The organism is Neorhizobium sp. USDA 3394 (assembly GCF_056280385.1).
Genome location: NZ_JBWCDU010000001.1, coordinates 2,412,592 through 2,635,409, shown reverse-complemented (window position 1 = coordinate 2,635,409; position 222,818 = coordinate 2,412,592). Strand labels below are relative to the sequence as shown.

Below are 222,818 nucleotides of genomic sequence, written 5' to 3'. Positions count from 1 at the left end.
AAAGAGATCGAGTACGGCGGCAAAGCCAGCCGCTTGTACGGGATCATGGTGCTCGGCGAGTTTCCAGATAACGACGCTGATGGCCTAATTCCGCGGTGGCTAGTTGAGCAGGCCGTCGAGAATGACGAAGCAGTGCCAAGCCGTGATTTGCCAGTGATCTGGGGAGTCGATCCCGCAGGTGCCGGAGACAACTCCGACAACAGCGTGTTGATCAAGCGGCATGACAGCGTCGTTTTCGAGCAGCCGAAAACATGGCGCGGTCTCGATCCTACCCAACTGGCTATGGCGATCCGCGACGAGTACGAGCGCGAGCACCCGACGAAGCGACCACAGTTTATCTGCGTAGACGCTAATGGACTGGGTTCGGGCGTGGAATCGAACCTGAGAGCCATGGGCCTGCCGGTCAGGCGCGTGATGGTCTCCAACTCGCCCACACGTAGACCCGAGTTTTACAGCCGCCTCCGTGATCAACTTTGGTGGGAAATGGGGGAGTGGTTCAGGAATGACCGCCCATCAATTCCCAAACATGCCGACCTGATCAAGGAGTTGGTCACGCCGACCTACACCAGCGACACCGGCAAGATCAAAATCGAGAAGAAGGACGAGATCAAGAAGCGCTTGAAGGGCGCTTCGCCCGACTATGCGGATGCTCTCAGCCTCACATTCGCGATCAGCCCGACGCGCTACGCCGCGTTCAGCCGTCGACACGACAACGGAAACGAGCCGGATTTGCGCTGGCTCCAATAAATACCATCGGATCCCAAAAAGAAAACAACGGCAGAACCAACTGCCGCGAAAGGCCAAATGGCAAAAAAGAACAAGAAGGCTGACGAGGCCGCTGTAGTCAATCGTATAGCGGTCATGGTGCGTGACGCAGTTGGCGTCTCGGTTACGAAGACCGCAGAGAAACAGGCCGTTGGCATTTCGAGTTATCGCCGCGAACCCCTTGATGGCGATCTCGACAAGAATGGCAAACCGCTACGACCGGGCAAGTCCAGATATGTCAGCGCTGACGTTCAGGAGCGCACGGACTGGCTTAAATCCAATCTCTACAAGTTGCTGGTCAGCCAAAAGCAGATCGTCAGTTTCGAGCCAAATGGGTCGGAAGACGAGGCACTGGCAGAGCAGCAGAACGATGTAGTCAACCACATTGCCACGGTCAAAAACTCGTTTGGCATGATCATGGAAGACTGGATCGCGAACGGCATTATCACCGGTATCGGTATTGCGACGGTCGAGTTCAAAACCGAGCAAGAGGAAATGCTTCCCGAACTGATCAAGGGCCTCACCGATGAGCAACTGGTTCAGTTCGTAAACGACGAGGAAGCCGGCAAACTCGAGATCATCGAGCGCAGCGAACCGTATTCGGCTCCCGCTCCACCACCACAGCCAGGTATGCCGCCCGAAATGGCAATGCTTGCGCGACCGATTGCTCCGATGGTTCGCGATATCTCGATCCGTCGTAAGCGACAGAACATCGCCATGCCGATCCGAGCGCTCCCACCGGAAGATTTCATCGTCTCCAAGGACGCGCATATCGATCCGCAAACCGGCGGCATTTGTGCAGCGGTTCAAGGTCACAAGCGGTTCGTATCGAAGCAAGACCTGTTGGACATGAAGTTCGACAAGGCGAAGGTCGATCTAATCCCGTTCGCCAGTGATGACGATGCGCCGATGGCCGTCGAGCGCTCCAAGAACACAGACTTTGACCAAGGCGTAGACGAGACCGGCGACAAGGTGACGGTCTACGAAATCTACACGAAGATCGCCATCGATGACGACAAGCCTCGCCATTACCGCATTACAATTGGTGGTGATCTGGAAAACGCGCCTGTCATGCTTGCGCATCAAGAGGTCAGCAAGTTCTACCCCTATGCGCCGTTTGTTCCATTCCCTGAGCCAAACACGTTGTTCGGTCAGAGTATGACTGACCGTGTAGGGCAGGATCAGAACATCAAGTCGAAGATGATCCGCAACACGCACGATAGTTTCAACAGGTTCGTTGACCCCCTCGTGTTCGTCAATCAGGACGAAGTCAATTTGGATGACCTTCGCAATCCGTATCCGGGTAAGACGATCCGCACCAACGGCAATCCCGCAAACGCGATCTCGTATAACCAGCCTCAGTTCGCTGGCGCCGCTGCTATGGGCTTGATCGCACAAATCGACCAGACCATGGACAACGTGACAGGTGCTGGCGGCAACATGATGAGTGTGAACCCGGCGGATTTGCAGAACACGACTGCGACGGCAAGCACCCAGCGGATGAGCGGCCAGCAGATGCGCGTCGAGCACATTGCCCAGACTTTCGCAGCCAGCGGCATTCGCTACCTATTCCGCGTGATCATCGACTTGCTCCGTAACAACGCGGATGACGCCGCGAAACTGATCACCCGCTTGACTGGCAAGTACGAGAATATGCGCGTTGACGAGTGGGACCCGGATTTGGACATCACCACTAACGTCGCGTTCGGAGTGACCGATAAACTCGGCTCGATCCAAAACATGCAGATGATTCAAGCCTTGCAAGGTGAAATGGCGCAGTTTGGTCTATCCAATCCGCAGACCGCCTATAACCGCGCCGTTCGCACTCTCGACGTTCTCGGACAGAAGAACCCATCGCTGTATTTCATCGATCCTGAGACCGCGCGGAAGCAGGCCGAGGCGCAGCCAAAACAGCCACCACCACCAAATCCGCTTGTCGAAGTCGAACAGGTGAAGGCTCAGGCAGCAGCGGCCGAGAAGGAAAAAGATCGTCAGTTGGAGATTGCAATCGAGACCATGCGCAATGACCGCGAGAAGGACAAGGCTGCAATGGAATTCGAACTCAAGCGCGCCGAGATCACGGCCAAATACGCGGCCCAGGTCGATATTGCCCGCGTTGAGGCTGAGACGGCCAAGCAGCGCAACGATCTAGAAATGACCATGCTTGCAAACGAGCAGGCGCAAAAGGCAGCGCAGGCCGCTCAGCAAGCGCAGGCGCAGCAGGCACAAGCCATGCAAGCACAACAGGCCGCAGCACAACAGCAGATGCCTCAGCAGCCAATGTTGCCGGGAATGTAAGGAGTAGAAAATGAAAAAGGAAGAAATCATCAATCGCGGCACAAACGCAAAGCAGTTCTTGGAGAGTGCCGTGTTCATCGAGACTATTAGGGCGCTCAAGGCGATGGCTTGTGAACAGATGTGGAAGACCGCGCTGGACGACACACAATCCCGCGAGGAACTTCATGCCCAGATGCTGAACTGGAACCTCTGCGAAAGTCAGTTGAAAAAATGGGTAGTCATGTCCGATCACGCGCTTAAAGATGACGGCTACGTTCCAGAGGCATAAGACAAGAGATTTCAATGCCCTGACTAAATAGTTGCACGATCAACTATTACCCAAGGCATACAAGTGGAAACGAGCAACAATCCCGACATGGGAACTGCATCGGCTACTGACAACAATTCAGCAGCAGATACATTCAAACAACTATTGGACAGCGAAAACGCTACAACCGATATTGAACGTACTGAAACTACCGAAGCACACAATGCTTCAACATCGGAAGATGAAATCGAAGACGACGCGGAACAACCTGATGAGGACTCCGAAGGCGTTGAAGGCGATGAAACTGAAGATGCAGCGGACGACGAACAGGCAGATACTTCAAATGCCATTCCAGACGACACACTCGTAGACGTTAACGGCGAGAAGTTCACGGTAAAGGAATTGAAGGAAGGCTACAGACGTCAGTCCGATTACACGAAGAAGATGCAAGAGATTGCCTCACTCCGCAAACAGTGGATGGTGCAGGAAGTCGATAAGCATCAAATTCGTAGCGCGTTTGAAAACCAGATCAACGGCCTGATGACGGTCGTTTCTCAAGAGTTTGATCTCACGGAACCGAATTGGGAAGCGGAATGGGAAAACGACCCATACGAAGCCCAGAAGAAGAAGTTCCAGTGGGAGAAGCAGCAGGAAAAGCGCATCAAGCGCCTCCAAGAGATTGCTGGTTATAAAGCGCAGATCGACGAACAGAAGAAGCAGTTCGAGGTCGAACAAACACGTCAACGTAAAATCGAAGCACGTGAAGTTCTAGCCAACGAAATGCCCGAAGTGTTCGGAGATAAGCACGCCAACACAAATCTTGGTGCTGTTGAAACGTTCCTCAATGAACAGGGCGTTCCAGCGGACATGATCGCAGGCATCGATAATCCGGTGCTGATCAAACTCGCATATTTCGCGATGCAGCATTTGAACATCGCAAAGCAAGTTCCGAAGGCAGTGAAGGCGGTTGAAGCAAAGCCAGTTATGGCCGCGCCTACAACATCTGCATCCTCAAAGAAGCCAGCCGGCGACCACGTGACCAACTCGATCCGCAGATATCAGAAGACGGGTTCGGAAGACGATGCAACGGCGATCTTCAAAGACCTTTTGAATAATTAATTAAGGAGAAGCCAAAAATGGCCATCACAAAAACTTCCGATCTAAAGACAATCAAGCAGTCGTGGCACGAAGCCGTTTCCACACTCGACCGTGAGGAAACACCTTTCCTGAGTTCGATTGGCACAACTTCGACCACAAACATCCTTCGCGAATTCTTCTCCAAGAAGTTGAACGATGCGGCTGCAAACGCACAGGCTGAAGGTGCTGATGCTCCGACAGCAACTAGCACGCTCGCAACACGCGCGGCTAACGTTTGCCAGATCTTCGCTAAGACACGCTCGGTCAGCACAACTGTTGAAGACAGTTCCACTGTTTCCAACGTTGACCACATGGCAGAGCAGATCAAGGACGCTTCCAAGGAAATCAAGCGCGACATCGAGAAGGCTATCACTGGTCCTCAGGGTTCGGTTCTTTCCGGTACTCGCGAACTTGCTGGTGCAGAAGCGTGGATCAAGACCAACGCATCGCATGGCACTGACGGTGTAACCGGCGGCTATAATCCAACAACCAACGTTGTTGCTGACGTTGTAGACGGTACTCTTCGCGAGTTCACTGAAACAATGCTCAACGACGCTTTCCAAGATATCTGGGAGCAGGGTGGTCGTGCGAAGACAATCATGCTCGGTGGTACACTGAAGCGCAAGTTGTCCACATTCAATGGCGGCACAACCGTTAATACGGCTGCTGACAAGAAGACAATCGTTAACGCGGTTGACTACTACGAAGGCGACTTCGGCAAGTACATTGTAAAGCCGAACTTCATCATGCGTACCCGCACAGTTCTGCTCTTGGACGAAACCACATGGGCTGCTTCTTACCTCACCAAGTTCACTAAGAAGGACTTGCCTGCTGGTGGTCTCTATGAGGCCAAGATGATCCATGCGGAACTTACGCTGGAAGCACGCGACGAAACCGGCAACGGTAAGATCGCCGACGTTCAGGCCGCAGCGGTCTAATCGAACTAACGAAGGGGCCTAATTGGCCCCTTCATTTTATCGCCCGATAAAAACAATAACAAAGAGGCGAACGTGAACAATGACAATATTCTCGACCTCACCATCGACTTCTTCCTGAAAGACGGAGAAACGAAAGTCGTACATGAGGACGCAAACAAAACCGTAGTCTGGACACGCCAAGGCAACCACGTTGTCGAAGACGTTTACCACCGCAATTTCCAAAGCCTGCTTGAACAGAATGCCGAAGAGGCAAAGGCGTTCAGCGCAACCGGCAAACTCGGCACGAACGTAAAAGTCGCGAGCATCCCGGCCAGCATCTACTACGCATGGGAACAGGAAGGCATCACAGAAGACGACGTTGAAATGGCACGTCGCCTGAATGATCCTGACTACAAGAAGTTCCGCGTGAACGGTTTGAGGCTCTAACATGGCCCTGAACGATTACGCCGCTCTTCAATCCAAGATCATCGAATACGCCGAAGAAATCAGCGTTGACGAGCCAATCGGCGATTTCATCGCCTTGGCCGAAGTCGAATTGAATGTGATCCTCAAGCACTACCGCATGGAAACTGAGGCCGTCCTGACGACCACAGCCAATGCGGTGGAACTGCCAGACGACTTCCTCGAAGCCCGCCTTATCGAAGTCGATGGCAAGATGGCCGTGCGTGTCAGCATCTACGGCGACGTTCTGAACTTTGATGAGATCGGCTATTACCAAGTCGGCAACACCTACAAGATCGTACCCGAGCAGGACGAGCCGCGCACGGTGCGTCTAGTCTACTACCGCAGCCTGACACCGCTGTCTGATGCAAATCCGACCAACTGGCTGCTGACGAAATTCCCGAACGTATATCTGCGCGCGTCACTCGTGCAGGGCTACAAGTATTTCGACAATCCACGCATGGAAGCATCTGAGCAAGCAGCGCTGGATAAGGCGCTTGCGCTTGTCGATGCGGATCACCGTCGCGCGTTCAACAGCGGCAATACCATCATCTTCGATGGAGGTATGGCCTAATGCTCGTTGATAGCGTGTTCGGTCCATGGACCCCTGATCTTCCCGACCTGAACAATCCGGGTGTGACTGTCGCACATAACGTCACTCCGGGTGTCGGCTCGATACCTGGCAGTGTCACCTATGGCCCGATGAAACGCGCCAGCGTCTATTCGGCTACCTCGATGGCTTCACGTCCCTTGGGCACGGCTGTTGGGCAGGATAGTTTGGGCACCGCCAAAGTCTACGGCGGTTGCGCAACGAAACTCTACAAGGTCAATCCAGCGGATCAGCAATGGCTCGACGTGAGCCGTGCTGCTGGATACGCGACCGCTGACACCGAGCAATGGCGCAGCGCGCAATATGGCTCTGCCGTGATCATGTCCAACTACACGGACGCACCGCAGTTCATCGACATGAACGTGGACACGCAATTCGCTGACCTGACGACCCTCGTGCAGGGCAGGTATGTCAGCGTGTTCAAGAATTTCGCGATCCTCGCGAATACCTACGACCCATTCGACGGCGCAAAGACAAACCGCATTCGCTGGTCCGCAGATGGAAATCCGTTCGATTTCAACTTCTCTGTCGCCACGCAAAGCGACTTCCAAGATATCAACGACTTCGGCTCGATCACTGGTGTTGTCACGGACGATTATGTCTGGGTGCTGATGCAGCGCGGCATTGTCCGCATGACCTATATCGGCGCTCCGTACGTTTTCCAGTTGGACACCGCTTGGAATGGCAAAGGCTGTTCGGTTCCGCAAAGCGTGGTCACAGTCGCCGGTAAGACCTTCTTCCTCAGCGATGATGGTTTCTACCAGATGGAAAAGGGTGGCTTCTCCAACATCGGTATTGGCAAGATCAACAAGACATTCCTCGCGGATGCCGACTTGAGCAAAGCCCACCGCATGAGCGTTGCTGCTGATCCAGACACCTCGCTCGTGTACTGGCAATATTGCAGCAAGGCCGCAACAGACGGCTCTCCTGACCGGATCATCATCTACAATTACGACACCGGCTGTTGGTCCGACGCAGATGCGACAAGCGAAATCATCTTCAACGCGATGAGCCTGCCTTGGACAATCGACCAACTCGACGTTTACGGCACGATCGATGATATCCCGGTAAGTTTGGATAGCGCAGTTTGGGCCGGTGGTAAGCCAATGCTCTGGGGCGCAAGCCTTACCGGCGACATTCTCGTTCTTGGTGGAGCAACGCTCCAAGCGACAATCGAGACGCAAGAGCAACACCTGATCAACACGCTTCGGATGATCAACCCGCAGACGCAGGGTGATCGAACAACCGTCATCGGCGTTCGACCATTCTACGAGGGCAATGGTGCAACTGCCTCGCTCAGCGTGGGTACTCGCGCGCTGACCAACGACACAGTTGAATGGACGCCGATCAAAACGGCAGGCGGTCGCAAGGGCTTCGCATATTTCCGAAAGCAGAGCCGGTTCCATCGTTTCCGATTGCTGCTGAACGGCGAGTGGACACAAGCATCGCTCCTGCAAATTGAAGCAAATCCAGCCGGGTATAGATAAATATTCGCATGAGAATCCCGTCGATTAGTGATGCGCGAAACGCGACCCAACTCCAAACAACCGTCAATCAGGTTGTGCGGCAGGTTAGCGACAACACAGGACAGTTTACGCTCACCAACGGCGTAGCGAGTACCATCGTGCAGAACCCGAAGGTCAACACGTTGAGCGTCATTTCGATTGCAGCGCCTCGCACAGCGGCAGCAGCAGGCGCAGTGACAACGACGTGGATCAGCAACATTGGCACAGGCCAATTCACCGTAAATCATGCCAACGCGGCAACAGTTAGAACATTCGATTACGTAATTCACGGAGTGTAATGGCAGTCACAAAGCACGATAATTTTGAGACATTCACACGCGAATATCATCGTTATCGTAGCCTACTGATTGAAGCCCTCAAGCATTCCCACGGCCACACGATTGAACAAATCGACGCTGGCTTGATCAATCGAGATTACCAGTTCTGGACCACTGACAACGCTTGCGCTGTGACATCGCTCACGGAGTGGCAAGGCAAGTCCGTGTGCTGCTTCTTCCTCGTAGCGGGCAACAAGTCCCGCGCATTGCTCGAAATCTTCGAAGTCGGTTTGCCCTCGGTCGAGGAATACGCGCGGTCGCATGGCTGCGAAGGCGTGCTCGGAATTGGCCGAGCCGGTTGGTCACGCATCACAACAGCATTCGGTTTCACCACCCACAAAGGGGACGACGAAACGATATATTTTAAAGGACTTGCATAATGGGTAGCACGCCAAAAGAGACCACCACAAAAACAGAACCATGGGACGGCGCGAAAGGCTATCTGCAAGAGTATTACGCGAAGGCTGATGCTCTCTTCGATAAAGGCGCTCCGCAGTATTATCAGGGGTCCACTGTTGCGGATCAATCCAAAGCGACCAAAGACGCGATGGCGCAGCAGGAAGCGATTGCTCGTGGCGGTCAAGGCACGGCTGCGCTGACCAACGCGCAGAACGCAGTTGCCAATATTGCTGGCGGCTCGGCTAATCCCACACAGGCCCAGGACACGCTTTCCCGTTTGCAGAGCAGCACGGCCGCTGGAGGCAATCCCGCGCTAGGTCAGGTTGCCAATGCGAACGCCTACACAAACACCGGCTTAGGCTTGCAACAGCAGCAGGCGAACAATCTGGCTTCATCGAAGAACCCGGTGTTGTCGAACCTCATGGCTACGGCATCCGGCGCGAACGTCGGTAAGAATCCATACTTGGACCAGATGGTCGCGACACAGCAGGGCAAGATTGCCGACCAGTTGAAGAACGTCACGATGCCGGGGATTTCCGGTCAGGCGAACATGCTGGGTCGTTCAGGTTCGAATGCGTTCGCTACTCAGTTGAACAACGCGACATCGACAGCAGCGGAAGCGATGGGTCGAGCAGCAACCGACATGTACGGTGCTCAGTACAACACCGATATTCAGACACAGTTGAACGCGAACCAGCAGGTCGGAAACTTCTATAACAGCGACCAGCAAAACCAGATTTCCGCAAATGCGAACGTGGCGAACACGAGCAATTCACAGCAAGGTCAGCGCTTGGCCGGTTCGTCGCTCTACGGCGATCTCTACAACAGCGACGTCAACAACGGCTTGAACAACTCGAAACTCCAATTGGATGCAGCGAATAGTCAGGCTGGAAATGCAAACGCCGCTGCAAACACTCAGTTGGGCGCGGCTGGCATGGCTGGCGATACCTACGGCTACGGTTACCTGCCTTCGCAGCAATTGGGCCAGATCGGCGCAATTCAAGATACGCGCGCACAGGACGTGTTGAACGCCGATATTCAGAAGCACGACTTCGAGCAGACACAGCCGATTAGAAACATCGCGGACATGATCAACATGGTCAACGGCGGTGGCTATAACAACGTGACTACCCCTGTGTATTCGAACACGGCGGGTCAGGTTGCTGGTGGTTTGGGTTCGCTTCTCGGACTGCTCACACTTTGCGACGAGCGCACCAAGCGCATCATCCGTCAGATCGGCTTTATGCCGGTTGCCGATGGTTCGACAATCCCGATGTACGAGTTCACCTACAAGGACGATCCAGAGCAAACCACATGGGTCGGTCCGATGGCTCAAGAGGTCGAAGAGATCATCCCAGACGCGGTTATCGAAATCGGCGGTCGCAAACACATCATCACCGATACATTCGTGGAGGCCGCGTAAATGGCAAACTTCGATTTCCTAAGCATGTGGCAATCACTGACCGACGAGGACAAAAAGAAACTCCAGGAGCAGGCTCAAGGTGGTCTGCTCAACGTCGATCAGTCCGCACAGGCTCCAGCGCCCGCTCTGCTCGACACTTCGGCTCCTGCTGAACCTGAGAAGAACCGAACGATGTTCGGCCTGCTCGACGGCATCGTTCCGCAAGATGACGAGAAACGACAAGCCCTCGCAATGGCTCTCATCCAAGGTGGTGCTGGTGCTATGATGGCTGGTGGACCTAGCCGCGATCCAATGAACTTCGGTTCTGTCCTCGGTGCCGGTATCGGTGCAGCGGCAAAGGGCTATGGCGATGCTCGCAAGGATGGTCTTGAGGAACGTCTGACCAACGCGAAACTCGGCGCGAACCAGATCAAGTTGCAGCGCGATCAGGCGAACAAGGATGCTGTTGCCGCAATCGGTGTTGATCCCACAGGCAACGGCCCGATGAGCGTTTCCCAGATGAAGGCGCTCTACAAGTTGTATCTGGACAACGGCGAGTTCTCGGCTGCGAACGCACTGCTTGAACGTATCCAGCAACTCGATGACAGCCAGCGGAAGAACGGCGCACTGCTCGGTCCCAATGGCTACGAACTTGCTCCCGGCGTTGCGGAGTCGGCTGAAGACCTATCCCGCGCAAAGGATGCTGGTCAGTATACGAGCGACCGTAAGGACTACGAGTTCGGCCTTGAAGATCCGAAATTCCGTCAAGAACAGATTGACCTCAAGCGTGCCGGTGCAACGAACATCACCAATGGCGGTGGATCGGATAAGCAGATCTTCGACACGATGCTTGCTGAGAACGAGAAAGCCCGTCAGGCGCAAAACGGCTTGAAGGGTATCTATGAGGCACGCAACGCGGTTGAAAGCGGCGGCGTGTTCGGCGCTGGTGCTGACCAATTCCTGGGTCTGCGCAAGATTGGCCAGTTGATTGGTGTTGGTGACGTGGACAAGATCACGAACACTGAAACCTTCCGCTCGGCTATCGCTCCGCAGGTTTCGGCAATGCTCAAGATGACGGTCGGTTCGGCCAACATTTCGAACAGTGACCGTGAGTTCGCTGAAAAGGCTGCTGGTGGTTCTATCCAACTGGACGAGACCAGCATCACACGCCTGCTCGATATCATGGAGCGCGGCAACAAGGACTTGATCACCTCGTATAACAGCAAACTCGACACCGTTTATCCCGGCGACAACGACACCTTCAAACGAGAGCGTTCGGTTCTCGGTGGTGTTTCAGTTCCCGAATATACGCGGCCTGAAAAGAAGTCGAACCTGCTGGACATCGGTGAAGATGGAAAGGTCAGTCGCCCGGTCGAAACCCCACCGGCTGCGATCACGACAGTCGAAGATTACAACAAACTGCCATCGGGCGCGTCGTACATCGATCCCCGCACGAAGCAGATCAAGAAGAAGAAATAACTACCACAAGAAGCCCGATCAACGGGACGAGGTGAGACATTGGCAAGACCCGCATTGAATAACGATGCGCTTTACGCGTTCAAATATTATCAGGACAAATACAAACTCAAGCCGCATCAGGCCGCTGGTATTGTCGGCAATCTCTTCCAAGAGAGCACGATGAACCCGATGGCTCGCAATCCCGGCGATGGCCGTGATGGCTCCGATAGTATCGGACAAGGCCAGTGGAATGGCGACCGTGCAAGGGCACTGAAATCATTCGCAGCGGAGCGAGGCACGGATTTTACCGACCGCGATACGCAACTGGATTTCGTCATGCACGAAATGCAGGGACCAGAGAAATACTCTTACGACCGCTTGATGAGCGCGCAGAACGAGCACGATGCTGCCGCTGCGATGATCGGCTACGAGCGTCCACAAGGCTACAGCAGGGCAAACCCAACGGCTGGTCACGGCTGGGATAATCGTCTTGGTGTTGCGCAGGAACTGCTTGGTCGCACGCCGGAAGAAATCGCAGCGGCTGCACCTTCTCAGGTTCAGGCACGAGCACAAGGCCCGTCGCTTCTCGCTATCGATAAGCCGGAAGCACCCGTGATCGAAACGGCAAAAGCCGACAAGCCACTCATCGATATCCCGAAAATCCTGCCGGATGAAATCTTCGGCATGGACACGGCTAAGACCGGAAAACTGCTCGGCGGTCTCGGTGAGATGATGGGCAAGAACGCCGAGAGCATGAACAAGCAGGTCGCCAAAGGCGGTCGCACACAGGACGCGCCAGTGCAACTGACCGGAGCGGTTAGCGGCGTGACGCCAATGCGCGGTGACGGGACTGACGGAATGGAGCCGTGGGAACTGCTTCAAATGATGATGAAGCGCGGTAATCGCGGCGGGAGGCTCATCTAATGGCTGGTAGTGGAAGCATTTTAAAGAAGAAGCCGGAAGACGAGTTGTTCTCCCTCATGGACCAGGACGAGGTTGTCAGCGATGTTGACCCCGGCTTGGCTGCTTTGATGGATGCCGACGATGACGTTCGTGTCGGTCCAAATGAAAGCAATCTCGATCCCGAAGGCGAAGCACCGTGGAACGTCCGTATGGAAGTCGGTGCGCTTGAGAAGCCAGAGGACAAACTGGTCGCGCTCCGCAAGACCTATCCAGATGCGCAGCCAACGAAAGACGGCAGCAACTTCATGATGACAAACCCGGAAACGGGTAAGACCATCATGTACAATCGCGAAAGTTGGAATCCGCTCAATCTCACGGCCGGTGACTTTGCCAGCATCGCACCTGAGATCGGTGAAATCGGTGGCGGTATCGGTGGTGCTGTCGGCGGTGGTATCGGTGGTGCTGCTGTCGGTTCGGCAGTTCCAGTATTGGGCACGGCTGCTGGTGGTGTTGCCGGTGGTATCGCTGGTGCAGGCACAGGTGCAGTTGCAGGCCGTGAAGGCGTCCAGCGTGGTCTAAACTACCTGTTCGGCAACGAGGACACACGAACCGGCTCGGAACAATTGACAGACGCGGCTAAGACCTTCGCATTGAATGCGGCTGGTGAAGGCGCAGGCATGGCCGTTGCAAAGGGCGCAGGTGCATTATACGGCGCTGGAAAGCGATTTGTCGTAGGCGAGGCTGATGATGCGGCAAAGGCTGCTCAACGCGCAACGGATCTCCGCGCTATCGGTGCCGAGCCGACCGCTGGCATGGTCAATGGCAATGCCCGTATCGCGACAAAAGAACACGCACTTGCCGCAACAAATTCCGGCAAACGAATTCAGGAACGCATCTCGCAGGCTTTCGATGCCCAAGGTGATGAACACTTGCGGGTTGTTGATGGTCTCACAGGAGGCCGTGGAGCAGCGAGCAAGCAGGAACTAGGCGAGGCACTGCAAGGATACGCCCAGCGTGCCAAAGAAGCGGCTACAGCCCGCAGCGATGAACTTTACGGCCAGACCGCACAACTAACGCAGGGTGTGAAGGCCAGCGGCGACAATATCGGCGCAGAACTGAAGCGCCTGCAAGGCCAGCGCAAATTGCTCGGCAAGTCCGCTGAACTCAATCAGGGCAAAGCCTACGATGACGCTATTCGTCAGGCGTCGGCGATTGTCGAAGATGTCGGCAAGGGCGCTGATTTCAACACCCTCAAGCAGGCTCGTACCTCAATCCGAGAACTGGCAAACGATCCCGGTGCCGATGACGTTCTCAAGACCCGCCTGAACAGCGTTGCGGATGCTCTGACCAAGGACATGGAGGCCACTGCTAGTGCGGCTGGTCCTGATGCTTTGCAGGCATGGCGTAAGGCGAACAACCAGTTCCGTCGTCGTGTCGCGGATGACAGCATCTTCAACGAGAAGCAGTCAATTGATCCGATCCTCAAGATGACGCCGGACAAGGTGCACGACTATGTTCTTGCGCAGTCCACAAAGGGTGGCACTCGTTTGCAGGCCATTCGCCGTCAGATCGAGAAGGCCGGTGGACAAGAAGCGTGGGATGATCTCGCTGGTAACACAGTCCTTCGCATGGGCCGTCAGGTCACAGAGGCAGGCGAGAGCGTCTATAATCCGACCCGCATGTTCAACGAATGGAGCAGGCTTTCGCCGGAAGCGAAAGACGCGCTGTTCAAGGGCACGAGCCGTGCGCAGTATCGTCAGGACATGGATCGTCTTGCGCGTGTGGCTGAGAATTGGAAGCCGTATCAGGGCAAAGCCAATCACTCCAACACGGCTTCGCATCAGTCGGCATTGGCGGAAATGAACCCATTGGATCGCACGACGATCTTGGGTGCGTTGTTCGCTGGTCCAACTGGTGCAGCCACAGCGATTGCAGGCAAAACCCTTGCTTGGGGCGGTCGTCGTTATCAGGCCGCGTTGCTCGCTGACCCTGAAGTGGTCAATCGTTTTGCAGGTTTCTCGCGAGCATCGGTGGAAAAGGGCGGCACTCGCAAGTTCATCGAAGGCATCGCTTCGCTCGCCAAAACCGCAGCAAACCCGGCCACTCGCACTGCGCTCGACGAGTACCTACGCGAGATCAATTACCAAGAAAAAGCATGGGAACGGTAAATACGTAAGCGCGAGAGCGTGAGCACCGACAAAAACAATAAAAACAAGGTGGTAAACGCCAATGGCAGACATTTCAGATACAAAGTGGTCAGAACTTGACCCGTCGAATAACAGCGCAAGCCCGGATGGTATTCAGGGCAGTTATGCGCCGAATACGGTTGCTCCGATCCTTCGTGCAACTCGCGGTGCCATCAAGCGCGACTATGTGCAATCCAATCCCATCTACACGAGCACCGGCACTTCGACCGCTTACGTTCTGACCTACGCGCAAGCACCCGCTCCGATCACCAAAGGCAAGAAATTCGTATTCTGGGCGCATGTAACAAGCGGTACTGCACCAACGTTGAACGTCAACGCTCAAGGGGCGAAGTCGCTGCTTCGTCCAGATGGCTCGGCTCTGCTTCTCGGTGATATTCAGGCGAACACGGTCGTTATCGCCCACTACGATGGCACGGCTTTCCGTGTTGCGAACCCCGATGGTCTTGATGCAGGCCAACTCATCGCTGGCACGGTTACTGATGATCGATTGCCTACGACACAGACTGGTAAAACGTTCACATCGGCAACTACTGTCAGCGGCGATATCCTGTCAGTCGATCACGACACATCGCCGCAAATCTTCCTTCGCAAGAAGACAGGCACGATCAATCGTGGTCAGATTTCCGCTAACATCGCTGGTTCAGCCGTTACGATCCAGACCTATAACGCTGCTGGCGTCGCAACTCAGAAACTAGATATTCCCGAGACCGGCAATATGCAGTTTGCCGGTGCAACTGTTTGGACCGCTGGTAACGACGGTGCTGGCTCTACGCTTGATGCAGATTTGCTCGATGGTTATCACGCAACTGCGCTTCCCGTATCGACGCTTCAGCAAACGGCTCTCGATCTCAAAGCGAACCTTGCGTCTCCTGCGCTAACAGGCACCCCAACCGCTCCAACAGCAACCGCCGGAACCAATACCACGCAATTGGCGACAACTGCCTATGTGTCGGCTGCTGTCGATGCAATTATAGGAGTTGCCGCTGGCGCAATCGCACCATTCGCTATGGTCACACCGCCCGCCGGTTGGATGAAGTGTAACGGCGCGGCAGTTAGCCGATCAACGTATGCGGCTCTATTCACGGCCATCGGTACGTCATGGGGTGTTGGTAATGGTACCACGACATTCAACGTTCCCGATCTACGCGGCTACTTCCTTAGAGGACTGGATGACGGACGAGGTGTCGATACAGGTCGCGCTTTCGGTACTGCGCAAGAAGACGCCATGCAGGGCCACCGGCACGACATGCTTGGAAGTGAAACGCCAACCTCGGCTGGTGGTTCTGGGAATGCTGCACCACAGTACCGCACCGGCTCGTCTGCAACAACAAGGGACCCCGTAACCGATGGGGTCAATGGAACCCCGCGTACCGCTGCTGAGACCCGTCCAAAGAACATCGCGTTGCCGTTCTTCATCAAGTTCTAAGAACCAATCGATATTGGCCGGAGCCTTCGTCGGAAAGCAGCAAAAACCCTTGCGCTGCAACGCTTTAAAAAAAGTAGTGTAAACCGCATTTAGCACTTATGTGCTCTTCTACACCACCAAGCGCGTCGGCGGCGGGGTGCAGAATTTCGAGGCGATCAAGGTGGTGAAGTTTGCTGCGAGCTGACGCTCAGTGAGTAGCGGGTAGTGATAGGTGAGTAGGGGCGGCCGGTTGGCTGCCCCTTTCACATCACTGCTCACTACCGACTAACCAGTACTCACTCAATCATCCCCAGGATCCCCATGACCTACGCCCAAACCACTCCGCCTTCGGCGGAGCCGCTGACGCTTGCCGAGGTGAAGGCGCATCTGCGCATCGATGGAAGCGACGAGGATGCGCTGCTGGCCTCGCTGATCCGGACCGCCCGCGAACATCTGGAGCGGGAGACGGGGCTTTGCCTGATGTCTCAGGCGTGGCGGCTTTATCTCGACCGCTGGCCGGCCGATGGCATCATCCGGATATCGAGATCGCCGGTGCAAGAGATTCAGAACGTTACGGTTTACGACGCGGACGGGACGGCGCTTGAAGTTCCACTGGAAGATCATCTGCTCGACGGCGAAGGCCGGCCGGCGCGGCTTTGGCTGCGGCATCCACCGGAGCCGGGCAGATCCGTCAACGGTATCGAGATCGACTTTTCGGCCGGCTTCGGCGAGGCGGGAACCGATGTGCCGGATACGCTGAAGCGGGCGATGTCGATCCATATCGGCCATATGTTCGCTTTCCGCGGCGTCGTTTCGCCGGAGAACCAGCCGGCCGGCATTCCCGACGGCTACGAGCGGCTGGTCGCGCCGTTCCGGATGCGGAGGCTCTGATGGTGCTGTTCTTCGATCCGGGGTCGATGACTGCCAGGCTCGACCTCGAGGCACCGGAGAAGGTGCCGGACGGGCAAGGCGGCGCGGCGGTGACCTGGGAGGTGACGGCGACGCTCTGGGCGCGGATCGAGCCGGTCTCGTTTGTGGTTGACGAACAGGCGGCGGCCGAGGGCGGCACGATCAGCCACCGCATCTGGGTGCGGTTCCGCGACGACATTTCAGCCGGCCAGCGGTTTCGTAAAGGTGCACGGGTCTTCCTGGTGAAGCTGGTGCACGACCCGGACGAGACGCGGCGTTATCTCGTCTGCCAATGCGAGGAGGAGGCCCGATGACGGCGGGAAACGCGCTTCTGCAAGCGATCCACCAAGTCCTCTCCGGCGATGCGGCGCTGGCTGCGATCGTCGGCGCCGACGGCATCCGCGACCGGTTGCTGCCGCGGGCAAAGCTGCCCTGCGTGGTATTCGGCGAGATGGAGACACGGGATTTCTCGACCGCCAGCGAGGCCGGCGAGGAACATCTTCTGGTGCTGGAAATCTGGTCCGACGGCGAGGGGCGGCGACGGGCGCAGGAGATCGCCGGATTGGTGTACGCCCTGTTGCATGATGCGGCGCTGGCGCTGGAGGGGGCGGTGCTGGTGAACCTGCAGCAGGTGAGCATGCGGACGCGGCGGGAGCCGAAGTCGAAGTTCTATCTGGCGGAGATGCGGTTTCGGGCGGTGACGGAGTGATGGGGTCACTCGGATTGTTCGTTGAATAACGCGAGGAGAATGTATATACAATGAATGTACATTGTGGATCCTGGGGTTATGGTAGCACTTCGAAAAAACGAAACGATCAATCTGCGGATAGATGCATCGACACGCGAGGTCATCGCCCGGGCGGCTGAGATCTCCGGCAAGTCGCTGACGGCGTTCATGACCGAAGCGGCCTTGGCCTCAGCCCAGAAAGAGCTTTTGGACCAACGGTTCATCGGCGTCGATGCCAGCGTCTTCGATGCTGTCGAGGATCTGCTCGCGGAACCCGCCCGCGCGAACGAGAAGCTTTCGGCCTTACTCAAGTCGAACCGGCAATGGCTCGACTGAGCCATGTATCGCAAACCGGCTCCGCTGAGCGAGCGCCACAATCTGGAAGACTTCGACAGCGGCAAGTCCGTGCTTGATACGTTCCTGAAGGAAATGGCGCTTCACAATCAAGCGCAGGGTTACACACGGACCTTCGTGATTGCCGATGCCGATTTTCGCGTCGTCGGTTACCATTCGCTTTGCGCCGGCATGATTTCTCGCGAACACGTGCCTCGACAGGTCAAGGGCCACCAGGCACCCGGCGAGATTCCGGTGGCATTGCTGGCTCGGCTTGCGGTGGACCGGAGGCACCATGGACAGGGGCTTGGCGGCGAACTTCTGAAGAATGCCCTATTGGCCGTGGTTGCAACCTCGGAAGTGGTCGCCTTTCGGGCCGTCATGGTTCATGCACTCGACGACGAGGCAACAGGGTTTTACCTCAGATACGGTTTCCGACAGGCCAAGGGACTGGACCGAACCTTGCTGCTGCCGGTCAAGGATATCGCCGCGTCAGTTGGCAATTAAGCGGCCGTCCGCGCATTCGCCTTCCTCACCAGCCCCACCAGCAGCAGCACCAAGACCAGCGAGATGGCTGACAGCACGGCTCCCGTGACCAGGGCGGCGGTGGCGCCGGCGCGGTCGAGGAGGGCGGTGAAGATGACCGGGGCAGCGGCATTGGCGAGGTTCTGCGGCAGCGACAGGCGGGCGGATTGCAGGCCGAATTCACGCGGCGAGAAGAGCGACAGCGGCAGCAGCGCGCGGGCGACCGCGAGCACGCCGGTACCGAAGCCATAGAGCACCATGAACACCACCAGGACCGGGGCAGAGGACGTGACGGTCGCAGCGAGCAGGAAGCTGAAGAGAACCAGGGCGGTGCCGACGAGCGACGTGAGAAGCGCATTGCCGCGTCTGCCGAGAGCCATGTCGACGAAGCGGGCGGAGACGCCGATCGCGCCGCGCGCCGAGCCCAGCTGCAGCGCAAGCGCCGGCGAGGCGCCGGCCTGTTGCAGGAGAGCCAGCAACGAAGGCGACAGGCCGAAGCTGATGAACGAGCTGATCGCGGTGGCGGCAGCCACCAGGAAGAAGGCGCGGCGGCGTTCCGGCGGCGTGAAATCGACAGGGACCGTATCCGTGGCCTGAGCTTGCTCGCTCCGGTCGATCGGTTTCGGCAGGCCGAACAGATAGAGCGGCAGGCAGACGAAGATCTGCAGCGCGGCGGAGAGCACAAACGTCATCCGCCAGCCGACGAGATCGTTCATCAAGGCCAGAACCGGCCAGAAAATGGTCGCCGAAAGCCCGGTGAACAGCATGAGGATGGCGATGATGCGCTTGCCATCCAGGCCCTCCCGTTCGACGACCGCGGTATAGGCCGGTGCCGACAGGCCGAGCGCGCCGCCGATGCCGATGACGATCCAGGCAAGCCCATAGACGAGGACCTCGTGGGCGCTCGCGAGCAGCAGCAGGCCGATCGCGAAGAGGACGGAGGCGCTTGCCATGACTTTTGCGGCACCATGGCGGCCGAGCAGCCGGCCGGTCGCGGGACCGGCCAGCGCGCTGACCAGCATCATGATCGACAGGCCGAAGAACACGACTTCGTTCGGAAGGTTCAGTTCCGGCGCGACGATGCGGCCCATCACCCCGAGCATGTCGAAGGTCGTGCCCCAGGAGATGATCTGGGTAACGGCGAGCACGGCGATCGTCTGCACCGAGCGCAGCGGGAGAATTTTGGGCATTGCGGCGGGAAGCATTCGCGAAACGGATGTGAGCGCCCGACGCTCTAGCACCGCTTCCGGAGGTACGGAAGCGACAATCCGACAACACAGGAAAGGACTTCCAGATGGTGGCGCAGAAGGGCAAGGACCTGCTCTTGAAGATCGACAATGACGGCGCGTTCCTGACGGTGGCGGGGCTGCGCTCGAAGCGGCTCGCCTTCAATGCCGAGACCGTCGATATCACCGATGCCGAGAGCGCCGGGCGCTGGCGCGAGCTTTTGGGCGGCGCTGGCGTGCAGCGCGCTTCTCTGACCGGCGGCGGCATTTTCAAGGACCAGGAAAGCGATGCGCTGGTGCGGGCGGCGTTCTTTGCCGGCAGCATTCTTGTCTGGCAGATCCTGATCCCCGCCTTCGGCTCGGTGACCGGACCGTTCCAGGTGACGGCGCTCGAATATTCCGGAGAGCACAATGGCGAGATCCGCTTCGAGCTAGCGCTGGAATCGGCGGGCAGCCTGACCTTCGGAGCGCTCTGATGCAGGGCGCACGGGCAAACCGCAGGCGCGGCGAGGTGGAGGCGGTGATCGACGGCGAGCGCCGCCTTCTCTGCCTGACGCTGGGCGCATTGGCGGAGCTGGAAACTGCGTTCTCCGTCGGCGACCTCAATGGGCTGGCGGACCGGTTTTCCTCCGGACGGCTGAAGGCGGCGGACATGATCCGGCTGATCGGTGCCGGCCTGAGGGGTGGCGGCAATCTCTATTCCGACGACGAGGTGGCGGCGATGAGCGTCGAGGGCGGAATTTTAGGCTACGCGCGGATTGTCGGCGATCTGCTGGCGGCGACGTTTGGAGCGCCGGGCGGAGAGGCCGCGGCAAACCCTTGAGTGCCGCAGCGGGCATCGGAGCAGTCGCAGGGGGAACTTCGAACGGGTTCTCTGCCGCAACCGCGATCGAAGAGCCGAGGCGACCGTTTCCTTGGGATGCGGTGATGCATGCCGGTCTTTGCCTGCTGCGGCTTCCGCCGAAGGATTTCTGGGCGCTGACGCCGGTCGAGTTTTCCGCGATGGCCGGTGGGCTGAAGGGACGTGGCGCGGGCATGGAGAGGGCGGAGCTGGACGCGCTGATGCGGGCGTTTCCGGATAGGTGAGTTAGGGCCGCGGCGACGAAACGGGAGTGCACCATGGAAGACGATAATAGTTTGGCAGGCACCCTGTCCGGCGCGGAGGCGCTGACCGGCGTGATGGCGGATCTCGAAGTGCGTTCGCAGCGCTTCGGCGCGGCGCTGACCGGGGCGCTCAGGTCCGCGACGACAGGCGGACGCGGGCTTGAGGACGTACTCAAGGGGCTCGGCAACCGGCTTTCGGACATCGCGCTTTCCGCTGGCCTCAGGCCGCTCGAAAACATGCTGGGCAAGGCGATCGGCGGGCTTGTCGGGTCGGTGACGCCGTTTGCCGACGGTGGTGTCGTGCGCTCCCCGAGCTTCTTCCCGATGGGCGGCGACATGGGCCTGATGGGCGAGGCGGGGGCGGAAGCGATCCTGCCGCTGAGACGCGGGCCGGACGGGGTGCTCGGCGTAGCGGCGGCCGGCAGCGGCGGCCCGCAGATCGTCTTCAACGTGACGGCGGGCGACGCGGCGAGCTTCCGGAAAAGCGAAGGGCAGATTTCCGCCATGCTGGCGCGCAGTGTTTCGCGCGGCCGGCGTGGCTTGTGACGATAATTTTGTGAGGAAAAGATGAGCGGTTTTCACGAGGTTCGGTTCCCGTTGCGCCTGGCGCTCGGAGCAACCGGCGGTCCGGTGCGGCGCACCGATATCGTCAACCTTTCCAACGGGCGCGAAAAGCGCAACCAGCGCTGGCGGGATTCAAGGCGCAGCTATGATGCCGGTTCGGGGGTGAAATCGCTCGCCGATCTTTATGCGGTGCTGGAATTTTTCGAGGCGCGGGGCGGGCAGCTTTACGGATTCCGGTTCCGCGATCCGGTCGACTGGAAATCCTGCGCACCGGGCGAGGTTGCGTCGGCAACCGATCAGGTGATCGGCACGGGCGACGGGGAGACCGTGGCATTCCAGCTCGTCAAAACCTATGCGGATGGCGGCGGGAGCTGGAAGAGGCGGATCGCCAAACCGGTTGCCGGAACAGTCGTGGTGTCGGTGAACGGCGTCGCAGAACCGGCGGAGGCCTGGTCCGTCGATGTGACGACGGGGATCGTCACCTTTGCCGCCGGCCATGTTCCGTCGGTCGGGGCGGCGGTGCGGGCGGGTTACGAATTCGACGTGCCGGTGCGGTTCGACACCGACCGGATCGATGTCAACCTCGCGCATTTCGATGCGGGGCATATTCCGACCATTCCGCTGACGGAGGTTTTGGCATGAGAACTGTACCGGCCGATCTGGCCGAACATCTGGCGCGGGAGACGACGACCACCTGCCATGCATGGAGGGTGACGCGGCGTGACGGCACTGTGCTGGGTTTTACCGAGCACGATCATGACCTGACATTCGGCGACACGACCTTCCTGGCGGCGAGCGGGTTTTCGGCAAGCGAGGCAGAAGCGGCAACGGGGCTTTCGGCGGGTGCCGACGAGGTGGCCGGTGGGTTTTCGAATGCGGCGATCCGCGAGCAGGATTTGGCGACCGGCAGGTATGACGGTGCGCGGGTGGAGCTGTTTCTCGTCAACTGGGCGGCGGCGGATCAGCATGTTATCCTGAACGTGCGGGAGATCGGCGAGGTTTCCCGTGCCGGCGGGCAGTTTCGGGCGGAGTTGCGCAGTCTGGCGCATCGGCTGAGCCAGCCGCAGGGGCGCGTCTACAACCGACGCTGTGACGCGAGCCTCGGGGATGCACGCTGTGGCGTAGACCTCGATCTGTGGCGGGGTGAGGGGGCGGTGATCGCGGTGCGAGATACGAGCCGGATCGTCGTTTCGGGGCTCGGCGGTTTCGAGGGCGGTTTCTTCCGGCAGGGTGTGCTGACGTTTTCCGGCGGCGTGACGGTGGATGTCGAGGCCCACGAAAAGCAGGCGGATGGTTCGGTCGAGCTGACTTTCTGGCTGCCACTGGAAGTGTCGGTCGTGGCGGGCCACACATTCACGGTGACCGCGGGCTGCGACAAGTCGTTTGCGACCTGCAGGGCGCGCTTTGCCAACCATCTGAATTTCCGCGGCTTTCCGCATGTGCCGGGCGCGGATTTCGCCTATTCCTATGCCGACGGGGAGCGGGTCCATGACGGAGGCCCGATCTTCCAATGAGCGGGCAGGGCGAGCGGGTCGTGGCGCTGGCCGAGGGATGGATCGGCACGCCCTACCGGCACCAGGGCGCGCTGAAGGGCGTCGGTTGTGATTGCATCGGGCTCATCCGCGGGATCTGGCGCGAGCTTTATGGCGAGGAGCCGGAGGCGGCGCCGGCCTATGCGCCCGACTGGGCGGAGCGGAGCGGTGAGGACCGGCTGATGGACGCGGCCTTGCGGCTCTTCGGGCCGGCGATGCAGATGAGTGAGGCGGAGCCGGGCGACATCCTGCTATTTCGATGGCGGCCGGAGTGTGCGGCGAAACATGCCGGGGTGTTGGCCGGGCCGCAGCATTTCATCCATGCCTATGAGCAATCGGCCGTGACGCGTTCGGCGCTGGTGCCATCGTGGCGGCGGCGGGTTGCGGGCGTGTATCGGTTTCCAACCCGAACTTGAAAAAATCCTGGCTTGGGATATCTTCTGGAGTGGTGAGCGGAGTTGCTGCTCCGCCCACCGTTTGCTTATCTGTTGAAATTGATCCGGACGGAGAAAGACCAGCCCGTCCGGGTCACCTTAAAGATAAGCGTAATGCCAATCGGCCTGAGCCTCATCACATTACCTCCACTTTCGAGAGCAAGGCCTTTGCCTGGGTCGGCGCGGCCTATCCTCGCCGATACGCCGGCTGGCGCGGCGCGTGCTGCTTCTGCTCCCGAATTTTCTGGACGCTATCACAATCTGAGCGAGCATCCAGTGGCGACGCTGGGCGGCGGCGAGGTATTTCCATGGCCACTATCCTTTTCCAGGCGGCGGGGGCGGCGCTCGGCAGTGTGTTCGGTCCGGTCGGCGCCATCATCGGGCGGGCGGCGGGTGCGTTGGCCGGCAGCATGGTCGACCGGGCGCTGATCGGCGGCAGCGGCACGACGATCTCCGGGCCTCGGCTTGCGACTGCACGCATCCCGGGTGCGGACGAGGGTACGGCGATCAACCGCATCTATGGGACGGCGCGGATCGGCGGCACGCTGATCTGGGCGACGCGTTTCGAGGAAGAGGTGACGCGCGAGCGCTCCGGCGGCAAGGCAACGAGCGGGCCGCGGGTGGAGACGTTCCGCTATTTCGCCAACCTGGCGGTCGGGCTCTGCGAGGGGCCGATCGCGGGCGTGCGGCGGGTCTGGGCCGATGGACGAGAACTCGATGTGACGGCGATCGAGATGCGGGTCTATCGTGGCGACGGGGAGCAATTGCCCGATCCGCTGATCGAGGCGAAGCAGGGCGAGGGCAACGCGCCGGCCTATCGCGGGCTGGCCTATGTCGTGTTCGAACGGCTGCCGCTCGACAGTTTCGGCAACCGCATCCCGCTCCTGCAGTTCGAGGTGCTCCGGCCGGTCGGCAGGCTCGAAGAGCAGATCCGTGCCGTGACGATCATTCCGGGCGCGACCGAACATGGTTACGCGACCGTGCCGGTGACGGAGAAGACCGGCGAGGGCAGCGCGCGTATTCTCAATCGCCACACGCTGGCATCCGGAATCGACTGGCAGGCGTCGCTCGACGAGTTGCAGGCGCTCTGCCCGAACCTCGAACGGGTGGCGCTGGTGGTCTCCTGGTTCGGGACTGACCTCAGGGCAGGGCATTGCCGGGTCGTGCCGGGCGTCGAGGTGCCCGAGCGGTGGGAGGAGAGCTCGGAGTGGTCAGTGGCGGGGATGTCGCGCGGCGGCGCGCATCTGGTGAGCCAGGCCGGCGGACCGGCCTTCGGCGGCACGCCGAGCGATGCGAGCGTGGCGCAGGCGATTGCGGATCTCAAGGCGCGTGGGCTGAAGGTCTATCTCTATCCGTTCGTGATGATGGATATTCCGCCCGGCAACGGCCGGCCGGATCCCTATGGCGGAATGGAGCAGGCGGCCTTTCCCTGGCGTGGGCGGATCACCTGTTTTCCGCTGTCGGCGGATAGGACTGCGGATGTGCGGGCGCAGGTGGAGGCTTTCAGCGCTGGTTCCGAGGGGTATCGGCGCATGGTTCTGCATTATGCCGGCCTTGCGGCAGCCACGGGCGGTGTCGATGGCTTCATTCTCGGCTCGGAGCTGCGCGGGCTGACGCAATTGCGCGACGAGGCGGGGACCTTCCCTTTCGTGCAGGAACTGGTTCGGCTGGCGGCGAATGTCCGGGCGATCGTCGGGCCGCAGACGAAGCTGACCTATGGCGCCGACTGGAGCGAGTATTTCGGCTACCATCCGCAGGATGGGTCGGGCGAGGTGCATTTCCATCTCGATCCGCTCTGGGCCTCGGCGAACATCGACGCGGTCGGCATCGACAACTACATGCCGCTCGGGGATTGGCGCGACGAGGATCTTTCGGCGGACAATCCGGATGGTTTTCGTCTCGCAGATGACCGCCAGGCGATGGCGGCGCAGATCGCCGCCGGCGAGGGTTTCGACTGGTATTATGCGAGCAACGCGGACCGGCGGAACCGGCTGCGATCGCCGATCAGCGATGGGCTGGCGGGGAAACCTTGGGTCTATCGTTACAAGGACCTGCTGGGCTGGTGGTCGAACCCGCATCACGACCGTGTGGACGGTGCCGAGAATACAATGCCCACGGCCTGGATCCCCGGCATGAAGCCGATCTGGTTCACCGAACTCGGGTGCCCGGCGGTCGACAAGGGCGCCAATCAGCCGAACGTCTTTACCGACCCGAAATCGGCGGAAAGCGCGCTGCCCTATTTCTCGAGCGGCGGTCGGTCGGACAGCATGCAGCGACGGTTCCTGGAAGCGCATCATGGCTGGTGGCAGGGCGACGCGCCGCCGGCGGGGAATGGTCGATCCGGACCACGTCTTCGTCTGGACCTGGGATGCACGGCCTGTTCCGGCTTTTCCCGGCGATCTTTCCGCCTGGAGCGATGGCGGCAACTGGCGCACGGGCCATTGGCTCAATGGCCGGCTGGGAGGAACGACGCTTGCCGATGCCATCGCCGCGATCCTGACCGAGCATGGTTTTGAAGATTTCGACGTTTCGGAAGTGAGCGGCGACCTGACCGGCTACGTGCAGGGAGAGGTGACCTCCGCGCGAGCGCTTCTGGAGCCGTTGCTCGAGGTCTTTCTGGTAGATGTCGCCGAAGACGGCGGCAGGCTGCGCTTTCGCTCGCGGTTGACGGCGAGCCTGGCGGCGAAGGAGATCGCCGTCATTGCCGATATCGAGGATGAGCCGCTGTGGTCGGAAAACCGGGGGCATGACAGCGATTTTGCGGCGGAGGCGGTGCTGACCTCCTACAATCCGAGCCTGGACTACGAACAGGCGGGCGTGCAGCCGCGGCGGGCGCGGGCGGAAAGCCAGCGCATCCTGAGCTACGACCTGCCTGCCGTGCTGCCGGAGGAGACGTCGCTCGGTGCAGTCGAGACGCTGCTGCGCACCCACAGGGTTGCGAGGCGGTCGTTGAGTTTCGCGCTTTCGCCGGCGGATATTACCGTCGAGCCCGGCGATGCGGTGCGGCTGGCCCTGCCGGATGCCGTTGGCCCGGAGGGGACGTTCATTGTCGAGCGGATCGAAGAGGGCGCGGCGCGGCGGATCGAGGCGCGTCACCACGCGCCGCTCGCGCCGTTGAACTATGCTGCCGGCGAGGGCCGCAGGAATGGCGGCAGCGCCGTGTCCGACGCATTTGCGCCTGTACTGCACTTTCTCGATCTGCCGCGGTTTAAGCCGGGCGAGGCAGCGGGTTTCGCCCGCGTTGCGGGCTTATGCCGGCCGTGGCGGCGGATCACGTTATCCTCTTCCGTGACGACGGAAGGGTATCGCACGCGTTCACTGCTCGACCGGCCGGCAAGGCTCGGCATCCTGGCGGCGCCCCTTTCGGGCGGTGTGATCGGGCGCTTCGATCGCGGTCCGGCCACGGAGATCGAGCTGTTTTTCGGCGGCTTGTCGTCGGTTGACGAGCAGGCGGTACTGAATGGCGAAAACCGTATTGCGGTGAAGGCACGGAACGGCGCCTGGGAAGTGGTCGGCTTTGCTTCAGCGGAAGAGGTCAGCCCGAATCGCTGGGCGCTGTCGAACCTGTTGCGCGGCCTGGCGGGGACCGAGGATGCCATGCTGGCGGGCGCCGCGGCCGGGGCAGCCGTCGTCGTGCTCGACGAGGCCGTTGTGCCGCTGGGACTGTCGGCGGAGGAGCGCGGCCTGGCCATGAACTGGCTGGCGGAGAGCCTGGGGCAGGCGGGAGGACGTTCCGGCCCGCATGGATTTGCGGGAGGCCTGCGCGCCGAGACGCCGCTCTCGCCGGTGCATTTCCGGGGCGAGCGGCAGGTCGGCGGCGATGCCCGGCTCACCTGGGTGAGGCGCGGCAGGGTCGAGGCGGACAATTGGGACGGGATCGAGATCCCGCTGGACGAGCCTGAGGAACGCTACCGGCTCGAGTTGCTGGACTGAACCATTGTCAGGCGCTCGGTCGAGGTAACAGAGCCCGCTTTCACCTATCCGGCGGCCGACGAGATTGCCGATTTCGGCGGTATCCGATCGAGCCTTTCTTTGCGGGTCCGGCAGATGGGACGGGCGGTTCCGCTCGGGGTCCCGGCCGAGGCGGTCGTTGTATTCTAGCTTGAACAAGGAGATGACAAATGGATGGCATGAAGGCGTGGTATCAGTCGAAGACGGTCTGGGGCGGGTTGATTGCGGTCGTCGCCTCGCTTCTGCAAGTCACTGGAATTCAGCTCGGAGCAGATGTCCAGGCGGACCTCGCAGAGCTTGCGGTGACGCTGGCGGGGGCTGCCGGTGGGTTTTTCGCGATCTACGGTCGTATCGCGGCCCAGACCGGAATCAGGGGAAAATAGCCGCATGAAGGAAAGCATTACGGACCATTCATTTGCCATTCAGCCGCCTTTGGCTACATAATCCATCACATGCTTTGGACATGAATCCTGTTTGTCTTGTGAGTGGAAATTGTAACCATGGCGCGACTGCCAATCATCGCGATACTGACCGCCGGCCTTGCCGGTTTCGCCGGCTTTTTGCCGGAAAAGGTCGGTGCGCGTGATTATCTCGTCCTCGTCGCAGGCGATTGCGGCTCGGCGGCGTCTCGCGTGGTTCGGGAAACCGGCGGCCAGCTTCTTTCCGCTCAGCCCTCCTCCGATGGCCAGACCTGTGTCGTGACGGTGCTCGTCCAAGGCGATGGCAATCAAAGACCGCGCAAGGTAACCGTCAGGGTTCCGATGTAAGGCGGCTCCGGCGGGGATCAGCCGCCGGGCATCATTCGAGGGGCGGTGAATGCGCATTCTGGTGGTCGAAGACGATGTCAATCTCAACCGGCAGCTTTCCGAGGCCCTGAAGGAGTCGGGTTATGTGGTCGACCAGGCCTTCGATGGCGAGGAAGGCCATTATCTGGGCGAAACCGAGCCTTATGACGCGGTGATCCTCGATATCGGCCTGCCGGTGATGGATGGCATCACCGTCGTCGAGAAATGGCGTGCCGGAGGCAAGGGCATGCCGGTTCTGATGCTGACCGCCCGCGACCGCTGGAGCGACAAGGTGGCGGGCATCGACGCCGGTGCCGACGACTATGTCGCAAAACCCTTCCATGTGGAGGAAGTGCTGGCCCGCGTTCGGGCGCTGATCCGCCGGGCGGCGGGGCATTCATCCTCCGAAATCGTCTGCGGGCCCGTGCGGCTCGATACCAAGGCTTCCAAGGCAAGCGTCGAAGGCGTCGCCCTGAAGCTCACCTCGCACGAATTCAGGCTGCTGTCCTACCTGATGCATCACATGGGGCAGGTCGTTTCCCGCACCGAACTTGTGGAGCACATGTATGACCAGGATTTCGACCGCGATTCCAATACGATCGAAGTTTTCGTGGGCCGGCTTCGCAAGAAGCTCGGTGTCGACCTCATCGAGACGGTCCGCGGACTCGGCTACAGGATGCAAGCGCCAAACGATGCGCCCTAAATTCCGGATGATCGGACCAAGATCGCTGACTGCCCGCGTGCTGCTTCTGGCCACGTTGTGGTCAGCACTGGCTCTGGTCGTCATTTCGATAGTCATCTCGCAGCTCTACCGGCAATCGGCCGAACGTGCCTTCACCGATCTCCTCCGCGCCCAGCTTTACAACGTCATCAACTCGATCACGATCGGTGACGACAACAAGCTCGCCGGCAGCCCTCAGCTCGGCGACCTGCGCTTCTCGCAGCCCGAGACCGGCTGGTACTGGATCATCGAGCCGCTCGGCACCTTTGCGGCGACGCCGCTGTCATCTTCCTCGCTCGGTACCTCGAACATCAGCGTTCCGTCGATCCTGGCGGTACCTTTCAACAATCGCTACGAGCGCTTCTACCCCGCGATCGACGCCTACAAGAACCATGTCCTGGTCGCCGAGACCGAGGTCGTGCTCGACGGCGAAGGTCGCGCCGCGCGTTTCCGCGTGTCGGGCAATCTCGCGGTTGTCGAGGAGGATATCCAGGCCTTTACCCGCAGTCTCTATATAGCCCTTGCCGTCTTCGGTTTCGGCAGCCTGGTCGTCAACGGCCTGGCGATCCTTTACGGGCTGCAGCCGCTTGATGGCGCACGGCGCTCGCTCGAAAGGGTGCGGCGCGGCGAGGCGGAGCGGCTGGAAGGCGAGTTTCCGCGCGAAATCATGCCGCTTGCCAGCGATATCAACGCGCTGATCGAAAGCAACCGCCGCATCGTCGAACGCGCACGCATGCAGGTCGGCAATCTAGCCCATTCGCTGAAGACGCCGATCGCGGTCCTGCTCAACGAATCGCGTGCCGTCGAAAAGGTGCAGTCGGACATGGTGCGGTCGCAGGCGGAGGGAATGCAGGCGCAAGTGCAATCCTACCTGAACCGCGCGCGCATCGCCGCCCAGCGCGAATCGCTGCTTGCCCGGACCGAGCTCGAGCCGGTGCTGGAACGCCTGGTCAGGGTGATGCGGCGGCTCAATCCGGAAAAGGAATTCCACCTGTCGGTCTTTCCGCCGGGCGTGGCGCTTGCCATGGAACAGCAGGACGTCGAGGAAACCATCGGCAACCTGCTCGAGAATGCCGCGCGCTTCTGCGAGACCGGCGTATGGATCACCGCTACGCCGACATCAGGCCCTCAATCCGGCGAAGGCGAAACCGTGCGGCGCTCCTGGGTCGAGGTCGCCGTCGAGGACGACGGTCCGGGGCTGGAGCCGGATCAGATCCGCGAGGCGATGAAACGCGGCAGGCGCCTCGACGAGAGCAAGCCGGGCGCCGGCCTCGGACTGTCGATCGTGCGCGAGATCACCGGCGAGTATCAAGGTTCGGTCGAGTTGACGCGCGGGGCGCGGGGCGGCCTGAGGGCGCAACTTCTGCTTCCGGGCATCGCCAAGGAAGCCCCGTGATCGTCCGATATTGACAACACGGTCCTGCTTAACTGTGGCGTAAGGGCAACATCAGCCTATTCCCTGCTCTTGCTTATGGACGGATGGATCGCCTGCTATATCTTTGTCGGAAGAGACATTTCTATATGTCTGCTAATATGCTGGGAGACTGAAAGATCGCCGGATTTGTGTGTTTTCCCAGTGACGCCATAATGATGCCATGTCGGGGCCGGAGCAGTCTCGGCAAGATTTCCGAAGAAAACGAGCCGCGACCGGTTTCCGACACGATGCGATTATTGAGCCTTCGAAATACCGTTTCATCGCTTGTGGTTGCCGGCCTGCTGGCGGGCTGCGGCACGTCTTCGGGAGCGGGGACCGGCGGCACGCGCGGCCTGCTGACACCGCGGCCCTCGCCATCCACATCCTATATTTCCGCGCTTCAGGGCGGCATCGTCGGCCGCACCGGCGCCACGCTCTCGTCAAGCGACCGATCCCGCGCCCTCGAGGCGGAATATCGCGCCTTGGAAGGGGCGGCCGGCGGCGAGGCCATCACCTGGAAGGGTGACGACGCGAACGGGCAGGTGATCGCCAACGCCCCCTATCAGGTGGGCACTCAGAACTGCCGCCAGTATCGCCATACGGTCACCATGAATGGCCGCGACGTGACGGCGCGGGGCGCCGCCTGCCGCAATTCCAACGGCACCTGGACGCCGCTCACCTGATTTCCTCTGCGGCTGTTTGACATGGGTCATGGTCGCCAAATCGGATCGGCCCCATATGCAGGCTTGAACTTGCGGCCAAAGGCCTCAAATTCGCGTCAACGCCGGCTGCGCTGTTGGAAAGCGCGGGCCGTTGCAGTATTGGGCCACTATGGTTTTATGGATCATCCTCGCAGCTCTGACGGCGGCCGTTGCGGCCATCCTCATCCTGCCTTTCGCCCGAGCCACCAAGACAGCATCTGCTGACCGTGCCGGAGAGGTCGCCGTCTATCGCGACCAGCTGGCCGAACTGGACCGCGACCGGGCTCAGGGCCTGATCAATGCAGAGGACGCAGAATACGCCCGCGCCGAAATCGGCCGCCGGCTGCTGGCCGCGGCCGGCGCCGGGGAGGGCAAGGAGATCGCCGCTCCCAAGGCGCGAAAATATGCGCTCGCGACCACTGTGGTCACGCTGGTTCCGCCCGTCGTCGGGCTCTGTCTTTACCTGGCGCTCGGCAATCCCGGGCTGCCGGACCAGCCGCTTGAAGCGCGGCTTGCCAATCCCGGCAACAACGTCGCGCTGCTGGTCGCGAAGGCGGAGCGGCATCTGGCGCAAAATCCCAATGACGGTGCCGGATGGGATCTGCTCGGCCCCATCTATTTCCGGTCCATGCGGCTTGGCGACGCCGAGATGGCCTATCGAAATGCGATCCGCATTCTTGGGCCAAGTCCCGTCCGGCTGGCCGGGCTCGGTGAAACGCTGGTCGCATCGAATGACGGCATCGTCACCGAGGACGCGCGTTCCGCCTTCGAGCAGGCGGTGAAGCTCGATCCTGACAATCCGCGTTCACGTTTCTATCTCGGCCTCGGTTTCGAACAGGCCGGCAGGGCGGCGGAGGCAAGGGCGCAGTTCGAGACGATTGCCAAGGGTTCGCCGGCTGATGCGCCGTGGATGCAGCTCGTCAATCAGCATATCGTCAAGAACGGCGGCACCATCGCGACGGGACAGCATACGGCGCAGGCGCCAGGCAATCCGAGCCAGGCGGATGTGGCCGCCGCAGCAAACATGTCGCAGGTCGATCGGCAGGCGATGATCCGCGGCATGGTCGACAGCCTTGCGGAACGGCTGAAACAGGACCCGAACAATCTCGAAGGCTGGGTGAGGCTGGTGCGCTCCTATTCCGTGCTCGGCGACAAGTCCGGGGCCGAGGAGGCCCTGAAGAGCGGCCTCAAGCAATTCCCGTCATCCGGCGAACTCGTGGCGCTCGCCAACGAGATGGGGATCACCGTCGAAGGAGTGGCGCAATGACGCGCAAACAGAAACGGCTGGCGGTGATCGCGGGCGGCATGAGCTTCATCCTCGTCGCGGTGCTGCTCGTCATGTTCGCCTTCAGCCAGTCGGTCGCCTATTTTTTCATGCCGGCCGATCTCGCCAAGGCCGATGTCAAGCCCGGCACCCGCATCAGGCTCGGTGGGCTGGTTGCCGAAGGCTCGGTGAAGCGTGGCCAGGGTTCGACCGTGAGTTTTACCGTGACCGATGGAACCGGCAGCGTGCCGGTCACCTATACGGGCATCCTGCCGGACCTGTTTCGCGAAGGCCAGGGCGTGGTGACCGAAGGCGCGTTCGATGCGGCATCGCACGGTTTCGTGGCCGACAGCGTGCTCGCCAAACATGACGAGAACTACATGCCCAGGGAAGTCGCAGACCGGCTGAAGGCGCAGGGCGTCTGGAACGAGGGACAAGGCAACCAGAGCCAGCCCAATGGCGCCAAGGGGACGGCAACCAGATGATCATCGAGATCGGCCACTATGCACTCGTTCTGGCGCTCGCAACCGCGCTGGTCGTCTCGGTCCTGCCGGTCGTCGGCGCACGGCGCGGCGACGGGGCGATGATGGCGCTGGCGCCGACCGGGTCGCTGGTGCTCTTTGCGCTCGTCGCCTTTTCTTTCGGCGTGCTGACCTGGGCCTATGTGGTCTCGGATTTCTCGGTTGCGAACGTCTGGGAAAATTCCCATTCGCTGATGCCGGTGATCTACAAATATTCCGGCGTCTGGGGCAATCACGAGGGTTCGATGCTGCTCTGGCTGTTGATCCTGGTCTTCTTCAGTGCCCTGGTGGCCGTCTTTGGCCGAAACCTGCCGGATACGCTGCGGGCCAATGTTCTGGCCGTTCAGGCCTGGATCTCGACCGCCTTCCTGTTCTTCATCCTGCTCACCTCCAATCCGTTCCTGCGCCTCGATCCGGCGCCGGCCGAAGGGCAGGATCTCAATCCCGTGCTGCAGGATCTCGGCCTGGCGGTTCATCCGCCGCTTCTCTACCTCGGTTATGTCGGCTTCTCCGTCTGTTTCTCGTTTGCGGTCGCGGCGCTGATGGAAGGCCGCATCGATGCCGCCTGGGCCCGCTGGGTGCGGCCGTGGACACTCGCCGCCTGGACCTTCCTGACCGCCGGCATCGCCATGGGTTCCTACTGGGCCTATTACGAACTCGGCTGGGGCGGCTGGTGGTTCTGGGACCCGGTCGAGAACGCCTCCTTCATGCCCTGGCTCGCCGGCACAGCGCTCCTGCATTCGGCTCTGGTCATGGAAAAGCGCGAGGCGCTGAAGATCTGGACCGTGCTTCTTGCGATCATGACCTTCTCGCTGTCGCTGCTCGGCACCTTCCTGGTGCGCTCCGGCGTGCTGACCTCGGTGCATTCGTTTGCGACCGACCCGACCCGCGGCATCTTCATTCTCTGCATCCTTGGTATCTTCATCGGCGGCGCCTTCGTGTTGTTTGCCTGGCGGGCGCCGATGTTGAAGGCGGGCGGCATTTTTGCGCCGATCTCGCGCGAGGGCGCGTTGGTGCTCAACAACCTGATCCTGACGGTGGCCACCGCCACGGTGCTGACCGGCACGCTCTATCCGCTCGTCCTCGAAACGCTGACCGGCGAAAAGATTTCCGTCGGCGCGCCGTTCTTCAATATGACCTTCGGCCTGCTGATGCTGCCGCTCCTGGTCGCCGTGCCGTTCGGGCCGGTGCTTGCCTGGAAGCGCGGCGATTTCCTGGGTGCCCTGCAGCGGCTCTATGTCTTCGCCGGCCTGGCATTGGCTGCGGGCCTTATCTTCTTCTATATCCAGAACGGCGGGCCGGTTCTGGCGATCTTCGGCCTGGTGCTCGGCTTCTGGGGCATGATCGGCGCATTCGCCGATCTCTGGTACCGCGGCAATTTTGCCAAGGTCGGGCTGTCGGTCGGCCTGAGACGGCTGGCCGGCCTGCCGCGTTCGGTGTTCGGCACGGCGATCGCCCATTTCGGCCTCGGCGTCACGGTGCTCGGCATTTTTGCAGCGACGACCTTCGGCACCGAGACTGTCGTCGAGATGAAGCAGGGCGCTTCCGTCGATGTCGGCGGTTATTCGCTGACCTATGACGGCCTGCGTGACGCGGTCGGCCCGAACTATACCGAACAGCGTGGGCATTTCGCCGTTAGCCGCGGCGGGGTCCAGGTGGCGGACGTCTGGTCGTCGAAGCGGCTCTATACGGCGCGGCGCATGCCGACGACGGAGGCCGGCATCCTTACCTTCGGACTCAGCCAGCTCTACGTGTCGCTCGGCGACGCGATGGAAAGCGGCGGCATGGTCGTGCGTATCTGGTGGAAGCCGTTCATCCTCTGCATCTGGGGCGGCGCTCTGGTTATGATGGTCGGCGGGTTTGTGTCGCTGTCGGATCGGAGGCTCAGGGTGGGCGCGCCGAGCCGGAAGGCGAAGCCGGTCAAGGCGACGCTGGAGGCGGCGGAGTGATGGCGAACTCACGCACGTTCTGGGTCGCTCTTGCAATGATCCTTGCTCTCCTCGCCCCCCTTCCGGCCTTTGCCGTCAATCCCGACGAAGTGCTCTCCAACCCCGTGCTCGAACAGCGCGCCCGAAATCTTTCGGCGCAGTTGCGCTGCATGGTGTGCCAGAACCAGTCGATCGACGACTCCAACGCGGAGCTTGCCCGCGACCTGCGCGTGCTTGTGCGCGAGCGGCTGACGAACGGCGATACGGACGAGCAGGTGATCGACTACGTCGTGTCGCGCTACGGCGAATTCGTGCTGCTGAAACCGCGCCTCAGTGCTAAGACGGTGATCCTCTGGGCAACGCCCGTTCTGCTACTGCTGGTCGGTGCAATCGCCATCCTGGTCTTCGTCCGCACCCGTCCAAGCCAACGCGCGGTTGCGGCGCTGACCACCGAGGAACAGGCTCGCATCGAAGAACTTCTGAAAAAATAGCCGTTCGTCAAACATTACCAATATTTCATTCGTCCGCCACCTGCAGTTAACCTGCGAGCGCCTATATCTCTCCTCATCCACCGCTTGGCTGACCTCCAGCCAAAATGACTGAAGAGAAGAAGGTAGCTTAAAACATGCGCAATATCGGACGTCCCTCTCTGAAGACCGTCTTGAAGACCACCACGGTTGCTGGTCTTGCCGCGGTCATGCTCTCGAGCGGCATCCCGGGCCAGGTCGTGCAGTCATACGCGGCTCCGGTCAGCGTTACCGCACCGCAGGCCCCGAGCTTTGCCGATGTCGTCTCCGCCGTCTCCCCCGCCGTCGTTTCCGTCCGCGTCCAGTCCGACGCCCAGCCCGTTTCCGATGACACCAGTTCGTTCAGTTTCGGCGGCCGCGGCTTCGACCAGCTTCCCGACGACCACCCGCTGAAGCGTTTCTTCCGTGAATTCGGCGGCCAGGTGCCGGGCGCTCCGGGCGACCGCAACAACCGCAACCAGGATCGCGCCGAACGCAACGGCCCGCGGGGCCAGGACGGCAATCGTCCTCATCGCCTGCGCCCGGCTGCACAGGGTTCCGGGTTCTTCATCTCCGAAGACGGCTATGTCGTCACCAACAACCACGTCGTTTCCGATGGCTCGGCCTACACGGTCGTTTTGAATGACGGCACGGAACTCGAAGCCAAGCTGGTCGGCAAGGACAGCCGCACCGATCTCGCCGTGCTCAAGGTCGACGCCACCAGCCGCAAGTTCACCTATGTCAACTTCGCGGACGACTCGAAAGTCCGCGTCGGCGACTGGGTGGTTGCCGTCGGCAATCCGTTCGGCCTTGGCGGTACGGTCACCGCAGGCATCGTTTCGGCCCGCGGCCGCGACATCGGCTCCGGTCCCTATGACGACTACATCCAGGTGGATGCGGCCGTGAACCGCGGCAATTCCGGCGGCCCGACCTTTAACCTCTCCGGCGAAGTGGTCGGCATCAACACCGCGATCTTCTCGCCGTCGGGCGGCAATGTCGGCATCGCCTTTGCGATCCCGTCTTCCACCGCCAAGGACGTTGTTGCCGACCTGATGAAGGACGGCAAGGTCGATCGCGGCTGGCTCGGCGTGCAGATCCAGCCGGTGACCCAGGACATCGCCGACTCGCTCGGCCTCAAGGAAGCGACCGGCGCTCTCGTCGTCGCTCCGCAGGAAGGCTCTCCGGGCCAGAAGGCCGGCATCAAGGAAGGCGACGTCATCACTGCCGTCAACGGCCAGCCGATCAAGGATGCCCGTGATCTCGCCAAGCGCGTCGCCGCCTTCGGCCCCAACACCAAGGTCGAGGTCGACCTGTGGCGCGATGGCAAGGCCCAGAAGATCCCGGTCACGCTCGGCAATCTCCAGAGCGATGAAGCCGCCGCGGCCACGCCGAAGCAGTCCGACGCTCCGGCGCCGTCCAGCGACAAGGCGCTTGCCAGCCTCGGCATCACCGTCGCTCCGGCCGAAGACGGTTCCGGTCTCTCGGTGACCGACGTAGACCCGGACTCGGAAGCCGCTGCTCGCGGCCTGAAGACTGGTGAAAAGATCGTCTCGGTCAACAATCGCAAGGTCACCAGCGCCGCCGATGTCGGCAAGGTTCTCGACCAGGCCCGCAAGGATGGCCGCACCCGCGCGCTGTTCCAGGTGGCTGGTGAAAACAATACCAGCCGCTTCGTCGCCCTGCCGATCAACGAAGGCTGATTTCTTAAAAATAGGTCGCAAGGTCAGGGGCGCCGCCGGCAACGGCCGGCGCCCTTGTTCTTTCCATGGAGCGAGTGATGGAGACGGATACCCGATATTCTGCCGGCACCGCAGATTCCCGTAGTGCAAAGACCGGCGCGGACGCTATTGTCCCGCACATGAAGATTCTGGTGATAGAAGACGACTTGGAGGCGGCAGCCTACATGACCAAGGCCTTTCGCGAGGCCGGGATAGTGGTCGATCATGCAAGCGACGGCGAGAGCGGCTTGTTCATGGGAACCGAAAATTCCTACGACGTGATGGTCATCGACCGCATGCTGCCGCGCCGCGACGGGCTGTCCGTCATCAGCGAACTGAGAAAGCGCGGCGTCAATGCGCCTGTCCTGATCCTTTCGGCGCTCGGCCAGGTGGACGACCGCGTGACCGGCCTGCGCGCCGGCGGCGACGACTACCTGCCGAAGCCCTACGCCTTTTCCGAGCTTCTCGCTCGCGTCGAAGTCCTCGGCCGCCGCAAGGGCACGCCGGAACAGGACATGGTCTACCGGGTCGGGGACCTGGAGCTTGATCGGCTGTCGCACGAAGTGAAGCGCGCCGGCAAGGAAGTGCTGTTGCAGCCGCGCGAGTTTCGCCTGCTCGAATATCTGATGAAGAATGCCGGCCAGGTGGTGACCCGCACCATGCTGCTCGAAAACGTCTGGGACTACCATTTCGACCCCCAGACCAATGTTATCGACGTGCATGTCTCGCGGCTGAGATCGAAGATCGAGAAGGATTTCGAGAAGCCGCTTTTGAAGACGATCCGCGGCGCCGGCTACATGATCAAGGATGAGGGGTAAGCCGAGTTGCTGGCACGTGCCCGCCTGATGTTCCGCTCGACGGCCGTGCGGCTGTCGGCGCTCTATATCCTGCTCTTCGCCCTATGTGCGGCATTTCTGGTCATTTACGTGACGGCAATGTCCGAACGGCTGCTGGCGCAGCAGACGCGCCAGTCGCTGCAGGAGGAAGTGCAGGAGATACAGCGCGCCTATGAGCGGGGCGGTGTCAGCCTGCTTCTGCGGATGATGGAGCGGCGGGCCCGCCAGCCGGGCGCCAATCTCTACGTCATCGCCGGCCTGAACGGCGAGATGCTCGCCGGCAACGTCGCCTCCGTCCAGCCAGGCGTGCTCGACGACCAAGGTTGGACGGAACTCCCCTTCACCTACGAACCCTATACGGAAGCGGATCGTCCTCGCCGTCATCTCGCCATCGCAAACGTGCTCCGCCTCGACAACGGGCTCAGGGTGATGGTCGGCCGCGATCTTGGCGACCCGAGCCGGTTCCGCGGCATCGTGCGCCGGGCGCTGATGGTGGCATTGGCCATCATGGGCGTCGGGGCGCTGGTGATCTGGTTCGGCATCGGCCGCAATGCGTTGAAACGCATCGACCGGATGTCGGCGGCGAGCCAGAAGATCATGGCGGGCGACCTTTCGCAGCGCCTGCCGGTCGGCAAATCCGGCGACGAATTCGATCGGCTGTCGGATTCGCTGAACGCCATGCTCGGACGCATCGAGAAGCTCAACGAAGGCCTGCGGCAGGTTTCCGACAACATTGCCCACGACCTGAAGACGCCGCTGACGAGACTGCGCAACAAGGCGGCCGATGCGCTGGGCGAGGATCGCGCGGACGTGCGCCGGACAGCCCTCGAAGGCATCATTGCCGAATCCGACCAGCTTATCCGCACCTTCAACGCGCTTTTGATGATCTCCCGTGTCGAGGCAGGCTCTATCGCCGCGGAAATGTCCGATGTCGATCTGTCGGCAATCTCCGCCGACAGTGCCGAACTCTACGAGCCGGCGGCGGAGGAGGCGGGTCTTTCGCTCACCACCGAGCTCGAACCGGGTCTCGTCGTCAAGGGCAACCGGGAACTCATCGGCCAGGCGATCTTCAATCTCCTCGACAACGCGATCAAATATGCCTCCGAGGGAAGCCAGACGCCCAAGATCGGCGTGAAGCTCGCCAGGAGCGACGGCACGCTCAGGCTCTCCGTCTGCGACAACGGCCCCGGCATTCCGGCCGACAAGCGGGGCGAGGTAACCAAGCGGTTCTTCCGCCTGGACGAAAGCCGCTCCAAGCCCGGCACCGGCCTCGGCCTGTCGCTGGTCGAAGCGGTGATGGAGCTGCATGGCGGCTCGCTGGAACTCTCCGCCACCGACGAGACTAACATCGCCGCGCCCGGCCTGACGGTCACCATGGTCTTTCCCGTGCCGAAGCCCTAAGTTTCGCCAGGGAAGAATCACGGGAGGTGCCAGTGTCGGAGACCGGAAATCGGCTCGATACGGTGAAGGCGGGGGTGATCCGCCCGCTGAACCAGACTGAGACCAAGGCGGCGATGGCTGTGCTGAAGGATATCGGCAAGTCCGAACCTTCGGTCGCGGCACTGCTTGGCAAGGACAGCGCGCTCCGAGACTTCATCGTCGCGGCCTTTACCCTCTCACCTTATCTGCGCGACACGGCGGTCATCTCGCCAAAGCTGCTGGCGACCGCGATCACGGAACCGCTGGAGCCGGCCCTTGATCGGCTGGTCGAAACGGCGCGTCGGACCTGGCTGCCGAGGGACGGCAAGGCTCCGTCTGAAAACGAGGTGATGGCGGCACTGCGGACTGCCAAGCGGGCTTTGAGCTTCCTCGTCGCGCTTGCCGATCTCGCCCGCATCTTTTCCGCGAAGGACACGACACGCTGGTTGAGCCTGTTTGCCGAAGCCTCCGTCGCCGCGGCAATCGACTACCTTCTGGTCGCCGGCCATGAAAGCGGCAAGCTGAAGCTCGCCGACCTCAATGAGCCGAGCAAGGGCTCGGGCCTGATCGTGCTTGGCATGGGCAAGCTCGGCGGCCGCGAGCTCAACTATTCCTCCGATATCGATATCGTCGTGTTCTTCGATCCCGAAACGGGCATCCTCACCGATCCGCTCGACGGGTCGGAAGTCTATGGCCGGATGATGCGCCGCCTCATCCGCATCCTGCAGGAACGTACCGCCGACGGCTACGTGTTCCGCACCGACCTGCGCCTGCGGCCCGATCCCGGTTCCACGCCGCTCGCCGTGTCGCTCGATGCGGCGCTGATCTATTACGAGGGCAGGGGGCAGAACTGGGAGCGGGCGGCCTTCATCAAGGCGCGGCCGATCGCCGGCGACATTGCGGCGGGCGAAAATTTCATGCGGCTGCTGACGCCCTTCGTGTTCCGCAAATATCTCGACTATGCGGCGATCGCCGACATCCACTCGATCAAGCGGCAGATCCATGTCCACAAGGGTCACGGCGCGATTGCCGTGAAGGGCCATGACGTCAAGCTCGGCCGTGGCGGCATCCGCGAGATCGAGTTTTTTGCCCAGACCCAGCAATTGATCGCCGGCGGCCGCATGCCGCCGCTGCGGGCCCGAGATACGGAAGTGGCGCTTGCCGCGCTCGCCGAGGCAAGATGGATCACGCCCGAGATCGCCGCCGAACTGACCGAGGCCTACTGGTTCCTGCGCGATGTAGAACACCGCATCCAGATGGTGCGCGACGAGCAGACCCATAACCTGCCGGAAACCGATGCCGAGCTGAAGCGCATCGCCTTCATGCTCGGTTTTGCCGATACCGCCGGTTTTTCCGCCAGGCTTGAAGAGGTGCTGCGCACAGTCGAGAAACGTTATGCGCGGCTCTTCGAGCAGGAGGCAAAGCTGACCAGCAGTGACGGCAACCTTGTCTTCACCGGCCAGCAGGACGATCCGGGCACGCTGAAGACGCTCGCCTCGCTCGGCTTCGAGCGGCCGGCCGACATTTCCCGCGTCATCCGCACGTGGCATTACGGCCGCTATCGCGCCACCCAGTCGGCCGAGGCGCGCGAGCGGCTGACCGAGCTGATGCCGGCGCTTTTAATGGCGTTCGGCGAGAGCAAACGTGCCGACGAGGCGCTGCTGCGGTTCGACAGTTTCCTGAGGGGCCTGCCGGCCGGCATCCAGCTCTTTTCGCTGATCGGCAACAATCCGCCGCTGCTGGCGCTGATCGTCACAATCATGTCCTCGGCGCCTCGGCTTGCAGATATCATCGCCTCCAAGCCGCATGTCTTCGACGGCATGCTCGATCCCGGCCTGATGGCCGAACTGCCGACCCGAGACTATCTCTCCTGGCGCTTGGCCGCATTCCTGACCGCCGGCCGGCACTACGAGGAAAAGCTTGATCGCCTGCGCATCTTTGCCGCCGAGCAGCGGTTCCTGATCGGCATCCGGCTGCTGACGGGGGCGATCTCGGGTGCCCAGGCGGCACGCGCCTTCACCCACCTTGCCGACCTCCTGATCGACGCCGCTCTGAAGGCGGTGACCGGGGAGATCCGCAGCGCCCACGGCCTTTATCCAGGTGGCCGCGTCGCCGTCATGGGCATGGGCAAGCTCGGCAGTTTCGAGCTGACCGCGGGTTCCGACGTCGATCTCATCCTGCTCTACGACTACGACGGTGAGGCGATGGAAAGCGATGGCGACAAGCCGCTCGATTCCACCCGTTATTTCACCCGTCTGACGCAGCGGCTGGTCGCAGCGCTTTCGGCGCCGATGGCGGAGGGGATCATCTTCGAGGTCGATCTGCGCTTGAGGCCGTCGGGCAACAAGGGTCCGGTTGCCACCCGCATCAACGCATTCGGCAAATACCAGCGCCAGGAGGCCTGGACCTGGGAACACATGGCGCTCACCCGCGCCCGGCTGATCTGCGGCGAGGAAAGCCTTGTCGACGAGGCGAAGGGCCTGATCCGCGAAGTGCTGTCGACCAAGCGCGATATCGCGAAGATCGCCAGGGACGTTGCCGAGATGCGCGAACTGATCGAAAAGGAAAAGCCGCCGCGCGATATCTGGGATTTCAAGCTTGTCCCCGGCGGCCTGATCGATATCGAGTTCATCGCCCAGTATCTGCGGCTGATAGCGCCGGCCAGGGGCGTCACGCTCGATACCTATGGTTTTAGCACGGAAGAAGCTTTGAAGGCGCTCGGCGAAAAGCTGATGAAACCCGCCGATCTCGATACCTGTGTCGAGGCGCTACGGCTTTTCACCGAGCTTTCACAGATCGTCCGGCTCTGCGTCGACGGACCGTTCGATCCGGGCGATGCGCCCGCGGGGCTCGTCGAGCGCGTCTGCCGGGCAGGGGATTGCCCGGATATCCGCACGCTGGAGGGCGAGGTAAAGCGGCTCTCGAAGGCGGTGCGGGGAATATTCCAATTGGTTGTCGGGAAATGACGGGCGTCTCCGCCCCACAACGGTTTCGCCGTTGACCTCACGCCACCCGCTTGCGACCAACCAGCATCGGCTGGTCTGGGATGAGCAGCGAGACGACCGTTCCTTCGCCGACCCGTGAACGGATCCGCATCTTGCCGCCGTGAAGGCCGATCAGCGAGCGGGAAATCGCAAGTCCCAGTCCCGAGCCGCCTTTGCTCTTGGCATACTGGCTCTGCACCTGCTCGAACGGCTGGCCGATCTTGTTGAGCGCTTCCATCGGAATGCCGATGCCGGTATCGGCGATCGTCAACAGCACCCCTTTTTCCATCTTGCGGGCACGCAGTTCGATCCGGCCGCCATGGTTGGTGAACTTGACGGCGTTGGAGAGGATGTTGAGCATCACCTGCTTCAATGCGCGGCGATCGGCCACCATGTGGAGGCTGTCGCACAGGCGCTGATGGATGGCGATCTGCTTGTCCTGGGCCGAGATCGAGGTGAGGCGCAGGCTTTCCTCGATCAGCGGTTTCAGGTCGACGGCCTCGCATTGGATGCGCATGTGGCCCGCCTCGATCTTCGACATGTCGAGAATGTCGTTGATGACGTTGAGGAGATGTTTGCCGCTGTCGTGGATGTCCTTGGAATATTCCGAATATTTCGGCGAGCCGAGCGGTCCGAACATGCCGTTCGTCAAGATTTCCGAGAAGCCAAGAATTGCGTTGAGCGGGGTCCTGAGTTCATGCGACATGTTGGCGAGGAATTCCGACTTGGCCTTGTTGGCGGCCTCCGCGCGTTCCTTTTCCGCCTGATAATTGGCGTTGGCGATCGAAAGCTCGGACTTCTGGCGCTCCAGTTTCTTCTGCGAGGAGGAAAGGTCGCCGATCGTCGCCATCAGCCGGCGCTCGCTGTCGCGCAGCCGTTCCTGGTGGCGCTTCAGCAGCGTGATGTCGGTGCCGACCGAGACCAGGCCGCCGTCGCGGGTGCGGCGCTCGTTGATCTGCAGCCAGCGCTCGTCGGCGAGCTGCACTTCCGTGGTGCGCGAGAGGCCGCTGCCGTCCGGATCGGCGACGCGGCGCTCGATGACCGGCCGCGCGGCGGCGGCGTTGACGGCGTGACGCTCGGTGCCGGGCACCAGCACGCTGTCGGGCAGTCCGTAAGCCTGCTGGAAATGGGTGTTGCACATCACCAGCCGGTCGTTCTTGTCCCAGAGCACGAAGGCTTCCGACGTGCATTCGATCGCGTCCGCAAGACGCTGGTCGGCTTCCGCATAGCGCTGGGCAAGGCGATGCTGCTCCGTGACGTCCATGGCGATGCCGATGACATGGGTACGACCCTGGCTGGTCTTCACCAGCTGGGCGCGGGCACGCATCCATACATAATGACCGGCCGCATGGCGCATGCGGAAAACCTGGTCGACCTGCTTGGCATTGCCGCGGCTGATGGCGCGGGCGAGCGCATAGATATTGCCGTCGGTCGGATGCATCATCCGTGCGGCATCGGTAAACGAGATCACGTTGCCGGCAGGCGGCAGGCCGAGCATCTCGTACATCGATCCCGACCAGAACAGGCGCCGGTTGCTGACGTCGAAATCCCACAGCCCGCAACGGCCGCGCGACAGTGCCGTCTCAATGCGCAGATTGGATTCGATGAAGGTCTCGTCGGCCTCGCGGGCGCGTTTCACCTGCATGTAGTAGGCATAGAGGATGACCAGCAGGATTGCCGAAATGCCGGTGAAGAGCGTGACGTTGAGGGACACGTCGTGACGCCATGCAAGATTGATGCTCTCCAGCGAATAGGCCGCCACGATCAGCACGCCTTCGCTGCCGACCATCTCGATGGCCGCGTAATGCGGAACGTCGCCGAAATAGGTTTCGATCACGCCGCTCTCGTCACCGAAGCGCCGCAACGCGGCGGTTTCCGGCAGGACTGAGGTGAGGCGCCTGCCGATATAGCTGGCGGCCTGCTTGGTTCCGCCGAAGATCCGGCCGGTTTCGTCGACGAAGAGGAAGAAGGCCTCGGCCTCCAGGCGTTCCTGCGGCAGGAAAGTCCCAAGGCGTTTTTCCGCGGCGGCGCGGTCTCGACCGATGAGTGCCGTCGCGTCGCCGGAGAAGGCAGCACTCGCCGTGGCGGCCATCAGCGCGGTCGCCTGGCGTGCGGCGTCTTCCATCCGCGTGTATTCGGAGACGATGCCGAGGATGCGCGACGCGGCGACGACCGTCAGGAATGCGATGATAAGAAGGGGGATCGAACGTTTGAGAACAAGTTCCACCCGCGGCATCTGCCGCGCGATGGGCTTGACGGAGAGTCGGGCCTCATCCGGGATGACCCGCCGCAAACTTCCAAGGCTTGGAAATTTAAGACGCAGCCGCCCCTCGGCCGCGGTTGCCCGCTGCACGTCCGACATGGTTTTCATGGTGTCCCTCATGGTGATTCGGCGCGCCGCTCGCCCGAATCTGCCTTAATGAATCATTAGTGATTCTTCGTGTCCAGAGGCTTGCTAAGATTTTTTTAACGATTTGATTCAATTGCGAATCGGAAGAGTCCCGCGAGGGCGGCAAACCGGCCGTCTCAGGAGACGGCCGGGCTTTCGGAAAGGGTGCTGCGTGTGGCCGCGATCGAAATCACCGCGAGCGTGATGATTGCACCGCCATAGACATACGCGGTATTGGAGAGACCAAGCGTCGGAGCGATCAGTCCGGCGGCAATGGCCGGGATCGAGAAGGCGAGGTAGCTCTCGACCAGGAAGGCTGCGAACAGACCGGCTCTTTCATGGCTCTCGGCAAGCGGCAGGACGATCTTCAGGATGTTCGAAAAGATCGATCCGAACCCGAGACCGGCCACCGCCGTGCCGAGGTAGAGAAGCCAGACCGCCTGCAGGTGTACGCCCGAGAGAGTGATCAGGACGCCCATCATTAGCGCGGTCGTGCCGGTCGAGAGAACCCGTTGCGGCGTCCATGCGCGGAACACGAAGACCGAGGCGGTGGCGCTCAGCATCAGCGTCGCGACGACGGTACCGCCCACGAAGGGCGAGGTGATTCCGGTCGCAACCGCAACCAGCGTCGGCATCAGCGACAGATAAAAGCCCCCGAGCGCCCAGCCGGCGACATTGACCGGCGTGACCTTGAGAAGCGTCGTGCGGGCCCGCTGCGGCACGCTGATATGCGGACGCATGGCGGCGAGCGCGCCCGGCCGTCCGGTGATGGTCTCCGGCATGAAGGCAAGCGCGATGATGCCGGCCACTGTCACGATGAAAAGAAGCGCGTAGATGAGGTGCGTTGGCGCGGGTGCGAAGGCGACGAGCGTGCCGCCGGCAAGCGTGCCGACCATCAGGCCGAGAAAGGCGGTGATGCTGTTGAGCGTCGGCCCCCGGCGCTTGTCGGTATCGAGGATCGTCGCCCCAAAGGTCGGGAAAGCGATGCCGGTCGCGAAACCTTGGACGATACGGCCGACGAGCAGCATCGTGCCCGATTCAGCCAGCATGAAGACGATCAGCGCCGCAGCGTTGAAGATCAGTGCCAGCAGGATCAGCGGGCGCCGCCCGAGATAGTCCGAAAGCCCGCCGACCGTCAGAAGCGCTGCGAGCAACGCGAAGGAATAGGAACCGAAGATCAGTGTGATCATCGCCGGGGAGAGATGAAAGAGCTCCTGGTAAAGATGGTAGAGCGGCGTCGGCGCGCTGCTGGTCGCGGAGATCAGCACCGCGAATATGAAACTGTAGACCGTCATCCGGAAAGCGGACGGGGAATTGGGCGGGGGGAGGATGCTGCTCATGGCGGTTCACCTTAACGCAAATTCTTAGCGTTAGCGGCATGTAGTTGCATTGCCGGATTAATGCAATATCTTTGCATTAAGGAATTTCATATCTCCGGCGCGTGCCGGCAAGGAGAACAGATTGGCCAGGGAAATGGTGCGCCAGGGTGGGCGCAGTGCCCGCATACAGTCGGAGGTGCACCGCACCGTCCAGGATCTGCTGAAGACCATGGATCGCGGCGAGATCACCGTGCCGATGATCGCGGAAAAGTCCGGCGTGACGCCATCGACCATCTATCGCCGCTGGGGGGATCTGTCGGAACTCCTGGCGGATGTCGCGGTCGCGCGCATGCGCCCGGTCGCCGACCCGGAAGACACCGGCGCGATGGGGTCCGATCTCGAAACCTTCATTCTTCAATATGCGGAGGAGATGTCGTCGAAGGTCGGGCGCTCGATGCTGGCGGATGTGCTTGGCAGTATGGAAGGCGACGCGGCGGGCCGTTGCTGCCAGTTCACCTACGATCACCTGGAGACGTTGCGCGAGCGTGCCCTGACCCGCGGCGAGAACGCCTTCGACGTGGGCGAGGCGATCGACTTCGTCGTCGCACCGATCATCTACCACATCCTGTTCGGCGACCGCGAAATGACGCCCGACTATTGCCGGTCGCTCGTTTCCCGTTTTCTGGAAAAATGCGCCGGCGCTTGAAGCCGGCGCCTTCAACTCAACCCTTGAGCATCCGCTCGACGATGTCGCGCACGTCGGTCGAAAGCGTCGCAGTCTGTTCAATCGTTGTCAGCGCTGCCCGGGCATGCTCGGCGCGCTGCGGCTCCAGCGATCGCCACGAGCGCATCGAGGTCAGGATCCGGGCGGCGAGCTGCGGATTGCGCGGGTCGATCGCCAGGATCTGCTCGGCCAGGAACCGGTAACCTTCGCCGTCGGCGCGGTTGAAGCCGGTCGGGTTGCCGAAGGCAAACGTGCCGATCAGCGAGCGCACCCGGTTCGGATTGGTGGCGATGAAGCGCGGGTTCTCCATCAGCGCCTTGATACGGGCAAGTGCGCCGGCACCCGGAATGGTCGCCTGGGTCGAGAACCACTTGTCGATGACAAGCGGGTTGCCGTCGAAGCGGGCCAGGAACGTGGCGAGCGCGTCGGCCGCTTCCGGTGCGTCCGGGAAACGGTGGGCGAGAACGGCCAGCGCCTGGGCGAGATCGGTCATGTTGTCGGCGGATGCGAAGGCTGCGGCGGCGCGGGCCGGCGTTCCTTCCGCATAGGTGAGATAGGACAGCGCGGTGTTGCGCAGCGACCGCTTGCCGGCGCCTGCGGCATCCGGCGTGAAGGCGCCTTCGACCTTCATGTCCTCGAACAGGCGTTGGAAGGTCTTGGTTCCGGCCTTGGCGATCTCCGACAGAATGGCGTTGCGGCCCGCATGGATCGCATCGGGGTCGTTGTTGCCGCCGAGTTCGCGGGCGATGTCGGCCTCGCTCGGCAACGCCAGCGCCTGGGCGCGGAAGGCGGGTTCCAAAGTCTCGTCGCCGGCTGCTTCGAGAAGCGCTGCGACGAAGGCCGGATCGCAGGTGATCGGCTTGCCCTCGCGGGCGTCACGCGCCGCCTGCATCAGGTTCGGCAGGGCAAGATCGGTCAGCGCCTGCCAGCGGGCGAAGAGATCGGTGTCGTGGCGGGCGATATGGGCGAGATCGGCCGGCGTCTGGTCCAGATGCAGGTTGATCGGTGCCGAGAACGACCGGTTGAGCGACAGGACGGGGCGGGAGGAAATGCCCGAAAAGGTAAAGGTCTGCCGGCGCTCGGTCAGATGCAGCACGTCGCCGGTGACCTCGCCGCCCGCGACCTTGGTCGGCACTGCCGCCGAGCCGTTGTCGAGGATGAGCGCGAAGGAGAGCGGGATATGCATCGGCTCCTTGGCCGTCTGGCCGGGGGTGGCCGGGATCATCTGCTCGAGCGACAGCTTGAACGTGCCGCTTGCCTGGTCGTATTCGCTCGACACGGTGACCAGGGGCGTACCGGCCTGATGATACCAGAGCGAGAATTGCGTGAGATCACGGCCGCTCGCATCCTCGAACGACTTGACGAAATCCTCGACCGTCGCGGCCTGGCCGTCATGGCGCTCGAAATAAAGGTCCATGCCCGCCTTGAAGTCGTCACGGCCAAGCAGCGTGGCGATCATGCGGGTGACTTCCGAACCTTTTTCGTAGACGGTCGTCGTGTAGAAATTGTTGATCTCGCGGTATTTGGTCGGGCGGACCGGATGCGCAAGGGGGCCTGCATCTTCCGGGAACTGTTCCGACTTCAGGTGCCGCACCTCGGCGATGCGCTTTACCGCGCGCGAGCGCTGGTCGGCGGAGAACTCGTGGTCGCGATAGACCGTCAGGCCTTCCTTCAGGCAGAGCTGGAACCAGTCCCGGCAGGTGATGCGATTGCCGGTCCAGTTGTGGAAATATTCGTGGGCGATGATCGCTTCGATATTCGCGTAATCCTGGTCGGTCGCGGTTTCAGGGTCGGCGAGCACGTATTTGTCGTTGAAGATGTTGAGGCCCTTGTTCTCCATGGCCCCCATGTTGAAGTCGGACACGGCGACGATCATGAAGATGTCGAGGTCGTATTCGCGGCCGAACCGCTCCTCGTCCCACTTCATCGAGCGCTTCAGCGCGTCCATGGCATAGGCCGCGCGGGCCTCCTTGCCATGCTCCACATAGATCTTCAGCGTGACTTCACGCTCCGACATGGTGACGAATTTGTCTTCGACCACGCCCAGATCGCCGGCGACCAGCGCGAACAGATAGCTCGGCTTCGGATGCGGGTCGAACCAGGCGGCAAACGCGCGGCCTTCGTCGTAACCGGCGCCGCCGAGAAAGTTGCCGTTCGACAGCATGACCGGATTGGCGGCCTTGTCGCCGATGATGGTGATCGTATAGGGCGCCAGCACGTCCGGCCGGTCGGGGAAATAGCTGATGCGGCGGAAGCCTTCCGCCTCGCACTGGGTGCAGTAGACGCCGTTGGTCCGGTAGAGGCCCATCAACTGGGTATTGGCTTCCGGATTGATGAAGGTGGTGATGGTGATTTCGAAGGGCTGCTCGGCCGGCAGGTCGCGGATCGTCAGGCTTTCCGGCGTCGCATCGTACTGCGCCGCGGGCACTTCGTTCTGGTCGAGCAGCAGCCCGGACAGCGTCAGTTCGTCGCCATCCAGCACCAGCGGCGCAGACGGATCGACACCTTCGCGCCGGTGGAAGATCAGCCGCGCATCAACCTTTGTGTTGGTGGGGTCGAGCTCGAAGGTCAGATCGACGCGTTCCAGGACGAAGTCTGTGGGGCGGTAATCTGCCAGATGAACGATCTGGCCCGTATCTGTTCGCATGTTGCTTCCTGAACCGGGTCTTCAAATTGGTATCGGGAGCCCCCCGCAGGCACTCCCTTCGAATTGGCACACACCCGTCGCCGCGCGGATAATTGCACGCAATGCTAAACGATTGTTGAAACTTTGGCTAAAATAAAGCTCGATTTCATTCTGCTATATTTCGCGCAATCTTTCACGAGGTCACGGATATTGATCGACCTATCATCAGTTTTGATCCCGCTCATGCCACTTTTCCGTTACTTTGTCGTCAAACTGAATCTTCCCACGTCGTCTCTGCAAGCGCCCTGTCGGTGCGGACTGGATTTCCGCCTAAAATCCCCCCTAAAATCCCCATGAGTTGTTGATGTCCGCCGATGCCCTGAATCCCCTGCGCGGGATCATGTTCAAAGTCACCTCCGTGGTGATCTTCGTGATGATGCAGACCTGTATCAAATCGGCAGGTCCCGATATCCCGGCCGGACAGATCACCTTCTACCGCTCCGCCTTCGCGCTCGTCCCAATCATGGCCTATCTCGCCTTTCAGGGGGAACTGCGCGGCGCCTTCCACACGAACAGCCTGACAGGCCATGTGAAACGCGGGTTTCTCGGTATCCTGTCGATGGTTTTCGGCTTTTACGGCCTGGTGCATCTGCCGATGCCGGATGCGATCGCGATCGGTTATTCCTCGCCGCTCCTGGCGGTGGTCCTCGCCGCGATCTTCCTCAAGGAGACGGTGCGCATCTACCGCTGGAGCGCCGTCATGGTCGGCATGGTCGGGGTGGTGATCATCTCATGGCCGAAGCTCACCATGTTCGAACAGGGCGGCATGGGGTCGGAGCAGGCGGTTGGCGCCGCCTCCGTCATCCTCTCGGCGGTGCTGGCGGGTTTTGCGATGATCCAGACGCGCCAGCTCGTGCGCACAGAGAAGACGGCGACGATCGTCCTCTATTTCTCGCTGTCGGGCGCGCTGTTTTCGCTGTTGAGCCTGCCCTTCGGCTGGGCGGTGCTGACGATGCCCGAAAAGCTGTTCCTGATCGGCTCCGGCTTCTGCGGTGGCTTGGGGCAGATCCTGCTGACCGAGAGCTATCGAAATGCGGATGTCTCGACGGTCGCGCCGTTCGAATACACCTCGATCCTTCTCGGGATCTGCATTGCCTATGTTCTGTTCGGGGATGTGCCGACGGCGACCATGCTGGTCGGGACGGCGATCACGGTATCGGCGGGGATTTTCATCATCTACCGCGAGCATCAACTGGGGCTCGAGCGGAAGGCGGCACGCAAGGCTTCGCCGCCCGGGGCTTGACCCCCGGGGACTTGAAAAAGCCGGATGCCTAAAGCGGGATGGCCGCGGCGACCGGGTTGGCGGCTTCGGCACAGGCGCGAACAGCACCGGCGCGGCTGTATTCGCGCGATGCGTTCACGGCAGCGCCGATGTGAGAAAAGTTCTCACGCAGGGTACGGATCGGGTGGAGGATGGCCGTCATGGCTGATGCTTCCTTGGGTCGCGCGATCAACGTTCGCGGAAATCGGCGAAGATCGAAGCCGGACGAGTGACGCCGACCGGACGCGCCATGGCGCAGGAGGTGAGCTGCTCGTTCGTCGCGGAGCCGAAATGGTGATAGCCCTTCGTCGACCGCGGCGACAGGCCGGCGATGCGAAGAGTTTCGAAACCCGAATGGATCGGGCGGAAGCGGGTCGTCATTGGCCTTGGTTCCTTAAACCTAGAATTCCTCCCAAGACACAAGCCTAATATTGCAATGCAGCATCGATTCTGCAACGCAGCAAAACGCTGCGCTGCCATGCGTGGTTTGCATGGCATGTTTCATATTTCCGTAACCTTACGCAAATTTTGGGCAATTCTGCCCGAATGTGGGCAGTCAGTGCCCAGAAAACCGCATTTTGAACATCAAAAGGTCCTGCCAGGCCAGCGCCTTGTTGGCGGGTGCGGCGAGCAGTTCCTGCGGATGCAGTGTGGCGATCGCCGACACAGCGATGCCGCCGAAGGAGAGCTCCCGCCATTCGCCGCGCATCGAATGGATCGTGCCATTGCCACCAAAGAAGAATCGGGCCGGGAAATTGCCGAGCAGTAGCAGCAGTTTCGGCTCGGCGAGCGCCACTTGGCGCTCCAGGAACGGCCGGCAGATATCCATCTCCGCCTGCGACGGCATGCGATTGCCCGGCGGCCGCCAGGGGATGACGTTGGAGAGCAGGACGCCGTCGCGGGCAAGGCCGATCGCGCCGAGCATGCGGTCGAGCAGCTGCCCCTGCCGGCCGGAGAAAGGAATACCGTCGCGATCGTCATCCGCATTCGGCATCGGTCCGATCACCATGATGCCGGAGGCGGGGTTACCGCTCGCAAACACCGTGTTGCGCGCGCCGTTCTTCAGGTTGCAGCCGTTGAAGGCTTCGAGCGCGGTTCTGAGCTCGTCGAGCGACCGGGCGCTTTCCGCCGCAAACCGCGCCGAGGCGACCGCCTGCTCGTCGGGAACCGATACGGGCGCGGAGGCGGGTGGTGGTGCTGCGGCGCGCGCTGCCGGAGCTGTGCGTTTCGGCGTTGCCGCCGCTGCCTGGGAGTTCGGCGCCTGCTCATAGTTCGTCGGTTGCTGCTGCCGGGCAGATGCCGGGGCTCTCGCCTCAGCCTGCGCCGCCTTCTGGGCCGCAAACTGGGCGAAGCGGTCGACAGGTTCGTCCTCGACAAGCCACTCCACGCCCGCATCCGCATAGAAATGCAGAAGGGCGGCAAGTTCGGGGGCGTCCATGTCTTTGGCGATGTTCATCACGTTCACACTACAGCATGTGGCAGCGAAGAGGGAACCGGTTTCGGGGCAATGAGGAGGGGGGAATTGTGGCAATGCGGCGCGGCAGTCTTAACCCTCCCCCTTGTGGGGAGGGTGGCCGGCAGGCGGGAGGGGTCTTTCTTACTGTGAACAAAAGCTCCCCTCCCCAACCCCTCCCCACAAGGGGGAGGGGCTCCACGCGACGTCGTGCATTCCCAAAGGGAGCTTTGTTTCTTGCGCCGTTTCCCCTCAAGCCGCCCATTGCGCGATATTGTCACTCTCGCCGATCAGCGCCAGGCCGTGGGCGATCGACAGGAGTTCGCCGCCGGTCTCGATCTTGCCTGCATCGAATCGCTGCGTGAAAATCCGTCGCACGGCCGGCACGAAGGACGTGCCGCCGGTCAGGAACACCTTGTCGATCTCTCCGGGTGCGGTGCCGGTCTTTTCGAGCACCTCGTCGAGCGCGCCCTCGATGCGGCCGAGGTCTTCGGCGATCCAGCCTTCGAAATCGGTGCGCTTCACCATTTTCCGGCCGGCCTTGCCGAGAGGGGCAAAGTTGAATTCCGCTTCCTCTGCTCCCGACAGCGCCATCTTGGTCGCGGAAATCGCCTGGTAGAGCGGGTATCCCTCGTCATGGTCGACGAGATCGACGAACAGTTCGAGCTTTTCCGGTTCCAGCGCCGAGCGTACCAACGATTTCAGGTCGGTGAATTCGCGCGTGGTCTTGAAGATCGACAGCTGGTTCCAGCGGCCGAAATTGACGTAATAGCCGGCCGGCACGTCCAGCACCTTGTCGAAACTCTTGAACTTGCTGCCCTTGCCGATTTCCGGGGACACCAGGTTATCGATCATCCGGTAGTCGAAATGGTCGCCCGCGACGCCGACGCCCGAATGGCCGATCGGGGTGGCGGTCAGCTTGCCGGCCTTGGTTTCGAAACGGATCAGCGAATAGTCGGTCGTGCCGCCGCCGAAGTCGGCAACGAGGACGGTCGCGTCGCTCTTCAGCGGCTGGGCGAAGTAATAGGCGGCCGCGACCGGTTCGTAGACATAGTGGATTTCCGGAAAGCCGAGCCGGGTCAACGCCTCGTTGTAGCGCTCGGTCGCAAGCTTCGGATCCGGGTTGGCGCCGGCGAAATGCACCGGCCGTCCGGCGATTACCCGCGACACGTCGGTCGGCCAACTGTCCTCCGCATAGGTTTTCAGGCGCTTCAGGAAGATCTCCATCAGGTCCTCGAAGACGTGCCGGCGGGCAAAGACCAGCGTGCCCTGGAACAGCGCGCTCGCCGCAAACGTCTTGATCGACTGCAGGAAACGACAGTCGCCGGGATTGTCGATGAACTGGCGGATCGCCGCCTGTCCGGCCTCGACCTTCAGCGCCTGCGCGCCCATCACCGGATCCTTCATGAAGGAGAGCGCGGTGCGCATGGAATCGCTCTCGCCGGCACTGCTGGAGAAGCGCATCGAATGCGTCGTGCTGCCGCCATCCGCCAATGCCAGAACCGTATTCGTCGTGCCGAAATCAAGCCCGAGCGCCCGTGCCATCGCCGTGCTCCTTTTATTCATCGAAAGTCATTGAACCGGAGCCAACAAGGCTCCGAACGCCAAAAGGGCGCTTCTGGCGCCCCGGAATTTTTGAGAGGGCGCGTGATCGCACAAGGCGACCTGGATGGCAACCCCGCAAACCCTAGATTTCGAGCTGTCGCCGCGTCTCCGCCGCCTGCTGCGCAAGCCAGTTCCTGAACATTTCCATCGCCGGCGTCACGGTGCGGGATTTGAGCCTGGTCAGCCAGTAACTGCCCTTGGAAATGGTGATCGGGAAGGGCTGTTCGATCATGCCGGCGGCAAGCTGGCGGGAGAACATCAGGGGAGGGGCGAGCGCCACGCCGGCCCCTTGCATCGCCGCTTCGACCATCAGAACGGATGAGTCGAAGACCATGCCGCGAATCTGCGGCGGGGCGACATGCGCGGCCTCGAACCAGCTCGGCCATTCGTCGGCGCGGTAGGAACGCAGCAGCACCTGGTGCGCGACATCCTCCGGGGTTCTGATCTGCCTTGCGATCGGTGGAATGCAGAGGACGGAAAGCGGCGTCTCGAACAACGCCTCCGCCTCGATATCGTGCCAGGCGCCGTTGCCGAACTTGATCGTGTAGTCCAGCCCTTCGGCGGCGATATCGACGCGGTTGTTGTTGGTCGAGAGCCTCAGATCGATGAACGGGTATCTTTCCCGGAAGTCGGAAAGCCGCGGCAGCAGCCAGCCGACCGCGAGCGTGCCGACTGCGCCGAGTTTCAGCACCTCTCGCACATGCCCGTCTTCGAAGCGCTCCAGCATGGCGGCCATGCGGTCGAAACTGTCCTGCAGCGCCGGCAGCAGCGCCAATCCTTCCTCGGTGATCATCAGCCCGCGCGGCAGGCGGCGGAACAGCGTCACGCCGAGCCGCTGTTCGAGCAGCTTTACCTGATGGCTGACGGCGGCCTGGGTGACGCAGAGCTCGATGGCCGCCCGGGTGAACGAGAGGTGCCGGGCGGCCGCCTCGAAGGCCCGCAGCGCGTTCAGCGGTAAATATGGTCGAACCATGGCCATGCCCTAGTTTGATTCATGCCTGACCGCAGATATCATCGTTTGATTGGGGCTTACAAGCCGACCTAGAAAAGCCGTGTCACCCCATTTGGAGCACCGCCATGGCTTTCAGAAATTCTTTCCTTCTGGCATTTTCTCTCGGAATTACTGCGACTTTTCTCGATTGCACCTCTGCCGGCGCCGCCGATCCGATCCGCTGCACCGTCATCATCGACGAGGACAGCGGCAAGGCGCTTTATCGTCAGGGAACCTGTGACCAGGGTTTTTATCCCCAGTCGACCTTCAAACTGCCTTTGGCCATGATGGGCTATGATGCCGGCATTCTGACGGATACCCAGAACCCGCGCTGGAAATATCAGGCGAAGTTCGGTGGCCCGGAGCGGGTGAAGAAGGATGTCGATCCGCTGATCTGGGAGAAGGAATCGATCGTCTGGTATTCGCAGGAAATTGCCCGAAAGCTCGGCAAGTCCAAGTTCGCGGACTACATCCAGCGCTTCGGTTACGGCAACCGGGATATCTCCGGCGGCCCGGGCAATACCGACGGCCTGACCGAATCCTGGCTGATGTCGTCGCTGAAGATTTCGGCCGACCAGCAGGTCCAGTTCCTGCGCCGGTTCCTCAACGGCGGCCTGCCGATCTCCGAACATGCGGTCGACATGACGCTGGCGATCGTGCCGCATTTCGAGGCGGGCGACGGCTGGGACATCCAGGGCAAGACCGGCTCCGGCTGGCTGCGCGACAAGGCCGGCAAGGTGGATTACGACCGCCCGCTCGGCTGGTTCGTCGGCTGGGCGATGAAGGACGAGCGGCGGGTCATCTTCGCAAGGCTGCTGGTCGATACCAAGCGTTACCCGAACGAGCCGATCAGCTTTGTGGTGCGGGATGGGCTGATCCGCGATTTCCCGAAGCTGGCCGAAAGTTTCTGATTTTTCGGCGCGTGGCCTGAAACTGAGAGCGGCCGGGCGACCCCCAAGCCCGACCGCCACAGCGTGTACGCAGTACGACGCTGCACCACCATAAGAAGCTTTAGCAGCGACTAATGCAAACGGAGTCGTTTATTCAGGTTATTGGTTAAGGTTACCTTGCAGTGCGCTGCGTCATTCTCGGACGGCTGCTTCAGTTTCCACTGTGTTTTCCGGTAGATGATGATCAGGATGCACCATTCCGAGACGATCAATCCGATCTTTCCGGCAGGCGGGATTTCTCCCGCCGCCGCAGAGCGAGCACCAAGGCGAGGGGCTCATTCGGCCGCAATCGCGGTCGGGATGTCGTCATCGTCGTTTGCCTCGTGCAAGTCTTCCGTCTTGCGGCGGCCGAGCCGGCTGAGGAAGCGGCCGAACCGGTCCATTTCCACGAAGATGACGGGCGTGATGAACAGCGTCAGCGCCTGGGAAACGATCAGCCCGCCGACCACCGCGATGCCGAGCGGCTGGCGCAACTCGGAAGAGGCGCCGGTGCCGAGCGCGATCGGCAGCGCGCCGAGCAGCGCGCAGAAGGTCGTCATCATGATCGGCCGGAAGCGCCGCACGCAGGCTTCGTGGATCGCGACGGCTGCCGTCTCGCCCTTCGAGCGCATCGTCTCCACCGCCACGTCGATCATCATGATCGCGTTCTTCTTGACGATGCCGATCAGCATCAGCAGCCCGATCAGCGCGATGATCGACAGGTCGAAGCCGAACAGTTTCAGCGCCAGCAACGCCCCGAAGGCCGCTGCCGGCAGGCCCGACAGGATGGTCAGCGGGTGGATGAAGCTCTCGTAGAGCACACCGAGCACCACATAGATGGTGAGCACTGCGGCAAGGATCAGCAGCGGCGTATTGCCCTGGCTCTGCTGGAAGATCTGCGCCGTGCCTCCATAGGAGGTGAACACGTCGTTCGGCATCTGCAGGTTCGCCTTGATCTGATCGATCGCCGCCGTCGCATCGGAGAGCGACACACCGGCCGGCAGGTTGAACGACACCGTCGTCGAGACCAGCTGGCCGGTCTGGTTGATGGTGACGGGCGCCGTCTGTCGCACGATGGTGGCGAAGTTCGAGAGCGGCACCAGCGAGCCGTTCGAGGACATCACCCTGACACCCTGCAGCATCTGGTCGTTCCACTGCTGCGTATTGTCGAACTCGGTGATCACGTCGTAGCTGTCGCCGGTCGACTGGATCTCGGCCGCGGTATACCCGCCGAACGCCATCTGCAGCGTCTTGCGCAGCTCGTCGTCGGTAATCCCGAACGAGGCGGCCTTTTCCGGGTCGACCTTGATATTGGCTTCGATCGCATCGTTCTGGGCGTCGGAGGTGACGTCGGTGAAATGCGCCCGGTCAGCGCGCATCGCGGTCTGGATCTTGTCCGACCATTCGCTGGTCTGCGAGGCGTTCAGCGCCTGCACCACGAGCTGATACTGGCTGGCCGTCGCGCGGCCACCGAAACGCAGGCTCTGCTGCGGGGTGATGAAGGTCTTCATGCCGGCGAATTTGGATGTCGCCTGCCTCAGTTCGCGCAGCGTCTGGTCGAGCGGGGGACGCTGGTCGCGGTCCTTCAACTCCACCCAGATCGTGCCGTTGTTGAGCGAGCTGCGGCCATTGCTGCCGACGATCGAGGTGACGTGGTTGACCGCCTGGTTTTTCTGCACCGCTGCCGCCACCTGCGCCTGCAGGTCGCGCATCGCCGGATAGGAAATATCCTCGCGGGCGCGGGTCGAGATCGTCAGACGGCCGATATCCTCCTGTGGGAAGAAGCTCGTCGGCAGGATCCGGAACAGATAGACCGACCCGCCGACGGACGCGAGGAAGACCAGAAGGATGACCGCCCGGTTTCTGAGGCACCAGCCGACCGCCCGGTCGTAACCCTTGAGCGTCCTGCTGAAGCCCGCGTCGAAGATGCGGACCATCAGGCCCGGGTGATGTTCGGCGCCGGACAGGCGCGAGCCGAGCATCGGCGTCACCGTCAGCGAGACGACCGCCGAGGCGACGATGGCGAGCGCCACCACCATGCCGAATTCGTTGAACAGCCGCCCGACCACCCCGCCCATCAGCAGGATGGGGATGAATACGGCAATCAGCGACACCGACATGGAAATGATCGTCGAACTGACTTCCGAAGCGCCCTGCAGCGCCGCCTGCATCGGCGCCATGCCGCCCTCGACATGCCGCATGATGTTTTCCAGCATGACGATCGCATCGTCCACGACGAGGCCGACCGAGAGCGTCAGCCCGAGCAGCGAGATGTTGTCGATACTGTAGCCGAGCACATACATGGCGCCGAACGTGGCGATCAGCGACAACGGCACGGCGAGCCCCGGAACGAGGGTGGCGGTGATCCGGCCGAGGAAGAGATAGATGACCAGCACGACAAGGCCGATCGTCAGCATCAGCGTGAACTGCACGTCCGATATCGATGCGCGGATCGCCGTCGACGAATCGTTCATGACGTCGATCGACACCGAGGCTGGCAGCTCGGCGGACAGTCCGGGCAGTTTTGCGCGCACCGCATCGACGACATCGACCGTATTGGCATCCGGCTGGCGCTGGATGGCGAGGATGATCGACTGGTTGCCGTCATACCAGCTTCCCGCATCGAGGTTCGCAACGCTGTCCTGAACGTTGGCGACATCGCCGAGATGGACAGGCGCCCCGTTCGGGCTGGCGATCACCAGCGAGCGGAACTGGTCGGCATTGGTGCGCTGGGTATCCGCATTGATGGTCAGCCGCTGGCTGTTGTTTTCGAGCGAGCCGACCGGCGCCTGGCTGTTGGCGCTGGCGATCGCATTGGTGACGTTGTCGACGCCGAGATTGCGGGCCTGCAGCTTGTTGGGATCGACCTCGACGCGCACGGCATAGGTCTGGGCGCCGAAGATCGAGACTTCCGCAACGCCCGGAAGCGTCGAGAGAGACGGGGAGAGCACGTCCTCGGCGATCTCGTCGATCTTGCTGCGCGGCATCGTATCGCTGCGGATCGACAGGAGCAGGACCGGGGCGTCGGCCGGGTTGGTCTTGCGGTAGCTCGGCGGCGTCGTCATGTTGTCCGGCAGTTGCCGGGTCGCATGCGAGATCGCCGCCTGCACGTCGGCCGCCGCCGCATCGATATTGCGGTTGAGGTCGAACTGCAGCACGATCGAGGTATTGCCGAGCGAGTTCGTGGCGCTGATCTCGCTGATGCCGGGGATGGTCTCGAACTGCTTGACAAGAGGCGTCGAGACAGCCGTCGCCATGGTCTGCGGCGAGGCTCCGGTCAGTTGGGCCGAGACGTTGATGGTCGGAAAATCGACCTGCGGCAGGGCGGCGACGGGCAGGAGCTGGTAGCCGGCAAGGCCGGCGAGTACGGCGCCGATGGCAAGCAGCGTGGTGGCGACCGGGCGGCGGATGCAGAATTCGGGGATCATTGCGCTGCCCCCACTTCGATCGGCTGGTCATTGCGCTTGGCACCGGCCGTCTTCTGGCCATTGCCGAACTGCTCGACGACGGTCGCGCCATCGACGAGCTGCACCTGGCCCTCGACCACCACATGCGCCCCTTCGGTGAGCCCGCTGGCAATCGCCGTGTCCGGGCCGTTGGAGCGGGCAATTTTGACCGGCGTCACATGCACCTTTTTGTCGTCGCCGACCGCGTAGACGAACGGGCTGTCGACGCCCGGATTGACGGCTACCGTCGGCACCACGATGTCCTTGTCGTCGCTCCGGAAATGCACGGTGACATTCAGCGATTGCCCTGGCCACAGCGCGCCCGACGGATTGTCGAACTTCGCCTTGGCAAGGATCGTGCCCGAAGCCGGATCGACGCTATTGTCGAAGAAGCTCAGGGTTCCGGTGGCCGAAGGGCCGCCGCCCTGCGGCACGGCATCGACCGCAACCGCATTCGCCGGCGTCCCCTGCTTGAGCTGGCCGAGATAGGCCTCGGGAAGATGGAATTTCACATAGATCGGGTCGTATTTGGCGATCGTCACCACCGCCGATCCGGCGCTGAGATAGGCGCCGGTGCTGATGTCGATATCGCCGAGCCTTCCGTCGAAGGGCGCACGGATATCGGTATGGTCGAGGTCGATCTGATCGGCTGCGATCGCCGCATTGTCGCTCTGCACGGTGGCGGCAGCGGTATCCTGCGCCGCCTTCGCCTGGTCAACGGCCTGCTGCGTGCCGGCATTGCCGTGCAGCAGGTCGTTGGCGCGGGCAAGCGCCGTCTGGGCTTGGGTGAGCGTCGCCTGGTCGCGGACAAGAAGCGCCTTGTCCTTGTCGAGAGCGGCTTTGGCGGTGCGGTCGTCGAGCTTGGCGATCAGGTCGCCCGTCTTCACATAAGCGCCTTCGGTTGCCGCGATGCGGACGACGATGCCCGGTTGCTGGGCAGCGATCGTCGTATTCTCGTCCGCATTGGCCGCACCGGAGGCGGCGACGTCCATCGGCAGCGAGGCGCGGGTGGCGGCGACCGTCTTCACCGCTGGCGGCGGACCGCCTGCGCCGCGCCGTCGTTGCGCGCCCTGCGGCTGGCTATCGCCGGTATCGGCGGATGCCTGCTGGATGAAGGATGACAGAAACGGAAGCCGATCGCGGAACTCCCAGCCCGCTACGCCGGCAACGACAAGAACGCCGGCAAAAATCCAGATCTTCTTCATGGGTGACCGCTCGCCTGTGGTTGTGCTCGATGGTATCGGCTCATCGAACCGCCCCTATTGCGGCGCAAAAAAGACAGGTTTTGCCCGGCCGGCTCACGAACCGGTGAAAGCGGATTAAAGGTTTGTAATGAAGGGCTTAGATGAACTGGAGTTAATTTTCTTCGCCTTTTGGCTGCGCAGGATGAGCGCGCCCAACCGGACTAGCGGACGAACCGCCGGGTGCCCCAGATCACCGCAAAGCCGATGATCGCGACGCCTGCGCCTCGGACGATCCAAGGCGTCTGGTTGATCATGAAACTGCTGGCGGGATAGGGGAAGGCGCCGGTGCCCTGGCCGATCCAGATGAGGCCGATGACCACCATCAGGCCGCCGATGACCGAAAGCGCAAGTCGAGTGAGTTTCATGGAAGAATCTCCGAAGGCAGGGTCTGGAGATCATAGGCGTGGGCGGGTGCTCCCGCGAGACGCGTTTGCGTGATGTCGCATCGTCCGGAGACGTCTCCGGTCAGACGTCTTCGTAATAGGTGGCGATCAGCGATCGTGGTGCCGGTTCCTCGCCGTCGGCCAGGAAGAAACTGCCGGCGATCCGGCTCGAAGGCGACAGGCTGTCGAGAAGATTGCGGACGACCACATCGTCCACGGCCTCGAGGCTTCGCGCATGCATGTTTCCCGATCGGCCGGAAATCGCCGAAGTCTCGGCCGCGTGCCGGGTTGCTGCTTCCCAGGAGCCTGCATAGGTCGCCACCTGTCCGGCCGCAAGTGTCGCCGAGATCGAGGCTGCCGGGGAGGCAGCGGAAGGCGCCGCGGCGTGAGGCACGGCGGAGGGTACACTGGGCGGGGTAGCCTCGGTCGCCCCCGAAACACTTTCGATCATGCCGGCGATCCTTTAATTTTGGGGGGCCGGCTTGCCTCTTACGACAGGCGAATTGAGATACCGCCAACAGCGGCATCCCAATTCGATTTAATGTTTAACGACCTGGATTTAACCCTCTTTCCGAAACCTCAGATCGAGCGCGATGCGCCACCGTCGACCCGAAGCATCGTGCCGGTGACATAGCTTGCGGGGACCGAGCAGAGAAACGCACCGGCGGCCGCGAATTCCTCGACCTTGCCGAGCCGGCCGGCGGGAATGGTCTTCAGCGAGGCGGAGCGGATTTCCTCTACCGACTTGCCGGTGCGCTTGGCATTGGCACCGTCGAGTTCGTCGATACGGTCGGTATGGATGCGGCCGGGAAGCAGCATGTTGCAGGTAATGCCGAAACCCGCGACTTCCGTGGCCATCGTCTTGCTCCAGCCGACCAGCGCCGAGCGTAACGTGTTGGAAAGCGCCAGATTGGCGATCGGCTCGAAGACGCCGGAGGAGGCGACGGTCAGGATGCGGCCGAAACCCTGTTCCTTCATCTGCGGCAGGAAGGCGTTGGTGAGCGTGATGACGCGCAGCACCATGGACTGGAAGAAGATGTCGAGCTTGTCGGCGGTCATGTCTTCCGCTGTGCCGGGCGTCGGGCCGCCGGTATTGTTGACCAGGATGTCGATTCCGCCGAGCTTTTCCTTGACGGAGGCCTTCATCGCCTCGACGAAATTCTCTTCGGAAAGATCGCCCCAGACCCAGTCTGCCTTACCCTTGCCTTCGGCATTGATCGCCTTGCAATTGTCCGCCAGCCGCTCGCCGGAGCGCCCGACGAGGAGGACGTGCGCGCCTTCGCTTGCAAGCGCCTTGGCGATGCCGAGGCCAAGTCCGCGCGACGAGGCGAGCACGAGAGCGCGTTTGCCGTTAAGACCGAGATCCATGATGCTGTTCCTTCCCAATTCCTGTCATCGGTTGTCGGGCCTTTATAGCAGCGGCAGAAGGCGGCGAAAGGCCGATCTTGCTTTCTGCGGTTCGGTGCCTATAACTGACGTGTACGTAAACGTAATATGAGAAAACCGAAACGTCGTTTGCGCGAATGACAAGGCGGAGGACGTTTTCCCGCCTCGACAAGCCGGGGCGGTTTTGTCAAACAGGTTGCCTGAATAAAGCCGGAAGGGGCCGGCGAGCGGAGTTGGATATGAGCGAGCAAGAACTTCCTGCCCACGAAATGCCAGAGCGCGAGAGCATGGAATTCGACGTGGTGATCGTCGGCGCGGGTCCTGCGGGGCTCTCGGCCGCGATCCGCCTGAAACAGGCCAATCCGGACCTGACAGTCGTGGTGCTCGAAAAGGGTTCGGAAGTCGGGGCGCATATCCTCTCGGGCGCGGTGGTCGATCCGGTCGGCATCGACGCCCTGCTGCCCGGCTGGCGCGAAGAGGCCAGCCACCCGTTCAAGCAGCCGGTCACCGCCGACCATTTCCTGTTTTTGGGCCCTGCCGGCTCGATCCGGCTTCCGAACTTCATGATGCCGCCGCTGATGAACAATCACGGCAACTACATCGTCTCGCTCGGAAACGTCTGTCGCTGGCTCGCCGAAAAGGCGGAGGCGCTCGGCGTCGAGATTTATCCAGGCTTTGCCGCCACCGAAGTGCTCTATGACGAGAACGGCGCGGTCAAGGGCGTGGCGACCGGCGACATGGGCGTCGAGAAGAATGGCGAGCCCGGCCCGGCTTTCACGCGCGGCATGGAACTGCACGGCAAATACGTGTTGATCGGCGAGGGCGTGCGCGGTTCGCTCGCCAAGCAGTTGATCAACCGGTTCGATCTTCAGAAGGATCGCGAACCCCAGAAATACGGCATCGGCCTGAAAGAACTGTGGCAGGTGAAGCCGGAGCACCACCGGCCGGGCCTGGTGCAGCACTCGTTCGGCTGGCCGCTCGGCATGAAGACCGGCGGCGGTTCGTTCCTCTATCATCTCGAAGACAATATGGTGGCCGTCGGCTTCGTCGTGCACCTGAACTACAAGAACCCGTATCTCTACCCGTTCGAGGAATTCCAGCGCTTCAAGACGCATGATGCGATCCGCGGTACGTTCGAGGGCGCCAAGCGCCTCTCCTACGGCGCCCGCGCCATCACCGAGGGCGGATACCAGTCGGTGCCGAAACTGACCTTCCCGGGCGGCGCGCTGATCGGCTGTTCCGCCGGCCTCGTCAACGTGCCGCGCATCAAGGGCAGCCACAACGCGGTCCTGTCCGGCATCCTCGCCGCCGACAACATCGCGAAAGCCATCGCGGACGGCCGTGCCAATGACGAGGTGATCGAGATCGAGAACGAGTGGCGCTCGACGGCCATCGGCAAGGACCTGAAACGGGTGCGCAACGTCAAGCCGCTCTGGTCGAAACTCGGCACCGGCCTCGGCATCGCGCTCGGCGGTCTCGACATGTGGACCAACCAGCTCTTCGGCCTGTCGATCTTCGGCACGCTGAAGCACGGCAAGACCGACGCGCAGAGCCTCGAACCGGCCGCGCAGCATAAAAAGATCGACTACCCGAAGCCGGACGGCGTGCTCACCTTCGACCGCCTGTCCTCGGTCTTCCTGTCGAACACCAACCACGAGGAAGACCAGCCGGTCCATCTCCAGGTGAAGGACATGGACCTGCAGAAGCGCTCGGAACTGGACGTCTATGGCGGCCCTTCGACGCGCTACTGTCCGGCCGGCGTCTACGAATGGGTGGAGAAGGACGGCAGCCAAGTCTACGTCATCAACGCCCAGAACTGCGTCCACTGCAAGACCTGCGACATCAAGGATCCCAACCAGAACATCAATTGGGTTCCGCCGCAGGGCGGCGAGGGGCCGGTCTATCCGAATATGTAGTTGCTCGAAGACAGGAGGAGGATATCCTTCCATTCGAGGATTGCTGTCGACCGGTGGTTGCGCTAGTTTTTGCTTAACGGGTTCCGAGCCTCGTTGGGGGGAAGATGAGCAAGATAGCTGCCATCGATGCCGCAATTCGCCTGCAGCTTGCCGAAGACGGAAAGACGATCGGGCGAAACGACGCTCTCGTCGGAGCTACCGGCTACGGCAATGCCGCGGAAGTCGAGGAATTCCTCCTGAAGGTCGCCAGGCGGCTGCGGCTCGATACGCCGGTGCTCCGTTTCGCGTGGACTGATATCAAGGCGGCGGATATCACCGCCAGCAGGTTCCATATCGTCCACGAGAGAATCTTCGAGAAGACCACGGTGGAGAAGTCGGATGACTGAGCTTCCCGTTCTGGAATTCCCCCTCATTCCGAAAGGCCTGTCCGCCGAGGACACTTTGTCCGTCCTGCGAAAGGAGAAAACGAATTTCGTCGTCTCGGCGGGTGCCGATGGGTTGCGGGTGATATCGCAGCAAGGGGTGGGCACCCCTGTCCCTCCACCCTTGCTGGAGGATCGCTCCGGAATTCTGGCGCAGATCCAAAGCCTCCCGTCCGATGTTCCCCTTTCTGACTATTTGAGGTCCAACAGCGCTCTTTGGAACTTTTCGCGTCCGGGAATGGTCAGCATCCGGGAAAACCTGGTGCAGCCGTTTGGTGCCGAACGACCGGTCGCCATCTTTGGTTACGACAGCGGGCTGGGGCCAAGTTCGTCATCGCTGCTTGGTCTGTTCGACAAGCATGATGTCTACAAGATCGTGGCCGGCATATGGGAATGTCCGTACGATGGCGAACTTTTCCGCGCCGACGGCACGTGTCCCGTTCATGGCCGGAGGCTCAAGCGAAAGGCATAGGGTCGGGGCGCGATGTTCGCGGAGATACTGGGAAAGATCGATGGCTGGTTCGGGCGCTCTTTCCTTCTGGCGCGCTATTTTCCATGGCTGCTTTTCTGCCTCGCCAACGCCCTGATCGCGGCGATCGAATTCGAGCCGGTGCGGACTTTTCTGCTGGAGGAATACCGCAATCTCGGTTCGGGCGAAAAACTCGTCAATTTCGCAATTGCCCTGAGTGCGGTGGCCGTCATCGCCTTCACGCTGTCGCCCGCGGTCCAGCCGATCACGCGGCTACTGGAAGGAAAGGGCATCCCCTGGTGGATGGCCAGTCTGCTGGCCTTCGGCCATGTGCTGAAGCGCGACCGGCGGATCGCCCGCGGCAACGCCCTGTTTCAGCGCCGAGCGAAATTGCCCGCAAGCATCGATGTGATCCGTGAGCTGGCGCGCGACCGTGAAGAGGGCGCGTTCACCCGGGACGTTGCCGACCCTGGCGCTATCGACAAAGCCGAAACCGCCATCCGGCCGTTGCGCAACGCCCGGTATCTCAACCGACCGATCGAGGTCGAGCCGCTGAACACCGCAATTTCCGCCCTTTCGGCAGCATTGAGGGCAAATTGCGCCGAAGTGCTGCAACTGCGGCCGGCCGTCGATGTGCGGGCGACGGCGCATGCCGAGGCGCTGGCCGCGCTGCACCGGGAGATGACCGACCAGTATACGGGGCTCGTGACCTATGCCGCAGACATTGCCCAGTCCCACGAGGCGCATGAATTCGATTCCTATCAGACGCTGTTTGCCAGGCTCGAGGTAGCGCCCACCCGCTTCGGCAACGATCTTGCGGCGCTGCGCAGCTATTGTGATACGCGCTACGGCTTCGATTTCGATCTTCTGTGGCCGCGTCTGCAAATGGTGATCAAGAACGAGACATTGCTGGCCAAGCTGGAGAATGCCCGTATCCAGCTGGATTTCTCGATCCTCAGCCTTTCGCTCAGCGGCCTGTTCACGGTGACCTGGCTGGCGGTGCTCGGCATTTGGGGCAGTTCGCTCGCGGCGCTGCTCATCGTCGTCGTCTTCGGCCCCTTGATGGTCGTTCTCTGGCTGTGGATCGTCCACGAAAGCTTCACCGCCTTTTCCGAGACCGTGCGGGGCACGATCGATATCGGCCGCTTCGATCTCCTCAAGGCCCTGCACCGGCCCCTGCCGAAAACCCTGGGCGACGAACGCGCGATCTGGGCGGTGGTGGCAGCGATGCTGTCGCTGGACGAGCCCGAGGGCGACATTGCCTACGAGTACGGCCCATGAAGATCGATCGCATCGACATGCTGCTCGGGGTCGTTGCCATCGCGAGAGTAATCCCGCTGCTCGTTTATGCCGGTCTGGTCGTCTGGATCATAACGCTGGTCGCTGGCCGCTCTGAAACGCCCGAACCGGTCGCGCGGCTCGCCTTGCAGCGCAATCACCAGATCGACAACGGCGATCTGCAGACCCCGGCCTTTGTCGGGCTGGTCGGTAAATATCTCAAGCAGGATGTCGCGGCCGGCGACAAGGTGACGGCTGCTATGCTCGAGGACACGCCCCTTCCGGCGCCGTTGAACAATACCATGGCGGCGATCATCTCTATCCCTCTGCAAGCCAGCAAGGCGGCCGGGATCAAGGCCGGCAGCGACGTCCAGATCTGTGATCGCAACAACCAGGGCTTTGGCGGGTTGACGAAGGTGATCTCCGTCGATTGCGACGAGCGCCTTTGTCAGGTCACGGTCACGCTTCCGAAAATGCCCGGCCAGACGGTCGATCCCGACGTCTTGGCAGGTGCCTCGCTTCTCGGCGGACAATATCAGACCTGTTCTGCCCGCCCCTAGGTCGACAATGGCCTGTTCGCCATCCGTTTAGCACTTCATTAACCATAATATTCTTAAATTCAGCGTCATTCTCTCGACGCACCAAGGACACATTCATGTCGATTTCCCGTCGCGGCTTTCTTGCGGGCCTGCCGCTTCTGCTTGCCGGCTGCGCTTCTACTGTTGAACAGACGAACTATGCCGCACTGCCGAACGAGCCGTTTCCGCTGAAGACCGTGCCGGTCGAGAACATAAAGCCCGAGCTGCGCCGTCAGGAGGTGGCTTACGTCACCCCGCATGCCGCCGGCACCGTGGTCGTCGATACGCCGGCCCGCCGCGCCTACTACATCCTCGGCAACGGCCGTGCGATCCGCTACGGCGTCGGCGTCGGCCGTGCGGGCCTGGCGCTTGCCGGCAATGCCTATGTCGGCCGCAAGGCCGAATGGCCGACCTGGACCCCGACCGCAAACATGCAGCGCCGCGAAGAGCGTTACCGGAAACTGGCGGGCGGCATGCCCGGCGGCCCGAACAACCCGCTCGGCGCCCGCGCCATGTATCTCTACCGCGGCGGCAACGATACGCATTTCCGCATCCATGGCACCAACCAGCCCGAATCGATCGGGCTTGCCATGTCGAGCGGCTGCATCCGCATGATGAACCACGACGTCATCGACCTCTACAGCCGCGTCAATGTCGGCGCCAAGGTCGTCGTTATCCAGGCCTGATCCACCGCCAGGCCGTGAAGAAAGCCCGCCGTTTCAGCCATGGCGGGCTTTCTTTGTTTCAGCTCGCAGCCACGGCGGTCAGAAGCCCGAGAGCACCAGCTTGCCCTTGGTGCGGTTGGTCTCGATCATCGCGTGCGCCGTCTTCAGGTTGGCGGCATTGATCGGCCCAAGCGTTTCGGCAAGCGTCGTGCGGATCTTGCCCGCATCGACCAGTTCGGCGACGTGGTTCAGCAACTTGTGCTGCTCGATCATGTCGGCGGTCTGGAAGATGGCGCGGGCGAACATCATTTCCCAATGCACTGACAACGCCTTGCCCTTGAAGACGCGCAGGTCCATCGGCTCCTTCGGATCGTCGATCAGCGACAGGCGGCCCTGCGGCGCGATCAGTTCCAGGATGTCCGTGAGGTGGTTTTCCGTATGGGTGGTCGAGAAGACGAAGGCGGGCGCGCCGATCGCCATCTGCGCGAGCTGCGGCGCCATCGGTTTCGAATGGTCGAGCACGTGATGGGCGCCGAGTTCCTTGATCCACGCTTGCGTCTCCGGCCGCGAGCCGGTGCCGATGACCGTCACGTCCGACAGTTCGCGCAGGAGCTGGATGGCGATCGAGCCGACCCCGCCGGCGCCGCCGATGACCAGCACCGCATTCCAGGCGCCCGCCACCTTGTCCTGCACCTTCATGCGATGGAACAGCGCCTCATAGGCGGTGATCGCCGTCAGCGGCAGGGCGGCGGCTTCCTCGAAGCTCAGGGTTTTCGGCTTGAAGCCGACGATGCGCTCGTCGACCAGATGGAATTCCGCATTGGTGCCCGGCCGGTTGATCACGCCGGCATAATAGACCTCGTCACCGGGCTTGAAGAGTTTGACGCCAGGGCCGACCGCCTTGACCACGCCCGAGGCATCGTAACCGAGGATCCGGTGCTGGCCGGGTTCGACGGCAGCCAAGCGGCGCACCTTGGTGTCGACCGGATTGACCGAGACCGCCTTGATCTCGACGAGCAGGTCGCGGCCCGCCGCCTCCGGCATGGGCAGCTCGATATCGATCAGCGAGGTTTCGGCGGTGATGGGCTGGGGCGTATTGAAGCCGATGGCACGCATGGAACGTCTCCTTGGTTTGTGTCCTGTTGTCCGCAAACTAGATGGCGCCTATGTTCAGCGAGCGCAAGAATGCACATTTTTGGCCTATAGTACCGAAAAGTATACCGTGAAAGGACGCTGACCATGTCGAAACCCCGTGCCAAGCTGACCGACAATTTCCCCGGATGCCCGGTCGAAACGACGCTGAGTTTCCTCGATGGAAAATGGAAAGGCGTCATCCTCTATCATCTGCTGGAAGATGGCACGCTGCGCTTCAACGAGCTTCGCCGCCGCATTCCCGCGGTCACCCAGCGTATGCTGACCAAGCAGCTCAGGGAGCTTGAAGAGGCGGGACTGTTGACACGCACCATATTCCCGGTCGTGCCGCCGCGCGTCGATTATGCGCTCACCCCGATCGGTCTGAGCCTCGAACCGGTCATCACGGCCCTCCGCATCTGGGGCAAGACCCATTTCGTCTGCGAGAATGGCAGAAGGTACATGATGATGCCGGAGGAAAAGGCGGCGTCGAAGGCAGCCTAGCCATTGAGGTGTTATGTGTCTCCGCGGACATGAACGGTAATGGCAGCGCAAACCTCATCCAGCCCTTCAGGCCACCTTCTCCCCGCTAGGGAGAAGAGGGAACGTGCCGCGACCTATCGTTTATCCTCTCCCCCTGGGGAGAGGTCCGCCGAGCAAAGCTGAGGCGGGGTGAGGGGCTGCTGGCTCTCAGGTCGCCGCAGTCTTCCGGTCGAGCGCCGCAGATACCGCGAACACCCCAAAGCCCAGCAGCGACAAAACTGCCCCGACATAGCCCGTCGCGGCAAAACCCCAGCCCCAGGCGATGACGAGGCCGCCGAGCCAGGCGCCGAGCGCGTTGGCGATGTTGAAGGCCGAGTGGTTGGAGGCGGCGGCCAGCGTCTGCGCGTCGGCAGCGACGTCCATCAGCCGCGTCTGCAGCGCGGGACCGGCGGCGAAGCCGCAGCCGATGAGGAAGACGCAGAGGCAGAGTACGACGGGATATTCGGCCCACAGTCCGAAGGCGCCCATGACGACGATGTTGAACAGCATCACCCCGCCGATCGTTCCTTTGAGCGACAGGTCGGCCAGCCGCGAGCCGACGATATTGCCGACATTCATGCCGATCCCGAACAGCGTCAGCACGACTGCCACCATGCTGACCGACATTCCGGCCGTCACCGTCGTGGTCGAGGCGATATAGCTGAACACCGAGAACATGCCGCCGAAGCCGACCGCGGCGATGCCGAGCGTCAGCCATACCTGCGCGCGGCCGAAGGCGCTGAGCTCGCGCCAGATGCTGGCGCCCTCATGCACCTCGTCGCGCGGCTGGAAATACCAGAGCAGCGCCACCGTCACGACCCCGATGCCGCCGACCAGGAAGAAGGCGGCGCGCCAGTTGAGCATCTGTCCCATGAAGGTGGCGATCGGCGTCCCGACCAGGGTCGCGACCGTGAGGCCGAGCATCACCCGGCCAACGGCGCGGGCGCGCTTGTTGGGCGGCACCATCGAGGCAGCCACGAGAGCCGCGACGCCGAAATAGGCGCCATGCGGCAGGCCGGTGACGAAGCGCAGCGCGGTAAAGCTCCAGAAGTCCGGTGCCATGGCGCTCAAGATGTTGCCGAGCGCAAATACGGTCATCAGGATCAGGAGCAGCGAGCGCCGCGTCATCCGGGCGGCGGCGACCGCGATGATCGGCGCACCGATGACGACGCCGAGAGCATAGGCGCTGATCACGTAGCCCGCCATTGGAATGCTGACCTGATAGGTGGAGGCGACATCCGGCAACAGGCCCATGATCGCGAATTCGCCCGTGCCGATGCCGAAGCCTCCGACCGCCAATGCGATCTCGATCAGGATGACGGCGAGCCGCGAAAGAGCGGGTGCACTCTCAAAGTCTTGGGTTTCCGAACGGTCACGTGCGGATTGAAAATCGGCGGCAGTATCGGTCATAACATTGAATCTGCTGGAAAAAGACGCGGGTAGGATGTGGGAGACATCCACCCGCTCTGGAGGAGTGCGGGTCATCGAAATGACCGAACTTTAGGCTAACATGGCATTGTGCATCGCGGTAGTATCCGCCGTTTATTCAGACGTGCCCTCACGGGATTGTGAGTTTTTTCCTGAAGCGACGGCGCGCTTGTTGATAAAGCTGCGGGTCGCAACCATTTCTCTGATGGGCCGTTGTCCCGCGCCAAATCCGCTCCTCTGCAAGCGAGATCAAATGAACCTTTTTGCCGTCTTCAACCGCGATGGCGGTACCTTCCGAACCACCGACATGGACGCCTATTGCGCTCGAGCAGCCGAGACGTTCAAGGCGGCCGGTCACGAGATCGAATGCCATGTGGTGTCCGGCAAGGACGTGGTTTCGACCATGGAAAAGGCGGCCGCGACGACCGGCGTCGAAGGGCTTATCGCCGGTGGCGGGGACGGAACGATCTCCGCGGCCGCGGGTATAGCCTGGAAAAGCGGCCTGACGCTCGGCGTCGTGCCGGCCGGCACCATGAACCTTTTCGCCCGCTCGCTGAGACTGCCGCTCGATATCTGGCAGGTGCTGGATGCGCTGGCAGATGCGACACCTGAAAAGATCGATATCGCCAGCGCCAACGGCAAGAGTTTCGTGCACCAGTTTTCCGCCGGATTGCATGCGCGCATGGTGCGCTACCGCAATTCCATGACCTTCGCCTCGCGGCTCGGCAAGATACGCGCGAGCACGCGGGCGGCGATCGGCGTCATGTTCAATCCGCCGGAATTCGAGGTGGAGTTCAGCGCCGGAGGCAAGATCGGGCACCGCAAGGTCTCGGCGATTTCCGTATCCAACAACGAGTTCGGCCGCGATCCGCTGATGTTCGCCGACAGCCTGACCGGCGGCCATCTCGGCTTCTATGTCGCCGATCCGCTGACGCCCGCGGGCGTGGCGCGGCTGACCTTCGATATCATGCGCGGCCGGCTGAAGGAGAACGCCGCCGTCACGGCGATGACGGCGACCGAACTGGAACTGCATTTCCCCCGCGAGCGCCACGATATCCGCTGCGTTATCGACGGGGAACTGCTGCCGATGGATCGCGACGTGCTCCTGAAGATCCATGCGGGCGAGCTGACCGTGCTGGTCAACCAGCCGCAGGAGCGCGTGGCACAGGAACGGGACGGCAGCGGGATCTGAGCAAGTTCGCGGTGGTATCCGAACCGTTACGCCGCCTCTTCAGATGGATGAAACGACCCGATTTCGCCCGAGCGATTTCGCTTCGTAGAGATTGACGTCGGCGGCTCTGAGGCATTCATGAGGATCGAAGCCCGCAGCGCAGTGGATAACTCCTATGCTGGCCGATACCGGCACACTCGATCGTGAGCCGGGGCGCACATCCAGGCCTTCGATCAGTTCTCGGATATCCTCGCACCACTTCAACATCTTGTCGACGCTCAGGCCACCTTGAAAGAGAGCGAATTCTTCACCACCAAGGCGGCCCGCAATGTTGAATTCCCCGCGATACGTGGCGAGGATCTGCCCGGTGCGGCGAAGGACCTCGTCGCCGGTCGCATGACCGTAACGATCGTTGATCGATTTGAAATGGTCCAGATCCAGGAAGATAAGGGCTCCCGTTATGCCTTCCCGGCTGAAAGTCTGCAGTTCCTCCATGAAGGTGCTGCGGTTCAACAGTCCGGTCAAGCCGTCCAGGCGGGACTGCCGGTGAAGCTCCTCGTAGGCGGCTGCCAGTTTCGTGAGTGCGTCGGAGGCCATGGATTCCGCCCGCCGGATCCGTTCCGACTGGCTGTAAAGCACGGCCGAGGCGGGAATGGAGATCGCCAGCGGGCAAACGATGGTCATCACCAGGCCGGCACCGGCAACCTCCCCGCCCAGCATAGGAACGAAGGCAAACGACAGGGCCAGAGAAGCGAGTAGGGACAAAAGTCCGGTAATGAGTGACTTGGCGATAACAATACGCATCGAATGTGCCGCAAGACTTCAAATATCCACCTTCCTTAGGCCTCATGAATTTAAGATAGATTGAAACATTCGCTTAAACATCGATCGTGTGCGGCCGCTGCCTGTTCCCGCTGCCGCAGATCGCGGCATCCGGGCGAGTTCGGGGCCAGCAATGCAACCTCTTGCATCTGCCTGTTCATATCTCGTTAAGTGGGGATCACTAGGTTTTCAACCATTGATAGAATCATTGGTTGGTCTGGCCATGAAGCGCCCGACAAATCGCGGCAATGCCCATCAAGGGAGGTGCGCCGCGAACGAGGGCCGGCATGACTTCCATCTCCGCTGTTCAACCTGGGGCTCTGCTGATCCTTCAGCAGGCGAACGCCCAGCCTGCAGAAACTGCCGAAGACAAGACCGAGGAACAGAAGGCCGATCTCGTCAAGCTGGCAAACGGCATTACCGGCGAGCCGGCCAAGGAGACACTGAAGGCCGCCTTCGCGGTGAGCGCCGCCTTCATGGAACTGGACGCCAAGGGCGAGCTGGCCGTCGAGGCGATGGAGTTCATCGACTCGGATCAGTTCAAGGTCACCGATCTGACCGTCAAGCAGACGCTGAAGCAGCTGATCTCCGAAAACGGGTGGCAATTCATGCAGCTGGTGAAGCAGCAGCAGGAGGCCTACGACGGCGCCATCACACGCGAGAATCTGTTCGCCATCGTGCTTCCCAGATGATCGTCAAGAACCGTGAGCGTTTCACCGAGGACGAGATCGAGCTTTCGGTAAGGTTCGAGGACAAGAGCGGCATCATCGTCTTCATTCCCGACAGCGAGGGGAATAGCACCTATAGCGACCTGATGGAAGCTTTGGAGCAGGAGGAGATCAACGCCGCCAAGACCGGGGACGGGACGGCCCTAGGTGAGCTCAACGCGGAACTCGGTTCCTATACTGCCGCCTGGAGTCAGGCATTCGGTTTCAAACCGGGCGATGTCTACATGTTTATTGATGTCAAAGACATTCTCTACGCCCCATGGATGAAAAAGGCATAGGCCTACATCCTAAATCCGCGGCAGATAGGTCTGGTAGTCGAAATCCGAGACCGTGCGCAGGTAGGTGATCGCCTCCTTGCGCTTCGTATCGCCATAGAGCTTCTGATAGCGCGCCCCAAAAACGTCGGCGATGAAGGGCGAGGCGGAAAACTCCTCGACCGCCGTCAGGAAATCGTGCGTCAGCTTTTTCGTGCCGGCCGCAGGTTCCTTGCCGGGTTCGGTTGCAGGGCCCGGATCGAGCGTCTCGTCCAATCCTAAAAGCATGCCGCCGAGGATGGCGGTCAGCAGCAGATACGGATTGACGTCGGCGCCGGCGACGCGGTGCTCGATGCGGGCGGCAGGCCCCTGGGCATCCGGAATGCGCACCGCAGTCCCCCGATGACCGTAGCCCCAGTCGATATCGACCGGCGCGAAGGAACCCGGCTGGAATCGGCGGTAGGAATTGGCAAATGGCGCGAAGATCAGCTGCGCATCGCGCATCGTGTCTAGCATGCCGGCGCAGACGGATTTCAGCCGCACCGGATCGCCGCCCTTGGCATCCAGCACATTGTTGCCGTCTCGGTCGATGATGCTCGCATGCACATGCAGGCCGGAGCCCGCATGGTCCGCATAGGGTTTTGCCATGCAGGTGGATTTGAGGCCATGCTTCCTGGCTGCCTGCTCGGCGATGCGCTTCAGGTAGATGCAGTCGTCGGCGGCCGCCAGCGCATCGGCGCGGTGCAGAAGGTTGATCTCGAATTGGCCAGGGCCGAATTCGGCGGTCGTCGCATCGGCCGGCAGGTCTTGCGCCTTCGCCCAGGCCCGCACCGTCTGCAGATAGTCGTCGAGCGCATCGACGGCCCTCATGTCGTAGAGCTGGAAGCCGTTCGGCTCGCCGCGATACATGAGGCTGGCCGGCGGGCGCGGCCTGCCCGTCTCGCGCCAGTCGTCCTCGATCACGTAGAATTCGAGTTCCGTCGCCACGACCGGCGTCAGGCCGCGTTCGTCGAAGCGCTTGAGAAGGGCAGCGAGAATGGCGCGGGGATCCATGAAGGAAGGCGTGCCGTCGAATTCGTGCATGGTCGAGAGAACCTGCTTCGACCCTTCCGGCGCCCACGGCATCGGCGCAAGGCTACGCTTGTCGGGAATACACAGGCCGTCGGGATCGCCGATCGTCATGGAAAGCCCGGTGATCTCGTCATTGTCGTAGCCCCAGATATCGAGCGACTGGGTGGAGGAGGGGAGGCGCACCGTGCCGTCCCAGACCTTCTTTTCCGCCGTGAGCGGAATCTGTTTGCCGCGCAGGTCGCCGTTCATGCCGACGAGCAGGATTTCGATGCGGGGCGATGCAGAATCTGAAGCCATGAGGAATGTCTTTTGACGGGAGTTGCGGAACTCTGTTCGTAACCGATAAGAATTGACGGCACAATCTGAGGCAGAGAGACAGCCATGACCGATATGCCGCCGCTTTCCAATCTCGCCGCCATCGATGCCGCCCATCACCTGCACCCGTTCTCGGACATGAAGCAGTTGAACGCCAAGGGTGCTCGGGTCATCCAGCGCGCGGAAGGCGTCCATATCTACGATTCGACGGGCAAGAAATATCTCGATGCCTTTGCCGGCCTCTGGTGCGTCAATGTCGGTTACGGCCGCAAGTCGATCGCAGATGCCGCCTATGCCCAGATGCAGGAACTGCCCTACTACAACACCTTCTTCGGCACCACGACGGCCCCGGCGGCGCTACTCGCCCAGAAGATCGCCTCGCACACGGGCGAAAAGCTGAAGCGCGTCTTCTTCACCAATTCCGGCTCGGAGGCGACCGATACCTGGTTCCGCATGGCGCGGGTCTACTGGAAGGCCTTGGGCAGGCCGGAAAAGACCTTGGTTATCGCCCGCAGGAACGCCTATCACGGGTCGACCGTCGCCGGCGCCTCGCTCGGCGGCATGAAGCTGATGCACGAACAGGGCAACCTGCCGATCGAGGGCATCCACCACATCGGCCAGCCCTATTGGTATGCCGAGGGCGGGGACCTTTCGCCTGCCGAATTCGGCCTCAAGGTCGCCCGTGAGCTGGAAGCCAAGATCGACGAACTCGGCGAGGACCGCGTCGCCGCCTTCGTCGCCGAACCGATCCAGGGGGCGGGCGGGGTCATCATCCCGCCGGAAACCTACTGGCCGGAGATCGCCCGCATCTGCAAGGCCCGCAATATCCTGCTTGTCGCCGATGAGGTGATCTGCGGCTTCGGCCGCCTCGGCACCTGGTTCGGCCATCAATATTACGGTTTCGAGCCGGATCTCGCGCCGATCGCCAAGGGCCTGTCCTCCGGCTACCTGCCGATCGGCGGCGTGCTGGTCAGCGACCGTGTCGCCGACGTAATGGTCGAGGAGTTAGGCGATTTCTACCACGGCTTCACCTATTCCGGTCACCCGGTTGCGGCTGCTGCGGCCTTGGAAAACATCCGCATCATCGAGGAGGAGGGGCTCGTCGAGCGTGTCCGCGACGATATCGGCCCCTATTTCGCCGCCGCCTGGAAGAGCCTCGAGGATCACGCGGTGGTCGGCCAGGCCGAAAGCGTCGGCCTGATCGGCGGCCTGCAGCTTGCAGCGGATAAATCCACCCGCCGGCGTTATGCAAAGCCCGACGATATCGGCACGCTGGTGCGCAATCACTGCGTCGAGAACGGCCTGATCCTGCGCGCCACCGGCGACCGCATGCTCGCCTCGCCGGCGCTGACCATCAGCCGTTCGGAAGTGGACGAGGTGATCGAAAAGCTGCGGGCGGCCCTGGATCATCTGCGGGATACAGTAAGGGACTGAGCCGCCGCCGCGAGTCAATCTCCCCCCTTGCGGGGAAGAGGGAGCCTGCCGGTCTCTACCTGCCCGGTTCCACCCACGCATGACCGAACGTGACGCTGTCCCGTCCACCCGAGAAGAGATAGGGCACGGCCTTGGTCGCAGGCACCAATCCTTCCGTGGCCACCCCGTTCGCCCGCAGATAGGGCTTGAGAGCGTCGAGTGTTTCACCGCCGCCCTGCCAGACGATCAGCCCCGGCTGTTTTCTCTCCGCCTCGCCGAGTGGCGGCGTCTGCCCGAAACTCTGCAGCAGCACGCGCGCTTGCGGCAGTTCCAGCCGGGCGCTTCCGGCAAGATAGGGATCGTCGGTGATCACATAGGCCGGCTTGGCACCGCCATGCTCCGCCACCACCTGTTCGATGAACGGCCCGGACGGCAGGTTTTCCTTGGTATAATCGCCGAACATCGGGCCGATGACATTGCCGGCCGCGATATAGACGACGAAGCCGAGCGCCAGCACCGCCACTGGAAACAGCAGCCGCGGGATGCTGCGGCTTGTATCCGCATTGGCAGCCTCGAGCCTCAGGCAGAGATAGAGCGGCAGCAAAACCAGGAAGGGCGACAGCCATTTTTCGCTGATGCTGGTGGCGCCGAAACCGAGCCCGATCAGCCCGACGGCGATCAGGCAGATGACCAGCGTCCGGCCGATCACCCGCGTCCATTGGTTCGTCGCCTGCCAGGTATCGATGAGCGGCCGCCGGAAGGCGATCAGGAAAAAGGCGAGCACCGGCAGCCCGCCGGTCAATACCGCCGCCAGAAGCGTGCCGATACCGGACAGCCGGTCGAGAATGGGGTTGCCGGACGCGTCCTCGCGCATCGCCTTGATCGTCCCGGCGGTTGCTTCGCCCAGGTTTCCGAGCACCCAAAGGCCGTGCGGCAGGCAAATCACCGCCGTGACGGCAAGCGCCGGGACCAGCCGCCAGTCGAGAATGCGCTTGCGCATCTCCGGTTCCGGCAGGACGGCGAGGATCGCCGCGACCGGCACGATGACGAAATTATACTTGGCGATCAGCCCGAACCCGACCGCAATGCCGGTCAGCAGATACGTCCACAGGCTCGGCCGCGTCAGCGTCCTGAGGAAACCGTAAAAGAACAGCGCGACGGCAAACAGCGTGGCGATCGCGTGCGTCAGGTCCCGCTGCGCCATGACGCTGACCGCCGGCATGGCGATCACGCCGATCATGGCGATGGCGACGAGCCGCGGGTCCTTCAGCAACACCCGAGCCGCGAGCCCATAGACCGCGCAGGTGAGGAAAAGCAGCAGGTTCTTGACCAGCGAGATCGCAAGGACCGACGGGCCGATCAGGTGAACGACGCCGTATTGCAGCCAGTTGTAGAACGGCGGCTGCCGGCCGTAGCCCATCAGCAGGAACTGCGACTGGTAGAGCTGTTCCGCTTCGTCGCTTTCGAGCGCCTCCGAGCGCAGCACCCGAAGGATGACCGCGAGCACATAATATGCAGCGATCAGCCAGAGGATGAGATCGGGACGGCGGGCAAGCGCGTCACTGATGCGCCGCATCGCCCTCATAGACTTCCCTGACGATGTAGCTGAGCGAGTTATCGTCGCGATAATAGGTGCGGGCGATCATTTCGGCGAGAATGCCGGTGGTGATCATCTGCACCGCTGACAGGAACAGCATGACGCCGATGAGGAACAGCGGTCGCGTGCCGATGTCGTTGCCCATCACGAACTTGTCGATGAACAGGTAAAAGAGAATGATCGCCGACAGCGCCCCCAGCCCAAGGCCGAGCGAGCCGAAGAAATGCCCCGGCCGCGCCTTGAAGCGCATGAAGAACATCACCGACAGCAGATCGAGGATAACCCGGAAGGTGCGGGAAATGCCGTATTTGGAAACACCGTGCTGGCGCGCATGGTGGGTCACCGGCATCTCGCCGATCCGCGAGCTCGGCACCACGCCCGCGACCCAGGCCGGAATGAAGCGGTGCATCTCGCCCATCAGCTTGACCTGCCTGATGACGGAGCCGCGATAGATCTTCAGCGAGCAGCCATAATCGTGCAGCCGCACGCCGGTGATGCGGCCGATCAGCCGGTTGGCGATGAAGGATGGGATCTTGCGCAGCAGCAGCCCGTCCTGGCGGTTCTTGCGCCAGCCGACCAAGAGGTCCAGCTCGCGCCGCTCCAGCTCGGCTACCATGCTGGGAATGTCCTTAGGGTCGTTCTGCAGGTCGCCGTCGAGCGTGGCAATCAGCCGGCCTTCCGCCTGGTTGATGCCGGCCTGCATGGCGGCGGTCTGGCCGAAGTTGCGCTGCAGCGCCACGATCTTCAGGTCGAGACCGGGGCGGTTCAGCGCCTCGCGGGCATTGGCGATCGTCGCATCGGTGCTGCCGTCGTCGACGAGAATGAGTTCCCAGGTCGTGGCGTAACCGTCCATTGCCGCGCAGATCCGTTCGATCAGCGGGCGCACGCTTTCTTCTTCGTTGAAGAGGGGCACGACGAGGGACAGTTCGATCGGCTCGGCCGTCTCGATGAGGCCCGTCACCGACTCTGCTGTTGTACGCACCTTGCGTTTCTCCTAAACCACGGGCTTGAAAGGCCTTCCGATAATGGCCGAAACCCGAAATTTCACATGGGGCACCCTACTATATGAAGAATTCTCCGGTTGCCAGCCGCCGGGCGTGGATAATTCGCCACGCGATGACGCTTGCAACGGTGGCGATCATCCTCGTCTATGCCGCCTTCATTCAATGGGTCTGGGGCTGGCAGAGCGTCGTATCCCTTTGGAACGGCGCAGGCTGGGGCTCGGCGGCGCTGGCGCTGGCGCTGCTGCTCGGCACCTACGTTCTGCGCACCTGGCGCATATACGATTATTTCCCGGCCGAGACCGGCGGCCGTTTCGGCTCGCTGCTGAGGCTCGTCCAGGTGCACAATCTCCTCAACATCATGCTGCCCTTCCGCACCGGCGAAGCGAGCTTTCCGCTGCTGATGAAGCGCGAGTTCGGCCTGGGCGTTGCGCGCAGCACCGCTGCGCTGTTGGTCATGCGGCTCTTCGACCTGCACGCGCTGCTCGCCGCTGCCGGCACGGGCCTGGCGCTGCAGACGGGAAAGCTCTGGGCCTGGGCGCTCTGGCTCGCCTTCCTCATCCTGCCGGCGATCGCCTTCGCGCTGCGCGGCCAGGCCTTCCGCCTTGCGGCCAAGGCTCTGCCGAACAAGGCGAAAAGACTGCTCGACGAGGTCGAGGCCGGCCTGCCGCTCGATGCGAAAGCCTTCGCCCGCGCCTGGGGCGCGACGCTGATCAACTGGTTCACCAAGATCGCCGTCCTCGCCTGGGTCCTCGGCCTTTTGGGTGACCTCTCGATCGCCGCGAGCTTCGGCGGCGCCCTCGGCGGCGAGCTCTCCTCCGTCCTGCCGGTCCACGCCCCCGCCGGCGTCGGCACCTATCCCGCCGGCATCACCGCCGGCGCCATCGCCTTCGGTGCCGGCACCGCCGGGCTGCCCCTGGAAGAACTCGGCCAGGCGGCCGTCAATACGCATCTTCTGGTGATCGTCTCGTCATTGGTGGGGACGGCGCTGTCATTGCTGGTGGCGAGGCCGACAAAGGTCGAGTGATCAGGCAATCTGCAGGCCGAGATGTTCGACCATCGGCAGGTAGTCCTTGTCTCTCTGCAAGAGGCTGTGGCGATGTTCGATGCAATAAGTACCGATAATCATATCTATCGTCTTCCGGACCGTGACGCCTCGATCCCGAAGAGTACGGTAATTGGCTGCCGCTTTTATTGCGAGTGACGGAGACAGCATCTGTGCGACGGGAAAGTCGCGGAAGTTCTGTTCGATCCAGCGGGCTTGCTGGGAATCGCGAGCACCCTGAAGTACTTCGAGCATGATGATATCGCCGACAAGAACAACGCCCTGGGGTATGAAAGAACGCAACCTATCTGCGACGTCGACATCATCTTTTCGAAATAGCGAAATCCAAACGGAACTGTCCGCGACGATCATCCGCTACCCTTCAGGCCCCAGTCGGCAAACCTTGCCGAATCGTTCCGCATTTCATCGAGATCGCCATCCCAGCCGATGCCTTCGAGGTTATCGACCGCGCGCATCTGCCGGCGAATACGGACCAGATCTCTCAATGCCTGCTCTACCGTCGCCTTCTTTGTCGGCAGGCCAGTCAGTTCCATTGCTTCGGTGATCAGTTCGTCATCAAGTTCGATATTGGTGCGCATAGCCACCTCGTGTGTATGAATTCGGAAAAACATACACCAAGGTGGCTAGCCTTACAACATCACTGAAACGCCGTCTCATAAAAGCTTCTCAGCTTGCGCGAATGCAGTGTCTCGGTCGGCATGGCCGCGAGTTTCTGCACGGCGCGGATGCCGATCTGCAGGTGTTGGCTGACCTGGGTGCGGTAGAAGGCGGTCGCCATGCCGGGCAGTTTCAGTTCTCCGTGCAGCGGCCGGTCGGAGACGCAGAGCAGCGTTCCGTAGGGCACGCGGAAGCGGAAGCCGTTGGCGGCGATCGTCGCCGATTCCATGTCGAGGGCGATTGCCCTTGATTGGGAGAGGCGCTTCACCGGCCCGCGCTGGTCGCGCAGTTCCCAGTTGCGGTTGTCGATCGTCGCGACCGTGCCGGTGCGCATGATCCGCTTGAGCTCGAAGCCCTGGTAGCCGGTGACCTCCTCGACGGCGCTTTCCAGCGCCTGCTGCACTTCGGCAAGCGCGGGGATCGGGATCCACACCGGCAGGTCGTCGTCGAGCACGTGGTCCTCGCGTACATAGGCGTGTGCCAGTACATAGTCGCCGAGGCGCTGGCTGTTGCGGAGGCCGGCGCAGTGGCCGACCATCAACCAGGCATGCGGGCGCAGCACGGCGATGTGGTCGGTGATCGTCTTGGCGTTCGAGGGCCCGACGCCGATGTTGACGAGGGTAATGCCCGCATGGCCCTTCTTCTTGAGGTGATAGGCCGGCATCTGCGGCAGGCGGACGACCGCGTCGGTTTCCGGCCTGTCGGTGCCTGCAAGCGTGACGATATTACCGGGCTCGACGAAGGCCGTATAGCCGTCACCGCCGCGCGCCATCATCTCGCGGGCCCAGGCCGCGAATTCGTCGATATAGAACTGGTAGTTCGTGAACAGCACGAAGTTCTGGAAGTGATCGGCGCTGGTCGCCGTATAGTGGCTGAGGCGGGCGAGCGAGTAGTCGATGCGCTGGGCGGTGAACGGCGCAAGCGGCGCCGGCTCGCCGGGCACCTGGTCGTATTCGCCGTTGGCGATCAGGTCGTCGGTATTGTTGAGATCCGGCGTGTCGAACAGGTCTCGCAAGGAGATGTCGGCGAGCGAACTGGTCGCCGATGCTTCCACATGGGCGCCTTCGCTGAAGGCAAAATGCAATGGGATCGGTGTCGTCGATTCCGAAATCGTCACCGGAACGCTGTGGTTGCGCATCAGGAGGCCGAGCTGTTCCTTGAGGTAATGCCGGAACAGCTTCGGGCGGGTGATCGTCGTCGTATAGACGCCGGGCGACGAGACGTGGCCATAGGAGAGGCGCGAGTCGGCGTGGCCGAAGGAGGTCGTCTCGATGCTGACCTGCGGGTAGCAGGCACGGTAGCGGCCGGTCACGGCAGCACCATCGGCAAGCGCCCCGAACGCATCGATCAGGAATTTCGTATTGCGTTCGTAGAGTTCGGTCAGGGCATCTACCGCCTCGACCGGATTGTCGAAGGCGCGCGGCTCTACCGGGCTCGGGCTGATGAAGGAAAGCGGGGTCAAGGAAAAGATTCGTGTGTTCATGCGCTATTATAGAGGGAACTCAATAACAATCAAACGACGTTGAAAGGCTCCCACCGGGTCATCACCCGAACTTTTTCAAAGCGCCGCGACGCAGTTCGGCGTGGCGGGGTGATAGCAGGGCACCGCGGTGCCGAGATGCACGCGCAGATCGTTGCGCGCCGGAGCGGCGACGAGTGCGGCAAAGGTGAATGCGAAAATGGTCATGATCAGCGCTACGATTGTCAGGCGGCGTGCAAGGACGGTCACGGTTCTCTCCCCAAAGCCAATGACGGCAGAATAAAGGCGCGGGGCTGAATACGTCCTGAGAGAGGGTTTCATCCGGCGTTCAGAATGGTTAACCCGAAAGGCCGGAAGGCACGACGAAGCGTCTATGACTCCGACGGCGGCAACATTCGCGGGGCACCCCGTTGCCGAGGCGGCGGCAAACCCTTGCGGAGCACTGCGGTCATGAAAAAAGCCGGCCACAAGGCCGGCTTCGAATAGGTTCTGTTGGTGGAGAGGTCGTCATCCCGCGCATCGGTTGCGACCTGCGCGAGATGCGGTATCTTGAAGCAACTGCTTAGTTGTGCGGACGCAACGTACCGTCGTAGTAGTCGCCTTCGTCCTGTCCACCATCGAGATCGGCGTTGCCGCTCGCGTTGTTGTACATGTAGCCGGTGCTCGGATAGATGCTGCCGGTCGACATGGTGTCCACGCCCTGGCCACGATCCTGGCCGCGATCCTGCTGGATGGTCGGCGGCGAGTGGGGCAGACCGCTCGGGTCCGAATAGACCGCGTTTTGTGCCGCGGCTGCACCGGCGAAACCAGCCGAAATGATAACAGCAGCAATCCCGGAAGTCAGATAGGCTTTCATTTTCCTGTCCTTTCCATCTGTTCTTATGTTGCGAAGCGATAGGACATCGCTCCGTGCGAGGTACAAATCCCTGGAAGGGAGGATCGTTCCAATAGAAATGGAGCGGAGCTGCCAACTAGCGGTTTTTCTGAGCGGCAAAAAGGCCTGCAATAGTGCGGGAAACCGGCGGCGTAGTGCCAAATGCAGGAAATCTCACGAAGAAGAGCATCAACGTGATTGATTCGTGGAAAAGCTTCACTTAATCTTGAACTCGATGGCTGGTTTCAGAGTCCGGCCATCACGCACCGGAAGGACGATTGCGACCCGTCTTTCCAATCGGTGTCTTGAATGAACTGCGAATACCAGCCGCTTGCGCGGCTGGTATTTCATTTTTCCCGTATGTTTTCCGTCTTTTGATCCCGCAACGGGCCAGGCTCTGTGCGGCTATCGATGGCGAACGAACTTCAGAGTTAGTTCGGGCGGTTGACGCCGCTGTAGTAGTCGCCGCTGTCCAGATCGGAGGTGCGGTTATCGCGGCCACCGCCATTGTTGAACGGAAGCTTGCCGTCCTGACGATCAATGCTGCCGGTGTTCAGGCGATCGATGGATGTGGCAGGTCCAGTCTTCTGGGCACCCTGGTAATAGTCGCCTTCGGCAAGTGCTGCACCGGCGAAGGAAACCGAAGCGATCAGGGCTGCGGCGAGGGCGGAAGTCATCTTTGTCATTGTCATATGCCTTTCAGAGTTGCCCGCGGCAGTGAGTTTGCGACCCGGCCTGCGGACATATGTTCGGTGTCTTTGAATGGGAGGCGGTTAGTTCGGACGAACTGCGCCTTCGTAATAGTCGCCACGGTTCAGAGTGACCGTGCCGTCGAACCACTGGTTCGACTGGGCGGAACCCTTGGCGCGGGCGATAGAGCCGGTATAACCGAAGCTGTCGACGCGGGCGCCATGGACGGACTGGGTCTGCTGGGTGGGCTGTGCGCCTTCGTAATAGTCGCCTTCATCGGCGAGAGCTGCGGTGGCGAACGAAGCCGAAGCGATGAAGGCTGCGGCGATAGCGGAAGTGATCCTGGTCATTGTGGTAGTCCTTTCAGAGTGTTCCGCGGCTCTTGAGTTTGCGACCTGGCCTGCGGAAATTGTTTCGATGTATTCAATGAACTGCGATTAGTTCGGGCGGTTTGCGCCTTCATAATAGTCGCCGCGGCCGATCGGAGCAGGGATCTGGTTGGCGTTCTGCTGGTCCTTGGCGATGCTGCCGGTCTGAACGTGGTCGACGGTAGCGGAAGCCTTGGAGGCGCCTTCGTAATAGTCGCCTTCGGCGAGTGCGACGGAAGCGAACGAAGCCGAAGCGATCAGGGCTGCGGCGATAGCGGAAGTGATCTTGGTCATGGGAATAGTTCCTTCAGAGTTGCCCGCGGCTTTCAGTTTGCGACCTGGCCTGCGGAGATTGTTTCGGTGTCTTGGATAGGAGGCGATTAGTTCGGACGAACTGCGCCTTCGTAATAGTCGCCACGGTCCAGGGTGACGGTACCGTCGAAGGACTGGTTCGAACCCTGGGCATTGGAGACCGAGCCGGTGTAGCCGTAGCTGGCCGAACCCTGGACCTTCTGATGTGCTGCCGGGTGCTGCTGGCCAGCCGACGGCGGGGTGACGCCTTCGTAGTAGTTGCCTTCAGCAAGAGCGGCGGTGGCGAAGGAAGCCGAAGCGATAAGGGCTGCGGCGATGGCGGAAGTGATCTTGGTCATGGTGGTAGTCCCTTCAGAGTGTTCCGCGGCTTTCAGTTTGCGACCAGGCCTGCGGATGGTTGTTTCGGTATCTTGAATGAGCTGCGATTAGTTCGGGCGGTTTGCACCGTCGAAATAGTCACCGCTGTTGACGTCTGCCTGGATCTGGTTCTGTTGATCTTGCGCAATGCTGCCGGTCTGAACGTGGTCGACAGTAGCGGAAGCCTTGGAGGCGCCTTCATAATAGTCGCCTTCGGCAAGAGCGGCGGAAGCGAACGAGGCCGAAGCGATCAGGGCTGCGGCGATAGCGGAAGTGATCTTGGTCATTGTCTTTATCCTTGGGTTATGTTCGGTTCGGTCTTGGGTTCGAACCGGAGTGAATTTCTGTTTGCGATGCTGATATCGGACCGATCGGTTCGATCCGAAAGCCCCCTATTTCGGCGACTGCTGTCAATGAAATGTTGACAACGAAAGCCGCCCGGGAAAATTGCACGCGAAAAGTGTATGTCGCGACAATTTTGCGACAACTGCCATGGATAAATCGATTAAGTTACCATTTATTAAGATAATTATTCAATGAAATCAGTTAGATGTTCGACTCCGAAAGAATTTACACCGACTGCGTGTGCTTTTCTGCGAATCGTGTCTTTTCCGTGGCTTTTTTGCGGCATAAATTGTGTGCAAGGGGTATTCAAGCTTTTCACAAAACTGTGACATTAGAATTTTGCGATTTTTTACACCCAAAATCGATGCCGTTTCCGTGATCACATTGCCTTTTCTTGATGCGACGCAGCAAAATATTCGGGCACCCTTGACGGTCGGAAACGAAAAATGGCCGTGCCGTTGCCGGCGCGACCATCTCTGCACTTCTTATATAGCGATGATATTTGGGCGACCGGCTTAGAGGCGCGTCCACGTCTGCGACTTGCAAAGGATGGCGAGAACGCAGCCTTTCATCTTGAGCGAATTGCCGTTCACCGAACCGGACCCGCTATAGGTCTTGTCCTCGGCGGGGTCGGTAATCTCGCCGCTATATTCGCCGTCCTTGCCGGAGAGCTTGCCGATCTGCTTGCCCGAATGTTTGCCGGTCTTCAGCGTCACGCAATAGGCGGTGCCGCATTTGCCGATGACCGCGGTCTCGCCGCTGGCGGTCTTCCAATTGCCTTCGATCGGCTCTGCGGCTCGGGCTCCGGTCGCGGCAAGTGCCAGCACTGCAACAAGCATCAGTCTGCGCATCATGATTGTTCTCCTCCTTCGCTTCCGCCGCTGGGCTCTTCGTGAGCAGACAGACAGCGTGGTTTCCTCCAGTTCGCACTCCTCTGTACGAACTTGCGCCGAAATTTATCTTACGCACACGTAAAGGTAAATATGGATCCGGCTGGATATGGGCGGAATTTCAGCGGCTGAAGGGCCGGGGTTTTCCACAGCCCGGGGGCGGGTTCGCCGAACCGAACCGTATTCGTAGTTAGCGTTCGGTTTAAATCCTTTTCTAAACTTTTCGTAAAAATCTCCGCAAAATCCTTAAAATGCAAGGCATCCCATGTTTAACAAAAGCTCAAGTTTACGAAGTGTTTTATCTTTGTTTTCGTTGAATTAATCATGCTTTTTAGGCGTCTTTTGGAAGGTTGGGCGCATAGTGAAGTCATCAAACGAGCGGGAAAAACCGCCGGCCGGAAGGATCGAAACAGCCGCTTGAAGACGGTGATCCGGACGGAGCCCGAAAGGGCAGGAAACAGGGCAGACGACGAACAACAGGCTTTAACAGGGATCAAACCGATGGCACGCTTTGAAATGAACAATTCCGGAATGGCCACCATGGGTGGCGAAACCCGCGCCGACACTTTCTGCGAAATGGGCCTGATGTATGCGACTGGCCGTGGTTGCGACGTCGATCTCGTTTCCGCTCACAAATGGCTCAACATCGCCGCGATCAAGGGCTCCGACCGCGCCGCCGAGTTGCGCGCCGACCTTGCGCAGACGATGAGCAAGATGCAGCTGGCCGCAGCACTCCGCGCCGCTCGCGAATGGATGACCATGCACTGAGCGCCTTCAGGGAGCGCCGTGGTCGACGAATTGACCGGCCCCGCAAGAGGGCCGGCGGGAGAACAATCCAAAAGACAGCACCCAAGAGGGGGTCGGGAGACAGGACGGTCGGGTCTGGACGGGGGCGACCGCCTGAAATTGAGACCGCGACCGGCAGGAACAAGGCCGGCGCGGTCGTTTTCCGTATAGCCTAGAGGCTCTTCAGCACCTTCGGCAGCGCTTCTTCAAACAGCGCCATGTCCGATTCCGGGCCTGTGCTGACGCGGATGCAGCGGTTGAGCTGCGCGACACCCGGCATGCGGATGAAAACCCCGTGCTCCATCAGCCCATCGACGATCGAGCGCGCATAGGCGCCGTCGCGACCGCAATCGATCGCCACGAAGTTGGTGGCAGACGGCAGCGGTTTCAGGCCGTTGGTTTCAGCGATGGCCGCGATCCGGTCCCGCGAGGCCTTGATCTGCCCGATCACCTTGGTGAGGTAGGCCTGGTCCTTCAGCGCCGCGAGTGCCGAGGCGACGCCGATCCGGTTCATGCCGAAATGATTGCGGATCTTGTCGAAGGCCTCGGCCGTTCCGGGTGTCGATATCGCATAACCCACCCGCGAGCCGGCCATGCCGTAGGCCTTCGAGAAGGTCCGGGTGCGAATGATGTTCGGCCGGTCGATCAGGGCGGCGATATCGGGCGTCGCGCCGGCCGGGCCGGTCTCGCAATAGGCCTCGTCGAGGATCATCAGGCAGGTTTCCGGCAGCGCCTTCGCAAACGTAACGATGCTGTCGGCGTCCCACCAGCTTCCCATCGGGTTGTCCGGATTGGCGAAATAGACCAGCGGCGCGTTTTCGCGGCGGACGGCTTCCAACAGCCCGTCGAGGTTTTCGCGGTCCTCGACGTAAGGCACAGTCACCAGCCGGCCGCCATGGCCAGCCACATGGAAGTTGAACGTCGGATAGGCGCCGAACGAGGTGACGACCGGCATGCCCGGCTCGATCACCATCCGCACGATCAGCCCCAGCAGGCTGTCTATGCCTTCGCCGACGGCGATATTGTCAACCTGACAGCCCAGATGCGCGGCGAGCGCCTGCTTCAGCTCGAAATTTTCCGGATCCGCGTATTTCCAGGTGCTCGCCGCCGCAGCGCCGATCGCTTCGATGACGGAAGGTGCAGGGCCGAAGCCGTTTTCATTGGCGCCGATGCGAGCCTTCACCATGAGACCGCGATTGCGCTCGATGGCCTCGGGTCCGACGAAGGGCACGGTGGCGGGAAGGGCGCTGATCAGCGGTGTAAAGCGCGAGAATACAGGCATGGGCTTCAGTTCCGGTTCTCTAAAACCGGCACACAATAGGATCGATTCACCGGCATGCAAGTCTGCTTGGGCTCGATTAGGCTTGATCGCCGCTAAATCTTTTCGCCTCCCGTTTGAAAAGCGCGTCGAGCCTTTCGATGACCTGACGTACCTCCGGCCGGTGCCGGTCGTCGTCGTTGGCGACGATCCACATCGTATAGGTAAGCTCCGCGATGACGCCGCCCTCGCGCACCAGGCCGGGAACGGAGTCGCCGATGAAGCACGGCAGCACGCCGCGCCCATTGCCGCTTGCAATCAGCCGCAGCAGCAGTTCCGGAGAATTGGTCCAGGTGCGGATATCAGCCTCGTGATGCTGAAACACCCATTTATCGGCCGGCGAATGGGAGCTTTCGGTGCCGATCGAAATCCACGGCACGGCCTCGTCTTCGGCAAGCCTATCCTCTCTATATATACAGTGTGCGACAGTAACCGAGCGACGGGTCGCCACATTGCCGGATTCAGGCCTTCGACCGACGATGCCGACATCCGTTTCGCGATAGGTGAAATCTACCCCCTTGTGCAGCGATTTGCAGCAGAGTCGGAACCGGTCCTCCTTGCCTCGAATCTCTGACATATGGTCGCTGACGAAACCGGAAAGCCAGGCGTCGGCGCCGATCGAAACGATCGGCATGGCAAAGGCCTGCGACTTCCAGCCGGCGATGCTGTCGGCCGTCTTCTGCATGGCGCGGACATGTTCGAGCAGCGTTTCGCCGTCCGGCGCCAGCCGGTAGCCCTGGTGGCTGCGCACGAACAGGGTCCGGCCGGTTGCCCGCTCCAGCGCCAGCATCCGCCGGCCGATCGTCGGGGCGCTGAGGCCCGTGCGGGCGGCGGCGCTGCTCAGGCCCCCTTCGCTCGCCACATGCAGGAACAGTTTGAGATCGTCCCAGCCCGCATCCGTCATGTGAGGCACCCTATCGTTTCACCGGTGATCGTCCCATCGTTCATGGATGAAAAGCGGCTTTCGCCGGCGCGTCTACAAGGCCCGCGGCAAATCCCTAGCTCGATGGCATCGCATCATAGATGGAGTGACTGCCATGCTTCTCAACTGGGTGAAACTTTGGGAACCGCTGAACAAGGGAAAGCACGGGTGCGGCCTGACCGGGCCGCGCCACCCGATGGCCGATCCCCTCGAGGCTGCCGAATGGCGCGGGCTTTTGTGGGCCGTGCCGATTCTGTCGCGGCTGGCGAGCGGTGGCCGGAAGCGGCGGGAGGAAAAAGCCCTCCGGCCGCGAGACTATCTGCCGGTCAATGACTCGTCTCGAAACTCAGCCGGATCACGTGATGCAGAAACTCGGCGTCGATCAGCATGTTGAAGCCGACGGTGACCTTCTCTTCCTCGCGGCGGATCACGGTGCATCCGATGTCGTCCTGGATGCCGAGGATTTCGAGGAAGAAGTTGTTGGGCATCGGCAGGGTCGGACCGACCTCGATTTCCGCACCGTAGAGCGAGATGCTGCGGATCAGGCAGCGGAAGCTCGTTTTGGTGCTGAGATGATGACCGACAAGTATGACCTTGCCGGGACGGTCGATCGCGAACTTCTCGAAGGCCTGGTCGCGGGGGCCGTTTTTTCTGGTGTCCTGGTCCATAGTCAAGGGCATGACACCCTCCCGTTTCATTCGTACGATGTGACTATATTCCTCGTCCGCTGACACATTCTGAAACGGATTGATAAAATGCGATCGGATAGGCGGAAAATCGCCGAAAAATCCGGCATCTGGTCGCTGGTGAAGCGGTTTTTCCTTCCGTATGGAACAGCTGCGAACTCAAAGCGTGTAATCGCCGATGTCGCGTTGTTGACGGACCGGTGTCGCGGGGATACCCCTTTCGATCGGATTAATGGTGCTATCTCAACGAAAACCATGATCAGTGTGGGGAGTGGGACGTGACGGGCAGGTTGGTGATAATTGGCGCGGGCCAGGCGGGTTTCGCGCTTGCTGCAAAACTCCGGGCCCTGAAGGATGCGCGGCCGATCACGATCATCGGTTCGGAAGACGTGATCCCCTACCAGCGCCCGCCGCTCTCCAAGAAATATCTGCTCGGAGAGATGGAATTCGACCGGCTGACCTTCCGGCCCGAAAGCTGGTTTGCCGAACACGATGTCGAGCTTCTGCTCTCCACCTATGTCGAGGAGATCGACCGCAAGGCAAAGTCGGTCCGTATGCAGGACGGTGCCGTGCTTGAATACGACACCCTGGCGCTCGCCACCGGCTCGACGCCGCGCACGCTGCCGCCAAGCGTCGGCGGCGATCTCGATGGCGTCTTCACGGTGCGCGACAAGCGCGACGCAGACCTGCTCGCCGGCGAAATGAAGCCGGGCCGCCGGCTCCTTATTATAGGGGGCGGTTATATCGGCCTCGAAGCCGCCGCTGTCGCCCGCCATCTCGGCCTCGAAGTGACGCTGATCGAAATGGCCGACCGCATCCTCCAGCGGGTCGCGGCCAAAGAGACCGCCGACGTGATGCGCGCCATCCACGACAGCCATGGGGTGGTCATCCGCGAAAAGACCGGCCTGCACCGCCTGATCGGCGGAAGCGGCCCGGAAGGGAATCACGTGCGCGCCGCCGAGCTTTCCGACGGCAGCACGATCGACGTCGATTTCGTCATCGTCGGCATAGGTGTGAAGCCGAACGACGATCTGGCGCAGCAATGCGGCCTCGAAGTCGGCAATGGCGTCATCGTCGATGAATTCGTCCGCACCTCCGATCCGTCGATCTTCGCCATGGGCGACTGCGCCATGCTGCCCTGGAAGGGCGAGCGCATCCGTCTCGAATCGGTACAGAACGCTGTCGACCAGGCGGAAGCCGCCGCAGCGATCCTTGCCGGCGGCTCCGCGCCCTACGACGCAAAGCCGTGGTTCTGGTCCGACCAGTACGACGTGAAGCTGCAGATCGCCGGCTTCAACATGGGGTATGACGAGACGCTGGTGCGCAAGGGCGCCCGCGAGGGCAGCCTGTCGATCTGGTATTTCCGCGAGGGCCGGTTCATCGCCGTCGACGCGATCAACGACGCGAAGGCCTATGTAAGCGGCAAGAAGCTGCTCGATACCGGCATCCAACCGAACCGCGACGTCCTCGCGGATCCTGCCGCTGACCTGAAACAGCTCCTCTCCTGAAGGATAACGCCATGCCGTCTCCGAGGAATCACTTCAAGGCGGCGCTCAAGGCCCGTCAGCCGCAGATCGGCCTCTGGCTGAACATGGGTGAGGCGCTGACCGCCGAGATTGCCGGCAATGCCGGTTTCGACTGGCTGGTGATCGACGGCGAACACGGGCCGAACGACCTGCGCAGCATTCTGGCGCAATTGCAGGCTCTCGCCACCTCTCCCTCGGAAGTGGTCGTGCGGCCGCCGATCGGCGAAACCTGGGTCATCAAGCAGATGCTCGATATCGGCGCCCGCACGCTGCTCGTGCCGATGGTCGATTCGGCCGAACAGGCGAGGGAGCTCGTCAGGGCCGTGCACTATCCGCCGCGCGGCGTGCGCGGCGTTGGTGCGGCCGTTGCCCGCGCCTCCGGCTTCAACTCCATTGCCGACTATGCCGAGACGGCTGCAGACGAGATCTGCCTGATCGTCCAGGCCGAGACAATGGCTTCGATCCGCGACCTGGAGAACATCGCCGCGGTGGACGGTGTCGACGGCGTCTTCATCGGCCCGGCCGACCTTTCGGCCGACATGGGGTATCTCGGCCGCATGGAGGCCCCGGAGGTCCAGGAGGTGATCGAGAAGGCAATCGGCACGATCGTGAAATCCGGCAAGGCGGCCGGCATCCTGACGTTCAGCGAATCCCTGAACCGCCATTATCTCGATCTCGGCGCGAGCTTCGTGGCGGTCGGCGCCGATGTCACCGAATTTTCCGGGGCGCTGCGATCGCTGGCCGGCCGCTACGGCCGTGGTGGCGGCGTCGGCAAGCAGCGTTCGGGCTACTGAGAATCAGCGAAGCGGCAAGAATGGAATCACTTGTTGCGATTCGCGTGTCGTGACCGGTGGGAATCGCATGACATTTCCATAAAAGACCTTGCCATCGATATCGTTTCCCAATAATCAGGCCCGACCGGAGAGGTGGCCGAGTGGTCGAAGGCGCTCCCCTGCTAAGGGAGTATACCCGAGAGGGTATCGTGGGTTCGAATCCCATCTTCTCCGCCATTCCAGGCTCGAAACGCCCGCCCAATCCCATTCCAATCGACCATTGCGCACTGCTCGCAGGACTGCGCAGTCGCGCCGCGTGACGGGCGAGGTGATTCCCTTCCGGAGCTTTCCCCACGACGCTAAGTGGCTGCCAGATAAGCCCTTTCTTAACAAAGCGTAAAATACCACCTAACCCGGTCCCCGGCTTTGTGTCCTTTCGGCAACAGACTTATGGGAAGCGGGTACCGGAAAGGCGCCCGATTGAAGTTCCAGATTGCATGACCTTCCCCGTCTTGTATTTTCAAATCCGGAAGCGAGGCGGTGGATCGTCCTTCTTCTAGCAATCGACGGGGATGGGGCAGGGAATGCTGTCCTTCAGCAAAAAGAACCCAGACCCATACGAAACTTTGACTGGAGGTCAAAAATGAACATCAAGAGCCTTCTTCTCGGCTCCGCTGCTGCCCTCGCAGCAGTCTCCGGCGCTCAGGCAGCTGACGCCATCGTAGCTGCTGAACCGGAGCCCATGGAATACGTTCGCGTTTGCGACGCTTTCGGCACCGGCTACTTCTACATCCCGGGCACCGAAACCTGCCTCAAGATCGGCGGTTATGTCCGTTTTGAAGCCAACATCGGCCAGGACCAGAACTCGTTCAACGACACCGACTGGGATACCTGGTCGCGCGTTCAGCTCGACTTCACCGCGAAGTCGGACACCGAGCTTGGCACGCTGACCTCGGTTGCTTCGGTTCGTTTCGAAGCCAACCAGGACATCGGTTACACTTCGAACATCACCAACGGTGGTGGTAGCGGCATCAACGACGCCTACATCAACGAAGCCTACATCCAGCTCGGCGGCTTCAAGGTTGGTCGTTACTACAACCCTTGGGATAAGGGCATCAACGGCGAATCCGATTGGAACTCCGGTTCCGGCACGACCCGTATGCAGTCTGTCGGTTACTTCTACACGGGCAGCGCCTTCACCGCTGGTGTACAGGTTGACGAACTGTCGCGTCTTCAGGGCGTTGGTGGCCAGAACGTCGGTATCGAAGCTCTCGTGACGACCAAGTTCGGCGGCGTAGCTTTCGACCTTCTCGGCGCTTATGACCTTGGTGCAGAAGAAGGCGCCGTTCGCGCCCTCATCTCGGCTCCGGTCGGTCCGGGCACCTTCCAGGCTCTCGCCATCTGGTCGAGCGGTCTCGGTGATGCGAACGGCGAAAATGCCTACGCCAACCGTGGTGAATGGACCCTGGCTGCTTCTTATGCCTTCAAGGTTGCCGACAAGCTGACCATCACCCCCGGCGGTTCCTACATCTGGAATGCTGCTGACGGTGTTGGCGATTACGGTAGCGACGAAGCTTACCGCGTTGGTCTGACGGTCGACTACACGATCGTTCCGGGCTTCACCGCCAAGGTCACCGCGAACTACAACAAGGTTCAGACTGCGGCTGACGAGTTCTGGGATGGCTTCGTCCGTCTCGATCGCACGTTCTAATCATAATGGAACTCCCCCGGTTCGCCGGGGGAGTTTTTTATAGATGGTTGGCCTCTATGCAGGGCCTCCACATGGGGAGTTGATATCGGGGGATAGGGCTGCTTATGCGGCCTTTACGTGTTTGATCAATTTTTGGTCGGGCACGAACTAGCATTCAGAGAAATTGACTGGAGGTCAAAAGAATGAACATTAAGAGCCTTCTTCTCGGTTCTGCAGCGGCTCTCGCGGCAGTTTCCGGCGCTCAGGCTGCCGACGCCATCGTCGCGGCCGAACCGGAGCCCATGGAATACGTCCGCGTCTGCGACGCGTTCGGCACTGGTTACTTCTACATCCCGGGCACTGAAACCTGCCTCAAGATCGGTGGTTATGTCCGTTTTGAAGTCGGCTTTGGTGACGACACGAACGGCTTTAGTGGCGGCGACTGGGATTCGTACAGCCGCGCTCAGCTCGACTTCACCGCGAAGTCCGACACCGAACTCGGCACGCTGACCTCGGTTGCCTCGGTTCGCTTTGAAGCTAACCAGGACGTTGGCTACGCCTCGAACATCACCGCCGGTAGCGGCGATGTGAACGATGCCTACATCAACGAAGCCTACATCCAGCTCGGCGGTTTCCGCGTCGGTCGCTGGTTGAACTGGTGGGATGCTAACGACCTGCCGGGCGAACTCGACAACCTCGGTTCGAACCGTCTGCAGTCGATCTCCTACACCTACACCGGCTCGGCCTTCACGGCTGGCATTCAGGTTGACGAACTGTCGCGTCTTCAGGGCGTTGGCGGTCAGAACGTCGGTATCGAAGCTATCATCCAGGCAGCGATCGGTCCGGCCAAGCTCGAACTGCTCGGTTCTTATGACTTCGGTGCCGAAGACGGTGCTGTCCGTGCGATCGGCTCTGTTGCGGTTGGTCCGGGCACCTTCTACCTCTCCGGCGTTTGGTCTTCGGGTGACAATGCCTACTACGGCGTAACCGATACCGGTGCTGGTGAAGCGGCTGTAGCTGTCGCCTATGCCTTCAAGGCAACCGACAAGCTCGAAATCATTCCGGAAGCCCAGTACATCTGGAACACGGAAGTTGATGCAGACGGCGACTTCTTCGGTGAAGATGCCTGGGGCGCTGGCGTTACCGTCAACTACCAGATCGTCGAAAACTTCGCTGCCAAGGTTGCTGTAAACTACGTCGAAGTTGGCGATGATGACGGCACGGTACAGGGTATCGTCCGCCTGCAGCGCGATTTCTAATCAAATGCCAGCCCGCGGTCGCAAGACCGCGGGCTGTTGCTGCTCGGCCACGACACGGTGAATTATGCGGGTCCAGAAAGGCCCGGCGCCATCATCACCCATTGAAGTCTTCGCCGTTCCATCGATTCTTGCCCTTCCGCGACCGGCGAGGGCAGGATGGGAAAGGAAACCGAGAAAAAGGGGGAGGCTTTCGACCTCCGCTCATTCGGTCAATCCTACGCTGTCAATTACCAGTTCCATGCCAGCGGCCCCAAGGTCGTGAAGTCTTATAGGCTCACCACCCTTCTCGAACGGTATGTAGACATCCTTTGGGAGCCGGGAAGCCATAAAAGTAACGTAAGGGCTTTCATTAGCGAACTCGACGAGATCCTTCTCGGCCAAGCGTTCGAGGCCTTCACGGACGAAATGGTGGACCGACTGATCGGCGACCTACGCAAACGTGGCAACAGCAATGCGACCATCAATCGAAAGATGGCGGCGCTGAGCAAGCTGCTGCGGAAAGCGTTCAAGATGGGTGAAATCCACAGCTTACCTGAATTCCGCCGCCAGAAAGAAAAGGCGGGTCGCATCCGCTTTCTCGAGTTTGAAGAAGAGGACCGTCTCTTCTCCGCGATCCGCGCAAAAGATGAACTCTACTATGCTCTCTGCGTCTTCCTCGTCGACACCGGTGCCAGACTAGGGGAAGGGATCGGCCTCCGCTGGAACGACCTCCACGAAAACCGCGCTACCTTCTGGATCACGAAGTCAGGCAAGAGCCGAACCGTCCCACTAACACCTCGCGCGATCGAAGCGATCGAAGCGCAAACGGGCGCTGTAGAAGGCCCTTTTGCTTCCGTCGATCAGCAGCGTTTCCGTTGGATCTGGAACGCCGCGAAGGCAGAGGTCGGCCTAGGAACCGACGACGACGTCGTTCCCCACGTTCTACGTCACACCTGCGCATCGCGCTTGGTACGCGGCGGGATCGACATCCGGCGAGTGCAAATGTGGTTAGGGCATCAGACCCTGCAAATGACCATGCGATATGCACACCTAGCCTCTCATGACTTAGACGTCTGCCTCCCAATTCTCCTCAGAAGGCCTTAGTCGCCGTACCTAATAACCAAGCCCGACGCCCCTCCAGCCAATCAATTTTGACTGGAGGTCAAAAATGAACATCAAGAGCCTTCTTCTCGGCTCCGCTGCTGCCCTCGCAGCAGTCTCCGGCGCTCAGGCAGCTGACGCCATCGTAGCTGCTGAACCGGAGCCCATGGAATACGTTCGCGTTTGCGACGCTTTCGGCACCGGCTACTTCTACATCCCGGGCACCGAAACCTGCCTCAAGATCGGCGGTTATGTCCGTTTTGAAGCCAACATCGGCCAGGATCAGAACTCGTTCAACGACACCGACTGGGATACCTGGTCGCGCGTTCAGCTCGACTTCACCGCGAAGTCGGACACCGAGCTTGGCACGCTGACCTCGGTTGCTTCGGTTCGTTTCGAAGCTAACCAGGACGTTGCTTACACGTCCAACGCCAGCTCCAACGGCGCCTACATCAACGAAGCCTACATCCAGCTCGGCGGCTTCAAGGTTGGTCGTTACTACAACCCTTGGGATAAGGGTATCAACGGCGAATCCGATTGGAACTCCGGTAGCCAGAACACCCGCATGCAGTCTGTTGGCTACTTCTACACGGGTAGCGCCTTCACCGCTGGTGTACAGGTTGACGAACTGTCGCGTCTTCAGGGCGTTGGTGGCCAGAACGTCGGTGTCGAAGCTCTCGTAACGACCAAGTTCGGCGGCGTAGCTTTCGACCTTCTCGGCGCTTACGATCTGGGTGCAGAAGAAGGTGCAGTTCGCGCCCTCATCTCGGCTCCGGTCGGCCCGGGCACCCTCCAGGCTCTCGCCATCTGGTCGAGCGGTCTCGGTGATGCGAACAACGACAATGCCTACGCCAACCGTGGCGAATGGACCCTGGCTGCTTCTTATGCCTTCAAGGTTGCCGACAAGCTGACCATCACCCCCGGCGGTTCCTACATCTGGAATGCTGCTGACGGTGTTGGCGATTACGGTAACGACGAAGCTTACCGCGTTGGTCTGACGGTCGATTACACGATCGTTCCGGGCTTCACTGCAAAGCTCACTGCGAACTACAACCAGACTCAGGTCGATGGTTTGACGTCGCGTGAAAACAAGTTCTGGGATGGCTTCGTCCGTCTCGACCGCACGTTCTAATAATAAAGGAACTCCCCCGGCTTTCCGGGGGAGTTCTCTATAAATGGTTGGCCTCAATGCAGGGCCTCCACATGGGGAGTTGATATCGGGGGATAGGGCTGCTTGCGCGGCCTTTACGTGTTTGATCGATTTTTGGTCGGGCGCGAACTAGCATTCAGAGAAATTGACTGGAGGTCAAAAGAATGAACATTAAGAGCCTTCTTCTCGGTTCTGCAGCGGCTCTCGCGGCAGTTTCCGGTGCTCAGGCTGCCGACGCCATCGTCGCTGCCGAACCGGAGCCTATGGAATACGTTCGTGTCTGCGACGCGTTCGGCACTGGTTATTTCTACATCCCGGGCACTGAAACCTGCCTCAAGGTCGGTGGTTATGTCCGTTTCGAAGTCGGCTTCGGTGAAGACACGAACAGCTTCAACAACGGCGACTGGGATTCGTACAGCCGCGCTCAGCTCGACTTCACCGCGAAGTCCGACACCGAACTCGGCACGCTGACCTCGGTTGCTTCGGTTCGTTTTGAAGCCAACCAGGACGTTGGTTACACGTCCAACGGCAGCTCCAACGGCGCTTACATCAATGAAGCCTATATCCAGCTCGGCGGTTTCCGCGTCGGTCGTTGGTTGAACTGGTGGGATGCTAACGACCTTCCGGGCGAACTCGACAACCTCGGTTCGAACCGTCTGCAGTCGATCTCCTACACCTACACCGGCACTGCCTTCACGGCTGGCATCCAGGTTGACGAACTGTCGCGTCTTCAGGGCGTTGGTGGCCAGAACGTCGGTATCGAGGCTATCATCCAGGCAGCGATCGGCCCGGCCAAGCTCGAACTGCTCGGTTCTTATGACTTCGGTGCCGAAGACGGCGCTGTCCGTGCGATCGGCTCTGTTGCCGTTGGTCCGGGCACCTTCTACCTCTCCGGCGTTTGGTCGTCGGGTGACAATGCCTACTACGGCGTAACCGATACCGGCGCTGGCGAAGCAGCTCTGGCCGTTGCCTATTCCTTCAAGGCAACCGACAAGCTCGAAATCATTCCGGAAGCCCAGTACATCTGGAACACGGAAGTTGACGCAGACGGCGACTTCTTCGGCGACGATGCCTGGGGCGCTGGCGTAACCGTCAACTACCAGATCGTCGAAAACTTCGCTGCCAAGGTTGCCGTAAACTATCAGGAAATTGGCGATAACGATGGCACGGTACAGGGTATCGTCCGCCTGCAGCGCGACTTCTAATCTGATTTGATCGGATTGAGTTTTAGAAGCCCGGCCTCGCGCCGGGCTTTTTGTTTTGGGAAATGTCAAACTGCAGCGGCGCAGGTGCCGGTGGAGGTCGCGTGGCACCGCCCAGTCAGATGTCGGATGGGGGGCTGCCGATGCGGATAACGCCATCGCCCGCGAGTGCAAAGCGCTCCGCCGCCCCTCAGGTAAGCGAGAAAAGATCAGACTCGATCAGGCCGCGGCCTGATTATCGCCGGCCGAACCGCAAATCCGCTTCGATATCCGCCTTCTGCCCGAGCCTGGCCTTGTAGACCTGGTAGTTCTCCATCACCCGCTGCACGTAGTTGCGGGTTTCGGGGAAGGGGATGCGCTCGATCCAGTCGACGACCTCGTCGAGAGACTTGCCGCGCGGGTCGCCGTAGCGGGTGATCCATTCGGGCACGCGTTTCGGGCCGGCATTGTAGGCGATGAAGGTGAGGATGTAGGAGCCGCCGAACGTGTCGATCTGTTCGCCGAGATAATGGGCGCCGAGGGTGGCGTTGTAGCCCGCATCCGTGGTCAGCCGCGCCGCCGCATAGGTCAGTCCGTGCCGCTTGGCGACGCCCTGCGCTGTGCCGGGCAGGATCTGCAACAGGCCGCGGGCATTGGCGGGTGAAACCGCGCCCGGGTTGAAGGCGCTTTCCTGACGGGCAATCGCATAGGCGAGCGCCTTGCCGGAACCTTCGATATCGGCACCGGCCGGGATGACGCCGATCGGGAAGGCGAGTGCGGCCACATCGATGCCGCGGCTGAAAGCCGTCTTGCCGATCTGCAGTGACAGGGCGTGATTGTCTTCCGATTCGGCTCTTGCCGCGAGAATTGCGAGTTCTCCCGGGCTGGTCATCTCTTCCGCCAGCGCGCGATAGAGCGCGGCCGCGCGTTTGCCGTGGCCGGCATCTTCCAGCCTTGCGATCGCCCGCACGGCTTCGCGGCTTTCGAAATTCTGGCGATCCGTGCCGCTCGGCATGGGGTAGGTGACGTCGAGAGCCTTGAGGTCGAGGCGGGCGGCGGCAAGCTGGCCGTAGAGAACGTGCTCGAGAAATGCGCCGCCTTGGCGAAGAACTCCTTGGCATTGCCCGGACCGCCATCTTCCGCGGCCCGGCCGAGCCAGTAGAGGGCGCGCGACGCTGAAAGCGGCTTGTTCGAAGTCTCGAGGATCTTGCGGAAATGTTTTTCGGCGGTCGCCGGCTCATGCATCGCCTGCAGCGCATACCAGCCGGCGTGGAATTCCGCATCGACGATATCGGTGGAGGAGGCCGCGACATAATTGGCCGCGGTCCGGTATGCGAGCTTAAACTCGCCCTGGTCGGCGAGGCCGCGCGCCACGATGCGCCGCTCGTTCCACCATTCCGTCGTGTTGACCAGCTTGGCCGCGTCGCGCGGGGCCTTTTCGAGCAGGTCCGCGGCGTCTCGGTACTTGTCCTGCCGCCGCAGGTATTCGACGCGGGCGAAAAGATAGCCGGCGTCGTCCTTCAGGGAACCATCGACGCCGTTCAGCAGCACCTCGGCATTCTTGGCATTGCTGATGACGGCGGTCCAGGCCTTGTAGAGCGATTGCGCCTTGCCGAGATCGCCGAAACGCTTGGCCTGTGCCGCGCGTCCCTTGTACATCAGGAAGTCCATCCGCGCCTTGTGGTCGGCGGTGGTGAGAAGCGCGGAGAATTCGGCGAGGATCTTGTCTTCGGTCGGCTTGTCGAGCGTTTCGGTGAACCAGATCTGCCGCAGCGGACGGGCAGCCTCCGCCTGCCTGGCCGAGGCGGCCAGCGCGCGGGCAAGGATGAGCGTCCCCTCGGTGGTTTCCGGCCGGGTCGAGCCGAAGGCGGCAAGTACCGTCGAGGCGGGCGGACTTTCGCGGTAAAGCGCGCGTTCGGAATTGGCGCGCAGGCCCTTCAGGCCCGGCCAACCCTTTAGTTCCGTCTGCGCGGCGGCGATCTCACCCGACGGCACGCCCGACGCACCGGATGTGGCAATCGCCCAAGTGAGGATATGCCGGTCGAGCGAGCCTTCGGCGAGGCCGTTGCGTGTGGCAAGGGCGGCGGCGATGTCGTTGCCGGCAAGCGCGTCGAGCCCGGCTTTCAGCTCGGGCGCCACCACCAGCGGACCGGTCCTCGGGATCGTGCCGGTGACGTCAGGTACCGGCATCGCGGCCGGCATGGTGATCGCCACCGGGTTTTCGGGCTTCATATAGGGAAGGGGGGCCATGCTTTCGGGCAGCGATGCGGCAAATGCATGCATGCTCGCAACGCCGAGCCCCAGTGCTGCGAGGATCAGAACAGGCCTGTACATCCGGTAACTCGCGAAAATAGTCGTCCCCTTATTAGCCGCCAGCCATGTTAACGAAAGCTTACCCCGTTTATGAAAATGCGCGGTTTCTTATATGAGATTCCATATGAAATCCCTGGCACTTGCGCTTGTCGTCGCTTTCCCGCCGCTTTATGGTGCGCGACCTGAGAGGCTTTCGGGAAAGATCGGCTGCGTCGCGGCCCGTCCAAATGTCCTGAACGCTCCTCATAGTCATGGATTGCGGCAGCAGAATGAACGCTGTCGATTGGGAGTTTTGCATGTTCAAGGGATCGATGCCCGCCCTGGTCACCCCGTTCACCGCCGATGGTGCCGTGGATGAGCAGGCTTTTGCCGCGCACGCGGATTGGCAGATCGGCGAAGGCAGCAGCGGCCTGGTGCCTGTCGGCACCACCGGTGAATCGCCGACGCTGAGCCATGACGAGCACAGGCGCGTCGTGGAACTCTGCGTCGAAGTGGCGAAAAAGCGGGTACCCGTGATCGCCGGTGCCGGCTCCAACAATACGCGCGAAGCGGTCGAGCTTGCCGTGCATGCGGAAAAGGCCGGCGCCGATGCCGTCCTCGTCGTCACGCCTTATTACAACAAGCCGACCCAGAAGGGCATGATCGCACATTTTTCGGCGATCGCCGAAGCGACGAAACTGCCGATCATCATCTACAATATCCCGCCGCGTTCGGTCATCGACATGTCGCCGGAAACGATGGGCGCGCTCGTGAAGGCGCACCGGAACATCGTCGGCGTAAAGGATGCGACCGGCAAGATCGAGCGCGTCTCGGAACAGCGCATCACCTGTGGCGAGGACTTCGTGCAGCTCTCGGGCGAAGATGCGACAGCGCTCGGCTTCAACGCCCATGGCGGCGTCGGCTGCATCTCGGTGACGGCCAATGTCGCGCCGCGCCTCTGCGCGGAATTCCAGGCGGCGACGCTTGCCGGCGATTATGCCAAGGCGCTGGAATACCAGGACCGGCTGATGCCGCTGCACAAGGCGATCTTCCTGGAACCCGGCCTCTGTGGCGCCAAATACGGCCTCAACCGGATCCGCGGCATGAACCGCACGGTTCGCTCGCCGCTTGTCTCGACGCTGGAGCCGGCAACCGAAGCGGCGATCGACGCGGCCCTGCGCCACGCCGGCCTGTTGAACTGAGACGCTTCCGCGCTCACCGCTTCACTTTCGGCTCTCGCCGCATTACATAGACAAGTAACCCCGCTCATAGCCCATGGGCGGGGATTTGTTTTCGGATAAAGGGCGGAACGGAATACACCCATGGCCCCCAAAGGCAGCCAGCGTACGGTCAACAAGATTGTCGCGGAGAACCGCAAGGCCCGCTACAACTATGAAATCATGGATACCTATGAGGCCGGCCTGGTCCTGACCGGGACCGAGGTCAAGTCTTTGCGCGAAGGCAAGGCCAATATCGCCGAATCCTATGCCTCCGACGAGGGCAACGAAATCTGGCTGATCAATTCGCACCTGCCCGAATACCTGCAGGCCAACCGTTTCAATCACGAACCGCGCCGCCGCCGCAAGCTTCTGCTCTCCAAGCGCGAGATCGGCCGCCTGCGCGCCGGCATCAACCGCGAAGGCATGACGCTGGTGCCGTTGAAGATCTATTTCAACGAAAAGGGCCGTGCCAAGCTCGAACTCGCGCTCGCGAAGGGCAAGAAGCTGCACGACAAGCGCGAGACGGAGAAGGAACGCGACTGGAACCGCCAGAAGTCGCGGCTGTTGAAGTCGAACTGATCCCCGCCGGAGTCGGTGGGGGGCCGATGCGGTGCCACAAACTCCGTCATCCTCGGGCTCGACCCGAGGACGACGAAGGAGAGGGCAGTCTCCTCCAGGAGCTTCATATCGGCTCGCGCGTGTATGGGCGGCGTCCCGCTCCAGGAACAAAATCCGCATCCGCCCGTTGCGTGTGATCTTGGAGCGCGAGCGGGTTATGGGGCGATGACGCGAAAGAAAATCTTCACTTACGTCATGCTGGTCGTCGGCTTCGGGGCTGCCGGATATCTGCTCTACCATACGTTCCGCGATTTCACGCTGTCCGAGATCGTCGAATCCTTCCGGGCGATCCCGACTGCTAATCTGTTGATGGCGCTGCTCTTCGCCTTCGGTTCCTATGTCTGCCTCTCGGGCTTCGACTGGGCTGGCGTGCGTTACGTGAAGAACGATCTCTCCTATCCGAAGATCGGGCTTGCCTCGTTCATTGCGCTCTCGATCGGCCAGAGCGTCGGGCTTTCCGGCTTGAGCAGCGGCGCACTGCGTTATCGTTATTATGCCCATTGGGGCATGAGCACCGAGGATGTGGCCAAGATCGTGCTGCTGTCGGGCGTCACTGTCGGCATCGGCATGGCGGTGCTGTCGGGCATCGTCATGATCGTCAACCCCGGAGATGCCGCTTCTGTCCTCGGTTTGAGCAACGCCGTGATCATCGCGATCGGTTTTGCCTGCCTTGGCGCAACAGCCGGTTACCTCGCGCTCGCGGCTTTCGTGCGCACGCCGCTGAAGATCCGCTCCTGGACCTTCGAAATGCCGACCCTGAAGATCGCCATTGCCCAGGTGGTGATCGGCACGATCAACTTCGCCCTGGTCTCCGCCTGCCTGCGCGAGGTCATGGCCGCCACCGCGGATGTCAGTTACCTCAAGGCTGCCACGGCCTTCGTGCTTGCCAATCTCGCAATCCTCATCACCCACGCGCCGGGCGGTCTCGGCGTGCTGGAAGCGACCGTCCGCCACGTGATGGGCGACCAGGCCTCGATCGGCTCGCTCGTCGCCTTCCGGGTGATCTATTTCTTCATCCCGTTCTTCATCGGCCTGCCGTTGGCCTTGATCGTCGAAACGGTGTTTCGCGCCAGGAAGGCGAAGCGGCAGTCGCGGTCGGGGCTTGAGTTCACCGAACCGGCATCCGTGTGAAGTTGGTGGGTGGCGTCACCCCCCTCTGCCCTGCCGGGCATCTCCCCCTCAAGGGGGGAGATCACAAGCGGCGCGACCGTCATTCCCCCAAATTTTCCAGCCGAGGGTGAGACCTTAAAGAGGAAACAGTTAGCATGCTCCACCCGATCTCCCCCCTTGAGGGGGAGATGCCCGGCAGGGCAGAGGGGGGTAGCATCCGCAATACTTCGAACGCCCCTAACCGTTCCGCACCACCATCCGCCGCTCATGCTCCAGCAGCCAGCGCTTGCGCCACAGGCCGCCGCCGTAACCGGTGAGGCTGCCGTCGGCGCCGATCAGGCGGTGGCAGGGGATGACGATGGCGATCTGGTTTGCGCCGTTGGCACCCGCCACCGCACGGGTGGAGGAGGGGAGGTTGAGTTCGGCAGCGACCGCCCCGTAGGTCGTGGACACCCCGGCCGGGATCGCCCGCAATGCCTCCCAGACTTGGCGCTGGAAAGGCGATCCGTGCCCGGCAAGCCGAGTGTTGAAGCCCAGATCCTCGCCGGCAAAATAAGCCTTCAGCTCCGCCTCGATCTGGTCGATCGGTGGATGGCGTCCCATGACGATGCCGCTGCCTGTGAATTTCTGCAGTTTCCTGATTTCCGCCGGCAGCGCCTTGCGCTCTGCGAATTCGAGCAGGTGCAGCGAATGCTGGTCGGCGATCGCCATCATCGGCCCGATCGGCGTTTCGATCCAGTCGGCCCTGAGCAGCGTCTTGGCACGCAGGTTTGCGGGGGCCGCACCGAACAGCTTGGTCACCGCGCTACGGAACCCACTGCCGGATTCATAACCGGCATCGAGCTGCGCATCGAGAACGCTCGCGCCTTCCTTCAGCGTCTCGGCCGCCTTGCCCATCCGCCTCAGCCTGGCGATCTCAAGGAAACTCATGCCGAACTGGCGCTTGAAGGCCCGCCGGGCGGTGGAGGGGTCGATGCCGAGCGAAACGACATCCTCCTCGCTCCAGCGACGAAAGGGCTCCGTATCGAGCGCCGAAAGCAACCGCGTCACCATCGGATCCGCCTCGCCGAATTTCAGCATCGGCCTACAACGGCTGCAGGGCCGGAAACCGGCCTCCATGCATTCGGCAATCGTCTCGAAAAAACTGGTGTTTTCCCGCTTCGGCTTGCGGGCGGGACAGGTGAGCCGGCAGAAAATGCCCGTCGTCTTCACCGCCGCCCAGGCAAAACCTTCATAGGAGGCGTCGCGGGCGACCAGCGCTTCGTAAAGAAGATCATCGGAAGGGCGTTCGAAAAGCATGGATCTTTTCTAGCCCAGAACGAAAAAAGGCGCCGCCGAAAAACGGGCGCCTATTCTTCTTTTTGATATCGCGGATGCCGGATGATCAGAGATCGGTGGTTTCGGTCGTTTCCGCCGGACGCACCGGGCGTTCGGACGGATCGCGGCCGACTTCCGCCTTCAGCGACACGAGGTCGATGAAATGGTCGGCCTGGCGGCGCAGGTCGTCGGCGATCATCGGAGGTTGGGTCGCCATGGTCGAAACCACGGAAACCTTGCGGCCTTTCCGCTGCAGCGCTTCCACCAGCGTGGTGAAGTCGCCGTCGCCGGAAAACAGCACGAGATGATCGACGGTTTCCGACTGTTCCATGGCATCGATCGCAAGCTCGATGTCCATGTTGCCCTTGATCTTGCGGCGGCCCATCGAGTCGGTGAATTCCTTGGCGGGCTTGGTGACCACCTTGTAGCCGTTGTAATCGAGCCAATCGATCAGCGGCCGGATCGAGGAATATTCCTGGTCTTCTATCAACGCGGTATAGTAATAGGCGCGTAGAAGATAACCGCGCTTCTGAAAAGCCTTGAGCAATTTACGGTAATCGATGTCGAAGCCGAGGCTTTTCGAAGCAGCGTAAAGATTTGCGCCGTCTATGAAGAGAGCAATCTTCTCCCTTGGGTCAAACATGTGGTCTCCATCCCCTTTTCTTATCAACCTGCTTTGCAGGTGGAGACTTGGTCAATATAAGCCGAACCAAATCTCCGGAATAATCCACTACATTACGAACTATTCATATAACTGTCATTTATGGCACGATTCGTAATAATCCAAGCAGCTTTGGGTTGAAATTCGCGGGCGCCCCCAGAAGACGCGATGCGGCTTGTCAAAAGTCAACTCTCAGGAAAAACTTGAATTTGCCGCGCAATGGCTGTATCGGGCGTATCAATTCCGAAAATCACCGATCAAAGGACAGGCAATGGCCCGTGTCACAGTAGAAGATTGCATTGACAAAGTCGACAACAGGTTCGAACTGGTCCTGCTCGCGAGCCACCGCGCCCGCCAGATCTCGCAGGGCGCCTCGATCACCATCGACCGCGACAATGACAAGAACCCTGTCGTCGCCCTTCGCGAAATCGCCGATGAGACGCTTTCCCCGGACGACCTCAAGGAAGACCTCATCCATTCGCTGCAGAAACATGTCGAAGTGGACGAGCCCGAGCCCGATCCGGCTTCGCTGATCGCTGCCGGAAGCGGATCGACCGCCTCGGATCGCGACGAGGAAGAAGACGCTCCGGAAGCCGTTACCTTCGACCAGATGTCGGAAGAGGAACTGCTCGCCGGCATCGAAGGTCTCGTGCCGCCGGAAAAGAGTGACGATTACTAAGCGAAACATTCGCTTAGCAAGTTTTCGTTCATTCTCTCGCCCTAATCTGCTTGAATGTTTTATGATGGCGGCGCCAACCTTCCCGGTTGGCGCGCCATTTTCTTTTCGTCCAGTGCCCATTCGCAGGCACTGAAGCGGTATCGAGGACATTTTTCAGGATGATGCGGCAATACGAGCTCGTGGAGCGGGTTCAAAAATACAAGCCCGAAGCCAACGAAGCTCTGCTCAACAAGGCCTATGTCTATGCCATGCAGAAGCATGGCCAGCAGAAGCGCGCCAGCGGCGACCCCTATATTTCCCATCCGCTCGAAGTCGCCGCCATCCTCACCGACATGCATCTCGACGAGTCGACCATCGCGGTCGCCCTGCTGCACGATACGATCGAAGATACCACCGCCACCCGTGCCGAGATCGACGAACTGTTCGGCGAGGATATCGGACGGCTGGTCGAGGGCCTCACCAAGCTGAAGCGCCTCGACCTCGTCTCCAAGAAGGCCAAGCAGGCGGAAAACCTGCGCAAGCTGCTGCTCGCCATTTCCGACGACGTGCGCGTTCTCCTCGTCAAGCTCGCCGACCGCCTGCACAACATGCGCACGCTCGAGCACATGAAGGCCGAGCAGAAGGCCCGCATTTCCGAAGAGACGATGGATATCTATGCGCCGCTTGCCGGCCGCATGGGCATGCAGGATATGCGCGACGAGCTGGAGGAACTGTCCTTCCGCTACATGAACCCGGAAGCCTACGACACCGTCACCCAGAGGCTTGCCGATCTCGAAGCTCGCAACGAGGGCCTGATCAAGAAGATCGAGGACGAGTTGCGCGAACTGCTGATCGCCAACGGTCTCAAGGACGCCTTCGTCAAGGGGCGCCAGAAGAAACCCTATTCGGTGTTCCGCAAGATGCAGTCGAAGTCGCTTTCCTTCGAGCAGCTTTCGGACGTCTACGGTTTCCGCATCATCGTCGGCGATATCCCGTCCTGCTACCGGGCGCTCGGCATTGTCCACACCCGCTGGCGCGTCGTGCCCGGACGGTTCAAGGACTATATCTCGAACCCGAAGCAGAACGACTATCGCTCCATCCACACCACCATCGTCGGCCCGTCGCGCCAGCGCATCGAGCTGCAGATCCGCACCCAGCTGATGCAGGAGATCGCCGAGTACGGGATCGCGGCCCACGCGCTCTACAAGGATGGCAGGGGCGGGGAGCTGCTGCCGAAGGAATCCAACGCCTATTCCTGGCTGCGGCACACGATCGAGTCGCTTGCCGAAGGCGACAATCCGGAAGAATTCCTGGAGCACACCAAGCTTGAACTGTTCCAGGACCAGGTCTTCTGTTTCACCCCCAAGGGCAAGCTGATCGCCCTGCCACGCGGCGCCACTCCGATCGATTTCGCCTACGCGGTCCACACCAATATCGGCAACACCACGGTCGGCGCCAAGATCAACGGCCGGATCATGCCGCTGGTGACGAGGCTCAACAACGGCGACGAGGTGGAGATCATCCGCTCCGGCGTGCAGGTGCCGCCCGCCGCCTGGGAAGAGATCGTCGTCACCGGCAAGGCGCGCTCGGCGATCCGCCGCGCCACCCGCATGGCGATCCGTAAGCAATATGCCGGCCTTGGCCACCGTATCCTCGAGCGCACCTTCGAGCGCGCCGGCAAGGTCTTTTCCCGCGAGACGCTGAAACCCGCGCTGCACCGGCTTGCCCACAAGGATGTCGAGGATGCCATCGCCGCCGTCGGGCGCGGCGAACTCTCCTCGCTCGACGTGCTGCGCGCCGTCTTCCCGGATTACAAGGACGAGCGGGTTACCGTGAAGCCGGCCGCCGACGACGGCTGGTTCAACATGCCCAGCGCCTCGGGCATGATCTTCAAGCTGCCGAACCAGCGGCGCGTCTCGCCCGAGGAAATCGAGGCCGGTCCCGATCCGCTGCCGATCCGCGGCCTTTCCGGCAACCTGCAGGTACGCTTCGCGCCGAGCGGCGCCGTGCCCGGCGACCGCATCGTCGGTATCATGGAAAAGAACAAGGGCATCACCATCTACCCGATCCAGGCGTCCGCCCTGCAGCGATTCGATGATCAGCCGGACAGCTGGATCGACGTGCGCTGGGATCTCGACGAGGCCAACAAGTCCCGCTTCCCCGCCAGGATCGAGGTCAACACGCTGAACGAGCCCGGCACGCTCGCAACCGTCACTCAGACGATCGCCCATCTCGACGTCAACATCCGCACGCTGACCATGGGCAGCAACCGCGCCGCCGATTTCTCCGAGATCACCATGGAGGTGGAGGTCTGGGACCTGCGCCAGCTGAACCAGCTGTTGAGCCAGATGAAGGATCTCGACTGCGTGGCGAACGTCAAGCGGGTGTATGACTGAGGGGTGCGGCAAGCTCCCTTACCCGCCAATCAGCCTTGTACCGTCTCCGCCTGGCTCACCAACGCAGCCGCCTCGCTCGCATCCCGCACGAATGCCCCCTGCGCCCGCAGCGTCGATTGCAGCTCGGCGATATCCACCTCCCGCGGCGCGACGCCGCGATTGGCCGCGATGCCGGCCGCGGCGCCCGCCGCCTGTCCAGTCAGCCAGCACTGCGGAATTTCGCGCATGAAGCCATGGCTGTTCGCATCGCAGGAGATGTGCCGCCCGGCGGCCAGCAGTCCGTCCAGTCTTGCAGGTACCAGTGCCCCATAGGGCACCGAAAGGACTGGAAATTTTGGCGACACAGAGGGGCTGACGCCGACTTCGTCGGGCTGCACCGCGCCGCTTGCCCACTGGCTGCGTTCGATGCGCCCGACGCCCGCCAGGCGCCGCGTATGCCGGACGCCGAGTTGCGGGGCGCTGAGCAGCATGTAAGCGTCCTTGAACCCCGGTGCATGTGTCCTGAAGAATTCGCAATGCGACTGCATGAACCGGTGCGAGCGGATTTCGACTTCGGTCATGTCGTCGACATTGAGCGCTGAAAGCCCCGATTGCCGCGGCCCGAGGAACAGCGCGATGTCGTTGCGCCAGGAAACGTAGGGCGTCTGGAAGAACCCGAGCTGGTCGCGCCCGAGCGTGTTGAAGTCGGCAAACGCCTGTTCCTGCTCCGATCGGAAGGCGAGCCATGTGGCCATGTCAACGCCGCCTAGCATGAAGCCGGTATTCATCGAGTGATGCACGTCGCCTTCCTCGATATCGGCCTCGAAACCCGCTCCTGCGCGCGCAAAAACGTCGCCGTCGCCGGTGCAGTCCACCACGACCTTGGCCATGATTCCCTGGCGACCTTCCTTGCTTTCGAAGATGACGCCCTTGACCGCGCCGTCCTCGACCACTGGTGTTGCCGCCCAGGAATGGAAGACGATCCGTACGCCCGCCTCGATCAGCATTTCCTGCGAGGTGAGTTTCAGTCTTTCAGGGTCGATCGTCGGCGCCCAGGTGACGATGCCGTGGAAAGCGGATGTGCGCAGCCGCCAGTATTTCGCGAGATCCGCGTCCCGCTGCCCCCACAGGCTCCTGTCCGGCCCGGCAACGGCCTCGGGCGGCAGACGGCCGAGAACCTCCTCGGCAAAGCCGCGAATGACCTGCCGCCCGTCCCAGTCGGTCATCCGGTCGATCCAGATCACCACGCCTCCGGTGGAAAGCCCGCCGAGATGATTGTAGCGCTCCAGCACCACGACCTCCGCGCCGGTTCGCGCAGCTGCAAGTGCTGCGGCGGTCCCGGATGGTCCCCCGCCCACGACCAGCACGTCGCAGCGATGATAGACCGGAATGTCGCGCGCCTCTTCCCGGAGGGCGCCCTCGCCGTTGCGACGGGGGAAGACATACTGCCCTGATTCAAAAATGTCGGAACTCAGGAAGCGGTTCTCGTTCTGGCGTATCTCCTTCACCGACACGTTGCGATCACTCATGGCATCCTCCTCATTTCCGCCGGCCGTCGCGCCCGACAGCCCGAGGAGGATTTAGCCAAGGAAAAGGCTGGTCGGAAAGACACCAATCCGCCGATAGAGCTTTCTCGATTCAGGCAAGAATCGGCCCCGTAGAACGGGCGAAAGACCCGGATGATCGCTTGGAACCCGGAGCCGACCGTGGTCAGCCGGCCGATGCGGCCGTGAAAACAGCCAACTGGGCGGCGAAAGCACGCTCGTATGCGGGCCGCGCTTCGCCGCGGGCGACATAGGCGGAGAGGTTCGGATAATCGTCCAGGATATCCGATGACGCTTTCAATCGGAGCAGCACCGACACCATCAGAAGGTCGCCGGCACTGAATTCGCCATCGAGCCAGTCGGCCTCGCCAAGGCGGCGGGAAAGATCGGCCAGCCGTTTCCGGATGGTGCCGTCGAGGGCGCTCACACGCTTTTCGTACCAGGGCTCGTCGCGCTCGAGGATGTTGGCGAGGCTGCGGTCGAAGATCGGCGGCTCGACGGTGTTGAGGGCGGCAAACATCCATGCGATCGCCCGCGCCCGGGCATTCGCATCGTCCGGCAGCAGGCCTCCGTGACGTTCCGCGATATGGAGTACGATCGCTCCCGACTCGAAGAGCGCGAGATCGCCTTCTTCGTAGGTCGGGATCTGCCCGAAAGGCTGAAGCGCCAGATGCGGGGGTTCCTTTATCGCCTTGAAGGAAACCAGGCGAACGTCGTAGGGCTGCCCCGTTTCCTCGAGCGCCCAGCGAACGCGCATGTCGCGCGCCAGTCCTCTGCCGCGGTCGGGCGACCGTTCGAAGGCGGTAATAGTAATGGTCATCGTCGTCCTCCATGGCTTGTCCGTCTTGAAGACGGCCGACAAAACGAGATTCCGACATCCGTGCTCGAAATAATGCCTGGGATCATACCGAATGCGCCCGAAAACGCACGCTCCTCTGACTTGAGCGTCGGCTTCTCCGCATGGTGGACCTGGAAAAACGTGATGCTCGCCCATTTCCTGCGCATCCCCATTAACCCGACATGCTTCCCGCGCATGGCTGCCCGGCGGTTGCGGCGTTGGTAAAGCATGACGCCACGTCTTATGTTGTTGCAGTGCAATATTAGAAAGAAAGAAGACATCATGTTTGACTCAGTACGCAAGTTCGCCCGCGCTTTCCGCGTTCCCACCACCCAGGACCGTGAAGTCGCCTACCTGAACGAAGCCAACGACCGGATCGACCTCGAATACCGCATGCGCCAGGTCGACCGCGGCATGTTCCGCAAGTCGGGTTTCTAAGCGACACGCTTCGACCAGCCACCTGTTCGCGCGGAAACGACGCCGCGCGGCTGCTGCAGGTCTTCCCGCGTCGACGCGACCGGTGACCGGATCATCTCTGCGAAAGCCGCTCTTATGCAGGGCGGGCCAATTTTCGCCATCATCTTCGGCTTGGGCTAAAGCCTGTTCGACCGAAGATTACCGCAGCTGACGGATGAATATCCCGCTGCCGAACCAGATGCGCCCCGATGCCGTTTCGCCGCCGTACACCGCTTGGAATTCGTGAAAGACTGCGCCGTGCCGTCCTGCCTCCCAAGGGCTTTCGCCGCGTCCTCGAATATTATCGCCTGAAGGTGATGCGCATCGGCGGTTCGCCGCATGCGGTTGCCGCTGGCCTTGCGATCGGCGTGGTCAGCGCCTGGACGCCGTTTCTCGGCCTCCACATCCTGTTTGCGATCCCGCTTGCCTATCTCTTCGGCGGCAGCATGATCGCTGCGGCGCTCGGCACCACCTTCGCCAACCCCATCACCTGTCCGATCATCTGGCCGCTCACCTGGAAGCTAGGCGAGACGATGCTTGGCCACGACGCCGCCGGCCACGACAGTCTCGATCTCGGCAGGTTGTTTCACCACCTCGACGTCTCGCAACTCTGGCGGCCGGTCCTGGAGCCGATGCTGATCGGTTCCCTGCCGCCCGGCATCCTGTCCGGCCTGGTCTTCTACGCCGTCACTTATCTTGGCGTGCGCAGTTTTCGCAACCGGCGGCTGGAACGCTTGACGGCGCGGGCCGGAGCCCTCAAGTCAGTATAGGACTGACAAGAACCGGCCGGGCGCCGCGAGGAAGATTTCATGATCATCGGCATGGGCAGTGACCTCATCGACATAAGACGCGTGGAGAAATCCATCGAACGGTTCGGCGAGCGTTTCACCCATCGCTGTTTCACCGAGATCGAGCGGGCGAAATCCGACCGCCGCCAGAACCGGGCGGCCTCCTATGCCAAGCGGTTCGCCGCCAAGGAGGCGTGCTCCAAGGCACTCGGCACCGGCATCGCCCACGGCGTGTTCTGGAAGGATATGGGGGTTGTCAACCTGCCCGGCGGGCGGCCCACAATGGTGCTCACCAACGGCGCCGCCGAACGCCTCGCGAGCATGATGCCGGCGGGCCATGAAGCGGTTATTCACATCACCATCACCGACGAATACCCTTATGCGCAGGCCTTCGTGGTGATCGAAGCGCGCCTCGCGGCCTAATCGACCATTGCCGCCGCTTTGCGAAGGGTTTAGAGAACGCAAAACCGCTGGCAACAGCCGAGCCGAACAGAAAGACGTCAAACGTGTCCGACAAAGCCGAGACCAAGTCGCAGAACAGCCTCTGGGAAAACATCAAGGTCATCATCCAGGCTCTTCTGCTGGCGATGGTGATCCGCACCGTGCTGTTTCAGCCTTTCACCATCCCGTCCGGCTCCATGATGCCGTCCCTGCTCGTCGGCGACTATATCTTCGTCAACAAGTTCACCTACGGTTACTCGAAATATTCGCTGCCGTTCTCGCCCAATCTTTTCTCCGGCCGTATCCTTGAGTTCAGCGAACCCAAGCGTGGCGACGTCATCGTCTTCCGCCTGCCGAGCCATCCGGACATCGACTATATCAAGCGCCTGATCGGCCTGCCGGGCGACCGCGTCCAGGTCACGAACGGCGTGTTGTTCCTCAACGGCAAGCCGGTACCCAAGCAGGGCGACGGCACCTTCACATCCGATTACAGCCTCGATCCGGGCACCGACGTGCCGGTCTTCCGCGAAACGCTCGACAACGGCGTCACCTATGACACGCTCGACCATTCTCCGGTTTCGCGCGGCGACAACACCCAGGAATTCGTCGTTCCGGCCGGCCATTATTTCTTCATGGGCGACAACCGCGACAACTCGCTCGACAGCCGTTTCGACGTCGGTTACGTACCCGCCGAAAACCTGGTCGGCCGCGCCAGCGTCATCTTCTTCTCGCTCGGCAACGACACCTCGTTCCGCGAGATCTGGAAATGGCCGACCAACATGCGCTGGGATCGGATTTTCAAGGTCGTTCGGTGATGAAGTCAAAGACGCTTTCGGCGGAGGAACGCGGCCAGCTTGAAAAAGCCATCGGTCATGAATTCGCCGACAAGCAATGGCTCGACCGGGCGCTTACCCATGCGAGCACCGGGTCGGCCAAGAGCGCCAATTACGAACGGTTGGAGTTCCTCGGCGACCGCGTGCTCGGCCTATGCGTCGCCGAACTGCTGTTCAAGACGTTCCGCACCGCTGCCGAAGGCGAGCTTTCCGTGCGCCTGAACCAGCTGGTCAGCGCCGATAGCTGCGCCATCGTCGCCGACGAACTGGAACTGCACCGTTTCATCCGTACCGGCGCCGACGTCAAGAAACTGACCGGCAAGCGGATGATGAACGTGCGCGCCGACGTGGTCGAAAGCCTGATCGCCGCGCTCTATCTGGATGGCGGGCTGGAAGCCGCACGCGGCTTCATCATCAGGTACTGGGAAGGCCGCGCCACCCGCGCCGACGGCGCGCGGCGCGATGCCAAGACCGAGCTGCAGGAATGGGCGCATGCAAAATTCGGCCTGACGCCCGCCTACAGGGTCGACGAACGCTCCGGACCGGATCATGATCCACGCTTCACGGTGACGGTCGACGTTCCGGGCGTGGCGCCGGAGACCGGCGTGGACCGCTCCAAGCGCGCCGCCGAACAGGTGGCCGCCACAAAGATGCTCGAACGCGAAGGCGTGTGGCAGAAACCCTCTGCCGAACAATGAATTGGACACCATGACCGAGAACGACAACACTACCGGTGAAGAGAACGCAACCGGCCAGACCTCTGCTGAGGCGACACCCGCTGGTGCGACCCATTCCGGCTTCGTGGCGCTGATCGGCCCGACCAACGCCGGCAAATCGACGCTGCTCAACCGGCTGGTCGGCGCCAAGGTGTCGATCGTCAGCCACAAGGTGCAGACGACGCGCGCCATCGTGCGCGGCATCGCCATCCATAACAACGCCCAGATCGTCTTCATGGATACGCCCGGCATCTTCAAGCCGCGCCGCCGGCTCGACCGCGCCATGGTGACCTCGGCCTGGGGCGGTGCCAAGGATGCCGACCTGATCCTGCTCCTGATCGACAGCGAACGCGGCATCCGCGGCGATGCCGAGGCGATCCTCGAAGGCCTGAAGGAAGTCCATCAGCCGAAGATCCTGGTCTTGAACAAGATCGACCGCGTCCGCCACGAGGATCTGCTGAAGCTCACCGCCACGGCCAACGAGGCTGTGCCGTTCGAGCGCACCTTCATGGTGTCGGCGACCACCGGTTCCGGCTGCGACGACCTGATGGATTATCTGGCCGACAAGCTGCCGGAAGGCCCCTGGTATTATCCGGAGGACCAGATCTCCGACCTGCCGATGCGCCAGCTCGCCGCCGAGATCACCCGCGAAAAACTCTTCCTGCGCCTCCACCAGGAACTTCCCTACGCGAGCCACGTCGAGACGGAGAAGTGGGAGGAGCGCAAGGACGGTTCGGTGCGCATCGAACAGGTGATCTACGTGGAGCGCGACAGCCAGAAGAAGATCGCGCTCGGCAAGAACGGCGACGCCATCAAGGCGATCTCCACCGCATCCCGCAAGGAACTCTCCGAGATCCTCGAACAGCCGGTCCACCTCTTCCTGTTCGTCAAGGTCCGCGAGAACTGGGGCGATGATCCGGAACGTTTCCGCGAAATGGGACTGGAATTTCCGAAGTCCTGAGCAATGCGATATCCGCCTGCGCCGCCGCCCGGCGGCGTCAATTCTTCCGGGCGTCAGCTGCGGACGACGTCGCTAGGTAGTAGCGGTTTTTATCCATCATTATAACGACTTGCTAACGTAGAGCCGACGATCCAATTTATCGATAAAGTGGCACGGAGAGTCATGAATGTCGGACGTGGGATCGGGAGAGGAAGACACGGGCTCGGATGATCCGAATTCTCTCGGCTTCTACAGTTGGGTCGTCCCGGAAAACAAGGTGTATGGCGACCAGGTGATCGCCGACATATTCGGCGTTTCCGAAGAGGAACTGGCTGCCGGCGCCCCGATCGAAAGGGTCATCCGCTACATCAACGAGGGCGACCGGCAACGGGTCGCCAAGGCGATCCACGATGCGATCGTCGGCGGCGGCGCGTACCGGGAAAATTACCGCCTCACCCATCCGGACGGGCGCCGGATCGACGTCATTGCCAATGGCCGTTGTCTGCGGGATGCCGAGGGCGTTCCGTATATCTATTCCGGCACCGTTGCCATCCAGTCCGCGGCCGCGGCGGTTGCCGCGACCGATCCTCTGGAACGCCATTGCCGCGCCGCTCTCTGGCTCGCCACCAAGCGCCGCCAGATGCTCGCCGCGCGCTATCTCACGTCGGCGCTCAACGTGCTCGGCAAATAGGCTTGCGCGTCACTTCTGCCGGTCCATTAGAGCCTTGATTTCCTGGTAGCGCCGGCGGTTGTCCTGATCCTGCTCGTTGGGTCCGTAGCAGGTGTCGGAAATGCAGAAACGCTGCAGACGGAAGGGCGGCTGCCCCTTGTCGAACTCGCATTCGATCTGGTTGGTGAAATCGGTCGGCTTGGCGTCCTCGCGGGTGGAATAGGTCAGCCGCGCGCCAGGCGGATCCAGTTCCGGGAAGGACTGGACGATACCCGTCTTGATCGACGGCACCAGCAGGAAATTCTTGGCGACCGTGATGCAGGCCTGCTCGAGCTGCTGCGATTGCGCGGCAGCCGGCGAGGGGAAAAGGGTGGCGGGCGAGGCGGTCAGAAGGGCGGCGGCGAAGAGGGCGTAGTTCATGAAGACTCCCAGGGGTCATAGTGGCGTCGCGAATTTTCGCACAGGAATCCAAATGGAGGCCGATTTGTTCCAGGCAAGCCCATAGGCATCTGCATCTTTGCCGCAGCCGCGCGACAGCAGAAACCGATTCAGTCCGAAGGACTTATGCTTTATTGTTGAATCGGCTTCAAAGGAGCTTGAACAGATACATGCAGTGGCAGGACGAAGCGATCATCATAGGCGTCAAACGCCACGGCGAGACAAGCGTCATCGCCGAGCTGATGACCCGTGATCGTGGAAGGCATCTGGGCCTCGTCCGCTCCGGCCGTTCGCGGGCGATGCAGCCGGTGCTGCAGGCCGGAAACCGGGTGGAAGTGGTCTGGCGCGCAAGGCTCGACGAACATCTCGGCGAGTTCAAGCTGGAACCGATCCGATTGCGCGCCGCCAAGCTTATGGAGACGGCGACCGCCGTCTACGGCGTTCAGGCGATGGGCGCGCTGCTGCGCCTGCTGCCCGAGCGCGACCCGCATCCGCATCTCTTCGATGCGCTGGACATCATCCTCGATGCCTTCGACGATCCGTCCGATGCCGGTGAGCTTTTCGTGCGGTTCGAGCTTGCGGTGCTGAACGACCTCGGCTTCGGCCTCGACCTCACCGAATGCGCGGCGACCGGCGGCCGCGAAAACCTTGTCTACGTCTCGCCGAAAACCGGCCGCGCAGTCTCCCGCGAGGCCGGCACGCCCTATGCCGACCGCATGCTGGCCCTGCCGGGGTTCCTCGGAGAAGGCGCCGCTTCCGCCGCCGACCGCGACAGCATGGCGGAGGCCTTCCGGCTCACCGGCTATTTCCTGCACCGCCACGTCTACGAACCCCGGGGGCTGACGGAAAACGCCGCCCGCGACGGTTTCGTCCAGGCGGCGCTGAAGGCGCTTTCGAAGGATGCGGAACGCCAGGCCAGCTAAAGGCCTGGCCGGCCGTTACTCCGCCGGCTGCGGCTGCAATACCCCGCGGTCCACCGGCTTTTCCTGTATCGGCCAATGCACGGCGGCGGCAAAAAGGCCGAGTGCCACACCGAGCCACCAGACCGGGTCGTAGGAGCCGAAACGGTCGTAGAGATAACCGCCCATCCACACGCCGAGGAACGAGCCCACCTGGTGCGACAGGAAGACGAGGCCGCCGAGCAGCCCCAGATGGCGGGTGCCGAACATGATGGCGACGAGGCCATTGGTCGGCGGCACGGTGGAAAGCCAGAGCAGCCCCATGACGATCGCGAACACGATCACCGAGAAAGGCGTCTGCGGCAGGATGAGGAAGGCGGTCACCGCGATCGACCGGGCGATATAGATATAGGCGAGGAAATAGGGCTTCGAATACCGCTGGCCGATAAAGCCCGCGCCGAGCGAGCCGATGATGTTGAAGAAGCCGATCAGCGCCATGGCGATCACCGCGTAAGCGGGCGCGACGCCGATATCCCCGAGATAGGCCGGGAAATGCGCGGTGATGAAGGCGACCTGGAAGCCGCAGACGAAGAACCCGGCGGTCAGGAGCAGGTAGCTCTGATGAGCGAAGGCTTCCTTCAGGGCCGCACCCACCGATTGCTGGAACTGGCTGTGCGACTGGCTTCCCGAGCTTGCATTGCCCCGCAACGGAAAGGCGAGCAGCGGCACGATCAGCATCAGTACCGATAGATAGACCAGGCTGTCGGACCAGCCGAAATTGCTGATCAGCGCCTGGCTCAGCGGCGCAAACAGGAACATGCCGGCCGAGCCTGCGGCCGTGCCGATGCCGAACGCCATCGAACGCTGCTCCGGCGTCACGTTGCGGGCAAAGGCCGAAAGGATGACGCTGAAGGAGCCGGCGGCGATCGCCAGGCCGACCAGCACGCCCCCGCCGATATGCAGCCAGACCGGCGCGGCGGCATTGGCCATGATGATCAGGCCGGCGGCATAGAGCACGCCGGACATGGTGAGCACGCGGCCTGTACCGTATCTGTCTGCAAGCGCCCCGAAGAACGGCTGGCCGAGCCCCCAGGCAAGGTTCTGGATCGCCATGGCGAGCCCGAAGGTGGACCGGTCCCAGCCGGTGTCGGCGAGCATCGGAAGCTGGAAGAAGCCCATGGCCGAACGCGGGCCGAAGGTCAGCATGGCGATCAGGGCGCCGGCGATGATGATCAGCCAGGGCATGGAAGCCGGCTTCCGCGCGGATGGCGATGCAGACATGGGCATGCGATTCCTCCTCGAAAACAACAAGAAACCATATCGCGTGCGCCGCTGTTCTTAAAACAACTTTTCCTCAATCAATCCATCACCGGGATTGATGTGCCGTGGATTTGCGAATGCCGTGCAGTTTGCGATGGGCAGGGCTTTGCAGACGAGGGAAGAGGGCGCGGCATTCTTAACCCTCCCCCTTGTGGGGAGGGTGGCCGGCAGGCCGGAGGGGTGTTGATGCGGAGCGAAGACCCCTCCCCACAAGGGGGAGGGGCTCCACACGCCCCCTTACGGCGTCCCCGGCGGATCGATCGCCGGTGGTGCTGCGCGGCCGAGCCGGGCCTCGCGCCAGATGGTAAAAATGCCGGCGCCGATGACGATCGCGACGCCGAGGATCATGTTGGCGGTCATTACCTCGCCGAACACGAAGACGCCGATCAGGCAGACCAGCACCGACTGGATATAGGACATCGGCTGCACGACAACCGCATCGAGCAGGTTGAAGGCGCGGATCAGAAGATAATGCCCGCTTATGCCGGTGATGCAGAGCACCAGCATCCACAGCCAGTCGGTGGGCGTGACCTGCGTCCAGTAGAACGGGCCGACGAGGGTGATCGTCACGGCGCCGACGACGCCGGTATAGAAGAAGGCCGTGTCGGAGGTGTCGGTGCGGCTGGCAAGCCGGGTCATGACGGAATAGAGCCCGAACATCAGCGTTGCGACCATCGGGATGACGATCCGGGCGTCGAAGGTGGCGTTGAGCGGGTTGACGATCAGAAGGATGCCGATAAAGCCGACGCCGATCGCCGTCCACCGCCGCCAACCGACTTTTTCGCCGAGGAAAGGCACCGAAAGACAGGCGACCACCAGCGGCGTCGCCGCAAACATCGTATGGCTGGCCGCGAGCCCGACATGCGAGAAGGAGAAGATCGAGATGACGATCTGCACCGCCAGCAGCGCGCCGCGGGCAATCTGCAGCCATGGCCGGCGGGCGCTTGCCGCAACCTTCACCCCGCCGGCCGAGCGACTGGCCAGCGCAAACGCAAAGCCCGCGAACGCCCAGTAGCGGATCATGGTGATGAAGATCGGCGGATAGGCGCTGCCCAGATGTTTGGAAATCCCGTCCTGCATCGAAAAGATCGTCACCGCCGCAATGGCGCAGATGAGGCCGGTGGACCGAGGGGTCATGAAGGCAGTCTCTTTCGACAAACCGCCCGAAAACCCGGCCGGCGCATGAGGATCAGGCAGCGTATGGTGATGACCCCGTTGTGACCGTTCGGCAAGGGGCCGGACAACCTGCTTTTGCGAATAGCTGCCATGCGTGAGGTGGGGGAGTGGGGTGGTTGGGGCGTGGTGGCCGCTTTGCGCAAAGCGGTCATTGACGGAGACGCAAAGAGCGGTAACCTGTGTCAAATGACGGTCATTGCATACAAGGTTGCGTGACCGAAGTAGTTACTAGCCAGTCTCACTATAGCTACAAGTCATCGGGACTTCATTCCCCAAGCCATGTCGACACCGATTTCATCTCCGCGTTTTAGTGATGTCGCAATCGTCGGCGACGATGCGTTCCTAACAGCAATGCTATGCTCTCGTCTGGCAAAGCAGGGAGAATATCTGACTGTCTTGGAAGCCCCCCGCATGGCACGACCAGACGTGCAGGCTGAGGTGGTCACTTGCAACAACACTCTTGCACGGGTCGGAGCAACACGGAACTTTTTTGCTGGCGTAGAAATCGATGCCAAGAACGCTTTGAGTCCCTATTACAATGGCACTGAAATCACCGATGCATCCAGCGAAGACGTGATAGCTAAAATACCCGTACTGCATAACAACGGGGAACTTGTCTGGGGCCGAGACAACATTGGCGTTGGTCTTTTGAAGGCAATGCGGGAGAAAAAGCACCTTGTTTTCTCTGATTCAGCGCCAACTCACACATATCAACGCGGCTTGAACTCGCATTTGGTGGTGGTCGAAGATGGCGATCCACTGGCTCAGGTGATAGCGGCCAACTATGCGTGGTCTCTTGGTGCTGGCATCTGCGTGATCCCCGAAGTGAGTAAAGTTGAAGAAGACGACATCCTTGCACGATTTTATTCGTCGTCGGATGTCTCACAAACGGTCTCACAACAGCAGATTTTGCGGGATCTCGCTGAAACTCTGCGGCTGTTAGTTGCTGATGCACCTATTCCCAAAGCTGGATCGGGTGCTTCGGTGACGTTTATCACCGGGAAACTTCCGTTCGGGTTTGCTTTTCCCGACATACCGTCCACACACCTGTTCGTTTATCCACGTTTGGGTGTTACGATCGTCAACGGCTTTGCGCGGCAGATAGATCGTACAATCGGTACAGTTGTCGCCGCATTAGTTGATCCCAAGCAAACTGATGCTCCTGAGGTTGCCAAAGTCCGCGAAGCCCTTTTCAATCGCGGTAGCCTTATTCGGACGTATGAAGGCGATGGTGCGTCGGTCCGCGCAATCAGCACAATGATCGACTGGTATCCTTATGACTTCCTCTTGATCGCTACCCATTGCGGTGACGTTAGCGGAGTACGTGACACTTATCGGTTCACCGACAGTGCCGGCAGTGAACGGGAACTTGTCGTTGATAGCGCCCCAGGCATTGCCACGACCGATGACCCTGATTTGTTCAAGGTCACGGTGATGAACGTGTTCCATAGCATCGATGGGGTATCGTGGACTGACCCTGATAAAGACAGCAAGGTCGAGGTCGGTACGGCTATCAAGGACTGGATTGATCTAACGACAGGTGGAAGAGAGTTAAAGCCAGTCAAGAAGGAACAGATAGACCGGGTCTACGGCTCTGCTGCGCTTGCAATGTCCGATTTCAACTACATCGCAATGGTGCAGACGATTGCAGGGTATGGCAATCCAATCATCGTCAACAACGCCTGTGTTTCCTGGCATCAGCTTGCAAGCCGTTTCATGTACGCAGGAGCCTCTACCTACATTGGGACGCTTGCCGAGGTTCTTCCGTGGGAAGCCGAAGAAGTGATTGTTAGGGCGATTACCAAGCACTACGACAAGCCACTCGCTCATGCGATATGGTCCGCACAACGAGAGACCTATCAGGGCTCAGTGCGGAAGCCTTATGTCGTGACAGGAGTTTACACCTCGCAACTTCGGCCAACGACGGCTGATGCACCTGAATACATTGCGCGTCGCATCCTTGGTATGATGGACATTCTCAGCAACCGCCGAAAAGGTCAGTTGACTGACTACGCGCTTAAGGAACTCGGGGAAACCATCGCCTACTACCAGCGCGAGTTCGAACATCTGGTCAAAGCCTACCCCAAATATAAGCCGATGTTCGACTCGCTCCTACAGTCATTCCTCGCAAGACGGAAACGTGGCTAAGGCGCGCGGCCTACTTCTTCCGAGTGGGGCCTATGTTCTGACATCACGACACAGCATGTCCGGAATGGGCGGAAAACGGACGAGGGCCTCTACTAAGCCCAACCAACGCCGCATCCCCACACTCACCTCTCCACCAACAACCCCGAAACCAGCGTCAGAAACACCTCCACCGCCTTCTTCGACACCGCGTCCGGGTCTTCCGCATTGGCAATCCAGAGTGCGGCGCTCAGCGTCGCGCCGTTGACGAGGCGGGCGGTGGCTTCGGCGTCGACGGGGCGGATCGTGCCCTGGTCGATCAGTTTCTGCAGGCTCGCGGTCGTGGCGCGGATGCAGGCGCTCTGGTTCGGCCATTGCGACGGATCGCCGAGCACCGCGGGGCCGTCGAGCAGCATGATGCGCTGGATCTCCGGCTCCAGGGACATCTCGATAAAGGCGACGCATTCGTCGACGAAAGCCTGCCAAGGCGTCTCGGCCCTTGATGAGATGGCGCTGAGCCGGTCGGACATTTCGGCGTCCATCTGCATGATCACCGCCATCAGCAGGCCCTTCTTGTCGCCGAAATGGTGGTAGAGCGCCCCGCGCGTCAGCCCGGCGCCGGCGGTGAAATCGTCCATCGAGGCTTCGGCATAACCTTGGCGCGCAAACGCGTGCCGCGCGGCCGCGATCAGCTTGGCCTTCGTTTCGGCGATCATTTCCTTGCGCGGCCTCGCGGCGCTCTTCAGGCCCGTGTCGGAAGCCATCTCGGGTGCGATCTTGTCTGCCATCTTCTCAGCCATGCGGACTCCGAATTATTCGCATACGCGTCGTATGTTAATTGACATACGAAACGTATGCGACTATTTACCTTACATACGCGGCGTATGTAAGTCCTCATTCAAAATAACCCAAGGAGCAGGCTATGCCCAATCCCTATCGCGAAATATTCGCAAGGCCGGGTACGAAAGGTTTTTCCGCCGCCGCTTTCGTGGCGCGGCTGCCGCTGCCGATGACGACGATCGGCCTTGTCGCCATGCTTTCCCAGACCCATGGCGAATATTGGCTGGCCGGCGCGGTCTCGGCCACGTTTGCGCTCGCCAACGCCTTCATCTCCCCGCAGGTGTCGCGCTGGGTGGATGCCAAGGGCCAGTCGGCCGTACTGGTACCGACCACGTTAGTCACCTTTTTCGCGCTGATCGGCCTTGCCACTGCTGCCTGGATGCGCTGGCCGATCTGGACCCTGTTCGCCTTTGCCCTCGTCGCCGGGCTGATGCCGAGCATGATGGCTCTGGTGCGCGCCCGCTGGTCGGAGATCTATCGCGACCGGCCGGAACTGCACACCGCCTTCGCCTTCGAATCCGTCATCGACGAACTCGTTTATATCTGCGGCCCGGTCTTCGGCATCGGCCTCAGCGTCGCGCTCTTCCCCGAAGCCGGCGTGCTCGCGTCGGCCGCCTTCCTGGCGGTTGGCACGACGCTCTTCGTCGTCCAGAAATCGACCGAACCGAAGGTCGATCCGCATCGCGTAAAAGGCGGCGGTTCGGTCATGCGGCTTCCGGCCATGTGGTTCCTGGTCGTGCTCTGCGCCGGCATGGGCATCATCTTCGGCACGGCGGAAGTCTCGGTCGTCGCCTTCTCGGAAGCGCTGGGCAACAAGGGGGCCGCCAGCTACATCCTGTCGGCCTATGCCGCCGGTTCCTTCGTGGTCGGCATCGTCTTCGGCGCCATTAAGTTCAAGTCGTCGCTCGCCCGCCGGCTGCTCTTCGCAAGCCTTGTCGCCGCCGTTACCACACTGCCCATGCCCTTCGTCGGCAGCCTCTGGGGCCTGACGGCAGTGATCTTCCTCGCCGGTGCTGCGATCTCGCCGACCTTCATTTCCGCCATGACCCTGATCGAACGCATCGTTCCCTCGTCGCAGGTCACCGAAGGCATCACCTATGCCATGACCGGCATGAGCATCGGCTTTGCCGCCGGCTCCTCGCTCGCCGGCTGGACGATCGATGCCTACGGCGCCTCCAACGGCTTCTGGGTCGCGGTCGCCGGCGGCGCGCTGGCGTTCACAACGATGCTGCTGGGTTATGGCTTGCTGAACCGGCCGGAGCGGCAGGTAGCGGTAGGGGCGGGAGCACTGAACCCGGCGGAATAGGCATGACGAGCACCCGTCGCGCTCGGAAAGGGCGGCGGGTGCCCAGGCTTTTTGGTCTAGCAGCCCGATCCCGTTCAGGCAGAATTCCGCTGGGTGGATGGCGGCCGCTGGTCTGGCACTCAAGATTTCGCGCCTGCGGTTGGTGTTCCGTAAAGAAATGAAGCCGATAGTTGCGCCAGGCGATGGCCTGTAAATCCGCAGGGCATGACGCCACAAGTACTCTTCCCTGCTGCGGTGACGATGAAAGACATCGGGCATCTGAGGAACGATGATGACTGCTATTTCTTCAGTGAATAGTACCGCGCTGCTTATCCTGCGGCAGCCGGTGGCAGCGGCTTCGGTTCAGGCCGGTTCTTCCGAGACCGGCGCTGCGGAGTCCGACATTCTCAAGATTGCCAACGGCGTGTCCAGTGAACCGGCCAAGGCATCCAGGCAGGCTGCTGCCGCGGCTGGAAAACTCGCCGTCGATTCTGCGCCGGCAGACGGGAAGATCGTCGTCGCCGGGCTGGGAAGCGCAGACACCTGGGGTGAGATCGAGGAGCGCGTCAAGGCCGATGACAGCTTGTCCGAAAGCCAGCAGCAGGCATGGTTGGGTAAACTGGAGAAGCTTCAGGAGATCTTTGCATCAGTCAAGAAGTTCAAAGGCTCGGCGAGTTATGAGATGGCTCGGTCGGGAGCCCATCAGTCGCAGCTGGCGGAACTGGGTGCCGGGGCGAGGGATCGTATGGAGGCCACCCATCAAGCCATCGATGCCTTTGCTGAAAAGCACGGACGTGGAAGGCCGTTCCAAGAGTTTTGAATCCGGTGGAGACGAGACGGGTGCCAATCACATTTGGTCTCTGCGCCTCCGCTGCGCGCGGCGTTGAACCCCGTGGGATAACAAGGAGGTCCGTCGTGGGGCGGCCCTTCAACTTTTCGGCGGCAGGCGCTCGAAATAATAGCGTTCCATCTCGGGCACGTAACGCACCACCTGAAATCCCGTCTTTTCGAGCAGTCGCCGCGAAGCGGCATTTTCCGGCCGGGCAAAGGCCCCGACCTTCGGCAGTTTCAGCACCTCGTCGGCTTCATGCATCGCTGCCGCCGTCAGCTCGCTGCCAAAACCCTTGCCCCAGCTATCGGGGTGAAAATAGTAGCCGAGCTCGACGCCCCAGCCCGGATCGAAGGGATCGTCGTAAAGCCCGCCCCAGCCGATGATCCGGCCAGTGTCCTTCAGCTCCACCGTCCAGGGTGCGTAACCGTCGCGGCGGCGGCGCCATTCGTGCACCGCCACCCGCCGCCGGCATTCCCTCGGTGAGCCGTCCACATGGGTGAACCGCATCGCGTTCGAGTCGCCGAGGAATTCAAACAGGGCAGGGACGTCGGCAAGCTTTGGGCGCCTGAGGATGAGCCGGTCGGTGACGATCATCGATGGGAACCCTTTAAGCCCGCCGCTTGATCGCCCAGGCCTCCGGCCGCTCGGCAACCACGCTCGCCTCATCGCCGATCTTGATCCGCCCGGTGCCGCGCGGCACGGCGTTCCAGCCGAACAGCGGGCCGGGCACGCGCCGGTCTGCGGACATGCGGATGCGGCCCATGGCGGGGATCGGGTCCGACACGTCGCGCGAGCCGGTCTGCTGGTCCTGCGTGGTCATGATGCAGCGGGCGCAGGGTTTGACGAAATCGAAGCGGATGCCGGCGATCTCGATGCCGGTCCAGCCGTCCTCGGCCCAGGGCTGGTCGTGGTCGAGCACGATATTCGGCCGGAACCGCTCCATGCCGACCGCGCCTTCGCCCTTCGCCGCCATGTCCGCATTGAGCGCCGCGAGCGATCCCGTCGTGGTGACCAGCACCTGGTAGCCGTCGGCAAAGGTCATCGGCGAATTGTCGCCCGCCCATTCCGGGCTTGCGACGCGGCGGGCCTGCTCGTCGAAGAACACCAGCCGGATATCGCGGCCGAGCCATTCCGACAGCACCGCATTGGCGGCATCGTCGGCAAGCGCCGCGTTGACGCTCGATTTCCACACGACCGTCTCCATGCGCCGGTCGGCCGGCGGCCGGGCGACGAGGATCTCGCCTTTGCCCTCCATCGCGAAGCGCACGGAATCGGTCTCCGGGTAGACCTCGAGCCTGGCGAGCGGCTGCAATTCCCGCTGGGTGATGAACATGCCGGTCGGATCGACGACCATCATCTCCCGGTCGCCGGGAATGCCTGATGCCGCGATCTCCGCTTGGGCGAGCGCGATGCCGCGGCCGCTCTTCAGGGGATAGAAGTTGAGTTCGCTGATCCGCATGGGAAGTCTCCTTCAAATCTCGTCGATGAAGAGGTCGAGGACCTGTTTCAGCCGCGCGTGGCGCTCTGTGGCAAAAGCCCGCCCCGCGGCCGTCTGGAAGCCGTCGGCGAGCTTGAACAGTTTCACCTCGAAATGGTCGATCGCATACGCCTTGTCGTCGAGCGGCCGATGTCTGGCGAGCGGATCGGCCGGGTCGTAGAGGCCGGAGCCCATCCGCCCGGCGATATAGAAGCAGCGCGCCGCGCCCACCATGCCGATTGCATCCAGCCGGTCGGCATCCTGCAGCATCTTCGCCTCCAGCGTCTCCGGCGTAATGTTCGCCGAAAAACTGTGCGCCGTCACCGCATGCGCGACCGCCGCGATATCCGGCTTGTCCCAGCCGAGATCGGCAAGGATCGCGGACGCCTTCTCGGCCGCCAGCCGCGAGGCCTGCGCTCGCAGCGGCGAGTTCTTCTCCACCGACACGCAATCGTGCAGCAGCACGGCGGCGGCCAGCACCCGCCCATCGCCGCCTTCCTTGGCATGGATGCGCATCGCATTGCGGAAGACGCGGAGAATATGGGCGATATCGTGCGAGCCGTCGTCGCCCTCGGTCGCATGCGGGATCAGGGTCTCGGCAAGCGCCTCGAAAGGCGAAAAGGCGGCGGCAAGCGGAGCTGTCACGAAGCGGGTTCCTGGGAATCGGTGGCGGCGGGTTCACCGCCTTTGTTCACCAGAATGCGCTGGTAGAAAAGCCCGATCCCGATCAGCACCGCGCCGAGTCCGATGAACGAAAGCGCCCGCAGAATCCCCTCGAGGTTCGACATGTCGACCAGGAACACTTTCACCACCGCGACCAGCACGAGAGCGGCGGAAGCGAGCCGCAGGCTCTTGGCGTCGAGCTTCGAGCCTATCGCCAGCAGCAACACGCCGATCAGCAGCCAGACCACCGAATAGGTATAGGTCTCGGCGGCCAGGAATCCCTTCCAGTCGGCGATGTTCTCGCCCTGCCAGAAGCGGCGTACCGAAAGCGTCGCCCACAGGAAGCCGAGTACCGCGCCGGCGAGCGCCAGCATGATCACATAGGGCATCGGCCGCCGCCCGCGGGCGTAATAGGCGACCAGCGCATAGGCGAGGCCGGGCAGAAGATAACCGAGCAGCAGCAGGTTGAGGAAAGGCCAGGAACCGGTGTTTTCGCCGCTGAAATAGGGGTTGAGCGCAAACACATGCAGCGACAGTGCATTGATCGTCGCGAGCACGCCGGCGATCATCGAACCCCAGCGGAAGACAGGGCTTGGCGACTTGAGATCGAGCGTCATCAGGATGCCGGAGAACCCGACCGTCAGCAACGTGTAGATCGACTGTTCGCCAAGCGTCGGCACCCGGTCGTCCAGCACGCCGCCGTTCATCGCATGGCGCACCAGCACCGCCACCGTCATCAGGGCGGCGAGCGAGGCGAGCGCCTGCATCAGGTTGCGGATGCGGAAATCGGTCGAATCCTTCAGCAGATAGGCCGTGACGATCGCCAGCAGCGTAGGAATGCCGTAGCCGGGCAGCAGCGCGTTGAAGAAGGGCGTCGTGCCGAGACTGTTCTGGCCGATCAGCGTCGGTTCCCAGGCGATGCGGCCAAAGACGATCAGGATCGCCGCCGCCATCATCCAGGGAAGCGCCGGCCATGGCCGCGCCCGCATGCCGAGCACATAGGCGAAACCCAGCACGGACAGGAGAATGGTGGTGACAATACCATTGGACAGCGCATGAAGCGCCAGCGTGAAACCGGCAAACGAGCCGGCAACGACGAGATTGGCGGCCCAGTCGATGCGGCCATCCGTCTCGTCGCGGTCGCGGAACAGCCATTCTGCACCGGCCAGCAGCACGAGGCCAAGACCGGCCCCGTAGAGCCCGTGGATCCAGTCGCGCCCGAGATTGCCGAAATTGAGGAAGCTGATCGTCGCGAGCGTGACCGGCACGCCCGACATCAGGACGCTCCAGACCATCGCAAATTCCGGCTCCGCCTTGCGGAAGCGCCTGAGAAACGCAAAGCCGAGCAGCGTGAACACCGCCCCGAGCAGCAGGCTGACGGCGATCTCGGTCGTATAGGTGATGACCGGCAGCGGCTCGTTGCCAACCGGCTGCGGCACATAGGTGTCGAGCAGCGAAATCGCCACGATGGCGAGGCTCAGCACCGCTCCGCCGGCCGCCATCATCGCCGGCCAGACCGCATAGGCCCGGCTGGCGCCGAGTGCCGCGAGCGCCGCGATCACCGCCGCGGCGGCGAAATACGGATCGATGCCGTCCACCGGGTTGGTCGCCAGCATGGCGAGCGACGGCAGCACCGACATGAACGCCACCGACAGCGTGATGGTCAGCGGCTGGCGCCCGAGCATTCCGCCCCAGCCGGTCTTGACCACTCGGTCCCTGCCATAGACTGCGCCCGGCCAGAAGAAGCCGGTGCCGGCGATCATCACGATCAGCGTCAGCGCTGGCGGTAGCGTATCGAACTCGTCCGCGCCGATGGCATAGGCGACCACCCAGAGCCCGATGCCGATATTGGCGAGCATCGGCACGATCGTCCATTGGCGGAAGCGCGAGGCGGCATTGACCGCCACCCAGGTGAGGCCGAGGAAGAGGAACAGTGCATTGGCGTTCGGCTCGTCGCTGGCGACGAGGCCGGGGGTCAGCAGCGAGGCGAGCAGGCCGAGCCCGGCCAGTGCCTGCCCGTGCAGCAGCGAGAGCGCGATAGTGGCAAACGAGACGAGCGCTAGCAGGGCAAAGGCGGGCGTCGCGCCGATGAATTCATAGACGCCGTAGGCCGCATAGATCGCCCCGAGCAGCGTCACGGCACCCGCCGCCGTCAGCGCGCCGGGGATCATCGCATTGCTGAACCGGTCGGACACCTGCGGCATCGCCCGGCGTCGCACGATCTCGCCACCGAGCATCAGGACGAGGCCGAACAGGCAGGCGAGCATGAGGCGCGCACCCGGTCCGAGCAGCCCGGCCTCGATCGAAGCGCGCACCAGAAAGATGCCGCCGAAGGCAAGCGCAACGCCGCCGACCCAGACCGGCCAGCGGGCACCGAGATAACTTTCGAGGTTTTCCTTGGTCTTCGGCTTGGCAGTCGGCAGTGCCACCGCCATTGCGGGAGCAGGGGCTTCTTCTGCGGCCGCAACATCTTCGGCAGCCGTGCTGGCTGCGATCGTCTCTTCCGGCACAGCCTGTGCCGCAACCGCTTCAGCCTCGGGTGCAGGTTCCTCGACCACGTCCTCGGTGGCGGCAACGGCTGTCGCCACGGAGACCGCCGCCGGCGCTGCCGCGGAGAGAGGTTGCCGTGCCAGGAGATCGGCCTTGATCGCCTCCAGCTCCTTTTCGAGCGCGCTCACCCGGGTCGATGTCTTGCGATTGAGACCCACCATCAGGATCACCAGCAGCAGAAGAAGGATTTCGATCATCGGCACGCTCGCGGGTGAGGAGTTCGGTCAAGCGGTTATACAATTGCCGGGCGAGGGAAGGGAAGGGCCGTGTTCCACAACCCATCCCCAATCGGAAGCCACGGAAACCATTGCCGTTTTGAGGACTCCCCAAGCAGGATCCAATGGCCCGGATTTCGGTTGCATCATCGCCCGGACGAGGTTTCAGTCGGGATGACTTCATTGGCTGCGGCAATACGTTTCTTCTCGACGGCGCCCGCTGCCGTATTCCCGTGCTTGGCGAAACCTGGGCTCATCGCTTCGCTAACTCGCTGAATGATATGGAAGAGGAATTTCGGGGTTCGCGCCCGACGTGCAGTTCTCAATCGGTTCTGCTAAAAACATCGGCAGGGCTATGCGAATAGAAATGGCATTAGCGCATATAATGGTCAGTTCGAAAGTATGATCGTTTTGTGTGCAATTTCGACTTGCGCGGCTCCCGAATAAACGCTTGGATACTTCCTATCCGAACAAAAAACTCCAGGGGGACGACCTTTCATGATCTCGCGCAGACTGTTCTCAAAACTCCCGGCCGTCGCGGCCCTTGCGCTTGCCGCCGGCTTTTCTTCCGCTCCCGCCCCCGCGCTGGCGCAGACCGCGGTCAAGTTCACGCTCGACTGGAAGTTCGAAGGCCCAGCCGCCGGCTTCCTGCTCGCCCAGGACAAGGGTTACTTCAAGGCCGAGGGCCTCGACGTCACCATCGACACCGGCAACGGCTCGGTCGAGGCGATCCCGCGTGTCGCGACCGGCGCCTACCAGATGGGCTTCGGCGATATCAACTCGCTGATCAAGTTCCTCGACGAGGACCCGAACCAGAAGATCAGGGCGGCGATGATGATCTACGAGCGCCCGACCTTTGCGGTCGTCGGCCGCAAGTCGCTCGGCATCACCACCGATCCGAAGTCGCTGGAAGGCAAGAAGCTCGGCGCGCCGCCGCCGGATGGTGCTTTCGCCCAGTGGAAGGCCTTCAAGCAGGTCGCCAAGATCGACGATTCCAAGATCACGATCGAATCGATCGGCTTCCCGGTCCGCGAGCCCATGCTCGCCCAGGGCAAGGTCGACGCGGTCTTCGGTTTCGCTTTCTCGGTCATCCTCAACCTGAAGGCCCAGGGCATCAAGGATGACGATATCGCTACCATCCTGATGGCCGAGAACGGCCTCAACCTCTATGGCAACGCGGTGCTGATCAACACCGATTTCGCGGCCAAGAACCCGGCCGCCGTCAAGGGTGTCCTGAAGGCGCTCGCCAAGGGCTTTGCCGATGCCGTCGCCAAGCCGGAAGAAGGCGTCGCCGCCGTCTTGAAGCGCAACGAGACGCTCAACAAGGATATCGAGCTCGAGCGCCTGAAGATGGCGAACGCGATGAACATCAAGACCCCCTACGTCGTCGCCAACGGCTTCGGCGGCATCGACCCGGCCCGGCTCACCGCCTCCATCGACACGCTGAAGGTCTCCATGGGCCTCAAGGGCAACGTCAAGGCGGACCAGGTCTTCGACGCCAGCTTCCTGCCGGCCAAGGAACAGCGGATGCTGCCGTAAGAGCGCAAAGACCCCTCCCCAACCCCTCCCCACAAGGGGGAGGGGCTCAAACTGCCGAACCCTCCCGTCCAAATCGGGCGTCGGCGTTGCGGGAGATCTAACCCTCCCCCTTGTGGGGGTCCGAAGGACGGCCGGCAGGCGGGAGGGGTTTTGCTACAGGACTGTCCGACAAAGGAAAATTTGATTGACGCACCTCGTTACCATCGACAATGTCGACATGCGCTATGGCGGCGCGGCGGGTACGCTTGCCGTCTCCGGCCTCACCATGAAGGTTGGCAAGGGCGAGTTCGCGGCGGTCGTCGGCCCGTCCGGCTGCGGCAAGTCGACCCTGATGAAACTGGTCACCGGCCTGCACATCCCGCAGAGCGGCGTCGTCGTCGTTGCTGAAAAGCAGGTGACCAAGCCGGTGTCGATCGTCGGCATGGCCTTCCAGAACCCGACCATGCTGCCCTGGCGCACCACGCTCGACAACATCCTCCTGCCGCTGGAAATCGTCGAGAGACACCGCCACCGCCTGCGCGCCAACAAGAAGGAATACGTGGAGAAGGCCGAGCACCTGCTCGAAACCGTGGGCTTGAAGGGTTTCGGCTCGAAATTCCCCTGGCAGCTTTCCGGCGGCATGCAGCAGCGCGCCAATCTCTGCCGCGCGCTGATCCACGAACCCGAACTGCTGATGCTCGACGAACCGTTCGGCGCGCTGGATGCCTTTACCCGCGAGGAACTCTGGTGCGTCATCCGCGACCTGCACGCGGCGCAGGGCGTCACCATCATCCTCGTCACCCACGACCTGCGCGAGGCGACCTTCCTCGCCGACCGCATCTTCGTGATGAGCGCCCGTCCCGGCAAGGTGCTGAAGGAACATACCGTGCCCTTCGCGCGGCCCCGCGATCTGGAAGTCATGTACGAAAAGGCCTTCAACGACATGGTGCATGAACTGCACGGCGAAATCGCCAGCGCGAGGGTTGTCGCATGAGTGTGCTGACCGAAAACACCGCGACGCCCGCCAAGCCGCTTGCCCAGCGGATCAACTGGGTGAAACTCGCGCCCTGGCTCTATACGATCGGGCTCTTCGTCCTCTGGGAACTGCTGGTCATCGTGCTGCAGACGCCGCCCACCATCCTGCCGGCGCCGTCGCGCGTCTTCCAGGCGATCGTGCAATACTGGTCGCCGATCTGGAAGAACTCGCTGCAGACGCTCTATACGACCACCGTCGGCTTCGCGATCGCCGTCGTCGCGGGCCTGGCGATCGGCCTCTTCATCGGCTGGTCGAAGGCGATCTATGCCGGGCTCTATCCGCTGATGATCGGCTTCAACGCCATTCCCAAGGTGGCACTGGTGCCGATCCTGGTCATCTGGTTCGGCATCGGCGCAGTCCCCGCCATCCTCACCGCCTTCCTGATCTCCTTCTTCCCGATCGTCGTCAACGTCGCGACCGGCCTTGCCACCATCGAGCCGGAAACCGAGGACGTGCTGCGCGCGCTCGGCGCGAAGAAGCTCGACATCATGCTGAAGGTCGGCATCCCGCGCTCGATGCCCTATTTCTTCGGTTCGCTGAAAGTGGCCATCACGCTCGCCTTCGTGGGTTCGGTCGTGTCGGAAACCGTCGCTTCGAACTACGGTCTCGGCAACATGATGAGCTCCGCCCAGAGCCAGTTCAACGTGCCGCTGGTTTTCGCCGGCCTGCTGATGCTCGCCGTCGAAGGCATCGCCATGTATGCGCTGATGGCCTGGATCGAGATGCGCATGACCGGCTGGGCACACCGCTCCTCCATGTCGCAGTGAGGAACCCTAGCCGGTGGCCCTTCGGCGCCCGTTCTGCATCTGCGGTCGGGTCACCCCCGCGGTCCCGGCCGGAAAACATCCCTCAGGTGCTCGATGACCTCCGCAACGCTTGGCCCCTGGATCGGCGGCGGTACCGCCCGTTCGCAGAGTTCCCGCCAGACAAAGAACGTCAGTTCTGCGCCATCCGTCCCGGTCTCGCCCGGGCCTTCCGCGAAGGTATCGAGCATCCTGTACCGCTCGTCCTGCCAGAAAAGTGCTTCTACCCACCCATAGATCGGAATCACGTGAAAATGGATCGAATGGCCCGGCGTATGTCCGTATCGCCCGATATAGACTCGCTCCGCCTTCAGCTCTTGGCGCAGCGCCTTCTGAGCCTTTGCCATCAGCGGACCGAGCTCTAGGAGCGCTTCGTCCTCAAGCTCGCTGAGATCACCCGAAAAGCGCTTGGAGCCGATCATCAGATAGCCGGGGAGGGCGGAATTCGTCCGGTGATTGACGAGCCAGTGCGGTGTCTCGAAAACATGAAGTTCTGGAGGAATGGGCATTCGGCCGGTCCATGTGGAGTTCTTGCAAAAAAGGTAGCAACAGCTGCGTGCCGGGGCAATGCTACGTGATGGGTCCATTTGACCTTTACATCGAGACCAAATGAACTACATTTGGGTTTGACGCAAAGGAGTTTCTGATGGCGGTCACGGCAAGGAAAGAACAGGCGGAACAGCTGACGGCGGTTGCGCTGAAGGCGTTCGGCAATGTCGTCGCCGAATGGGGCGTGCCGGTGAACGAGGCGGCAGCACTTGCCGATATGTCGGAAAGCACCTGGAAACGCGCCCGAAAGCCCGGTTATTCCGGCGGGCTGACCAAGGACCAGATGCTGCGCCTCAGCGCCGTGATCGGCATCTACAAGGCGCTGAAACTCTATTTCAGCGATCCGATCGCCACCAGGTGGATGACGCTTCCGAACGAGGGACCGCTGTTCCGCGGCGCCCGGCCGATCGATACGCTGATCGACGAGGGGCTGCCGCAATTCCTGGCAGTCCGAAACTACCTGGATGCCCTGCGGGGCGGCGCGTGATCGTCACGCCGGTCAGCGACCGGGGCCTGGTGCGGCTGATCCCGGCGACCTACCACAAGCCGCCGAGCCTGCGCGGCCTGGTGGATAGCGACGAGGAACTGGCGATCCTCGTCGAGATCGAGGGCATGACCAGCGCCCGGCTGACCGCCGAGCGCGGATTGAACCTCTATCTCGACCGCCGCGAACTCGCCTGGAAACGCCGCAAGCACGACCTGCAGGTCTATGGCAACACGCATATCAACGCGGCCTTCACTTACACGCGAAAAGGCGGAAACCGCTTCAACGACGAGACCCGCGGCGCCTGGTACTGCAGCTGGGACACGATGACCTCGCTCGCCGAGGTCGCCTTCCACAAGACGCGCGAACTGAAATTCATCGGCCTGTTTGAGGAGACGGCGCGCTATGTCGAACTGCTGGCGGATTTCATCGGCGAGTACCCCGACATCACCGACGAGCGAGACCACCCGGCTCTCGATCCCGATCCGTCGATCGGTTACCCCCAGGGCCAGGCGCTTGCCGAAAAACTGAGGCGCGACGGCCATGACGGCCTGATCTATCCATCGGTGCGCCACAACGACGGCCGCTGCCTCGTCGCCTTCGAGCCGACGGCCATCCGCAACGTCCGCCCCGGCGCCTCGTGGGACATCGTCTGGTCGGGCAGCGAGGAATACGGCCTCAAGGCCGTGTGACGACGAATCGCCGATCTGTTTTCGTGAAATTTGGGCATCGGGCCGGCTTCCTCGTGAAAAGCCGGCCCGATGCATCCTTTCCTTCAGGTCCGCTCTGCGACCGGTTCGTCCGCACCGTGAGGAGCCGGAGGTCCGCTCTCACCGGTGACGTCGCGGGTTTCTACCTGAGGGTCTGGAATCTGTTCCGGCAATTTGTCGCCGGGGAACTTATCGAAGGCGAGCTTGACCTCCCGGGTCAGGTCGCGGCCGGTTTCCCACCAGTCGCTGCTCTTCGTCCAGTAGCGCAGCGTCAGCTTGGCGCTGCCGGCATCGAACTCGGCCACGTAAACGGTCGGCGCCGGGTCTTTCAGCACCCGCCTGTCGCCGCTGGCGATCGCCATCAGTTTCGCCTGGGTCCGGCCGATGTCGCGGTCGGTGCCGATGCTGACCGAAATCTCGTTTCGGCGCGTCTTCAAACGGCTGTAATTGGTGATCGGCACGTTCCACAGCGTCGAATTCGGCGCCAGCCGATAGACGCCATCGGCAGTCAGGAGCTCGGTCGCAAACAGCCCGACATCGACGATCGTGCCGGTAACGCTGCCGGTCTCGATGCTCTCGCCGACCCGGAATGGCCGCAGCACCAGAAGCATGATGCCCGCCGCGATGTTCTGCAGCGTGCCCTGCAGCGCGAGGCCGACCGCAAGGCCGATCGCGCCCAGCGCCGCAAGCACCGACGCCGTCTGCACCCCGAACTGGCCGAGCACCATGACGATGACGAGGACGAGAATGGCGTAGCGGATGATGTTGGAGAAGAATTGCGACAGCGTCGCATCGATTCCGTGGATGCGCGACAGGCCGCGATGCGCCCAGCGGCTGATCAGGCCGGCGGCCATCCAGCCGAGGATGAGCAGGACGATCGCGCCGACGGCGGAGAAGGAATATTGCACCGCCAGCGCGCTCAGCTGAGCGAGCGCTGCTCTCGTGGCCACAACGAATTCCGATGCCTGGTCCATCCGGCAATCTGCTCCTTCTTTCGGTTTCGCCGTTAATTGGCGCAGCAGACCGCGAGGTCAAGAAAAAAATGGCGCTTTCCCGCGCCCGGCTAAACAATTAGGAAAGTTCAACTTTCAGGTTCAGTGCGAGATTTTTAGCGGCAGGATGAAGGACGCCCGCCCATCCGTCTCGGCGCCGCGGCCGATCCCCTTGATGGCGGCGACCAGCCGGCCGTCCCGCCCGAGCAGCCGGTCGCCGATCTCTATCAGCCGCGTATTCGGCGTCGCATGCGGCGCCACGCTGCGGAGCCTCGCGGCCAGCGCGAAATCGTCTTCCTCGGGATTTAGCGAGAGCGCGGCGATCACCGCGGCGGCCGGAGAACGGGAGACGCCCATCCAGCAATGGATGATGATCGGCGCCGATTGATCCCAGTCGCGCACGAAGGCGATCAGGCTTTCCACATGCGCCTCGCTGGGGGCGATCAGGTCGCCCGTGCCGGCAAAGCCGATATCGTTCATAGCAAGCTTCAGGTGGCGATCGGCGGAAATCACGCCCGGCCGGTGAAAGTCCTGTTTTTCGGCGATCAGGCTCACCATTTCGCGCGCCTTGTGCCGGACGGCGGTCTCGGCGATGGCGGCGAGCGGGCAGACGATAATCGCCGTCATGGCGCCTTGCCCGAAGCGGCGCGTTCGGCCTCAATCTGATGGAACCGGTCGAGGAAAAGCTGTTGGGCGTTAAGCGCCGGCATCGGCTGGATCGGCAGCATGTCGGCGGTGATGCCGCGCGGCTGGCCGAAGAATTTCCGGGCTTCAGTGACCGAGAAGCCGGCAAGTTCGGTGGCCTCGAAAAAGGCGGCGATCGTATCGGCCTTCTTGATCAGCGCCTTGAGTTCGCGGGTCGGATGCGGCGGCAGGCCGAAGCGCAGATGGATCGCCGCCTCCAGCCGCTGCTCGACCGCCTTGTAGCCGCCGCCGACCACGGATTTGAACGGAGAGATCATGTCGCCGATCACATATTCCGGCGCGTCGTGCAGCATCGTCATCTGCAGCGCATCGGCCGTGCAGGCCTCGTTGCAGCGTCGGAAGATTTCCTCGACCACGAGGCAGTGCTGGGCGACCGAAAAGGCGTGGTCGCCGCGCGTCTGGCCGTTCCAGCGGGCGACGCGGGCAAGTCCGTGGGCGATATCGGAAATTTCGACGTCGAGCGGCGAGGGGTCGAGCAGGTCGAGCCGCCGTCCCGACAGCATCCGTTGCCAGGCCCGTGCCGTTACTGCTGGGCTCACGTCTCGGCCTCTTCAGCCTCGACCGGGAAGGAGAGCCCGCTCCAGGCGGGAAGCGTCAGGCTGACGGTGACATCGCCGGCCAAAAGCGCCACACCACGCGCCAAGGCGTCGCCGACGCGGTCAATGCGCACGATCGCCAGGCCCTTGTTGCCGGAAACCGATCCGAGCGCGCCGACAGGCTTGCCGCCTGCCACGATCTCGGTGCCGGAAGCGGGCAGGGCGGCCTCGCCCGAAACGATCGCCACCCGCCGCCGCGCCGTGCCGCGATGCTGCATGCGGGAGACGACCTCCTGGCCGACATAGCAGCCCTTGCGGAAAGAAAGACCGCTCGTCTGGTCGAGCAGGACGTCATGCGGAAAGGCATCCTGCAGCGCATAATCGTGGCCCGACATCGGGATGCCGGCTTCGACGCGGAGGTCATGATAGGCCGCTTCCGGCCCGTCGCCCAGCTTGCCGGGCGCGCGGGTCAGCGTGATTCCTGCCTTGGCAAAGGCCGCGTCCTTCACCGCGCTCTTGCCCGAATCGTCGCCCCAGAAAACGGTAACACCGTCTTCCGCGCCGGCCGCGATATCCACGGCTGCGCGCAGCTTGTACATGGTCAGCCGCCGAATCAGCGCCTCGCGCTGGGCCGTTTCGGTCTCGATGAGAAAACCGTCGCCATCGCGCCAGACCAGGAAATCGAACAGGATCTTGCCTTGCGGTGTCAAGAGCGCACCCGGCCGGGCTTCGCCTTCCGGCAGCGAATCGATGTCGGTGGTGATCAGCCCCTGCAGGAAATCCTGCGCGTCCTTGCCGGTGAGGCGGATCAGGCTTCGCGAGGGAAGAATGGCGGCGGGCATGGTGCGGGCATCCGGTTGTTCTGAGACTGAGAGTTAAGTCTTCACGACGGCGGCGGCAAGACATGCCGGGGCGGCAAATGCGGTGCCGACGGCATACGCCGCTACAACCCCTCTGCCCCGCCGGTTATTACCGGGGATGAACCCGATTCGGCTATCTCCTCTTGAAGGGAGATGTCACGAAAGTCACAGAGGGGTAGCGCCGCTTCGGTAAATGCCGTGGTGGCGACTGACACAAAATCGACGCGAGTCGCCTACTCAATCGCCGCCGGAGAAGAACTTCCATTTGCCGTCCGGGCTGATGCCGGTGCGGAAGAAGTTGTAGTTGCCGTTCTCTTCCATGCCGGCGAGGTCGCCGGCCGTCACGATGCGCAGAAGGTCGACCCGTTCGGGCGGTGTCAGCGTCGAAAGCTGCTTTCCTGCGAAATAGGGCCAGACATAGGCCTCATCAGGCGTGCCGACGTCGAAATGCGCAGCACCGGTGGACAGGATGTCGAGCAGGATCGCGAGGATTTCCTGGCCTTCCGCGTCGCCCGAAAAGCTCTTCAGCGTTTCGATCGGGTCCTCGAATTCGCCGTTCATCACCTGCGTCTGGGTGGCACCCGTTCCCATCAGGGCGCGCAGGCGGGTAATGTCGCCGGAGGCCGCGGCCTCGACGAGCTGTTCGCGCATGTGCTTGACCGGCGCCGGCAGCTTGGTCATGTCGCGGATGATTTCCGCAGGCTTGCTGTCGGCCGGTGCGGATTTGGCGGCGTTGGGGTCGGCCGTGGGAGCGGTCGGCTTGATGTCGCCGGCCTGTGCCGACCGATTGATCGCCGGACCTGGCTGCGGCAGGGTCGTACCGTCGAAAGCCTGGAGGATCGCGCGGCTCTGTGCCTTCTCCGGTTGGCTTGGTTCGTCGCCCGGGCGCAGCTCGGACAGCGCAAGGGACTGGCTGCCGACCGCCGCGGCAAGCACCGTTGCCGCCGAAAGGCGGATGATCAGTTGGGCAATCGTCGTTTCCGCCGCATTCCGCACGGGAAACCTCTATCGTTATTGAACTGTGCGCTCGGGAGAGAATTCGCCGGCGAGCATGCGGCTCTTGAGCGAATCGAGCATGGCTTCGGCACCCATTTCTCCATGAATGCGGATGGTTTCCCGCATGGCAAGTACCAGGGCTGCGTCGGCGATGATTTCCGGCTCGATACCGTCGGCACGGCCGTCGGCCCATGCCTCGCTCTGATATTCCAAGGCAGCCTGCATCTTCTCATGCACAATCATGTCGTCGATGTCGTTGCGGCCTGTCTGCATTCTGTCGTCCTCGGTGCCCGTTTAATTACTAGCCCGTTAAAAACTTTATCAGCCTTTTATCAAAACGACACGGCCTCCTGCCAAAAGAGGTAAATAATCCTCTAATTTCCGAAGCGGGCGGCAATTTCTGTCGCAAGTGTTGCGCCTTCGATACGATAACGCTCCTCGGCGGTCCTTGCCGCATCCGTGCAGGACGTGTGCACGGCGGCAAACGACCGATATCCCCGGTTGAAGGCCGCCGTCAACCTCTCGCGTCGCTTCGGTTCGGTGCCGGTATCGGCATCCAGAAGCTGCTGCATCGAGCTCCGCCATTCGGATGTCGGGGCGCCGCAGAGCGTACGGAGATACTGGATCGAGCCGAGCACTTCCGCAAGCCGCGTCAACTGCAGGTCATAGGGCGCCGGTTTCTCCTCGATCGCCGGGGCAGGCGGGGGCGCCGGCTGCTGCTGGCGGGTCGACTGGGCGGCAAGCGGCGTCGCCACTAAAAGTGCCAGCAGCGTCAGGCAGCCAAGTCGCGGAATGAGCTTCATGAACGGGTCTCGAGAGGGCGCGATTGTTTTCGTCTTAGCGGGCATTGATCTCCGCCGCCAGCCTCTCGGCACATTCGAGCACGCTTGCCGGCACCGGCAGACTGCGGATCTCCTCCACCGTATACCAGCCGGCATCCGCCGCATCGTCGGCGGCGATCGCCTGGGCCTCGGGATCGGCCTCCACACGGAAAACGGACAGGAAGAAATGTCGCCTGTCCTCCTTCTCGCTCTTCAGGTCGTAGGTTGCGAAGAGAACGGGATTGCGCACCGGAATGCCAGTCTCCTCCAAAAATTCCCGCACCGCCGTCTGGTCCGGCGTCTCGCCGGGTTCTGCCCGTCCGCCCGGAAACGCGAACAGATCCATCGACGGCGGGTTCATGCGGCGAATCAGCAGGAGCCGGCCATCGCGTTCGAGAATGGCGGAGGACGCGGCTTGCGGGGATTGGGGCATGTATGACGTAACCATTGGCCTGATCGTGAGATCCCCGAAGGCTTTCAGGGTGGAAAGCCGATATTGTAAAAGTATTGTATTTTATCGTATGCTTCAAGCGAAGGAGCTTGCCATGGCGCGTGCAAAAACATTCTCACTCGGCGATGCCTATGACGGCATTCTGGCCGATCTCGTCAAGAATGGCCGTTTCGGTACGGAGACCGAAGCCGTTCGGGCAGGCATCCGCATGCTGGCGGATTATGAGATGCGCGTGCAGTCGCTCCGGCATGCGATCAGCGCGGCGGACGCGGAAATCGAGGCGGGGCTCGGCAAGGAATATGCCTCGGGTGCCGACCTGCTGGCTGACGTCATGAACGAGGGCGACGGCCATTAGTCCCAAGCGCCTCATCATCGCGCCTTTGGCACGTGAGGACTTGCGCGGCATCCGTCGCTTCATCGCAGAAAGCAGCCCCTTCTACGCCCGGGAATTCCTCGCGGACATTACCGAAAGGATCGCCTGGATTGCCGAGTCGGATTTCACCGGCTCGCCGCGCGACCATATTTCGCCGGGGCTTCGCGGTTTCCCCTATCGGCAGCGCTGCATCTACTACCGGTCCTATCCTGACCGGATCGTGATTCTCCGGGTCATGCATGGCGCTCAGGATGTGAAACCGCAGGATTTCGAATAGGCAATGATGAAAACCTACACCCTCTACGCCATCGCTGCGCTTGCCGAGATCGCCGGGTGTTTCGCCTTCTGGGCGTGGTTGCGGCTGGAAAAGCCCATCTGGTGGCTGGCGCCGGGCATAACATCGCTGGTCGTCTTCGCCTGGCTGCTGGCGCTGGTGCCGAGCGAGGCGGCAGGGCGCACCTATGCGGCCTATGGCGCGATCTATATCCTCGCCTCGATCCTCTGGCTCTGGGCTGTCGAGGCCAGGGTGCCGGACCGCTGGGATCTGATCGGCGTTGCGGTCTGCCTCGTCGGCGGGGCGATCATCCTCTTCGGTCCGCGAAGCGCCTGATCAGCGCTTGACCCTTCGAAAGCCCGATGCCACATAGTTCGCATGTGCGGACGCTACGCCCTGACGGCGACCCCCAAGGATATTTCTGAGTTCTTCAGCCTGGCGGATCTCGACGATTTTCCGGCCCGCTACAATATCGCCCCGACCCAGCCGATCCTCGTCGTCATGTCCTCGGAAAAGCGTGAGCCGGGCAGCAATCTGCCGGAGCGCCGGGCCTTCCTCGCCCGCTGGGGCCTGATCCCCGGCTGGGTGAAGGACATGAAGGAATTTCCGCTGCTGATCAATGCGCGCTCCGAGACCGCGATCGGCAAGGCCTCCTTCCGTGCCGCCATGCGCCACCGCCGCATCCTGATCCCCGCCACCGGCTTCTACGAATGGCGCCGGCCGCCGAAGGAAAGCGGCGTCAAGCCGCAGGCCTACTGGATCCGCCCGAAGCGCGGAGGCGTCATCGCCTTTGCCGGCCTGATGGAGACGTGGTCCTCGGCCGACGGCTCCGAAGTCGATACCGCCGCGATCATGACGACGGCGGCCAACGGCGGCATCCGCCACATCCACGACCGCATGCCCGTGGTCATCGAGCCGGAGGATTTTTCCCACTGGCTCGACTGCAAGACGCAGGAACCGCGCGAAGTGGCCGACCTGATGCGGCCCGTGCAGGAGGATTTCTTCGAGGCGCTGCCGGTGTCCGACCTCGTCAACAAGGTCGCCAACATGGGGCCGGACCTGCAGAAGCCGGTCGCCGTCGCCCAGCCGGAAGAGGAACCGCCGAAAAAGCCGAAACCCGGCTCAACCCAGATGTCGCTTTTCTAGCTTTCGGCTTCTCCTTTACACGGACAATCCCATGAACCTGCTTTCCGCCGGCCTTTCCGGCCTCGCACTCGGTGCCTCGCTGATCATTGCCATCGGCGCCCAGAACGCCTTCATCCTGCGCCAGGGGCTGATCCGTTCCCATGTCTTCATCCTCTGCCTGATCTGCGCCCTGTCGGATGCGACGCTGATCGCCGCCGGCGTCGGCGGGCTCGGCACGATCGTCTCGCAATCTCCGGTGCTGATCTCGGTGGTGACGCTGGGCGGCGCGGTGTTTCTTGGGCTCTATGCCTTGATGGCCTTCCGCCGGGCGCTCAGGCCGGCCGCGATGGTCGCCGGCGCGCCGGAGCCGATGGGGCTGAAGGCGGCGGTGCTGACCTGCCTGGCCTTCACCTTCCTCAATCCGCATGTCTATCTGGATACGGTCGTGCTGCTCGGCAGCCTGTCTGCGGCCTTCGAAGGGGCGGAACGGATGGCCTATGGCGCCGGTGCGGCGATCGGGTCGTTCGTCTGGTTCTTCGGGCTCGGCTACGGCGCGCGGTTCCTGGCGCCTCTGTTTGCCAGACCCGCCGCCTGGCGGGTGCTGGATGTCGTGATCGGGGTGGTCATGAGCTTGCTCGCGCTCGGGCTCCTGTGGAGCTTCCTCGGCGGCGAATGACCCGTCGGCTTGCCGGCCTATGGGTCGGGGCAGCGGGCCTGATCAGCGGGCAGGGGTAAGCTTCGGCTTGCGGTTCAGCATCAGGGCTGCGGCAACCACGGCCTTCAGGCCCAGCGGACGGTAAGGCGTGGTCATTTCCGGTTTGGATTCAATCTTCTTCTCGGTGCTCATGGCTGTCTCCTCAACACGCGAATCTCTTGTTTGCATTTTGCGATCGCGGCTTTTCCCATAAAAGCGGGCGGAATCGTGGCCGGCAAGCCGGCACTGCCGCCCGGTATTCGTAGAACTGTCATCTTGCGGGAAACTGTTGCGCGGAAGTTGCAACTTACCGAGTGCGCCTGCCTTCAGACGTTCGCACTTTCATCCTCGATGGTGATCGTGCCGTAGCGGCGGTGCCAGGCACGCGCGCTGAAGGGCAGGACGAGGAGGTACCCGACGACGGTGATCGACAGCACTTCCCAAGTATAGCTCATCAGCAGCGCTACATAGAGCACCACGCCGAGCATGATCGGCAGCATCAGGTCGCGGCGGATGCGGCTCGACTTGCCGGACCAGACCGGCAGGCGGGAGACCAGCAGGTAGCCGATCAGCAGCGTATAGGCGACGCTTGCGTATACGAAGACCGGCGAGAATTCGAGCCCGAGGAAGCCGAGATAGACCGGCAGCAGCACCAGCATGGCGCCCATCGGGGCGGGCACGCCGACGAAGAATTCCGACTGCCAGTCGGCCTTGATGTTGCGGTCTTCCATGACGTTGAACCGGGCGAGGCGCAGGCCGGCGGCGATCGCATAGAGCAGGGCGGCGATCCAGCCCATCGAATGTGCCTGGTCGAGCAGGAACGCGTAGGAGACCAATGCCGGCGCGACGCCGAAATTGATGATGTCGGCAAGCGAATCCATCTGCACGCCGAATTTCGACGTGGCCTTCAGGAGCCGCGCGACGCGCCCGTCGATCCCGTCGAGGAAGGCGGCCAGCAGCACCATGGCAACCGCCAGCTCGTAACGTCCCTCGAAGGCGAGCCTTATCCCGGTCAGGCCCGCGCAGATGGCAAGCACGGTGATGAGGTTCGGCACCAGCAGCCGGAGCGGGATTTCGCGCAGACGAGGCCCGCGGGCCTCGTCGTTGGGGCGATGCGGTTCCCGGTGAAGCTCGTTCTGCGAAGAGGGAGGCTGCGAAGAGGGTGGCGAAGCGGGCGTCTCCATGAGGCTTTGTCTTCCCTTTACGTGCGGCGGCTGATGATCGGGCCCTTGGTCGAGCCAAATTCCGCAAGCACGGTTTCGCCGCCGATGGCGAGCTGGCCGACGGACACGCGCGCCTGGCCGCCGGCCGGCACGAAGACGTCGAGCCGCGAGCCGAAGCGGATCAGGCCGAATCGTTCGCCGGCATTCACCGGTTCGCTCGGTTTCACCCAGCAGACGATGCGGCGTGCCACCAGGCCGGCGATCTGCACCACGCCGACCTTGCCATGGCGGGTCTCGATGACGAGGCCGTTGCGCTCGTTGTCATCGGAGGCCTTGTCGAGTTCCGCATTGATGAACTGGCCGGGGCGGTATTCGATGCGCGACACCTGGCCGCGCACCGGCGAGCGATTGATGTGGCAGTCGAAGACGTTCATGAACACCGAGATGCGCAGCATCGGTTCCGAGCCCAATTGAAGCTCGACCGGCGGCACGACCATGGCGACATGGCTGATGCGGCCGTCGGCAGGGCTGAGGATGAGGTCGTCGTCCTGAGGCACCGCCCGTTCCGGATCGCGGAAGAAGTAGGCGCACCACAAGGTCAGCACCAGGCCGATCCAGAACAGCGGCTCGGCGATATAACCGAGGATCAGCGAGGCGATGAAGAAGGCGGCGACGAAGATGTAACCTTCCTTGTGGATCGGCACGAGCGTGTTGCGGATGGTGTCGAAGAGGTTGATCAACGTTTTCTCCCGTATGTCAGTGCCATCTGACTACAGGGAAACCGTTTTTGCGGCAATGCGGTTCCGTATAGGCGAAACCGCCGATCGGGCCGGCCGCACAAAAATACCAGTACTCACCCCCGCCCGGCCTGCAGAGACGAGGCATATTCGCTCGGTGGGCAGCCGACCCGATGGCTGAAGGCGGTGCTGAAGGCGCTGGCCGACTTGTAGCCGACCGCCTCGGCGATTTCATCCAGCGTGCCACGGCCGCGCAGCAGCACGTCTTTCGCCAAGGCCATCCGCCAGCTCAGCAGATATTCGACCGGCGCGACGCCGACGGCCTCGGAAAACCGGCGGGCGAAGACCGAGCGCGACATACCGACCCGCCGTGCCAGTTCGCCGACTGTCCAGCCGCGGGCGACATCCGCATGGATATGGCCGAGCGCCTGGGCGAGTTGCGGATCGGCGAGCCCTCCCAGCAGCCCCGCATGTGGCGCCCAGGCCGCCTCGCGGCGCAGGGTCTCGATGAGCATGACCTCGATCAGGCGGCAGAGGACGGCATCGCGCCCGGGCCGGCTGTCGGCGGCCTCCTCCAGGATGATCGAGACAAGCGCCCGCAATCGCATGGCCGTCTTCTCGGTGGCCGGCACATGCACAAGCCGCGGTAGAAGCCCGATCAGCAGGTCGGCATTGGCGGGATCGCATTGGATCAGCCCGCCGAGAACACGCGTCATCGGCCCCGTGCCCTCGTCGCCGATCCGGATCTCGCCATCCATGGTATGGCGGGCCTTGAAGGCATCGTCCGACAGTTCGGTCCGTCCATTCGGCTCGCTGAGGAACGAGTCGGAGAGTGGTTTTGCCGAGAGGACGTAGGAGCCATCCTGCAGCTCGACGGGCTCCACGTCGCTGGTCCTGAACCAGCAGCGGCCCTGCGTGACGAAGTAGAAGGTCGGTCCCGGCTGTTCCGGCACGCGAACACCCCATCGCCCCGTGGCCACCATGCTGCCGAGCAGGACGGTGGCGGGGCGCAGTAGCTTGATGACGTCGGCAAGAGCATCCATTGGGACGATCCATAATGAATAACGGAGTTCTCATTATGTAGTGTTCCGGCAGGCCGGTCTAGTGAAGACGCATCAACACATTGGAGCCAACACATGACTAAGACCATTCTCATCACCGGCTGCTCGTCGGGCCTCGGAAAGCTGACCGCCCGCCATTTCGCGGAAAAGGGCTGGAACGTCGTCGCGACGATGCGCAGGCCCGATCCGGAACTGGCCAACGCCTATCCCGCCCGCATCCTGGTCGCCGCCCTCGATGTCGGCGATCCGGCCAGCATCGAAGCGGCCATAGAAGCCGGCATAGCCCGCTTCGGCGGCCTCGATGCGGTCGTCAACAATGCCGGCATCACCATGGTCTCGATCTTCGAGGCGACGCCGGCGGATGCGATCCGCCAGATCTTCGAGACCAATGTCTTCGGCATGGTGAACGTCATCCAGGCGGCGGTGCCGCACCTGCGCCGGCGCGGCGGCGGCACGGTCGTCAATGTCGGCTCGGGCGTCGGCATCGCGGCCATGCCGCTGCTGTCGGTCTACAGCGCTTCGAAACAGGCGGTCGAAGGCCTTTCCGAATCGCTCTCCTACGAATTGTCGTCGCAGAACATCAGGGTGCGGCTGGTCCAGCCCGGCGCGATGCGCAGCACCAATTTCACAACTACCGGCATGGCCGCCTCACAGGCAGCGCCCGTGCCCGAAAGCTATCGACCATATTTCGACCATATGCTGCAGTCGATGATCAACTATCCCTTCGCCTCCACGGAAGAGCAGTCGGTGGTCGAGGCGATCCACGCCGCCGCCACCGACCCGACCGATCGCCTTCGCTACCAGGTCGGTCCGGATGTCGAAGAATATGCCCGCCTGCGCTGGTCGACGTCGGAAGATGCATATCGCGCCGGCATGCACCGGCTGACCGGACACACGGCCTGGCGCGACATGGCAAAGTGATCGCCGAGGCAACCAGGCTCATCCGAGCCTGGTCCCACAACTACCCGTCTGCGGTTTCTTTGACATCCCGCAAGGCGCAATCGTCGAGCGTTCTGCTCCCGCATTTTCCGGATGCGGGTTGCCCTACCGCCACCCCAGCCCCGGCGCGACGTGCTTCAAAATGCTCTCGAGCACATGCGCGTTGTATTCAACGCCGAGCTGGTTCGGCACCGTCAGGAGCAGCGTATCGGCCTCGGCGATCGCCTCGTCGGCTTTCAGCTGGTCGATCAGCCTGTCGGGCTCGGCGGCATAGGAGCGGCCGAAGATCGCCTGGGTCTGCGGGTCGATATTGCCGATCTGGTCCTGGCTTTCGCCGCTGCCGCCGAAATAGGCGCGGTCCGTGTCGTTCATCAGCGCGAAGATGCTGCGGCTGACGGAGACGCGCGGTTCATGGGCATGGCCGGCTTCCTTCCAGGCCTCGCGATAGATGCGGATCTGCTCGGCCTGCTGGATGTGGAACGGCTTGCCGCTCTCGTCGGTCTTGAGCGTCGAGCTCTGCAGGTGCATGCCGAGCTTCGCGGCCCAGACGGCGGTCGCGTTGGAGCTCGAACCCCACCAGATGCGCTCGCGCAGTCCCGCGGAATGCGGCTCCAGGCGCAGCATGCCGGGCGGGTTGGGGAACATCGGCCGCGGATTGGGCTTGGCAAAACCTTCGCCGCGCAGCACGTCGAAGAACACTTCCGCATGACGCCGGCCCATATCCGCATCGGTCTCGCCTTCAGCCGGCTGGTAGCCGAAATAGCGAAAACCGTCGATCACCTGTTCCGGCGAGCCGCGGCTGATGCCGAGCTGCAGGCGTCCGCCGGAAATCAGGTCGGCGGCACCGGCATCTTCCGCCATGTAGAGCGGGTTTTCATAGCGCATGTCGATGACGGCGGTGCCGATCTCGATGCGCTTGGTGCGGGCGCCGACGGCGGCCAGAAGCGGGAAGGGCGAGGCGAGCTGCCGGGCGAAATGGTGGACTCGGAAATAGGCGCCGTCAGCGCCGAGCTCTTCGGCCGCCACCGCGAGGTCTATGGATTGCAGGAGAACATCGGATGCCGACCGCGCCTGCGACTGCGGCGAGGGCGTCCAGTGCCCGAAGGAGAGAAAGCCGATCTTTTTCATTGCGTTACCACCGTGAATTTACTGTGTCTGAAGTTACACGTTAGATGGCATCTCAACCGCGATACGAACAGTCGCCGCCCTGTGAACAGTGCGTCCGCTTACCGCGCCGCCTGCGGATCGACCCAGCCCATCCAGGTGGTGAAGGCGAGCAGCGGTGAGCCGAAGAAGACCAGCACCAGCATATAGGCGATGGCAATGCTGCCGAGGAGGAGCATGCGGGGGGTGAGGTAGCGTTTCACGTTGAGATCGGTCCTGTCCTGGAATTCGTTCTGCCGCCGGCTTATTCCGCCGCCGGCACGCCGCGCAGCACCACGCCGAGGTCGTCGCTTTCGCGGACCTTGCGCAGCTGCTCTTCGGCCTGCACCGCTTCGCGCTGGCGGTTCCACATCGAGGCGTAAAGCCCGTTCTGTTCGAGCAACGCATTGTGTGTGCCGCGTTCGGCGATCTGCCCGTCGCGAAGCACGATGATCTCGTCGGCGCCGATGACGGTCGAAAGCCGGTGTGCGATCACCAGCGTCGTGCGGTTCTTCGAGACCAGGTCGAGCGCCGACTGGATCTCATGTTCGGTCGTGGTGTCGAGCGCCGAGGTCGCCTCGTCGAGGATCAGGATCGGCGGGGCTTTGAGGACGGTGCGGGCGATCGCCACGCGCTGCTTCTCGCCCCCCGAAAGCTTCAAGCCCCGTTCGCCGACCTTGGTGTCGAAACCGTCCGGCAGGGCGCTGATGAAATGGCCGATCTGCGCCACTTCGGCGGCAGCAAGCATTTCTTCCTCACTCGCCGAGGGGCGGCCGTAGCGGATGTTGTAGGCGATCGTATCGTTGAACAGCACCGTATCCTGCGGCACCATGCCGATCGCCGCGCGCAGCGAATGCTGCGTGATGTCGCGCACGTCCTGCCCGTCGATGGTGATCGAGCCGCCCTGGATGTCGTAGAACCGGTAGAGCAGGCGGGAAATGGTGGATTTTCCGGCACCCGACGGGCCGACGATCGCCACCGTCTTGCCGGCCGGCACTTCGAAGGAGACACCCTTCAGGATCGGCCGGGCCGGATCATAGGAAAAATGCACGTCCTTGAAGGCGATCGAGCCCTGCGCGATGTCGAGGGGCTTCGCATCCGGCCGGTCGACGACCTCCGGCTGCACCTCGAGCAGCTCGAACATCTGCTCGATATCGGTCAACCCCTGGCGGATTTCGCGGTAGACGAAACCGATGAAGTTGAGCGGCACGGAAAGCTGCAACAGCAGCGCGTTGACGAACACGAAATCGCCGATCGTCTGCTCGCCGCGCTGCACGGCAAGCGCCGACATCACCATCATGACAGTCGTGCCGAGGCCGAAGATCACGCCCTGGCCGAAGTTCAGCCAGCCGAGCGAGGTCCAGACGTCGGTCGCGGCCTTCTCGTAGCGCGCCATGGAACTGTCGAAGCGCTTGGCCTCCATCTCCTCGTTGCCGAAATATTTGACGGTCTCGAAATTGAGGAGCGAATCGATCGCCTTGGTATTGGCGTCGGTGTCGCTGTCGTTCATCGAGCGGCGGATGGAGATGCGCCAGTCGCTGGCCTTCACGGTGAACCAGATATAGAGCGCCACCGTGACGGCGGTGACGAGAACGTACCAGAAGCCGTAGCTGACCCAGAAGATGATGGCCGTCAGCAGGAATTCGAGCAGAGTCGGCACGGTGTTGAGAATGGTGAAGCGGACGATCGTCTCGATGCCCTTGGTGCCGCGCTCGATGATCCGCGACAGGCCGCCGGTCTTGCGTTCCAGGTGGAAGCGCAGCGACAGCTGGTGCATGTGCACGAAGGTGCGGTAGGCGAGCTGGCGCACCGCATATTGGCCGACGGAGGCAAATAGCGCGTCGCGAAGCTGGTTCAGTCCTACCTGCAGGATGCGGGTGAAATTGAGCGCGATGACCAGCACCACGGCGCCGAGCAGGAAGGCGGGCAGGAGGCCTGCCATATCCAGCTTGCCGTTCAGCGCGTCCGTCGCCCATTTGAAGAAATAGGGCACGGTCAGGAGCACGAACTTGGCAAGGAAGAGATAAAAGGTCGCCCAGACGACGCGGGCCTTCAGATCGGCGCGCCCTTCCGGCCACATATAGGGCCACAAGTTGACGAGCGTGCCGAGCGGATTGCTGGCATCCGCCGAAATGGTCTTCTTGTTATTCGCCATCAATGTCTCCGGAGCGGGCGCGTCGAAACGCCTCCCGCACATAAGGTCCGGGGAAGAATGTTGCAATGACGGTTTCGTGAAACTTCGGACCGGCCGGGCGATGCGAGGCGAAGGCGGGATGTCTCCGGCCACCGCCGGTCGCGGTCACTTGGTATCGGCGGACGAGGCAGTGACGGTTCCGGCTGCCGGCTTTGTGGTCGCTGTCGGCGTGGTCCAGGAGATGTAATAATATGCCTCGCCGACCATGCCGAAATAGGAGCTCGCGCCGGTCGCCTTCTCGATATAGCTGCCGTCGGCGTTGCGCACGAACTTGCCGCTTTCGTCCCGTGTCAGGCGGTCCTTCAGGAACTGTGTCCAGTCGGATTTGTCGACGGAGGTAATGCCGGCCGAAGTCTGTTTGCCGTCGGTAATGTCCCAGGCGGTGATCTGGTCGCCGGCGACCGCATCGGTCATCGTCAGCGTGCCGGCGTCCAGCGCCTTCTGCATCGCCTCGGCCATCGCCTTGCTGTCGGGGTTCGCCTTCAGCGCGTCCAGCTTCTCCTGCAGGGCCTTCATGAACGCCTTGCTGGACATGTCGCCGACCGATCCGTCGCCTGCGGTGTCCGGGGCGTTGCCGTTCATGGTCTGCTGCAGCGAGGCGATCAGCGCCGCGATCCTGTCGTCCTCGTAGTCGTCGTCACCGCCGCTGGAAAACAGCACGTCGGCGAGCGACGAGGAGGATGAGCCCGACGCCGAGCTGCCGGGCGCCCTGTTGTTGGAGACATCATTGAATGCATTGAGGGCCGCCTGGGAGGACCAGGTCCGAATGGAATTAATGCTGGAAACCATTTTCTTCTCCTGTCCGCGCGGCATGGATCAGAGTCGGAGATAATATGCGAGCACGCCGCCTGATCACCGCGGTATTCCTCCGAGCCTGCGCGAAGCTGGCCGAACCGGAGCGGGCGCGGCTGCCGAACCGGAGCGGGCGCGGCTATTGGCGGCCCAAGGGTCTTTTGGGCAGGGGAATTGAGATGGCGGCGGTGGTTGGGCTGGATGCGTTTTTCACGGGGTGGGGAAATCGCTCCCGGTTTCTCGGCAGGAATATGCGCGGGAAGAGTCTTTCGCACCGCCGACGCGGTGCGGTGCGATTCCTGTGACAATCAGAGGAATGAGGAAGGTCAGGGAGGCGCCGCAGTCCCAAGCGACGTCCCGAATGGGCCGGGAGGAATATTGGTACCCGAGCCCCTTACGACCGGCGCTGTATCATCCGCTGGCGATGGAGTTCCTCCGAGTCCGGCAGGGCCTCGTCCGGCACGCCGAAAATCTGGCCCGGCTGGATGACGTCGGGGTTGCGGATCTGGTCCTCGTTGGCGAGGTAGATCGTCGTGTAGCGCACACCCTGGCCGTAGACCCGACGGGAGATCTGCCAGAGCGTGTCGCCGCGGCGGATGATCACCGAACTGCGTTCGCTCTGGGTCAGCGGCTCCTGCTGGATGGTACGGGTGCCGCTGGCATCGGTGACCGTCATCGGGGCGGATGCTGGGGCCTGGACGCCGTGCAGCTCGCGGGCGATGGTCGGGCCGACGGCGCGGGCGATCATTTCGCCGATCCGCTTCAGGCCGGCGCCGACGCTTGCGACATCCTTGGGAAGCGCGTCGAGTGCGGCAACCGCCGCCGCAGCGTTCTGGACGGTGGTTTCGGCAAGCACCCGGGCGGAGGCGGCCGCATCCGCCGGCAGACGGTATTCGGCGAGCGATTTCAGGGCGATCGAGGTGGCGGAGCGGGCGGCTGCCATCTGTTCCGCCGAGGGTATGCGACCGTCGTCGTAAAGCCCGCGCAGCAGGTTGAAGGCGCGCACCGTTTCGTTGCGCAGCTTGTCGAAGGCGCCGCTGTCGGCCGCCGACATGCCGTTATTGGCGGGCTGCGGCGCTGCGACGGCGGCAACCTGGTCGCCGGCCGGGCGGTTGAAGGGCACTTCGACCCGTACCAGAGCCTGTCCGCCGGGCCCGACAACCTCGACGCCGATCCGGTGGTCGCCGACTGCAAGGTCGATCGCCCCTTCGATCACGAAACTGCCGTCCTGGCCCGCCTGCGCGGTGCCGATCGGACGGCCGTCGGCCTGGCCGCGCAGCAAGGTGCCAGCCTTCGTGTTGCCGGCGACGAAGATCTTGTTGCCCTCGATCTCGACAGCGGTGACACGCAGTTCAGGCGCAGCGGACGTCGCCGCCGGAGAGGCGGGTGCCGAGACCGGTATGCTCGGCGCGGAAGACGCGAGATTGGACGAGCCGGACGGCGGTGCCGGCAGGGCGACAACGGACGTATTGGCAGACGGTGCGGCCGAGGGGGCGGCCGGAGAGGTGGCAGGCGCGGGGCTGGCCGGAGCGGGATTGGTAGCAGGCGAAGCTGCCGCGGCCTGGGCTGCCGGCTGCGCGGCGCTCGCGCCCGGCGGAGTTGCGGCGTCCGGTGTCGGCGTGGCGATCAGGCGGCTTGCCTTGCCGGGCTTGGTGACCATGGCGAGCAGCTTGCCGTTCTTGTCGGCGGGTACCGAGACGGTCGCCGTTTCCTCCGACAGGGTGGTATTGCCATCCTTGCCGATCGCCTTGAGTACGAGCTGGTGGTCGCCGGGCGGCAGCGGCTTGTCGAGGATGGCGGCGAAATCGCCGCTCGGGCCGACGTCGACCTTGGCGACGATCGCGACGCCATCGGTGACTTCGAGTTTGGAATGGGGCGCGGCGCGGCCGGCGATCACCGTCGAACCGTCGGGCTCGACGCGCAGCACGTCGAAGGAGGGCGGGGTCATCGCCGCGGCCTGGCCTGCTGCGGAAGACGCAGCTGGCTGAGCCGTCTGCGGGGCAGCGGCAGCCTGGTCGGCCGGCTTTGCGGCATCAGGCGCTCTGGCTGTGGGCTGGGGTTCCGTCACCGCGTCCTTGACGGCATTGCCTGCGGCATTGATCGCGTCGCCGATCGGCTTTGAATCCTTGTTGATAGCAGGCATCACCAAGAAAACCATCAGCAGCGATGCGATAGCGAGTACGATCAGAGCCAGCCAGCCGGCGCGGTTTTTCATCATCAATGCCTCTCCCGACAGCTATAGCCATCGCATATTCGGATTAACCCTTTCCTCCCGCATTCACAAGCTTTTCACACGATAAACCCTTGCTCTTCCGGGCATTTCCCGTCAATTTTGACGACCGGGCCTCGGTTTGGCCCTCCCTTTGAAATGCGTTGCGGAGAAAACTGTGCCGATTCGATCCATCTGCGTTTACTGCGGCTCGCAGCCGGGGCGCGATCCCGCCTATATTGCAGCCGGCCGTGCGCTCGGAAAATCCATTGCCGCCCATGGGCTTCGGCTCGTCTATGGCGGAGGCACCAAGGGCATCATGGGTGCGGTCGCGGCCGGCGTCCTGTCGAACGGCGGTCAGGTCACCGGCATCATTCCCGAATTCCTGGTCGACATGGAGGCCACGCGCCATTCGCTCGGCCAGCTCGACGAGCTGATTGTGACGGAGGACATGCATGCGCGCAAGCACAAGATGTTCGAGCGCGCTGACGCTTTCGTGACCCTGCCGGGCGGTATCGGCACGCTGGAGGAGATCGTCGAGATCATGACCTGGGCCCAGCTCGGACGGCATGAGAAGCCGATGGTGTTCGCCAATATTGGCGGTTTCTGGGATCCGATGCTCGACCTCATCACCCACATGCGCGAACAGGGTTTCATCCACCGCGCGCATCTCGTCCAGCCGCTGGTCATCGCCGATGTCGAGCAGATCGTCCCGGCGATCCTGGAACAGGGCGAAGAGCGCCCGCCGTCGAGCGGCGAGGGCGCGGTGATTTCGAGGCTGTAAGCGTCGGCGGTCGAGCCCTAGTCGACGATGAAGAGTTTGGCGCCGGCCGATGTCGAGGAGCGATGGGGCTCGGCATCGTCCGCCACCTGGTAACTCATGCCGGGCGTAAGCGTGAAGACCCGGCCGTCGGCGAGTTCGGTCCTCAGCTCGCCTTCGAGGCAGAGCAGGATATGGCCTTTGACGCACCAGTGGTCGGCGAGATAACCCGGCGTATATTCGACCATCCGGACCCTTATTCCCCCGAAATGGCAGGTCTGCCAGGTCGCCAGCCCCGTGTCGCCCTTGTGCTCGGTCTTGGGAATGGCGCTCCAGTCGGTGGTGCCGAACGGGATATCGCTGATCTTCATGGGAATGCTCCGGGAAAGGCCTATCGGCCGCGTGTCTGCTTCAGAAACGACCAGGTATAGATCGCCAGTGCGAACCAGATCAGCGCAAACGCCCCGAGCTTCACCAGACTGAGCGGCTCATGGAAGACGAAGACCGCGATCAGGAAGATCATCGTCGGCGCGATATATTGCATGATACCGATGGTCGAGAGTTTGAGAAGCTTGGCGCCGTTGGCATAGATCATCAGCGGCCCGGCGGTGACGATGCCGGCGATCGCCAGGATGAACGTGTCCCAGCCGGTCGAATTGAGGAGATGGCCCTGGCCGGTCGATTCCAGCCAGATCACATAGGGCAGGCTGGGAATGCTGATCAGCAGCACTTCCAGGAAGAAACCCTGGTTCGGGCCGATCGGCAGGGTTTTCCGGAAGAGCGCATAGAAACCCCAGGTAACCGTGAGAGCCAGTGAAACCCACGGCAATCCGCCCGCATCATAGGTGAGGATCGCCACCGCCACCACTACAAGGCCGATCGCGGCGAGCTGAACCGGCGCCAGCCGTTCCTTGAGCAGGACGGCCGCGAGAAAGATGCTGAACAGCGGATTGATGAAATAACCGAGCGCCGCATCGAGCGCCCGGCCGGCGGCGACCGCCCAAACATAGATACCCCAGTTCGCCATGATGATCAGCGCGGTCAGGCATGCCATGGCAAGCATGCGCGGGTTCTGTATCGCCACCTTGAGATCACCCGTGCGACGCAGGACCAGGAGAACGATCCCGGCGACCGGCACCGACCAGAGCGCCCGGTGGGCCAGCACTTCGAGCGAGGGAAGATGGGCGACGGCCTTCAGGTAGAACGGCAGGAAACCCCAGAGGAAATAGGCCGTCAGCCCGAAGGCGAAGCCGCGCGGCGTGTCTTCGTTCTTCACTATCGTCGCCGGAGCGGTATCGATGGCCATGCGGGGTGTTTCCGGTATTCTGTTCTGATTATCCCTCCCGTCTAGACGATGTGGCGGGGCCGGACCAATTCATTTCATTGAAGAACCTATCGTTTGTCGCGATTCTGTCGGCTTGGCTTGCGATAGTGATTCCCTGTCAGAATGGAGGAATTGGATGGATTTCGAAAACCAGCCGTTGCATCGGCAGATCTATGCCCGCCAGATCCTGGCGAAGGCCGGGGTAAGTGCGGACGCCCGGCTTTTCGCCGCCCTCGCCAAGGTGCCGCCCGAACAATTCGTCGGCCCGCCGCCCTGGGTCTACAACGATTTCCGCAATTACCGCGAGCTTGCCTCGACCGATCCGCTGGTGCTCTACCAGGATGTGCTGGTCGGGCTGGATACGGCGCGCGGCGTCAACAACGGCATGCCGTCGCTGCATGCCGGCGCCCTGCACGCGCTCGGCATCCGCGATGGAGAGACGGTCGCCCATCTCGGTGCCGGGACCGGGTATTACACTGCTATTATCGCCGAATTGGTCGGGCCGTCCGGCCGGGTGATCGCCGTCGAATACGACGAGGCTCTCGCGGACAAGGCGCGGCAGAACCTGACGGGTTACGCGAATGTCGAGCTCGTCCGCGGCGACGCGACCGAATGGCCGAAGGAGGATGCGGACGTGATCTACGCCAACTTCGCGCTCGACCATCCGCCGGCCGCCTGGATCGACAATCTCGCGGTCTCCGGGCGCGCGCTTTTCCCGCTGGGCTTCCCGGCGATCGACCACGGTCGAAGGAGCGGCTTTACCCGTTCTGCGGGTTTCCTGATGATCGATCGACGCGCCAAAGGCTTCGGCGCCAGATTCCTGCAGCCGGTCTCTTTCGTCTGGGCCGAAGGCCAGCAACCACCTCTGCCGGGCCGCCACGAAGGACTGGCGGAAGCCTTCCGCTCGCGCCGCGGCTATCAGGTCCGCAGCCTGCGCTGGCGGCAGCCGCCGATGGGCGAGGGGGAATGGTACGGCGAGGAGGATTGGGGGCTGAGTTTCGAGGAGGTGTGAGGGGGCTCCCATTTTTTCCATTAAGACGGCCAACGTAGGGAGAGACAGCGCGGCATACCGATCTCCCCCCTTGAGGGGGAGATGCCCGGCAGGGCAGAGGGGGGTAATGTCTCAGCATATTCGTGAGCATTGCGTTTGTCGCGCCGTTGCTACCCCCCTCTGTCACCTTCGGTGACATCTTCCCCTCATGGAGGGAGATTATTGGGAGCACGCCGAACCGTTCCATTCCTGTACCGTCAGTTGTCTCCAACCCGAATCTCTGATCAACCACGCCAACAAATGTCGGCGGAGGCGAAGGTCATGGCGCAGCGGATCCCATCGAGGTTTCCGAACAGCGGATCGGGCGCGCGGAGGTACTTGCGTTCACCGCCGCCGGAAACACGGTGGTCCTGAACGGCTGCACGCTGGAGGAAGCGGACCTGTCCGGGCTCGATCTTCAGCGCTGGGAATTCAGAAACTGCCGGATGACGACCGTCAATCTGCGGGCAGCCGATCTTGAAGGGGCGAAGTTCGAGGGATGCCGCGGGGCATTCGCCAATTTTACGGGCGCCAACCTTGCGGAAGCGGAATTCCGCAATTGCGACTTCAACAACGCGGCTTTCCTGGAAGCGAAGATGAACGACACCCGGTTTGTCGGCTGCAAGCTGACCGGCGCCAATCTGACCCGGATCGCCTCCCTCGGCCTGTCGTTCAAGGAGACCATCCTTGCGCAGGCGAGACTTCCCGCATTGTCGTTCCGGAAATCCCGGATCGAGCGGGTCGATTTCGGCATGGCCGATCTGTCGAAATGCGATTTTCGCGATGTCGTGTTCGACGGCTGCAGCCTGCGCGACACGGGGCTCGTCGATGCCAGGTTCGAAGGGGCCGATCTGCGCGGGGCGGATCTCGGCGGCTTGAAGCTGATCGATGCCAGGAAATTCAGGGGAGCGACGATCTCGCGACAGCAGGCCGGAGACATCCTGGCGGAACTGGGACTGAAGGTTCAATAGCCGGGTGCGGCATCCTCAGTCTCCGGTTCTTCCAGTCGTCTTACGGGCGAGAAGGATTAGACGGCTACGCGCCGTGCTTCCTTGTCGGCCGACTTGCGGTCTGCGCCGTGCTTTTCGATGATCGCCTTCGCATCCTCAACCGAAATGCGATGCTTTTTGGCAAAGGGGATAGGCTGGTAGGGCTGGTCCGGGGTGCTTGCTTTTTTATCAGACATGGACGTCTCCGATCTCGATGCTCCGGCGGGATGCCGGAGCCTCTTGGATTAATGAAATAGCGAGGGGGTTGGTTGCCAGGCGCTGCTGCGTCATTATCGCGAGCGGCCGCCTCAATGTGCCGTCTATATGGTACTAAAGGCCCTGATATACAATGGCCAGGTTGAAGCCGGAGGCTTCGGGGGGCCGCCTGCCAGCTCCTGCAGGGACGGTATTGGCGCGAAGCCTTCAGTATTTCTTCTTGCGGACGATCTTGTTGCCCTTCGGACCGCTCAGCACCGGCGTTCTGTCGCGGTTTTCCGCAAGCAGGCTGCGCCAGCGTTCCAGGCGATCGGCGGAAAGCGCGCCACTGGCAACGGCCGCCTGCACGGCGCATCCCGGTTCGTGGGCATGGGTGCAATCGCGGAACCGGCAATTCGGCGCCAGATCGGTGATTTCGGCAAACAGCGTGTCGATGCCGTCGGTGACATCGCTGACATAGAGGGTTCTGATCCCCGGCGTGTCGATCACCCAGCCGCCGCCGGCAATCGCATGCAGCGACCGTGCCGTTGTGGTGTGACGGCCCTTTGCATCACGTTCGCGGATGCTGCCGGTCTTCTGCATCGTGTCGGACTGAGGTCCGGCGAGCGTGTTCACCAGCGTCGACTTTCCGACGCCGGAGGAGCCGACCAGGGCTACGGTCTGCCCGACGCCGCACCAGGGCTCCAGGAGAGAAACCGCATCGTCGGACCGCGCGTTCAGGACGACCACCGGCAGGTCGCGCTGCAGCGCCTTGGCCTGTTGCTCGAACAGGCTGGCATCTTCGACCGTGTCGGCCTTGGTCAGCACGATCACCGGGTTGGTCGCGGCCTGGTTGGCCATGATCAGGTAGCGTTCCAGCCGTCCCGGGTTGAAATCGGCATTGCACGAGGTGACGATGAACAGGGTATCGACATTGGCCGCGGCAAGCTGCTGGCCATGGCCGCCTTCCGCACGCCGCTGAAACACGGTTTTTCGGGCAAGACGGCGCACGAGCATGCCCGTTAGCGGATCGGCCAGAACCCAGTCGCCGACCGCAAAATCCGCCGTATTGCTATTGGGCGGAAGTTCGATCCCGACAGGCCCGCTGATGTCGATCGCGTCGATGCGCGCCCGGTGAACCGAAGCAACGCGCCTGGGCAGAAGTTCCGCTTCGCCCGGCTCGACCTGATCCGCAAAGAAATCGGACCAGCCCAGCCGTTCAAGCGATGAGGGTGGGTTGGAGTCGGTCAAGGTCGGATACGAAAATTCGGTGACACCGTCATGGATGAGCTTTCCGCAGGTTGAGATTGCGCTCATCCGGGGAAGAGCCGCAGATCGGGTGCAAAGGTGCCGGCTCTTGGCTTGACCAAAACCTCTGTCCATTCGTCGTTACGTCGGAGCTTTAAACCAGCATGCCGCCGAAGTCGAGGAAACGATCGACGCAGCATATGACGGTCGGGCAACGCCGATCAGGCCGCAATGTTCCCAGTTCTCACTCCGCCGCGATCTTCCCCGCCAGCTGGCGGTTCTTCATCAGCTTGTAGATGACCGAATCCATCAGCGCCTGGAAAGAGGCGTCGATGATGTTTTCCGAGACGCCGACCGTCCACCAGCGCACGCCGTCGCCGTCGGTGGATTCGATCAGCACGCGGGTGATCGCCTCCGTGCCGCCGTTGAGGATACGCACCTTGAAGTCGGCGAGCACCAGGTCGTCGATCTCGTGCTGGTATTTGCCGAAATCCTTGCGCAGCGCTCGGTCGAGCGCGTTGACCGGGCCATCGCCTTCGGCCACCGACATCAGCGTCTGGCCGTCGACGACGAGTTTGACCACCGCTTCGGAGACGATCTTGATGCGGCCATGCGAATCGAACCGGCGCTCGACCATCACCCGGAAACCTTCGACCGCGAAGAATTCCGGAATGGTGCCGAGCGTGCGGCGGGCGAGCAGTTCGAAGCTCGCGTCGGCGCCCTCATAGGCATAACCAGTCGCCTCGCGTTCCTTGACGATCGAGATCAGCTGGTCGAGCCTCGGATCGTCCTTGCCGACTTCGATGCCGCGGCGCTTCAGCGCGTTGATGAAGTTCGACTTGCCGCCCTGGTCGGACACCATCACCTTGCGCAGGTTCCCCACACTTTCCGGCGTCACGTGTTCGTAGGTGCGCGGGTCCTTCAAGAGCGCCGAAGCATGGATGCCGGCCTTGGTGGCAAACGCCGAGGCGCCGACATACGGCGCCTGGTGGTTCGGCGAGCGGTTCAAGAGCTCGTCGAAGGCGTGGCTGAGGCGGGTGAGGCCAGTCAGCCGCTCCGCATCGATCGCCGTCTCGAACCGACCGTTATAGGCGTCCTTCAAGGCGAGCGTCGCGATGATCGTGACGAGATTGGCATTGCCGCAGCGTTCGCCGATGCCGTTCAACGTGCCCTGGATCTGCCGACAGCCCGCCTCGATCGCGGCGAGCGAATTGGCGACCGCCTGGCCGGTATCGTCATGGGCATGGATGCCGAGCGAGCTGCCCGGTATGCCGGACGCGATAACCGCCTCGACGATGGCGCGGATCTCGCCCGGCTGGGTGCCGCCATTGGTGTCGCAGAGCACCACCCAGCGCGCGCCGGCTTCATAGGCCGTCCTGGCGCAGGCAAGCGCATATTCGGGATTCGCCTTGTAGCCGTCGAAGAAATGCTCGCAATCGACGAGTGGCTCCTTGCCCGCGTCGCGGGCGGCCTCGACGCTGTCGCGGATCGATTCAAGGTTCTCTTCGTTCGAACAGCCGAGCGCGACGCGGACGTGATAATCCCAGCTCTTGGCGACGAAACAGGTGGCATCGCTTTTCGCCTGCAGCAGCACGGCCAGGCCCGGATCGTTGGAGGCGGAAATGCCGGCCCGCTTGGTCATGCCGAAGGCGACGAATTTCGATCTCGACGTCCGCTTCTCCGAGAAAAAAGCGGTGTCGGTCGGGTTGGCGCCGGGATAACCGCCCTCGACGTAATCGAGGCCGAATTCGTCCAGCAGGTTGGAAATGGCGATCTTGTCCTCGACGGAAAAATCGACGCCGGGGGTTTGTTGCCCGTCGCGCAGCGTGGTGTCGAAGAGATAGATACGTTCGCGTGTCATGGGTGCTCCTCCTGGAGCAAGATTATGCTGTTGGCGGCATCACCCCCCTCTGCCCTGCCGGGCATCTCCCCCTCAAGGGGGGAGATCGGACAGGAGCGATGCCTCGCCCGCAAGACAGATTTAGGATTGCCGCGGCCGGCTCGAATGCGGCCGTCTCTTGCGGCCGTTGTTTGGGGAAGGCCGTGCCCCATCCGATCTCCCCCCTTGAGGGGGAGATGCCCGGCAGGGCAGAGGGGGGTGGCCACGAACTCCACGGTCAAACCTTCCCCGCAAACCGGTCCGTCGCGCGGATCAGCTGGTCGGTAATCCCCGGTTCCGAGACCGCATGCCCCGCGCCCTCGATGAGGTGGAAATCCGCGTTCGTCCAGACCTTCGAAAGCTGCCAGGCATATTTCAGCGGGCAGGGCATGTCGTAGCGGCCGTGTACGATGACGCCCGGAATGCCCTTGAGCTTCACCGCATCGCGCAGAAGCTGCCCGTCTTCCAGCCAGCCGGCATTCATGAAGAAGTGGTTCTCGATACGCGAGAAGGCGAGCGCGAAATGGTCGTCGTCATGGTCCGACGCAAGCTCGGGGTTCGGCAGAAGCGTGATGGTCGAGCCTTCCCAGACGCTCCAGGCCTTGGCGCAGCGGATCTGTTCGGCTTTGTCGGGACCGGTCAGCCGGCGGTGATAGGCGGCCATCATCTCGTGGCGTTCGTTTTCGGGAATGGGCGCGACGAAGGCCTCCCACTTGTCCGGGAACATTTCCGACACGCCGAACTGGTAGTACCAATCGAGCTCCGGCCGGGTGACGGTATAGATGCCGCGCACCAGAAGTTCGCTGACGCGCTCGGGATGGGTCTCCGCATAGGCGAGCGCCAGCGTCGAACCCCAGGAGCCGCCGAAGACCTGCCATTTTTCGACGCCGACCATGTCGCGCAGCCGCTCGATGTCGGCGACCAGGTGCCAGGTCGTGTTGGCGTCCAGGCTCGCATGCGGCGTGGATTTGCCGCAGCCGCGCTGGTCGAACAGCAGCACGTCGTAGAGATCAGGATCGAACAGCCGCCGCTGGTTGGGATTGATGCCGCCGCCGGGGCCGCCATGCAGGAAGACGGCAGGCTTGGCGCCCGGCGTGCCGACCCGTTCCCAGGAAAGAACATGGCCATCGCCGACATCCAGCGTTCCGGTCTGGTAGGGCTCGATTTCTGGGTAGAGGGTACGAAAGACTTCGGTCACAGGTGAAGCCCTTTCGCCGGCCAGTTTTCGGTATCGTGATCGGGATGCTGGAAGGAGATGATCTGCTCCTGCTTGACGGCGTCCTCGCCGCTGTCGCGGACCGGCTGGTCGAAGATCGTCGTTACCCACGGGATATGCGAGGCATAATTCACCTGGATTTTCGGGGCGAGGTCGCCGCGGTCGTCGAAGGCGCCGATCGCCAGTTCCAGTCCGCCGGGATAACGGTAGGTGAGCGGCGTACCGCAGTTTTCGCAGAAGCCGCGGTCGATATTGACCGAGGACTGGAAATATTTGGGCTCGCCGCGGGTCCATTCGACGCCGTCCTTCGGCGCAGAGACCAGCGGCCCGAAAAAGCCGCCGAAGGCCTTCTGGCACATGCGGCAATGGCAGATCGAGGCGCGGCCGAGTTCGCCGTGGATCCGGAAGCGCACGGCGCCGCACTGGCAGCCGCCTGTTCTAAGGGTTTCGCTCATCGCTTGTTCTCCGGTGGCTGGTTTTCTGGCGGACCGTTCTCCGGCGGCCAGATTTCGGTGTCGTGGTCGGGATGCTGGTAGGAGACGATATCGGCCAGGAAGGGGGCGGTGTCGATATCGTCCATCGTGTGGCGCGCCGGCAATTCGGACAGCCGGTCGACGAAGGAAAGCTTGCCCTCGACGCCGAACTGCACGACCGGCGGCAGCAGGGCCGGGTCGTCGAAGCTGCCGGCGGAAATCGCGACCCCGTCCGCCGCCTCGTAGGTCATCGGCGTGCCGCAATTCCCGCAGAAGCCGCGCCGGACGTGGTTCGACGACTGGAAATACTTCAGTTCGCCGCGCGTCCAGGTGAGCTTTGCCTCACCGGTCGCCACCAGCGGCGCGTAATAGGCGCCGAAGGCCTTCTGGCACATTCTGCAATGGCAGACCGACGAATCGAACGGCTCGCCTTCAAGTCGGAAGCGGATCGCGCCGCACTGGCAGCCGCCGGTTCGGATGGTATCGCTCATGACTGACCCTCCGCGTGCCGGTTGCCTCGAGGCCAGACCTCGGTGTCGTAGTCGGGGTGCTGGTTGCTGCTGGCCGAGACAGTCTTTTCCTGTTCCTCGGTCATGTCCATGGCGATATCGTGCTGCAGGTGGTCGAGTTCACCGAACCAGGACATCTTGTGGGCAAGATTGGTCTGCAACTCCGGCTTCACCGATTGAGGATCGTCGAGCGAGCCGAGCATGATGCTGATATGGTCGCTCGACCCGTCATAGAAGAGCGGCGTCCCGCATTTTTCGCAGAAGCCGCGGCGCACGGTTTCCGACGACTGGAACCAGGCCGGCTCGCCGCGCGTCAGCTTGAAGTTCTCGTACATCACCCCGCCGAGCGGCATGAAATAGTTCCCCGCCGCCTTCTGGCACATGCGGCAATGGCACAGATGCGGAAACCCGAGCGCTCCTTCCGCCCGGTATCGCACGGCGCCGCACTGGCACCCGCCGGTGTGGATCTGGGTCATTTTCAGGCCTCCCCAACGGTTTTCAGGATATGGAGACAGAGGGCGGCGCAGGGCGCCGCACCCCCCTCTGTCCTGCCGGACATCTCCCCCTCAAGGGGGGAGATCGGATGGTGGCGATGCGTCGCGCTCAATCCAGGCGTGAGTTTGCCGTGACGGTGTGCAGTCTCGTCGAGATTGCGACGCCCGCGGCGATCGATGACAGGGGAGGCGGGTGCGGCTTGCCGATCTCCCCCCTTGAGGGGGAGATGCCCGGCAGGGCAGAGGGGGGTATCTCCCGGCGCCAGCTGCATCTTACCGCTTCACCTCCCAGGTCGTCACCCGTTCACCCGTTGCCGGGTCCTTGCCGTCCTTCAGCTGGATGCCCTTGTCCGACAGTTCGTTGCGTATCCTGTCGGCCTCGGCGAAATTTTTTGCCTTCAGCATTTCGAGCCGCATCGCGACCAGGGCATCCACGGCAGACGCCAGCGCCTCATCGACCTCGGTTTTCTCGGGCAGTACGCCGAGCAGGGCAGCGCTGGCGGCAAACACCGCAAGGGCGTCCGGGTCGCCGTGGGCCTCCTGCGCCAGCGCGTGCAGCGCCTGCACGGCAGCCACCGTGTTCAGGTCGTCGGCAAGCGCGTTCGTCACCGTATCGCAAGGGGCGGCACCGGACACCTCGGCCGCCGGCCACTTGGCGAGCAGGCGCTCGGCCTCTTCCAGCCGCTTCACGGAAAAGTCGATCGGCTCGCGATAGTGGGTCATTAGCATGGCGAGCCGCAGCACCTCGCCCGGCCATTTGCGGCCGCCGAATTTTTCGGTGTGCAGCAGGTCGTGGATTGTGACGAAATTGCCCTCGGACTTCGACATCTTGCGGCCTTCGACCTGCACGAAGCCGTTGTGCATCCAGACATTCGCCATCACCTCCGTGCCGTGGGCGCAGCGCGACTGGGCGATCTCGTTCTCGTGGTGCGGGAAGATCAGGTCGAGCCCGCCGCCATGAATGTCGAACACCTCGCCGAGATAACGCCGGCTCATCGCCGAGCACTCGATATGCCAGCCCGGACGGCCGCGGCCCCAGGGGCTTTCCCAGCCGGGTTCGTTGTGGGAGGAGAGCTTCCACAGCACGAAGTCGCCGGGGTTCTTCTTGTGCGCATCGACCGCGACGCGGGCGCCGGCCTGCTGCTCGTCGAGCGGGCGCTTGGAAAGCTGGCCGTAGTCCGCCATCGACTTCGTGTCGAACAGCACTTCGCCTTTTGCCACATAGGCATGGCCGTTGCTGATCAGCCTGCCGATGATCTCGATCATTTCGGCGATATTGTCGGTCGCCCGCGGCTCCACGGTCGGCTCCAGATTACCGAGCAGGGCGACATCGTCGTGGAACTGCGTCTCGGTCTTTTCGGTGACGGCGCGGATCGCCTCGTTGAGGGGCAGGCCGGGATGATCCCTCAGCGCCCGGGCGTTGATCTTGTCGTCGACGTCGGTGATGTTGCGGGCATAGGTGACGTGGGCCTCGCCATAGACATGGCGGAGCAGCCGGTAGAGCACGTCAAAGACGATGACCGGGCGGGCATTGCCGATATGGGCGAAGTCGTAGACCGTCGGACCGCAGACATACATGCGCACGTTCTGCGGGTCGATCGGCGCGAACGCCGTCTTTTCACGGGTCAGTGTATTGTAGAACCTGAGCGAAGTGCTCATCGACATTCTCCCCAAAAGCCTGCACGGCAACCATCGACCGGGCCGGGTCGTTTGTCTTCAAGGCTTTTCGAGAGACGAAAACGGCCGGGCCAGCGCGAACACTAGCGGATAATGATCCCACAAATGGAAATCGCCGTTTTCATGGAAGTGGTTATGGCGCGGGCAGGCCGTTTGGTCAAGTGGGCTTTACCCGCGCTGGATGTTCGAAATCGCCTTACGCCGTCTTGCGGCCGATGCCGTTCCTGGCGACGGTGAACAGGAAGATCAGCATTGACACCACGGTCAGGATCGAGCCGATCGCGGCAAGGGCTTCGCCCCCCGCGGACACCGCCATCGCGATGCCCGGCACGAGACAGAGCACGCCGAGAACGGCAAAGCCGAGATGGACCTTCGACAGCACGGAATCGGCCGCCGCCGGCGTTACCGTATAATAGAGGCCGAAAAGCCCCATCGTCGTCCAGCCGACCAGGTTCAGATGCGCATGCGCCGGCGCCATCAGGTGGTCGCCGGAGATAGCCATCTGAATGCCCCAGAACATGCCGACGGTGACACAGAGCACAGCCGCGCCGAAGAAATAGAAGGCGATGTTTCTCATCAGATATTCCCCCGTAATATGAAGGTCCTGCACCCTGTCGCAGGCCCCTCAGCATAGCGGGAAATCGATTCTTATGCATGGGGTAGAGGCCACGGCAATTCGGAGGATCACAGCAGGTTTGGCGGATATCGGCATGCGCCGATATGGTCGGTGGCCGAGGCTGCAGCCGGGATCGCCGAAGCTGATCGGTTTCCAGCCGCAGGCGTCAGGCTCCAGGGAGGCGAGGAGGAGCCTTTCCGCCGCGTCTGACCTATCCGGCCGCCTCAACTGCTGCTTTCGGTCGGCGGGTTGCTGTTGTCGAGCAGAGCCTGGGCAATGGATTTGCGCCGCGCGTCATCGGTCATGGCGGAACTGATCAGCCGCATGGCTTCCATGACAGCGGCCTCGCCATGCTCGCGGTGAAGGCGGGCCATCGCTGCGGCGACCAGATTGGCGGTTGCCGTCGCCTGTTCTCTTTGTTCTTCGGTAAGGTCGGGTTTCATGGACGTCCTTGCATTGCGGCGGTCAGTCTGGGGCGGTTTTTCCTATCGACCCCAGAATTGACCAATGTCAAATACAAGCGCGCCCATGCGGCAAGGGGTCGCCTCTATTCCGGCGCGCGAAAATCCACGAACTTGTTGTCGCGCACGACGAACAGGCGACCGGTATCCTGAAGATCGGGGGAGGCAAGGAAGAGGATCTTTTCGGCGACTTCCGACGGATGCGGCAGGGTTTCCGGGTCCTCGCCGGGCATGGCCTGGGCTCGCATGGCGGTGCGGGTGGCGCCGGGATTGACGATGTTGACCTTGAGCGGGGTGTGGGCGGTCTCGGCAGCCCAGATGCGGGCCATGTTCTCGACGGCCGCCTTGGAGATCGAATAGGCCCCCCAGAAAGCCGGCGCCTTGGATGCCACGCCCGACGACATGATCAGCGCGCGGCCTGCATCGGATTTGGTCAGCAGCGGCTCCACCGAGCGGATCAGCCGCCAGGTGGCGGTGACATTGGTCAGCATCACCTTGTCGAACACCTTTGCCTCGATATGGCCGAGCGGCGAGATGACGCCGAGGATGCCGGCATTCGCCACGAGGATGTCGAGCTTGCCCCAGCGCTCGAAGATAGAGGCGCCGAGCTTGTCGATCGCGGCCATGTCGGTAATGTCGAAGGGGACGAGGGTGGCGGTGCCGCCGGCCGCCTTGATCGCGTCGTCGAGATCCTCGAGGCCGCCGACGGTGCGGGCCGTGGCGATCACATGCGCGCCGGCTTTTGCGAGCGCCAGCGCCGTGAAATAGCCGATGCCGCGCGACGCGCCGGTCACCAGCGCGATCCTGCCCTTCAGATCGATGTCCATGATATTCCGCCCTCAAAATGCGATGCGCATGCCGATATCTCTGCGGAGGAGGCGGCTGCTTTTTGCACCAGTCCCGCCCCAATCTCCCTCATCCCTGTGCTTGTCACAGGGATCCACTGCGCGCAAGTCCTTGCGCGCGGGAGAAGCTTTCAGGGCTCCCGATGTGAGCTTGCTCGACGTTTGATTTCAGCTTCGGAAGAAGCTCACCTCAGCCATTGCTCGCCAGAACTGAAACCTTGCGCCCCATCGTCTCACCGTCCTTGTCGAGCAGGCGGGTGGGGTAGTCGCCGGTGAAGTAATGGTCGGTGAATTGCGGGCGGGCGTTGTTGCGGTCCTCGCCGCCGACGGCGCGGTAGAGGCCGTTGATCGACAGGAATGCGAGCGAGTCGGCGCCGATATACTGGCACATGGCTTCGAGGCTGTCGTACTGGTTGGCGAGCAGCTTGTCGCGGTCCGGCGTGTCGATGCCGTAGAAGTCCGGGTAGTAGATCATCGGGCTGGCGACACGCAGATGCACTTCCTTGGCGCCGGCATCGCGGATCATCCGCACGATCTTCAGGGACGTGGTGCCGCGCACCACCGAATCGTCGACGAGCACGACGCGCTTGCCCTCGATCATCGCCCGGTTGGCGGAATGCTTGAGCTTGACGCCGAAGGCGCGGATCTGCTGGGTCGGCTCGATGAAGGTGCGGCCGACATAGTGGTTGCGGATGATGCCGTATTCGAACGGAATGCCGCTTTCCTGGGCGTAACCGAGCGCGGCCGGCGTACCGCCATCCGGCACAGGCACGACGACGTCGGCTTCGACCGGCGCTTCCTTGGCGAGGTTGATGCCCATGTTCTTGCGGGCGACATAGACGCTGCGGCCGCCGACGACGGAATCGGGACGGGCGAAATAGACATATTCGAACAGGCAGAGCCGTTCGGTCTGGCCGTTGCCGGCCTTGCGGGCATCGATCGAGATAGAGCCGTCCGGCTGGATTTCGCAGATGATGACTTCGCCATTCTCCACGTCGCGGACGAACTTGGCGCCGATGATGTCGAGCGCGCAGGTCTCGGAAGCAAAGATCGGCTTGCCGTCGAGTTCGCCCATGACCAGCGGGCGGATGCCGGTGGGGTCGCGCGCGGCGATCAGCTTGGTGCGGGTGACGGCGAGCATCGAATAGCCGCCTTCCATCTGCCGGATCGCATCGATGAACCGGTCGGCCGTCGACGAATAACGGGAGCGGGCGATGAGATGCAGGACGACTTCGGTATCGGAGGTCGACTGACAGATGGCGCCGCCGGCGATCAACTGCCGGCGCAGCGTCAGGCCGTTGGTGAAATTGCCGTTATGGGCAACCGCGATGCCGCCGACTTCGAGTTCGGCAAACAGCGGCTGGACGTTGCGCAGCGCCACTTCGCCGGTGGTCGAATAGCGGTTGTGGCCGATCGCGATATTGCCGGGCAGGCGGGCAAGGGTGACGGGATCGGTATAATGGTCGCCGACGAGGCCCATGCGGCGTTCCGAATGGAAGCGCAACCCGTCGAAGGAGACGATGCCGGCCGCTTCCTGACCACGATGCTGCAGGGCGTGCAGCCCGAGCGCCGTCAGCGTCGCAGCCTCGGGATGGCCGAGAATGCCAAACACGCCGCATTCTTCATGCAGCGTATCGCCATCCCACTCGTTGACGCTGTCTTCGGCGAACGTCTCGGAAACCGCCTGATTCATCTTGGCCCCTTATCCTTTTGGACAACCTGTCCCTGCCGGAAAAATGGAAAGGCCGGCCGAGGAGAACCTCCCCGGAAACCAGCCTGCTTTTCACTTGAATGCGAATGATACCACAAATGGTGACGTTTTGCGCTGCATCAAGCGCAAGATCGCGTCAATTATTTGTCGCAGGCGCGTCGTCTGCCGTCGGCTGATCCTGAGCCGGAGCGCCATCGGTCGGCGCTGCCCCGCGGCCGAGGATGCGGGCACGGATCTGCGGCTCGATATCGGCGGGCAGCACGGCTTCGAGGCGCGCGACCAGCGTGTCGAGGAACGGTTTCGATTTCGCCTGCGTCACCCAGCTCGGCTGCGCGTTGGCGGCCACCAGCCAGTTCCAAAACGCGACGGCCACGACGAGCAGCAGGATGCCGCGGGCGGCGCCGAACAGGAAGCCCAGCGTCCGGTCGAGCGCGCCGATGCGGCTGTCGATGATGAAATCGGCGATCCTCGTGGTGATGAACGAGATGATGATCAACGCGATGATGAAAATGGCGCCGGCGGATGCGGCGATCGCGATACGCTCGTCACTGAGATGAGGTTTCACATAGGGCAGGACCAGCGGGTAGAGGTAATAGGCGGCGGCAACCGAGCCGGCCCAGCTTGCGATCGACAGCACCTCTCGCGAAAAACCGCGAACCATGGCGAGCACGGCGGAAAACAGCGTCACACCGATGACGATACCGTCGAAAATCGTGATGGGCATAAATGATCTACTCCAGACTTGCCGACTTCAAGACTTGCCGGCTTCAAGCCCGGCGCCCCGCCTTACCGCAGCCGTCATACATCAGCGGGCTTGTTAACGGAAGATCAATCATCTTCCGGCGTTTGCCTCAGCTTGGAAGCGGAACCGGCGATGCGTGACACCAGGTCCGGCAGGTCCTCGATCGTCACCCAGCGTCCGTTCGAGCCCTTCGGCACCTCCGCGGACGTGGCCGGCAGCATCGCTCCTGCAAAACCAAGTTTCTCAGCTTCCTTAAGACGTTGGGCGGTCTGCGAAACCGGCCGCACCGCCCCCGAGAGGCTGATTTCGCCGAAATAGACGCAATCGGCCGGCAGGGCAAGACCGGCAAGCGAGGATACCAGTGCGGAAGCGACCGCAAGGTCGGCCGCCGGCTCGGTGATGCGATAACCGCCCGCGACGTTGAGATAAACGTCGTGCTGTCCGAGCTTGACGCCGCAATGGGCCTCAAGCACCGCGAGAATCATCGAAAGGCGAGACGAATCCCAGCCGACCACGGCACGCCGCGGGGTGCCGAGCGAGGTCGGCGCCACCAGCGCCTGCACCTCGACCAGAACCGGCCGCGTACCCTCCATGCCGGCAAAGACGGCGGCGCCTGGCGATTTCGAGTTGCGCTCGCCGAGGAAAAGCTCGGACGGATTGGTGACTTCGCGAAGCCCCTTGTCGGACATTTCGAAGACGCCGATCTCGTCGGTCGGCCCAAATCGGTTCTTGACGGTGCGCAGGATACGGTAGTGGTGGCCGCGGTCGCCTTCGAAATAGAGGACCGCATCGACCATGTGCTCGACGACGCGCGGGCCGGCGATCTGGCCTTCCTTGGTGACGTGGCCGACGAGAACCATGGCGGCCCCGGTCTGCTTGGCAAAGCGGATCATCGCCTGCACGCCGGTGCGCACCTGGGTGACGGTGCCGGGCGCCGAATCGGCCGTGTCGCTCCACAGCGTCTGGATCGAATCGATGATGACGAGGTCGGGGCGCTTGCCTTCGCCGATCGTGGCGAGGATGTCCTCGACATTGGTTTCGGCCGCGAGCAGTACCTCGGTATCGGCGGCATCCAGCCGCTGGGCACGCAACCGGACCTGCGCCACCGCCTCTTCCCCCGAGACATAGATGATCCGGTGGCCGCGGCGGGAAAGCGCGGCGGCCGCCTGCATCAGCAGCGTCGACTTGCCGATGCCCGGATCGCCGCCGACCAGCACCGCCGAACCGCGCACGAACCCACCTCCGGTCGCCCGGTCGAGTTCGGAAATGCCGGTGAAGATCCGCGGCGCTTCCTCGGTCTCCCCCGACAGCGTGGTGAGCGCCACGGCACGGCCCTTCTTCGGCACCTTGCCGGGGCCTCCGCCGATGCCGCCCATCATGTCGTCTTCGATAATGGTGTTCCACTCGCCGCAGCCGTCACACTTGCCGGCCCAGCGGTTATGCACCGTGCCGCAGTTCTGGCACACGAATTGGGTTTTGGATTTTGCCATGGGATCAGGTGCCGCCTTCGATATTCACAAATTCCACCGTGAACAAAAGCGGAACTATTGCTCTCTAACCCGAAAATGCGGCTGATGGCAAGGAGGGCGGCAGCTATTCGGTTTCGATATACCTGCGCTCATAGCGCAGACCGAGGCTGGTCAGCAGTTCGTAGCCGATCGTGCCGGCGTTACGGGCAACGTCGTCGACGGCTATGTTCGGGCCGAACAGCTCGACATAGTCGCCGGCCTGGATCTCCGATGCCGGGATATCGGTGACGTCGAAGATCGTCAGGTCCATGGTGATGCGGCCGATGACCGGAACCTTGCGGCCGGCGACGAAACCGAAGCCGCCCTGGGCGACCGTCTGGCGCAACGGTACGCCGGAGCCGGAGAGTGCTCGGCTGTAGCCGTCCGCATAGCCCGCGGACACGATCGCCAGCCGGCTGTCGCGGGAGAGCTGGTAGGTTCCGCCATAGCTCACCGTCTCACCCTTTTTCCCGTCGCGGATCTGGATGATGCGGGCTTCCGCCTTGACGACCGGCTTCATCGGGTTCGGTACGCCAACGATTGCCTCGCCGCCATAAAGCGCGATGCCGGGGCGGGTGAGATCGAAATGGTATTCGGGGCCTAGAAAGATCCCGGCGGAAGCCGAAAGGCTCGTCTCGATGCCGTCGAAAGCCTCCGCGACCTTCTGGAAGGCCGAAAGCTGTTTCTGGTTGAGGGGCGAGGAGGGGGTGTCGCCGCTATGAAGATGGGACAGCACCAGAACGGGCGAGAAGCTTGCCGGCCGCGACACGTCGTCGGCAAAGGCGATGGCATCCTCAAGCGGCAGGCCGAGACGATTGAAGCCGGTATCGACCTGCAGCGCACAGGGGTGGTCGCCATATTCCGATGTCACCGACATCCAGAAGGCGAGCTGTTCTTCCGAGGCCAGAACCGGCACCAGATCGTGTTCGAAGAACATCGCCTCCTGGCCGGGCCAGATGCCGGAGAGAACATAGATGCGCGCGTCGGGCGCATAGGCACGCAGCGTCACGCCTTCCCGCGCCACGGCGACGAAGAAATCCCGGGCGCCGGCCTCGTAAAGCGTGATGCCGCAATCCTCCAGCCCGAGCCCGTAGGCATCGGCCTTGACGACGGCCGCCGTCCGCGCCGTTCCCGAACGCCGCGCCATCTCCCGCCAGTTGTCGGCAAGCGCACCGAGATCGACCGTCAGCCGGACGGGCGCGATATCGAAATCGTCGGGATAGGAAAGTTCGCTGTCGAAATCGGTCATGTCGGCTCGTAAGGCAGGAGAACGGTTGCAACGATCCTACCGGTTTCGAAGGCAGGAAAAAGACCGCTCCGGCAAAATCCTTCGCGCTGCACAATCTTTTAGGCCGTCGGGAAGTCAGGCAACGCTGCGCAGATCGAAATCGGCATGCGGGAGTTCATAGGGAAGAACGGCGCGGCATGTCTCCTCTCCCCCAGCGGGGAGAAGGTGGCGGCAGCCGGATGAGGGGGCTGCCACAATAGGTCGAGTTTGCCGCAAGTCCCCCTCATCTGCCCCTCGGGCATCTTCTCCCCGCCGGGGAGAAGAGAGAATGCGACCTCCCCATCAATGCTCTTCGTATTGCGTAAAGCTCGGGTCGGCCAGATCGGCGAAGCGGGTGTATTCGGACTGGAAGGCGAGTTTGACGGTGCCGGTCGGTCCGTGGCGCTGTTTGGCGATGATCACGTCCGCCGTGCCCTTGACCTTGTCCATCAGCACTTCCCATTCGGGATATTTCGGGTCGGCGATGTCGCGGGGTTCCATGTTCTTCACGTAATATTCCTCGCGGAACACGAACAGCACCACGTCCGCGTCCTGCTCGATCGAGCCCGATTCGCGAAGGTCGGAGAGCTGCGGGCGCTTGTCGTCGCGGCTTTCCACCTGGCGGGAGAGCTGCGACAGCGCGATGATCGGCACGTTCAGTTCCTTGCCGAGCGCCTTCAGGCCGGTGGTGATTTGGGTGATTTCCTGGACGCGGTTCTCGCCGGATTTGCCCGAGCCGGTCATCAGCTGGATATAGTCGACCACCAGGCAGTCGAGGCCGCGCTGGCGCTTGAGGCGTCGGGCGCGGGCGGAAAGCTGGGCGATGGAGATACCGCCGGTCTGGTCGATGAAAAGAGGCACTTTCTGCATCATCTGGCTGCAGGCGACGAGCTTTTCGAAATCGGCCTCGGTGATGTCGCCGCGGCGGATTTTTGACGAGGAGACTTCCGTCTGCTCGGAAATGATACGGGTGGCGAGCTGTTCGGCCGACATTTCGAGCGAATAGAAGCCGACGACGCCGCCATTCTTGGCCTTGAACGAACCGTCCGGCTGGACTTCCGGTTCGTAGGAGGCGGCTATGTTGTAGGCGATGTTGGTGGCGAGCGAAGTCTTGCCCATGCCGGGGCGTCCCGCAAGCACGATCAAGTCGGAACGCTGCAGCCCGCCCATCTTGCTGTCGAGCGACATGATGCCGGTCGAGATGCCGGAGAGATGGCCGTCGCGCTCGAAGGCCTGGCCGGCCATGTCGATGGCGAGCGCCACCGCGTCGTTGAACGACTGGAAACCGCCGTCGTAGCGGCCGTTTTCGGCAAGTTCGAACAGGCGGCGCTCCGTATCCTCGATCTGCGTCTGCGGCGGCATGTCGAGCGGCGCGTCGAAGGCGATGTTGACCATGTCCTCGCCGATGGTGATCAGCGCGCGGCGGAGCGCCAGGTCGTAGATCGCCCGACCGTAGTCCTCCGCGTTGATGATCGAAACGGCTTCGGAGGCGAGGCGCGCTAGATATTGCGCCACCGTCAGGTCGCCGACCTTGTCGTCGGCGGGCAGGAAGGTCTTGATCGTCACCGGGTTGGCGGTCTTGCCCATGCGGATGATGTCGCCGGCGACCTCGAAGATCTTGCGGTGCAGCGGCTCGTAGAGATGGACGGGTTTCAAGAAGTCGGAGACGCGGTAATAGGCGTCGTTATTGACCAGGATCGCGCCGAGAAGCGCCTGTTCGGCCTCGATATTGTTCGGGGCTTCGCGGTAATGCGGCTCTGCCGGCTGGATGTTGGCGAGCTTGCGTACTGCGTCGTTCATGGTCTTTTGTCCGTCCTGTCCTGCTGCCAAGCCGTCGGTTCTAACGGGTTGCGAGGCGTCCTGAAATGATTCAGTTCGCTACACACAGTGATTCACAGGCTGCTTACAAAATTACGGAAAACGGCACGAATCCGTTTGACTGTGGCAATCGGCGAATCGTTGGCGCGAGACTTCATCCTACACGCTGAAAATAGACAAAAAAACGCCCGGGCCTTGTCGGCCCGGGCGTTCTTTGAACAGTCTTGGGAACGACGCTTATTCGTCGTCGCCGGCGCCGTCGGCTTCCGGATCGAAGAAGTCTTCCGGACGCAGCGCATCTTCGTCGACGCCGTAGATGGCGTCGGCGGAGGTGAGGCTTTCGCCCTGGGACTGGCGGCTGGCTTCTTCAGCCGAGCGGGCAACGTTCAGTTCGACCGAAACTTCGACTTCCGCATGCAGGTGGATGACGACCTTGTGCAGGCCGATTTCCTTGATCGGGGTGTTGAGATCGACCTGGTTGCGGCCGATGTTGAAGCCTTCGGCAGCGAGCGCCTCGACGATGTCGCGGGCAGCGACCGAACCGTAGAGCTGGCCGGTTTCGCCGGCGGCGCGCACGACGATGAAGGACTTGCCGTCGAGAACTTCGGCGACCTTGGCGGCTTCGCCCTTGCGCTCGAGGTTGCGTGCTTCGAGCGTGGCGCGCTCGGATTCGAAGCGCTTCTTGTTGGCTTCGTTGGAGCGGAGAGCCTTGCCGAGCGGCAGGAGGTAGTTACGGGCAAAGCCGTCGCGGACCTTGACGGTTTCGCCCATCTGGCCGAGCTTCGGCACGCGTTCAAGCAGAATGACTTGCATGGTTAGGTTTCCTTTCGATCAGTCAATCTTGTTGTCGGTAGTCTTGTTGTCGGGGCTCGCGCCGGCTTTGAGCGGGGTCAGCGCGATCGTCCGCCTTGTGTCGGAAAGCCCCAGGATGAGGATCGCGATCGCCGGCAGGACGAGTATGGAAGAGAGATAGCAGAGGACGAGGGCCGGGATGCGCCAGTCCTTGCCGAGGCTGCGGAAGTGCAAGGAGGCGAAACCCGCCATCAGGAAGCCGGCGCCGAACGTGCCGCAGATGGTCGCGCCGATCATTGCCGGAACGCCGCCGAGGAAAGCGAGCACGATGCCGCCGAGGAAGATGAAGATCGCGTGCCGGTTCATACGCAGCGCTGAGGGCATATCCTCGCGCGGGCGGACGGCCCGGCCGGAGCGCGACACGATGCGCACGGCGATGTAGAAGGCGGCAAACAGCAGAGTCACCCAGACGCCGCCCTGGACGAGCGGCAGCATCAGCACCAGCAGCGACTTGGTCTGCGCCATGCCCGCCGGTTCCGGTGTGAATGCAGGCTCCTGGGCCTGCAGAGCGGCGATCATCGCGTCGACCATCCGGTTGGTGAGTTCCGGGCCGTAGCCGATCGCAACCCCGAGCGCGATGACGGCGATCGTCACCAGGCCGCAGAGATGCAGGAGGATGTCCGAGATCGGGTACCAGGCCATCAGGTTGTCCGGGCCGCCGAGTTCGGAAGCGGGACGCGCAAGGTTGGCGAGATGCGACAGCCAGCCCGCCGGGATCAGCGTGAACACCGCCATGGCGACCGCAAACATCGGTGACACGAGGATGGCGCCAAGGATGCCGGCAGTGACGATGCCGATAACGGCCGCGCGGTTGCCCCAGCCGAGGCCGGCGATGAAGATCGGAAGCGAAGAGGCGGCGTAGAGCACGGACGCAAAGGACAGCTGCGCATTCGCACCCAGCACGAGCAGGGTGGCGGCAATGCCGGCAAGGATGCCGGTGGGCAGCACTGTCTGTATCTTGTTCGTCACGGTCTCGCTGTCCTGCTTTTTGAAGCAGTTAGGGGACAAGTCCTGAATCGATCTCTCAGGCGCTTCATCCCCAACATGGGGTTTTAGAGGTTCCGATCCGCGCCCATCGCGAAAGGGATAGACCCGCTGACTCTTAATCAGCGGGTCCGGTATTCGGAAATTACGCTACGACGTAGGGCAGCAGGCCGAGGAAGCGGGCGCGCTTGATCGCCTGGGCGAGTTCGCGCTGCTTCTTCTGGGAAACGGCCGTGATGCGGGACGGAACGATCTTGCCACGCTCGGAAATGTAGCGCTGCAGGAGGCGTACGTCCTTGTAGTCGATCTTCGGCGCATTGGCACCCGAGAACGGGCAGGTCTTGCGGCGGCGATGGAACGGACGGCGTGCCTGGGAGGAGGATGATGATACGTCAGCCATGGTCTTTTCTCCTTAGCCTCTATTACGCACGGTCTTCGCGCGGACGGCGCTCGAAGCCGCCTTCACGCGGACCACGGTCCGGACGGTCGCCGAAGCCGCCTTCGCGGCGCGGAGGACGGTCGCCGAATTCGCGGCGCGGGCCACGGTCGTCGCCATCACGGCGCGGACGGTCGTCACGGTCGCGCTTCTGCATCATCGCAGACGGACCTTCTTCATGCTTCTCGACGGCGATCGTCATGTAGCGAAGAACGTCTTCGTTGATGCGCATCTGGCGTTCCATCTCGTGCACGGCCGGAGCCGGGGCGTCGATGTCCATCAGGGCGTAATGAGCCTTGCGGTTCTTGTTGATGCGGTAGGTGAGGGACTTGAGGCCCCAGTTTTCGATGCGCCCGACTTTGCCGCCGTTAGCTTCGATGACGCCCTTGTACTGTTCGACGAGGGCATCAACCTGCTGAGCGGACATATCCTGCCGGGCAAGGAATACGTGTTCGTAAAGAGCCATGTAAGCTTTGCCTTTTCTTGCGGTTGTCTACCCGGACCTCGGCGGCTAAGCCTCAACGACTGCTCCTGAACGGGAAGATCCCAGGCAAGAAAAGTGTTGTATCGAGACGGTCGAGAGCGGAGACACGGGAGGCTTGGACCCTGTGGTCCCTGCGGCGTCCTTTTCGAGGAAGCCTGCCCTCCGTTCAGCCACCAGCCAGAAGACCGGGTGTTGCGAACAGGGCGCTTATACGGATTTTTGGAGAGAAGGCAAGGGCGGTTCGTCGAGCATATTCAATTAGCGATGCCTAAATTATACTTAAGGTAGAGTTAACGGTCATTAAGGTTGAAAATCCGAGTAATCGGAGTATAGTCCGCTGCGGGAAAAGTGCTGGAGGGTATTCAGTCAAAGTGGAGGGGAATTTGTCATGCATCATGGAGAGAAGAACTTTGAAGTAACCGCACCACGTTCTCGATTTTACCAGGGAGGTTTCGGACGGTTGTTTCCAGAACTTCCGGGCTGGGAGCCGGATACAACCGGTTTTACAGGTGCAGGGATAGGTAGTGCTGCGGCACTCGAAGCCTATTTCATGAATTTCGTCGCGACCAAGATGGTCGATACGACGGCGCCGCCTGCGGGCGACTCCAAACTTCCGTCCGGTTACGTCTATTTCGGTCAGTTCATCGACCATGACCTGACGCTGGACACGACGCCGCTCAGCGAGGCGGAACTCGATCCGAACCGGCTTCATAACTTCCGGACGCCGCGGCTCGATCTTGATTGCATTTACGGGCAGGGGCCGGATGCGCAGCCCTATCTCTACGACAAGACTGCGCCGGGCTGTTTTCGGATCGGCGAGATCGCCGGCACGCCGTTCAAGGATTTGCCGCGCGCAGCTGGCCAGGATACCGCTCTGATCGGCGACCCGCGCAATGACGAGAACGCCATTGTCGCCCAGTTGCACCTGGCTTTCCTCTTGGCCCATAACACGCTCGTCAAGGCGGCGGTCAAGAAGGGCATGTCGTCCAGGAAGGCCTTCGAGGCGGCACGGAAGACGCTGCGGCGTCTCTACCAGTGGATTATCTGGCACGACTACATGGCCCGCATCTGCGATCCCTCCGTCCACAAGCGGGCGCTTCGCAAGGATCGCGACGCCGGCAACGGGCGAACCTTCTGGGAGCTCGGTTACGAAGACGTCTACGACTGGAAGAACAATCCGTTCATGCCGCTGGAGTTTTCGGTCGCTGCCTACCGGTTCGGGCATTCGCTGGTCCGCAACGGCTACCAGACGAATTTCGCCAAGGGCGTCGGCGTTTTCACGCCGACCTTCAAGTTCAATGCCGAGGACCTCAGAGGGTTTCGCGCGCTGCACCTGGACCGGGTCGTCCAGTGGGACTGGTTCCTCAGGATGTCGTCCTCCGTGCGGCCGACATTCCCGCAGGTGGCCCGCAAGTTCGACAGCGTACTGGCGAATGCGCTGCGCGAACTGCCGGAGGATCCCGACAAGCCGGGCGACAACACCAGGATCCTCAACGTGCTTGCGGCCCGCAATCTGGTGCGCGGCGTCAGGATGCAGCTGCCGTCGGCCATAGAGGTCGCCAAGCTCCTGGACATCCCGATCATCAATATCGCTGAAACCGAGCGGGAAGCCCTCTGGTATTATATCCTGAAGGAGGCCGAATTCGACGCCCAGGTCGAAGGCTCGACGCTGACCGTCGGCGGCGCCGGCGATCGCCTGGGAACGCTCGGCTCGATCATCGTCGCGGCGACGTTCGCAGGTCTCCTGAAGGGCGATCCTCTGTCGTTCTTCAATCTGGAACCCGGATGGACGCCCGACAAGGACGAGCTGCTCGACAGCGTCGAGGCGGATCTGGTCGCTGCCGGCAAGCCCGGCCTCAATGCCGATGAGCAGGTCAACGGCCGCAAATGGGGGCTGCCGACCATCATCCGCCTGTCGGGCCTGCCGGTCGACGCGGCGCCGTTCCGGCCGGCGCCGGTACCGGTTCCCGAGCCCGTCGTCGAGCCCGCGGCACCGCCGACGGAATGATAGCCATCGGGGTATCACCGGGAGAACCGGCGATACCCCCGATAATCTCCCCGGGTAGGGCATGCTTTTGCTTGGGAGGTTGGATCAGCCGATCTTGAGGATCGTTTGTCCCTTATCGAAGGAGAAGCCGTAAGTGAGGGCGCCGCCCTTCAGCGCCTTCTCGTCAAGCGTCACCGTGATCCTGTCGTCCGAGCCCTTGAAAGAGGCGGTCAGCACGTTGTCCTTGACGGAAATGCTGACATCCTTCTCGAAATAGCCGTCGAACCGCAGCGAGATCGGCCCATCCGTGGTCACCGTGTCCTGGCCGCCATTCTTGCCGAACGTGTATTCGACGACGCCCTTGCCGGCCGGTTTGCCGGTCTGGTGGATGGTCACGGTGTCATTACCTGCACCGCCCGAGGCAAAGATGCGGCGTCCTTCGAGATAGAGCGTATCGTCGCCGTCGCCGCCATCGATGCCGGTCATCGTCTCGGCCGAGATCCGGATGCTGTCGGCACCGCTGCCGCCCGAAATCTCCATCGCCAGCTTTCCTGCAAGCTGGATGTCGTCCTTGCCGGCGCCACCGTTTATGGCGCGCAAGAGGGTGGCCTTTGCCTCGACCTTGTCGGCGCCGTCGCCAGCCTCGACGCCGGAGACGGAAGCTGTCTTGATCTTCAACGTATCGTCACCGGCGCCGCTATCGACATCGTAGACGGCGCGGCCGGTCATCGTCAGGCTGTCGTCGCCTTCGCTGCCGGATGCGTGGGTTATATAGCCGAGGCTTTCGCTGACGTTCACCTCGGACGTGTCCTCTGCCTTGCCGAGCGCGAGGATTTCGACGATCCGCGCCAGCGCCCGCTGCGCCGGCCCCTGCGTGTCTGGCTCGATGCCGCCCGCGCTGCCCGACGTGAAACCCTGGGCGCTGCCGGAAGAGGAACTCGCCGAATTGGACGAACCGGAAAACAGCAACGAGGCATAGGCGCCTGCATTGGAGTTCCGATAGAACGAGTTGGTGATGCTGGTGATGGCTCTGTCCTCCGGCATGCGGTCCATCAGAGGCCGCAGGTCCCGTCTTTCACATGCCGCCATCATACCGGACATTGATTGAGAACAGATTATAGCAGCCGAGGGTCGCGAGACAGCGGCATCGCTTTGCGCGGTAAGCGCTTGGTAAAGAAAAAGCTGACGTTTTCCCGGAGGCGGGGCGGTCCTACGATCAGGCTCGAAGGAGGCGTTGCCGCATACGGTCGCCGAGCTCGCGCCTGCGGAAGAAGCCTTACCGCTGGAAGGAGCCCAGGTGACTGCCTTCCGGCGGGTTGAATACCATCTGGGGCGGATAATTCTCCGCAATATACCGGTCGTCGGCAATCAGCAGCGACTGTGTTTCCGGCCTGTAGACCAGATGGACGTTGCCGGCATCGGCCATCCGCCCGCCGAGCTTCACGGTGATGCTGTCCGTGGTGCCGGCAAAGCCGATCGTCACCGTGTCGCCGTCCATGGTGATGCTGGCCTTGCTCATGTCGAGCCGCCGGGTGCCGTCCTCGCTGAAGCCGCTGATTTCGAGCGGGCCTTTGGTGACGATCACATCTCGGCCATCGCCGGCGCTGAAATAGTAGCTGGCCTCGGTCCGGCCCTTGTTGTCGAGCACGACATGGTCGTCGCCCTTGCCGCCCGAAATATTTCTGAGGAAGCCGTCCGCGGTGACGATGATCGTATCGTTGCCGTCGCCCCCATCGATGTAGCTCGCATATGAGGCATTGACGACGATCATGTCGTCACCGGCGCCTCCGTCGAGAACTGATACGTCTTTTGCCTGCGCGGTGATCGTGTCGTTGCCGTCGCCGCCATGGATCGAGGTGGCCATCTGGCCGGCCACGACGTCCATGATATCATTGCCGGCGTCACCGTCGACATTGCTGACCCAACCGCCGGCCTTGATGTCGACGATATCATTGCCGTCGCCGCCGCCGATCCGGCTGATGCCCGCGGAACTGACGAGTTGCAGCGTATCGTTGCCGGCTCCGCCGTCGATATTGTCTACCCCCAGCTTCATCGGATTGTAGTATCCGGAACCGCCGCCCGTGCCGGAAATCGTCACAAGGTCGTCGCCGGCCCCGCCATAGACGCGGGTGACAGGTCCCTGGGCGTCGATCAGGATCTGATCGTTGCCGTCGCCACTGTCGACGTTGTCCACCGCCGAGTATAGATCGCTGGGTTTTTTGAACTCGGTATTCGTCGCCACGATGTCGATGATGTCGTCGCCGCCGCCGCTCGACACACCATAGGCGCCGCCCGCGCGGATGGTGATCGTATCATCGCCATCGCCGGTCTTGGCTGTCGCCGTCCCGCGCTCTGCGTCGATCTCGACCTGGCTATTGCCTTGGGCATCCATGATGATGCGGATCAGGAGGTCGACCGCCGCACTGGCGGTGTGGTTGGAGGTCAGGGCCAAGCCCGCGGAGGCGGTATAGGATTTGCCGTCGGTGCCGGTCTGACTCATCGATACGGATTGGAGAAGCAGCAGCGCGGAGCTGCCCGAATAGGTGGCGCTCAAAGACGATACGGCGCTGAGCATGCTCGTTCTCCCAAATCGAGAATGGCAGGAGGCGACCGAAATCCTCGAATGTGATCGCCTGTAATATCGCGATCGAAAGTGGGGGGAGGAGCATTAAGAAAGCCTCAATACAGGTTGCAAAATTTAATACTACGACGCCCCTGGATTGCAATTCTGCGAGGCTTTAGGTCCGTTCAGCCGGGCATGGTTGCAAGCGTCAGCACGATGCTCGATAGCGAATTCTCGTATTCGGCCGCGACGGACGGAAATTCAGGTCGAACCAGGGAACGTCGCCTGCTGGTGACAGGGCGGCGCTCCCAGGGTCGGTGTCTCAGGCGTTACAGCGGCATCGGCCACTGGCGATGAACCTGGGCGATGTCCGCGAACACCTCGTCCGACAGTGTCAGGTCGGCGGCGGCCATGTCGTGCTTCAGCTGGGCCATCGACGTCGCGCCGATGATGGCCGCGGCCATGAAGGGTCGCGACAGGCAGAAGGCGAGCGCCATCTGGGCGAGGTCGAGGCCGTGCTTTTCGGCGACTGAGATATAGGCCTTCACCGCCGGCTCCTGATAGGGCGTCAGGCGGCCGCCGAGATCCTTGTTGATCGTCGCCCGGGACCCTTCCGGCCTTGCGCCGTTCTGGTACTTGCCGGTGAGGAGGCCGGCAGCGAGCGGCGAATAGGCCATCAGCCCGACATCCTCGTGATGGGCGACTTCGGCGAGGTCTAGATCGAAATGCCGGTAGAGGAGATTGTATTCGTTCTGCAGCGAGGCGATGCGCGGCAGGCCCTTTTTCTCGGACAGGCGCAGGTATTTCATCGCGCCCCAGGCGCTTTCGTTGGACAGGCCGACGGCGCGCAGCTTGCCGTCCTTCACCAGCTCGCCGAGCGTTTCGAGGATTTCGGCGATCTCGGCCGCCGCCTTGTCGCGATCCTGTTTCGAAACGTCGAAGGTCCAGGAATTGCGGAAATGGAAGGTGCCGCGGTTCGGCCAGTGGATCTGGTAGAGGTCGAGATAGTCGGTCTGCAGGCGCTTCAGGCTTGCATCGACCGCCTGGCGGATGGTGGCGGATTCGATGTCGCGTCCGTCGCGGATATGCGGACGACCGCTGCCGGCGATCTTCGTGGCGAGGACGAGGTCCTTGCGCTTGGCCGCATTCTTCTTCAGCCACGTGCCGATATATTCCTCGGTGCGGCCATAGGTGGCGGGGCTGACCGGGGTGGTCGGATAGAGCTCGGCGGTGTCGAAGAAATTGATGCCGTTCTCGAACGCGTAGTCCATCTGTTCATGGGCTTCGGCTTCGGTGTTCTGGGTGCCCCAGGTCATGGTGCCCAGGCATATTTCCGACACTGAGAAGTCCGTGCGGCCAAGTTTTTTATATTTCATGGAAATGAGATCCCGTTCTCGAAAAGTCGGCGGAACTCTAAGCAGGATTTGACGAAGCGCAAGGGGACAACAGGCCGGAAAAGCCCCCGAAAACCGCGCCGCCCTTGACTCTCCGGGCCGGAATGTGAATGGAAAGGCAAAACATAAGGGAAGGAAATCATCCCCATGAGCACGATCGCATTCACGTTCCCCGGCCAGGGCAGCCAGGCTGTCGGCATGGGCAAGGATCTGGCGGAGGCTTTTCCCGAAGCCCGTGCCGTCTTCGATGAAGTCGACGAGGCGCTCGGCCAGAAACTCTCCGACGTTATGTGGAACGGCCCGGAAGAAACCCTGACGCTGACCGCCAATGCGCAGCCGGCGCTGATGGCCGTTTCGGTCGCGGCGATCCGGGTCATGGAAGCGCGCGGCCTGAAGCTCGCCGACAAGGTCGCCTTCGTCGCCGGTCATTCGCTTGGCGAATATTCGGCGCTGTGTGCCGCCGGCACGTTCTCGCTGGCCGATACGGCACGCCTGCTGCGCATCCGCGGCGATGCGATGCAATCGGCGGTTCCGGTCGGGCAGGGCGCCATGGCGGCGATCATCGGCCTCGAGCATGGTGATGTCGATGCCATCTGCGCTGCCGCGCGCGATGCCGGCGTCTGCCAGATCGCCAACGACAATGGCGGCGGCCAGCTGGTCATCTCCGGCTCCAAGGCGGCTGTCGAAAAGGCTGCGGGGCTTGCGACCGAAAAGGGCGCCAAGCGCGCCATCATGCTGCCGGTCTCCGCACCCTTCCACAGCGACCTGATGGCGCCGGCCGCCGACGCCATGCGCCACGCGCTCGACAAGGTAGACAAGAACAACCCGGTCGTGCCGGTTATCGCCAATGTGCGCGCCGTGCCGGTCTACGATGCCGACGAGATCGCCAGGCTGCTGGTCACCCAGGTGACCGGCCAGGTGCGCTGGCGCGAGACGGTGGAATGGTTCGGCGCCAATGGCGTGACGACCCTCTACGAGATCGGCTCGGGAAAAGTGCTGACCGGCCTTGCCCGCCGCATCGACAAGAATATCTCCGGCATTGCCGTCAACACGCCGGCCGATATCGAAGCCGCGCTCACAGCCATTCTCGGCTGAAACCAGACACGCGAAGGAACACGATCATGTTTGATTTGACCGGCCGCAAGGCATTGGTGACGGGCGCAACCGGCGGGCTCGGCGAAGAGATTGCCCGGATGCTGCATAGCCGGGGCGCCACCGTCGGCCTGCACGGCACGCGGGTCGAGAAGCTCGAGGCACTCGCCGCCGAACTCGGCGATCGCGTCAAGATCTTCCCGGCCAACCTCTCCGACCGCGCCGAAGTGAAGGCGCTCGGCGAAAAGGCCGAGGCCGAGCTCGAAGGCGTCGACATCCTCGTCAACAATGCCGGCATCACCAAGGACGGCCTGTTCGTGCGCATGAGCGACGAGGACTGGGATGCGGTGCTTGAGGTCAACCTCACGGCGGTCTTCCGCCTGACCCGCGAACTCACCCATCCGATGATGCGCCGCCGTTACGGCCGCATCATCAACATCACCTCCGTGGTCGGCGTCACCGGCAATCCGGGCCAGACCAATTACTGCGCCTCCAAGGCCGGCATGATCGGCTTTTCGAAGTCGCTCGCCCAGGAAATCGCCACCCGCAACGTGACGGTCAACTGCGTCGCGCCGGGCTTCATCGACAGCGCGATGACCGGCAAGCTCAACGACAAGCAGAAAGAGGCGATCCTCGGTGCCATTCCGATGAAGCGCATGGGTGCCGGATCGGACATCGCGTCTGCGGTCCTTTATCTCGCCTCCAGCGAGGCTGGCTACGTCACCGGCCAGACCCTGCATGTCAACGGCGGCATGGCGATGATCTGATTGAGTGCCGCCGTCAGGAAAACACCTTACAATCGGTTGTTGGCGGCTGTGCAATGGAACAAATTCTGGCTTTGCTGAACACGGAAACCATGTTAAGCGGGCCATGACTGTGAATGGTCACCCTGAAATGCAGGCCGTCATATTGCGTGAGTGCAATAGGATCGGAACCTGAAAAGGGGAGAACGGGTTTGCCCGCATCGGCGCTGAACAAGCGGCGGTCGCAGGTTTTTAACAGGGTGCGGATGCCGATCGGGCATTCGATAAAGACAAAGGTCGAGGAAACCGACATGAGCGATATCGCAGAACGCGTTAAGAAAATTGTTATTGACCACCTCGGCGTTGACGCCGACAAAGTCGTCGAAGGCGCAAGCTTCATCGACGATCTCGGTGCGGACTCGCTCGACACCGTCGAACTGGTCATGGCTTTCGAGGAAGAATTCGGCGTTGAAATCCCTGACGACGCTGCCGATTCCATCCTGACCGTCGGCGACGCTGTGAAGTTCATCGAGAAGGCCCAGGCCTGATCAACCCGACATAGTGGGGATGACGCCGCAAGGCAGGTCCCGAAAACGGCCCGCTTGTTCGGGCCGTTTCAGCAATTGGGCCTTGGGCCCTGAAAAATCGAAAAAATATAGGGTAGGGCACTGGCGATGAGACGGGTCGTTATCACCGGTACCGGCATGGTATCTCCTCTCGGATGCGGAACGGAAGTCAGCTGGTCGCGCTTGCTGGCCGGCGAAAATGCCGCCCGCGTCGTCACTGAATTCGAGGTCGAAGACCTTCCCGCAAAGATCGCCTGCCGCATTCCTGTCGGCGACGGTTCCGATGGCACGTTCAACGTGGACCAGTGGATGGAGCCGAAGGAACAGCGCAAGGTCGATCCCTTCATCATCTACGGCGTGGCCGCCGCCGACATGGCGCTCGAAGACGCCGGCTGGCATCCGAAGACCGACGAGGACCAGATCGCCACCGGCGTGCTGATCGGCTCGGGCATCGGCGGCCTCGAAGGCATTGTCGAGGCGGGCTATACGCTGCGCGACAAGGGTCCGCGCCGCATTTCGCCCTTCTTCATTCCCGGCCGGCTGATCAATCTCGTCTCCGGCCAGGTGTCGATCCGCCACAAGCTGCGCGGTCCCAACCACGCCGTTGTCACGGCCTGTTCCACCGGCGCGCACGCGATCGGCGACGCGGCCCGGATGATCGCCTTCGGCGACGCCGAGGTGATGGTCGCCGGCGGCGCGGAATCGCCGATCTGCCGCATTTCGCTGGCCGGTTTCGCCGCCTGCAAGGCGCTTTCGACCCAGCACAACGACGATCCGCAGAAGGCATCGCGCCCCTATGACCGCGACCGCGACGGTTTCGTCATGGGCGAGGGCGCCGGCATCGTCGTTCTGGAAGAGCTGGAACATGCCAAGGCGCGTGGCGCCAAGATCTATGCGGAAGTGGTCGGCTACGGCATGTCCGGCGACGCGTTCCACATCACCGCGCCTTCGGAAGACGGCGACGGTGCGTTCCGCTGCATGACCGCGGCTCTGAAGCGGGCGGGCCTTTCGGCGTCGGACGTCGATTACATCAACGCCCACGGCACCTCGACCATGGCCGACACGATCGAGCTCGGCGCGGTCGAGCGTCTGGTCGGAAACGCCGCTTCGAAGATCTCCATGTCGTCGACCAAGTCTGCGATTGGCCATCTTCTCGGCGCTGCCGGTGCGGTCGAGGCGATCTTCTCGGCGCTCGCCATTCGCGACAACATCGCACCCCCGACGCTCAACCTCGACAATCCCGATGTCGAGACGGCGATCGACCTGGTGCCGCACCAGGCGCGCAAGCGCGAGATCAACGTCGCGTTGTCGAACTCCTTCGGTTTCGGCGGCACAAACGCATCTCTCGTGCTGCGCCGTTACGACGCCTGATTTTTCGGGGCCTGAACTTTCGAGGCCGTATTTTTAGGGCGTCGATTTGTTTCGGGCACTGAAACACATGCCGGCTGGACTCGCGAGCCGGCTCGTATCATCTTCTGGACCTGTTTTTCGCCGCATTGGTTGGCCAAACAGCGGGTTGCAAGTCTTTGAGTCTGTAGGGGCGTTAACCCCGGGGGGCGCGGTTGAACGATACGAATCATGTCAGTGAATTGCCGCCCGGCAATGGCAGAGGGCCGATTATTCCGAAATCGCCGAACGAGGCCCTGAAGCCCGAACGCGTTCCGGAGCCGCCCCGTCGTTCCAGGAAGGCACGCAGTCAGGTGGTCATCTTCCTGAATTTCGTGATGACCATGGTCGTCGTTCTCTGCGTGATCGGGGTAGCCGGCTTCTATTACATGATCTCGGCCTTCCAGCAGCCGGGCCCGCTCGAAGCCAACACCCATTTCATGGTCCGCCCCGGCAACAGCAATTCTGAAATTGCCAACAACCTGGAACGCAACGGCATCATTTCCGATGCCCGGATCTTCCGCTACATGACCGCCACCTATCTTCGCAACGGCGAGACGCTGAAGGCCGGCGAATACGAGATCAAGGCGCGTGCCTCCATGAAGGACGTCATGGGCGTGCTGGAGGGCGGCAAGTCGATCCTCTATTCCGTTGTTTTACCTGAAGGCCTGACCGTCAGGCAGATGATGCTGCGGCTTGCCGAGGACCCGGCTCTGGAAGGCGACCTGCCGGCCGAACTGCCGCCGGAAGGCAGCCTGCGCCCCGACACATACAAGTTCACGCGCGGCAACAAGCGGGCCGATATCATCCAGCAGATGCGCGTCGCACAGCAGAAGCTGGTCGACCAGATCTGGGAGCGCCGCGATCCTGGCCTGCCGATCAAGACCAAGGACGAATTCGTGACGCTCGCCTCGATCGTCGAGAAGGAGACCGGCAAGGAAGACGAGCGCGCCCATGTGGCCTCCGTCTTCATCAATCGGCTGCAGCGCGGCATGCGCCTGCAATCGGACCCGACGATCGTCTACGGCATCTTCGGCGGCGAGGGAAAACCCTCCGACCGGCCGATCTTCAAGTCGGACCTTGCCAAGCCGACGCCCTATAACACCTACCAGATCAAGGGCCTGCCGCCGACCCCGATCTCCAATCCCGGCCGGGCCGCGCTCGAAGCCGTTGCCAATCCCTGGCGGACCAAGGACCTCTATTTCGTGGCCGACGGCACCGGCGGGCATGTGTTCGCTGCGACGCTCGAGGAACACAACGCCAATGTCCGCCGTTGGCGCAGAATGGAATCCGAACGCGCCGCCAACCCCGAAGTGGTGGACGGCCAGCCGGACGGCGACGAAGCGGAAAAGCCACCGAAGAGCAACTGACCGCTTCCTGAAAGCATGATCTGGAGATACCGATGACATTGCAGTCCATGACCGGTTTTGCCCGCAGCGAAGGCACGAGCGGGCGCAACCGTTACGCATGGGAACTGCGCTCGGTGAACGGCAAGGGCCTCGACATAAGGCTGCGCCTGCCGCCGGGTCTCGAACGGCTGGAGCCGGACGTCCGCCGGGTGATCTCGGAGAAATTTTCGCGCGGAAATCTGCAGGCGACCCTTACCCTCACCGTCGCCGAGACCAAGGTGGAAGCGGTGCTGAACCGCGATGCGCTGGCAGCCGTGCTGGCGCTGCGCGCCGAACTCGGCGAACTCGTCGATCCTTCGCCGCTGAGGCTCGATACGCTGATGGGCATTCGCGGCCTGGTCGACATCCGCGAGGCGGAAGAAGACGAGCAGACGGTTGCCGCCCGTGATGCTGCGATCCTCGCAAGCCTCGGCGAGGCGATCGGCCATCTGCAGCGGATGCGTGAGGGCGAGGGCACGGCGCTTGCGGCCGTGCTCAAGGGCCAGGTCGCCCGTATCGCCGAGCTTGTCCAGATCGTCGAAACCGACCCCTCCCGCACGCCGGAAGAGATCGCCCGCAAGCTTTCGTTTCAGCTCGCAGCGCTTCTCCAGGAGGCGCCGACGCTCGACCGCGACCGGCTGCATGCGGAAGCCGCCCTGCTTGCCACCAAGGCGGACCTGCGCGAAGAGATCGACCGGCTGAAAGCGCATGTGGCGGCCGCCAACGAGCTTATAGACAAGGGGGGCCCGGTCGGCCGCCGGCTCGATTTCCTTGCACAGGAATTTAACCGGGAATCGAATACTATCTGTTCGAAGTCCAATTCGGCGGCGGTCACATCCGCCGGCATAGAGTTGAAAGTCGTCATCGACCAGTTCCGCGAACAGGTCCAGAATCTGGAGTAAGACATGAGCCCGGCCCCTTCGTCTCAGGGCAAGCCGTCCCCGGCCGTGAAGATCGCCCGCCGCGGACTGATGCTGGTTCTTTCCTCGCCGTCGGGGGCCGGCAAGTCGACGATCGCCCGCAATCTTCTGGATGCGGATCGCAGCCTCGAAATCTCCGTCAGCGTCACCACGCGGGCCAAGCGGCCGAGCGAGATCGCCGACAAGCACTATCACTTCATTACCGTGCCGCAGTTCGAGAAGATGCGCGACGCCGGCGACCTGCTCGAATGGGCCGAGGTGCACGGCAACTTCTACGGCACCCCACGCGAGCCGGTGGAACTGGCGATGAGCGAAGGCCGCGACATGCTGTTCGACATCGACTGGCAGGGCGCCCGCCAGCTGCAGGAAAAGATGGCCGCCGACGTCGTCTCGATCTTCGTGCTGCCGCCGACCATGACCGAACTGCAGTCTCGCCTGCACCGCCGCGCCGAGGATTCCGAAGAAGTGATCCGCACCAGGCTCCTGAACTCGCGCGCCGAGATCGAGCACTGGCGGGAATACGACTACGTCATCGTCAACGACGATCTCGACGAGGCTTTCGGCCACGTGAGCTGCATCGTCAACGCCGAACGCATCCGCCGCGACCGCCGCCATGGCTTGTTCGATTTTGTGAGCGAGTTGCTGACGGAAGAGCCGAAGCTTTAAGGGCTGGGGCTGGTGGCGGCTTACCTGTGGCGGGAATCCTGGCGGTTCACGGCCAGCATTTGTGATTTTACCATGTGAGGAATAACGGGACCGCTTTAAGCCAGGAGCGGAGGTCGCAACTTCTTCACGTCATGACGTTGCAGTATGTCCACACGCTCCAATTGTTTCGCGCCACAATGTTGGCGCGAGTAGACCGCTTGATCCGGTTCTGTATGATCCCTGTCTTCTAAAGGTGATCGGGGTGGTTCATGAAATTTTTGATTGCGGCAGTCGCAGGTGTGTTGCTGTTGACGGGCTGTCAGACATCGGTGCCGGAAAGTGTTGCATCGTCTCAGACACCACCGACGGCTTCCGTGAAGCGGGAGGTGCTGAGAGCTGCCCATCGCATGGGTTTCCGCGACCGGGACATCTACGGCGCGCAGATTTCAAGCGTCGTCCTGCTCAAGCCGGAGAAGAATATCTACGCCTTTTGCGTTTCCGGCTTTGGACGGCGGTATAATTATCCCGCCCGTTACGGCGTATCCATGCGCGACGGAAAGATTCTCGGCTACACGCTGGACGATATCCGTTGCCAGGACAGCCGCCTCAAATACTACCCGTTTCCAGAACTCGACAATCTCGGGCGGCCGTAGCCGGCCTGAACCCCGCGTCCAGACGACGGCTTTGCGCCAAAAACGGAGATCCTAGTCGGTGCGTATTCATACCCGTATGTGTCACCGTCGCTATGAGACCAGTGACGCCCCTGAGATGCTGGCCGCGAAGTCATTTGCGAATTCGCTGAATGACATCTGGTGACAAGAACAACGAAATGAATGAGTTAGTAAAGCCGGTGAACTCCTGGAATATTCGGCGGATCGTGATTGCCGTTTTGCTCGGTACCATCACGGCTACCTATCTTCGCGCCTTCGATTTCTGGCCACTTGGTGTTGCCGGTGGATTGAGAGCGCTTCTCGATCTGGCCGGGCCGCTTATCTTGCTCGCTGTCGTACTGACACTACTCGTCTGGCTTGCCAGCGCGTTCATGGCTTTGTATCGCCAAAGATTTCAGAGAGCAGTCGGTAGCTTTATTGCCATCCTAAGTGTTCCAGCTTGCTCCGCAATACTCCTCGCCACCTCTATATCCGATCCTTGGGTATGGTATGTCGTTCTCAATAAATCGCGTTTCGAAACGGCAGCGGTAAATAGCCGCTCAATGGCCAGTCCCAAATTTGTCGTCCTGGAAGAACGCGACATTTCGACGGGGATCGCGGGAGTGACTGAAAACCGTTTCGTTGCGCTCATCTACAGCGAAAGCGATCCAGTCGAGTTGGCCTCATCCATTCCGGGTCTGAGACATATCTATGGCAACTTTTACAGGCGCGACAAATTCATGTGATGTCTCCTTCGGGCCGAAAGCAGTCTTGATCGCAGATCACAAACAGTTAGCCAACCGCACGAACTCCTCCACCGACAGCGTTTCGGCCCGCCTCGCCGGGTCGATCCGGGCCTTTACCAATAGCGCCTCGCCGCCGAGCGACTTGACGCTCTGGCGCAGCATTTTTCGGCGCTGGCCGAAGGCGGCGTGGGTGACGCGCTCCAGCTTGGCGACGTCGCAGGGCAGGGGATTGCCACGCGGCGTCAGGTGCACGACCGTCGAGGTCACCTTCGGCGGTGGCGTGAACGCCTGCGGCGGCACGTCGAAGACCATGTGCGCATCGGTGCGCCAGCCGGCGAGCACGCCGAGGCGGCCGTAATGGTCGTCCTCCTCGTCGGCGACGATCCTTTGCCCGACTTCCTTCTGGAACATCAGCGTCAGGCTTTCCCAGAAGGGCGGCCATTGGTCCGGCGCGGGCAGCAGCCAGTTGATGAGCAGCTGGGTGCCGACATTGTAGGGCAGGTTGGCGATGATCTTGACCGGGCCTTCAGGTGCCAGCGCCGCAAAATCGGTCTTCAGCGCATCGCCTTCGATCACGTCCAGCCGGCCGGGATAATGCTCGCCGATCTCCGCCAGTGCAGGAAGGCAGCGGCTATCCCGCTCGACGGCGATCACCTTCTTGGCGCCCAGCGACAGGATGGCACGGGTCAGGCCGCCGGGGCCGGGGCCGACCTCGAAAACCGTCGCGTCCTGAAGTGGTCCGGCGCTGCGGGCGATCTTCTGGGTGAGGTTGAGGTCGAGGAGGAAATTCTGGCCGAGCGCCTTTTTGGCGTCGAGCCCGTGACGCTGGATCACGTCACGCAGCGGCGGCAAGCCATCCAGAGTGGCCATCAGGCGGCTTTCGATGTGGATGCGAGATTGCCGGCGAGCCTGATCGCCTCGACGAGGCTCGTCTCGCGGGCGACACCCTGGCCGGCAATGCCGAACGCTGTGCCGTGATCCGGCGAGGTGCGGATGAAGGGCAGGCCGAGCGTGACGTTGACCGACGTGTCGAATCCGAGCGCCTTGGCAGGGATCAGCGCCTGGTCGTGATACATGCAGATCGCCACGTCGTAACGGGCGCGCGCCTCGTCGTGGAACATCGTGTCGGCCGGCAGAGGCCCGAACACATGCAGGCCCTCGGCGCGCAGCTTGAAGATGGCGGGATGGATGATGTCCTGGTCCTCGCGGCCGATCGCTCCGTCCTCGCCCGCATGCGGGTTGAGGCCGGCAACCGCAAGCCGGGGCTTGTCGATGCCGAAGCGGGTCTTGAGATCGTGATGGGCGATGCGGCAGGTCTCGGCGATCAGTTCAGCGCTCAGCGCCGCAGGCACGTCTTTCAGCGGGATATGGATGGTGACCGGGATGGCCCGGAGTTTCGGCCCCGCCAGCATCATCACCGGCAGGATCTTCCTGCCGGTCGCGCGCTCGGCGAGGTCGGCGAGGAACTCCGTGTGGCCGGGGAACCCGAAGCCGGCCTGGTAGAGAATGGATTTGGCGATCGGATTGGTGACCGTGCCGGCAGCCCTGCCTGCAAGCGAGAGCGAAACGGCGGTCTCGATCGCCTGGATCGTTCCCCTGGCGGTCGCCACATGCGGCTGGCCGGCGGCGATTTCAGCGCCGGCCGGGATCGGCAACACGGGCAGGGCGTCGTCGAAGATCGACATCGCGCTTTCGCTATCCGCTTCCCGGATCGGCACGTCGAGGCCGAGCATCACGGCGCGCGCCCTGAGGACGGCCGGATCACCGAGGAAGAGGAAAGGTGGCAGGTCGTATGCCCGGCGTGAGGCCCAGGCGACAAGCGTGATATCGGGGCCGATGCCGGCAGGATCGCCCTGGGTCAACGCAAGCGGACGGTCGAGAGGCATTACGGCTCCGAAAATGACTTAAGTGTCGAGGTCAGCGATAGTCTCAGCGATACTCGATCTGGGCCTTGCTGCGCAGGTCGTCGAGATATTTCTTGTCGTTGGGGTCGGGAGCGCCCTTCTTCTCCTTGCCGAGATCCTCGGCGCGGAACACGACTTCCGCCGCAAGATCGTCCGACACCTGGCGCTGTTTGCAGATAGCCAGGAACTCCACGCCGCGTTCGGTGACGCGGGTGCCCGTCGTGCCGCCATCGGCCGTCTTCTCGATCAGCGGCTTCCAATCGGCCGGCAGTTCGGGGGCGAGAACGCGGCCGAGGTCGCGGATCGATACGTCCAGCATGGTCGCGGCGAAATCCTTCGATTGCTCGCAGCCCGGGAATTTGGAGCGCGCGGCGTTCGCTTCCTTCTGGCGCTTGGCAAGAATGGCGTTGCGCTTGGCCGGCGGCACCACGAAGATCACCTGCTGCAGGAAATATTCGGTGGTGACCGGCTTTTCCTTGTTCTCCATCATGCGCGTGACGAGCTCCTGGCTCGACATGCGGCCGCGCGAGCCGCCGTAACGGGCGTTGACCAGTCGTGGCCAGCTCATCTGCACGGCGATGTAATTCTTGAAATGCTCGACCCCGACGCCGGCCTTGTCGAGGATCTGGCTCATCTGCGCCACGCTCAGCTTGTTGCCGGCGGCAAACCGCTCGAAGGCCTTGTCGACGTCCTCGGTGCTGACCGACATCTTCACGCGGGAAATTTCCTGGCGCTTCAGCGCTTCATCCACCAGCACTTCGCGCGCCGTCTTGGCATCCGCCTTCTGGCGCTGAAGGCGCAGGAACGCGACGCGCCTGCCGACATCGGTGCTGGTGATCGCCGTCCTGTTGACGACGGCCGAGACTTCGCTGGCGGCCTGCGCCTGCTGGGCGGCGGGCTGGATGACGACCGAGGCGGCCAAGACGGCCGCGGCCAGCACCAGCTTGCGCGTTGCGGTCATTGCGAACATGATACCAATCCCTTTTCCCGCCCCGGTGGGCACTTGAGCCCGACCGGCCTCGCATTTCATACTCTATTTGCGACCGCTTGCACAATTCTTGCGGCGAAACGATGACGGTCAGCCGATCGGGGGACCCGCTACGTCAGTAGCGGTAGTCCTGATCGAAACCTTCGGTCGAGCCGACGCTGATATCGCCGAGCGTGCGGAAGCTCAGGCGGGCGCTGACAGTCCAGTCGTTCGCGGCCGTGTCCGACGGCTTGTCCGAATAGGCAACCGTAAAGATCGTGCACTCGTCCGCATAGCTGATGCCGATGCCGCGCCGGACCAGTTCCTTGTCCGCGAGATCCCAGGTCGCCGTGCCGGCAAGCGCCCAGTTTTCGTTGATCCGGAAGCTCATCGAGTGCTTCAGCACGTCTTGCGCGTCGTCCGAACCATATTCCGGCTGAGCGTCGACCTGCGTATAGACCAGCGTGCCGCTCACCCGTGGCGTCGTGTAGCCAACCGAGGCATCGGTGCGCTTGATCGCGAATGTCTTTTCGTCGAAGCGGGCGTTTGCCCCGATCGTAAAGCCCTGCGGCAGGTCGATGGCCGCCATCGCGACATAATCGGACCGGCGCGTTTCAAGCCCGGAATTGGCGCCCGCCTGAACTAGGTCCTCGGTCGCGAACGAGTTCTGGCCGGCGATCTGGTAGGACTGGCCGACAATGCTGCGCACGCCGATGCCGTTGGCGAACGTGCCGGTATAACGGAGGCCGACATTGGCGCGGGTGCCGCCTTCGACACGGTCGAAGCCCGAAAACTTGTCGCGCTCGAAAAGGCTGGTGGCGTCGAAGACGAAGCTCTGCGCATCCTCGTTCGGCAATCCGCCGGCCATCTGCTCGTCGGGACGCGCGAAGATCTGCGCAATCGGCTCGATGATATGGCTGCTGTTTTCGGTGGTCAGCAGGATCGGATAACGAGCCTCAAGACCGGCAGTTAGCATGTAACGGCCGTTGGCGCCTTCAGACTCCATATCACCGAAATAGGGACCCGGCGTGCCGGAACCGGTATGGCGGATGCCGTCGCCGCGGGCGGCGAGGATCGGCGTCAGCAGCAGACCGTCGAGCGTGTTGTAGGTACGCTTCCATTCGGCTTCCACGGTCAGGCGGCTGTAGCTGCCTTCAAGACCCGGGAAACGATTGGTCGTGCCATCCCTGTACCAGTCGTCTTCGCGACGGGACAGGTTGGTAATGTTGGACGTGACCGAAAGCTCGCCGCCGAGGATCGGTTCCGGCGCGTAATAGGTGTAGTCGAGCGAGGGATAGACGATCGCCTGCTTCTGCTCGGCCGTGTTGCTATAGGTGTCGTCCTGGATGTTGAAATAATAGCTGTGCAGGTCGAAATGGTTCCGCGTCCCCAGCCCGGTCAGATAGACGTCGTTGGTGAACGTGCCGCCGCCCACGCCGGTCAGCTTGTAGGTCCGCGAAAAGTTGTTGTCGCTCTGGGTCATGACGTTCCAGCCGAACGTCCAGCGCGGATTGATCTTGAACTCGCCCTTGGAGGCGGCCATGAGGCGGTTATCCGCAGCCCGGTCGCTGGTATTCGGATCGAAGGCTTCCGGATCGTTCTGATGGATCCCGGCGAAGCGGAACGTATGTTCGCCTGTCTCGAACTTGTTGCGGATCTCGCCCTGAAGCAGCAGGCCCTGATTGGAATAGTAGGTCGGGCTGAGCGTCGCATCCATGCTCGGCGAGAACACATGATAGTAGGGTACCGTCACGCCGAAGCCGAGATTGTCGCTCGCGCTGTACTGCGGGAACAGAAGGCCCGACTTGCGCTCGACCGTTTCGTCCGGCACCTCGATCGCAAAAGGCAGGCGGCCGATCGGCAGGCCGAACAGTTCGAACTGGGCGTTTTCAAGCCGAATCGTATGGGTCTGGCCATTGCGGACCACCCTTTGCGCCTTGACCTGCCAAAGCGGAGCCTTGCCCGGCGTCTGGGCGCAGGGAAGGCAGGCGGTGTAGACGGTATTGTTGAGCACCATCAGGTCGCCGGGCTGGCGCTCGGCGCTCTCGGCGGCAAGGCGGGTATTGTCGGTGGTCTCGACGCGAAGCGCGTTGATGAAGCCTTCGCCGAAGCTGTCGGTGACGTCCATCTGTTCGGCATAGACGCGGCTGCCGCCCGGCTCGATCAGCTCGATATTGCCGGTCGCCATGACGCGGCCGCTCTTCTGATCGTACTGAACGCGCTGCGCCACCATCTTGTAGCGGTTGTAATAGATCTGCACGCCACCGGTCGCGGTGACCAGCTCGGCGTCCTGATTGTAGACGAGCTCATTGGCGCGCAGCAGCATCTTGGCGCCGTCCGCTGCCTGAGGCACCAGACCCTGAGCCTGCACAACCGTTGCGGATACGCCAAATACGCATACAGACACACCTGTCAGCAGGGCGGCGGCGAGCCGTCTTATATGTTTGCGGTCACTTACCGCCACTAGCCATCCTCCTGATGAAGCAGAATCGTCGTCCCCAGTGCCGTCGCGACGATCACTGGAATCCAGACCGCCACGAAAGGAGGAATTGCCCCGCTGCTTCCGAATGCCTTCACAAGCACAGTGACGACATAAAGCACGAAGCCAGAAACTATTCCACCCAGAATCACGGAGCGGGACTGGGCGAACCGACTGAATTTTAATGAGACTGTTGCAGCAATGAGAGTCATTGCCACGAGCAGGATCGGCAGGGAGAGCAGCGAGTGATACTGCGTCTCGAGCGCCTTTGTGGGAATGCCGAAAGATTTGCTGACCTCAATTTTTCTGGAAAGATCAAAAAACGCAACAGTATCAGGCTGCGCAAGGCTCTCTTGGATATATTCCTGCTTCAAGTTGGTGCGAACCTGTGCTGTCTCGCGACGCACCGGAATTTCGCCCGGCCGGTTTTCCAAAACCTCGTTAAGCAGCCAGTAACCATCTTCCAATTTTGCGGTCCTGGCGTCCTGCCGCATGATCACGCGGCCGTCCTTGTCGAACTGGAAAGCCACCACGTCGACAAGCAGCGTTCCCTTCTCCTGATAGCTCTTGGCGCCGATGACCGTATCGTCGTCGCCGCTGATCTGGCGGATCCAGGGAATGAAGGTGGATGCCCTGGAGCGGTTGCTCGCTTCGCGCCAGCTTGCCTCCATGGAAGCAGATTCGCGTTGGCCCCAGGCGGCGAGCGGGTTGATCACAAGCAAGGTGGCGAGCCCGATCAGAAACGCTCCGATGACGAAGGGCGAGATGAACTGCCAGACGGAAATGCCGGCGGCGCGCGTCACCACCAATTCGTAGCGGCGGTTGAGAGCGATCAGCACCGTCATGCCGATAAAGAGGCTGAGCGTCGGGATGGTCTGCTGCAGGATCAGCGGCACGCGCATGGCGGTCATCGCCAGCCCGGCCGAGACCGTGTAGCCGCTGAAGCCCGACATGCGGCGGCTGGTTTCGCTGAAGTCGGCGAGGAAGATGATGGCGCCGACGCCCAGCAGGAACCAGAGCGCTGTGATGATATAACGACGGAAGAAATACCGGCCGAGCGTCGTGAAGATCATGCCGTACCTCCGCCCGAAGTTCGCGAGGCGGGTATGCGCCGCTGCAGGCTGTTGGCCAGGCGCGACATTCCGCGGGCGACGAAGCGCGGCGCCGAGAACTGCCGGTTGGTGGCAAGCATGAAGATCGCGATCAGCGAGAAGACGATCGGCACCGCATAGGGGAGCGGTGTGTAGAGCGGATGACGTTCGACCATGTTGGTGGCCGAGAACCCGAGCCAGCGCACGCCGAAAGCGAGGAAAAGCGCAAACACCATCGGATGGACTCGGGTCTGCCGGTGCGAGCGGGTGCTGCCGGCAATGACCAGCGAGATCAGCGCGAAGGTGATCGGGAAAAGCCAGTCGGACAGGCGCCTGTGCAGTTCCGACCGGTAGGCATCCGGCGATTTCTGGTAGACTGGATCGTTCGGATCCGGGTTCAGGAGGAAGGCGAGGCTGCGGTCGGTGGAATATTGCGGCAATCCGCCTTCCGCCTTCGCCATCGCCGACAGATCGAAGGCGTAGGAGACGAACTTGATGATCGAGATGCGCCCGTCGGCGGATTTGCGGTGGACCTCGCCGTCACGCATGGTGAGCGACGTACCGCTTTCGTCGATCGATCCCTCGCGGGCGTAATAGATGAGGTCGAAATTGGGGTCGCGATAATCGACGACGAACAGGCCCTTGAGCACCCGGCCGGAATGGCGCTCCGAGATCTGCACGTAGAGCCCCGGCTCGATGCTGCGGAAGGTCTTTTCCTCGATGACCGAGGAGAGCAGGTCGGCGTAAGCGGCGGCGACCATCTGGCGGGCCGCGACGCGAGACGGCGGCTCGACGAAATTGGTCACCACGAAGGAGAAGAGACTGAGCGCGAGCCCGAGCATCAGCACCGGCCGGTAAATGATGCTGCGCGACGCGCCGGCCGCGTCGATGACGGGCAGTTCCGAATCGTTGTTCATCGCCGTCAGCGTCTGGGTGATGCCGATGACGAGCGCGAAGGGCAGGACGACGGGGATGATGGTCGGCAGGATGAAGGTGGCAAGAGTCGCGAACGAGCCCATCGACTGGCCGGTATCGGTGACCAGGTTGATGCGTCCCAGCACCTGGATGGTCCAGATGATGGTGAGCACCGGCAGCAGCGTCACCAGGAACATCTGAAAAATCCGGCGCAATATGTAGACTTCGAGGAGCTTCATTCCGGCCTAGATACCTTGCACAACGTCACCCGGGGATGGTGACAGCTTGTTACCCCGAGATGACGGTCGCGCCTATCTAAGCGATTGAGATCAGCTTTGCGACAGGGGCCGCGTCACAAATTTGTTTGCGAATTCCGTTTTCTTCTTCGCTGTGACATTTCGAAACACGCAGCCACCGCCGCATAGACCACCAGCGACGACAACCAGCCGAGCGTCACGTCCGAAAAGTAATGACCGCCGAAGGAGGTCCTGAGCGCCGGCGAGATCAGCGAGATGGCGATCAGCGGGGGCCCGAGGACCGGACGTAGCGGTTTCGGCAGCAAAACGATGAGGCAGGCCAGCCAACCGGCGCCCGCCGCCTCGCCGGAAATGAAGGAACAGTTGCCGACGCAGGCGCCGCCGAAATCGCCGGCCGGGGTGAATACGGCCTTGCCGCCGAAAAAGTCGGTCTCGTAGGGGCGGGGCCGGTTGGAGACCTGCTTCAGGATCAGGTTGACCAGCACATAGGGCCCGATCAGGAAGGCAATCAGGGCGATGGAATAGTCCCGCGTCTTGCGGGGGCTGTAGGTCGTGCCGTGGTGCTGCAGGTTGGCGATCAGCCGGTAGAGGAGATAGATCGCGACCAGCGCCGGCAGGTAGAAGAGGACGCGCCGGATCAGGACGAAGACGGTTTCGCCACCATAGGGGAAACTGCCGCAGACCCGGCCCCGTTCGATAGCCTCGCCACAGGCGGCCTGGGCGAAGAAGGCGCGTGCCACGGCAAGGTCGATCTGGGGTACCAGGTAAAAGATCGCCAGCAGCATCCACCAGAGCGCCATCAGCACGATGAACCAGCCCTTCGGCCTCGCGAAGAATCGTCGCGTGGCGGCAAACCAGTCGGAAACGGTTGGAGAAGGCGAGGTCATGCGAACTGATCCGTTGGTCGTCAGGCGGCGCGACCCTAGAGCATGGCGCGTGGAATTTGAACAGGGGCCAGCTGCCGATAGAATGGAATGTCCGCTCCCGGAATCCGGCTTTTTGACGCGCCGGAGAGGGAGGCCGCAAACGGGTTGACGCGCTTGTGATATCTCGCCCTTGCGCTCGCGGCCGAAACGGCGATGATCGCCGCGTTCTTTCGAAAGCCTCCTGGAGTCGCAATGTCCGTGAAATTCGATATCTCCTTCGCCAAGTCCGCCAAGATCGACGGCGGCCTTGCCATCCAGCTCAAGCTGGCCGGCGACGGCCCGGCGGCGGGAGCTGCCGATGCCGATCCTGCCGGCATCGTGACCCGGGCGGCGGAAATCGCGAAGTTTTCCGGCAAGCCGATGTCGACGCTGGACATTATCGCGCCGCAGGGGTCTCCCGCCGACAGGCTGGTCGTGCTGGGTCTCGGCAAGGCCGAGGCGCTGGCCGCCTACGACTGGCTGAAGGCGGGCGGCATTGCCGCTTCCACGGTCAAGTCGATGACCAGGGTGGCGATCTTTACGGATGTGCCCGGCCTTGCGGTCGGCGCTGCCGAACTGGCCGGCTTCGCGCTCGGCATGCTGCTGCGGGCCTACAGTTTCGACACCTACAAGACGAAGAAGGGCGACGACGAGGAAAAGGCGCCGAAGACGGTGAAGGTGACGATCGTCACCGCCGAGCCTGCGGCCGCCAAGAAGGCCTTTGCCGAATCCGAGGCGATTGCCGGCGGCGTGCTGCTTGCCCGCGAACTCGTCAACCTGCCGCCGAACGTGCTCGGGCCGGTCGAGTTCGCCGATAAGGCCAAGGACCTGGAGAAGCTCGGCGTCGAGGTGGAAATACTCACCGAGAAGGAGATGAAGAAGCTCGGCATGGGCGCGCTTCTCGGCGTGGCGCAAGGTTCGGTCCGGCCGCCGCGGCTTGCCATCATGCATTGGAAGGGCGGCAAGCCGAAGGATGCGCCGGTCGCTTTCATCGGCAAGGGCGTCGTTTTCGATACCGGGGGCATTTCCATCAAGCCGGGCGCCGGCATGGAGGACATGAAGGGCGACATGGGCGGGGCTGCCGCCGTCATAGGCCTCATGCATACGCTCGCCGCCCGCAAGGCCAAGGTCAACGCGATCGGCATTCTCGGTCTCGTCGAGAACATGCCCGACGGCAACGCCCAACGACCGGGCGATATCGTCACCACCATGTCGGGCCAGACGATCGAGATCATCAACACCGATGCGGAAGGCCGGCTGGTGCTCGCCGATGCGCTTCACTATTGCAACGATCGCTTCAAGCCGCGTTTCATGATCAATCTGGCGACGCTCACCGGCGCGATCCTGGTGGCGCTCGGCAACCTGCAGGCAGGCCTCTTTTCGAACAACGATGAATTGGCCGGCCAGTTGGCCGGCGTCGGGGATGTCACCGGCGAGCGCCTGTGGCGCATGCCGCTCGGCAAGGAATACGACAAGCTGATCGATTCGAAATTCGCCGACATGAAGAATACCGGCGGGCGTTATGCCGGGTCGATCACCGCAGCGCAGCTGCTGAAGCGATTCGTGGGCGAAACCCCCTGGGCGCATCTCGACATCGCCGGCACCGCGATGAATTCGCCGTCGAGCGAAATCAACCAGTCCTGGGGATCCGGCTACGGCGTCCGGCTGCTGGACGAACTCGTGCGGGCGCATTACGAGATGGGTTGAGAACCCACATTTGTCGGTTCGACGAAATATGGGTTCTCAACCGTAATGACTGAAGTCCTGTTCTACCACCTGACCGAATCGAAGCTTGAGGATGCGCTGCCGGCGCTCCTCGAAAAGAGCGTCGAGCGCGGCTGGAAGGTGGCGGTACAGACGAGCAGCGATCTGCGGCGGGATTTTCTCGACGCGCATCTCTGGGCCTTTCGCGAGGACAGTTTTCTGCCGCATGGCACCGACGCCTCGCCGATGGCCGAGGCACAGCCGGTGCTTCTGACCTCCGCCGCTGAGAACCGCAACGGTGCGACGGTTCGTTTTCTGGTGGACGGTGCCGAGCCGCCGCCGGTCGCCGACTATGACCGGATCGTCTTCATGTTCGACGGCTACGATACCGTCCAGCTCGACAATGCCCGCGCCCAATGGAAGAAGCTGAAGGGCGAGGGGCATGCGCTGACCTATTGGCAGCAATCGGAAGAGGGGCGCTGGGTCAAGAAGGCCTGACCCCGCGCATTCTTCGCTCAGTTCAGCCAGGCCATCATCATCGACGAATTGCTGTGGCGCAGGCGAACGACCTTGTAGCCTTCGGCACTCAGCTGGGTGAGCAGCGCCGGCAGCATGGCGGCCGTGCGGGCATGGATGTCGTGCAGCAGGATGATGCCCTTGCCGTGGGCGCGCAGCGAATTCATCGTGCGGGTGGCGACGGCGGCCGGCGAGACGCCGAAATAATCCTTGGAATCGACCTGGACGTCCAGCACGACCATGCCGTTCGAGGCGATCCACTGGCGCAGACGGCTTGTGTCTGCGAGGTAGGGGAAGCGGAAGAAGCCGGCGTCCTCGTGCGTAACGCTGGTCACCGCATCGCGCCCTTTCTCGATTTCGGCGACGGCGGCATCGAAGGAAAGGTGCTGCAGGTCGGCATGGCGATAGGTATGGCTGCCGATCGTGTGGCCGGCATTGACGACCTTGCGGGCGATCTCCGGATGGGCCTTGGCCATCTGCCCGACCATCAGGAAGGTCGCCTTGACGTCGTATTCGTCGAGGATCGAGAGGATCTTCTCCGTTTTCTTCGGCATCGGGCCGTCGTCGAAGGTCAGCACGACCTCCTTGTCGGCAAGCTTCAGGTCTGAGAGCGACGAGGCGGTGAGGGTGCGGCCGGAAAGGCTGCCCGGATTGTTGAAACGCCCCCAGGCGACCGGTGTCAGCGCGACCGGCGAATCCGCCTCCGCTTTTTTGGGGGAGGAAATCCCCTTGGCGGGCGCAAATGAAGTGGCAAGCGAGCCGCTCTCGGTCTGGCTGCGGCCGGCGCAGGAGGAAAGAAGGCACGCGACGGCGGCGGCGACACAAAGGACGCGGACAGACATGGGGGCGACTCGGCTAAAAAGTGACTAAGGAGTTGAAGCGACGTCACATTCGCCGATTATGGTTAACGGCTGGTTATGATGGTTCTTCCGCCGCATGCACCTTGCGCAACGGGCCGCAAGGACGGTTCTGACGCATTGCAGATCCTGGCCTACTTCTTGGTGATCTTGTCACCCACTCGCGGACGGGAGATCGCCTTGCCGACAAAGCTGTACGCGCCCGAGCCGGTGATGGTGGAAAACAACGACGTGAAAGGCGTCGTCATCGCATAGTTCACCTGCACGACGACGAGCTGCACGTTGGTTTCGATCAGGTCGGCGGGAATTTCGAAGGCGGGCGGGTCCCCGGATGCCTGCGCATTCGTTTGGTAGGCGGTGGACCAGTTGACCTTCGCGTTGCCGGCGGCGTCGAAGTCCATGAGGGCCACCTGGATGGCAAGTGCGCTGCTGTCGAAGGGAATGAGAATGGCGGCCGCCCCCTGGAGAAGGGTATTGAGCTCGCTGTTGCTCCAGCTCGGTTCCTGGGAGACGATGTCGCTTGCCACTTCCGCGATCTGGTTGATCTTGCGCTTCACCATCAGGCCTTCTCCGAGATCGACGGTGCCCGCAAAAAGCAGGGCCATTATCGGCAGAAGCAGGGTGAATTCGATGCCGGACTGGCCTTTCCGGTCGGCGAGCAGGGCCCGCACGCTTCTTTCGCGCCGGTTGCCTTGCCTGTGGTCGGGATCATGTCTTGGTGCCATCGCACGATTTCTCAAAAGGGTTCATTTCTGAAAACCACGGAAGCGGAGAGCACATAGGTGCCATCGGCAAGCGTGTTGACGTCTGCGCCGATGGCGGCCAGCAGGCTGTCCCATGGAAGGAAAGCCTGGATCATCACATAGTCCCCCGACCCGGCCGGAGAAAAGCTTTCGGTCACGGACAGAACGCCGCCGCTGACCGGCGACTTGAAGCTCATCGACGAGAAGTCGGACATCGTGGTGGTCGTGACCAGGAGTTCGTCCTCGCAACTGAAGGCGAGCGCCATGCCGTCGCAGACGTTGCTCTTGAACGTGGCAAGATCCCAGCCGTTCGAATAGGCGCTGCCGACCCGGACGGAACGGGCGGCCATATGCAGGGCCGAATCGAGCGCGCTGTCGACGAAGAACATCAGCGCCATATCGAGAATGCAAAACAGGAAGACGAAGAACGGCAGGACAAGCAATGCAAACTCGACCGCGGCTGTTCCCTGCTCGTTCCGTAGGAGGGCTTTGAAACGGTGCATCGGCGCCATCTAGTTTGTCAGCCTTACCTTGGAGAGATATTGCTTGAAGAGCGAGGACAGGCCCTCCTCGATTTCCTCGGCCGAATTCGCCTGCAGGAAAAGGTCGCCGCTCGTTGCGCATTCCTCGAGTGCTTTGGGGATATAGGCAGTCCGGGTGCTGTTGTTCTGGCCAGAGGCGACCGTGCCTCCCCAGATCGAGCTGAAGCCGCTGCTGCTCATCGTCTTGCCGAGCGTTGCATTGTAACCCCAGTCCCAGGCCATCGGCAGGTATTCGGTGTAGAGAACGCCGATTGTGGCGTCGAGGTCCTTGATCTGCTTGCACCATTTGGAATTGATCGGTGTGACAACTGTTTGCAGCGAGCTTTTTGCTGTCGGGAAGCGGAGGCCCGAATTGCCTTGCAGCACCCAGTTGCGCTCGGACTGGACGCCGTCCGTCAGAACCAACACGAGTTTCAGCGGCGCATCCTTGGTGGTTCCGTCTCCGGCCGTTCCGATCATGGGCTTGAGGGCCGTCAGGGACGTGTCGAAATATGTCGCGTCTTCTGAGGTCGCGCTCGTCATGCCGCTGGTCTTACTGTTCAGCTTCGTACGGGCCGCCGAGGTCGAGAAGGTCGGCGACAACACCTGGGTCGCTGTTTCGCCAAGGGTATAGAGGCCGACCCTGATACGCTCATGGGTGGCGTCTGCCGTGTCGATGAGGTCTAGAACTTCTCGCGCGGCGTCCACCGAGACATCGGCCCGCAGCTTGATGTTCATCGCGACCGACAGGTCGTAGACATTGTTATAGGTCTTGCTCTTGTAGCTGAAGGTCGCCCCTTCCGGCGTATGGCACGCAAAGGCGCAGTTGGCCTGTGACGACATCAGGCTGGATTGACCGGCGCTCGTCGCCGCGAGCAGCATCGAAGCGGATTTGTCGAGTACGATATGGACGTCGAGATAGGCGCGGCCCGGACCTTCGACCGACGAGGCGGTGGCAACCCCGACGCCGTCTATGCCTGCAATCTTGAGCAGCGTCGTGGGCACCGTCGCGCGGGCAGTCGCGGTAATCTTACGGTTCGATGTGTCGATGTCGATTTCTTCGAGCATGTAACCGCCGTTCCCGAGATCGGTCTGGGCAGCGAACCACTCCTGGATGCGCTTCTTGAGCGCGGCATTGTCCAGTGTTCCCACGCTCTTCACGGCGCCGAGCAAGGCGGAATCGAGATCGGCCTGCATCTTCGAACGGGCGTTATAGGCCCGCACATAGTCGAGGCTGGCGCCGACGGCGGTGATCAGCGGCACGAGCAACAGGGAGAACATGATGGCAATATTGCCGCGGCGATCCGCGAGCAGGCCAGAAAGAGCGTGAAGCCGCGGCGGATTGGACATGAGGCCGGAAGATCATCCCTGTGAATAATCGGCCGATATTATAAAGTATTCCTAATTTAATGATTAATCGCATTGCGGGTGGCGGGTTTCCGGCCTCGCCGCCGAGGATATCGCGGGTCTGGTCGGCAGGAGGGCAATACTCGCCACCGGAGCAAAGTCAGCTCGCCATCGCCTCTTCGTATTCCGACGACAGCATCAGCCATTCTTCTTCGGCGGACGAGAGTTTTGCGGCGGCCTCTCCGCGTTCCTTGGCCTTCTGGGCCGCCTTGGCGGGTGTTTTTTCGTAGAGAACCGGGTCCGCAAGTTCTTTATCCAGAGCCTTGATCAGTTTCTCCAGCTTGGCGGTTACGGCCTCGATTTCGTTGATCTTTTTCTTGAGCGGTGCCAGGGAGGCGCGCTTTTCGGCATTTGCCTTGCGCTGGTCCGCCTTCGAGGACAGGTCCTCGGTCAGCTCAACTTTTTCGTCTTTTTTTTTGCCGGAGCTGACAATCAGGTTGCGGTATTCCTCCATGTCGCCTTCGAAATTCGACACCGTGCCGTTGTTGACCAGCCACAGCCGGTCGACGGTAGCCTCGATCAGGTGACGATCGTGGCTGATCAGGATGACGGCGCCCTCGTAGTCGTTGAGCGCTTCGATGAGCGCCCGGCGGCTGTCGATGTCGAGATGGTTGGTCGGTTCGTCGAGGATCAGCAGGTTCGGCGCGTGAAAAGCGGCAAGGCCCATCAGCAGCCGCGCCTTTTCGCCACCCGACAGGTCTTTTGCGGCCGTCGCCATCTTTTCGGTGGCAAGCCCCATCTGCGCCACGCGGGGCGCGAACCTTGGCCTCGGGCGCGTCCGGCATAAGCCGGCGCACATGGGCGACGGGCGAATCCGCCGGCACAAGGTCGTCGAGCTGATGCTGGGCGAAGAAGCCGATCTTCAGGTTCGGCGCCAAGCGGATATCCCCGCTCTCCGCCTTGAGGCGGCTGGCGATGAACTTGGCGAAAGTCGACTTGCCGTTGCCGTTCGAGCCGAGCAGGGCGATGCGGTCGTCATTGTCGATGCGCAGCGTGATGTTCTTGAGGATCGGCTTGCCCGGTTCGTAACCGACGGCGGCGTTCTGGATCGCGACGATCGGCGAGGCTGGCTGTTTTTCCGGCTCCGGAAAGGTGATCGGCTGCACGTGATCCTCGATTACCGCGGCGACCGTGCCCATGCGCTCCAGCGCCTTGACGCGACTCTGCGCCTGCCGGGCCTTGGTGGCCTTGGCCTTGAAGCGGTCGATGAAGCTCTGCAGGTGCTTGCGGGCCGCCTCGTTCTTGGCCTTGGCCTTGGTCTGCAATTCGTCGGCCTCGGCCTTCTGCCGCTCGAACTGGTCGTAGCCGCCGCGATAGAAGGTCAGCTTCTTCTGGTCGAGATGCACGATGGCGTTGACCGCGTTGTTCAACAGGTCGCGGTCATGGCTGATGATGATGACGGTATGCGGATAACGCCGGATATAGTCTTCCAGCCACAACGTGCCTTCGAGATCGAGATAGTTGGTCGGTTCGTCGAGCAGCAGCAGGTCTGGCTCGGCAAACAGGACGGAGGCGAGCGCCACGCGCATCCGCCAGCCGCCGGAAAACGACGAGGCAGGGCGGGACTGCGCTTCCTGGGAGAAGCCGAGACCGGCGAGAATGCTGGCCGCGCGCGCTTCTGCCGAATGTGCGTCGATATCGACGAGCCGCATCTGGATGTCGGCGATGCGGTGCGGGTCGGTCGCTGTTTCCGCCTCCGCCAGCAGTGCGGCGCGCTCCTTGTCGGCGGAAAGCACGATTTCGATCAGCGAATCCTCGGTGCTTGGCGCCTCCTGCGCCACCTGCCCGAGCCGGGCGTTTTTCGGATAGGAGACCGAACCGGTTTCCGAGCCCAGCTCCCCGGTTATGACCTTGAACAGCGTGGATTTGCCGGCGCCGTTGCGGCCGACGAGCCCCGCCTTGGTGCCCGCGGGTAGCGTCACGCTGGCATTGTCGAGGAGGAGACGCCCGGCGATGCGGGCGGAAAGTTCGGTAATCGTGATCATGGCGGCGGTTTTGGCCGAAACCCTGTTGGTTGGCAAGGGCGGCGATGGGCCGATGCAGCGGGAACTGTGGCCTTCTGGGTTCCGGAAGTGCTGCCCGTCTCAGGATCGTTTTTGGCCGCCGCCGTGAAGCGCGACGATCAGGCGCGGATTGGCCTTGGCCGCTTCAAGCGCCGAGCCGGCCTGCAGGCGGAGTTCCTGCGGTGAAAAGGCGTCCGCGGTGAGAGCCGCGCCGACCGAAAGACCGATCCCGCTCGTGCCGTCGGAGGCGGCGAAGACGAGATTGTCGGTGATCGAGGCGATCAGCCGCTCGGCGATCGGCTGCACGCTGTCGCGGCCGACGTCACGGAAGACGAAGGCGAAATCGCCCTTACCGATGCGCGCCAGGAAATCGTTCTTCTTGATTGCCTTGCGGAAGATCGAGGCGGCCTTCTTGACGATCCGGTTGACGGCGGGATCGCCGTAGGTGCGGGCCAGATGAGGCAGATCGGTAACCGCCACCAGGAACAGGGCGGTATCCCGGCTGTCGGCATCGACGCCATAGAGTGCCTCCAGCCGCTCGGCGAGCGCCGCATGGTTCGGCAGCGAGGTCAGCCGGTCGCGCAGTGTTACCGAGCGGGCAACCGATGCCTCGCGTTCGGCCTTGACGAGGCGATCGGCACCGGCGCGAAGAATGGCTTCCAGCTCGGTTTCGGCGACCACTGCGTCGGAGAGCGATACGCTCAGATATTCGATCTCGGCCAGAATGTCCTCTGGTCCCGCGGTGCTGTCCTGGCGCAGGCTGCGGGCGACGGTTTCCAGAACCCGGCTGAAACCCTTCTTCTGGGTGACGCCGCTTGCCATCTTGTCCCGCAGTTCCAGCAGCAGCTTTATTTCCTGATCGCGACCCCTGACGGGCATGAGCGCCACGAAAGCTGAAAGCTGATGGCGCAGCCCCATCTCGTCGAGCACCGTCTGGGAAGGGCCGGCGGGGAGCGCCAGAACTTCGCGCGAAAGGGCGGGGTCGGCGCCCAGCAGCGCCTCGTGGAAGAGCTCGTAATTGCGCGGCAGGCCGCTCACGTCCAGCTTGGCCATGAGCTGGACGACAGCCTGCAGGCCGCGATCCTGTCCCGTTCTGCTCGCTTCGCCCGCCATGTCTCGTCCTCACAATTGTTCGATCGTGGGACAAGCCATGCGGCACCGGTTTTAACATTTACTAAAAAGGACCGGATTGCTGCTAGTTACGGTTAAGGGATCGTCGAAATGGCCGATCGACTGCAACTCATGAAATTTCCTGATTGGATTCAAACGGGAATTTGCTTTCAATATCGCCGGCCACACGTTCAGATCAGGAGCCTGCCGTGACCCGTATCCTCTACTCGCTCTGCGGCGCCGACGAGAGCCGCCCGTTTTCGCCCCATTGCTGGAAAGTCGTGCAGGCGCTCGCCCACAAGGGCCTCGATTTCATCGAGAAGCCGACGCCGTTTACCGAAATCCCGAGCCTTGAGGGCGGATTCTCCAAGACGGTGCCCATCCTCAGGGACGGCAACGAGCTGATCCGCGACAGTTTCGAGATCGCGCTTTATCTGGAAGAGGCCTATCCCGACCGGCCGACGCTGTTCGGCGGACCGGCCGGCAAGGCGTTCGCCCGTTTCGTCGAGGGTTTTTCCCAGATGGTGGTGCATACGGCGATCACCAAGATCGCGGTCAAGAACATTCATGACATGCTCGGAGAGACGGACCAGGTCTATTTCCGCGCCAGCCGCGAGGCCCGGCTCGGCAGGACGCTCGAAGAGCTCGACGCGAGCCGCCAGGCGGAGATCGACGGTTTCGCGCCCAAGCTGGAGCCGATCCGCCACGCCCTGAAATATCATGATTTCATCGGCGGCGACGGACCGCTTTTCGTTGACTACATCCTGTTCGGCGCGCTGCAGTGGATGCGCATCACCGCCGGCACCAAGGTGTTTTCCGATGACGACCCGGTCGGGTTGTGGTTCGAGCGCTGCCTCGACCTGCATAATGGCGTCGGGCGCAGTGTGACAGCGGCGTGAAATTGCCGGAACCCCCTTGTTTCCAGCGAAAGGGGCGGGTAAAGACCGCCCACTTTCCCCCTTAGTCACGGGGCCACAGGAAACGAAGGATAGAACAATGGCGATTGAACGCACGTTTTCGATGATCAAGCCGGATGCCACCAAGCGCAACCTCACGGGCGCCATCACCAAGGTGTTTGAAGACAATGGCCTGCGCGTCATCGCTTCCAAGCGCGTCTGGATGAGCAAGCGCGAGGCAGAAGGCTTCTACGCCGTTCACAAGGAACGCCCGTTCTTTGGCGAACTGGTCGAAGGCATGACCTCCGGCCCGACCATCGTTCAGGTTCTGGAAGGCGAGAACGCCATCCTGAAGAACCGCGAGATCATGGGCGCCACCAACCCGGCCAACGCCGATGAGGGCACCATCCGCAAGACCTTCGCGCTGTCGATCGGCGAGAACTCGGTTCACGGTTCCGACGCTCCGGAAACCGCCGCCCAGGAAATCGCCTACTGGTTCTCCGAAACCGAGATCGTCGGCTGATTTAAGCCCCATTTCGACGGAAGACTTTGATGAAACCGGGGTTTTGGCCCCGGTTTTTTCGTTTTTGGATAGTCGGCCGCGTTTCCCGCCTCAGGCCGGGCAGTCGTCGTCCCGACCGTAGTCTGCAGTCCCGTCCGGCTTGAAGACCTCCGGGTTCCGCTCGTAGCCGGCTCCGAGCACCAGCGGCTTGCTGGGAAGCACCGACTGGTCGACGTCCGAGACGAGCTGGGTCTTCAATTCCTGCAGCGTCCGGCCGGCCGCATCCACCAGCCGGATATCCACGGAATAGGACTTGTCCTTGCGCACGCAGCGGACATTGGGGCTCTGCAGGGTGATCTTGTTCCAGGCAGGGAAGATTTTTTCACTGATGACGATCGGATCGCCGCCGGCGGGGTCTTCGAATTTGGCGATCGCCACGGTGCCCTCCGGGATCGGCCCGGTCTTGTTGAGCGTCACGAGATAGGTGGCGCTGGCGACCCGGTAGTTGAACACGAAGATATGCCCGCTCACCTCCACCAGCTTTTCCGCCTCGCGCTGGCACGCGGCAAGGGCGAGGGCAAGGCTGAGAACCATAATAAGCCGGCGCATCACGACGCGGCCTCCTTCTTCCTGCGATGATAATGGCGGTTGGCTTTGACGCGGTTGCCGCACACCGCCATGTCGCACCAGGTGCGGCTGCGGTTCTTGCTGCGGTCCATGAACAGCCAGCCGCAACTGCCGCAGATCTTCATCCGCGAGACTTCCTCATCGGCAAGCAGCCTGAGCGCCGAATAAGCGGTCGCCGCCTCCAGCGAGTTTTTCTCGGCGCGGCGCAGGATGGCTGCCGTCGCTTCGAGGAAATCTGCAAGGAGTTTCTGCGTGTCGCCACCAAGAACACGGGCGCGAAAATAGCGGTCGATCGCTTCGCGCAGCACGATGAACGGCGCGTGGTTCTCGGGTTCGACTGGCGCGAGATCGCCGAACAGCGCCCGCTCGGCGGAAAATTTCTCGGCCGCCTTGGGAAAGGCGCCCATCTGCTCCGGCTCGGCGAACCGGTCGATGCTGCGTGTCGCGTCGAAGCGCAGAATCACGCTGTTGGCGACATCCAACGCCAGTGCGCCTCCGGCAAACCGATGCGGGGTCCAGGAAAAGTTCATGGCGATATTATAACTGGTAAAATGCTGTTGACCAGTTATATTCGGTGTCGCTATCGGAGTGCCCATGGCCTATCTGCTGCAGCAACTGGCGAACGCGGTTCCGCTGGCGGCGCTCTATGCGACGCTCGCCTTCGGATATTCGATCGCCTTTGCCGTAACGAAGCGGGCCGACATCACCTACGGCGCGATCTTCGCTTTTTCCGGCCATCTATACCTGCTCTTTGCCCATTTCGGCTGGGACCGGCTGTGGTTGATCCTGCCGGCCGCCTTGGGGCTTGGCGCATTTGCCGGGATCGCCGGCGGCATCGGGGCAGGGGTGACGATCGGGCAGCTGGTGATGCGGCCGCTTGCAAAGATCTCGCCGAACGCGGTGATCGTCGCCTCGCTCGGCGCGCTGATGGTGCTGATGGAAGGCGCCCGGATCGCCGCCGACACCCGCGAACTCTGGCTGCCGCCCTTCCTCAACGACGCGGTCGTCTTCTGGCACGCAGACGGCTTCCCGGTGACGCTGACGCTGATCCAGCTCATCAACATCGCCGTCATGCTGATGGTCATCGGTCTGGGCTATCTGGTGCTGGCGTACACCTATTGGGGCCGCATGTGGCGGGCGGTTTCCGACGATCCGCTGGCGGCGGAACTTTCCGGCACCAATTCCGCGCAGGTCTTTGTCGTGGCTTATGCGGTAGCCGCGCTCTACGCCTCGATCTGCGGCGTGCTCGCCACCTCCCATTACGGCACGATGGATTTTGGCGCGGGCCTGCTGTTTGGGCTCAAGGTCGTGCTGATCGCCGCGGCAGGCGGTCATTCCAATCCCCTGCGTGCCGCCGCCGGCGCCGCCGTCATCGGGCTCGCCGAAACGCTCTGGAGCGGTTACGGCCCGATCGTCTGGCGCGACCTGGTGATCGTCGCCTTGCTGGTCATGGTTTTGGTGACGAGCCGGCGGGAGCGGGTGGTGCCGTGATCACCGCCATTTGTCCCGCGCGGTGTCGTCCGCGTCCTTGGCGGCGATCCAGTCGCCTTGTGAGCCATCGACCGCGTGTTCCTTCTTCCAGAAGGGGGCCGAGGTTTTCAAGAAGTCCATGACGAAATTGGCACCGTCGAAGGCCGCTTGCCGGTGCGGGGCGGCGGCGATGACAAGCACGATGTTCTCGCCTGGCATGATCTTGCCGAAGCGGTGAATGGCGGTGAGGCCGATGAGCGAGAAGCGCTCGATCGCCAGTTCGCCGATGCGGAGCATCTCCGCTTCCGCCATTCCCGGATAATGTTCGAGCTCCAGCGCCGACAATGCACCCTGTTCGTCGCGGCAGAGGCCCGTGAAGGTCACGACGGCGCCTATATTGGTGCGGCCGGCGGTGAGGTCGGAGATTTCGGCCTGCAGGTCGAAGTCGGTGGGTTGGACGCGGATGGTGGGAGTGGTCATCTGAATGCCTCGCCGCGGGCTGCGACGGCCAACGAGAGTACTCCCTCATTCCTGTGCTTGTCACAGGAATCCAGCCACGGCGCGTCTGCGCCGTGAGTAAACGTCTGCGTGGAAATGAGTCTTCTGCGCCCAAGGACTTCGGCGCGCTGGATTCCTGTGACAAGCACAGGAAGGAGGGAGCGTGGGGTTTGCCCCTTCATCCCGATCACCCGCCCGTCATCGGCGGGAAGATGCCGATCTCGCGCGCGCCGGCGATCGGCTCGTCGTGTTCGGCATGTTCCTGGTTGATGGCGACGCGGATGACGTCGGGGAACTGGAGCGCGTTCTCATATTCCTCGCCGAGCGTCGTCAGATGCGCGAGCAGATCATTGACCGTGACGACGCTTGCCGGCAGGTCGAGGTCCTCCTCGGACTTGCCGATCCGTTCGCGCACCCAGGCGAAATAGACGAGTTTGACGGTCATTCTTCGTCCACCAGGTGTTTGACGCCGGCCTTGAAGTAGTCGTAGCCGGTGTAGAAGGTCAGGAACGCGGCGAGCCACAGAAGCACGATGCCCATCTGGGTCGTGTAGGGCAGGATCTTGTCTCCGGCAGGACCGGCAAGGAGGAAGGCGATCGACACCATCTGGATCGTCGTCTTCCACTTGGCGATGCGCGTCACCGGCACCGAGACCTTCAGCGCGGCAAGATATTCGCGCAGGCCCGAGACGAGGATTTCGCGGCAGAGGATGGTGATTGCCGCCCAGAGCGACCAGCCGGCGATCGTCTGGTCGGCGGCGAGCAACAGCAGTACTGCGGCGACCAGCAGCTTGTCGGCGATCGGATCGAGCATCCGGCCGATATTCGACGTCTGGTTCCAGATGCGGGCGAGATAACCGTCGAGATAGTCGGTGAGCGAGGCGACGGCGAAAAGCACCAGCGCAGTCCAGCGCGCGACATCCGAGCTTTCAAGCTGCCCCTCGATGAAGAAGCAGCCGACGATAATCGGCACGGCCACGATGCGCGCATAGGTCAAAAGATTGGGAATATTGTATGCGCGCGACGCCATGGGGAGCCTTCCGGATGTTTGATCCTAGTTGATGCGTTGGGGCCGAAGCGTCAACAGTGTTTCGCGGCTTTTTTGCAGAGGATTGCGTCGGGCCTGCGCCAGGATGTCGAGACCGTTCTGCTGCCGGTAAGGAAATGAGGATGCGGGACGGCGAATAATTCCTCACCCCGCCCGGTTCTCGTGAAAGTGATTGTAGATCTGCTTGGCGACGGCTTCGGAAATTCCCTCGACCGCCATGAGGTCGGTCAGGCCGGCGCGCGACACCGCCTTCGCCGTGCCGAAATGCTGCAGGAGCTTACGCTTGCGACCGGGCCCGATCCCGGAAATCTCGTCGAGCGGATTCTTGACCATCTCCTTCTTGCGCCGCGCCCGGTGCGAGCCGATCGCGAAACGATGGGCCTCATCGCGCATGCGCTGGATGAAGTAGAGGACCGGATCGCGGGGCGGCAGCGAGAAGTCGGATCGCCCGTCGGCGAAGAACCGCTCGCGGCCGGCATCGCGGTCGACGCCCTTGGCGACGCCGATCGCGGTCACCACGTCGCGGATGCCGAGTTCGTCGAGGATGGCCCGCACAGCGGTCATCTGCCCCTGGCCGCCGTCGATCAGGATCACGTCCGGCCAGGCGGGGAAGGCGGCATCTGCAGCATCCTCGGCGCTCGTGGACGCCGCGGCGGTACGGTCCGGAATGCCCTCTTCCTTGAGGAGGCGGCTGAAGCGGCGGGTCATCACCTCGCGCATCATGCCAAAGTCGTCGCCGGGGGTGATGTCGGTCGATTTGATGTTGAACTTGCGGTACTGGCTCTTCACGAAACCTTCCGGCCCCGCCACGACCATGCCGCCGACCGCATTGGTCCCCATGATATGCGAGTTGTCGTAGATCTCGATGCGACGCGGCACGAAGGACAGACCGAAGGTCTCGGCAAGCCCCTGCAGCAGGCGGGCCTGCGACGAGGTCTCGGCAAGCCGGCGGCCATGAGCCTCGCGGGCGTTCGCGAGAACATGGTCGGTCAGGTCCTTCTTTTCGCCCCGCTGCGGCACGGAGATCGTCACCTTGTGGCCGGCTTTCTCGCAGAAGGCCTGGGCGAGCAAATCCTGTTCCTCGACGGTTTCCGACAGCAGGATCTGCTTCGGCACAGGCTTGTCATCATAGAACTGCGCCAGGAAGGCGTTGAGCACTTCCGGGCCGGAAAGCTGCGGATCGGCCTTCGGGAAATAGGCGCGGTTGCCCCAGTTCTGGCCGGTCCGGAAAAAGAACACCTGGATGCAGGAGAGGCCGCCCTCGTTGTAGATGGCGAAGACATCCGCCTCCTCGACGCCGGCCGGGTTGATGCCCTGATGGCTCTGGACGTGGCTGAGCGCCGCCAGGCGGTCGCGATAGACTGCGGCGCGCTCGAAATCCAGGTCCTCGGAGGCTTCCGCCATCTGGCGGGCGATCGCCGACTTGACGTTCTGGCTCTTGCCGGAGAGGAAGTCCTTCGCTTCGCCGACCAGCGCCGCGTAACCCTCGTCGCTGATCTCGCGGGTACAAGGCCCCGAACAGCGCTTGATCTGGAAGAGCAGGCAGGGCCTCGTGCGGGTCTCGAACACGCTGTCGGTGCAGGTGCGTAAGAGGAAGGCGCGCTGCAGCGAGTTGATGGTGCGGCCGACCGCGGCAGCCGAGGCGAAGGGGCCGAAATAATCGCCCTTGCGCGCCCGCGCGCCGCGATGCTTGAAGATCGCCGGCGCCCGGTGGTCGCCGGTGATCATGATATAGGGAAACGACTTGTCGTCGCGCAGCAGAACGTTGAAACGCGGCCGCAGGCGCTTGATCAGATTGGCTTCGAGCAGCAGCGCTTCGGTTTCCGTCCGCGTCGTGACGAATTCCATGTGGGTGGTTTCGCGCACCATCTTGGCGATGCGGTTGGAATGGACGCGGCCTTGCGCATAATTGCCGACGCGCTTCTTGAGGCTGCGCGCCTTGCCGACGTAAAGCACATCCTGCGCGTCGTTGAACATCCGGTAGACGCCCGGCGCATTCGGCAGGTGCTTGACGAATTCGGCGATCAGATCGGCGCCCTTCAGCCCCGTCTCGTTCTTCCAGCCCTCGTTCCAGTCGATCGGCGCGGCGGGGCCTTGGCTCGGTTCTGCCACGACCACATCGTCGTCGTCTTCTTCCGTCTCGTCATAGAGAACGCCGCCGTCGGGCAGCTTCGTTCCGTTCATTCCATAGTCTCCGCCGGACATCGACATCCGGCCATCACCGATTCGAACCATGCGCCCATGACATGTGCCGGAGACCGGCTGCTTGTCAAAATATAACGCTGAAGCGGCCCGATTCCCTGCGCAAAGGCCGCTGTCGGAGAAATAGTGTCTCGCGGCAAATTTTGAAAGCGCTGGCGAGAATTCTGCTCCGGGCTCTTGACGAAGGCCGAACTGGCAGGTCCGGAGGTTGAATATTCAAGGCAGAAATCCGGCGGCAAGCGCCACCGGCTCCGGCCGCTCGCCGGCGGAGAGGGGAAATACGTCCGTGTTGCTGCTCATATTTCGGTTTCTACAAGCGACTGATCCGGTTTTGTTGCGAATACAAGTCGAACTTGGCGAGTGGACCCTGCGCCGGTTCGGGTCTGCAGGTGTATTGACTGAGTTGTGCTTTCGATTTAAGAAGTAATTTATCAATGTAAAAATATTTATATTCCAAGTAAGTATTGATTAAGGTTAATCAAACGTGTGTTGCGATACAGCAACATCCAATTTTGGCCTTCTGTGCGCCACAATCAATTCACATTTCGGCTCTTTCTATTCCTCAATTGACCTCCACATTCCGTTTCAGCGGGCAGGGAACAAATGTGTCGCCAACCATGTTGTCGCGGCGAATTCCCGGCGCAGCAGTAAAAGGAGAAAATGTATGCGTACTCTCATCGCAACTCTGATGGCCTCGGCAGCCAGCTTCATCGCCATCTCTGCGGCCAATGCCGCTGATGCCGTCGAACAAATTCCGCAGGCCCCGGTTGCAGTCGAAGAGCCGGCCCCGGCCGCCAGCTGGCAGGGTTTCTATCTCGGTGGTTACGGTCAGTATGACTGGGGTCGCTTCGGTAGCGGCGACCGTGACGGCCAGTTCGGCGGCGGTGCCTATACGGGCTACAACTTCCAGAGCGGTTCGATCGTCTACGGTGTCGAAGCAGACGTCGGTTATAACGGCACGAAGAGCACCACGGATGATGGCTTTGAAGGCAAGGCCGGCTGGAACGGCTCTGTTCGCGGCCGCGTCGGCTACGACCTCAACCCCTTCCTGATCTACGGTACGGCCGGTGTCGCCCTGCAGGACAACGAACTGCGCGACGCGACTTCGTCCGACAACAAGACCGCCGTCGGTTACACGGTCGGTGCCGGTGCCGAAGCCTTCGTCACCAACAACATCACCGCTCGTGTCGAATACCGTTACACGGATTTCGGTTCGGATAGCTACTCGCTCGATTCCGGTTCGGTTTCGAAGGGCTTCGACGATCACAGCGTCAAGGTCGGTATCGGCGTGAAGTTCTAATTTCGATAGCCTTAACAGGCTGGGGAAAGCCCGGGCTTCGGCCCGGGCTTTTTTTTGTTTCAGGCCGCCGATTTCATGGCGGAATAGGAGGCGAAACGCTTGGCGAAGACGTCCGGCCAGGACGCCAACTCAGGCCGGCCCTCGGCCCATTGCCCGTTGAAGCGCAGATCGAGGTAACCGATCAGCGCGGCCAGCGCGAAATGGCCGCCATGCAGCTTCTTGCCTGTCTTCGGCAGGTTGGTCTCCAGGTGATCCAGTCCGCGCACCACCTTGCTCCACTGTTTGTCGATCCAAGGCTGGTGGACCTTGTCCTCGTCGCGCGAGCGGCGCTCGTAGACGATCGCCAGCAGGCAATCCATCATGCCGTCGCAAAGCGCTTCCAGCACCTCCGCCTCGGTGCGCTTCGCATCCTTCTTCGGATAGAGCTTGCCGCCCGACTGGCGATCGAGCCAGTGCATGATCGCGATGCTGTCGTAGATGGGCGGCTCGCCATCGCGGATCAGCACCGGGATCTTGCCGAGCGGATTGTTGTCGATCAGTTCCGGCGGCGCGGCGTTGGTATCGGTCTTCACCTCGGCGATCTCGATGCCGAGATGGCGCGCCGCCATGCGCACCTTGGCCGAATAGGGCGAGGCCGGGGAATACAGCAGCTTCATGGTCGTGTCCTTCTCGATAAATGTCAGCGTGCGGGCGGCAGGGTGATCTGGCTGATCCGGCAGCCGTCACGATCGACCTCGGCGCAATCGCGGAACTGCAGATCCTTGGTGAGGCAGATGCGCACTTCCTCCAGTTGCCGGCCCTCGCAGCTCGTCGAAATGCCGCGCCGGCTCATGCCCGGATTGACGGCGAGGAACTTGTCTTCGATCTGGTCGGCCGAGAGCGTCACGGCCGTGTCGCCGCGGGACAGGTCGGCGGGCAGTTTGACCCGCGAAAATGCGTCGCGGAGCTTGCCGAAATAATCACGCTGGCTGAGGCCTGTGCAGCTTCCGTGCTTGCGCCACTGATGGCCGATCAGACCCATCGACGGCATGATGTCGAAGAGCGGTTGGCCGAGCGATTGCGGCACGCGGCCCGGTTCCTTCGTTTCGCAGAAATCCGGATAGCCCTTTTCGTATTGCGGCCACAGCCCATGGACAATGAAGCGGAAATCCTTGTCCGTGCTGCATTGCTGGTCGTTCTTGCCGCCGCCCTGCGAAGCGCAGAAGGTCGGCGACCAGGAAAGCGACAGGACGTAGAAATCGAACTGTCCCGCGTGATCCTGGCGATTGTCCGGTCGGCGCTCCTGGGCGGCGGCCGTGGACGCAAAAAGCGCGAGAAAAAGGAAAGCGATAAATCGGTTGGTCATCGGCCAGCCCCCTGCAATGCGCGGCACCATGGGCGGGAAGCCTCGCCCGGTCAAGACTCCGAATCGAGGTCGCTGTCGACAGTCTCGCCGGTCAGCCAGAAGGCTCGCTGCGAGGCGAACCGATCCTGCGCCAGGATGGTTTTCAAGGTCGGCAGAAGTGCGTGCAGCTCGTCCTTCAGCGTGAAGGGCGGGTTGACGATGATGAGGCCTGAGCCGGACAGCCCTGTCGTCTCCCGGTCGCTTTGAACGGTCAATTCGGCGCACAGCATCTTGGGGATTTCCAGCGCCTTCAGGTCATCGTGGAAGGCCCTGAGGGGGGCGCCCTTCTTGATCGGATACCAGAGGCAGAAGGTGCCGCCCTGAAAGCGGCGCCAGCCGATCGAGAGGCCTTTCACCAGCCGCTTGTATTCGCCTTCTTCCTCGAAAGGCGGATCGACGAGCACGATTCCGCGCTTTTCCTTCGGCGGCAGATGGGCGCCGAGCGCCAGCCAGCCGTCGAGTTCGGTGGCGCGCACCTGGAAATCGCCTTCGAACAGATTATGCAGGCGATTGAAGTCTTCCGGATGCAGTTCCATCGCCGACAACCGGTCCTGCGGGCGGAACAGCATGCGGGCAAGTTTTGGCGAGCCGGGATAGAGTTTCAGCGCGCCGGTCGGGTTCAATTCCCTGACCGCCGTCAGATAGGGTTCCAGCAGGTCCGCGACCTTGGCCGGCAGTTCCGCGTCCATCAGCCGGCCGATGCCGTCGCGCCATTCGCCGGTCTTCTGCGCCTCGTCCGAGGAAAGGTCGTAGAGCCCGATGCCGGCATGGGTATCCAGCACCCGAAACGCCTTGTCCTTGTTCTGGGCATAACGGATCAACCGCGCCAGGACCGCGTGTTTGAGGACATCGGCGAAATTGCCCGCGTGATAGATGTGCCGGTAGTTCATCGTTGCTGGTGTCTCGCTTGAATTAAATTGATGCGCTGCAAATCACGCTTTTTGCGGACGTCAGCTTGCAATATAGAAAACCCATGAACGTTGCGACCCCGATTACCGCGAAAACCCCAATCGCCCTGGAAAAGTCCGGCCACAATTCGGTCGGCCATACCGTCTGTCCGCACGACTGTCCGTCGGCCTGCGCGCTGGACATAGATCTCACCGCCGACGGCAGGATCGGCCGGGTGCGCGGGGCTGCCGACAACAGCTATACGGCCGGCGTCATCTGCGCCAAGGTCGCCCGTTATTCCGAACGGCTCTACCATCCCGGCCGCCTGATGTTTCCGAAACGCCGCTTAGGCGCGAAGGGCGAGGGGAGTTGGCAGGAGATTTCCTGGGAGGCCGCCCTCGACGAGATCGCTGACGCTTTCGTCAAGGCCGAGGCGAAGCATGGTTCGGAGGCGGTCTGGCCCTATTTCTATGCGGGTACGATGGGCCAGGTGCAGCGCGATTCGATCGAGCGCCTGCGGCATGCGAAAAAATATTCCGGCTTCTTCGGCACGATCTGCACCAACATGGCCTGGACCGGCTACGTGATGGGCACCGGCGCGCTTCGCGGTCCCGATCCGCGCGAGATGGCGAAATCCGATTGCGTGGTGATCTGGGGCACCAATGCCGTCTCCACCCAGGTCAACGTCATGACCCATGCGGTGAAGGCCCGCAAGGAACGCGGTGCCAAGATCGTGGTCATCGATATCTACGACAACCCGACCATGAAACAGGCGGACATGGCGCTGACCGTGCGCCCCGGCACCGATGCCGCACTTGCCTGCGCCGTCATGCACATTGCCTTCCGTGACGGCTATGCCGACCGGGCCTATATGGCGAAATATGCCGACGATCCCGCGGGCCTCGAAGCGCATCTGAAAGCGAAGACGCCGGAATGGGCCTCCGCTATCACCGGCCTGTCGGTCGAAGAGATCGAGACCTTCGCCCGCCTCGTCGGCACGACCAAAAAAACCTTCTTCCGACTCGGCTACGGTTTCGCCCGCCAGCGCAACGGCACCGTCGCCATGCATGCGGCGCTGTCGATTTCGACCGTGCTCGGCTGCTGGCAATACGAGGGCGGCGGCGCCTTCCACAACAACGGCGAAATTTTCCGGCTCAACAAGTCCGAGCTGATGGGCACGGCCTATGCCGATCCCGATATCCGCCAGCTCGACCAGTCGCAGATCGGCCGGGTGCTGACCGGCGATGCGGAGGCTCTGCGGCACGGCGGGCCGGTGACGGCGATGCTGATCCAGAACACCAATCCGATGAACGTCGCGCCGGAACAGCGCCTCGTCCGCCAGGGTTTCTTGCGCGACGACCTGTTCATCGCCGTCCACGAGCAGTTCATGACCGATACGGCCGAGGTCGCCGACATCGTCCTGCCCGCCACCATGTTCGTCGAGCACGACGATCTTTACCGCGCCGGCGGGCAGCAGCATATCCTGCTCGGGCCAAAGCTGGTCGAGCCGCCATCGACGGTGCACACCAATCTCTTCGTCATCGAGGAACTGGCCAAGCGCCTCGGCGTCGATCATTTCCCCGGTTTCGGCCTCGACGAGCGCCAGCATATCGACCGCATCCTGAAGGCCAGCCATTGGGGCGCCTACGACGATCTGGCGCGTGACAAATGGATCGACGCGCAGCCGGACTTCGAAACCGCCCATTACATCAAGGGCTTCGGTTATCCGGATGGAAAATTCCGCTTCCGGCCGGACTGGGCGAACGGCCCGTCGCCGGACAAGCCGCCGAAGAATGTCGGGCCTTTGGGACCGATCGGCGAACTGCCGGTCTTCCCCGACCAGGTCGACGTCATCGAGGTGGCGGACGAGGCGCATCCCTTCCGGCTGGCGACATCGCCCGCCCGCAGCTTCCTCAACTCCTCCTTCACCGAGACGAAGAGCTCGCACGAGCGGGAAGGGCGGCCGGAAGTGATGATCGAACCGACCGATGCGGAGCGCCTCGGCATCGTTGACGGTGATATCGTCCGGCTCGGCAATACCCGCGGCGAAATCCGCCTGCACGCGAAGCTCGTGGCCGGCGCGAGGCCGGGCGTGCTGATCGCCGAGGGGCTGTGGCCGAACCACAAACATCTCGACGGCGAGGGCATCAACGTGCTGACCGGCGCCGACGCCGTGGCGCCTTATGGCGGGGCGGCCTTCCACGACAACAAGGTATGGCTTCGCAAGGACGCAGCATGACCGGGCGGGATGATCGGGTGAAGCTCGTTAGCGAAAAGACGTTGTCGGATGGGTGGACGCGGCTTTCGAGCTACGAACTCGATTACGCCGATCGCAGCGGCGAGACGCACCGCCTGCATCGCGAAATCTACCATAAGTCCGAGGCCGCCTGCATCCTTCTCTACGATGCCCGGCGCGACATGGTCGTGCTGGTGAGGCAGTTTCGGCTGCCCGCCTATCTCACCGGCAAACCGGCATGGATGGTGGAGGTGCCGGCCGGGCTGCTGGACGAGGATCACCCGGAGGATGCGATCCGGCGCGAAGCGATGGAGGAAACCGGCTACCGTCTGCGGGATGTGCGGTTTGTCTTCAAGGCGTTCATGTCGCCTGGCGCGATCACCGAACTTGTGCATTTCTTCCACGCGCCGGTCGACCTCTCCGACCGGGTGAACGGTGGCGGTGGTCTTGCCGAGGAGCACGAGGATATCGAGGTTCTCGAACTGCCGCTCGACGAGGCGGTCGCGATGATCGGCACTGGCGAAATCATCGATGCGAAGACGATCATGATGCTGCAATGGGCGGTGATAAACCGGGCATCATTCACCGCCTGATGTCCATGCGGGGCCGCGCAGGCTGGAAACGCCGATAGGCGTCTTCGCCTGTTGTTTCAGACGCCGTATGATTGTGACTTGACCTTGTGCCGCGCCGATTTCACATGATTGTCACGAATGGTGGCTAAGCGCTGCCTCTTGATAATCTTCCTTTATGGTCAGGAGAAAGCCATGTGGCTCGGCAATTTCACCCTCGTTCTGCCGAACGAGGTGGTGAACTCAGGTTCTGTGCGGGTTGAAGATGGCGTGATAGCCGAGATTCGCCCCGAACCGGTCGCCGGCGCCGTGATCGACGGCGGCGGGCGGCTGCTGATGCCGGGTTTCGTCGATCTGCACGGCGACATGATCGAGCGCGAGATCGCGCCGCGGCCGAACGCCCAAATGCCGATCGACTTCGGCATCCACGAACTGGACAAGAAGCTCGCCGCTGCCGGCGTCACCACGGCTTATGCGGCCGTCTCCTTCGCCACCGAAAGCGTCTACGGCCATGTCCGCTCTCTGGAGACGACCTCGGCCGTGATCGAGGGCATCAACCGCCTGCGCGACAACCTGCTGATCGATCATCGCGTCCATGCCCGCTACGAGATCACCAATATCGGCGCCGCCCCGACGCTCGAACGGCTGCTCAGGGCCGACGAGATCGACATGGTGTCGCTCACCGACCACACGCCGGGCCAGGGCCAGTACAACAACATTGCCGCCTATGTCGCCAGCATCTCCGAACGCCGGGCGATTTCCGAGGAAATGGCCGCCGAGATCGTCCAGAAGCGCATTGCAATGCGCAACAATCCGCAGATCGAGGTGAAACTGAAGGAGATCGTTTCCCTCGCCCTCAAGCATCGCCTGTCGCTCGCTTCCCACGACGACGACAGCGTCGAGAAGGTGGCCGAAATGTTCGATCTCGGCGTCACGATCAGCGAATTCCCGGTAACGCTGCCGGCCGCCGAGGAGGCCCGCCGACGTGGGCTCTGGACGTTGATGGGCGCGCCGAACGCGCTGCGTGGCAAGTCCATGTCCGGCAATCTGAGCGCCCTCGACGCCGCCAAGGCCGGCCTGCTGACGGTAATTGCTGCCGATTACCATCCGGCGGCTTTCGTGCCGGGTGTCTTCAAGCTGGCTGACGTCTCCGAAGGCGGCCTTCCGGCTGCCGTCGCCATGGCGACCGGCAATGCCGCCCGTTCCGCCGGCCTGACCGATCGCGGCGAGATTGCGGTTGGCCAGCGCGCCGATCTGGTCGTGGTGGAAAAGGGCGACGTGCACCGCATCCGCGCCACCTTCCGCGCCGGCCGCTTCGTCTACAGCGACGGCACGCTGCACCCGCTCCGGGCGCTGGCGGCGTAAGGCTCGGAGGTTATTCCTCCCAGGACTTCTGGTTCTTCGGCAACCTGCCTGTCGGGTCGATAACGTGGACTCGATGTGGCAGATCGACTCCCCAGTCCCACAGCACGAGATTGCTGACCGAGGTCGCGGCCCGGTGGGCGAAGGAGGGGACGAGGATACCGGCATAAGGCCCGGAAAGGTTGTCATAAATTGCCCAGGAGTCCGGTCTCCTGCTTTCCGAGAGCGCAGAGGCCC

223 protein-coding genes, 1 tRNA gene and 3 pseudogenes (2 of these 227 only partly in view) are annotated in these 222,818 nt (G+C 62.1%); 113 read left to right on the top strand and 114 right to left on the bottom strand.

All coding sequences use genetic code 11. The features are described from left to right. The 19 genes from ACZ9EJ_RS12760 to ACZ9EJ_RS12670 form a co-directional block, all read left to right on the top strand. Positions 1–747: the 3' portion of a terminase large subunit domain-containing protein gene (locus ACZ9EJ_RS12760; RefSeq protein ID WP_046642635.1), read on the top strand. Its footprint begins 687 nt before the window's first position; only the last 747 of its 1,434 coding nucleotides appear in the window; its start codon lies off the left edge, out of view; it ends in the stop codon at positions 745–747. 57 nt (positions 748–804) lie between these two features. Then, entirely contained in the window at positions 805–3,063 is a 2,259-nt protein-coding gene (locus ACZ9EJ_RS12755; protein WP_476099197.1) for a portal protein, read from the top strand. A 10-nt stretch (positions 3,064–3,073) separates the two neighbouring features. Then, positions 3,074–3,331, top strand: a complete 258-nt coding sequence (locus ACZ9EJ_RS12750) for a hypothetical protein (RefSeq protein WP_046642717.1) — start codon at positions 3,074–3,076, stop codon at positions 3,329–3,331. A gap of 63 nt (positions 3,332–3,394) precedes the next feature. Further along, positions 3,395–4,429: a hypothetical protein gene (locus tag ACZ9EJ_RS12745; RefSeq protein ID WP_476099195.1), complete on the top strand. Its 1,035-nt coding sequence runs from the start codon at positions 3,395–3,397 to the stop codon at positions 4,427–4,429. A gap of 17 nt (positions 4,430–4,446) precedes the next feature. Next, a complete protein-coding gene (locus ACZ9EJ_RS12740) occupies positions 4,447–5,385 on the top strand; it encodes an SU10 major capsid protein (RefSeq protein ID WP_046641528.1) in 939 nt (312 codons plus the stop codon). A gap of 72 nt (positions 5,386–5,457) precedes the next feature. Further along, the gene (locus ACZ9EJ_RS12735) at positions 5,458–5,811 is read left to right on the top strand and encodes a hypothetical protein (RefSeq protein WP_046641527.1); all 354 of its coding nucleotides are present in this window, start codon (positions 5,458–5,460) and stop codon (positions 5,809–5,811) included. 1 nt (position 5,812) lies between these two features. Beyond that, positions 5,813–6,400: a phage adaptor protein gene (locus ACZ9EJ_RS12730; protein WP_052764659.1), complete on the top strand. Its 588-nt coding sequence runs from the start codon at positions 5,813–5,815 to the stop codon at positions 6,398–6,400. Next, positions 6,400–7,923 (top strand): hypothetical protein, encoded by a 1,524-nt coding sequence (locus ACZ9EJ_RS12725; RefSeq protein WP_046641526.1) that lies wholly within the window; start codon positions 6,400–6,402, stop codon positions 7,921–7,923. The genes ACZ9EJ_RS12730 and ACZ9EJ_RS12725 overlap by 1 nt, the downstream gene beginning before the upstream one ends. Before the next feature lie 316 nt (positions 7,924–8,239). Next, entirely contained in the window at positions 8,240–8,659 is a 420-nt protein-coding gene (locus tag ACZ9EJ_RS12720; RefSeq protein WP_046641524.1) for a hypothetical protein, read from the top strand. After that, positions 8,659–10,101, top strand: a complete 1,443-nt coding sequence (locus ACZ9EJ_RS12715; protein WP_046641523.1) for a tail fiber domain-containing protein — start codon at positions 8,659–8,661, stop codon at positions 10,099–10,101. The genes ACZ9EJ_RS12720 and ACZ9EJ_RS12715 overlap by 1 nt, the downstream gene beginning before the upstream one ends. Next, positions 10,102–11,559: a hypothetical protein gene (locus ACZ9EJ_RS12710; protein ID WP_476099192.1), complete on the top strand. Its 1,458-nt coding sequence runs from the start codon at positions 10,102–10,104 to the stop codon at positions 11,557–11,559. It begins immediately after the preceding gene. Positions 11,560–11,598: 39 nt separating this feature from the next. Next, positions 11,599–12,462, top strand: coding sequence for a phage tail tip lysozyme (locus ACZ9EJ_RS12705; RefSeq protein ID WP_476099190.1), 864 nt, complete (start codon positions 11,599–11,601; stop codon positions 12,460–12,462). Next, the gene (locus ACZ9EJ_RS12700) at positions 12,462–14,609 is read left to right on the top strand and encodes a hypothetical protein (protein ID WP_052764657.1); all 2,148 of its coding nucleotides are present in this window, start codon (positions 12,462–12,464) and stop codon (positions 14,607–14,609) included. Before ACZ9EJ_RS12705 ends, ACZ9EJ_RS12700 begins: the two co-directional genes overlap by 1 nt. A gap of 61 nt (positions 14,610–14,670) precedes the next feature. Then, positions 14,671–16,074, top strand: a complete 1,404-nt coding sequence (locus ACZ9EJ_RS12695) for a phage tail protein (RefSeq protein WP_052764656.1) — start codon at positions 14,671–14,673, stop codon at positions 16,072–16,074. A gap of 300 nt (positions 16,075–16,374) precedes the next feature. Next, positions 16,375–16,944, top strand: coding sequence for a head-tail connector protein (locus tag ACZ9EJ_RS12690; RefSeq protein WP_046641520.1), 570 nt, complete (start codon positions 16,375–16,377; stop codon positions 16,942–16,944). After that, positions 16,944–17,276 (top strand): phage head closure protein, encoded by a 333-nt coding sequence (locus tag ACZ9EJ_RS12685; RefSeq protein ID WP_251091213.1) that lies wholly within the window; start codon positions 16,944–16,946, stop codon positions 17,274–17,276. Before ACZ9EJ_RS12690 ends, ACZ9EJ_RS12685 begins: the two co-directional genes overlap by 1 nt. Continuing rightward, on the top strand, positions 17,273–17,671 hold the full coding sequence (locus ACZ9EJ_RS12680; RefSeq protein WP_046641519.1) for a DUF3168 domain-containing protein: 399 nt from the start codon (positions 17,273–17,275) through the stop codon (positions 17,669–17,671). Before ACZ9EJ_RS12685 ends, ACZ9EJ_RS12680 begins: the two co-directional genes overlap by 4 nt. Positions 17,672–17,749: 78 nt before the next feature. Further along, positions 17,750–18,025, top strand: a complete 276-nt coding sequence (locus tag ACZ9EJ_RS12675) for a type II toxin-antitoxin system TacA family antitoxin (RefSeq protein WP_046641534.1) — start codon at positions 17,750–17,752, stop codon at positions 18,023–18,025. 3 nt (positions 18,026–18,028) lie between these two features. Further along, positions 18,029–18,529, top strand: coding sequence for a GNAT family N-acetyltransferase (locus ACZ9EJ_RS12670; protein WP_046641518.1), 501 nt, complete (start codon positions 18,029–18,031; stop codon positions 18,527–18,529). Here ACZ9EJ_RS12670 and ACZ9EJ_RS12665 read toward each other — a convergent pair. Continuing rightward, positions 18,526–19,737: an MFS transporter gene (locus ACZ9EJ_RS12665; protein WP_046641517.1), complete on the bottom strand. Its 1,212-nt coding sequence runs from the start codon at positions 19,735–19,737 to the stop codon at positions 18,526–18,528. The genes ACZ9EJ_RS12670 and ACZ9EJ_RS12665 overlap by 4 nt on opposite strands. 104 nt (positions 19,738–19,841) lie before the next feature. On the opposite strand from ACZ9EJ_RS12665, the gene ACZ9EJ_RS12660 reads away from it, so the two are divergent. The 21 genes and pseudogenes from ACZ9EJ_RS12660 to ACZ9EJ_RS12560 all read left to right on the top strand — a co-directional run bounded on the left by ACZ9EJ_RS12660 (position 19,842) and on the right by ACZ9EJ_RS12560 (position 42,137). Beyond that, the gene (locus tag ACZ9EJ_RS12660; protein WP_046629847.1) at positions 19,842–20,249 is read left to right on the top strand and encodes a phage major tail protein, TP901-1 family; all 408 of its coding nucleotides are present in this window, start codon (positions 19,842–19,844) and stop codon (positions 20,247–20,249) included. Next, positions 20,249–20,596: a gene transfer agent family protein gene (locus tag ACZ9EJ_RS12655; protein ID WP_046641516.1), complete on the top strand. Its 348-nt coding sequence runs from the start codon at positions 20,249–20,251 to the stop codon at positions 20,594–20,596. Before ACZ9EJ_RS12660 ends, ACZ9EJ_RS12655 begins: the two co-directional genes overlap by 1 nt. Before the next feature lie 65 nt (positions 20,597–20,661). Then, positions 20,662–20,859: a rcc01693 family protein gene (locus ACZ9EJ_RS12650; protein WP_255737246.1), complete on the top strand. Its 198-nt coding sequence runs from the start codon at positions 20,662–20,664 to the stop codon at positions 20,857–20,859. A 33-nt stretch (positions 20,860–20,892) separates the two neighbouring features. Then, entirely contained in the window at positions 20,893–21,423 is a 531-nt protein-coding gene (locus ACZ9EJ_RS12645; RefSeq protein ID WP_046641515.1) for a phage tail tape measure protein, read from the top strand. 21 nt (positions 21,424–21,444) lie between these two features. Beyond that, on the top strand, positions 21,445–22,083 hold the full coding sequence (locus tag ACZ9EJ_RS12640) for a DUF2460 domain-containing protein (RefSeq protein ID WP_046641514.1): 639 nt from the start codon (positions 21,445–21,447) through the stop codon (positions 22,081–22,083). Next, positions 22,080–22,955: a DUF2163 domain-containing protein gene (locus ACZ9EJ_RS12635; RefSeq protein WP_046641513.1), complete on the top strand. Its 876-nt coding sequence runs from the start codon at positions 22,080–22,082 to the stop codon at positions 22,953–22,955. Before ACZ9EJ_RS12640 ends, ACZ9EJ_RS12635 begins: the two co-directional genes overlap by 4 nt. After that, positions 22,952–23,389, top strand: a complete 438-nt coding sequence (locus tag ACZ9EJ_RS12630) for an NlpC/P60 family protein (protein WP_046641512.1) — start codon at positions 22,952–22,954, stop codon at positions 23,387–23,389. Before ACZ9EJ_RS12635 ends, ACZ9EJ_RS12630 begins: the two co-directional genes overlap by 4 nt. Positions 23,390–23,715: 326 nt before the next feature. Continuing rightward, a pseudogene (locus ACZ9EJ_RS12625) lies at positions 23,716–27,508 on the top strand (baseplate multidomain protein megatron). A 20-nt stretch (positions 27,509–27,528) separates the two neighbouring features. Beyond that, positions 27,529–27,741 carry a hypothetical protein gene (locus ACZ9EJ_RS12620; protein WP_046629855.1) on the top strand — a complete coding sequence of 71 codons (213 nt, stop codon included), beginning with the start codon at positions 27,529–27,531 and terminating at the stop codon, positions 27,739–27,741. Positions 27,742–27,858: 117 nt separating this feature from the next. Next, positions 27,859–28,125 carry a hypothetical protein gene (locus ACZ9EJ_RS12615; RefSeq protein ID WP_046607675.1) on the top strand — a complete coding sequence of 89 codons (267 nt, stop codon included), beginning with the start codon at positions 27,859–27,861 and terminating at the stop codon, positions 28,123–28,125. Between the two features lie 49 nt (positions 28,126–28,174). Next, on the top strand, positions 28,175–28,846 hold the full coding sequence (locus tag ACZ9EJ_RS12610) for a response regulator transcription factor (RefSeq protein ID WP_046607674.1): 672 nt from the start codon (positions 28,175–28,177) through the stop codon (positions 28,844–28,846). A 7-nt stretch (positions 28,847–28,853) separates the two neighbouring features. After that, positions 28,854–30,260 carry an ATP-binding protein gene (locus ACZ9EJ_RS12605; protein WP_046629856.1) on the top strand — a complete coding sequence of 469 codons (1,407 nt, stop codon included), beginning with the start codon at positions 28,854–28,856 and terminating at the stop codon, positions 30,258–30,260. A gap of 266 nt (positions 30,261–30,526) precedes the next feature. Next, positions 30,527–30,961: a membrane protein gene (locus ACZ9EJ_RS12600; protein WP_046630061.1), complete on the top strand. Its 435-nt coding sequence runs from the start codon at positions 30,527–30,529 to the stop codon at positions 30,959–30,961. 148 nt (positions 30,962–31,109) lie between these two features. After that, positions 31,110–32,246 carry a c-type cytochrome biogenesis protein CcmI gene (gene ccmI / locus ACZ9EJ_RS12595; protein WP_046629857.1) on the top strand — a complete coding sequence of 379 codons (1,137 nt, stop codon included), beginning with the start codon at positions 31,110–31,112 and terminating at the stop codon, positions 32,244–32,246. Then, positions 32,243–32,728: a cytochrome c maturation protein CcmE gene (gene ccmE / locus ACZ9EJ_RS12590; RefSeq protein WP_046641511.1), complete on the top strand. Its 486-nt coding sequence runs from the start codon at positions 32,243–32,245 to the stop codon at positions 32,726–32,728. Before ccmI ends, ccmE begins: the two co-directional genes overlap by 4 nt. After that, positions 32,725–34,713 carry a heme lyase CcmF/NrfE family subunit gene (locus ACZ9EJ_RS12585; RefSeq protein ID WP_046641510.1) on the top strand — a complete coding sequence of 663 codons (1,989 nt, stop codon included), beginning with the start codon at positions 32,725–32,727 and terminating at the stop codon, positions 34,711–34,713. The genes ccmE and ACZ9EJ_RS12585 overlap by 4 nt, the downstream gene beginning before the upstream one ends. After that, positions 34,713–35,183 (top strand): cytochrome c-type biogenesis protein, encoded by a 471-nt coding sequence (locus tag ACZ9EJ_RS12580; protein WP_046641509.1) that lies wholly within the window; start codon positions 34,713–34,715, stop codon positions 35,181–35,183. The genes ACZ9EJ_RS12585 and ACZ9EJ_RS12580 overlap by 1 nt, the downstream gene beginning before the upstream one ends. Positions 35,184–35,317: 134 nt before the next feature. Next, a complete protein-coding gene (locus ACZ9EJ_RS12575) occupies positions 35,318–36,898 on the top strand; it encodes a Do family serine endopeptidase (RefSeq protein WP_046629861.1) in 1,581 nt (526 codons plus the stop codon). 77 nt (positions 36,899–36,975) lie between these two features. Continuing rightward, positions 36,976–37,734 carry a response regulator transcription factor gene (locus ACZ9EJ_RS12570; protein WP_280952731.1) on the top strand — a complete coding sequence of 253 codons (759 nt, stop codon included), beginning with the start codon at positions 36,976–36,978 and terminating at the stop codon, positions 37,732–37,734. 27 nt (positions 37,735–37,761) lie between these two features. After that, the gene (locus ACZ9EJ_RS12565; RefSeq protein ID WP_046641508.1) at positions 37,762–39,153 is read left to right on the top strand and encodes a sensor histidine kinase; all 1,392 of its coding nucleotides are present in this window, start codon (positions 37,762–37,764) and stop codon (positions 39,151–39,153) included. Between the two features lie 32 nt (positions 39,154–39,185). Beyond that, positions 39,186–42,137: a bifunctional [glutamine synthetase] adenylyltransferase/[glutamine synthetase]-adenylyl-L-tyrosine phosphorylase gene (locus tag ACZ9EJ_RS12560; RefSeq protein WP_251091208.1), complete on the top strand. Its 2,952-nt coding sequence runs from the start codon at positions 39,186–39,188 to the stop codon at positions 42,135–42,137. A gap of 37 nt (positions 42,138–42,174) precedes the next feature. On the opposite strand, the gene ACZ9EJ_RS12555 is transcribed toward ACZ9EJ_RS12560, so the two are convergent. Together ACZ9EJ_RS12555 and ACZ9EJ_RS12550 are read right to left on the bottom strand one after the other, a co-directional pair. Beyond that, positions 42,175–44,517, bottom strand: coding sequence for a PAS domain-containing sensor histidine kinase (locus tag ACZ9EJ_RS12555; RefSeq protein WP_046630062.1), 2,343 nt, complete (start codon positions 44,515–44,517; stop codon positions 42,175–42,177). 164 nt (positions 44,518–44,681) lie between these two features. Then, on the bottom strand, positions 44,682–45,884 hold the full coding sequence (locus ACZ9EJ_RS12550) for an MFS transporter (RefSeq protein ID WP_046641506.1): 1,203 nt from the start codon (positions 45,882–45,884) through the stop codon (positions 44,682–44,684). Positions 45,885–46,005: 121 nt separating this feature from the next. Here ACZ9EJ_RS12550 and ACZ9EJ_RS12545 point away from each other — a divergent pair, with 121 nt between their 5' ends. Continuing rightward, positions 46,006–46,569 carry a TetR/AcrR family transcriptional regulator gene (locus tag ACZ9EJ_RS12545; protein ID WP_251091207.1) on the top strand — a complete coding sequence of 188 codons (564 nt, stop codon included), beginning with the start codon at positions 46,006–46,008 and terminating at the stop codon, positions 46,567–46,569. Between the two features lie 16 nt (positions 46,570–46,585). Here the strand turns inward: ACZ9EJ_RS12545 and pepN are convergent, their stop codons facing one another. Then, positions 46,586–49,234 (bottom strand): aminopeptidase N, encoded by a 2,649-nt coding sequence (gene pepN / locus ACZ9EJ_RS12540; RefSeq protein ID WP_046641504.1) that lies wholly within the window; start codon positions 49,232–49,234, stop codon positions 46,586–46,588. A 343-nt stretch (positions 49,235–49,577) separates the two neighbouring features. On the opposite strand from pepN, the gene ACZ9EJ_RS12535 reads away from it, so the two are divergent. Beyond that, positions 49,578–50,516, top strand: a complete 939-nt coding sequence (locus ACZ9EJ_RS12535) for a DMT family transporter (RefSeq protein ID WP_046629867.1) — start codon at positions 49,578–49,580, stop codon at positions 50,514–50,516. A gap of 28 nt (positions 50,517–50,544) precedes the next feature. Here ACZ9EJ_RS12535 and ACZ9EJ_RS12530 read toward each other — a convergent pair whose 3' ends face one another. The 5 genes from ACZ9EJ_RS12530 to ACZ9EJ_RS12510 all read right to left on the bottom strand — a co-directional run bounded on the left by ACZ9EJ_RS12530 (position 50,545) and on the right by ACZ9EJ_RS12510 (position 54,565). After that, entirely contained in the window at positions 50,545–50,697 is a 153-nt protein-coding gene (locus ACZ9EJ_RS12530) for a hypothetical protein (RefSeq protein ID WP_251091206.1), read from the bottom strand. Positions 50,698–50,723: 26 nt separating this feature from the next. After that, complete coding sequence (locus ACZ9EJ_RS12525) at positions 50,724–50,915, bottom strand: hypothetical protein (protein WP_046629868.1); 192 nt, start codon at positions 50,913–50,915, stop codon at positions 50,724–50,726. Positions 50,916–51,090: 175 nt separating this feature from the next. Further along, positions 51,091–51,990, bottom strand: coding sequence for a uracil-DNA glycosylase (locus ACZ9EJ_RS12520; RefSeq protein ID WP_046641503.1), 900 nt, complete (start codon positions 51,988–51,990; stop codon positions 51,091–51,093). Positions 51,991–52,239: 249 nt separating this feature from the next. Then, positions 52,240–53,532, bottom strand: coding sequence for an Hsp70 family protein (locus ACZ9EJ_RS12515; RefSeq protein ID WP_046641502.1), 1,293 nt, complete (start codon positions 53,530–53,532; stop codon positions 52,240–52,242). A gap of 142 nt (positions 53,533–53,674) precedes the next feature. After that, entirely contained in the window at positions 53,675–54,565 is an 891-nt protein-coding gene (locus ACZ9EJ_RS12510; RefSeq protein WP_046641532.1) for a LysR family transcriptional regulator, read from the bottom strand. Positions 54,566–54,669: 104 nt separating this feature from the next. Between ACZ9EJ_RS12510 and blaOXA the strand changes: the two genes are divergently transcribed. Further along, positions 54,670–55,494, top strand: coding sequence for a class D beta-lactamase (blaOXA, locus tag ACZ9EJ_RS12505; RefSeq protein ID WP_046641501.1), 825 nt, complete (start codon positions 54,670–54,672; stop codon positions 55,492–55,494). 314 nt (positions 55,495–55,808) lie between these two features. Here blaOXA and ACZ9EJ_RS12500 read toward each other — a convergent pair whose 3' ends face one another. The 5 genes from ACZ9EJ_RS12500 to ACZ9EJ_RS12480 form a co-directional block, all read right to left on the bottom strand. Beyond that, on the bottom strand, positions 55,809–58,940 hold the full coding sequence (locus tag ACZ9EJ_RS12500; RefSeq protein WP_046641500.1) for an efflux RND transporter permease subunit: 3,132 nt from the start codon (positions 58,938–58,940) through the stop codon (positions 55,809–55,811). Beyond that, positions 58,937–60,163, bottom strand: coding sequence for an efflux RND transporter periplasmic adaptor subunit (locus ACZ9EJ_RS12495; protein ID WP_046641499.1), 1,227 nt, complete (start codon positions 60,161–60,163; stop codon positions 58,937–58,939). The genes ACZ9EJ_RS12500 and ACZ9EJ_RS12495 overlap by 4 nt, the downstream gene beginning before the upstream one ends. A gap of 200 nt (positions 60,164–60,363) precedes the next feature. Next, complete coding sequence (locus ACZ9EJ_RS12490) at positions 60,364–60,567, bottom strand: hypothetical protein (RefSeq protein ID WP_046641498.1); 204 nt, start codon at positions 60,565–60,567, stop codon at positions 60,364–60,366. A 100-nt stretch (positions 60,568–60,667) separates the two neighbouring features. Beyond that, complete coding sequence (locus ACZ9EJ_RS12485) at positions 60,668–61,036, bottom strand: hypothetical protein (protein ID WP_046641497.1); 369 nt, start codon at positions 61,034–61,036, stop codon at positions 60,668–60,670. A 128-nt stretch (positions 61,037–61,164) separates the two neighbouring features. Then, complete coding sequence (locus ACZ9EJ_RS12480) at positions 61,165–61,953, bottom strand: SDR family oxidoreductase (protein ID WP_046641496.1); 789 nt, start codon at positions 61,951–61,953, stop codon at positions 61,165–61,167. Between the two features lie 257 nt (positions 61,954–62,210). Between ACZ9EJ_RS12480 and ACZ9EJ_RS12475 the strand changes: the two genes are divergently transcribed. The 6 genes from ACZ9EJ_RS12475 to ACZ9EJ_RS12450 all read left to right on the top strand — a co-directional run bounded on the left by ACZ9EJ_RS12475 (position 62,211) and on the right by ACZ9EJ_RS12450 (position 67,320). After that, entirely contained in the window at positions 62,211–63,887 is a 1,677-nt protein-coding gene (locus ACZ9EJ_RS12475) for an electron transfer flavoprotein-ubiquinone oxidoreductase (protein ID WP_046629876.1), read from the top strand. 104 nt (positions 63,888–63,991) lie between these two features. Continuing rightward, positions 63,992–64,273 (top strand): hypothetical protein, encoded by a 282-nt coding sequence (locus ACZ9EJ_RS12470; RefSeq protein ID WP_046629877.1) that lies wholly within the window; start codon positions 63,992–63,994, stop codon positions 64,271–64,273. Beyond that, positions 64,266–64,781 carry a hypothetical protein gene (locus tag ACZ9EJ_RS12465; RefSeq protein WP_046629878.1) on the top strand — a complete coding sequence of 172 codons (516 nt, stop codon included), beginning with the start codon at positions 64,266–64,268 and terminating at the stop codon, positions 64,779–64,781. Before ACZ9EJ_RS12470 ends, ACZ9EJ_RS12465 begins: the two co-directional genes overlap by 8 nt. A gap of 12 nt (positions 64,782–64,793) precedes the next feature. Beyond that, positions 64,794–66,059, top strand: coding sequence for a hypothetical protein (locus tag ACZ9EJ_RS12460; RefSeq protein ID WP_046629879.1), 1,266 nt, complete (start codon positions 64,794–64,796; stop codon positions 66,057–66,059). Beyond that, positions 66,056–66,616, top strand: coding sequence for a hypothetical protein (locus tag ACZ9EJ_RS12455; protein WP_046629880.1), 561 nt, complete (start codon positions 66,056–66,058; stop codon positions 66,614–66,616). The genes ACZ9EJ_RS12460 and ACZ9EJ_RS12455 overlap by 4 nt, the downstream gene beginning before the upstream one ends. A 95-nt stretch (positions 66,617–66,711) precedes the next feature. Further along, positions 66,712–67,320, top strand: coding sequence for a L,D-transpeptidase (locus ACZ9EJ_RS12450; protein WP_046629881.1), 609 nt, complete (start codon positions 66,712–66,714; stop codon positions 67,318–67,320). A 78-nt stretch (positions 67,321–67,398) separates the two neighbouring features. Here the strand turns inward: ACZ9EJ_RS12450 and ACZ9EJ_RS12445 are convergent, their stop codons facing one another. Then, entirely contained in the window at positions 67,399–68,415 is a 1,017-nt protein-coding gene (locus ACZ9EJ_RS12445; RefSeq protein ID WP_046641495.1) for a zinc-binding alcohol dehydrogenase family protein, read from the bottom strand. 123 nt (positions 68,416–68,538) lie between these two features. Between ACZ9EJ_RS12445 and ACZ9EJ_RS12440 the strand changes: the two genes are divergently transcribed. After that, the gene (locus ACZ9EJ_RS12440) at positions 68,539–68,934 is read left to right on the top strand and encodes a winged helix-turn-helix transcriptional regulator (RefSeq protein ID WP_007757679.1); all 396 of its coding nucleotides are present in this window, start codon (positions 68,539–68,541) and stop codon (positions 68,932–68,934) included. A 186-nt stretch (positions 68,935–69,120) separates the two neighbouring features. Here the strand turns inward: ACZ9EJ_RS12440 and ACZ9EJ_RS12435 are convergent, their stop codons facing one another. Then, positions 69,121–70,362, bottom strand: a complete 1,242-nt coding sequence (locus ACZ9EJ_RS12435; protein ID WP_046641493.1) for an MFS transporter — start codon at positions 70,360–70,362, stop codon at positions 69,121–69,123. A gap of 271 nt (positions 70,363–70,633) precedes the next feature. Between ACZ9EJ_RS12435 and ACZ9EJ_RS12430 the strand changes: the two genes are divergently transcribed. Continuing rightward, the gene (locus ACZ9EJ_RS12430; protein WP_046641492.1) at positions 70,634–71,572 is read left to right on the top strand and encodes a diacylglycerol/lipid kinase family protein; all 939 of its coding nucleotides are present in this window, start codon (positions 70,634–70,636) and stop codon (positions 71,570–71,572) included. 39 nt (positions 71,573–71,611) lie between these two features. Here ACZ9EJ_RS12430 and ACZ9EJ_RS12425 read toward each other — a convergent pair whose 3' ends face one another. Continuing rightward, positions 71,612–72,355, bottom strand: coding sequence for a GGDEF domain-containing protein (locus ACZ9EJ_RS12425; RefSeq protein WP_046641491.1), 744 nt, complete (start codon positions 72,353–72,355; stop codon positions 71,612–71,614). A 305-nt stretch (positions 72,356–72,660) separates the two neighbouring features. Here ACZ9EJ_RS12425 and ACZ9EJ_RS12420 point away from each other — a divergent pair, with 305 nt between their 5' ends. Beyond that, on the top strand, positions 72,661–73,065 hold the full coding sequence (locus ACZ9EJ_RS12420; protein WP_251090832.1) for a hypothetical protein: 405 nt from the start codon (positions 72,661–72,663) through the stop codon (positions 73,063–73,065). After that, positions 73,062–73,379: a hypothetical protein gene (locus ACZ9EJ_RS12415; protein WP_046641489.1), complete on the top strand. Its 318-nt coding sequence runs from the start codon at positions 73,062–73,064 to the stop codon at positions 73,377–73,379. The genes ACZ9EJ_RS12420 and ACZ9EJ_RS12415 overlap by 4 nt, the downstream gene beginning before the upstream one ends. 9 nt (positions 73,380–73,388) lie before the next feature. Here ACZ9EJ_RS12415 and ACZ9EJ_RS12410 read toward each other — a convergent pair whose 3' ends face one another. Further along, positions 73,389–74,723 (bottom strand): glutamine synthetase family protein, encoded by a 1,335-nt coding sequence (locus ACZ9EJ_RS12410; protein ID WP_046641488.1) that lies wholly within the window; start codon positions 74,721–74,723, stop codon positions 73,389–73,391. A gap of 84 nt (positions 74,724–74,807) precedes the next feature. On the opposite strand from ACZ9EJ_RS12410, the gene ACZ9EJ_RS12405 reads away from it, so the two are divergent. Beyond that, positions 74,808–76,175 carry an aspartate aminotransferase family protein gene (locus ACZ9EJ_RS12405; RefSeq protein WP_046641487.1) on the top strand — a complete coding sequence of 456 codons (1,368 nt, stop codon included), beginning with the start codon at positions 74,808–74,810 and terminating at the stop codon, positions 76,173–76,175. Between the two features lie 55 nt (positions 76,176–76,230). Here the strand turns inward: ACZ9EJ_RS12405 and ACZ9EJ_RS12400 are convergent, their stop codons facing one another. Together ACZ9EJ_RS12400 and ACZ9EJ_RS12395 are read right to left on the bottom strand one after the other, a co-directional pair. Then, complete coding sequence (locus ACZ9EJ_RS12400; RefSeq protein WP_052764654.1) at positions 76,231–77,730, bottom strand: ArnT family glycosyltransferase; 1,500 nt, start codon at positions 77,728–77,730, stop codon at positions 76,231–76,233. Further along, positions 77,714–78,733: a glycosyltransferase family 2 protein gene (locus ACZ9EJ_RS12395; RefSeq protein WP_046629889.1), complete on the bottom strand. Its 1,020-nt coding sequence runs from the start codon at positions 78,731–78,733 to the stop codon at positions 77,714–77,716. The genes ACZ9EJ_RS12400 and ACZ9EJ_RS12395 overlap by 17 nt, the downstream gene beginning before the upstream one ends. Positions 78,734–78,816: 83 nt before the next feature. Here ACZ9EJ_RS12395 and ACZ9EJ_RS12390 point away from each other — a divergent pair, with 83 nt between their 5' ends. Continuing rightward, complete coding sequence (locus tag ACZ9EJ_RS12390) at positions 78,817–79,779, top strand: lysylphosphatidylglycerol synthase transmembrane domain-containing protein (RefSeq protein ID WP_046641486.1); 963 nt, start codon at positions 78,817–78,819, stop codon at positions 79,777–79,779. Here ACZ9EJ_RS12390 and vapC read toward each other — a convergent pair whose 3' ends face one another. The 11 genes from vapC to ACZ9EJ_RS12335 all read right to left on the bottom strand — a co-directional run bounded on the left by vapC (position 79,780) and on the right by ACZ9EJ_RS12335 (position 85,755). After that, positions 79,780–80,169, bottom strand: a complete 390-nt coding sequence (vapC, locus tag ACZ9EJ_RS12385; RefSeq protein ID WP_046629891.1) for a type II toxin-antitoxin system VapC family toxin — start codon at positions 80,167–80,169, stop codon at positions 79,780–79,782. It abuts the gene before it with no gap. Continuing rightward, positions 80,166–80,396, bottom strand: coding sequence for a type II toxin-antitoxin system VapB family antitoxin (locus tag ACZ9EJ_RS12380; RefSeq protein WP_046629892.1), 231 nt, complete (start codon positions 80,394–80,396; stop codon positions 80,166–80,168). Before ACZ9EJ_RS12380 ends, vapC begins: the two co-directional genes overlap by 4 nt. Positions 80,397–80,455: 59 nt before the next feature. Next, entirely contained in the window at positions 80,456–81,958 is a 1,503-nt protein-coding gene (gene amn / locus ACZ9EJ_RS12375) for an AMP nucleosidase (protein WP_046629893.1), read from the bottom strand. 75 nt (positions 81,959–82,033) lie between these two features. After that, on the bottom strand, positions 82,034–82,204 hold the full coding sequence (locus ACZ9EJ_RS12370) for a hypothetical protein (protein WP_251090831.1): 171 nt from the start codon (positions 82,202–82,204) through the stop codon (positions 82,034–82,036). Positions 82,205–82,517: 313 nt separating this feature from the next. Further along, entirely contained in the window at positions 82,518–82,811 is a 294-nt protein-coding gene (locus ACZ9EJ_RS12365; RefSeq protein ID WP_046629894.1) for a hypothetical protein, read from the bottom strand. A gap of 449 nt (positions 82,812–83,260) precedes the next feature. After that, positions 83,261–83,515: a hypothetical protein gene (locus tag ACZ9EJ_RS12360; protein WP_080955804.1), complete on the bottom strand. Its 255-nt coding sequence runs from the start codon at positions 83,513–83,515 to the stop codon at positions 83,261–83,263. An 87-nt stretch (positions 83,516–83,602) separates the two neighbouring features. After that, complete coding sequence (locus ACZ9EJ_RS12355) at positions 83,603–83,869, bottom strand: hypothetical protein (protein WP_046641484.1); 267 nt, start codon at positions 83,867–83,869, stop codon at positions 83,603–83,605. An 87-nt stretch (positions 83,870–83,956) separates the two neighbouring features. Continuing rightward, positions 83,957–84,181 carry a hypothetical protein gene (locus tag ACZ9EJ_RS12350; RefSeq protein WP_046629897.1) on the bottom strand — a complete coding sequence of 75 codons (225 nt, stop codon included), beginning with the start codon at positions 84,179–84,181 and terminating at the stop codon, positions 83,957–83,959. Between the two features lie 86 nt (positions 84,182–84,267). Continuing rightward, positions 84,268–84,537 carry a hypothetical protein gene (locus tag ACZ9EJ_RS12345; protein ID WP_046641483.1) on the bottom strand — a complete coding sequence of 90 codons (270 nt, stop codon included), beginning with the start codon at positions 84,535–84,537 and terminating at the stop codon, positions 84,268–84,270. Positions 84,538–84,624: 87 nt separating this feature from the next. Further along, entirely contained in the window at positions 84,625–84,843 is a 219-nt protein-coding gene (locus ACZ9EJ_RS12340) for a hypothetical protein (protein ID WP_046629899.1), read from the bottom strand. Positions 84,844–85,416: 573 nt separating this feature from the next. Beyond that, positions 85,417–85,755, bottom strand: coding sequence for a DUF2147 domain-containing protein (locus ACZ9EJ_RS12335; RefSeq protein ID WP_046629900.1), 339 nt, complete (start codon positions 85,753–85,755; stop codon positions 85,417–85,419). A gap of 537 nt (positions 85,756–86,292) precedes the next feature. Here ACZ9EJ_RS12335 and ACZ9EJ_RS12330 point away from each other — a divergent pair. Further along, positions 86,293–86,559, top strand: coding sequence for a sel1 repeat family protein (locus ACZ9EJ_RS12330; RefSeq protein WP_007758903.1), 267 nt, complete (start codon positions 86,293–86,295; stop codon positions 86,557–86,559). Positions 86,560–86,749: 190 nt separating this feature from the next. Here the strand turns inward: ACZ9EJ_RS12330 and ACZ9EJ_RS12325 are convergent, their stop codons facing one another. From ACZ9EJ_RS12325 to ACZ9EJ_RS12315, 3 genes are all read right to left on the bottom strand, one after another. Continuing rightward, the gene (locus tag ACZ9EJ_RS12325; RefSeq protein ID WP_046641482.1) at positions 86,750–87,859 is read right to left on the bottom strand and encodes a pyridoxal phosphate-dependent aminotransferase; all 1,110 of its coding nucleotides are present in this window, start codon (positions 87,857–87,859) and stop codon (positions 86,750–86,752) included. 76 nt (positions 87,860–87,935) lie between these two features. Beyond that, positions 87,936–88,799: a LysR family transcriptional regulator gene (locus ACZ9EJ_RS12320; RefSeq protein ID WP_046641481.1), complete on the bottom strand. Its 864-nt coding sequence runs from the start codon at positions 88,797–88,799 to the stop codon at positions 87,936–87,938. A gap of 344 nt (positions 88,800–89,143) precedes the next feature. Beyond that, on the bottom strand, positions 89,144–89,497 hold the full coding sequence (locus tag ACZ9EJ_RS12315; protein WP_080954079.1) for a PilZ domain-containing protein: 354 nt from the start codon (positions 89,495–89,497) through the stop codon (positions 89,144–89,146). Between the two features lie 284 nt (positions 89,498–89,781). On the opposite strand from ACZ9EJ_RS12315, the gene ACZ9EJ_RS12310 reads away from it, so the two are divergent. The 8 genes from ACZ9EJ_RS12310 (at position 89,782) to ACZ9EJ_RS12275 (ending at position 98,186) form a co-directional block, all read left to right on the top strand. After that, positions 89,782–91,011 (top strand): NAD(P)/FAD-dependent oxidoreductase, encoded by a 1,230-nt coding sequence (locus ACZ9EJ_RS12310; protein ID WP_046641480.1) that lies wholly within the window; start codon positions 89,782–89,784, stop codon positions 91,009–91,011. Positions 91,012–91,022: 11 nt separating this feature from the next. After that, complete coding sequence (locus ACZ9EJ_RS12305; protein ID WP_046641479.1) at positions 91,023–91,823, top strand: aldolase/citrate lyase family protein; 801 nt, start codon at positions 91,023–91,025, stop codon at positions 91,821–91,823. 126 nt (positions 91,824–91,949) lie between these two features. Then, positions 91,950–92,039, top strand: a tRNA-Ser gene (locus ACZ9EJ_RS12300). Positions 92,040–92,445: 406 nt separating this feature from the next. Further along, complete coding sequence (locus ACZ9EJ_RS12295) at positions 92,446–93,513, top strand: porin (protein WP_046629906.1); 1,068 nt, start codon at positions 92,446–92,448, stop codon at positions 93,511–93,513. 182 nt (positions 93,514–93,695) lie between these two features. Beyond that, on the top strand, positions 93,696–94,751 hold the full coding sequence (locus ACZ9EJ_RS12290; protein WP_046629907.1) for a porin: 1,056 nt from the start codon (positions 93,696–93,698) through the stop codon (positions 94,749–94,751). Positions 94,752–94,907: 156 nt separating this feature from the next. Continuing rightward, positions 94,908–95,834, top strand: coding sequence for a tyrosine-type recombinase/integrase (locus ACZ9EJ_RS12285; RefSeq protein ID WP_046629908.1), 927 nt, complete (start codon positions 94,908–94,910; stop codon positions 95,832–95,834). 64 nt (positions 95,835–95,898) lie between these two features. Further along, positions 95,899–96,963 (top strand): porin, encoded by a 1,065-nt coding sequence (locus tag ACZ9EJ_RS12280; protein WP_046641478.1) that lies wholly within the window; start codon positions 95,899–95,901, stop codon positions 96,961–96,963. A 182-nt stretch (positions 96,964–97,145) separates the two neighbouring features. Then, positions 97,146–98,186, top strand: coding sequence for a porin (locus ACZ9EJ_RS12275; protein WP_046641477.1), 1,041 nt, complete (start codon positions 97,146–97,148; stop codon positions 98,184–98,186). A gap of 232 nt (positions 98,187–98,418) precedes the next feature. Here the strand turns inward: ACZ9EJ_RS12275 and ACZ9EJ_RS12270 are convergent. Next, a pseudogene (locus ACZ9EJ_RS12270) lies at positions 98,419–100,412 on the bottom strand (lytic transglycosylase domain-containing protein). A 359-nt stretch (positions 100,413–100,771) separates the two neighbouring features. Here ACZ9EJ_RS12270 and dapA point away from each other — a divergent pair. The 3 genes from dapA (at position 100,772) to ACZ9EJ_RS12255 (ending at position 103,423) form a co-directional block, all read left to right on the top strand. Further along, on the top strand, positions 100,772–101,656 hold the full coding sequence (dapA, locus tag ACZ9EJ_RS12265; RefSeq protein WP_046641475.1) for a 4-hydroxy-tetrahydrodipicolinate synthase: 885 nt from the start codon (positions 100,772–100,774) through the stop codon (positions 101,654–101,656). A 120-nt stretch (positions 101,657–101,776) separates the two neighbouring features. Then, positions 101,777–102,253, top strand: coding sequence for an SsrA-binding protein SmpB (smpB, locus tag ACZ9EJ_RS12260; RefSeq protein WP_046611986.1), 477 nt, complete (start codon positions 101,777–101,779; stop codon positions 102,251–102,253). A gap of 204 nt (positions 102,254–102,457) precedes the next feature. Next, positions 102,458–103,423, top strand: coding sequence for a lysylphosphatidylglycerol synthase transmembrane domain-containing protein (locus tag ACZ9EJ_RS12255; RefSeq protein ID WP_046641474.1), 966 nt, complete (start codon positions 102,458–102,460; stop codon positions 103,421–103,423). Between the two features lie 216 nt (positions 103,424–103,639). Here ACZ9EJ_RS12255 and ACZ9EJ_RS12250 read toward each other — a convergent pair whose 3' ends face one another. After that, complete coding sequence (locus ACZ9EJ_RS12250; RefSeq protein ID WP_046641472.1) at positions 103,640–104,701, bottom strand: bifunctional transcriptional activator/DNA repair enzyme AdaA; 1,062 nt, start codon at positions 104,699–104,701, stop codon at positions 103,640–103,642. Positions 104,702–104,786: 85 nt separating this feature from the next. Then, positions 104,787–105,362, bottom strand: a complete 576-nt coding sequence (locus ACZ9EJ_RS12245; protein ID WP_046629915.1) for a LabA-like NYN domain-containing protein — start codon at positions 105,360–105,362, stop codon at positions 104,787–104,789. Positions 105,363–105,651: 289 nt separating this feature from the next. Between ACZ9EJ_RS12245 and rpoZ the strand changes: the two genes are divergently transcribed. Together rpoZ and ACZ9EJ_RS12235 are read left to right on the top strand one after the other, a co-directional pair. Further along, complete coding sequence (gene rpoZ / locus ACZ9EJ_RS12240) at positions 105,652–106,059, top strand: DNA-directed RNA polymerase subunit omega (protein ID WP_046629916.1); 408 nt, start codon at positions 105,652–105,654, stop codon at positions 106,057–106,059. A 158-nt stretch (positions 106,060–106,217) separates the two neighbouring features. Continuing rightward, on the top strand, positions 106,218–108,434 hold the full coding sequence (locus ACZ9EJ_RS12235; RefSeq protein WP_046641471.1) for a RelA/SpoT family protein: 2,217 nt from the start codon (positions 106,218–106,220) through the stop codon (positions 108,432–108,434). Positions 108,435–108,463: 29 nt separating this feature from the next. Here the strand turns inward: ACZ9EJ_RS12235 and ACZ9EJ_RS12230 are convergent, their stop codons facing one another. Together ACZ9EJ_RS12230 and ACZ9EJ_RS12225 are read right to left on the bottom strand one after the other, a co-directional pair. After that, the gene (locus ACZ9EJ_RS12230; RefSeq protein ID WP_251090013.1) at positions 108,464–109,942 is read right to left on the bottom strand and encodes an FAD-dependent oxidoreductase; all 1,479 of its coding nucleotides are present in this window, start codon (positions 109,940–109,942) and stop codon (positions 108,464–108,466) included. A 181-nt stretch (positions 109,943–110,123) separates the two neighbouring features. Then, positions 110,124–110,777: a glutathione S-transferase family protein gene (locus tag ACZ9EJ_RS12225; protein WP_046641470.1), complete on the bottom strand. Its 654-nt coding sequence runs from the start codon at positions 110,775–110,777 to the stop codon at positions 110,124–110,126. 300 nt (positions 110,778–111,077) lie between these two features. Between ACZ9EJ_RS12225 and ACZ9EJ_RS12220 the strand changes: the two genes are divergently transcribed. The 7 genes from ACZ9EJ_RS12220 to ACZ9EJ_RS12190 all read left to right on the top strand — a co-directional run bounded on the left by ACZ9EJ_RS12220 (position 111,078) and on the right by ACZ9EJ_RS12190 (position 115,660). Beyond that, entirely contained in the window at positions 111,078–111,233 is a 156-nt protein-coding gene (locus ACZ9EJ_RS12220) for a DUF3563 family protein (protein ID WP_080955802.1), read from the top strand. Positions 111,234–111,460: 227 nt separating this feature from the next. Next, positions 111,461–112,021 carry a DUF2062 domain-containing protein gene (locus tag ACZ9EJ_RS12215; protein ID WP_046641469.1) on the top strand — a complete coding sequence of 187 codons (561 nt, stop codon included), beginning with the start codon at positions 111,461–111,463 and terminating at the stop codon, positions 112,019–112,021. Between the two features lie 39 nt (positions 112,022–112,060). Next, entirely contained in the window at positions 112,061–112,462 is a 402-nt protein-coding gene (acpS, locus tag ACZ9EJ_RS12210) for a holo-ACP synthase (RefSeq protein WP_037080909.1), read from the top strand. 83 nt (positions 112,463–112,545) lie between these two features. Beyond that, positions 112,546–113,295 carry a signal peptidase I gene (lepB, locus tag ACZ9EJ_RS12205; protein ID WP_046629921.1) on the top strand — a complete coding sequence of 250 codons (750 nt, stop codon included), beginning with the start codon at positions 112,546–112,548 and terminating at the stop codon, positions 113,293–113,295. Continuing rightward, positions 113,292–114,011, top strand: coding sequence for a ribonuclease III (gene rnc, locus ACZ9EJ_RS12200; RefSeq protein ID WP_046629922.1), 720 nt, complete (start codon positions 113,292–113,294; stop codon positions 114,009–114,011). Before lepB ends, rnc begins: the two co-directional genes overlap by 4 nt. 10 nt (positions 114,012–114,021) lie before the next feature. Further along, positions 114,022–114,990, top strand: a complete 969-nt coding sequence (gene era, locus ACZ9EJ_RS12195; protein ID WP_046630067.1) for a GTPase Era — start codon at positions 114,022–114,024, stop codon at positions 114,988–114,990. A 166-nt stretch (positions 114,991–115,156) separates the two neighbouring features. Further along, positions 115,157–115,660, top strand: coding sequence for a PAS domain-containing protein (locus tag ACZ9EJ_RS12190; RefSeq protein WP_046629923.1), 504 nt, complete (start codon positions 115,157–115,159; stop codon positions 115,658–115,660). A gap of 9 nt (positions 115,661–115,669) precedes the next feature. On the opposite strand, the gene ACZ9EJ_RS12185 is transcribed toward ACZ9EJ_RS12190, so the two are convergent. After that, positions 115,670–116,059: a hypothetical protein gene (locus ACZ9EJ_RS12185; protein ID WP_046629924.1), complete on the bottom strand. Its 390-nt coding sequence runs from the start codon at positions 116,057–116,059 to the stop codon at positions 115,670–115,672. Positions 116,060–116,247: 188 nt separating this feature from the next. On the opposite strand from ACZ9EJ_RS12185, the gene recO reads away from it, so the two are divergent. After that, positions 116,248–117,000, top strand: a complete 753-nt coding sequence (gene recO, locus ACZ9EJ_RS12180; protein ID WP_046629925.1) for a DNA repair protein RecO — start codon at positions 116,248–116,250, stop codon at positions 116,998–117,000. Positions 117,001–117,015: 15 nt separating this feature from the next. Here the strand turns inward: recO and ACZ9EJ_RS12175 are convergent, their stop codons facing one another. Both ACZ9EJ_RS12175 and ACZ9EJ_RS12170 read right to left on the bottom strand, forming a co-directional pair. After that, on the bottom strand, positions 117,016–118,263 hold the full coding sequence (locus tag ACZ9EJ_RS12175; protein ID WP_255736507.1) for an MFS transporter: 1,248 nt from the start codon (positions 118,261–118,263) through the stop codon (positions 117,016–117,018). 270 nt (positions 118,264–118,533) lie between these two features. Continuing rightward, positions 118,534–119,433: a DMT family transporter gene (locus tag ACZ9EJ_RS12170; protein WP_046629926.1), complete on the bottom strand. Its 900-nt coding sequence runs from the start codon at positions 119,431–119,433 to the stop codon at positions 118,534–118,536. 450 nt (positions 119,434–119,883) lie between these two features. Here ACZ9EJ_RS12170 and ACZ9EJ_RS12165 point away from each other — a divergent pair, with 450 nt between their 5' ends. Further along, positions 119,884–121,620 (top strand): hypothetical protein, encoded by a 1,737-nt coding sequence (locus ACZ9EJ_RS12165; RefSeq protein ID WP_046629927.1) that lies wholly within the window; start codon positions 119,884–119,886, stop codon positions 121,618–121,620. Between the two features lie 122 nt (positions 121,621–121,742). Here ACZ9EJ_RS12165 and ACZ9EJ_RS12160 read toward each other — a convergent pair whose 3' ends face one another. Further along, the gene (locus tag ACZ9EJ_RS12160; RefSeq protein ID WP_046630069.1) at positions 121,743–122,360 is read right to left on the bottom strand and encodes a TetR/AcrR family transcriptional regulator; all 618 of its coding nucleotides are present in this window, start codon (positions 122,358–122,360) and stop codon (positions 121,743–121,745) included. 158 nt (positions 122,361–122,518) lie between these two features. On the opposite strand from ACZ9EJ_RS12160, the gene ACZ9EJ_RS12155 reads away from it, so the two are divergent. After that, the gene (locus ACZ9EJ_RS12155; RefSeq protein WP_046642244.1) at positions 122,519–123,742 is read left to right on the top strand and encodes an MFS transporter; all 1,224 of its coding nucleotides are present in this window, start codon (positions 122,519–122,521) and stop codon (positions 123,740–123,742) included. 268 nt (positions 123,743–124,010) lie between these two features. Next, positions 124,011–124,541, top strand: coding sequence for a hypothetical protein (locus ACZ9EJ_RS12150; protein ID WP_046642243.1), 531 nt, complete (start codon positions 124,011–124,013; stop codon positions 124,539–124,541). A 108-nt stretch (positions 124,542–124,649) separates the two neighbouring features. Here ACZ9EJ_RS12150 and ACZ9EJ_RS12145 read toward each other — a convergent pair whose 3' ends face one another. Genes ACZ9EJ_RS12145 through ACZ9EJ_RS12130 form a run of 4 tightly spaced genes read right to left on the bottom strand, consistent with a single transcriptional unit; the run spans position 124,650 to position 129,440 of the window. Next, entirely contained in the window at positions 124,650–125,147 is a 498-nt protein-coding gene (locus ACZ9EJ_RS12145; protein ID WP_046642240.1) for a GNAT family N-acetyltransferase, read from the bottom strand. 13 nt (positions 125,148–125,160) lie between these two features. Next, positions 125,161–126,012 carry an MOSC domain-containing protein gene (locus tag ACZ9EJ_RS12140; protein ID WP_046642239.1) on the bottom strand — a complete coding sequence of 284 codons (852 nt, stop codon included), beginning with the start codon at positions 126,010–126,012 and terminating at the stop codon, positions 125,161–125,163. Positions 126,013–126,024: 12 nt separating this feature from the next. Then, positions 126,025–126,675: an HD domain-containing protein gene (locus ACZ9EJ_RS12135; RefSeq protein WP_046642238.1), complete on the bottom strand. Its 651-nt coding sequence runs from the start codon at positions 126,673–126,675 to the stop codon at positions 126,025–126,027. Further along, positions 126,672–129,440 (bottom strand): DUF2339 domain-containing protein, encoded by a 2,769-nt coding sequence (locus ACZ9EJ_RS12130; RefSeq protein ID WP_046629932.1) that lies wholly within the window; start codon positions 129,438–129,440, stop codon positions 126,672–126,674. The genes ACZ9EJ_RS12135 and ACZ9EJ_RS12130 overlap by 4 nt, the downstream gene beginning before the upstream one ends. 516 nt (positions 129,441–129,956) lie before the next feature. Here ACZ9EJ_RS12130 and ACZ9EJ_RS12125 point away from each other — a divergent pair. From ACZ9EJ_RS12125 to ACZ9EJ_RS12115, 3 genes are all read left to right on the top strand, one after another. Then, complete coding sequence (locus ACZ9EJ_RS12125) at positions 129,957–130,997, top strand: ABC transporter substrate-binding protein (protein WP_046642237.1); 1,041 nt, start codon at positions 129,957–129,959, stop codon at positions 130,995–130,997. A gap of 184 nt (positions 130,998–131,181) precedes the next feature. Then, a complete protein-coding gene (locus ACZ9EJ_RS12120; protein WP_046642236.1) occupies positions 131,182–131,970 on the top strand; it encodes an ABC transporter ATP-binding protein in 789 nt (262 codons plus the stop codon). Continuing rightward, a complete protein-coding gene (locus ACZ9EJ_RS12115; RefSeq protein WP_046629935.1) occupies positions 131,967–132,779 on the top strand; it encodes an ABC transporter permease in 813 nt (270 codons plus the stop codon). Before ACZ9EJ_RS12120 ends, ACZ9EJ_RS12115 begins: the two co-directional genes overlap by 4 nt. A 50-nt stretch (positions 132,780–132,829) precedes the next feature. On the opposite strand, the gene ACZ9EJ_RS12110 is transcribed toward ACZ9EJ_RS12115, so the two are convergent. After that, positions 132,830–133,324, bottom strand: coding sequence for an HIT domain-containing protein (locus ACZ9EJ_RS12110; protein ID WP_046642235.1), 495 nt, complete (start codon positions 133,322–133,324; stop codon positions 132,830–132,832). A 137-nt stretch (positions 133,325–133,461) separates the two neighbouring features. Between ACZ9EJ_RS12110 and ACZ9EJ_RS12105 the strand changes: the two genes are divergently transcribed. Next, entirely contained in the window at positions 133,462–133,851 is a 390-nt protein-coding gene (locus ACZ9EJ_RS12105) for an MbcA/ParS/Xre antitoxin family protein (protein WP_007768817.1), read from the top strand. Further along, complete coding sequence (locus ACZ9EJ_RS12100) at positions 133,848–134,540, top strand: RES family NAD+ phosphorylase (RefSeq protein WP_046642234.1); 693 nt, start codon at positions 133,848–133,850, stop codon at positions 134,538–134,540. Before ACZ9EJ_RS12105 ends, ACZ9EJ_RS12100 begins: the two co-directional genes overlap by 4 nt. Before the next feature lie 83 nt (positions 134,541–134,623). On the opposite strand, the gene ACZ9EJ_RS12095 is transcribed toward ACZ9EJ_RS12100, so the two are convergent. The 8 genes from ACZ9EJ_RS12095 to ACZ9EJ_RS12060 all read right to left on the bottom strand — a co-directional run bounded on the left by ACZ9EJ_RS12095 (position 134,624) and on the right by ACZ9EJ_RS12060 (position 139,901). Continuing rightward, positions 134,624–135,532, bottom strand: coding sequence for a mechanosensitive ion channel family protein (locus ACZ9EJ_RS12095; RefSeq protein ID WP_046642233.1), 909 nt, complete (start codon positions 135,530–135,532; stop codon positions 134,624–134,626). A gap of 120 nt (positions 135,533–135,652) precedes the next feature. Further along, on the bottom strand, positions 135,653–136,177 hold the full coding sequence (locus tag ACZ9EJ_RS12090) for a tyrosine phosphatase family protein (protein ID WP_046642232.1): 525 nt from the start codon (positions 136,175–136,177) through the stop codon (positions 135,653–135,655). Next, positions 136,174–136,758 carry a YfbR-like 5'-deoxynucleotidase gene (locus ACZ9EJ_RS12085; RefSeq protein WP_046629940.1) on the bottom strand — a complete coding sequence of 195 codons (585 nt, stop codon included), beginning with the start codon at positions 136,756–136,758 and terminating at the stop codon, positions 136,174–136,176. Before ACZ9EJ_RS12085 ends, ACZ9EJ_RS12090 begins: the two co-directional genes overlap by 4 nt. A 32-nt stretch (positions 136,759–136,790) precedes the next feature. Next, positions 136,791–137,633 (bottom strand): CAF17-like 4Fe-4S cluster assembly/insertion protein YgfZ, encoded by an 843-nt coding sequence (gene ygfZ, locus ACZ9EJ_RS12080; RefSeq protein ID WP_046642231.1) that lies wholly within the window; start codon positions 137,631–137,633, stop codon positions 136,791–136,793. Positions 137,634–137,888: 255 nt separating this feature from the next. After that, positions 137,889–138,647 (bottom strand): hypothetical protein, encoded by a 759-nt coding sequence (locus tag ACZ9EJ_RS12075; RefSeq protein WP_046642230.1) that lies wholly within the window; start codon positions 138,645–138,647, stop codon positions 137,889–137,891. 15 nt (positions 138,648–138,662) lie between these two features. After that, a complete protein-coding gene (locus ACZ9EJ_RS12070; RefSeq protein WP_007752665.1) occupies positions 138,663–138,920 on the bottom strand; it encodes a hypothetical protein in 258 nt (85 codons plus the stop codon). Between the two features lie 101 nt (positions 138,921–139,021). After that, entirely contained in the window at positions 139,022–139,450 is a 429-nt protein-coding gene (locus tag ACZ9EJ_RS12065) for a TIGR02301 family protein (protein ID WP_046642229.1), read from the bottom strand. 34 nt (positions 139,451–139,484) lie between these two features. Further along, entirely contained in the window at positions 139,485–139,901 is a 417-nt protein-coding gene (locus ACZ9EJ_RS12060) for an NUDIX hydrolase (protein WP_046630070.1), read from the bottom strand. 112 nt (positions 139,902–140,013) lie between these two features. Between ACZ9EJ_RS12060 and ACZ9EJ_RS12055 the strand changes: the two genes are divergently transcribed. From ACZ9EJ_RS12055 to ACZ9EJ_RS12035, 5 genes are read left to right on the top strand one after another with little or no spacing between them, the layout of a single operon-like run. Continuing rightward, positions 140,014–140,274, top strand: coding sequence for a ribbon-helix-helix domain-containing protein (locus tag ACZ9EJ_RS12055; protein ID WP_046630071.1), 261 nt, complete (start codon positions 140,014–140,016; stop codon positions 140,272–140,274). 25 nt (positions 140,275–140,299) lie between these two features. Further along, complete coding sequence (locus ACZ9EJ_RS12050; protein ID WP_370649799.1) at positions 140,300–140,569, top strand: type II toxin-antitoxin system RelE/ParE family toxin; 270 nt, start codon at positions 140,300–140,302, stop codon at positions 140,567–140,569. Positions 140,570–140,572: 3 nt separating this feature from the next. Further along, positions 140,573–140,902 (top strand): YnfA family protein, encoded by a 330-nt coding sequence (locus ACZ9EJ_RS12045; protein ID WP_046629944.1) that lies wholly within the window; start codon positions 140,573–140,575, stop codon positions 140,900–140,902. Between the two features lie 42 nt (positions 140,903–140,944). Beyond that, the gene (locus ACZ9EJ_RS12040; RefSeq protein ID WP_046629945.1) at positions 140,945–141,712 is read left to right on the top strand and encodes an SOS response-associated peptidase; all 768 of its coding nucleotides are present in this window, start codon (positions 140,945–140,947) and stop codon (positions 141,710–141,712) included. 37 nt (positions 141,713–141,749) lie between these two features. Beyond that, the gene (locus ACZ9EJ_RS12035; protein WP_251090015.1) at positions 141,750–142,367 is read left to right on the top strand and encodes a LysE/ArgO family amino acid transporter; all 618 of its coding nucleotides are present in this window, start codon (positions 141,750–141,752) and stop codon (positions 142,365–142,367) included. Positions 142,368–142,409: 42 nt separating this feature from the next. Here ACZ9EJ_RS12035 and ACZ9EJ_RS12030 read toward each other — a convergent pair whose 3' ends face one another. The 4 genes from ACZ9EJ_RS12030 to ACZ9EJ_RS12015 form a co-directional block, all read right to left on the bottom strand. After that, on the bottom strand, positions 142,410–142,538 hold the full coding sequence (locus ACZ9EJ_RS12030) for a hypothetical protein (protein WP_255736509.1): 129 nt from the start codon (positions 142,536–142,538) through the stop codon (positions 142,410–142,412). A gap of 173 nt (positions 142,539–142,711) precedes the next feature. After that, positions 142,712–143,569, bottom strand: coding sequence for a CDP-alcohol phosphatidyltransferase family protein (locus ACZ9EJ_RS12025; protein ID WP_046629947.1), 858 nt, complete (start codon positions 143,567–143,569; stop codon positions 142,712–142,714). Between the two features lie 17 nt (positions 143,570–143,586). Further along, positions 143,587–144,285 (bottom strand): phosphatidylserine decarboxylase, encoded by a 699-nt coding sequence (locus ACZ9EJ_RS12020; protein ID WP_046630072.1) that lies wholly within the window; start codon positions 144,283–144,285, stop codon positions 143,587–143,589. Between the two features lie 116 nt (positions 144,286–144,401). Next, entirely contained in the window at positions 144,402–145,328 is a 927-nt protein-coding gene (locus ACZ9EJ_RS12015; protein ID WP_046642228.1) for an AraC family transcriptional regulator, read from the bottom strand. A 93-nt stretch (positions 145,329–145,421) separates the two neighbouring features. On the opposite strand from ACZ9EJ_RS12015, the gene ACZ9EJ_RS12010 reads away from it, so the two are divergent. Then, positions 145,422–146,267, top strand: a complete 846-nt coding sequence (locus tag ACZ9EJ_RS12010) for an SDR family oxidoreductase (RefSeq protein ID WP_046642227.1) — start codon at positions 145,422–145,424, stop codon at positions 146,265–146,267. Positions 146,268–146,390: 123 nt separating this feature from the next. On the opposite strand, the gene ACZ9EJ_RS12005 is transcribed toward ACZ9EJ_RS12010, so the two are convergent. The 5 genes from ACZ9EJ_RS12005 to ACZ9EJ_RS11985 all read right to left on the bottom strand — a co-directional run bounded on the left by ACZ9EJ_RS12005 (position 146,391) and on the right by ACZ9EJ_RS11985 (position 152,632). After that, positions 146,391–147,413 carry an LLM class flavin-dependent oxidoreductase gene (locus ACZ9EJ_RS12005; protein WP_046642226.1) on the bottom strand — a complete coding sequence of 341 codons (1,023 nt, stop codon included), beginning with the start codon at positions 147,411–147,413 and terminating at the stop codon, positions 146,391–146,393. A 98-nt stretch (positions 147,414–147,511) separates the two neighbouring features. Next, positions 147,512–147,652, bottom strand: coding sequence for a hypothetical protein (locus ACZ9EJ_RS12000; RefSeq protein ID WP_156376347.1), 141 nt, complete (start codon positions 147,650–147,652; stop codon positions 147,512–147,514). Positions 147,653–147,693: 41 nt separating this feature from the next. After that, a complete protein-coding gene (locus ACZ9EJ_RS11995; protein WP_046642225.1) occupies positions 147,694–149,583 on the bottom strand; it encodes an ABCB family ABC transporter ATP-binding protein/permease in 1,890 nt (629 codons plus the stop codon). Positions 149,584–149,727: 144 nt separating this feature from the next. Then, the gene (locus ACZ9EJ_RS11990) at positions 149,728–150,411 is read right to left on the bottom strand and encodes a hypothetical protein (protein ID WP_046642224.1); all 684 of its coding nucleotides are present in this window, start codon (positions 150,409–150,411) and stop codon (positions 149,728–149,730) included. 397 nt (positions 150,412–150,808) lie between these two features. Further along, positions 150,809–152,632, bottom strand: coding sequence for a LysM peptidoglycan-binding domain-containing protein (locus ACZ9EJ_RS11985; protein ID WP_046642222.1), 1,824 nt, complete (start codon positions 152,630–152,632; stop codon positions 150,809–150,811). Positions 152,633–152,777: 145 nt separating this feature from the next. On the opposite strand from ACZ9EJ_RS11985, the gene ACZ9EJ_RS11980 reads away from it, so the two are divergent. Continuing rightward, a complete protein-coding gene (locus ACZ9EJ_RS11980) occupies positions 152,778–153,407 on the top strand; it encodes an LOG family protein (RefSeq protein WP_046642221.1) in 630 nt (209 codons plus the stop codon). Between the two features lie 17 nt (positions 153,408–153,424). Here the strand turns inward: ACZ9EJ_RS11980 and ACZ9EJ_RS11975 are convergent, their stop codons facing one another. Both ACZ9EJ_RS11975 and rarD read right to left on the bottom strand, forming a co-directional pair. Beyond that, positions 153,425–153,754 carry a DHCW motif cupin fold protein gene (locus tag ACZ9EJ_RS11975; RefSeq protein WP_046629956.1) on the bottom strand — a complete coding sequence of 110 codons (330 nt, stop codon included), beginning with the start codon at positions 153,752–153,754 and terminating at the stop codon, positions 153,425–153,427. A gap of 20 nt (positions 153,755–153,774) precedes the next feature. Then, positions 153,775–154,689, bottom strand: a complete 915-nt coding sequence (gene rarD, locus ACZ9EJ_RS11970; RefSeq protein ID WP_046642220.1) for an EamA family transporter RarD — start codon at positions 154,687–154,689, stop codon at positions 153,775–153,777. 154 nt (positions 154,690–154,843) lie between these two features. On the opposite strand from rarD, the gene ACZ9EJ_RS11965 reads away from it, so the two are divergent. Further along, on the top strand, positions 154,844–155,719 hold the full coding sequence (locus ACZ9EJ_RS11965; RefSeq protein WP_046642219.1) for a protein-L-isoaspartate O-methyltransferase family protein: 876 nt from the start codon (positions 154,844–154,846) through the stop codon (positions 155,717–155,719). A gap of 383 nt (positions 155,720–156,102) precedes the next feature. After that, positions 156,103–156,708: a pentapeptide repeat-containing protein gene (locus ACZ9EJ_RS11960; protein ID WP_251090009.1), complete on the top strand. Its 606-nt coding sequence runs from the start codon at positions 156,103–156,105 to the stop codon at positions 156,706–156,708. A gap of 56 nt (positions 156,709–156,764) precedes the next feature. Here ACZ9EJ_RS11960 and ACZ9EJ_RS11955 read toward each other — a convergent pair whose 3' ends face one another. From ACZ9EJ_RS11955 to rpsF, 20 genes are all read right to left on the bottom strand, one after another. Beyond that, on the bottom strand, positions 156,765–156,923 hold the full coding sequence (locus ACZ9EJ_RS11955; RefSeq protein ID WP_251090008.1) for a hypothetical protein: 159 nt from the start codon (positions 156,921–156,923) through the stop codon (positions 156,765–156,767). A gap of 226 nt (positions 156,924–157,149) precedes the next feature. Then, complete coding sequence (rsgA, locus tag ACZ9EJ_RS11950) at positions 157,150–158,238, bottom strand: ribosome small subunit-dependent GTPase A (protein WP_255742879.1); 1,089 nt, start codon at positions 158,236–158,238, stop codon at positions 157,150–157,152. A gap of 175 nt (positions 158,239–158,413) precedes the next feature. Next, positions 158,414–160,030 (bottom strand): citramalate synthase, encoded by a 1,617-nt coding sequence (cimA, locus tag ACZ9EJ_RS11945; RefSeq protein ID WP_046642216.1) that lies wholly within the window; start codon positions 160,028–160,030, stop codon positions 158,414–158,416. Positions 160,031–160,286: 256 nt separating this feature from the next. Continuing rightward, positions 160,287–161,246, bottom strand: a complete 960-nt coding sequence (pip, locus tag ACZ9EJ_RS11940; protein ID WP_046640391.1) for a prolyl aminopeptidase — start codon at positions 161,244–161,246, stop codon at positions 160,287–160,289. Continuing rightward, positions 161,243–161,719 (bottom strand): GFA family protein, encoded by a 477-nt coding sequence (locus tag ACZ9EJ_RS11935; RefSeq protein ID WP_046629963.1) that lies wholly within the window; start codon positions 161,717–161,719, stop codon positions 161,243–161,245. Before ACZ9EJ_RS11935 ends, pip begins: the two co-directional genes overlap by 4 nt. Then, positions 161,716–162,228: a GFA family protein gene (locus tag ACZ9EJ_RS11930; RefSeq protein WP_046640392.1), complete on the bottom strand. Its 513-nt coding sequence runs from the start codon at positions 162,226–162,228 to the stop codon at positions 161,716–161,718. The genes ACZ9EJ_RS11935 and ACZ9EJ_RS11930 overlap by 4 nt, the downstream gene beginning before the upstream one ends. After that, positions 162,225–162,722 carry a GFA family protein gene (locus tag ACZ9EJ_RS11925; RefSeq protein WP_046640393.1) on the bottom strand — a complete coding sequence of 166 codons (498 nt, stop codon included), beginning with the start codon at positions 162,720–162,722 and terminating at the stop codon, positions 162,225–162,227. The genes ACZ9EJ_RS11930 and ACZ9EJ_RS11925 overlap by 4 nt, the downstream gene beginning before the upstream one ends. Positions 162,723–163,013: 291 nt before the next feature. After that, positions 163,014–164,399 carry a cysteine--tRNA ligase gene (gene cysS / locus ACZ9EJ_RS11920; protein ID WP_255742881.1) on the bottom strand — a complete coding sequence of 462 codons (1,386 nt, stop codon included), beginning with the start codon at positions 164,397–164,399 and terminating at the stop codon, positions 163,014–163,016. 214 nt (positions 164,400–164,613) lie between these two features. Beyond that, positions 164,614–164,994, bottom strand: a complete 381-nt coding sequence (locus ACZ9EJ_RS11915) for a hypothetical protein (RefSeq protein ID WP_046629969.1) — start codon at positions 164,992–164,994, stop codon at positions 164,614–164,616. A 263-nt stretch (positions 164,995–165,257) separates the two neighbouring features. Continuing rightward, positions 165,258–165,476 (bottom strand): hypothetical protein, encoded by a 219-nt coding sequence (locus ACZ9EJ_RS11910; RefSeq protein WP_046640396.1) that lies wholly within the window; start codon positions 165,474–165,476, stop codon positions 165,258–165,260. A 104-nt stretch (positions 165,477–165,580) separates the two neighbouring features. Next, positions 165,581–166,321: an SDR family NAD(P)-dependent oxidoreductase gene (locus tag ACZ9EJ_RS11905; RefSeq protein WP_046640397.1), complete on the bottom strand. Its 741-nt coding sequence runs from the start codon at positions 166,319–166,321 to the stop codon at positions 165,581–165,583. 208 nt (positions 166,322–166,529) lie between these two features. Beyond that, complete coding sequence (gene purF, locus ACZ9EJ_RS11900; RefSeq protein WP_046640398.1) at positions 166,530–168,032, bottom strand: amidophosphoribosyltransferase; 1,503 nt, start codon at positions 168,030–168,032, stop codon at positions 166,530–166,532. A gap of 154 nt (positions 168,033–168,186) precedes the next feature. Beyond that, on the bottom strand, positions 168,187–168,774 hold the full coding sequence (locus tag ACZ9EJ_RS11895) for a CvpA family protein (protein ID WP_046640399.1): 588 nt from the start codon (positions 168,772–168,774) through the stop codon (positions 168,187–168,189). Between the two features lie 104 nt (positions 168,775–168,878). Continuing rightward, the gene (radA, locus tag ACZ9EJ_RS11890) at positions 168,879–170,282 is read right to left on the bottom strand and encodes a DNA repair protein RadA (RefSeq protein WP_046629974.1); all 1,404 of its coding nucleotides are present in this window, start codon (positions 170,280–170,282) and stop codon (positions 168,879–168,881) included. 103 nt (positions 170,283–170,385) lie between these two features. Then, positions 170,386–171,549 carry an alanine racemase gene (gene alr, locus ACZ9EJ_RS11885; protein WP_046640400.1) on the bottom strand — a complete coding sequence of 388 codons (1,164 nt, stop codon included), beginning with the start codon at positions 171,547–171,549 and terminating at the stop codon, positions 170,386–170,388. A 321-nt stretch (positions 171,550–171,870) separates the two neighbouring features. Continuing rightward, on the bottom strand, positions 171,871–173,367 hold the full coding sequence (locus ACZ9EJ_RS11880; protein WP_037080796.1) for a replicative DNA helicase: 1,497 nt from the start codon (positions 173,365–173,367) through the stop codon (positions 171,871–171,873). A 255-nt stretch (positions 173,368–173,622) separates the two neighbouring features. Next, positions 173,623–174,198, bottom strand: coding sequence for a 50S ribosomal protein L9 (rplI, locus tag ACZ9EJ_RS11875; RefSeq protein WP_046629976.1), 576 nt, complete (start codon positions 174,196–174,198; stop codon positions 173,623–173,625). An 18-nt stretch (positions 174,199–174,216) separates the two neighbouring features. Further along, positions 174,217–175,206: a hypothetical protein gene (locus tag ACZ9EJ_RS11870; RefSeq protein ID WP_046629977.1), complete on the bottom strand. Its 990-nt coding sequence runs from the start codon at positions 175,204–175,206 to the stop codon at positions 174,217–174,219. A gap of 160 nt (positions 175,207–175,366) precedes the next feature. Continuing rightward, complete coding sequence (gene rpsR, locus ACZ9EJ_RS11865; RefSeq protein ID WP_007771634.1) at positions 175,367–175,621, bottom strand: 30S ribosomal protein S18; 255 nt, start codon at positions 175,619–175,621, stop codon at positions 175,367–175,369. Between the two features lie 22 nt (positions 175,622–175,643). Next, entirely contained in the window at positions 175,644–176,123 is a 480-nt protein-coding gene (gene rpsF, locus ACZ9EJ_RS11860) for a 30S ribosomal protein S6 (RefSeq protein ID WP_038541657.1), read from the bottom strand. Positions 176,124–176,601: 478 nt separating this feature from the next. Between rpsF and ACZ9EJ_RS11855 the strand changes: the two genes are divergently transcribed. After that, positions 176,602–178,149 carry a peroxidase family protein gene (locus ACZ9EJ_RS11855; RefSeq protein WP_255736513.1) on the top strand — a complete coding sequence of 516 codons (1,548 nt, stop codon included), beginning with the start codon at positions 176,602–176,604 and terminating at the stop codon, positions 178,147–178,149. Positions 178,150–178,233: 84 nt separating this feature from the next. Here the strand turns inward: ACZ9EJ_RS11855 and ACZ9EJ_RS11850 are convergent, their stop codons facing one another. The 3 genes from ACZ9EJ_RS11850 to ACZ9EJ_RS11840 form a co-directional block, all read right to left on the bottom strand. Then, positions 178,234–179,172, bottom strand: coding sequence for an RTX toxin (locus ACZ9EJ_RS11850; RefSeq protein WP_255742882.1), 939 nt, complete (start codon positions 179,170–179,172; stop codon positions 178,234–178,236). A gap of 232 nt (positions 179,173–179,404) precedes the next feature. After that, positions 179,405–180,703, bottom strand: coding sequence for a calcium-binding protein (locus tag ACZ9EJ_RS11845; protein WP_046640402.1), 1,299 nt, complete (start codon positions 180,701–180,703; stop codon positions 179,405–179,407). 317 nt (positions 180,704–181,020) lie between these two features. Next, positions 181,021–182,067, bottom strand: a complete 1,047-nt coding sequence (locus ACZ9EJ_RS11840; RefSeq protein ID WP_046640403.1) for an aldo/keto reductase — start codon at positions 182,065–182,067, stop codon at positions 181,021–181,023. A gap of 165 nt (positions 182,068–182,232) precedes the next feature. Here ACZ9EJ_RS11840 and fabD point away from each other — a divergent pair, with 165 nt between their 5' ends. Further along, positions 182,233–183,180, top strand: a complete 948-nt coding sequence (fabD, locus tag ACZ9EJ_RS11835) for an ACP S-malonyltransferase (RefSeq protein ID WP_046640404.1) — start codon at positions 182,233–182,235, stop codon at positions 183,178–183,180. 26 nt (positions 183,181–183,206) lie between these two features. Continuing rightward, positions 183,207–183,944, top strand: coding sequence for a 3-oxoacyl-[acyl-carrier-protein] reductase (gene fabG / locus ACZ9EJ_RS11830; protein ID WP_046629981.1), 738 nt, complete (start codon positions 183,207–183,209; stop codon positions 183,942–183,944). Between the two features lie 13 nt (positions 183,945–183,957). Here the strand turns inward: fabG and ACZ9EJ_RS11825 are convergent, their stop codons facing one another. Continuing rightward, positions 183,958–184,233, bottom strand: a complete 276-nt coding sequence (locus ACZ9EJ_RS11825) for a hypothetical protein (protein WP_251089992.1) — start codon at positions 184,231–184,233, stop codon at positions 183,958–183,960. Here ACZ9EJ_RS11825 and ACZ9EJ_RS11820 point away from each other — a divergent pair. The 7 genes from ACZ9EJ_RS11820 to ACZ9EJ_RS11790 all read left to right on the top strand — a co-directional run bounded on the left by ACZ9EJ_RS11820 (position 184,232) and on the right by ACZ9EJ_RS11790 (position 190,221). After that, complete coding sequence (locus tag ACZ9EJ_RS11820) at positions 184,232–184,468, top strand: acyl carrier protein (protein ID WP_003502080.1); 237 nt, start codon at positions 184,232–184,234, stop codon at positions 184,466–184,468. The two genes, ACZ9EJ_RS11825 and ACZ9EJ_RS11820, sit on opposite strands and share 2 nt — an antisense overlap. Before the next feature lie 126 nt (positions 184,469–184,594). Then, positions 184,595–185,857 carry a beta-ketoacyl-ACP synthase II gene (gene fabF / locus ACZ9EJ_RS11815; RefSeq protein ID WP_046640405.1) on the top strand — a complete coding sequence of 421 codons (1,263 nt, stop codon included), beginning with the start codon at positions 184,595–184,597 and terminating at the stop codon, positions 185,855–185,857. Positions 185,858–186,048: 191 nt separating this feature from the next. Continuing rightward, positions 186,049–187,242 carry an endolytic transglycosylase MltG gene (gene mltG / locus ACZ9EJ_RS11810; RefSeq protein WP_046640406.1) on the top strand — a complete coding sequence of 398 codons (1,194 nt, stop codon included), beginning with the start codon at positions 186,049–186,051 and terminating at the stop codon, positions 187,240–187,242. 32 nt (positions 187,243–187,274) lie between these two features. Further along, on the top strand, positions 187,275–188,162 hold the full coding sequence (locus ACZ9EJ_RS11805; protein WP_046640407.1) for a YicC/YloC family endoribonuclease: 888 nt from the start codon (positions 187,275–187,277) through the stop codon (positions 188,160–188,162). Positions 188,163–188,165: 3 nt separating this feature from the next. Continuing rightward, a complete protein-coding gene (gmk, locus tag ACZ9EJ_RS11800; protein WP_046629985.1) occupies positions 188,166–188,846 on the top strand; it encodes a guanylate kinase in 681 nt (226 codons plus the stop codon). A 248-nt stretch (positions 188,847–189,094) separates the two neighbouring features. Continuing rightward, the gene (locus ACZ9EJ_RS11795; protein ID WP_046640408.1) at positions 189,095–189,478 is read left to right on the top strand and encodes a putative periplasmic lipoprotein; all 384 of its coding nucleotides are present in this window, start codon (positions 189,095–189,097) and stop codon (positions 189,476–189,478) included. A gap of 149 nt (positions 189,479–189,627) precedes the next feature. After that, entirely contained in the window at positions 189,628–190,221 is a 594-nt protein-coding gene (locus ACZ9EJ_RS11790) for a hypothetical protein (protein ID WP_251089991.1), read from the top strand. A gap of 36 nt (positions 190,222–190,257) precedes the next feature. Here ACZ9EJ_RS11790 and rsmA read toward each other — a convergent pair whose 3' ends face one another. The 7 genes from rsmA to ACZ9EJ_RS11755 all read right to left on the bottom strand — a co-directional run bounded on the left by rsmA (position 190,258) and on the right by ACZ9EJ_RS11755 (position 198,721). Beyond that, positions 190,258–191,091, bottom strand: coding sequence for a 16S rRNA (adenine(1518)-N(6)/adenine(1519)-N(6))-dimethyltransferase RsmA (gene rsmA / locus ACZ9EJ_RS11785; RefSeq protein ID WP_046640409.1), 834 nt, complete (start codon positions 191,089–191,091; stop codon positions 190,258–190,260). Further along, on the bottom strand, positions 191,091–192,107 hold the full coding sequence (pdxA, locus tag ACZ9EJ_RS11780; RefSeq protein ID WP_046640410.1) for a 4-hydroxythreonine-4-phosphate dehydrogenase PdxA: 1,017 nt from the start codon (positions 192,105–192,107) through the stop codon (positions 191,091–191,093). Before pdxA ends, rsmA begins: the two co-directional genes overlap by 1 nt. Before the next feature lie 43 nt (positions 192,108–192,150). Then, on the bottom strand, positions 192,151–193,095 hold the full coding sequence (locus ACZ9EJ_RS11775) for a SurA N-terminal domain-containing protein (protein ID WP_251089990.1): 945 nt from the start codon (positions 193,093–193,095) through the stop codon (positions 192,151–192,153). Between the two features lie 133 nt (positions 193,096–193,228). Continuing rightward, positions 193,229–195,556, bottom strand: a complete 2,328-nt coding sequence (locus ACZ9EJ_RS11770; protein WP_046640411.1) for an LPS-assembly protein LptD — start codon at positions 195,554–195,556, stop codon at positions 193,229–193,231. Next, positions 195,556–196,644 carry an LPS export ABC transporter permease LptG gene (lptG, locus tag ACZ9EJ_RS11765; protein WP_046629991.1) on the bottom strand — a complete coding sequence of 363 codons (1,089 nt, stop codon included), beginning with the start codon at positions 196,642–196,644 and terminating at the stop codon, positions 195,556–195,558. The genes ACZ9EJ_RS11770 and lptG overlap by 1 nt, the downstream gene beginning before the upstream one ends. Continuing rightward, entirely contained in the window at positions 196,641–197,816 is a 1,176-nt protein-coding gene (lptF, locus tag ACZ9EJ_RS11760) for an LPS export ABC transporter permease LptF (RefSeq protein ID WP_046640412.1), read from the bottom strand. The genes lptG and lptF overlap by 4 nt, the downstream gene beginning before the upstream one ends. A gap of 113 nt (positions 197,817–197,929) precedes the next feature. Continuing rightward, positions 197,930–198,721 carry a phosphatase PAP2 family protein gene (locus tag ACZ9EJ_RS11755; protein WP_046640413.1) on the bottom strand — a complete coding sequence of 264 codons (792 nt, stop codon included), beginning with the start codon at positions 198,719–198,721 and terminating at the stop codon, positions 197,930–197,932. Between the two features lie 231 nt (positions 198,722–198,952). Here ACZ9EJ_RS11755 and ACZ9EJ_RS11750 point away from each other — a divergent pair, with 231 nt between their 5' ends. Both ACZ9EJ_RS11750 and ACZ9EJ_RS11745 read left to right on the top strand, forming a co-directional pair. Further along, positions 198,953–200,446 (top strand): leucyl aminopeptidase, encoded by a 1,494-nt coding sequence (locus ACZ9EJ_RS11750; protein WP_046640537.1) that lies wholly within the window; start codon positions 198,953–198,955, stop codon positions 200,444–200,446. 45 nt (positions 200,447–200,491) lie between these two features. Next, positions 200,492–200,941 carry a DNA polymerase III subunit chi gene (locus ACZ9EJ_RS11745; RefSeq protein ID WP_046640414.1) on the top strand — a complete coding sequence of 150 codons (450 nt, stop codon included), beginning with the start codon at positions 200,492–200,494 and terminating at the stop codon, positions 200,939–200,941. 17 nt (positions 200,942–200,958) lie between these two features. Here the strand turns inward: ACZ9EJ_RS11745 and ACZ9EJ_RS11740 are convergent, their stop codons facing one another. From ACZ9EJ_RS11740 to ACZ9EJ_RS11715, 6 genes and pseudogenes are all read right to left on the bottom strand, one after another. Beyond that, positions 200,959–201,801 carry a polysaccharide deacetylase family protein gene (locus tag ACZ9EJ_RS11740; RefSeq protein ID WP_046640415.1) on the bottom strand — a complete coding sequence of 281 codons (843 nt, stop codon included), beginning with the start codon at positions 201,799–201,801 and terminating at the stop codon, positions 200,959–200,961. 149 nt (positions 201,802–201,950) lie between these two features. After that, positions 201,951–202,541, bottom strand: coding sequence for a TadE/TadG family type IV pilus assembly protein (locus ACZ9EJ_RS11735; protein ID WP_046640416.1), 591 nt, complete (start codon positions 202,539–202,541; stop codon positions 201,951–201,953). An 11-nt stretch (positions 202,542–202,552) separates the two neighbouring features. Next, a complete protein-coding gene (locus tag ACZ9EJ_RS11730) occupies positions 202,553–203,062 on the bottom strand; it encodes a TadE/TadG family type IV pilus assembly protein (protein WP_251089989.1) in 510 nt (169 codons plus the stop codon). Positions 203,063–203,071: 9 nt separating this feature from the next. Beyond that, a complete protein-coding gene (locus tag ACZ9EJ_RS11725) occupies positions 203,072–204,430 on the bottom strand; it encodes a TadE/TadG family type IV pilus assembly protein (RefSeq protein ID WP_046640418.1) in 1,359 nt (452 codons plus the stop codon). 157 nt (positions 204,431–204,587) lie between these two features. Continuing rightward, positions 204,588–206,472 (bottom strand): annotated as a pseudogene (locus ACZ9EJ_RS11720) (ATP-binding cassette domain-containing protein). A gap of 99 nt (positions 206,473–206,571) precedes the next feature. After that, positions 206,572–207,603 (bottom strand): GGDEF domain-containing protein, encoded by a 1,032-nt coding sequence (locus tag ACZ9EJ_RS11715; protein ID WP_046640420.1) that lies wholly within the window; start codon positions 207,601–207,603, stop codon positions 206,572–206,574. Positions 207,604–207,809: 206 nt separating this feature from the next. On the opposite strand from ACZ9EJ_RS11715, the gene ACZ9EJ_RS11710 reads away from it, so the two are divergent. Both ACZ9EJ_RS11710 and ndk read left to right on the top strand, forming a co-directional pair. Further along, complete coding sequence (locus ACZ9EJ_RS11710; protein ID WP_046640421.1) at positions 207,810–208,499, top strand: glutathione S-transferase family protein; 690 nt, start codon at positions 207,810–207,812, stop codon at positions 208,497–208,499. 97 nt (positions 208,500–208,596) lie between these two features. Then, positions 208,597–209,019: a nucleoside-diphosphate kinase gene (gene ndk, locus ACZ9EJ_RS11705; protein ID WP_007769585.1), complete on the top strand. Its 423-nt coding sequence runs from the start codon at positions 208,597–208,599 to the stop codon at positions 209,017–209,019. Between the two features lie 90 nt (positions 209,020–209,109). On the opposite strand, the gene ACZ9EJ_RS11700 is transcribed toward ndk, so the two are convergent. Both ACZ9EJ_RS11700 and ACZ9EJ_RS11695 read right to left on the bottom strand, forming a co-directional pair. Continuing rightward, positions 209,110–209,607: a lipoprotein gene (locus ACZ9EJ_RS11700; protein ID WP_046640422.1), complete on the bottom strand. Its 498-nt coding sequence runs from the start codon at positions 209,605–209,607 to the stop codon at positions 209,110–209,112. Continuing rightward, positions 209,607–210,155 carry a CGNR zinc finger domain-containing protein gene (locus tag ACZ9EJ_RS11695; RefSeq protein WP_046640423.1) on the bottom strand — a complete coding sequence of 183 codons (549 nt, stop codon included), beginning with the start codon at positions 210,153–210,155 and terminating at the stop codon, positions 209,607–209,609. Before ACZ9EJ_RS11695 ends, ACZ9EJ_RS11700 begins: the two co-directional genes overlap by 1 nt. 64 nt (positions 210,156–210,219) lie before the next feature. Between ACZ9EJ_RS11695 and ACZ9EJ_RS11690 the strand changes: the two genes are divergently transcribed. Then, the gene (locus tag ACZ9EJ_RS11690) at positions 210,220–211,116 is read left to right on the top strand and encodes a branched-chain amino acid ABC transporter permease (protein ID WP_046640424.1); all 897 of its coding nucleotides are present in this window, start codon (positions 210,220–210,222) and stop codon (positions 211,114–211,116) included. Here ACZ9EJ_RS11690 and ACZ9EJ_RS11685 read toward each other — a convergent pair whose 3' ends face one another. From ACZ9EJ_RS11685 to uvrC, 4 genes are all read right to left on the bottom strand, one after another. After that, entirely contained in the window at positions 211,117–211,575 is a 459-nt protein-coding gene (locus ACZ9EJ_RS11685; protein WP_046640425.1) for a molybdenum cofactor biosynthesis protein MoaE, read from the bottom strand. It lies immediately after the preceding gene. A 205-nt stretch (positions 211,576–211,780) separates the two neighbouring features. Then, positions 211,781–212,038, bottom strand: coding sequence for a molybdopterin converting factor subunit 1 (moaD, locus tag ACZ9EJ_RS11680; RefSeq protein WP_046640426.1), 258 nt, complete (start codon positions 212,036–212,038; stop codon positions 211,781–211,783). Further along, positions 212,035–212,622 (bottom strand): CDP-diacylglycerol--glycerol-3-phosphate 3-phosphatidyltransferase, encoded by a 588-nt coding sequence (gene pgsA, locus ACZ9EJ_RS11675; RefSeq protein WP_046630009.1) that lies wholly within the window; start codon positions 212,620–212,622, stop codon positions 212,035–212,037. The genes moaD and pgsA overlap by 4 nt, the downstream gene beginning before the upstream one ends. 162 nt (positions 212,623–212,784) lie before the next feature. After that, positions 212,785–214,824 carry an excinuclease ABC subunit UvrC gene (gene uvrC / locus ACZ9EJ_RS11670; protein WP_046630010.1) on the bottom strand — a complete coding sequence of 680 codons (2,040 nt, stop codon included), beginning with the start codon at positions 214,822–214,824 and terminating at the stop codon, positions 212,785–212,787. 682 nt (positions 214,825–215,506) lie between these two features. On the opposite strand from uvrC, the gene ACZ9EJ_RS11665 reads away from it, so the two are divergent. Next, on the top strand, positions 215,507–216,142 hold the full coding sequence (locus ACZ9EJ_RS11665) for an outer membrane protein (RefSeq protein ID WP_037080719.1): 636 nt from the start codon (positions 215,507–215,509) through the stop codon (positions 216,140–216,142). A gap of 59 nt (positions 216,143–216,201) precedes the next feature. On the opposite strand, the gene ACZ9EJ_RS11660 is transcribed toward ACZ9EJ_RS11665, so the two are convergent. Genes ACZ9EJ_RS11660 through ACZ9EJ_RS11650 form a run of 3 tightly spaced genes read right to left on the bottom strand, consistent with a single transcriptional unit; the run spans position 216,202 to position 218,416 of the window. Continuing rightward, positions 216,202–216,798, bottom strand: coding sequence for a glutathione S-transferase (locus ACZ9EJ_RS11660; protein WP_046640427.1), 597 nt, complete (start codon positions 216,796–216,798; stop codon positions 216,202–216,204). 23 nt (positions 216,799–216,821) lie between these two features. Then, complete coding sequence (locus tag ACZ9EJ_RS11655) at positions 216,822–217,487, bottom strand: ribonuclease T2 family protein (protein ID WP_052764597.1); 666 nt, start codon at positions 217,485–217,487, stop codon at positions 216,822–216,824. Between the two features lie 50 nt (positions 217,488–217,537). Beyond that, positions 217,538–218,416: a 23S rRNA (adenine(2030)-N(6))-methyltransferase RlmJ gene (locus ACZ9EJ_RS11650; RefSeq protein ID WP_046640428.1), complete on the bottom strand. Its 879-nt coding sequence runs from the start codon at positions 218,414–218,416 to the stop codon at positions 217,538–217,540. 83 nt (positions 218,417–218,499) lie between these two features. Between ACZ9EJ_RS11650 and ACZ9EJ_RS11645 the strand changes: the two genes are divergently transcribed. The 3 genes from ACZ9EJ_RS11645 (at position 218,500) to ACZ9EJ_RS11635 (ending at position 222,584) form a co-directional block, all read left to right on the top strand. Continuing rightward, positions 218,500–220,653, top strand: coding sequence for a molybdopterin-containing oxidoreductase family protein (locus tag ACZ9EJ_RS11645; protein WP_046640429.1), 2,154 nt, complete (start codon positions 218,500–218,502; stop codon positions 220,651–220,653). Continuing rightward, positions 220,650–221,243 (top strand): NUDIX domain-containing protein, encoded by a 594-nt coding sequence (locus tag ACZ9EJ_RS11640; protein WP_046640430.1) that lies wholly within the window; start codon positions 220,650–220,652, stop codon positions 221,241–221,243. The genes ACZ9EJ_RS11645 and ACZ9EJ_RS11640 overlap by 4 nt, the downstream gene beginning before the upstream one ends. Positions 221,244–221,414: 171 nt before the next feature. Next, positions 221,415–222,584, top strand: a complete 1,170-nt coding sequence (locus tag ACZ9EJ_RS11635) for an alpha-D-ribose 1-methylphosphonate 5-triphosphate diphosphatase (protein ID WP_046640431.1) — start codon at positions 221,415–221,417, stop codon at positions 222,582–222,584. A gap of 10 nt (positions 222,585–222,594) precedes the next feature. Here the strand turns inward: ACZ9EJ_RS11635 and ACZ9EJ_RS11630 are convergent, their stop codons facing one another. Next, positions 222,595–222,818, bottom strand: partial view of an RES family NAD+ phosphorylase gene (locus ACZ9EJ_RS11630; RefSeq protein ID WP_046640432.1) — the final stretch only. Its footprint extends 295 nt past the window's final position; only the last 224 of its 519 coding nucleotides appear in the window; its start codon lies beyond the right edge, outside the window; it ends in the stop codon at positions 222,595–222,597.

Coding starts and splice junctions, on each gene's coding strand:
- ACZ9EJ_RS11840 (WP_046640403.1), bottom strand. CDS start 182,067: ATGAAATATAAAAAACTTGGCCGCACGGACTTCTCAGTGTCGGAAATA.
- ACZ9EJ_RS12415 (WP_046641489.1), top strand. CDS start 73,062: ATGATCGTCAAGAACCGTGAGCGTTTCACCGAGGACGAGATCGAGCTT.
- ACZ9EJ_RS11790 (WP_251089991.1), top strand. CDS start 189,628: ATGACATCTGGTGACAAGAACAACGAAATGAATGAGTTAGTAAAGCCG.
- blaOXA (WP_046641501.1), top strand. CDS start 54,670: ATGGCTTTCAGAAATTCTTTCCTTCTGGCATTTTCTCTCGGAATTACT.
- ACZ9EJ_RS12630 (WP_046641512.1), top strand. CDS start 22,952: ATGAGCGGGCAGGGCGAGCGGGTCGTGGCGCTGGCCGAGGGATGGATC.
- ACZ9EJ_RS12525 (WP_046629868.1), bottom strand. CDS start 50,915: ATGACGACCCGCTTCCGCCCGATCCATTCGGGTTTCGAAACTCTTCGC.
- ACZ9EJ_RS12635 (WP_046641513.1), top strand. CDS start 22,080: ATGAGAACTGTACCGGCCGATCTGGCCGAACATCTGGCGCGGGAGACG.
- ACZ9EJ_RS12145 (WP_046642240.1), bottom strand. CDS start 125,147: ATGATCGTCACCGACCGGCTCATCCTCAGGCGCCCAAAGCTTGCCGAC.
- ACZ9EJ_RS12295 (WP_046629906.1), top strand. CDS start 92,446: ATGAACATCAAGAGCCTTCTTCTCGGCTCCGCTGCTGCCCTCGCAGCA.
- ACZ9EJ_RS12515 (WP_046641502.1), bottom strand. CDS start 53,532: ATGGCACGGGCGCTCGGGCTTGATTTCGGCACGACGAATACGGTTCTG.
- gmk (WP_046629985.1), top strand. CDS start 188,166: ATGAGCCCGGCCCCTTCGTCTCAGGGCAAGCCGTCCCCGGCCGTGAAG.
- cysS (WP_255742881.1), bottom strand. CDS start 164,399: ATGAGCACTTCGCTCAGGTTCTACAATACACTGACCCGTGAAAAGACG.
- ACZ9EJ_RS12185 (WP_046629924.1), bottom strand. CDS start 116,059: ATGAACTACGCCCTCTTCGCCGCCGCCCTTCTGACCGCCTCGCCCGCC.
- purF (WP_046640398.1), bottom strand. CDS start 168,032: ATGAATCAGGCGGTTTCCGAGACGTTCGCCGAAGACAGCGTCAACGAG.
- ACZ9EJ_RS11695 (WP_046640423.1), bottom strand. CDS start 210,155: ATGAACTTTTCCTGGACCCCGCATCGGTTTGCCGGAGGCGCACTGGCG.
- ACZ9EJ_RS12315 (WP_080954079.1), bottom strand. CDS start 89,497: ATGCCCTTGACTATGGACCAGGACACCAGAAAAAACGGCCCCCGCGAC.
- ACZ9EJ_RS12675 (WP_046641534.1), top strand. CDS start 17,750: ATGGTAGCACTTCGAAAAAACGAAACGATCAATCTGCGGATAGATGCA.
- ACZ9EJ_RS12655 (WP_046641516.1), top strand. CDS start 20,249: ATGCAGGGCGCACGGGCAAACCGCAGGCGCGGCGAGGTGGAGGCGGTG.
- ACZ9EJ_RS12600 (WP_046630061.1), top strand. CDS start 30,527: ATGCGATTATTGAGCCTTCGAAATACCGTTTCATCGCTTGTGGTTGCC.
- ACZ9EJ_RS12045 (WP_046629944.1), top strand. CDS start 140,573: ATGATGAAAACCTACACCCTCTACGCCATCGCTGCGCTTGCCGAGATC.
- ACZ9EJ_RS12430 (WP_046641492.1), top strand. CDS start 70,634: ATGAACCTTTTTGCCGTCTTCAACCGCGATGGCGGTACCTTCCGAACC.
- rplI (WP_046629976.1), bottom strand. CDS start 174,198: ATGCAAGTCATTCTGCTTGAACGCGTGCCGAAGCTCGGCCAGATGGGC.
- ACZ9EJ_RS12125 (WP_046642237.1), top strand. CDS start 129,957: ATGATCTCGCGCAGACTGTTCTCAAAACTCCCGGCCGTCGCGGCCCTT.
- ACZ9EJ_RS11700 (WP_046640422.1), bottom strand. CDS start 209,607: ATGCGCCGGCTTATTATGGTTCTCAGCCTTGCCCTCGCCCTTGCCGCG.
- ACZ9EJ_RS12255 (WP_046641474.1), top strand. CDS start 102,458: ATGACGCGAAAGAAAATCTTCACTTACGTCATGCTGGTCGTCGGCTTC.
- ACZ9EJ_RS11660 (WP_046640427.1), bottom strand. CDS start 216,798: ATGAAGCTGCTGTATTCCCCGGCCTCGCCCTATTCGGCCAAGGTGCGC.
- ACZ9EJ_RS11985 (WP_046642222.1), bottom strand. CDS start 152,632: ATGATGAAAAACCGCGCCGGCTGGCTGGCTCTGATCGTACTCGCTATC.
- amn (WP_046629893.1), bottom strand. CDS start 81,958: ATGAACACACGAATCTTTTCCTTGACCCCGCTTTCCTTCATCAGCCCG.
- rpsF (WP_038541657.1), bottom strand. CDS start 176,123: ATGGCTCTTTACGAACACGTATTCCTTGCCCGGCAGGATATGTCCGCT.
- ACZ9EJ_RS12290 (WP_046629907.1), top strand. CDS start 93,696: ATGAACATTAAGAGCCTTCTTCTCGGTTCTGCAGCGGCTCTCGCGGCA.
- ACZ9EJ_RS12580 (WP_046641509.1), top strand. CDS start 34,713: ATGGCGAACTCACGCACGTTCTGGGTCGCTCTTGCAATGATCCTTGCT.
- ACZ9EJ_RS12190 (WP_046629923.1), top strand. CDS start 115,157: ATGTCGGACGTGGGATCGGGAGAGGAAGACACGGGCTCGGATGATCCG.
- ACZ9EJ_RS11905 (WP_046640397.1), bottom strand. CDS start 166,321: ATGGACATCGATCTGAAGGGCAGGATCGCGCTGGTGACCGGCGCGTCG.
- ACZ9EJ_RS12360 (WP_080955804.1), bottom strand. CDS start 83,515: ATGACAAAGATGACTTCCGCCCTCGCCGCAGCCCTGATCGCTTCGGTT.
- ACZ9EJ_RS12440 (WP_007757679.1), top strand. CDS start 68,539: ATGTCGAAACCCCGTGCCAAGCTGACCGACAATTTCCCCGGATGCCCG.
- ACZ9EJ_RS11755 (WP_046640413.1), bottom strand. CDS start 198,721: ATGACCTCGCCTTCTCCAACCGTTTCCGACTGGTTTGCCGCCACGCGA.
- ACZ9EJ_RS12665 (WP_046641517.1), bottom strand. CDS start 19,737: ATGCCCAAAATTCTCCCGCTGCGCTCGGTGCAGACGATCGCCGTGCTC.
- ACZ9EJ_RS11690 (WP_046640424.1), top strand. CDS start 210,220: ATGGCCTATCTGCTGCAGCAACTGGCGAACGCGGTTCCGCTGGCGGCG.
- ACZ9EJ_RS12335 (WP_046629900.1), bottom strand. CDS start 85,755: ATGATGCGCAGACTGATGCTTGTTGCAGTGCTGGCACTTGCCGCGACC.
- radA (WP_046629974.1), bottom strand. CDS start 170,282: ATGGCAAAATCCAAAACCCAATTCGTGTGCCAGAACTGCGGCACGGTG.
- ACZ9EJ_RS12645 (WP_046641515.1), top strand. CDS start 20,893: ATGGAAGACGATAATAGTTTGGCAGGCACCCTGTCCGGCGCGGAGGCG.
- ACZ9EJ_RS12005 (WP_046642226.1), bottom strand. CDS start 147,413: ATGAAAAAGATCGGCTTTCTCTCCTTCGGGCACTGGACGCCCTCGCCG.
- ACZ9EJ_RS11805 (WP_046640407.1), top strand. CDS start 187,275: ATGACATTGCAGTCCATGACCGGTTTTGCCCGCAGCGAAGGCACGAGC.
- ACZ9EJ_RS12340 (WP_046629899.1), bottom strand. CDS start 84,843: ATGACCAAGATCACTTCCGCTATCGCCGCAGCCCTGATCGCTTCGGCC.
- ACZ9EJ_RS12275 (WP_046641477.1), top strand. CDS start 97,146: ATGAACATTAAGAGCCTTCTTCTCGGTTCTGCAGCGGCTCTCGCGGCA.
- ACZ9EJ_RS12510 (WP_046641532.1), bottom strand. CDS start 54,565: ATGGTTCGACCATATTTACCGCTGAACGCGCTGCGGGCCTTCGAGGCG.
- ACZ9EJ_RS12070 (WP_007752665.1), bottom strand. CDS start 138,920: ATGCAGACAGGCCGCAACGACATCGACGACATGATTGTGCATGAGAAG.
- ACZ9EJ_RS12550 (WP_046641506.1), bottom strand. CDS start 45,884: ATGAGCAGCATCCTCCCCCCGCCCAATTCCCCGTCCGCTTTCCGGATG.
- ACZ9EJ_RS12700 (WP_052764657.1), top strand. CDS start 12,462: ATGGCTGGTAGTGGAAGCATTTTAAAGAAGAAGCCGGAAGACGAGTTG.
- ACZ9EJ_RS12565 (WP_046641508.1), top strand. CDS start 37,762: ATGTTCCGCTCGACGGCCGTGCGGCTGTCGGCGCTCTATATCCTGCTC.
- ACZ9EJ_RS12725 (WP_046641526.1), top strand. CDS start 6,400: ATGCTCGTTGATAGCGTGTTCGGTCCATGGACCCCTGATCTTCCCGAC.
- ACZ9EJ_RS11635 (WP_046640431.1), top strand. CDS start 221,415: ATGTGGCTCGGCAATTTCACCCTCGTTCTGCCGAACGAGGTGGTGAAC.
- pepN (WP_046641504.1), bottom strand. CDS start 49,234: ATGCGAACAGATACGGGCCAGATCGTTCATCTGGCAGATTACCGCCCC.
- ccmI (WP_046629857.1), top strand. CDS start 31,110: ATGGTTTTATGGATCATCCTCGCAGCTCTGACGGCGGCCGTTGCGGCC.
- ccmE (WP_046641511.1), top strand. CDS start 32,243: ATGACGCGCAAACAGAAACGGCTGGCGGTGATCGCGGGCGGCATGAGC.
- ACZ9EJ_RS12535 (WP_046629867.1), top strand. CDS start 49,578: ATGTCCGCCGATGCCCTGAATCCCCTGCGCGGGATCATGTTCAAAGTC.
- ACZ9EJ_RS12480 (WP_046641496.1), bottom strand. CDS start 61,953: ATGGATCTCGGTCTTAACGGCAAACGCGCTCTCGTGCTCGCCTCGTCG.
- ACZ9EJ_RS12040 (WP_046629945.1), top strand. CDS start 140,945: ATGTGCGGACGCTACGCCCTGACGGCGACCCCCAAGGATATTTCTGAG.
- ACZ9EJ_RS11775 (WP_251089990.1), bottom strand. CDS start 193,095: ATGTTCGCAATGACCGCAACGCGCAAGCTGGTGCTGGCCGCGGCCGTC.
- ACZ9EJ_RS11930 (WP_046640392.1), bottom strand. CDS start 162,228: ATGAGCGATACCATCCGAACCGGCGGCTGCCAGTGCGGCGCGATCCGC.
- ACZ9EJ_RS12610 (WP_046607674.1), top strand. CDS start 28,175: ATGCGCATTCTGGTGGTCGAAGACGATGTCAATCTCAACCGGCAGCTT.
- ACZ9EJ_RS11975 (WP_046629956.1), bottom strand. CDS start 153,754: ATGAAGATCAGCGATATCCCGTTCGGCACCACCGACTGGAGCGCCATT.
- ACZ9EJ_RS12420 (WP_251090832.1), top strand. CDS start 72,661: ATGACTTCCATCTCCGCTGTTCAACCTGGGGCTCTGCTGATCCTTCAG.
- ACZ9EJ_RS12400 (WP_052764654.1), bottom strand. CDS start 77,730: ATGCGGCGCATCAGTGACGCGCTTGCCCGCCGTCCCGATCTCATCCTC.
- ACZ9EJ_RS12355 (WP_046641484.1), bottom strand. CDS start 83,869: ATGACCAGGATCACTTCCGCTATCGCCGCAGCCTTCATCGCTTCGGCT.
- ACZ9EJ_RS11685 (WP_046640425.1), bottom strand. CDS start 211,575: ATGACCACTCCCACCATCCGCGTCCAACCCACCGACTTCGACCTGCAG.
- fabG (WP_046629981.1), top strand. CDS start 183,207: ATGTTTGATTTGACCGGCCGCAAGGCATTGGTGACGGGCGCAACCGGC.
- ACZ9EJ_RS12465 (WP_046629878.1), top strand. CDS start 64,266: ATGACTGAGCTTCCCGTTCTGGAATTCCCCCTCATTCCGAAAGGCCTG.
- ACZ9EJ_RS12015 (WP_046642228.1), bottom strand. CDS start 145,328: ATGGATGCTCTTGCCGACGTCATCAAGCTACTGCGCCCCGCCACCGTC.
- ACZ9EJ_RS12695 (WP_052764656.1), top strand. CDS start 14,671: ATGGCAGACATTTCAGATACAAAGTGGTCAGAACTTGACCCGTCGAAT.
- rarD (WP_046642220.1), bottom strand. CDS start 154,689: ATGGCCATCGATACCGCTCCGGCGACGATAGTGAAGAACGAAGACACG.
- ACZ9EJ_RS11745 (WP_046640414.1), top strand. CDS start 200,492: ATGACTGAAGTCCTGTTCTACCACCTGACCGAATCGAAGCTTGAGGAT.
- ACZ9EJ_RS12750 (WP_046642717.1), top strand. CDS start 3,074: ATGAAAAAGGAAGAAATCATCAATCGCGGCACAAACGCAAAGCAGTTC.
- vapC (WP_046629891.1), bottom strand. CDS start 80,169: ATGATCGTCGCGGACAGTTCCGTTTGGATTTCGCTATTTCGAAAAGAT.
- lptG (WP_046629991.1), bottom strand. CDS start 196,644: ATGATCTTCACGACGCTCGGCCGGTATTTCTTCCGTCGTTATATCATC.
- ACZ9EJ_RS12715 (WP_046641523.1), top strand. CDS start 8,659: ATGGGTAGCACGCCAAAAGAGACCACCACAAAAACAGAACCATGGGAC.
- ACZ9EJ_RS12640 (WP_046641514.1), top strand. CDS start 21,445: ATGAGCGGTTTTCACGAGGTTCGGTTCCCGTTGCGCCTGGCGCTCGGA.
- ACZ9EJ_RS11665 (WP_037080719.1), top strand. CDS start 215,507: ATGCGTACTCTCATCGCAACTCTGATGGCCTCGGCAGCCAGCTTCATC.
- rsmA (WP_046640409.1), bottom strand. CDS start 191,091: ATGGCCACTCTGGATGGCTTGCCGCCGCTGCGTGACGTGATCCAGCGT.
- ACZ9EJ_RS11990 (WP_046642224.1), bottom strand. CDS start 150,411: ATGGTTTCCAGCATTAATTCCATTCGGACCTGGTCCTCCCAGGCGGCC.
- ACZ9EJ_RS12065 (WP_046642229.1), bottom strand. CDS start 139,450: ATGAAGCTCATTCCGCGACTTGGCTGCCTGACGCTGCTGGCACTTTTA.
- ACZ9EJ_RS12250 (WP_046641472.1), bottom strand. CDS start 104,701: ATGCTTTTCGAACGCCCTTCCGATGATCTTCTTTACGAAGCGCTGGTC.
- ACZ9EJ_RS12330 (WP_007758903.1), top strand. CDS start 86,293: ATGGCACGCTTTGAAATGAACAATTCCGGAATGGCCACCATGGGTGGC.
- ACZ9EJ_RS12710 (WP_476099192.1), top strand. CDS start 10,102: ATGGCAAACTTCGATTTCCTAAGCATGTGGCAATCACTGACCGACGAG.
- ACZ9EJ_RS12605 (WP_046629856.1), top strand. CDS start 28,854: ATGATCGGACCAAGATCGCTGACTGCCCGCGTGCTGCTTCTGGCCACG.
- fabF (WP_046640405.1), top strand. CDS start 184,595: ATGAGACGGGTCGTTATCACCGGTACCGGCATGGTATCTCCTCTCGGA.
- ACZ9EJ_RS11915 (WP_046629969.1), bottom strand. CDS start 164,994: ATGAGAAACATCGCCTTCTATTTCTTCGGCGCGGCTGTGCTCTGTGTC.
- ACZ9EJ_RS12320 (WP_046641481.1), bottom strand. CDS start 88,799: ATGACGGATGCGGGCTGGGACGATCTCAAACTGTTCCTGCATGTGGCG.
- ACZ9EJ_RS12115 (WP_046629935.1), top strand. CDS start 131,967: ATGAGTGTGCTGACCGAAAACACCGCGACGCCCGCCAAGCCGCTTGCC.
- ACZ9EJ_RS12345 (WP_046641483.1), bottom strand. CDS start 84,537: ATGACCAAGATCACTTCCGCCATCGCCGCAGCCCTTATCGCTTCGGCT.
- rsgA (WP_255742879.1), bottom strand. CDS start 158,238: ATGAGCGCAATCTCAACCTGCGGAAAGCTCATCCATGACGGTGTCACC.
- ACZ9EJ_RS11795 (WP_046640408.1), top strand. CDS start 189,095: ATGAAATTTTTGATTGCGGCAGTCGCAGGTGTGTTGCTGTTGACGGGC.
- ACZ9EJ_RS12025 (WP_046629947.1), bottom strand. CDS start 143,569: ATGGAGACGCCCGCTTCGCCACCCTCTTCGCAGCCTCCCTCTTCGCAG.
- ACZ9EJ_RS11725 (WP_046640418.1), bottom strand. CDS start 204,430: ATGTCCAATCCGCCGCGGCTTCACGCTCTTTCTGGCCTGCTCGCGGAT.
- moaD (WP_046640426.1), bottom strand. CDS start 212,038: ATGACCGTCAAACTCGTCTATTTCGCCTGGGTGCGCGAACGGATCGGC.
- ACZ9EJ_RS11640 (WP_046640430.1), top strand. CDS start 220,650: ATGACCGGGCGGGATGATCGGGTGAAGCTCGTTAGCGAAAAGACGTTG.
- ACZ9EJ_RS12245 (WP_046629915.1), bottom strand. CDS start 105,362: ATGTTTGACCCAAGGGAGAAGATTGCTCTCTTCATAGACGGCGCAAAT.
- acpS (WP_037080909.1), top strand. CDS start 112,061: ATGATCATCGGCATGGGCAGTGACCTCATCGACATAAGACGCGTGGAG.
- ACZ9EJ_RS11910 (WP_046640396.1), bottom strand. CDS start 165,476: ATGAAACCCGACCTTACCGAAGAACAAAGAGAACAGGCGACGGCAACC.
- ACZ9EJ_RS12150 (WP_046642243.1), top strand. CDS start 124,011: ATGATGACTGCTATTTCTTCAGTGAATAGTACCGCGCTGCTTATCCTG.
- ACZ9EJ_RS12530 (WP_251091206.1), bottom strand. CDS start 50,697: ATGACGGCCATCCTCCACCCGATCCGTACCCTGCGTGAGAACTTTTCT.
- ACZ9EJ_RS12140 (WP_046642239.1), bottom strand. CDS start 126,012: ATGCGGATCAGCGAACTCAACTTCTATCCCCTGAAGAGCGGCCGCGGC.
- ACZ9EJ_RS12110 (WP_046642235.1), bottom strand. CDS start 133,324: ATGCCCATTCCTCCAGAACTTCATGTTTTCGAGACACCGCACTGGCTC.
- pdxA (WP_046640410.1), bottom strand. CDS start 192,107: ATGCCTCTCGACCGTCCGCTTGCGTTGACCCAGGGCGATCCTGCCGGC.
- ACZ9EJ_RS11655 (WP_052764597.1), bottom strand. CDS start 217,487: ATGACCAACCGATTTATCGCTTTCCTTTTTCTCGCGCTTTTTGCGTCC.
- smpB (WP_046611986.1), top strand. CDS start 101,777: ATGGCCCCCAAAGGCAGCCAGCGTACGGTCAACAAGATTGTCGCGGAG.
- ACZ9EJ_RS12130 (WP_046629932.1), bottom strand. CDS start 129,440: ATGATCGAAATCCTTCTTCTGCTGCTGGTGATCCTGATGGTGGGTCTC.
- ACZ9EJ_RS12350 (WP_046629897.1), bottom strand. CDS start 84,181: ATGACCAAGATCACTTCCGCTATCGCCGCAGCCCTGATCGCTTCGGCT.
- ACZ9EJ_RS11925 (WP_046640393.1), bottom strand. CDS start 162,722: ATGACCCAGATCCACACCGGCGGGTGCCAGTGCGGCGCCGTGCGATAC.
- cimA (WP_046642216.1), bottom strand. CDS start 160,030: ATGACACGCGAACGTATCTATCTCTTCGACACCACGCTGCGCGACGGG.
- ACZ9EJ_RS11880 (WP_037080796.1), bottom strand. CDS start 173,367: ATGAACGACGCAGTACGCAAGCTCGCCAACATCCAGCCGGCAGAGCCG.
- ACZ9EJ_RS12620 (WP_046629855.1), top strand. CDS start 27,529: ATGGATGGCATGAAGGCGTGGTATCAGTCGAAGACGGTCTGGGGCGGG.
- ACZ9EJ_RS12615 (WP_046607675.1), top strand. CDS start 27,859: ATGGCGCGACTGCCAATCATCGCGATACTGACCGCCGGCCTTGCCGGT.
- ACZ9EJ_RS12690 (WP_046641520.1), top strand. CDS start 16,375: ATGACCTACGCCCAAACCACTCCGCCTTCGGCGGAGCCGCTGACGCTT.
- ACZ9EJ_RS12305 (WP_046641479.1), top strand. CDS start 91,023: ATGCCGTCTCCGAGGAATCACTTCAAGGCGGCGCTCAAGGCCCGTCAG.
- ACZ9EJ_RS12090 (WP_046642232.1), bottom strand. CDS start 136,177: ATGACGGCGATTATCGTCTGCCCGCTCGCCGCCATCGCCGAGACCGCC.
- ACZ9EJ_RS12225 (WP_046641470.1), bottom strand. CDS start 110,777: ATGACCATTACTATTACCGCCTTCGAACGGTCGCCCGACCGCGGCAGA.
- ACZ9EJ_RS12085 (WP_046629940.1), bottom strand. CDS start 136,758: ATGCTGTCGGGACGGCGGCTCGACCTGCTCGACCCCTCGCCGCTCGAC.
- ACZ9EJ_RS12285 (WP_046629908.1), top strand. CDS start 94,908: ATGGGAAAGGAAACCGAGAAAAAGGGGGAGGCTTTCGACCTCCGCTCA.
- ACZ9EJ_RS12755 (WP_476099197.1), top strand. CDS start 805: ATGGCAAAAAAGAACAAGAAGGCTGACGAGGCCGCTGTAGTCAATCGT.
- ACZ9EJ_RS11995 (WP_046642225.1), bottom strand. CDS start 149,583: ATGGCGAATAACAAGAAGACCATTTCGGCGGATGCCAGCAATCCGCTC.
- dapA (WP_046641475.1), top strand. CDS start 100,772: ATGTTCAAGGGATCGATGCCCGCCCTGGTCACCCCGTTCACCGCCGAT.
- ACZ9EJ_RS12030 (WP_255736509.1), bottom strand. CDS start 142,538: ATGAGCACCGAGAAGAAGATTGAATCCAAACCGGAAATGACCACGCCT.
- ACZ9EJ_RS12230 (WP_251090013.1), bottom strand. CDS start 109,942: ATGAGTGATCGCAACGTGTCGGTGAAGGAGATACGCCAGAACGAGAAC.
- ACZ9EJ_RS11895 (WP_046640399.1), bottom strand. CDS start 168,774: ATGCCCATCACGATTTTCGACGGTATCGTCATCGGTGTGACGCTGTTT.
- ACZ9EJ_RS12470 (WP_046629877.1), top strand. CDS start 63,992: ATGAGCAAGATAGCTGCCATCGATGCCGCAATTCGCCTGCAGCTTGCC.
- ACZ9EJ_RS11730 (WP_251089989.1), bottom strand. CDS start 203,062: ATGCACCGTTTCAAAGCCCTCCTACGGAACGAGCAGGGAACAGCCGCG.
- ACZ9EJ_RS12060 (WP_046630070.1), bottom strand. CDS start 139,901: ATGCCCCAATCCCCGCAAGCCGCGTCCTCCGCCATTCTCGAACGCGAT.
- ACZ9EJ_RS12450 (WP_046629881.1), top strand. CDS start 66,712: ATGTCGATTTCCCGTCGCGGCTTTCTTGCGGGCCTGCCGCTTCTGCTT.
- ACZ9EJ_RS12010 (WP_046642227.1), top strand. CDS start 145,422: ATGACTAAGACCATTCTCATCACCGGCTGCTCGTCGGGCCTCGGAAAG.
- ACZ9EJ_RS12325 (WP_046641482.1), bottom strand. CDS start 87,859: ATGCCTGTATTCTCGCGCTTTACACCGCTGATCAGCGCCCTTCCCGCC.
- ACZ9EJ_RS12680 (WP_046641519.1), top strand. CDS start 17,273: ATGACGGCGGGAAACGCGCTTCTGCAAGCGATCCACCAAGTCCTCTCC.
- ACZ9EJ_RS12670 (WP_046641518.1), top strand. CDS start 18,029: ATGTATCGCAAACCGGCTCCGCTGAGCGAGCGCCACAATCTGGAAGAC.
- ACZ9EJ_RS12490 (WP_046641498.1), bottom strand. CDS start 60,567: ATGAAACTCACTCGACTTGCGCTTTCGGTCATCGGCGGCCTGATGGTG.
- ACZ9EJ_RS12555 (WP_046630062.1), bottom strand. CDS start 44,517: ATGTCGGACGTGCAGCGGGCAACCGCGGCCGAGGGGCGGCTGCGTCTT.
- lptF (WP_046640412.1), bottom strand. CDS start 197,816: ATGAAGCTCCTCGAAGTCTACATATTGCGCCGGATTTTTCAGATGTTC.
- fabD (WP_046640404.1), top strand. CDS start 182,233: ATGAGCACGATCGCATTCACGTTCCCCGGCCAGGGCAGCCAGGCTGTC.
- ACZ9EJ_RS12155 (WP_046642244.1), top strand. CDS start 122,519: ATGCCCAATCCCTATCGCGAAATATTCGCAAGGCCGGGTACGAAAGGT.
- ACZ9EJ_RS12380 (WP_046629892.1), bottom strand. CDS start 80,396: ATGCGCACCAATATCGAACTTGATGACGAACTGATCACCGAAGCAATG.
- pgsA (WP_046630009.1), bottom strand. CDS start 212,622: ATGGCGTCGCGCGCATACAATATTCCCAATCTTTTGACCTATGCGCGC.
- ACZ9EJ_RS12460 (WP_046629879.1), top strand. CDS start 64,794: ATGTTCGCGGAGATACTGGGAAAGATCGATGGCTGGTTCGGGCGCTCT.
- ACZ9EJ_RS12165 (WP_046629927.1), top strand. CDS start 119,884: ATGGCACGACCAGACGTGCAGGCTGAGGTGGTCACTTGCAACAACACT.
- ACZ9EJ_RS12485 (WP_046641497.1), bottom strand. CDS start 61,036: ATGATCGAAAGTGTTTCGGGGGCGACCGAGGCTACCCCGCCCAGTGTA.
- ACZ9EJ_RS12220 (WP_080955802.1), top strand. CDS start 111,078: ATGTTTGACTCAGTACGCAAGTTCGCCCGCGCTTTCCGCGTTCCCACC.
- ACZ9EJ_RS11645 (WP_046640429.1), top strand. CDS start 218,500: ATGAACGTTGCGACCCCGATTACCGCGAAAACCCCAATCGCCCTGGAA.
- rpoZ (WP_046629916.1), top strand. CDS start 105,652: ATGGCCCGTGTCACAGTAGAAGATTGCATTGACAAAGTCGACAACAGG.
- ACZ9EJ_RS12520 (WP_046641503.1), bottom strand. CDS start 51,990: ATGAACATCGCCAAAGACATGGACGCCCCCGAACTTGCCGCCCTTCTG.
- ACZ9EJ_RS12170 (WP_046629926.1), bottom strand. CDS start 119,433: ATGACCCCTCGGTCCACCGGCCTCATCTGCGCCATTGCGGCGGTGACG.
- ACZ9EJ_RS12280 (WP_046641478.1), top strand. CDS start 95,899: ATGAACATCAAGAGCCTTCTTCTCGGCTCCGCTGCTGCCCTCGCAGCA.
- ACZ9EJ_RS12685 (WP_251091213.1), top strand. CDS start 16,944: ATGGTGCTGTTCTTCGATCCGGGGTCGATGACTGCCAGGCTCGACCTC.
- ACZ9EJ_RS12390 (WP_046641486.1), top strand. CDS start 78,817: ATGAAGAATTCTCCGGTTGCCAGCCGCCGGGCGTGGATAATTCGCCAC.
- ACZ9EJ_RS11750 (WP_046640537.1), top strand. CDS start 198,953: ATGTCCGTGAAATTCGATATCTCCTTCGCCAAGTCCGCCAAGATCGAC.
- ACZ9EJ_RS12730 (WP_052764659.1), top strand. CDS start 5,813: ATGGCCCTGAACGATTACGCCGCTCTTCAATCCAAGATCATCGAATAC.
- ACZ9EJ_RS11955 (WP_251090008.1), bottom strand. CDS start 156,923: ATGTCTGATAAAAAAGCAAGCACCCCGGACCAGCCCTACCAGCCTATC.
- ACZ9EJ_RS12500 (WP_046641500.1), bottom strand. CDS start 58,940: ATGATCCCCGAATTCTGCATCCGCCGCCCGGTCGCCACCACGCTGCTT.
- ACZ9EJ_RS12425 (WP_046641491.1), bottom strand. CDS start 72,355: ATGCGTATTGTTATCGCCAAGTCACTCATTACCGGACTTTTGTCCCTA.
- ndk (WP_007769585.1), top strand. CDS start 208,597: ATGGCGATTGAACGCACGTTTTCGATGATCAAGCCGGATGCCACCAAG.
- ACZ9EJ_RS12175 (WP_255736507.1), bottom strand. CDS start 118,263: ATGCCCATGTCTGCATCGCCATCCGCGCGGAAGCCGGCTTCCATGCCC.
- ACZ9EJ_RS12740 (WP_046641528.1), top strand. CDS start 4,447: ATGGCCATCACAAAAACTTCCGATCTAAAGACAATCAAGCAGTCGTGG.
- ACZ9EJ_RS11850 (WP_255742882.1), bottom strand. CDS start 179,172: ATGCCGGAGGACAGAGCCATCACCAGCATCACCAACTCGTTCTATCGG.
- ACZ9EJ_RS12365 (WP_046629894.1), bottom strand. CDS start 82,811: ATGAAAGCCTATCTGACTTCCGGGATTGCTGCTGTTATCATTTCGGCT.
- ACZ9EJ_RS12405 (WP_046641487.1), top strand. CDS start 74,808: ATGACCGATATGCCGCCGCTTTCCAATCTCGCCGCCATCGATGCCGCC.
- ACZ9EJ_RS11820 (WP_003502080.1), top strand. CDS start 184,232: ATGAGCGATATCGCAGAACGCGTTAAGAAAATTGTTATTGACCACCTC.
- ACZ9EJ_RS12410 (WP_046641488.1), bottom strand. CDS start 74,723: ATGGCTTCAGATTCTGCATCGCCCCGCATCGAAATCCTGCTCGTCGGC.
- ACZ9EJ_RS12235 (WP_046641471.1), top strand. CDS start 106,218: ATGATGCGGCAATACGAGCTCGTGGAGCGGGTTCAAAAATACAAGCCC.
- ACZ9EJ_RS12720 (WP_046641524.1), top strand. CDS start 8,240: ATGGCAGTCACAAAGCACGATAATTTTGAGACATTCACACGCGAATAT.
- ACZ9EJ_RS12160 (WP_046630069.1), bottom strand. CDS start 122,360: ATGGCTTCCGACACGGGCCTGAAGAGCGCCGCGAGGCCGCGCAAGGAA.
- ACZ9EJ_RS12215 (WP_046641469.1), top strand. CDS start 111,461: ATGCCGTTTCGCCGCCGTACACCGCTTGGAATTCGTGAAAGACTGCGC.
- ACZ9EJ_RS12660 (WP_046629847.1), top strand. CDS start 19,842: ATGGTGGCGCAGAAGGGCAAGGACCTGCTCTTGAAGATCGACAATGAC.
- recO (WP_046629925.1), top strand. CDS start 116,248: ATGCAGTGGCAGGACGAAGCGATCATCATAGGCGTCAAACGCCACGGC.
- ACZ9EJ_RS12585 (WP_046641510.1), top strand. CDS start 32,725: ATGATCATCGAGATCGGCCACTATGCACTCGTTCTGGCGCTCGCAACC.
- era (WP_046630067.1), top strand. CDS start 114,022: ATGACCGAGAACGACAACACTACCGGTGAAGAGAACGCAACCGGCCAG.
- ACZ9EJ_RS11935 (WP_046629963.1), bottom strand. CDS start 161,719: ATGAGCGAAACCCTTAGAACAGGCGGCTGCCAGTGCGGCGCCGTGCGC.
- ACZ9EJ_RS12455 (WP_046629880.1), top strand. CDS start 66,056: ATGAAGATCGATCGCATCGACATGCTGCTCGGGGTCGTTGCCATCGCG.
- ACZ9EJ_RS11650 (WP_046640428.1), bottom strand. CDS start 218,416: ATGAACTACCGGCACATCTATCACGCGGGCAATTTCGCCGATGTCCTC.
- uvrC (WP_046630010.1), bottom strand. CDS start 214,824: ATGAACGGAACGAAGCTGCCCGACGGCGGCGTTCTCTATGACGAGACG.
- ACZ9EJ_RS12105 (WP_007768817.1), top strand. CDS start 133,462: ATGGCGGTCACGGCAAGGAAAGAACAGGCGGAACAGCTGACGGCGGTT.
- ACZ9EJ_RS12055 (WP_046630071.1), top strand. CDS start 140,014: ATGGCGCGTGCAAAAACATTCTCACTCGGCGATGCCTATGACGGCATT.
- alr (WP_046640400.1), bottom strand. CDS start 171,549: ATGACCGATTTCGACAGCGAACTTTCCTATCCCGACGATTTCGATATC.
- ACZ9EJ_RS12445 (WP_046641495.1), bottom strand. CDS start 68,415: ATGCGTGCCATCGGCTTCAATACGCCCCAGCCCATCACCGCCGAAACC.
- ACZ9EJ_RS12570 (WP_280952731.1), top strand. CDS start 36,976: ATGGAGACGGATACCCGATATTCTGCCGGCACCGCAGATTCCCGTAGT.
- ACZ9EJ_RS11715 (WP_046640420.1), bottom strand. CDS start 207,603: ATGGCGGGCGAAGCGAGCAGAACGGGACAGGATCGCGGCCTGCAGGCT.
- ACZ9EJ_RS11845 (WP_046640402.1), bottom strand. CDS start 180,703: ATGCTCAGCGCCGTATCGTCTTTGAGCGCCACCTATTCGGGCAGCTCC.
- ACZ9EJ_RS12575 (WP_046629861.1), top strand. CDS start 35,318: ATGCGCAATATCGGACGTCCCTCTCTGAAGACCGTCTTGAAGACCACC.
- ACZ9EJ_RS11965 (WP_046642219.1), top strand. CDS start 154,844: ATGGATTTCGAAAACCAGCCGTTGCATCGGCAGATCTATGCCCGCCAG.
- ACZ9EJ_RS12435 (WP_046641493.1), bottom strand. CDS start 70,362: ATGACCGATACTGCCGCCGATTTTCAATCCGCACGTGACCGTTCGGAA.
- ACZ9EJ_RS11825 (WP_251089992.1), bottom strand. CDS start 184,233: ATGTCGGTTTCCTCGACCTTTGTCTTTATCGAATGCCCGATCGGCATC.
- ACZ9EJ_RS12475 (WP_046629876.1), top strand. CDS start 62,211: ATGAGCGAGCAAGAACTTCCTGCCCACGAAATGCCAGAGCGCGAGAGC.
- ACZ9EJ_RS11740 (WP_046640415.1), bottom strand. CDS start 201,801: ATGTCTGTCCGCGTCCTTTGTGTCGCCGCCGCCGTCGCGTGCCTTCTT.
- rpsR (WP_007771634.1), bottom strand. CDS start 175,621: ATGGCTGACGTATCATCATCCTCCTCCCAGGCACGCCGTCCGTTCCAT.
- ACZ9EJ_RS12095 (WP_046642233.1), bottom strand. CDS start 135,532: ATGGACCAGGCATCGGAATTCGTTGTGGCCACGAGAGCAGCGCTCGCT.
- ACZ9EJ_RS11735 (WP_046640416.1), bottom strand. CDS start 202,541: ATGGCACCAAGACATGATCCCGACCACAGGCAAGGCAACCGGCGCGAA.
- ACZ9EJ_RS12495 (WP_046641499.1), bottom strand. CDS start 60,163: ATGAAGAAGATCTGGATTTTTGCCGGCGTTCTTGTCGTTGCCGGCGTA.
- ygfZ (WP_046642231.1), bottom strand. CDS start 137,633: ATGCCCGCCGCCATTCTTCCCTCGCGAAGCCTGATCCGCCTCACCGGC.